This is a genomic window from Paenibacillus sp. FSL H8-0315 (genome assembly GCF_038005365.1).
In the GTDB taxonomy this organism is placed as follows: Bacteria; Bacillota; Bacilli; order Paenibacillales; family Paenibacillaceae; genus Paenibacillus_AQ; species Paenibacillus_AQ odorifer.
Window position 1 is genome coordinate 634,387 of record NZ_JBBOTA010000001.1, and the last position, 230,686, is coordinate 865,072.

A 230,686-nucleotide genomic window follows, 5' to 3' on the forward strand; every position below is an offset into this window, starting at 1 on the left:
ATTCTTCGGCGCAGCAACAATAGTGGATAAATTACTTGCTTCACGGATCTTATTCTCAATAATAAGGGCAATATCCTGATGTTCCTTCAAAAACTGTTTAGCATTCTCACGGCCTTGACCGAGACGCTCGCCTTCGTAGGAATACCATGCACCACTCTTATTCACGATATCCATTTCAGTACCGATATCTACAAGACTTCCCTCTTTGGAAATCCCTTCACCGTACATAATATCAACATCAGCCTGTTTAAAAGGAGGGGCTACTTTATTCTTCACAATCTTGATCTTAGTACGGTTACCAACCACATCGTTCCCCATCTTGATGCTCTCTACGCGACGTACATCTAAACGTACAGAAGAGTAGAATTTCAATGCACGACCACCCGGAGTTGTCTCAGGGTTACCGAACATAACACCGATCTTCTCACGAAGCTGGTTGATAAAGATAGCGATCGTATTGGATTTGCTAATGGCACCAGAAAGCTTACGAAGTGCTTGAGACATCAAGCGAGCCTGCAATCCGACGTGGGAATCACCCATATCGCCTTCAATTTCAGCCTTAGGTACCAAAGCAGCAACGGAGTCAACGACAATAATATCAACGGCTCCACTACGAACGAGTGCTTCGGCGATTTCCAGCGCTTGTTCACCCGTGTCTGGCTGAGAAAGCAGCAACTCATCGATATTTACGCCCAAGTTACGTGCATATTTCGGATCAAGCGCATGCTCGGCATCGATAAATGCAGCTTGTCCGCCTTGTCTTTGCACTTCTGCAATAGCATGAAGAGCAACTGTTGTTTTACCTGAAGATTCCGGTCCATATACTTCAATAATACGTCCCTTTGGAAGTCCGCCTATACCTAACGCAATATCAAGTGCCAAAGATCCGCTAGGTACAACTTCCACTTGCATATGCGTGGATTCTCCCAGTTTCATTACCGAACCTTTACCAAATTGTTTTTCTATTTGACGAAGCGCCATATCAAGCGCTGCACGACGATCTGACAATCAGACCACTTCCTTCACTGTTTATAGTAATATAATAACGTGTTTTTAAGGTCTTGCCAAGCTTTTTTTCGAACATACATTCGTTTTTTTTGTCTTGGGCGTTATTTATCCCTTTTATTGTAAGCCTCCCTCCGGAGATAGAAGTTAATTAAATTCCCCACTTCACCGGACATCAACGACTTATGATCATGAGTAGTCATCGTGATCAAAATCTCTGCAAATATACAAAAAACCGCAGCAAAGAAATCTCAGTGCCACGGTTCTTCCGTATGTGTTTATTATAACTGGGCTAATCTCCCATTACAAGTCTGAACCCTCAAGAGGTGTCTCCACCTTGCGTTCCTCAAGTCTCCGCCACAGACGATACAGCAGAGCCTTTACAGTACGCAACCGGATATTTTCCCGTGTACCTTTAAGATTAAGCTCATAGACCTCTGTCTTACGTCCCCGTTCAGCCAAGCCGATAAATACAAGTCCAACAGGCTTGCGCTCAGAATAACCCGGTCCAGCCACACCCGTAACAGATAAGCCGAAATCGCTGTCAGCAATCATTCTCACTTGGTCAGCCAACACCTCGGCAACTTCTCGACTTACGGCTCCAGGAGCATTGGGTCCCTCCAAATAAGCACTTGGCACATTCAGTAACTTTTTCTTTAAGTCATTCGAATAGCAGACGATTCCGCCGGCAAACATCGAAGCACTGCCTGGAATATTTGTTATGCTCTCCATCAGCAAACCTCCGGTGCAGCTCTCTGCCGCACTTAAGGTCAGGCCGGCATCCGCCATCCAATCCACAATCAATTGCTCCAGCGGCACATCAATGTTCGCATACAAATGTTCCGGCAAAATCTCCTTGATTTGTTGTTCCAGTATCTCCAGCTTTTTTGTAGCTTCATGCTCAGAAGGGGCCTTTGTCGAAATACGAACAGTTACCTCTCCCTCTTTGGCATACGGAGCAATCGTTGGATCAGTCTGACTGCGAATCAGTTCGATGAGCTTGTCCTCCAGCAGTGATTCTCCGATGCCGGCAAATTTGAGCATTTTTGAATAAAGCGGTGTTTCGTTCGTCAAGGCGTGCTGCTGTAGCCACGGTACTGCTTTATCTACGAACATCGGTTTCATCTCACGAGGTGGACCTGGAAGCACAATATAATATTTCTTCTCATGCTCAAAAGCAATCCCAACCGCAAGACCGATTTCATTCGGCAACGGTGTAGTTCCTTCAATTATAAGTGCCTGTTTGCGGTTATTTTCGGTCATAACGATCTTACGATCATCAAAGAAACGTTGTACATGATCCATCGCCAAACGATCAATATGGAGCGTTCTACCTAGCGATGCAGCCAGTGCGTCTTTAGTCAGATCATCCTCAGTGGGGCCAATTCCGCCCGTAAAGATAATAACGTCAGCCCGACTCTGAGCGATCTCGATGGCTTGCTGTAGGCGGCTGCTGTTATCACCGACAACGGTTTGAAAGTATACATCGATCCCGATGGCAGCTAGCTCGATAGACAAAAACTGGGCATTACTATTCACGATTTGACCGAGCAAAAGCTCTGTCCCTACTGCAATAATCTCCGCTTTCATACCTGGCTTTCGCCTCCTCGTTATAATGTAGGTACACTGCTTTTGGATTTCAAAAAAGGTAATAGGTGCTTCACCTATTACCTTTCCTTGTATATCCAGCTTACATGCTTACGCATTATGCAGCTGTAGCAGATCCTTATTCTTCACAAAATAATCAATTCCAGAATAAATAGTGATCAGCGCTGCGGCCCAAATAGCAATATCGTCTACAGGAATACTGACAAATTGAAATGGGAAATTATTCAACAACAGCAGTGAGATCGCAACAATTTGTACAACCGTCTTTATCTTGCCCCATTTGCTGGCGGCAACCACTTTTCCCTCTAGCAATGCAATCTGGCGAAGTCCGGTGACTGCAAACTCACGACTGATGATTACAATAGCAATCCATGAATCGCATCTGCCCAGCTCCACAAGTGAAATCAGAACTGCAGATACCAGCAGTTTGTCCGCAAGTGGATCAAGGAGTTTACCGAGATTGGTGACCATATTATATTTCCTAGCAATGTAGCCGTCTATTCCATCCGTGCTGGCCGCAAGCAAAAAGATTACAGCTGCTACCAAATGATTAACAGATAGCTGAAACGAGCCCCAATGTATCGGTTCTGGATAAAAACTGAAATCCACCAGTAAAAAAAACATCATAATCGGGATCAGGCAAATACGAGCTAGCGTGATGCGGTTGGGCAAATTCACTGAAGTTTTCCTCCCCTAAATCGTTCATACAAATTGCCTAAATCAGGCTAATCCATTTCTACTTAAGCAAGTATATTATAGCAATAAATAGGTGTCAAAAAAACAGAAAGCACCCCGCGTTGTTAGTGCTAATAAGCACTGCGGGGCACAAAATTCTATTTCATGTTCATGAATTGTAGATCCAGCGGCAAATCAGCTTTACGCAAGATCTGAATAATCTGCTGCAAATCGTCGCGGCTCTTACCGGTTACACGAATTTGATCCCCTTGGATTTGGCTCTTCACCTTTAATTTTGAATCACGGATCAGAATATTAATTTTTTTCGCATTCTCCTGATCAATGCCTTGCTTAAGCCCTAAACGTTGACGTACAGATCCCAGGGAAGCCGGTTCTACTTTACCGAAATCCAGATTTTTTAGGGTAATGCCTCTTTTCACCATCTTTGATTGTAAAATATCAATAACAGCGTTGAGCTTATATTCGTCTTCAGAGGCGATTATAAGTGCGTCTTTCTCCAGCTTCAGACTGCTTTTGCTGTTCTTAAAATCAAAGCGGTTGTCGATCTCTTTCTCTGTTTGGTGAATAGCATTCGTTAACTCCTGCATATCCATTTTGGATACAATATCAAATGAACATTCTGAACTCATTAAACTCCACGTCCTTTATACAATTAGTCTGCTACTATTATAAGAGAATGGTACTATTAAGTCTAATTTTGGATAAATCATTATGTAGCTCACCCGACATAGAAAACAGCCCCACTAAGTGGAGCTTTTCCTTCGAGTGAGTTTGGTTCAAAGGGTAGAAACACGTCTCCACCGGAAGTACGCCGTTGGAGACGTTCATTTCTACAGCTTCTATCTGCTTCGGACCGGATTACGAAACATATCCAGAATTCCTAGCACAATATGTGCAATACCGAATCCGAGAATTCCGTATCCCCAAGCACCTGGTGTCAAATAGTATCCGATGAGACTGACAACAACCCCAAGGCCAGCTACAATCCAGCTAACTGTCATAAGATGTACACCTCACTTTGGCTAAAACTGAAAACAGTCTTATGTTCTCCCTAAAGCCAAAGTCTATACATCCTATTTGTTATTCGCCTGTCCCGTCACTTTGGGTACCTTCACTTCCAGAACCGTCGTCAAGATTAAGCAGGAGACGTGAGGACGTCTTCTCATCCGTGATTACTTGACCATTTACGGTAATTTCAGTTGCTGGGGAATACCCAGACTTAATATACATGCCCTCACTACCAAGAACGAAGCTCATAGTTTCTCCTGCTGCAGTATTTCCGAAGGAGAGTTTTTCACCTTTAGAGTTTTCGCCTTTGTAAACTTCAAGCCAGCTTACTCCGGATGCAACAATCTCAACCTTAACTTCGCTTCCGGCAGGAGCTGTAACCTTAAATTTCGTTGTTTTGCCTGACTTCCCATCTGGTGTAACTGTGATCGATTGAGGAGACGGCGTTGGTGTCGGTGTTGGCGTAGGCTCCGTAGTTGGCTCAGTAGTTGCTTCTGCACCTGCCGAGGAAGTAGGCGCTACTACACCGCCTCCTGATGCGGGTGGAGATGTTTGTGCTGTATTAGGATCCTGCACATTATTGGTGATATTTGTTTGATCAACTTGATCAGGGTCTGCTTTGTTTAAACTAGAAGCATAAATGTAAATCACCACAATAATCAATATAGGGAATGTCCACATCAGCACCGTTGGCAGCCATTTTGCATTCCGTTCGGTTTCGGGTCTACGGCTGCGCTTTTGAATCACCGTCTCCATGGTCGTGTCTGCGGGTGGTGCAGGTACGTTCCCATGCTCCTCGAGCAGTTCGTCAGGACTCATGCCTACTGCTTCTGCATACGTTTTGATAAACGCCCTCACATAAAAACTTCCTGGAAGCACCTTGTAGTCTCCAGACTCGATGGCTTCCAAATACTTTTTGCGAATTTTTGTTACTTCCTGGACATCGTCAAGACTCATCCCTTTTTGCAGACGTGCCTCTTTCAATTGCCGGCCCAGTTCCGACATACCATCACCTCCTGTAAGTTCTATGAATGTAAACTTCCTTAACCAGCTTTATAAAAAAACATGCTCGGAAGTGTATTCTTCATCGTTTGTGTTCTATAAATCATCACTGTAGCTCGTCGTAAATGACTCGTACAAGATTTCTTCCGTTGGATTATTCCGCAGCTCAATAATAATATCAAAGTCATCATAACTATACTCAGATTCGCGTACGAAAATATCTGGATGCTCAATAACCTTTGTGCTTGGCATGCTCATAACATTTTGCAATAAATTATAATGTTTCTCATTAGAGCGGATCGTACTAACTATACCATCAATTATAAATACATTATGTGGGTTCATCTCATCTTCAGCCAATTGACTGCGCACCGTCTGCCGCAATAATGTGGAGGAGACAAATGTCCAGCGTTTCATAGCACAGACACTGCCAGCTATAATGGATTCCGTCTTTCCTACACGGGGCATACCACGAAGTCCTATAACCTGATTCCCATCTTTTTTAAACAGCTCACCGAGAAAATCAACCAATAGACCTAGCTCATCGCGGGTGAAACGAAACGTCTTCCGATCATCTGAATCCCGTTCAATATATCGCCCATGGCGCACAGCCAGCTTGTCCACGAGCCTTGGAGACCGCAGAGCTGAAACTGTAATATTATCAACTTTTTTGAGCATTTCGCCCATCAGCATAATTTTCTCATCATCATTGGTCTCCAGCAACATTCCGCGAGTTTTTCCTTCAACTCCATTAATCGTCAGAATGTTAACTTCCAGCATCCCTAACATTGAAGCGATATCACCAAGCAGACCGGGTCTGTTCTTGTGAATCTTGTATTCCATATACCACTGTTTATATTCCACTTGTACACCTCATAGATTCCTTTTCCCTACCCTTTGCCAATACAGCAAAAAAAGCTGCCCCGGCAAAGCGGTCTTTTACACGGGTCATGTTAATGATATATAAAATAAAAATGAAAGGCAAGGTCAGTCCTGTAATAATTGCAGAAAAGCTCCCACAGGGGGAGCTTTTCCGCAAGCTTAGGCGTTGTCTTTCGCCAACTTGACCATGAGTTTAGCAATCGTTTGCTTTTCTTCATCGTTGCCGACATCCCATAGCTCTTTGATCGCACGGTTTTGAGTGTTTGCTGGATCCACTTTTTCATCAAGGAATTCCCCGATTTCAAAAGCCAGCTTTGAGATTGTATCTTGACTCATCCCAAGTTTCTCCGCCTGTACAACCCGTTTACCTAGGAATTTCTTCCAGGTGTCAAAATTTTTGATTACGCTATCGTCTTGTGTCATCTTAAATCCTCCTTCATGTTTACGGTCAAACACCTGCATACAGGCTGTAAGCCGCCTTACGAGAGATTAAAAAACAACACTTATAATATGTCTCAGACGATAGATTCTTATGCTGGAGCTTTTCTCCAAGTTAAGCATTAAGTAATCCAGCCACCGTTAGGGCTAATGATCTGCCCAGTAATATACCCGGATTCAGGCAATGCTAAAAAGTAAATCAGTGAGGAGATCTCGTTCGGTGTAGCCAAACGTCCCGCCGGAATCTCATCCTCCAGCATCCGGACCTCATCCTCCTGTAGGTTAGACAACATATTCGTATTAACCGCTCCTGGAGCTACCGCGTTCACAGTTACGCCAGAAGGTGCTAGTTCCTTGGCTAACGCCTTAGTAAACGCATTTACTCCGCCTTTACTGGCTGAATAAGCGACCTCGCAAGAGGCTCCCGATATTCCCCACACGGAAGAAACGTTGATGATTCGACCATAACGCTGGGATACCATGTACGGCATAAAAATCTGGCTGCACATAAAGGTACCTTTCAAGTTAATGGCCATAATATCGTCCCATTCCTCTTCACTCACATCAGCCAGCATCCCATAATGAGATTTACCGGCATTGTTGACAAGAATATCCGGCTGCATTCCATTACTTTCAAGCTTCTCCGCCATTCGTACAATCTGACTGCGATCCTTCATATCCGCATTTACAGTCATTACCTTTGCTCCAAGTGCCATACAACGCCGAGCGACATCATTAGCAGCTTCATGTGAGTGCTTGTAGTGAATAACAATATTCATGCCTACAGAGGCAAACCGTTCTGCAATGGCGCCACCGATTCCCCCGCTGCCCCCTGTCACCAGAACTGTCATTTCTCCTAATGGTTTGTTGCTCTCTCCCAAAAGCGCCATTTAAGGACTCACCACTAGTGAAACAGCGAGCTGCTCCCAATTTACATGGGCATGTAAACGCTCATTCACTTCAGCTAAAGTAATCGATTCGTAAATAGGCAGAACTTCAAACAGGTCACCACCACGGAATTGGTAACGTGTAAATTCATGTGCGATACTTTCAGGGGAGTTCAGCATGCGCAAATATCCGCCTATTTTCTTTTTCCGTGCCCGCTCGAAGTCCTTCTCAGCAAAGCCAGACTTTAAGATCTGATCCACTTCTTCTTTAATTCGTTTTAGCAGCAAATCCGGGTCCTTGGTATCTCCACCCATAGCTGAAAAAGCATATTGTTCTGAACTATTAAATTCATGGCCAAAGCTGTCTGAGATCAGTTCTTCATCATAGAGTTTTTGGTACAACGCTGTGCTGCTGCCAACCAGCAAATCAAGCATAAGCTTTGTGGCGAGATCACGCTTAAGCGCAGCTTCGCCTGTAAGACCATCAACTTTTTCCTTAAATCCAAACATAATCTTAGGCATCGAAACAGCGAGTTTGCTTTCTAAGCGCTTCGTAGCGACTTGTTCCGGCTCCTCTTCAAAAATACGCTTAATCTCACCTTGTTTACCATAAGATTTCCCCTGCTGATTGCTGCGAATCAAGGAGAATACCTTCTCCGGATCCACACCACCCACTACGAACAACAGCATATTGCTGGGATGATAAAAAGAGTTGTAACAAGTGTACAGTGTTTCTTTCGTAATCGTACTAATCGACTCTATAGTTCCGGCAATATCAATCCGAACCGGATGTTTCGAATACATCGCCTCAATAAGGCCAAAGTACACGCGCCAGTCTGGATTATCTGCATACATATTGATTTCTTGACCAATGATCCCTTTTTCCTTTTCTACATTTTCATCCGTAAAATAAGGTCGTTGTACAAAATCAACGAGTGTACTAAGGTTGGTCTCTATGTTCTCTGTTGCCGAGAAAAGATAAACCGTCTGATCAAAACTTGTAAAGGCGTTAGCTGAAGCTCCATTTGAGGCAAAAGTGGCAAAAATATCGCCTTCTGGCTCTTCAAACATTTTGTGCTCCAAAAAGTGAGCTATACCATCAGGAACAGTGGTCTCTTCTCCACCTGCGACATGAAAATGGTTATCTACAGAACCATATTTAGTTGCAAATGTGGCGTAAGTTTTTTTGAATGTTGGTTTTGGCAATACATAAACCTGAAGCCCATTCTCCATCACCTCATGATAAAGGGTCTCTTGAAGTCTGTCGTATTGAATCTGTTCCATCTCTATTCCTCCTTCCCTGTCAAGAAATAAATCGTATCCAGCTGAAAGGTCTCCGCTGCAGCTTTTACTTCCCCTGCACCGATTTGTTCCACCTCTTCTAGCAGCTGATCCGCTGTCCGTTCTTTTCCTGACAACTGGCGGTTGAAGTCGTAAGAGATCATCTCAAAAGCAGAATCCGGAATCTCGGAAAGCTGATTGCGGATCATGGCTTTGGTCTGGCTTAACTCCAGATCACTGATATTGCCAGCTTTCATCTCTTCCAGTTGTTTCTCTATAATTTCAACAGCTTTGTTGTAATTTTGCGTTTCAATACCTGATTGTATCGTTCCAATCCCCTTGTGACCGTCATAGCGTGAAGAAGCATAGTATGCAAGACTGGCCTTCTCCCGTACATTGACGAAGAGTTTGGAGTGTGGATACCCTCCTAATATTCCGTTGTACATAAGTGCGGACGCATATGTATCGTCCTTATACGTAATCGATGTGCGCAGACCCATGTTCAACTTGCCCTGACTGACATCCAGCTTCTCCTCTACCGTCCGCACCTCGCTGACGGATACTGGGACAAACTTGGAGCTATATAAGCCCACCTCCGACTGAATGCGTCCGAAGTGCTGCTGCACAAGCTTTTCAACTTCCTCAGTAGTCGTATCTCCCACAACATAGAGATCCAAAATAGCTCCATCCAGCCATGAGTTATAAGATTCGTACAAACTTTTTGGGGTAATCCGATCCAAATCTGCTCTTTGACCCAGTGGATGAAGACGATAGGGCTCGTTACGGCACATTTCTTCGATACAGCGTTCCGCAGCATAACGAATCTTATCATTTACGATAGATTCCAGCTTCTTGCGCACTGTTTCACGCTCTGTTGCAACATAGGAAGGACGGAAGCTTCCCTCCTCCACCAACGGACGGGTCAGGACTTCTCCTAGGAAAGCAAAGGATTGTTCAAGTAAGCTCTCCTGACTCTGCACGAAGGAGTCATTAATGGTGTCCATGCGAAACTGAACAATCTGATAATCGCCTCTTTTATAAATATCAAAACCAAATCCAGCGCCATACAGCTCCTCCAAACGCTCACGGAATTGAGTAGTCTCTGGATAAGAAGCGGTACCTCTGCGGAGCACAAATGGAGCAAGTGCTGTAGGGGTGACCGTATCCTCATTAAGTGGGACGCCGGCATAAAGTGAGATGGCGTAGGTCTTGAACGCCTTGGTAGGCATCACGTGAATACGCATACCTGCAACGTTGCCATGCTGAAATACATTATTAGTCAAGTCCAAAACTCCTTTACCGCGTGGATAGTTGCTCATTAACATGTTTATGAATTAATAACCATTCTAAACCATTCCAAAGTAAGGAAGCAACCGGATGCCTCTTCCCGGTTGCTCTCTGGATTTACTTCTTTACTTATCTACATACAGAAAATATGCTGGCCTATAGTCTTGACCTGTGGACGAGTCCAAATCCATTTGGAGGTCGCCGTTTTAGGGTTGAAATAATACAAACATCCACCCGAAGGATCCCAGCCATTCAGCGCTTGCTGCACTGCTTTTCGTGCCTGCTCATTTGGCTCCAAATAAATCTGCCCGTCAGCTACAGCTGTAAAAGCTCCCGGCTGAAAAATAACGCCAGACGGCGTATTTGGAAAGCTCGGAGATTTTACCCGGTTCAAGATTACTGCAGCAACAGCAACTTGTCCTTCGAAAGGTTCACCTCTTGACTCACCATAGACGGCATTAGCCATAATTTTGAGATCATTTTCTGATAATCCCATCGTATTCCCTGAAGACAGAGACGCTGAATCCGAATTATTGGTTGTATTTGTTTTGTTACCGGTGTTGTTGTTTGCTGTATTATTTCCGGTTGCTGAAGCCGACTCTGTTGGCTTCCAGTTCTTAGTTGCGTTATACAATTTCAGCTTAGTCTTAGCGCCTACGATGCCATCAGACTTCATTCCAAACTTCCATTGAAACCACGTTACTGAATTTTTCGTTTTCGGACCAAACTGACTGTCTATTTTCCCTTCATAAAAGCCCAGATGTTTTAAACGTCCTTGCAACTCATAAACATCCTGACCAGAAGAACCGAGTTTAATCGGAGTCGTGCTGAAGGCAGGCAAGGCCTCTTCTTCAGGATGATTTAGTTCATGGACAAATGACGCAGCAGCACTTTGCTTGGTCTGTACTATGCCATTACCCTGGAGCAGCATTCCTGCAAACGGCGCGGCAGCAAGTGCAAGGGTTAAAGAAGCAAAGATCCACAACTTATGTTTCTTCATAGGGGTTCGCTCTACCTTTCTTTTGTGAGTTCTGCATGGATGGCTAAAGTTATTATGACGACTGTCAGGACATCCTATGCATTACTAAAAAAGAAGTAATAGCATTTCATTGTAATTGAGAATAATTATCAACTATAATCGAAATAAGAAAACGTTGGAGTTGATATTAATCATGAATTTAAAGGACCACATTTTATTGTGGAACCACGCATTAATAGAAATTATTGATATACGCCATACTTTTCAACGATCTAGTGATCTGAATTCACATTATCAGCTGCCCTCAAGCGCATTCTTGTTGATCATAAACGGCAAAGCCGAAATACTGATTGACGAGATCCCGCATGAGATCGGCAACTTTCATATCCTTCATGGTGGAAAAGGAATGAACATTCAATTTTTACGCACGGAGGAACTACTGGAGTATTACTTAATTTTATATAAAGCAAACCTTTCACTCGCCTCACGCAACAATCTAAAAGCAATTATGGAACACAATAATCCCTTCAATCTCCAATATGGATTTACGCCTACTAGTCCACTGCCCTTATTTGATAAGATGGAGAACATGTTTACTGATTGGGGCAAAACAGGTCTTTTGGATCGGCTGCATGTTAAAACACTGTTTTATCAATGGATTTATGAGCTGCTTAGGCAGCTGCATACGCTGGAAACACAGTTAATCCAACCTGATCCGCTAAATCAAGCAATTCGCTATATGCAGACTTATTATAAGGAAACCTTCTCTCTTGAAAAATTAGCTAAAGCGGTAAACAGCAGCCCTAGAACATTATCCAGATTATTCAGAACACGGCTGCAGACTAGCCCTGCTCAGTACTTAATCAGCATCCGCATGGAAAAATCGAAAATACTGCTCCTGAACACTGAGGCGAGCTTGCATGACATCGCAATTGCAGTAGGTTATCCTGATGGCTATTATCTAGGAAAAATGTTCAAAAAATATTACGGAACCTCCCCTGTCCGATACAAAAATAAATTGATCACCCAACCCAGTTGGCGTGATATGCCATCCCAAGGTGCGCAAACTGACATTGCCCGAACACAACCTCTCCGTTATATTGATTATGATAATCATTATCATTATAACGGAGAAGGGGAATTACCAATGTTTAGAAATGCCAAACCATCCTTACTGCTCACCCTGTTATTATGCTTTACCATAGTGTTAAGCGCTTGTTCCACGGGAACCACAAATTCAAATGCGTCAAGCAATGGGACACCAACCCCCTCAGCAGAAACAAGTACAGGAGCAAATACAGACAAAGCTGCTGTCGAACAACAAACCCGGATAATTTCCACAGTTAAAGGAGACATTGCCGTTCCCACTAGTCCACAAAGAGTCGTAGTTCTTTATTTACTCGGTGATGTACTGGCTCTAGGCATTAAACCTATAGGTGTATCCGATGTGTCCGAGGGTGCTGCATTTGAAGATGAGCTAAAAGATGTGCAAAAGCTTGGCACCTGGTTTGAGGCTAACCCTGAAGCAATCCTTGCTCTAAATCCTGATCTTATCATCGTGCCGTCAGAGGAAACTTATGAAGCCCTCCACCAAATTGCACCAACAGTGTTAGTTCCGTATGAAAAAATGTCAACAGAAGAACGGGTGTCCTTTATTGGACAAGTCGTAGGCAAAGAAGATCAAGCAAAAGAATTATTTACTGATTTCCATAAAAAAGTTGAAGACAGCAAACAAAAGCTGCAAGAAGCTGGTATTCTGGATCACACAATATCCATCATGGAAGGTGGAAAAGACAACAGTATGGCTGTTGTGGCAAGCAAACAATTCGGACGTGGTTCGCAAATCATTTATGAATATTTAGGCATGAAGGCGCCGGAAATCATTCAACAGAAAATAGATACGGCGACTGGTGCGGATGGCGAATCCGTATCCTTTGAAGTCCTTGGCAAATACAGCGGTGACTATATCTTCCGCTCCTCTTATGATGGTATGGCTGATCTGACCCAAAACCCAATTTGGAACAATATCCCTGCCGTGAAAGAAGGCCGTTTGATGGAAATTGATTTTGGATTAGGTTATTACAGTGATATCTATTCTCTAAATGTGCAACTGGATTATATTGTTGAGGCTTTGCTTGCTGCACCAAGAGTCAAATAAGTACTCAGGATACAAAAAAGAGATGGTCCACTTCATAAAGTGGCCATCTCTTTTACTGTCTATTGAAGGTTTCGACGGGCTTGTCCAGCTTAGGAGCTGATCTTGTTATGCTGATATTGCTCAAGTGACACGAGCACCTCACGCGGCTTGCTGCCCTCGTAAGGACCGATGACTCCACGAGCCTCCATAGAGTCAATCAACCGGGCTGCACGGGTATAACCGACACGCATACGACGCTGTAGCAGCGACACTGAAGCCTGCTTAGCCTCCAGCACAATTTGTACGGCCTGCTCGTATAATTCATCCTGTGGCTCCTGATCCTCTGTGATTGTATCATCCACTTCAGGAACGATGGACTCATCGTATTCGGCTTCACCTTGACTGCTGACATATTGAACAATAGTCTCTACTTCTTGGTCGCTCATAAAAGCTCCCTGTACACGAATAGGTTTAGATGCGCCCATTGGCAAGAACAACATATCACCTCGGCCTAACAGCTTCTCTGCACCGGGCATATCCAAAATGGTACGTGAATCCACATTGGACGATACGCCAAAAGCGATCCGGGATGGAATATTAGCTTTAATTAAACCTGTGATGACATCTACTGAAGGACGTTGTGTAGCGATAATTAAATGAATTCCAGCCGCCCGCGCCATTTGTGCAAGTCGGCAAATTGCATCCTCGACATCATTGGCTGCAACCATCATCAAATCCGCAAGCTCGTCCACAATAACAACGATATACGGGAGAATTGCCGCTGGATTCTCAGCCATTAGCTTATTATAACCTTCCATATTCCGTGTTCCCGATTTGGAGAATAGCTCGTAACGCTTCTCCATTTCCACAACAATCTTCTTCAAAGCAAGACTTGCCCGCTTGGGATCTGTGACAACCGGAGCCAGAAGATGGGGAATTCCGTTATACACATTCAGCTCTACCATCTTAGGATCGACCATGAGGAATTTGACTTCATCAGGTTTAGCTTTGTATAAGATGCTTGTTATAATCCCGTTGATGCAGACAGATTTACCGGAGCCTGTTGCACCGGCCACCAATAAATGGGGCATCTTAGCCAGATTGCCAATAATGGTCTGGCCGGAAATATCACGGCCAAAAGCAATCGATAATCTGGATTCAGCCTCCTGAAAAATCTGTGTTTCCATAACTTCGCGCATGGTAACAATAGACACCTCAGAGTTCGGAACTTCTATCCCAATTGCAGATTTACCCGGAATCGGCGCTTCCATCCGAATATCTTTGGCTGCAAGTGCAAGGGCAATGTCATCCGTCAGATTTACAATACGGCTAACCTTAACCCCAATATCCGGTTGTATCTCATACCTCGTAACCGCTGGGCCTCTTACTACCTCCAGCACCTTAGCCCGTACCCCAAAGCTTTCAAGTGTTGCTTCTAACTTACGGGCTGTCTGCATATAATCATTCTGATCTCCAGCTTTGCCACCATTGTTAGGTTTGGCTAGAAGACGGAACGATGGCAGCTTATATGGCTTCGGTGGAGGTGGTGCTGGAGGAGCAGGAATAATCTCTCCATCTGGAGAAGCACCTAGCAGGCCTTCCAAGTCTATGCTTACATTCTCCTCAGACTCATCCGTAGGCTGCTGCTTAACGGCATTAGGTCCGGCTACAGCAGGTTTAGCTGCTTCACCACGAGCTGCGGGTGAGAATTCACTCCACTCTTCCCGGTCTTCTTCGTTTAACCCTTCTGAACGGATATGTTCAAAGAAGTCACGAATAATAGGCGTCACAGGTTCAATATCCAGATCCGCATCATCAAAATCATGATCGATATCGTCTAATGGAATTACATGACTATCTGGAGTTAATCCCGAAATAATCGGACCGGTTGAAGCACTTGCCACAATTGGACCCTGATCGTCATCCTCAGAATCTGCTTCCACCTGTGAACGCGTGGAGCCTGAGAACCAGCCAGATATTTTTTTCAAAAGGACAGGTTGTTTGCGATTAGGCAAATACCGATCGTCTTCGTCTTCTTCCTCCTCGTCATCATAGACAGGCTGCTTCACCTGCCGAGCCTTAGCTGGAGCAGCGGCTCTAGAAGGTCTGGCCGCTACGGGAACCGCCTTCGGACGGTTTGCAGCATGGAGACGAATCCCCTCCACAAACTTAACCAAGCGCACTCGCAAAAGCGTAAAAATCTCCACATAGGACAAGTTGGTAATTAGCATAAAGCTGATCGCCAGCATGACGATCATAAGCAGCTTAGCGCCCAGACTACCAAAAAGCCATAACAGCGCTGCATACTCCAACCCGCCGATGTACCCTCCGCTTATATCCTTACCCAGCATATAGACATTGCTTTCGTTCGAGCCAGGTGAAAGTGATCCCGAAAGATCATTATGTATTTGTGTCATTACATTGCCAGGATGTAACAAAGACAACGGGCCAAGCTTCTGCTCCATTGCAGATATTGTGCTCATAAGGCACATAGACAATAGAAGCAGAAGCACGCCAGTATGCCTGCTGTTCCACGAGGAAGGCCATCTTCGATGGATCATCACCATAAGTCCATAAAAAATGCCGATAAGCGGCAACACAAAATAAAATCTCCCTAATAAGTAACCCGCCATACTTGAAAGTGAGCGCCCTACGGCTGCTTCACCAGACAGTGCAATGACGGAAATAGTTATTAATAAAATTCCATATATTTCATATTTTAAAACGCTGCCGAGCAGCGCTTTTTTCTTCTTCTTTTTTCGTTTAGCCACGCCAGCCACCCCCGGAACAACATTATACCATATAATGGCGTGGCGTACCTATGTTCTCTTTTGTCAGAAAATGAATCTTTATGTTAATGTAATTATCGAACCTGGAGAGAACGCCGGATCTAGATAACGGTTCAGCGGACAATCCAATAATCTCACAATCCGCCCACGTCCTTCCTCCATCGGTTCAACCTGCATCAGCATGCCCTGCACACTAACTTCTCGGGTTGCGGCATAATTGTTAAATGCCCCCTCCCACACCTGTTCCATTGCAACTACTGTGTACAGTGTCATTGCGTAATCCCTCCTGGAGTCGATGCTGAGAAATCCCCGCCGATCATTCGGTTAAGATGCGCAAGTGCCGCTCCGATCCCGCCGACCTCATCCATCAGACCATATTTAACGGCATCCAAGCCCCCCACAGCCGTCCCGATATCACGATTGAGCTCACCTGTCTTAAACATGAGATCACGGAACTGTTCTTCAGAAATGCGCGAATGGGAAGTCACAAATTTAACGACACGTTCCTGCATTTTCTCCATATACTCGAAAGTTTGCGGCACTCCGATCACTAAACCATTCATTCGGATCGGATGAATCGTCATCGTTGCACTTTCAGCAATAATCGAATAAGTGGAGGAAACTGCAATCGGCACCCCGATGCTGTGCCCGCCTCCAATGACTACGGTTACCGTTGGTTTGGAGAGGGATGCAATCATTTCCGCAATTGCTAATCCCGCTTCTACATCTCCACCTACCGTATTTAAAATGATAAGCAGGCCTTTGATGTTTTTATTCTGCTCAGCTGCCACCAGCTGCGGAATGATATGCTCATACTTTGTTGTTTTGTTCTGTGGAGGCATAACAATATGTCCTTCAATCTGACCAATAATCGTTAAGCAAAAAATATCAGGCTCTCCACTTGGGACTACTGTTTGTCCTAGCTCCTTAATCGCTCCCATTGTAGTGGGCGGCATATTTTCATTAGGATTCGGATTAGTTTCTCCTGGGACAACTTCCTCATTTTTTGCTCCATTTGATCCTTCGATGTAGTTCATCTTCGCAGCTCTCCCTTGTTATATGCAGCTCTAGTCTGCTGTTGCCTTACTAACAATCCTTAGTATGACGTTTCAGGGTGCTGCATTATGCAATTTTCAGCTTATGAACATACAAAAACCCCTTCTCCCGTGGAAACCGTCCAATATTTCCGGGGAAAAGGGGCTCAGCCCTAGCTATATATTCATTGAAGGAGAAACTCTCCTTACACTTCCATGATAATTGGCAAAATCATCGGTCTGCGGCGCGTTTGTTCATATAAGAAACGGCCCAGCGAATCTTTTACGCTTGTTTTAAGGGAAGCCCACTCATTTACTTTTTCACTCATCAGGCGTTGCAATGTACTGGATACAATTCGGTTAGCTTCGTCGAGCAGCCCTTCGGACTCCCGAACATAAACAAAACCACGTGAAATGATGTCAGGTCCAGAAACAATTGCACCATTCTGCTTGCTAAGTGTAACCACGACAACCAAGATACCATCTTGAGACAGCAACTTACGGTCACGCAATACAATGTTACCAACATCGCCTACACCTAGTCCGTCAATCAATACGTTACCAGCTGTTACTTTACCAGCCTTACGAGCGGCACCGCCCTGGATTTCAACAATTTCACCGATTTCAGTGATGAAAATGTTCTGTGGCTCTACGCCAACCGATTCTGCCAGTAAAGCATGTTTGCGCTGCATGCGGTATTCACCGTGGATCGGAATGAAGAATTTCGGTTTCATCAGGTTAAGCATAAGCTTAAGTTCTTCTTGACTACCGTGACCGGATACGTGAACGCCGGAGTTGGAACCGCTGTAAATCACATTAGCACCAAGACGGAACAATTCATCGATAGTACGGCCTACATACTTCTCATTACCTGGCACAGGTGTTGCCGCAATAATAACGGTATCGCCTGGCAGGATATCTACTTTACGATGACTAGAACGTGCCATACGTGTCAATGCAGACATTGGCTCGCCTTGGCTGCCTGTGCAAAGAACAACTACACGATTTGCTGCCATTCTATTCATTTCTTCCGGTTCAATCAGCATTCCGTCAGGTACGTTCAAATATCCAAGCTCTGAAGCGATGGATACAACGTTGACCATACTGCGGCCAATTACTGTAATCTTACGACCCGTAGATTCTGCTGCATTAACCACTTGTTGAATACGGTGCACATTGGAAGCAAAAGTTGCTACAACGACACGTTGCTCAGCCTTGCGGAAAATATCTTCCAGCACAATACCGACATTCTTCTCAGATGGGGTAAAGCCTGGTTTCTCAGCATTCGTACTATCTGACAAAAGAGCAAGTACGCCCTTTTGGCCAATCTCTGCCATCCGATGCAGATTTGCAAATTGACCGTTGACTGGGGTGTGGTCAAATTTGAAATCGCCCGTATGAACAACATTTCCTTCCGGAGTCTCAATGCATACACCCACGGAATCAGGAATACTGTGGTTGGTTCTAAAGAAAGTTACCTTAAGTGAGTTCCCCAATTGAATTTCTGAATCTTCGTTGATCAGAATCCGTTTGGTGTCACCCAGCAGGTTCGCTTCTTTCAATTTGTTCTCTACAAGACCTAAAGTCAATCTTGTTCCATAGACTGGAACATTCAAATTCTTCAGGACATAAGGTAGACCACCGATGTGATCCTCGTGTCCGTGAGTAAGCACAATACCTCTTACCTTGTCACGGTTCTCTGTCAAATACGAGATATCAGGAATTACGATGTCAATACCGAGCATATCCTCTTCCGGAAACTTGAGTCCCGAATCCACGACTACAATGTCAGCTCCGTATTGAATAACATACATGTTTTTCCCGATTTCTCCGACTCCGCCCAATGCGAAAATCGTCAATTTATCGTTGTTGTTTTTTTTGGACAAATGAATCTAACCCTCCTATGATGTTGGACGTCATACTTTTATTGGTAAATATCGAACTTCGATTATTTCAGCGGCGCTGAACACATTTCTTTCAAACAGCCAATAACTTCCAATCGACAAGGAAATTCCTGAAATCTGTAAAATGCGCAATGCGAAAGCTCCCGATTCCGGGCAGTAAAGTTCATATTGAAGCGGACAAACGCCGTCAAAATTCACCGTCGCGCCCCTCGCGCGAAGACATGTCATTTATTTAAACAGACTCATCTTGGGACCTATCCTGTCTCACAATGTATTACATTGACGGAAGATTACCGCATATTTAATTTTAACCGCACCCAGTCACTTAAGATCATTATACATGATTTTTTTGGCAAAAGACAAGTCATCCGCCTCGTATCCAAATTCTTTCCTTAAATTCGCCTCAATATTTCAGAAAAAAAAATATAAATGCAAAAACCGGCTCCCTCAATAGAGTAGCCGGTTTAGAACGTACATCAGCAATGATTAATTCTTAGTGAAAAAGTGCTTCAATAAAAGCCGCTTCCGCTTCCGTTGGCGAAATAAGCGGCAATCTGACTCCGCCCACAGGGATCCCCTTGAGTCCTAAAGCATATTTTACAGCTGAAGGATTGGGCAGCGGTTGTGGGCATTCAAACATTCCTTTAAAAATCGGGAACAGCTGGCGATGAATCTCTCCAGCAAGCTGAACATTGCCGGAGGTATAAGCGTAAATCATTTCTGACATCTGCGCACCAACCACATGGCTAGATACACTTATAATTCCGTATCCACCGACAGCCAGACTGGCAAGACCTGAGGCATCATCACCCGTATATACACGGAAATCATCTGAACAAGCAGAGGCAATAAGTGTTACCTGATCTACAGACGCGCATTCTTTCGTAGCAACGATGTTCGGAATCTCAGCAAGCCGCAGGGTAGTGGCCACGCTCATACTTACACCTGTTCTACCTGGAACATTATATAGAATCACTGGTAATGAAGTCTCTGAAGCAATCGTGGAAAAATGCTGATACAGACCTTCTTGATTCGGTTTATTATAATAAGGAACGACCAAAAGCACTCCATCTACGCCTATTTTCTCCGCTTCCTTCGTCAGCTGAATGGAATGTTTCGTGTTATTGCTGCCAGTTCCAGCAATAACTTTACAACGTCCATTCGCCTTTTCCAGCACAAAAGAAAACAGCTGCAGCTTTTCCTCATCGCTTAACGTAGGCGATTCCCCTGTCGTTCCGCAGACAACCAAAGCCTCTGATTTCTGTACCTCAATTAAATAATCGACAAGCTGTGAAGTTACATCCCAGTTGATTTCTCCATCCCCATCAAAAGGGGTTACCATGGCTGTTATTAATCTTCCGAAATCCACTTTGAATTCCTCCTTGTCAGCGGTGCAATTCAAACATAGCATGCAGCGAACGCAGGGACTGCACCATATCTTCTTTTTTCACAAGCACCCATATCGTTGTATTCGAATCCGCGGATTGTAGAATTTGAATGTTTTGCGAGCTAAGCGCCTCAACAATGCGCGCCATAATACCAGGCACACCATTAATTCCGCCCCCGATAACAGAAACTTTGGCACAACCCGACAAACTCTTAGGTCGCAAACCCAGCTGCTGTAGAGCAGAAATAGCCTTCTCTGATTTGTCATCAAAAACCGTATAAAGAGCTTCCGTAGGTGTTACATTAATAAAATCAACGCTTATCCCGTTATCTGCCATACTCTTAAAGATTTGCAGTTGCACTCCGGTTCCGTTACCGTCCGGGCATTCCACAGAAATCTGTGTAACATTGCTGACATAAGCAATCCCTGTAACGAATCGATCCACAATTCCCCCTGCTTGGATATCGTTAAATCCTTCTGGATTCGTAACCAACGTACCTTCAGCTTCTGAAAAGGTTGAACGAACACGAACTGGGATCTGTGCCTGCATAGCAATCTCAACCGCACGTGGATGAATGACTTTTGCTCCCTGATGAGCCATATTGCAAATTTCAGTATAACTAACGTAAGTTAATGGCTTAGCATCTTCAACGATCCGTGGATCTGCTGTAAGAATCCCGTTAACATCCGTATAAATATCCACCATATCAGCATGAAGAGCAGCACCCAGTGCTGTAGCAGAGGTATCACTGCCGCCACGGCCTAAAGTTGTCAAATCACCCGCTTCAGTCTGGCCCTGGAACCCGGTAACAATAACCACCTTATCCTCACGCAGCTCACGGAGAATGCGTTCCGGACGTACATCCAGAATTCTGGCATTACCGTAGTTGCTGTCTGTCAGAAATCCTGCCTGAGCTCCTGTTAATACTGTAGAAGCGATGCCTTCATTCTCCAGTAGCCCACATAGAGTAGTAGCTGAAATAATTTCACCACAGCACATCAAGAGATCTTTTTCCCGGTCTGGAAGTGCATCTCCGTTCTGCACGGCCCAATCCAGCAAAGTGTCAGTTGCGTAAGGCTCTCCACGACGGCCCATAGCCGATACAACAATTACAAGGCTATAGCCACTAGCCAGCTCCCTTTTGACATTGCGGATTACGTGTTCTCTAGCTTGCGGTGTGGATAGCGATGTTCCTCCGAATTTTTGTACCAGAATACCCATGTATAATTCCCCCATTATTATCAAAGCAAACACACTAATCATTCGTGAAAAGATTACGGTACGTGAGCTTATTCGTTAAGTAAGTTGTTAAATGGCTGTACCGCCCTCGAACCTGAGGACGGTAGCAATACTGCTTATATTTTTTTGATAGCAATGAACTTAGCTGGTTCCACTACGTTATCTTGGCACTTCTCATTGCTCATTTGGTGCATCTCCCCTTTTATTGTCCACAACAAAATCAGCCGAGCTCTGTCAATTTTCTATGCTGAATGAAACCGTTCGATGATCATCGGCTGTAGTTGTTTACCTTGCAAAGCGGCATAGCAAGCTTCCGGGATAAGATCCATGCGTGCCACGAGCGAGTTAGGTTTACCCTCAGGGTTATCTTGACCGAATGGTACAAAATAAATATGTTTAGCCACCAGAAGCTTAGCAATATTTGCGGCATTTAGGCCCAATCCATCATTTGTAGATATCGCTAGAACTAGTGGACGTCCGTTGCGCATCTGTGATTTAGCTGCCATTAGCACGGGACTATCCGTCATGGCATTAGCCAGTTTACTCGTTGTATTTCCTGTGCAAGGTGCTATTGTCAGCACATCCAGCAGCTTGGAAGGACCCAGCGGCTCCGCTTCAACAATTGTAGAAATGATATCATTCCCTGTTATATCTTTCAACTGTTTTAACCAATTTTGCGATGTCCCAAAGCGGGTGTCTGTTCCTAGTACAGAGGCAGAAACTATAGGCACTACGTTTGCTCCCCCGTCTACGAAGCGCTGAATTTGTGGCATTACCTCAGCAAAAGTGCAATGAGATCCAGTGATCGCATACCCTACTGTTTTTCCGTGCCAATCCATTTTATTCGTCCCCCTTGATTAAAGCCTCGTCCGAAATCGACTGTACCAGCGCATTTGCCATAATAATCCCAGCGCTTTTTGGAGCTACAATGCCAGGGAGTCCTGGAGCCAGCATCGCCTTAATCCCACGTTTCTCAGCATAACGAAAGTCACAGCCGCCTGGTGCAGATGCCAGATCAATAATTACGCAATGCGGCGCAAGCCGCGAGAGCACCTGCGCGGTGATGATCATACTTGGTATCGTGTTAAATATAAGATCCACATCTGGTACGTGAAGCAGCAACTCATTGGTCATAAAAGGCTTCCAGCCCATTTCCTCAGCACGTGCATAATGTTCTTGTTTTCTGACACCAACCTTTACACTGGCCCCCAGTCCCTGTAGACTTCGAGCCATTGTAAATCCAGTTCTACCTAAACCCAGCACCATTGACTTCGAGCTGTGAATTGTAAAATCCGTGTTCTGAATGGCCATTACCAGCGCTCCCTCCGCTGTCGGGATAGAGTTGTAAATAGCCACATCATCACGATTAAGCAGTTCGATTAACTTCAGTGAGTGCTTGGTACACATCCCGCGCAAGTAACTTTTAGCCATACCGGTATACACTAAACAATCGGATGGCAGCGCAGTGAAATGCTCCTCCAGAATCGTTAAACGCTCAGAAGAAAATAGAGCACTAATATTTCCTTCATCATCACAGCCTACCGTAGGCAACACTAATACATCTGCATTACTCAGCAGCTCTACCGTCAATTGTTCCAGGCTCACCCCTGGGCTAGGGGTCTCCCACTTATCGAACCCGGCAGCGCTTACCGTCGCATCCAATTCCACACATTTCCGAATCACTTCAAGCTGTCTCGCGTCCCCGCCCAGGAACACGATCCTGACGCCAGTAAGCATAGGGATGACGCTCCTTTCAACATACACTATCGACTATAAAGCATCTTATGCTGGGCATAGTTAATGGGTGAAGAGCGGAAATGAAATCCCCGGCACGCATGGCTGATGATGAACTAATGGGTTACGGGTTACGGGTTACGGGTTACGGGTTACGGGTTACGGGTTACGGGTTACGGGTTACGGGTTACGGGTTACGGGTTACGGGTTACGGGTTACGGGTTACGGGTTACGGGTTACGGGTTACGGGTTACGGGTTACGGGTTACGGGTTACGGGTTACGGGTTACGGGTTACGGGTTACGGGTTACGGGTTACGGGTTACGGGTTACGGGTTACGGGTTACGGACCGAGATGCAACTATTTGTGTATTTTTTGCCTTTTAGGAGGAGTTTCGGACTGGAGAGCTCTTATTCGATGTAAATAGGTTCGTTAACAGGTGTTATTGATCAAATAGTGACACTAGGGTCCGAAAACAGCCGAATTAAGCAGAATTGTTATAAATAAGAGCACTGGGGTCCGATAGGGGCTTCGTCTTTACTTTGACGGTAGGGTTAGAGTAGTGGCAGAGCGCCAATGAAAATGCTGAGTTTATTCGATGGGGGAATCGGAGTTAGTTGCATAACAATCGAAGAAATTAAAGTTTTGGATAATTAACTCTGCATATCAAAAAAAGCTCACGAATCATGCCTTGGGCATGAATTCGTAAGCTTTTTAAATGAATTGTAACAACAATCTTACTTGCCAGTATGGCCAAAGCCTCCGGCTCCGCGTTGTGTTTCGGACAACTCTTCCACTTCCACCAAATTAACCACTGGAACGGCTTGAAATACCATTTGGGCAATCCGCTCATTGCGAGCGATAGCAAAAGGCTCCTGCCCCAGATTGATCAAGAGCACTTTGATCTCTCCGCGGTAATCAGCGTCTATAGTTCCAGGTGTATTCAAGCAGGTAATCCCGTGCTTCAAGGCCAGTCCACTACGCGGACGGATCTGCGCTTCAAGCCCCTCTGGCATAGCCAGTGAAATCCCTGTTGGAATTAATGCCCGCTCTCCTGGTGCAAGTACAATTTCACCCGCAACGGCAGCATAAAGATCATAACCGGAAGCTTGCTCCGACATTTTACAAGGAAGATTTACATCCTCGTTTCCAGCAAGTTTATTGATTTGTACGTAATAAGACAAGATCATCTCTCCTAACATTTGCAATAGCTTTATCTGATGAGCCTACCATCGCTAAAGAAAGCGGCTCCGCGAACATATGGTCCAGCACACTGTTGATATTGTCCATCGTCACTAGCTGAATTTTGGCGATCATATCGTCCAATGTATTATGTCTTCCGAGCATAAGTTCATTTTTTCCGATACGGTTCATTCGGCTGCTAGTGCTTTCGAGACTAAGAATGAGGCTGCCTTTAAGCTGCTCCTTACCTTTTCTCAGCTCATCTTCACTGAGGCCGTTGGTAGCAAGTTCGTACATCATTTCCTTGATTAACTCCATGACATCCTTTGTTTGCTTGGGCGCTGTTCCAGCATAGACCGTAAACAGACCAGAATCTGCCTGGGAGCTGTGATAGGAATACACCGAATAAGCTAATCCGCGCTTTTCACGAATTTCCTGGAACATGCGGGAGCTCATCCCTCCGCCTACGGCATTATTAATCAGCACCATAGCATACTGCAGGGGATCGCCAGAACGGACACCTGGTAAGGAAAGACAGATGTGATTCTGCTCTGTTTTCTTGCGGTGAAATAAGAGCTCTCCATAGTAATCTGGTGGAGTCAGCGGCGCACTTGTACCATGATTATCAAAAGAACCAAAATGCTGTTCCAGCAGTTCAATCAATCCATCACTGATGTTGCCGGCAACGCTTATAACCGTATTCTCAATCGTGTATTGTTCCTTCATATACGCCCGAAGATCATCCGGCTTCATCTCCATTAGCCGTTCCTTCAAGCCAAGGATGGAATACGCAAGCGGATGGTCCTTGTAGGCAGCAGCACACATCAAATCATGCACAAGATCATCCGGCGTGTCCTCGCACATGGAAATTTCCTCAAGGATGACATTCTTTTCTTTCTCCAGCTCTTCAGCATCCATCCGTGAACGGAAGAACATATCCGCTAACACATCTACAGCGATGGGCAGATGCTCATCCAATACTTTAGCATAATAACATGTATATTCTTTTGAGGTAAACGCATTTACATTGCCGCCGATGGCGTCAAACTGCTCAGCAATATCCTTGGCACTGTACCGATCCGTACCTTTAAAAAGCATATGTTCTACAAAATGGGATATCCCGTTGTTTCCAGGATGTTCATTCCGAGAGCCTGTCTTTACCCAGATTCCGAAAGAAACGGACCGGCCGGTCGGGATTTTCTCCATTACCACTCGTAAACCATTGGATAACACTATTTTTTCCACTTCAAGTCCTCCTGGCTAATAGCCATGTTCTATCTAATTTAATTACACGTGCCTATAATCCTACCAGAAATACATCTCTCACTCAACATTAGAGGGGATTAGCCGCTCTGCTGAGAGTGTTTGACTAACTGTGCCTAGCTGTAACCCTTTTGCTTTGATTCCACGTATCATGGCCTTCAGAGCTTTGGAGGATGCGGCTGTGGGATGCATTAGGACTAGAGTGCCCGGTTCCGCTTTGCTTGTGATTTTGGCAACCACAGATTCAGGAGACGGATTACGCCAATCTACGGTATCCACGGTCCAAAGTACGGTTTTGAGCCCTAAACTGCCTGCAATTTCTACGGTCTCCTGATCGAAATCACCAGAAGGGGGAGCGAACCATTTATTAGTGACTCCAAGCGATTCCTTTAACAGCTTTTGTGTCTTCTCAATTTCTACAGTAGCTCGTGCACGACTTAAAGTACTCATATTAGGGTGGGTATAAGCGTGATTCTCCATCTCATGACCGCGTTTTAGCATTTCTTTAGCCAGTTCCGGGTTTTTACTCAGCCAGCTCCCATCCAGAAAAAACGTAACTTTAACGTTCTCTTCATCCAAAACATCCAACATTGGCACAATGTACTCATTTCCCCACGCCACATTAATCATCAGCGATACCATCGGCTTAGCCGGATTCCCACGATATATGGGTTCAGCTCCCAGTTGATTCAGGGATATCTGTGGTTCGATCTGCCGATACACAAATTTTATAGGTTCTTTTGGTGCCAAAAGAGCATTCCGATATGTACTCTCTACATCAATTTCAAGCCCGTTATAACCCGGAATCGCCTTCCATACCCGATCAACCACAGCATTCACTGGAGGGGCATTAAGCTTGGCTGCGGCGGTCTCAATCCGTGCCCGAAGATCATTGTTCTCCGCCTTAGAAATATCCTTCCACACAGCTAGGTCATCCTGCGGCTTCAATTGCGCAAGCATGTCCTTTACCGGTCCCTGAGTGCTGCCAATTCCTATCACGATCGCAATACAAGCAACCACTAAAGCCACTTTTTCCGTCTTCATGACGACTTCCTCCCCGGTAGAAACGACTTGTAGTCCGTTCCACACGAATACAAAGACACTTTGTCCCAATCTATGAGACAAGAGAGGAATTTATGTCATAAGAACAGAGGCCAGAGGCGTGATAGTGATGCACTTTACTTTATTTCATATAAAAAAAGAGCCAGAACGCAATCGCTTCTGTCTCCTTTTATTATGCTATTAGGTACTTTAGAAAAGGTACCTCTACAATCGAAACTTAAGCTTTAGCTCCAGTTTCCGAAGTCAATACCGCTTTACGCGACAGGTTAACCCGGCCTTGTTGGTCGATTTCGGTAACTTTAACGGTAATTGTATCCCCGACAGCTACAACATCTTCAACCTTAGCTACGCGCTCAGTAGACAATTGGGAAATGTGTACCAATCCGTCTTTACCCGGAATTAGTTCAACAAATGCTCCAAATTTCTCAATACGTCTAACTGTACCCACATAGATTTCTCCAACTTGTACTTCACGCACAAGTCCTTCGATAATCGAACGCGCCTTTTGGATCATTTCTTCATCTGAAGAACCGATAAAGACACGGCCATCTTGTTCGATGTCGATTTTTACGCCGGTTTCTTCAATAATTTTATTGATAATCTTACCACCAGCACCGATAACATCACGGATTTTGTCCGGATTGATGTTGATAATAATGATTTTTGGAGCATATTTGGACAGATTAGGTCTTGGCGCAGAGATCGCTTCATTCATTTTGTCCAAGATGAACAGACGGCCTTCTTTAGCCTGCTGAAGTGCATCCTGAAGAATTTTGCGGTCGATACCGGCAATCTTAATGTCCATTTGAATAGCTGTAACACCTTCTGCTGTACCAGCTACCTTGAAGTCCATATCTCCGAGATGATCTTCCATACCTTGAATATCCGTCAGGATGGAGACATGCTCTCCGTCTTTGATCAGACCCATTGCTACTCCGGCTACAGGTGCTTTGATTGGCACACCAGCGTCCATCATAGCCAGAATGCTGGCACAGATACTTGCCTGGGAAGTAGAACCGTTAGATTCAATCGCTTCTGATACTAGACGAATCGTGTACGGGAATTCAGTTTCACTAGGAATAACCTTGGATAATGCACGTTCTCCAAGTGCTCCATGACCGATTTCACGGCGTCCTGGTGCTCTAAGCGGACGAGCTTCCCCTACGCTGAACGGCGGGAAGTTGTAATGGTGCATGAAACGTTTCGTTTCAGTAGGATCGATTCCGTCAAGAATTTGCACATCACCTAGTGCTCCAAGAGTACAAACGCTAAGGATTTGTGTTTGTCCACGTGTAAACAGACCGGAACCGTGTGTACGCGGTAACAGACTTGTATCACATTCAATCGGACGGATTTCATCAAGTTTACGTCCATCTGGACGAACCTTATCATGTGTGATTAGACGTCTTACTTCATCCTTCACGATATCATGTAGGACTTCTTTAACATCTTTCAGAAGCTCCGGTGCTTCTATGTACTTCTCTACGAAATACGCAACCGCTTCATCATTAACGACATCAATCGCTTCCTGACGCGCATGTTTTTCAGCTATTTTAACGGCTTCCACCAGACGAGCCTCAGCAAATGCACGGACCTCAGTATTCACGTCAGCATTCACTGTATGCAGCTTCACAGCCATTTTTTCTTTACCAGCCACTTTAACCAGTTCTTCAATGGTTGCAACGATCTTGCGGATTTCATCATGACCGAACATAATCGCTTCGAGCATCACATCTTCCGTCACTTCGTTCGCTTCTGCTTCAACCATCATGATTGCATCCTTCGTTCCAGCAACCACCACATAAACATCACTGATTGCTTGCTGAGACATATCCGGATTGATCACAAACTCTCCATTAATCCGACCTACAGCAACGCCGCCGATGGGTCCATCAAAAGGCACATCGGAAATACTAAGTGCTGCTGAAGTACCGATCATAGCAGCAATATCTGGTGCGCAGTCCTGATCCACACTCATTACCATGTTCAATACCTGAACATCGTTACGGAAACCTTCAGGGAACAGTGGTCTGATTGGACGGTCAGTCAAACGGCTGGACAGAATCGCTTTCTCACTCGGTCTACCTTCCCGTTTAATAAATCCGCCAGGAATTTTACCTACCGCATATAATCTTTCCTCATAGTTAACTGTAAGCGGGAAAAAATCCAGATCCTTAGGCTCTTTTGAAGCCGTAACGGTACATAATACCGAAGTATCCCCGTAACGCACCATAACGGCTGCGTTTGCTTGTTTAGCCAGGCGGCCCGTTTCCAGCACAAGGCGTCTTCCACCCAGCTGCATTTCTACACGTTTTTCCATAAATACCTCCTTGAATAGTAGTAGACCCGCAGTCTAAAATAGCAGGTTCACATATCGATCTAAATGAATTGGAAAGGCTTGTCCCAAAGGGAGGCTGCCTATTCTGTATGCATATAAGAAGAAACGGCTGGGCCTTACTGAAAAGTAAAGTCGCCGTTTTTGCGAATAATCTCATCGATCCTAATATTAAGTTTTCCCTAAATTTTCAAAAAGCAACCCAGCTGTCCCGCTGTCGCTCCGAGAAGGACATACGGTATACAACCAGGCTGCTTTAAGAGTAATCTTATGGAAAATTAACGACGCAATCCCAGTCTTTCGATCAGGGCGCTGTAACGTCTGATGTCTTTGTTTTTCAAATACGCCAGAAGTTTACGACGTTGTCCAACCATTTTCAACAATCCACGACGGGAGTGATGATCTTTCTTGTGCGTACGCAAGTGGTCAGTCAAATTAACGATGTTCTCCGTTAGGATAGCAACTTGCACCTCAGGGGATCCAGTATCGGATTCGTGAGTTTTGTGCTCGTCGATCAATTGATGTTTACGTTCTTGAGTTAATGCCATCCTGTTCACCTCCTTCAATATAATCGCCACTAGCCTCGTCACCGTCGGTGAGAACGTGCAACCAAGCTAAGGTTATGATGCTGTAAGCCAGCAACGTTACTTAGTATAGCATCTCCATTAACAAAAGTAAACGGCTTGTCCGGGATGACTATAAATTATACTCCAGAATCTTCTTCGCGGTTTCTGCATCCTCGCCAATCTGAGTAATCAATGCTCCAATGGAGTCAAACTTCCGTTCTGGACGAATGTAAGATACCAATTCTACCTTAAGCTCTTGATCATACAGGTCACCCTCGAAGTCAAAAAGATGAACCTCAAAGCTCGGAGTTAACACACCCTCATGAAAGGTTGGTTTAACACCCACATTCATAACCCCGTACAGAACTTTATCCTTATAAAAGACTCGGACCGCATATACACCTTTGGTCGGAATGACAAAATGATCACTGAGCTTCAAATTGGCAGTTGGAAAACCAATTGTGCGGCCTCTCTTCTCACCATGCCCCACTTCACCACGCAGATGATAGCAACGTCCGAACCAGGAGTTTGCCAGCCCCAGATCTCCATTTTGGAGACTTTTACGAATGCCGGAGCTGCTAACCTTTTCACCTTCAAGCAGAAAAGGAGGAGCAACTTCCACATTCATAACACCTTCACCCAGTTTGCGAAGCATCTCAACATCGCCTTCACCTTGGTAGCCAAAGCGAAAGTCAAAGCCAACAACTGCAGTTACAATATGTAGCGGCAAAAGCATAACAGAGACAAAATTCTGTGGACTAACCCGGGAAAGCTGCTCATTAAATTCAACAACATACAGGATATCGACACCCATGCTGGCAAGAATCTCTTGCTTTTCAAAGGGTGGCGTCAAGTACCCTTCATAATCTCCCTTACCCATAACATCTTTGGGATGAGGATGAAATGTAAGGACTGCAGCCGGCACACCTTGTTTACGGGCTAAGGCTACAGCGGATGTAATGACGCTGGCATGTCCACGATGCAGGCCGTCAAACTGCCCTAGAGCAGCCACTTGAGGTTGTGCCCATTCGGCAGCAGTCTCCGGCGACATCGGATAGGTTAACGTTACGGTTCTCACGCTGTTTCTCACCTACAATTCACTTGGTAAAATTGATTTAAGCTTGTGCAAACACCTTTACTGGGGCAATAGCACCTGTCTCTTCCAGCTCATAAATGCCAAGAAACAATCCCTGAAGATCGTATAGCCGAATTTGACCTGTTGTCTTCACTTCTGGAGCAATGAACCGCGAAGACAAACGTTGCCCTTGCAGTGCTGCCTTCTTCTTCTCATCCATAACGGTATGCTTAGGCAAATGCGAAATTGCCTCATCAGCAGCGATTAAATGATCTTCCAATGTTCCGGCTTCCTTGTGCGCGGCAATATCCTCAAGAGATAAGCAATGGCTGGCAGAAATTCCTGCCGACATTGTTCTCTCCAGCTTCACCATTACACCCGGCAGTCCAAGCGCACGACCGATATCTACACAAAGTGTACGAATATACGTGCCTTTGGAGCATAATACCCGGAAAGTGATGTCGGGATGATTACCTTCCCAAGTCATATCCGTCATTTCGATTTCATAAATCTCTACTTCGCGACTTTTCCGTTCAACGGTTTTGCCTTCTCTAGCCAATTCATAAAGACGTTTGCCGTCGACTTTCACCGCAGAGTACATGGGAGGAACCTGAGAAATTACGCCTTTGAAAGAGGCAAGCACTGCAAGAATCTCTTCCTCAGTTACATGAACCTCATCAACAGTTTCCGTAATGGTTCCAGTTAAGTCTTCAGTATCACTGGACATCCCCAGTCTCAGTGTTGCCACATATTCTTTGGGCAGCTCCTGAATATACTCCACAACGCGAGTAGCACGTCCCAGACAAAGCGGCAATACACCAGTCACTTGGGGATCTAGTGTCCCCGTATGACCAATTCGTTTCATGCCGAGAATCCGACGTGCCTTGGCTACAACATCATGTGAAGTGAAGCCTGCCGGTTTATAAACCGCCAGAACACCTTCTAATTCACTCATAAATGACGTCTTACCTCCTCAAGCACCTGAGCTATTGCCTCTTCAAGCGTAGCTTCTATACGCGCACCTGCAGCACGGGTATGACCGCCGCCTCCAAACGTTTGCGCCAATGCAGCCACGTCTACTTTACCGGCAGAACGCAGGCTAACCTTGACCGCATGTTCGTGAATAACTTTAAAAAGAATGCCTACTTCCACGCCCCGAATATTACGAGGGTAGTTTACGATTCCTTCCAAATCTTCATTAGCAGCAGCACATTCGATCATATGCTCGGGTGTAACATATAGCCAGGCAATATCTCCTTCAGGAGATAATTCCAGCGTATTTAAGGCTTTATTTAATATTTTAACCTGTGGCAGCGTCATTTCTTCAAGCAATGTCTCAGCGAGTTCAGGACCGTTAACCCCAAGGGATAATAGCTCAGATACAGCTGCCATTACTTTTGGTGATGTGTTGGTATAACGAAAACCACCGGTATCTGTTAACAGACCCGTATATATAGCTGTGGCGATATCAATATCCCATTCGATCTCGAATGTCTTCAGCAGGTCGAACAAAATTTCCGCTGTCGCAGCTGCATCCGGTTTGATTAAATTAACGAATCCATAACCGTTATTTGTTGGATGGTGATCAATGTTCAGGATAAGAGCCTCATTCGCAAAATAGCGATTTGTCAGCCCTACTCGCTGAAAATCCGCACAATCCACACAGATGACGTTGCTGTATTGACGGGGCGGTTCACTAGAGGCCATATTGATGATTTCATCCGAATGCCATAGGTATTCCATTCGCTTCGGGATTGGTCCTTCATTCAGCATAGTGTATTTTTTGCCCAGACATGAGAGAAGCCAGCCCACCGCAAGGGTGGAGCTGACTGCATCTCCGTCCGGCTGAACATGCGACACTACAAGGTAATCGTCGTGTTCCAGCAGAAACTCACGGGTCTGCTGGAGACTTTGTTCATAGCTCTGCATTCGCCGTCTCCTTTTTAAAGGTTGTTCAAAATAGCATAACGCTATTTTGAACCCCACTTTAATCACTTATTTCTAATCGTTCTTATGAAGCTCTCCAAGAAGCTTCTCAATATGACTGCCATAAGCGACAGATTCGTCGAACTTAAAGATCAGCTCCGGTGTATGCCGAAGGCGAATGGCCTTGCCAAGCTCTGAGCGAAGAAAACCATTGGCTTTCTCAATCGCTTTAAGCGAGTCTGACTTCTGCTCTTCATCCCCGAACACGCTTAGGTATACCTTGGCTTGGGATAGATCGTTAGTCACGTCTACGCCAGTTACAGTTACAAAACCGATTCGAGGGTCTTTCAGACCGCTTTGGATAAGTTGACTAAGCTCTTTCTTGATCTGCTCGCCCACTCGTCCTGCTCTAATTTTAGACATCTATATTCACCTCTTCGCTTAGCGCTCTACAGTTTCCATAAGAAACGCTTCGATAATGTCGCCCTCTTGGACGTCATTATAGCGTTCCAAAGTTATGCCACATTCATAACCTTGCGCCACTTCTTTGGCATCATCTTTGAAACGTTTCAAAGTATCAACCTTACCTGTGAACACTACGATTCCGCTACGGATCAAGCGCATTTCAGCATTACGGGTAATTTTACCGGAAGTAACCATACATCCTGCAATGGTACCCACTTTGCTGATTTTGAACACGCTGCGAACTTCGGCGTGACCGATAACATTCTCTTTATAGATAGGATCGAGCATACCTTTCATGGCACTTTCGATTTCTTCAATTACGTTGTAGATAATGTTGTGCAGACGAACATCTACTTTTTCTTGCTCAGCAGCAGCTTTGGTCTGTGCGTCTGGACGAACATTAAAGCCGATAACGATAGCATTCGATGCTGCTGCAAGCGTAATATCGGATTCAGTAATCGCACCAGCACCGCTGTGAATGATCTTCACGCGTACGCCTTCCACTTCGATCTTAGCCAAGGATCCTTTAAGCGCCTCGACTGAACCTTGTACGTCAGCTTTGATAATCACGTTAAGGTCTTTGATCTCGCCATCTTTAATGTGCTGGAACAGATCATCCAAAGTTACACGGGTGTTCGTATTCAGCTCAGATTGACGTTGGGAAGTAGAACGTCTATCAGCAATCGCACGCGCTTTACGCTCATCTTCGAAAGCCATAAACGGATCGCCAGCTTGTGGCACCTCAGTCAAACCAGTAATTTCTACTGGAGTAGATGGTCCAGCTTCTTTGATCTTACGACCTTTATCATTGACCATCGCACGTACACGTCCGAAGCAGTTACCTGCTACAAAGGCATCGCCGACTTTCAACGTACCGTTCTGAACGAGTATACGAGCAACTGGTCCACGGGATTTATCAAGCTCAGCTTCTATAACAGTACCGCGTGCCCGTTTGTCAGGGTTCGCTTTGTACTCATTAACTTCAGCTACGAGCAGGATCATTTCCAGCAGTTCTTCCAAGTTAATACGTTGTTTCGCAGAGAGGTTAACGAAGATGGTATCTCCGCCCCACTCTTCAGGAACAAGTTCATAACTTGTAAGCTCTTGCTTCACCTTATCAGGATCTGCACCCGGTTTGTCGATTTTATTAACAGCGACAATAATCGGAAGTCCAGCAGCCTTAGCGTGTGCAATAGCTTCAACGGTCTGAGGCATAACACCGTCATCAGCAGCTACTACGATAATTGTCATATCCGTAACCTGTGCACCACGAGCACGCATAGCAGTAAATGCTTCGTGACCAGGTGTATCAAGGAACGTGATTTTCTTTTGGTTGATTTCGACTTGATAAGCACCGATGTGCTGAGTGATTCCGCCGGCTTCGCCTAGCGTCACATTGGTCGAACGAATAGCATCAAGTAGTGTAGTTTTACCATGGTCAACGTGACCCATAATAGTAACTACTGGAGGACGAGTCTGAAGATCCTCTTCATTGTCATTCTCTTCCACTGTTTCGAAGCTGTCCTCGTCAACAGGAATCTTCACTTCTACTTCTACGCCAAATTCAGCAGCGAGCAGCAAAATGGTGTCGATATCAAGTTCTTGGTTGATGGTAGCCATAACACCCATCGAAATCAGCTTTTTGATTACTTCAGAAGCATCCTTGTGAAGCAATTTCGCTGTTTCACCAACGGTCATGCTGCCACGAACGATGATTTTCTTAGGTGTGTTATCGATTTTCTCGCGGTGTACCATTGGCTGGTTCTTGCCACGACCATTCTTACCACCACGACCGCGGTAGTTACCACCTTTACCATCATCGAAACGTCTTTGATTATTATTCGGTCTGCCACCAGTTGTGTTCTTTTTAGGACCTCTGTCATCACCGCGTGTGAAACCTCCGCCTGTGCCAGATTGACCTTGTGGACGGCTGTCAGTGCGTGGTGCACTGCTTTGTCCTTGCGGACGGCTGCCACTTGTATTGCTGCCTTGTGGACGGCTTCCACCAGTGTTGCTGCCTTGTGGGCGGCTACCACCAGTATTGCTACCTTGCGGACGGCTGCCACCGGTATTGCTACCTTGTGGACGGTTGCCGCCAGTATTACTGCTTTGCGGACGGCTGCCACCGGTATTGCTACCTTGTGGGCGATTGCCGCCAGTACTGCTGCTTTGCGGGCGGCTGCTACTAGTACTGCTAGTACTGTTAGTACGTGGAGCACCGCTTTGTTGCGGACGTGCATTCTGCGTTGAACCTGTTTGTGTTCTGCGGGAATCTTGTCCGCTTTGGGGCCTTGGGGACGTCGTCGATTGGTTGTTGTTTTGGTTACTGTTCATACCTACCTGCTTTTCCTGTTGATTTTTGTTGGCATTCTGAGCACTTTGAGGTTCGGCTGTTACCGCACCGGTTGTTACCGGCCGGCTGCTGGTGCCGGTATCCCGCTTGGCTGCAGCATTTGATTTGATATCCTTAAAGAACTGTTCAACTTTGTTCACGGATCCATTCTCCATGACACTCATATGATTATTCACAGGGACATTCAAACGCTTCAGAATAGTAATAATTTCTTTACTGCTCATGTTTAGTGACTTGGCGTATTCGTACACGCGCAATTTATCTTTGTTCTCTTCTTTAGTCAATAAATCCACCTCCGACAGTATCTCCGAGTTGCTTGGAGATCATTTCCGCGAATCCTTTATCCGTAATGGCCAGTACTACGCGCTGGTCTTTACCAATACTTGCACCGAGTTCATCCCGGTGAAATGCGATTACTAGTGGAATATCGTAAGTTCCGCATTTATCACGGAACTTTTTTTGGGTATTATCTGAAGCGTCACCTGCCAGAACGACCAGCTTCGCCTCTGAAGACCGTACAGCTTTGAGTACAGCCTCGTCACCGGTGACTATCTTGCCTGCTCTCATGGCAAGCCCTAAATAAGAAAGCGCCTTACTCATTATCCTCACTATCCTTTGCTGCTAGAAACTGCTCTTCCACGGAAGTAAACTCCCGGGCTAGCTGGGCGTAGATTTCAGGACTCACTTGACATTTCAATGCACGGTCAAGTGCTTTGTTCTTTTGTGCCAGCTGAAAGCATTCAAGCTTGCCGCATATGTAAGCACCACGGCCTGACTTCTTGCCCGTCAGATCAATCAGCACTTCACCTTCAGGCGTTCTTACCACACGAATCAGCTCTTTTTTAGGCATCATCTCTTGGGTAGCAACGCATTTACGCAGCGGCACCTTTTTTTGTTTCATTACAAACGCCTCCCGTCAAGCAGGTTAATTAATCTATGGAGACGGAATCCTGATGCATTTCATCAATAGAAGATTTCGGTCTGCCGTATTCCTGCTCCGCTTGAGTTTCACTCTTGATATCAATCTTCCAGCCGGTAAGTTTAGCGGCAAGACGTGCATTTTGCCCTTTAATACCGATAGCCAGTGACAATTGATAGTCAGGAACGATAACTCTCGCCATCTTCTCCGTTTCAAAGACTTGAACTTCAAGAACCTTTGAAGGGCTAAGTGCATTCGCAACATATTCCTGCACCAGATCAGAATAACGGACGATATCGATCTTCTCACCGCGAAGCTCAGTAACGATGGTCTGAACGCGTGTGCCTCTTGGACCTACGCAAGAACCAACGGGATCTACTTCTGGATTGCGGGAATACACAGCAATCTTCGAGCGGAAGCCAGCTTCACGGGCTACAGAACGAATCTCAACTACACCGTCAAATATTTCAGGAACTTCAAGCTCGAACAGACGCTTCAGTAATCCAGGATGACTGCGGGAGAGCATAATCTGCGGACCTTTTGTTGTATTCTCAACTTTTGTGATATAAGCCTTGATGCGTTCGCTTTGTTTGAACTTTTCACCTGGCATCAATTCGCTAAGCGGAAGAACCGCTTCGATTTTACCAAGATCAATGTAAATGTTCCGCATATCTTGACGTTGAACTAGTCCAGTAACGATATCATCTTCTTTGTCGATAAAAGCATTATAGATAAGTCCACGCTCTGCCTCGCGAATTCGTTGAGTTACAACCTGCTTAGCAGTCTGTGCGGCAATACGTCCAAAATCACGCGGTGTCACTTCAAGCTCAGCGATATCTTCCAGCTGGAAATGCGGGTTAATTTCTCTGGCTGCCGGCAACGAGATTTCAGTCCTTGTATCCAGGACCTCCTCAACAATTAACTTGCGGGCAAACACTTTAATGACACCTGTATTGCGATTCATGTCAACACGCACGTTCTGTGCTGCATTGAAATTACGTTTATAACTAGAGATCAGCGCCGCTTCAATCGCTTCAAACAGCACATCTTTACTGATGCCTCTCTCCCTCTCCAGCTCATTCATTGCTTCAATAAACTCCATACTCATGAATTTCCGGCCCCCCTTTCAAGACGTTAAAAAATAATGGCCAATCTCGCACTTGCGACCTTGGCGTACGGTACTACATGTTCTTTTTTGCCCGCGGAGATGAGCAGTTCCTCGTTCTCGAACGAGAGCAAACGACCTTCAAATTCTTTGAGTCCTTGAATCGGCTCATAAACAGTCACATACACGTCCTTACCTACCGCTTTAGCTACATCCGCAGCTTTTTTGAGAGGACGCTCTGCTCCCGGCGAGGAAACCTCAAGGAAATATGCCTCAGGAATAGGATCATTCTCATCTAACTTCTGACTGAAATATTCGCTAATGATCCCGCAGTCATCAATATCAATGCCGCCTTCTTTATCTACGAATATACGCAGAAACCAATTGGAGCCTTCCTTCACGTATTCAACGTCCACCAGTTCGAAACCATTGTCGTCGAGATAGGGCCCGAGCATCTGCTCTACCGTTTGTTTAATTTTAGATTTGGGTGTGCTCAAAAGAAAATTACCTCCACGAACTTGTCTTTTGCTATATACCAAAGATAAAGAGTGGGTTTCCCCACTCTTTACACAACGGACTTATCTCATTATTACCAAAGAAATTATACCATAGGGAAACTGGACTGACAAGTGCTAGCCCTTGACTCCCCCTTTGGAGCACTCTTTTCTAGCCATGAAATAAGTGTTGTTAAAGCCTTTAAAATAGGGAAAGTTGATTGCTTTCCGGTAAGCCGCGGAAGCAGCCCATGCCGGTCAGCAGCTCAATAACCGTCTTACTTGCCTTTGATTTCTGCTGGAAATCTTCAATAGACAGGAACTCGCCAGCATCTTTCGCAGCAGCTATGTTGATAGCAGCATTCTCACCAATTCCCGCTAAAGCAGAAAACGGAGGGATCAAACTCTTGTCATCAACAATAAACTTATTCGCTTCTGAGCGGTAAAGATCAATGTTTTTGAATGTAAACCCACGTGCCGTCATCTCCAAAGCCATCTCAAGGACAGGCAACATAGCCTTTTCCTTAGGCAAAGCTTGAAATCCTTTTTGCTCAATTTCTACGATCTGACGGCTGATGGCTTCATACCCCTTACAGCACAATTCAATATCAAAATCTGCTGCACGTACAGAGAAATAAGTCGCATAATATTCAATAGGATGATACAGCTTGAAGTAGGCGGTACGCACTGCAGAAATTACGTATGCAGCAGCATGCGCCTTCGGGAACATGTATTGAATCTTTAGACAAGAATCAATATACCATTGTGGGACCTTGCACTTTTTCATTTCCTCGATCCACTCGTCAGACAAACCTTTACCTTTACGAACACTCTCGGTAATTTTAAAGGCCAAGCTCGCATCCATTCCCGCTTTATAAATTAAGAAGAGCATGATGTCATCACGACAACCGATAACGGTCTTAATGTTACAAGTGTTATTCTTTATAAGCTCTTGAGCGTTACCAAGCCAAACTCCAGTACCATGAGACAAACCTGATATTTGCAGTAAGTCAGCAAAGCTGGACGGCTTCGACTCAATAAGCATTTGACGTACGAACTTGGTACCCATTTCGGGCACACCATAGGTCGCAACCGGTGATCTGATTTCGTCAGGTCTTACTCCAAGTGCATCTGTAGAGTTAAACATGCTCATTACTTTCGGATCATTCATCGGGATAGAAGTTGGATCAACACCTGTCAAATCCTGAAGCATCCGCATCATCGTCGGATCATCATGACCCAGAATATCAAGCTTCAGCAAATTCGCGTCAAAAGCGTGATAATCAAAGTGTGTGGTCTTCCATTCAGCATTGACATCATCCGCCGGGAATTGTACTGGCGTAATATCTTCTACCTCCATATAGTCTGGAACAACGACTATACCACCCGGATGCTGTCCCGTACTACGTTTAACGCCTGTACAGCCAGCCGCCAGACGGCCAACTTCAGCTCCACGCCAACGTTTCTGGTGAAGTTCTTCGTATTTTTTTGCAAATCCGAAGGCTGTCTTCTCAGCTACGGTACCAATCGTTCCGGCACGGAATACATTTTTCTCACCAAACATTTCTTTGGTAAAGTTATGTGCATTCGGCTGATATTCCCCTGAGAAGTTCAAGTCGATATCGGGGACTTTATCCCCTTTAAATCCAAGGAAGGTCTCGAACGGAATATCCTGGCCTTCACCTTTGAGCTTCTGACCGCAATCCGGGCAGACTTTATCTGGTAAATCGAATCCGCTCCGCACACTACCGTCCAGGAACCATTCATTATGGCGACACTCGGGGTTTAGGCAAATATAATGCGCAGGCAAAGGATTAACTTCTGAAATTCCTAGAAATGTAGCTACTACAGAAGAACCTACGGAACCCCGCGAGCCTACGAGATACCCATCCTGATTTGACTTTTTAACGAGACGTTCAGAAATCAAATAGTTGGCAGAGAACCCGTATTTAATAATCGGTGCAAGCTCTTTCTCCAAACGGGCAATAACTACCTCAGGCAGCTCTTCACCGTAAATGGATTTGGCAGTATTGTAGCAGGTCTCGCGAATTTCTTCGTCCGCCCCGTCAATAATTGGTGTAAATAGCTTATCTGGAAATAGCTCCAGTTCTTCAAAACGCTCCGCCAGCTCAACTGTATTTGTGACAACGACTTCCATCGCTTTTTCAGCACCAAGAAATTCGAATTCAGACAGCATTTCATCTGTTGTGCGGAAGTGTGCATCCGGTTTGCGTTGGTCTTTAAGCGGACTAAAGCCCGTGATCCCATTAATCGTAATATCACGATACAGCTTGTCCCGGGGTTCAAGATAATGTACATTCCCCGTTGCGATAACAGGTTTATTCAACTGTTCCCCTATTTCGCAAACCTTCCGGACTACATCGCGAAGCTCATCAGGGCCTGCTACAAAGCCCTTGTCCACCAAGTGCATGTACATGGTCAATGGCTGAATCTCCAGCACATCATAAAAATGAGCAACCTCCATGGCTTCCTCAGTCGTTTTGTTGAGTACTGCTTCAAAAAACTCTCCACGTTCACAACCCGAAATCACGAGCAGTCCATCTCTATGCTCTTCCAGCTTGGATTTCGGAATACAAGGTACACGTTTGAAATATTCCGTATGTGACATGGAAATGAGCTTATAGAGATTTTTTTTCCCTATTTGATTTAGTGCATAAATATTACAGTGGAACGGTCGTGTGTTCGAAAGATCATTACCCACATAATCGTTTAGTCGATCAAGGCGGGTCATGCCCTTCATCTTTTCAGCATCTGCGAGCAATCCTGTTAATATACCGCCGAGTGCTATGGTATCATCAATCGCACGGTGATGGCTTTCCAGAAGAACTTTATATTTATCGGCTAATGTGTTCAGCCTGTGATTCTTCATGCTTGGATATAGTAACCGCGCGAGCTCAAGCGTATCAAGAGATGGATTCGGAAGCACAGGTTCACCTATTTTACGTAACGAGGCCTGAATAAAACCCATATCAAATCTGGCGTTATGAGCTACAAGGATACTATCACCCACAAATTCAACAAACTTACGCAGTACTGGCTCAAGATCAGGAGCATCCTTAACCATTTCATCCGTAATATTGGTCAATTGCTGAATATGATAAGGGATTTTCTCATGCGGATTAACAAAAGTAGAATAACGGTCTACTTCTTTGCCTTCGCACATTTTAATGGCCGCCAGCTCCGTAATATTATTGCGGGTAATCGATAAACCCGTGGTTTCTATATCAAACACTACATAGGTAGCTGTCTTCAAGTCCAAAGGCTGAGCGTTCTCGACAATATTCACAGAGTCATTTACAACATTAGCTTCCACGCCATAAATCATTTTTATCTTATGCTTATGAGCTGCATGGTTTGCATCAGGAAAAGCCTGAACGCCGCCATGATCAGAAATCGCAATCGCAGGATGCCCCCACTGGGCAGCTGTTTTGACATAGGTAGTGATCGGAGTGACCGCATCCATCGTACTCATCGTAGTGTGAAGGTGGAATTCCACCCGTTTCTTAGGAGCTGTATCTTTACGCGCAGGCGGTGCCTTAACTTCCGTTAAATCCGAAGGGATCATCACGAGCTCAGGAATCTGCATAAAACGGTCATATTCTACTTTCCCGCGTGCTCTTACCCATTTGCCATTAGCTAGCTGACTCATAACCTTCAGATCATCTTTAGTCTTCGCGAACATCTTCATTTGTAGAGAATCCGTAAAATCGGTCAGACTGAAAGTGAACAAGGTACTGCCATTGCGAAGCTCCTTACGATCCAGACCAAAAATGGTACCCTGAATTGTAATTTTCTTCTCTTCATCTTGAATTTCAAGAATCGGCACGGCCTGTTCCTTAATTTCATACCCCACTTGAAGCTTAATTACTTCATTAGGATCGCTATCATCAGCAGGAGCTTCTGTTTCCACAGCAGTCATCATCTGCTCAACGATCTCGCGTTGTTCTTGCTGAAGCTTTTGCTGAAATTCTTCGAATGCTTCAACATTATTATTTTCGTTCTCCGCCATTAGTAATTTAACCTTTAAGGAGAGACCGAAATACTTATCATAAAATTTAATAATTGCTCCATCGATGCTTTTTTTGCGAGCTAACTCCATCGAAGTGGAATCACTCATCGTTAACATTAAAGTATCCTCTTTAAGCTCCTGTGAGGAGCGGGTCAGCCAGCCGTTTACCGATGGAATCTCCCGATGTACCCACTCCAGAAACAGTCCCCAATATTCCTGGACAAGCTCCGCTCTGCTAACCTTCTCATCATATAGGAACAAAAAGCTTACTTTAGCTATATGCTGTAGCTTCTCACGCATTCTAAGGCAAAATGTCCGATATACCTGTGCTGGAACCAGACTATCTTTCGCTATAACGATTTGCCAGTCCCGGTTGCCACGACTGATCTCAACACGTTCTATATACCCATCCAAAAAGTAGGGGTCCATGATTGCAGGTGGAATTTCACCCTGCTTCATCAAGAGCTCGAACCTTTTTCTTCTCTCCTGGTTTTGTTCCATGCTTTCCTCCCACCTTTAATAACCCAGTTAAAACTATCCATGATATACAGTGAAAGTACAATATGATAAGAAGAAACGATGTAGTCGACTTTTAAAGACGACAACTGTTTCTCGTAAAAATATAAGAATTTATAGTGAAAACCTATAAATTCTTATATTTTAAAAAGCTTCTGGGTTCAAAAAGCATTGGGTTCTTACGGCCCGCCGACTCCTCTCGCCAGAAGCTAAATTAAAATACTACAAGACTGTTGATCGGTGCCTAAAGATTAATATGCCTTTGCAAAAACCACAGTATGCTTGGCTGGTTGGCCACAGCATATGCAGACTTGCTTAGTCTCCGCTGGATCAAAAGGAATATTGCGGCTACCCGCACCTGTCTCTTCCTTAACTTTGGACTCGCATTCTTCGGAACCACACCATCCCGCTAGAGCAAATCCACGTTTTTCGTCCATCGAAGCTTTCATTTCCTCCAAGGAATCTACAGAATAGAAATGGTCCTCACGGAATTTCAGCGCACGTTCGAACATTTCATTGTGAACCTGTTCAAGCATTGTTTGAACCTCTTCTACGAGGTTTTCCTGTTGAATAACCTTCTTCTCACCGGTGACACGTGAGACGAGAACGCAGACGCCATTCTCCATGTCACGTGGTCCAAGCTCCAAACGTACTGGCACTCCACGCATTTCATATTCATTAAACTTCCAGCCTGGGGTAACATCTGAACGATCATCCACACGTACACGAACGCCAGCATTCTTCAATTCCTTGAACAGCTCGTCCGTCCGCCCAATCACAGCTTCGCGGGTCTTAGGAGGTCCGATAGGAATCATAATAACTTGCGTTGGAGCTACCTTAGGCGGCAGAACAAGACCGCGGTCATCTCCATGCACCATAATCAGGGAGCCAATCAAGCGAGTGGTTGAGCCCCATGAAGTAGTGTGTACATACTCCAAATTATTGTCACGGCTTAAATATTGAATCTCAAAAGCTGTGGCAAACTTGGTGCCGAGGTAATGTGAAGTAGCAGCCTGAACAGCGCGTCCATCCTTCATCATCGCTTCAATAGAATACGTATCTACCGCACCGGCAAAACGCTCGGAAGGTGTCTTTTGTCCGGTAATAACCGGAATGGCAAGATAGGTCTCGACAAAATCACGGTAGTTATCCAGCATCCGCATAGTTTCTTCACGAGCTTCCGCTTCATTCTCATGCGCGGTATGCCCTTCTTGCCAAAGAAACTCAGTAGTGCGGATAAATGGCAATGTACGTTTCTCCCAACGAACCACGTTCGCCCATTGATTGATAAGTACAGGAAGGTCACGATAAGATTGAATCCATTTGGAGTACATGTGGCCAAACATGGTCTCTGAAGTAGGACGAACTGCGAGACGTTCCTCAAGTACATCACCACCCGCTTCTGTTACCCATGGCAGCTCTGGATTAAAGCCTTCAATGTGATCCTTTTCCTTCTGAAAGAAACTCTCTGGAATGAACACTGGAAAATAAGCGTTTCGATGCCCAGTTTCCTTGAGGCGACGGTTCATTTCCTCCTGAATATGCTCCCATATTTCATAGCCTTCTGGCTTAAATACAATACAGCCACGAACAGGAGAGTAATCCATCAAGTCTCCTTTTTTAATAACATCAATATACCAGCGTGAGAAATCCTCGCTTTGCGGCGTGATTTCCGTAACGAATTGTTTATCTTTTGCCATGTAATGGAATGCCTCCCGAAGAAAATTAGCCGCTGATCAAACGTAAAATATCATTATACGTAACAGCAATCATTAATAAAAATAGCAGTGCAAAACCTACAAAGTGAACCATGCCTTCATGACCCGGATCCACAGGTTTGCCACGCAGTGCCTCTACACCTAGGAATGCCAGACGGCTTCCATCGAGTGCCGGAATCGGCAAGAGGTTAAATATCCCCAGATATAGACTCAAAATAGCGGCCCAGTATGTAAGATACTGAATACCTTGTTGAGCAATTTGACCGGTTACCTCAAACGTACGAACCGGACCTCCAATATCATCCATATTGAATTTATTGATCAATTGTTTAAAGCCCAAAAAGATAGCTTCTGTCGTATCGACCATAGCTTTTCCTGAACCTGTTATCGTCTCGCCAAAACCAGCTTTACGAGTAGGCAGCTCAGGAGTGATGCCTATTTTACCGCCTTCTTGCCCTTCCATACTACGAGGAACTAGCGTAACGTTAAGGGTTTCCTCTCCCCGCTGCAGCGTCCAGTTCATTTCTTTCCCTTTGGACTCCGAGGTCAAGCTAATCATTTTTTGGTAATCAGCACCGATTTTCTCACCATTGATGGAGACAATGATGTCGCCCTTTTGGAGTCCTGCTTCTTGGGCAGGCATTCCTTCGGAGACGTCGCCAATCTTAACAAAAGTAGGATTTTCAACTTGAATACCGACCATTTGCAAATGGATGGCGAAGAGTACAAAGGCTAACAGAAAGTTCATCACAGGACCCGCAACAATAGCCAACGCACGCTGACCCACGGTCTTGCTGCCGAATTGACGATCTTTAGGTGCAATTTGTGTCTGTTGCGTTCCTTTAATCATCATCGCTTGCGGATGAACATCATAAGTAGTAACTTCTCCGTCCACATCTAAGGTAATCTGCAATTTATCCTCGAGATCGGTATTCAGCGCCTCACCACGGATAACATTTCTACGGGTGTCTAGTGCATCCAGATAAATGTTTTTAACTTTATTGTCTTGTCCGAGCCTTACCGCAATGGTCTGTCCAGAACCAATCTCGACAATCTCAGGATCTTCACCAGCCATACGGGCATAACCGCCAAAAGGCAGTAAGCGAAGAGTGAACTGAGTCTCATTCCGTTTATAAGAAAACAGTTTCGGACCGAAACCGATAGCAAATTCCCTCACGAGAATACCGGCGCGTTTGGCAAAATAATAGTGACCCCATTCGTGTACAGTCACAAGTACAAAAAACATGAGCACCGTTAAAAAAACGACCTGAACCATTTCCAAACGTATCATCCCCCTTTAGGTGTAAGACCGAAGTATGTCCTCTTAATTTATCATTATTCTCCGATCAGGCACAAGAGAATCAACTGTCCCAACCTATTTTTAGGGCAAAGTAAGTATTTCCAGTCCAGCAATAACGCCATCGGTGTCCCTTTAAGGAGACGGTACGCGTTTACGCGAGAAATATAAGGATAATGTATAAAGTGAAACTTATACTTTCTTATATTTCTAAAAGGAGATCTTTCAACGTTCTACAGCGTAGCTGCCAGTTCTCGAACACGTCTATCACAGGATTCAATTTGTTCCAGATTCGGATTATGCTCGTTATTATGACGATCTAGCACTTCTCCGATAATCTCCTCAATACGCAGAAAAGAGATCTCATGACTCAAGAATCGAGCAACAGCTATTTCGTTCGCAGCATTAAAAGCCGTAGTCGCTGTTCCACCAGCTTTTCCACAATCTATCGCTAGCTTCAGTGCAGGGTAACGTTCAAAGTCCATTTCACGGAAGGTCAAACGTCCTATCTCTGCTAACGACAAACGCTGTGCCGGAGATTCCCAACGATCTGGATAAGTAAGTGCATATTGAATCGGGACACGCATATCGGGATTGCCAAGCTGGGCAATAATACTGCTGTCACGGAATTCAACATATGAGTGAATGATGCTCTCCGGGTGCAGCAGCACATTCACTTGTTCATACGGAAGACCGAATAACCAATGTGCTTCAATAACCTCTAGGCCCTTGTTCACCATTGTAGCAGAATCTATCGTTATTTTCGCGCCCATGCTCCAATTCGGATGACGAAGCGCATCTTCTACCGTCACATCCTTAAGCTGATCACGCGTGAAGTCGCGGAATGAGCCGCCGGATGCTGTTAAAGTAATGTAGGCAATATCTGAGATGTTCTCGCCATTGAGACATTGATAAATAGCTGAATGCTCACTATCAATCGGCAACAGCTTAACTCCCTTACGATTAGCGAGATTAGTGACCAAATGTCCGGCCGTTACTAATGTCTCCTTATTGGCGAGTCCAATATGTTTGCCAGCTTCAATTGCCGCTAGTGTTGATTGAAGCCCTACGCTTCCCATAACAGCCGTTACGACCATTTCGGCATCGCCGCCAGCCGCCACTTCAACAAGCCCTTCATTCCCGCTGTAAAGCTCTATACCAGAAGGTAGGCTGGATCTAATCTCATCTGCCAGCTCTTTCGTTGCCACAGAGACTCTACGCGGGTTAAAACGACGAACTTGCTCCAGTAATAATGTTGTATTTGTTCCGGCCGCCAAGCCATCTACTTCAAAAGAGTCTGGGTGCATTGCGATGACATCTAGAGTCTGAGTGCCGATCGAACCCGTCGAACCTAGAACACTTATTTTTTTCATAGTTATACTCTCTCTCCCTTCGTTTAATAGTAAGGCATAAGCATTACAATATGTACGAATGGAAATACGATAATCCAGCTGTCACATCGATCAAGAATACCGCCATGCCCTGGCAAAAGTGTACCTGAGTCTTTAATGCCATACGCACGTTTATAAGCTGACTGCACAAGATCTCCAAGCTGTCCTAATATCGCACAAGAAAGCCCAATAAGCAATGCTCGTCCTATCGTCAAGTATTCAGGAGCAAGCAGCGCAAACACGATAGAAATAAGCATCGAGATCAGTACCCCGCCAACAGCACCTTCCACCGTTTTGTTAGGACTGATGGCCGGCCAGAGCTTGTTCTTGCCAAAGCTTCTGCCTACAAAATATGCCCCCGCATCACTGCCCCAAATGCAGAACAGGAGCAAAAAAGTCCAGAACAAACCATGTCCGTCATCCGATGCACGAGCCACGGCCATATAAGAGAAGCCCATTCCAATGTATACAATACCAGTAAACAGCAAGGCTGTTACTCGAATATCTAATTTATTTTTAGTAAAAACGGTGACCAGAAGGAACAATAACAGCAGAATCCAAATCCCTTGCTCCCAGGACAACGGCTCATTAACACCAAGCAAATCCCATGGGATCATGAAGCTCAGAATAGCTGCGTAACCCAGAACAGTAGTACCGGAAAGCGTAGGAATACCTATCATTTTGACAAATTCATAAAAACCTATAAGAGCCATAGCAATAAGCAGAACCTGATACGGCCAGTTTCCCAGTACACATAACCCTAAAAATAATACTCCGGCAACAATTCCGGTAATCAATCGCTGCTTCAAAGGTTCCATCTCCTAACAAGCTACTTCAGTCCACCATAACGGCGTGTTCGTCGTTGATATTCAGCAACGGCCTGATGCAAATGCTCTTTGTCGAACTCAGGCCAGTACACATCAGTAAACCACAGTTCACTATAGGCAACCTGCCATAACATAAAATTGCTAAGCCGAATTTCTCCGCTTGTACGTATCAGCAAATCAGGATCGGGTAAACCAGCAGTTAATAGTCTGTTGTTAATCAACTCTGATGTAATTTCTTCTGGCGACAATATACCAGCTTGGATATCTTTCCCTAAGCTGCGCATACAGCCTTCTATTTCATTGCGTCCACCATAGTTAAGAGCAAAATTTAAGATCAATCCAGTATTCTCTTTTGTTCGAGCTACCGCCTCTTCCATAGCCTTACGGGTATATGAAGGTAAAGCGTCAGCGTCACCCATCATGCGTACTTGAACATTCTTCTCGATTAGCTCATCAAGCTCAATCGCCAGAAACTCCCCAGGCAAACGCATCAAGTAATCGACTTCTTCTTTCGGGCGTATCCAGTTTTCTGTCGAGAACGCATACATCGTTAAGTATTTAATACCTAATTCGTCTGCAGCGATCGTAGCACGTTTGACAGCCTTCATGCCGTTCTGATGACCCATAACGCGCGGTAAGCCGCGCCGTTTAGCCCAGCGTCCATTACCATCCATTATCACAGCCACATGCCGGGGAATGTTATCCGGTGAAATCTCGACTGACTGTTGCCTGTCTTTACGGCTCAGCCACGCTTGAATCCGTTTGATCATTTCCGTTTCCTCCAAGCTCTTATCAGAAAGAGACAAACCCCACCATTAACGGAGGGGCCTTAAGTCTCTTGAATATCATTAAACTTCCATAATCTCTTTTTCTTTGGAAACAAGCACTTTGTCAACTTCGGCTATGAACTTATCCGTTGTTTTTTGAATGTCTTCCTGATGGCCACGGGACTCATCTTCAGAGATACCGTTTTTCTCCATCTTTTTAATATCATCGTTGGCATCACGGCGAATGTTGCGGATCGCTACTTTCGCTTCTTCACCAAATTTCTTAGTCAGCTTAACCAAGTCCGTCCGACGCTCTTCAGTCAGCGGAGGGATAGAAAGACGAATAATGGTGCCGTCATTGGCAGGTGTCAATCCGATATCGGATTTCATGATCGCCCGTTCAATATCAGACATCGATGTTTTGTCCCACGGCTGAATCAACAGTGTCCGGGAATCCGGAGTACTAATGTTGGCCAGCTGATTAATTGGAGTAGGTGCCCCGTAATATTCAACTTGAATACGATCGAGAAGCGATGTTGTTGCACGTCCTGCACGTAATGTCGCCAAGTCACGTTTCAGCGATGAAATCGCTTTTTCCATACGCTCTTCAGCATTTTTTTTGACCGATTGTGGCATTAATCTACACTCCCTTTAACAATCGTTCCGATCTTCTCACCGAGAACGACACGTTTGATATTGCCTTGTTCTGTAATGGCAAATACAATGAGCGGTATATTGTTATCCATGCATAAAGATGAAGCTGTTGAATCCATAACACCGAGGTTTTTGTTCAGAACATCCATATAAGTAAGCTGTTCGAATTTCTCAGCGGTACTATCTTTGAACGGATCAGCAGAATATACTCCATCAACCTTATTTTTCGCCATCAGAATAACTTCTGCTTCGATCTCTGCCGCTCTAAGTGCTGCAGTAGTATCTGTTGAGAAGAATGGGTTACCTGTGCCTGCTGCAAAAATAACAACACGGCCCTTCTCCAAGTGGCGAATCGCACGACGACGAATGTATGGTTCAGCAATTTGCTGCATCGAGATCGAAGTCTGTACTCTTGTTGGCACATCGATTTGCTCCAATGCATCCTGCAGTGCAAGTGAGTTCATTACTGTTGCCAGCATGCCCATATAATCTGCAGTAGCGCGATCTATGCCGCTTGCGCTGCCCGCGATCCCGCGCCAAATGTTCCCCCCGCCACAAACAATCGCAACCTGAACGCCAAGTTCTACAACTTCCTTGATCTGTTCAGCGATGGAAATAATCATGTCGGCATCAATACCATATCCGTTTTGTCCTGCCAAAGACTCTCCACTTACCTTAAGGACTACTCTCTTAAATACCGGCTGTTCCAAATGTATACCCTCACTTTCTGCAAAAGACGGAACACTACGTGTACGTGTTCCGCTCTTCTGATGCTTGCCTTTATTCAATTCTTCACATTTATGATGAAACTATTATTGATTAACTTGTGCCATAACTTCTTCAACAAAGTTATCCACTTTCTTTTCCAAACCTTCGCCTAGTTCAAAACGAGCAAAACGACGGATCGAGATGTTTTCTCCGATGGTGCTGATTTTTTCATTCAACAATTGGGAGATTGTTTTGTCAGGGTCTTTAACGAAAGTTTGCTCAAGCAAGCAATATTCTTCGTAATATTTACCAATACGTCCTTCAACCATTTTTTCAATGATTTTCTCAGGCTTACCTTCGTTCAAAGCTTGAGCTTTCAGGATTTCTTTTTCTTTTTCAACATCTTCTTGTGGAACTTCTTCACGACGAACATAACGCGGGTTTGCTGCAGCGATTTGCATAGCGATATCGCGAGCAAATTCCTTGAAGGAATCTGTTTTACCAACAAAGTCAGTTTCGCAGTTGATTTCTACAAGTACACCAATACGGCCGCCAGCGTGGATGTAAGATTCTACAACGCCTTCAGTAGCAATACGTCCTGCTTTGTTCGCTGCTGCAGACAGGCCTTTTTCACGAAGCAATTCTGCTGCTTTAGTGATATCGTTATTAGCTTCTTCAAGCGCTTTTTTACAATCAAGCATACCAGCGCCTGTTCTTTCACGAAGTTCTTTTACTGCTTTTGCATCAACTGCCATTGTTTATTCCCTCCAGGTAATTGTCGTTTTCTTACATTATTCAAGGCCTTTATCCTAAAAAAAGGGCAGTGAGAGGTTATCCACCTGCCAACCACCCTTTTCATTTAAGTTCTTGTATGTGTTAGTCGCTACTTAAGCAGTAGTTGTGTCTTCGCCTTGGTGAGCTTCAACAACAGCGTCTGCCATTTTACCAGTCAACAATTTAACAGCGCGGATAGCGTCGTCGTTACCTGGAATTACGTAGTCGATTTCGTCTGGATCACAGTTAGTATCAACGATAGCTACGATTGGAATACCCAATTTGCGAGCTTCTGCAACTGCAATACGCTCTTTACGCGGGTCAATGATGAACAGCGCGCTTGGAAGACCTTTCATGTTCTTGATACCGCCCAAGAATTTTTCAAGACGATCTTTCTCTTTGCGAAGAAGGATAACTTCTTTCTTAGGTAGTACTTCAAAAGTACCGTCTTCTTCCCAAGATTCCAATTTCTTCAAGCGATCAATACGCTTTTGGATAGTTTGGAAGTTGGTAAGAGTTCCGCCCAACCAACGTTGGTTAATGAAGAACATACCGGAACGTTCTGCTTCTTCTTTTACGGAATCTTGAGCTTGTTTCTTTGTTCCTACGAATAGGATTGTGCCGTTGTCACCAGCGACGCTTTTTACAAAGTTGTAAGCTTCCTCTACCTTTTTGACTGTTTTTTGCAAGTCAATAATGTAAATTCCGTTTCTTTCAGTGAAGATATAACGATCCATCTTTGGGTTCCAACGACGAGTCTGGTGACCGAAGTGTACCCCAGCTTCTAGAAGCTGTTTCATGGAGATTACTGCCATCTTCACACACCTCCTAAGTTTGGTTTATTGTGTGTCTCCTCCGCCATGCGTCATCTTTCAGCAAGACTTTCTTCAGAAGAAAGCACCCCTTGTCGAAATCAACCGGCGTGTGTTTTAACACCGTCAATTACTATACCATATTATCTCAGTGTATGCAACGATCACTTTAAAGTTATTAATTTCTCTATTATCGAGTCAATACTTTCTCCCTTATTAAAGCTATAAGAACCGGATTGAATTTTGGTATTAATCTTACGTTTGTTTGCAGCCTCTAGAAAAGTAGACTTATCTTTAATGACGCCAGCCTTCGCTAAAATATCTGTTGTTGCGGTCAATGTGCTGCCAGATGGAATTCGAACAGAAACACTAGCATTTGCTGTGACTTTAGGCGTTACAGGAGCTACAGCGGTTGGAGCGGCACTGGCCTTGGGAGTGACCTTTGGCTGCTCAACCTTGCCGTTAGTAGGCGTAGATGGCTTGTTCGGCGCAATGGCTTTATCAGAGCTCTCAGGCGTTGTAGGTGACACTGCCGGCGTGGGGGAGGCTGCAGCAGCCGGCGCAGAGGAGCTGACGTTCTCCTTGCTTTCTGCTGTCGCCCCCCCGGTCTCTGTGACTTCCTCTTTATTATCATTCTCAGTTTCCCCTGAGGAAGGTACTGCAGCTTCATCGATGACTTTCATATTCAGTTTCTCCGCACCCTGTAGAACTTGTTCTTTGGTAAGTGGAGCCGCTCCACCGGAGATCATTAATTGAAGTAATAAAGCGCCAGTAATTAGTCCTGTGCCTAGCCCGAACAAGAATGAACGGTTCTTAATCATACCGATTCCTCCTGTTTGGCAAGTTGCAGAATCAGTTGCACTTCCCCTCGCTGAAGTCCAGCTGTCTTGGCAATGGAGTCTATCGATTTGCCCTGCTCATGCAGTTCAAACAATCTTGGGTAACGTAATTTTATCGAACTAATAGGTTTCGCTTTCACATCTGGCGACACTGAACTCATCTCTGCTGGGAGAGACGGATCTTCGTTTACACCAACTTTAACCTTCGAACCTTGTTCAACCGACACTGCAAGTTCTTTCAAACTCTTTTCTTCCTCGGCCACTCGTGCTTCTAGCTTTAAAGAGCTGTTCTGCAACTCTACCACTTGACTCTGTAATTCATTAACCTGTCCCTGCAGTACATTATGATTAGTTTGCGATTGTTGTTTAATACTACTAACTAATTGTACCAGTTCCTCATTCTCGCGCTCTATGTCTGCCATATATAGCTCAAGCGCAGCCTCTGTATCTTTGAGGCTTTGCTGATTAGCTTTTCCTTCCTTTACACGTGCGGGAAGTAAAAGGGCATAAAGAATAGCGGCGACACCTACTAGCACAATATAAACCCATGGTTGCAAGTGCCTTATCTCCTTTTACATATCAGATGTAGATTCGTGTAGATTCTTATTAAAGACTTAGATCAATGCGTTGGCCTTTGTAAGGATGCTCAGCATCACGGGTTGCAGGCGGGTTCGAATGTTTATCTGACGAAGAATTGCCACCTGAATGCTGATTGCCTTTTCCACCGCCATCCCGTAAAGCTGATTCAGAAGACTCATCCACTTCAGTGCTCCGCATGGCCAATTCCTGACTTTGTTTTACATTTTGCCCAGCCAATTGATGTTGGTCGATAGCAGGACGTTGCTGAGATTCATTCTGAAGCTTGCCCGCCTCCGTGGTGCGAGGCAAAGCAATTTGCAGTTCCACCGGTTTTAGGCTCATCTTAACCCTTCTCTCACAAGTAATGGCCGGCCGCAAATGCTGCCCGCCCGATTAATTGTACGGCGTTAAAGATATATCCCCATCACTGTAAATAAACACAACCCGCTCCGTAGCATCCTTAACAAATCGGGTATATCTGCCGATCATGATCTTTGAACCGCCATAAATGGTTTTGATAACCTCAACTCTCGCTCTACCTGTATCTTCTAACATTCTTTCTATCTCTAGCACTCGTTCTTTAATTCTTTTTTCTTCACGTTGATGGGATTGTTTAGTAGCATTTAATTTGACGCGAAGCGCCACTTTATCCGCAGGGAGCTGACCGTTAGTAGCCAATTGATTTAATAGATACAAAGCTTTAGAGGTTTTATCCTCGTTCTCCAGCAGCTGCCGCAGCTCTTGACGAAGTTCGTTAATCTCATTTCTAAGCTCTGGAACCACGCCTACCTCAATCACAGTCGCAGTGGACATGGTGTTACCTATAGTTCTTGCTACAACTCTTTCTCCAGACTGAACGATTCCACCCACAATCAAACCTTTAGAGCCGTTACAGATAACATCTCTACCAGCACGTATATTGGAGTGCATAATACTCTGAGAAACAATTACATCTTCCCCAGCGGTTACGTTTCCATCTTGAATGAAAGAAACCTTCACACTTTTTCCAGCGGTAACTTGGCCTTTGTTATATCCGATAATTCCACCAGTAATTTCAATGGAGCCCCCAGAGATTAACTCTGCACCTTCAACGCCGCCTACAACCCGAATATCACCGGCAGACTTTACCGTAAAGCCTGAAAGGACATTCCCACGTATGACGACTGTACCTACAAAATCAATATTTCCAGTGCCGTAATCGACATCACCATTCACTTCATATACAGGAAACACATTGATTTTCCCGTTATCAGTTAACGTGACCAGTCCATCAATCGCTGCGTACATCGAAGTGCCATCGTTATCAATGAGTACATTTTTCCCGATTTTAAAATGAGCTTCCTTTCCAGCCTTGAAAGCAAGCTCATCACCAGTTACAGTCATCCCTAACTTTCCAGGCTGGGCAGGGATAATTTTAGCTATTAACTTTCCTTTAAGCACATTACGAAGCCGGACCAAGTCCTTGTAGTCGACCTTACCATCCGCTTTCTCAAGCGGTTTGCGGTCCTCTTCCAGATCAACTGTAAGCATAACTCGTCCATCCGTGCCATGCACAGCAGGATAACCTGCAGCAATCGGAACTTTACTCCAAAAAAACTCCTCAGGATGACTACTAATACGTTCGACAACATCACTCTTGATACCGTAGCGAATATTGTGACTGTGCAGGAAGGCTTCCAGTTCTGTAGATGAGCAGGAAAAATTCTCATCCTTTTTGGAGAACTGCAAATACGCGATTCCTTTGTCCTCCGAAAAAGTTATACTCAAGTACTGATTCAAAGCATATTGACCGATCAAATTTTGCTCCCCCTTGTCACCGCTAACGGTTAATCGTTCTGCATAAGGAGATCACGGTTCTTCTCGAGCGTTCCCCTCAGCCGCAAAATAGCTTTGGAATGCAACTGCGAAATTCTTGAAGGAGATAACGACATGACCTCAGCAATCTCACTTAAAGATAAATCTTCATAATATAAAAGGGACACAACGGTCCTTTCTTTCACCGTTAATTTCTCAATACCTTTGGTGAGCGCTTCACGCAAGTAGAATTCATTTACCTTGCTATCCGGATTCTTAGCTTTATCGTCCACCAGTATGGACATTCGGGTCTCTGATTCCTCTTCACGAATCGGGTCTTCCAGTGAACAAAGTGACATCACAGCCACATCCTGCAACATATTTTGAAATTCCAGTTCACTAATATTAAGGTATTGGCTCATTTCCTCGTCACTAACTGACCTTAAGTGCTTCTGCTCCAGCTGCTGATAAGCGTCCTCAATTTTTTTAGCTTTTTCCCTAACGGATCTAGGTACCCAATCACTTTGGCGTAATGAATCTAATATCGCACCACGCACACGCCAGGACGCATAGGTCTGAAACTGCAATCCTCGTTTGTAGTCGAATTTCTCAATCGCATCAATTAGTCCCATAACCCCATTACTGGCTAAATCATCTTTGGATACATTTTTGGGTAATCCCACAGCCAAACGACTGGATACATAATCAACAATATGGAGATAACTCTCTATCAGCTTCTTTTTGGCATCAGGGTCTCTGTGTTCTTTCCACTGTTCCCATAGCTCGTCAGTTTCCAATTGAGAAGCTTTACGCTCGTTCAATAGCTTTCACCCTTCCCAAAGTTTAGTCAGCGAGCATTCGCGGCGAAATGTACCTTCCAATAAGATCACCGATTCCGCCTCAGCCCTCACTTATTCTTCTTTCAGGTGACGAACGGCCTTGGCCAATTCTTCAGGATCCTTCATCGAAACTAGCTTAGGAGGTGTAAGAGGCTTAAATCCCTCGCTATTTTCGTTTCCTTGTCCTGGCTTCGGTTTTAGTAGATTGATTAATTCTTCATCCTCATTAGGCGTGCTGATATCCAGCTTCGCCCCAAGTTCTTCACCACCAGTATCCACTTCATCCGGAGGCGATGTTTGAATCATAATAAAACCCAATACCCATCTTACGAGGAAAGCAAGCAGAAACCAGATGATAAATGCAATTAGGCTTCTTAATAAACTAGTACCCAATACATTGTTACTGTAGGTTACAAAAAAGGTAAATATGAAACCTACCAAACCCGACACCAAGTTTATCAAAATGTTTCCAATCATATTCATAATTATAGTTCCTTAGCGCCTTTTTGCACACTGCGAATAAACAATATACCAGTGTTGCAGGCTATTTCTATCGTACGGCCATAATTGCCGCCTGTGTCTTCTGCGATTAACGGAATTTTTAAATTTTCAAGTGCTAGTTTACAAGATTCAACATTACGAGGCCCGATCCTCATGGTGTCGCTCCCCCCGGCAAAGGCAAACATTTGTGAACCTCCGGCCATCTTGGCTACGATCCGGCTCCGAACCGCCCCAAGCTCTAGCAGACGGGATAAGAGCTCCGGCACTGCAGTATCTGCAAACTTAGCGATGTTTAACTGCCCTTCCCTAGCAATCTCAGATGATGGGAGCATTACATGCGCCATCCCTGCAAGCTTTTTTCCAGGGTCAAACAATGTTAATCCCACGCAGGAGCCAAGACCTGTGGTACGAATTAAACTGTCTTGGCTACCCACGTTAAGATCCGCCATCCCTACTTTAATAATGCTTTGTTCTTCAATCATTTTCAAAAGGAACTCCTAGCGATTTGAAGATTTTCGGGAATGATTCCGGATCGGGAATAAGGAAAAATTGCCCTTCAATTTCGTTTTTCCCTTCGAAGAAGGTAGTGTCGATCAACAATGCATCGTCCCCCATCTGCCCGAATTGCAGCAGACCGTAGCTAAGGATAGCGCCAGCCATGTCCATAGCAAGGGCCGGCACCGTTGGATACATAGAAAGTGCGGTGAAATCTGCTAGAGAAGAAAGATACGATCCTGCCAAAATATTGCCAATTTCGCTTAGTGCAGAGAGCTCCATTTCTCCAAGCTCTTCATTACTCGATAGCTCAATGCCCGCAATACGACTAAGCAAGTTCATAGCCGCTTCTGGTGACAGAATGAAAAACAGGTTACCTGGAGCTTCACCCTCCACACGTAGAAACACCGCATATACAAGTTCTTCGGCTCCGCCAACTTTATCTGTTATTTCTTCAAAGTTAAGGAGCTGTACCTTAGGAACAGCCATATCTATCGGCTTATTCAAGAGCTGTGATAATGCGGTGGCTGCATTTCCAGCTCCAATGTTCCCAACTTCCTTAAGCACATCCATTTTGAAATCCTTATAGTGCTTAAATAGTTCCACAGGTTAGCCCTCTAGGCTTTCTAATTGAACGATTTCGCTTTTGTTAAGCACTTCTGACAAGTTAAGCATAATCAGTAAGCGCTCGTCTCCAATCTTGGCCACCCCATCCAAATACTTTGCCTTGATGCCGCCAACAACATCAGGAGGTGTATCAATAGAATCTCTGTTCAGATCTATAACATCATTTGCAGAGTCTACAATGAAGCCTACTTCCATTTCATTAACAGACACGATGATGATTCTTGTCTGATCGGTGTGTTCAGCCTCTTCGATGCCGAAACGGCCCCGTAGATCAATTACAGGAATAACAACCCCACGTAAATTAATTACACCTTTGATAAATGAATAGGTCTTAGGTACACGAGTAATGGGCATCATGCGCTCAATAGTTTGTACCTTTTCAACTTCAATTCCATATTCCTCTACGCCTAATTTAAACACTATCACTTTAATATCTTCAGCCATGGAATGAACCTCCCTGTTCTATCCTAGTTATTTAATAAAAGCGTTCGGATCAATAATAAGTGCTACTTGACCATCACCAAGAATGGTTGCGCCAGATATTCCTTGTACATCAGGCAAATATTTACCCAGATTCTTAATCACAACCTCGTTCTGGCCAATAAAATCCTGTACTGCTAAGGCAACTAATCTTTCTCCCTTGCGCACCACTACGATTTCTGTTTCTTCTTCGGTACTCTCATCATAATCTGGTACTGAAAAGAGACGACTTAGCGAAACCAGAGGAATATGCGAATCACGGAATTCTACCATTTTATTGCCATGGATTGTACGGATCTGAGATTGCTTCACGATTCCGGTTTCCACTATAGAGGTCAGAGGAATGGCATACTTCTCGGAACCTAATCGGATAAGCATTGCAGCAATGATTGATAGAGTTAAAGGCAGCTGCACTGAGAAATTTGTTCCTTTACCTGGAGCAGAATAAATCGTTACATTGCCGCCTAAAGAAGAAATCTTAGATTTCACTACATCCAGCCCTACCCCGCGGCCTGAAACATCAGAAATGACCTCTGCTGTACTGAAGCCTGGGGCAAATAACAACTGAAAAGCTTCATCGTCCGACATACTGGCTGCCTGCTCTTGTGTTATAACACCCTTCTTCACAGCAGATTTCAGAACCTTCTCCGGATAAATCCCTGTTCCATCTTCTTCGATCTCAATGAAGACGTGATTACCACTGTGGAAAGCCCGCAAATAGACCGTTCCGGTCTCAGGCTTACCAGCAGCAACACGATCCGCAATGGATTCGATACCATGGTCAACTGCATTACGCAATAAATGCACCAGCGGATCCCCGATTTCGTCAATGACCGTTCGGTCTAGCTCAGTTTCTGCTCCTGTGATGATAAGATCTACTTTTTTGTCTAGTGACTTGGCTAGATCACGAATCATACGTGGGAATCGGTTAAATACTGTATCTACTGGAACCATCCGCAGCTTCATTACAATATTCTGGAGATCTCCGCTTACCCGGCCCATATGCTCAACCGTTTCTGTAAGATCACCATTTTGAACCTCAGAAGCCAGCTGTTCCAATCGTACACGGTCGATAAGAAGTTCACTGAATAAATTCATCAACACGTCCAAACGTTCAATATCTACACGAATGGTACGTGATGGTGCCCCACCTGTTTTGTGAGCTGCCGGTTTGTTCCCTTCTTCTTTGGTTGGCAGGGGTTTAGCGGCAGAAGCCGCAGGTGTAGCTGCTGGAGCCTCAGTAGTCGTGGCAGCCACTTCAGAGGCTGCTGCTGCTGTTTCTTGACCCAGCTGTTGCAGAGAGTCTTGATCCAATGCTACTGCCGATACCTTATCAATCTCAGACAGATTTAGTATCATAGCCTGAATTTGATCAGCACTTTTTTGAGTTATGTAATAGAGAGAGAAGCTTTGATCAAATTTCTCTTGTTCAATATCCTGAACGGATGGGAAGGATTTAACCACTTCACCTGAACGCTCCAAAAGATCAAACACCATATATGCACGTACTGCCTTAAGCTGACAATCCTTGCGAATGGTTACGTCCACATATAATACTTGATGTCCTTCTTGAATCGACTGTTCTAGAACAGAAAATTGAAACTCATCTAAATGAATCGGGGTTTCAACCGCTTGTGCAGCAGGTCCTGAGACAGAAGCTGCCTCACCACCCGCAACAGGAATCTCTCCCCGGACTATAGCCTGTAAGGAGGAGACGATAGACGAAACATCCGCTTTACCCTCGCCTCCTCCCGTAATATCCTCAACCATAGACTCCAAGGCATCCAAACTTTTGAACAACGTATCAAAAATGAAATCCTGCATGCGCAGTTTGTTGTTGCGTACCAAATCAAGAACATTTTCCATTTGGTGTGTGAGTGAAGCCAAATCTTCAAAGCCCATAGTTGCTGCCATACCTTTTAAGGTATGCGCAGAGCGGAATATTACCTGTACAATACTAATGTCCTCAGGATTCGCTTCCAGCCCCATCATGCTCTCGTTCAATGACTGCAGATGATCGTTCGACTCATCAATAAACATGGATAAATATTGGTTCATGTCCATCAGTGAGCACCTCCCCTTTGAGTTCGCTTTTCTGTTATTTAACAGCTTGCACCAGCCTTGGAGCAATTTCTTGCAAAGGCAGTACGTGCTGGACGCACTGTAATTCCACCGCAGATCGCGGCATTCCATATACGACACAAGTTTCTTCGCTTTCAGCAAAGGTTGAGGTTACCCCAGAGTCGTATAAGGATTTCATCATTCTTGCCCCATCACTACCCATCCCTGTCATTAGTAACAAATGACGTTCTAACGATGTGAGCGGCAGCAATGATTCAAATAAAACATCCACAGAAGGTCGATGGCCATTACGTGCCTCCTCCTTTGTGAGTACAACCGCATATTGCCCTCTAGAGGATGGGACAACTTGTAAATGATAGCCTCCAGGTGCTATATAAGCAGTTCCTTTTTGCAATATCATCCCCTGCTCAGCTTCAATCACTTCTAGCGGGCTGAAGGTATTCAGTCGCTGGGCTAGTGATTTGGTAAAGTTAGGCGGCATATGCTGCACAATAACAATAGGCGCTGGAAAATCCGCAGGAATCTTCTCCAGAAATACCTTTAGAGCACGTGGTCCACCTGTAGAGCACCCCACGGCAACCAACTTTTGCAGATCATTACTCCCATACTTCCGGACCTGAGGATTTGCAGGAGCGTCAGAAGACACTTCCACTTTAGGTTTAGGCAACGGTTTTGGTGGGGTAGCGTTATTCTCTACTCTTGACCTTGCATTACTCTTTTCTGATAAAGGTGGTGGAGTAGAGATTAATGGTTTTGCTGCTCTTTTAGGAACAGTATGATCTAACGGCTGCTTCACCCGCGGTTTTTTGGTCACTTCATTTTTGAGTGAAGCTTTAGGTTCTACCTTGGGTTTGCCGGGCATCACTCTCGGTACAGTTGGCGGTGCGACTTCTACTGGCGGTATGTCTGGCAACTTAAATGCAGAAGCACGTGCTTCGCGCTGCTCCCGGGCCATCATAGCCTCTTTCATTTGTTCCCTTAAGGATTCTCCTACTCCCATGATATCCTGAGAGTTGGTAATCGAAGGTTTACGAATAAAGTCAAAAGCGCCCCATTCCAGTGCAAGAATGGTTTCCTTCATGCCCTCTTCATTGATCCCTGACAGCATAATCACTGGCAGAGGGTCTGAGGCCATTATTATTTTCAGCGCTTCCAGGCCGTTCATTTCTGGCATTTCTACATCCATAGTAACCAGATCTGGACGAAGCTCATTGATTTTTTCGATAGCCTCACGACCGTTTTTTGCTGTTGCCGTCACCTGAAAGTCAGCGTCATTTTCAATTAAATCGGAAATGATCTTGCGCATAAATGCCGAATCATCAACAACCAATACTTTATATGGCTTCATATCATTTCCACCTCTGTCCCAAATTCAGAACAACTATTTACTTCGCTTTAACCATTTATGGATAAAGCCTTTAATCCCTTGGACTTTTGTGGTCTTTTTAGAATCAATGGTCAAATAACTTAGGGCAAGCCGATGTATATCCTTTGCAGCAATACTGTTTGGAAAAGCCAATGTGAAAGGCGTTTGCCTTTTGACAGCCTGCACTACATGGGCATCTGAGCTTATATGACCAAGATAAGAAATATCTAATTGCAAAAAACGACTGGCGGCCATTCGGATCTTGTCGCTTGTCGCTATGGCTTCCCTTTCATCACCTGCCTGGTTCACAATCAATTTAAAGGAAGTCTCAGGATAGGAACGATTCACAACCTTCATTAATGCGTATGCATCTGTGATAGCTGTTGGTTCTGGTGTAGTAACGACTAAGCAATCGTCGGCAGAAGTTATAAACTTCATCGTTTCCTTAGATAATCCAGCACCTGTATCGAATAAAATATAATCCATGCTGTCCGCGATAAGTGCTATCTGATTTGTGAAATAATCAAGATCAGACTCTGAAAGAGTAAATAGCTCATCCATTCCAGAGCCACCAGCTATAAAAGGGAGCGAATTCGGACCGTATTGAATAATCTGCTCGATATCCGCTTCTCTTTTTAACAAATGATAAAGATTATATCTCGCCGATACGCCCATCAACACATCTATATTAGCCATGCCGATATCTGCATCGAACAGCAAAACCCGTTTGCCCATAGCCTTTAAAGTTAGAGCGAAGTTAAGTGTAAAATTCGACTTACCAACGCCCCCTTTACCACTACACACCGTAATGATCCTGGCGGATGATCCCCCTCTTACAGCTACTTTAGAATCCTGACTGGATACAAGCTGTCTTAAGGATTGTGCCTGATCCATCATGTTTCACCTGTTCCAAGAAGCAACTCACTAAGCTGTCCTTTGGTAGCCATAAGCAGATCATCAGGTACATTTTGACCATCAGTCATATAAGACAAGGTAAGTGGGAAGTCATTCAGGACATTAAAGAGCGGGCCGTAACTCCCCGTCTCATCCAGCTTTGTGAAAATAACCTTATCCAGTCTATATCTGCCGAAATGCTCTGCAATAAGTTTCATATCACGGCTTTTGGAGGTCAGGCTAAGCACAAGATAGGTTTCACTTCTCAATTCCTTCGCAAGCAAGCTTTGCAGTTCTGCTACTAGCATATCATTGCGATAATTTCGGCCAGCTGTATCCATTAATACTAGATCACAACTCTCCAAGCGAAAGAGTGCTCTTTGCAAATCTCCTGGCGATTGGACAACCTCCAGTGGAACATTGAGGATAGCAGCATAGGTTCGCAACTGTTCAACAGCTGAGATTCTATACGTATCGGAGGTGATAAAACCTACCTTGCGTCCGTGCTTAAATAGCTGTTCTGCCGCAAGCTTAGCTATGGTTGTGGTCTTTCCAACTCCAGTGGGTCCGGCAATATATACAATTTGAGTATCCCGGGCAATTCCATCAGCAATTCGTCCCGTCAGGAAACCATCAATCTGTTCTTTAAGAGATCCCATAAATTTCTCTGGTCCCCAAGTACGCCCTTCATCTACCCAACGTTCCGAGATGTTACTGATCCATTCCTCAACAAGCACAGCATCCATTTCTTGCTCTAATAAAAGATCCCGTAGCTCCTGCAGACTGTCTGGAAGTTCTCTTCCACCTGAGGATTGTCTGGCAATTCGCTCCATCCAGAGCTTCATATCTCTAATCTCACGAAGAACATCATTTTCGAGAGCAGTGGCAACCTCTGGCGATTGTTCTAATCCTAATGATTCATACAACGCTGATACAGAAGGTGCATCTTCCAGATTTAATTCAGGAAGTTTTTGCTCAGGTACTGGCTCCGGATGCTTGGCTATCGATTCTTGTACATTGATAGCTTCCGATAAGGCTGCGGCAATCTCAGCAAACGTCCGTGACTCTTCTGGCTTTTCTAATGAAACAGAAGGTACGGTAGGTATAGAAGGTGTAGTGGAAGCAGATGACGCTTTTTGATAAGCCTGTGGTACTGCACTCCGTGGAATGTTCATCGCTGGCGCAGCCGGCTTTTTTGGAACATTATTCTTCTCTGCCTTTTCTACTGCTGCTACAACTTCTATTTTTTTCTTCTTAAATAACCCTAAAAATCCGCCGATTTTGATTTCCTTTGTACTTAAAATGACGGCCTCGCTCCCAAGCTCGTTGCGAATGGAAAGCATGGCGTCAGGCATCGAATCGACCACGTAACGCTTCACTCTCATAAATTCACCACTCCGACGCTTTGTATTTCAATGTTAGGCTCTAGCTCGCTATAAGACAGTACAGGAATGTCCTGCATCGTTCGTTCAATCACCTGCCGCAAATACATACGAATGGTTGGTGATGTGAGCACTATTGGCTGTTGCCCTGTCTGCAGCAATCGATTGATCTGTTCACTTAACCGCTGATAGATCGTTTGTGTCGAAGTTGGATCTAGGGCCAAATAACTTCCCTGTTCAGATTGCTGCACACTCTCGGAAATTTTCTTTTCAAGATTAGGTCCAACTGTGATGACTTTCAGTGTCTCTCCTGCTTGTGAGAATTGCTGAGTAATCTGTCTGGACAAGGACTGACGAACATATTCAGTGAGAATATCCGGATCCTTGGTGTATGTCCCATAATCCGCCAATGTTTCAAAAATCGTAACCAAATCTCTGATCGATATCTTTTCACGAAGCAGCTTAGCAAGCACCTTCTGCACATCCCCAATCGCCAATACAGAAGGAATAAGATCGTCGACGAGCACTGGATAATTATCCCTAAGGTTGTCCACCAGCATCTTAGTTTCCTGTCTTCCTATCAGCTCATGTCCATGACGTTTGATTAACTCCGTCAGATGTGTTGCGACAACAGATGGAGGGTCTACTACAGTATAGCCGGACAGTTCAGCCCGCTCTTTAACCGATTCATCAATCCATAATGCTGGAAGCCCAAAGGATGGTTCGATGGTCTCAATACCGTTTATAGATTCATCATCATATCCTGGACTCATTGCAAGGTAATGATTAAGTAATAATTCACCACCGCCGACTGTATTTCCTTTAATTTTTATGACATATTCATTCGGTTTTAGTTGAATATTGTCGCGAATGCGAATAACAGGTACTACAAGACCCATTTCTAGGGCACATTGCCGTCGAATCATGATGATACGATCTAACAGATCGCCTCCCTGACCTGTATCCGCCAAAGGAATAAGACCATAACCAAACTCGAATTCAATGGGATCAACTGACAGCAAATTAATGACACTTTCCGGACTTCGTACCTCTTCAATCTGCTTCTCTTCAACAAGTTGCTCTTCGGCAATCTGTTTCTTATTTAAATTTTGTCCCATACGGTAGGCTGCAAAAGCCAGCAATCCGGCCAATGGGAGCGTTGTAATCATATGTATGGGTGTAAAGAGTCCAAGAAAAGCTACCGTAACTGCGACAATATACAACAATTTCGGATAGGACAATAACTGTCCTGTCAGCTCTTCTGCAAGATTACCTTCCGAAGAAGCTCTAGTAACAATCAAGCCGGCTGCTGTCGAAATCAGCAAAGCTGGAATTTGACTGACGAGACCGTCCCCAATGGTCAATACAGAATAAGTGGATAACGCAGTAGCAAAGTCCATCCCGTGAACCATCATACCGATGATAAATCCACCGATGAGATTGATCAGCAAGATGATAATACTCGCAATCGCGTCTCCTTTAACGAATTTACTCGCACCGTCCATGGCTCCGAAAAAATCCGCTTCGCGTTCTACGTTACGACGACGCTCACGTGCCTGGGTTTCGTTAATCATGCCTGCGTTAAGATCGGCATCAATACTCATTTGCTTACCGGGCATCGCATCCAAGGTAAATCTAGCGCCTACCTCAGCTACGCGCTCTGAACCTTTGGTGATAACAATAAACTGAACTACTACCAGGATCAGAAACACGATAAATCCAACAGCAATTTGTCCGCCAGCGATCCAGCTACCGAAAGTAGATACCACTGAACCGGCATCTCCATAAGTCAGGATCAGTTTTGTAGTCGAGATGTTAAGTGACAGACGAAACAGTGTGGTTACTAGGAGCAATGAAGGGAAAATTGAAAATTCGAGTGCATTTTTCGTATTCATAGCAACCAGAATGATAATTAATGCGATTGAGATGTTAATAACAAGCAAAACGTCCAATAGCCAGGACGGGATAGGCAGAATCATCATAAGCACGATCCCGATGATGCCTAGCAAAACTGTTAAATCTTTAGCTTTCAATGTCCTAACCCCCCCGCCTTATCTCCTCTTACCTTTAAGCTTATATACATATGCCAGCACTTCAGCCACAGCCTGGAACAGATCATTTGGAACGACATCTCCAATCTCTGCCCTTTGGAATAATGCCCGTGCCAGCGGTTTGTTTTCCATAGTCACGACGCCGTGCTCTTTAGCCAGCTCCCGGATGCGAAGTGCTACATAATCCTGCCCTTTTGCTATAATCTGCGGCGCTTCCATCTTGGTACCGTCATATTTAAGCGCAACAGCAAAGTGCGTAGGATTCGTAATGATTACATCCGCATTTGGAACTTCCTGCATCATACGCTGCATGGCCATTCTACGTTGGCGTTCCCTGATCTTACCTTTGATTAGAGGGTCACCCTCCATTTTTTTGTATTCATCCTTGATATCCTGCTTGGACATTTTCAGGCTTTTTTCATGCTCGTACTTCTGATACATGTAGTCCAGAAAAGCCATAGCCAATAGGGCAGCCCCGATTTTCAAGCCAAGACTCATCGTCAGCTTGGCCGCAAATTTAAAAATCCCCTCCGCACTGATATGCGACAGGGATGCAAAGTTCTTCTTTTCTCCCCATAAAGTGCTATATACCAGATAAGCGATAATTAGAAGCTTAAATATGGATTTCAGGAACTCGACAAACGAACGCATGGAGAAAATATTTTTGAACCCTTTTATCGGATTAAGCTTGCTGAATTTAGGGGTGATCCCCTCTCCAGTGGTCATAAAGCCCACCTGCGCCAGATTGCTTACCAGCGCCATAACAAAAACTATTCCAAGTAATGGAGCTAGCAAAATCAGTATTTGTAGTCCATATTGATTAAATAGCAGCGTTATATTCTCAGGAGTTACCTCCAGTGTCATTTGATTCTGAAATACATCCATATATAGCTTCATGAAGCGTTCTTTCATAAAACCACCAAACATCATCAAGCTAACTACTGCGGATAACAATACAACTGCACCGGATAGCTCAGCACTTTTGGCTACTTGACCCTTTTTACGAGCATCTTGCCGTTTCTTCGGGGTTGCTTTTTCCGTCTTTTCACCGGCGAATTGTTGAAGATCCAGTCTATACCGCTTCGTCTTAGGCATAATACGCTCCCCTTACGGTCACCTACGGACTCTTCCCCATGAGATTCAATAAATTCTCCATGGATTCGAACATGATATCGAAGAGATTCTGAAACAGCACAGCCAGACCAGGCATCAGCACTAAAAGCAGTGCAAGACCTATAATGATTTTGAGCGGAACCCCAATAACAAATACATTATATTGCGGAGCCGTTCTCGCCAAGAAAGCAAGGCCAACATCAGTCAGAAACAGCGCAGTTACTAAAGGAGCCGACATTTGAAAAGCGAGTACAAAGGACTGAGCAAATGTTCGAACCAGAAACTCTGACAAACTACCGTCAATCATGCCTAGAAATAAATCATTATTCATAGGAACCCATTTATAACTGTACACAATAGCATCTAGCAGATGGTGATGACCATTCATGCTCAGAAACATTAGCAGGGCTATCATATATTTGAAATTACCAAGAATTGGTGCAGACGTTCCAGTCATAGGATCGATAACATTAGCAATACCGAAGCCCATCTGAATATCAATAAATGAACCTGCTGTCTGAATCGCCATAAACATCAAATATCCAACGAAACCTAGCAATAATCCTATTAATACCTCTCTGGCAATCAGCAAAATATAACTGAAATCCTGCGGGATCGTAAGCCCTGTTCCGTTAGCACTAAAGACAACCAATGCTACAAAAAAAGAAATGCCAATCTTAAAGGTTGTCGGGACCCCTTGTGAAGAAAATACAGGAACGACAACAAAAAAAGCGGTTATTCGACAAAAAATAAGCAAAAAGACGGGTAAACTTTGCAGTATGGTCTCCATGTTCATTGATTAACCAATATACATATAGAGATTACCCAAAATTTGGCTTGTAAAGTCAATCAGCTTCGTGATGATCCACGGACCAAATAGCAATAAAGCCAGTAGCACTGCGACGATTTTGGGAACAAACGCTAGCGTCTGTTCCTGAATCTGTGTCGTAGCCTGAAAAATACTGATTATTAGCCCTACCACCAGACCAAGAATCAGCATGGGTGCGCTGACTTCCAGCACTAAATATACGGCTTGGCTTGCTAGCCCGATTATAAACTCCGTACTCATCCCTCATGCCTCCTCTTTAGGTCAGGTGTTAAAACTAAGAAGTAGTGATTTAATGACTAAGTACCAGCCGTCTACCAGTACAAAGAGCATTATTTTAAAAGGTAATGAAATCATAACCGGGGGAAGCATCATCATCCCCATGGCCATCAGTGTGCTCGCCACAACAATATCAATAATCAGGAATGGTATGAAAATTAAGAAGCCCATTGTAAAAGCCTTTTTCAATTCGCCAATTGCAAAAGCTGGCACCATCACCGTCAGTGGAATATCACTGTATGTAGCCGGTTTAGTAGATCCGGTATAACCGGTGTATTTCATAAATAACAGAAGATCTTTGGTGTTCGTCTGTTTAAACATAAATTCTTTCATCGGATCAGCAGCTTTATCAAAAGCCTCAGTTTGGGTGATTGTCCCCTTCATATACGGCTGCAACGCATTTTCATTCACTGTGGCCAGCGTTGGTGACATAATGAACAGGGTCAAAAACAGAGCAAGTCCTACCAGCACCTGGTTCGGAGGCATTGCCTGAGTACCCAGCGAGGTTCTCACAAAACCTAATACGATTACAATTCTAGTAAAGCTAGTCATAAGAACCAGAAACGCCGGAGCAATACTCAGAACCGTAACAAGAAGAAGAATTGATATGGAACTGGTACCACTGCTTGAACCTTCATTACCGACCTGAATATTAACATTAGGTATAGGATCAGCATGTATCGGCGTCATCATAACCACACTGATAATACCGAACAGCAGAATAGCAAGAATTAGCTTCTTTTTCATATATTCCTCGACTCATCCTTAGTAACATCATCCCGAAGCAGCTCTTCCATTTTCTCTTTACGCTCTGGTGCAGAACGAAGCTTGGATTGCAGAGTCTCGTAAAAAGATGATGTTTCACTAAGTTCAATTTCCTGAGATGGAACCTCCCCACGCAGCTTTACCTTTACCTTGGCAATAAGCGGTGCGAGGAAATTATTCTGGTTAGAGGACTGATCCTCAAATGCCGCAATGATCAATGCTACCTCATCCGGATCGGTGACTTTATCCAAAATGGATATATTCTCACCAATCCCGATTAAGTAAAGACTGCTTCCCAGTTCGATAACCTGCATCGACTTATTAGGTCCAAGCCCTATTGCACCAAGCGTTCTTATGGAACGGTTGCTCATAAAGGTCTGATTACGTCGTCCAAGAAAACGAATTAGTACCACTATAAGTACAATGATTATCGCCAGGACAATAATAACTTTAAACAAATTCAGCAGGGTGTTACTGCTTCCGAGCGTTTCGGAATATAACATGACTTTATCCTACGCGCCCAACGTTTTGTTAATAGCTTCGATAACCCGGTCAGCTTGGAAAGGCTTCACGATAAAGTCTTTAGCTCCTGCTTGGATTGCATCGATAACCATAGCCTGCTGGCCCATGGCTGAACACATAATAACCTTTGCAGCCGGATCTACTTTTTTGATTTCTTTCAGGGCGGCGATTCCGTCCATCTCAGGCATAGTAATATCCATCGTGATGAGGTCCGGACGCAGTTCCTTGAATTTTTCTATCGCTTGAGAACCGTCCTGAGCTTCGCCCACTACTTCAAATCCGTTTTTCGACAAAATGTCACGGATCATCATTCTCATAAATGCTGCATCGTCCACGATTAGAATTCGGTTAGCCATTTTTACAAAATCCTCCCTAAGTATGCTTATTGTAATTTCTGAATTCGGTCCCACTGGCTGACGATATCCGTAACGCGTACGCCAAAGTTTTCGTCGATAACAACGACTTCACCTTTGGCAATAAGCTTGTTGTTAACCAAAATATCTACAGGCTCACCTGCGAGCTTGTCCAGCTCAATAATTGAGCCTTGTGACATTTCTAAAATATCTTTGATCTGCTTCTGGGTCCTTCCTAATTCTACGGTTACTCTAAGCGGTATGTCCATCAATAAATTTAAATTATTTTCATCAATATGACCAAAGGCCCCACCATTCAGATTTGCAAATTGCACAGGCTGTACATTTACATTGCGATTTGCCTCAGAATTAAGCGGTGGTGTCTGTCCATATGGCATCCCTTGCGGTGGCATACCGTATGGTGGCATCCCAGGCATTCCGTATGCTGGCATACCCGCTGGAGGATAATAATACCCGCCTTCTGGCATCCCTGGATACGGTGGCATACCCTGCGGTGGATATGGTGGTTGCGTTCCTCCTGCGGGCTGTGAGGGCGCCTGTTGCACCGGAGGTGCTGGAGGTGGTGTCTCAGCAGAATTAGTCACGGCAGGTGTTTCAGCCATTGTGACCGCTGCCTCCTCCTCTGCAGGACTAACATCACCAAGAAGCATGGATACCATATCTTTTGCGAACTGAACAGGCAAAAGCTGCATAATAGTAGAATCTATCAAATCACCAATTTTAAGCCGGAACGAAATACGAATTAGGGTCTCATCGTCTGGCAGACTGCCTACTCCTTCTCCGCTGGACATATTCAAAATGTCGATACCCGGAGGCGAGATATTAACAAAACGATTAAAAATCGTAGACATCGATGTAGCAGAAGAACCCATCATTTGATTCATAGCTTCTTGCACAGCGCTAATATGAATTTCATTCAACTCTTCATCCTTAGGTTCGCCAGCACCGCCAAGCATCAGATCGGCAATGACCTGCGCATCCCTAATCTTAATAACAAGTGAGTTAATGCCTTGAAACCCATCCACATATTGAACGTGAACAGCTACATGCGGTTTAGGAAAAGCGATTTCAAACTCCCCGCGTGTAATGATCGAAACTTGAGGGGTTGTAATATCTACTTTTTTCCCTAGTAAAGTGGAAAGTGCTGTTGCTGCACTGCCAAACGTTATATTACCAATTTCGCCCAAAGCATCCTGTTCAAACGGTGTTAGATAGTCATCTACCGTTTTCTCCGTAGGAGCTAATGAGCCCTCCGCAGATTGTCTCAGAAGGGCGTCGATTTCTTCTTGGGATAAATAATCTTTACTCGTCAAATTCTTCAACTCCTTCATTGACAATTTCGTCTATTTGCACGGCTACCCGATCTTTAACCATTCCGGGACTTCCGATGAACTTAAGCTTCTCCCCTACCTTAATCGACAGTCCAGAATCTACGTTTCTGTTGAGAGAAATCACGTCACCGACACTAAGCCCTAAGAATTCAGATATGGATAAGCTCGATTCTCCAAGTTCAGCAACAATCGGCAGCTTCGCTTTATGAACTCTAGCTCTAATGGCCAGTAGCTCATCTTCATCCCGCGTCTTCTTCTCTGTCACAAACCATTGGTGAACAGAAAGTCTGGACATGATAGGCTCTAGAACGACATGCGGTATACAAAGATTGATCATGCCTGTTGTGTCTCCAATTTTGGTACTTAGAGAGATTAATGCAATGGTCTCATTGGGCGATACAATCTGCATGAACTGCGGGTTCGTCTCAAGAGCTTCCATCCGCGGATGAATATCCAGCACCGTTTTCCAAGCCTCCTGCAGACTCTCAAAACATCTACTAAAGATACGCTCCATAATCGTTGTTTCGATCTCAGTTAGAGCATTAATCTTAGAAGGTGCAGTTCCAAAGCCTCCAAGCAACCTGTCCAGCATAGCAAAAGCAATGTTAGGATGAACTTCCATTACCATGCGGCCCTCTAAAGGTTCTGCTTCAAAAATGTTCAATATCGTCATTTTCGGTATGGAGCGAATAAATTCATCATAAGGGAGCTGCTCTACTTGAACGACATTAATCTGAACGAAGGTGCGCAATTGGGCTGAAAAATACGTTGTAAGATAACGGGCGAAATTGTCATGTATCCGTGTAAGACTGCGGATATGATCTTTGGAAAAGCGGACAGCCCGTTTAAAGTCATAAGAGCGGATTTTCTTCTGAGTTTCTTCCTTTTTAAGTTCATCGGCGTCCATCTCACCTGAAGAAAGTGCAGCAAGTAGAGCATCAATTTCGTTTTGTGATAGTACATCAACCAATTCAATCACCCCCCCATCAAAGAATTATCAGGAATAAAGCTACACAGAAGCCAAAAGGAATTTGGTGATTTCGATCTGAGTAATTTGGCCCTCAGTCAATGTCTTATTGATCAGATTAATAAGCTTACTGCTAAGCTGATCTTTTCCATTCGCTCCATTAAGGTCCTCAGGTTTGGTATCTGCAAGCGTCTTGATAATTATTGGTTTGATTTTGATCTCTTTTATTTTTTCGAATTCTTCCTTTGATTTCGCAGAACTCAGTTGGAAGGCGAAATCTACTTGAAGGATAAAATCGGGATCAGCAAGATTTGTTTTGATATCAATGATCTCTGCCGTCAATTCGACGATTTCATCTGCAGTTAAATGTTTTGTTTCCACATTTTGAACAGCAGCACTTACCTCGTTCGTATCTTTCGGAAAGATCCTGTCCATTAGTAAAAATGCGGCGACCACGATCAGAGTAATCGCTAGTAATATCGTGATGAGCCACGGCATCATCTTTTTCATGTTAGCTCCTCCATTGACTGGATTTTAATGGTGGCAGCATATGTGCCTATGTCCCTGTTATAATCCCGGATCTTCGTAATAACCTCATCGGCTTTTTCGAGAACGATCAGTCTTTTTCCGGTTACGAGCGTAATATATGTATCCGGGCTTTCTTCTACCATTTCGACCAGTAGGGCATTGATCCACATCGGTGTTCCATTTAATCTTGTTACCGATATCATAACAGGCCTCCTAACAAAATAGGGGGAGGAGTAACTCCCCCACGACTCCGCATGAACCATTTAAGAAAATATAGAATTTATTGATTAAATTAACGCTTCAGGTTTACTACTTCCTGCAGCACTTCATCAGAAGTTGTGATGATACGGGAATTCGCCTGGAATCCACGCTGTGATACGATCATTTCTGTAAATTCATTGGTAAGATCCACATTGGACATTTCCAGCTGTCCAGAGATGATTGCCCCGGTGCCATCTTCTGTATTGTTCGCTGTAGTCGGAACTAGTTCGCCTTCTGCATTCGCATTAAGTGTCATACGATACAGATTGCCTCCGATTTTCTCCAGACCAGATGGGTTAGTAACCTTGGCTACACCAATCTTCACCCCAGCTCCAGTCGTTCCATCTTCCATGGTCTGAACAATTGTTCCATCATTAGAGATAGAAAACGCCGTTACATCGTCACCTAATTGAATGATCCCACCGTCGGAATCTAAAACATGAAGTCCGTCAGCGGTAACCAGATTACGCGCAGCGTCAATGTGGAAATCTCCGGCGCGGGTCAAAAATGCAGTATCTTGATCCTCAGTAAGCTTAACCAGGAAAAAACCATCTCCATCGATACGTAAATCTGTTGGGTTGTTGGTGGTTTGAGCACTACCAGCCAAATGTAGGGTATCTATAGAAGCAATACTAACACCTAGTCCAACTTGTTTCGCATTTACCCCACCTTGACCATCCTCACCCGGTGCAGTAACACCAGAAACGGTTTGGCTCATAATATCCTTGAACATAACACGTCCGGATTTAAACCCGATAGTGTTTACGTTAGCAATATTATTACCGATTACATCAAGCTTAGTTTGAAAGCCTCTCATTCCTGAAACCCCTGAATACATTGATCTTAACATGTTTAATGTCCTCCCAGATTATAGAGTCCTAATAACTTTCCAAGTGAATTGGGACCGCGTCAGTCGGTCAGCGGCCGCCTCGGCTTTCCGTTAGGACCAGCCTATTATGAAATCACTATTGCACTATCGATTTGTGTAAATACATTATCTTTGATCGAGTTACCATCCATAGCAGTAACTACTGTGCGATTAGGAACGCTAACGATAAACGCCAAATCCTTCATTAATATCAAGGATTCTTTACTTCCCTTAGCAGCAGCTTTGTCCACAGCAGATGAAATTTGATCCAACTGACCGCTTCCAAGCTCTATCCCTCTTTGTTCTAGGCGCTTAGCAGCATGATTGCTGAATTTTAATAGTTTCTGTTGCAGTAAACTCTCAAAAGAAGCTTCCCCCGCCACAGACTGCTTAGGCAGCGAAGATCGTTGTAACGTTGTAGAATGCAGGGACGCAGGATACAGTTGGCCTATAGTAAGCCTGTCACTCATATGCTCGCCCCGCTTCCTCCGCTATTCTCCGGAGTATTACTATCTGTACCAGAACCGCTTTCTGGTGTTGCTGCGGCATTCTGAATTTGTGTAATATCGGTTAAAGCAATTCTGTCTTTTCCCACAACCGCATATTGAATACCATTGCTAACAACGATAGATTCAACATTACCTGTCTTAGGCAGCTTTGTGGCGGTGTCTGTCCAAGTAATATCTTTACCAATCAACCCGGATACAGATCCAAGGGACTGATTCATAGCATTAAGCTGAGTAGAGATATTCATCAATTGCTCCACGGATGTAAACTGGGCCATTTGCGCAATAAATTCTTTATCTTCCATCGGTTGCATCGGATCTTGATTTTGCAGCTGAGTAATCAAAATCTTCAAAAACTGATCCTTACCTAAAGTAGAATTACCCGTTGTCCGTGCACTAGAGTCGGGAGTTGTATAATTCCACTGATCTTTAGTAGAGACCGGAACTGTTGTCGCCATAACCACTCACCTCTCTTTCCTTTGTTATTAAAGTTAAGCCTTAGCAGAAAAAGATCCACCTTGGGACTGATCTTCTTGTCCCGCATTTGAAACCCAGTCCTTCCATTCACCATTCAGCTCTGCGGCTAGAACAGCATCACTGGCTTCCTCTCTGCTTTCTTTGGAACGTCTACCCTGCTGTCCACTTCCGGAATTAGGTTGGCGTCCTTCCTGCCCCCATTGCGAATTGAGTGGGGTATTATTTTGCGTAACTTCCAGCTTCTCCACTTGAAGACCTTGAGATTGCAATGCAGCGCGAAGCTGGTTCATTTGTTGTTCCAGCATATCTTTAGCGCCGGTATGTTCAGTCATGAACTGGGCAACTAAATGACCATTTTGCATGGTGATCTTAACATCAACTTGTCCGAGATTTTCTGGAAAAAGGGATATAGTCGCTTCAGCGATCCCACCTTTTTGCACAATCTCTAATTTGCCTGTAATGAAACCTGTCATTTCTTGAGCAAATTGCTGAACCGGTACAGGCGCTGCTGGCACTTCAGCCTTCAGCGGTGCTGTAATTCCTCCGCGCAGAGATAACTGCCCCGCAGTAACAACCTCATGATCCCCTTCGTTAGCTGTAATTCCTAGCGGGGAATCTTGAGCAGATTCTGTTGTCTTCGTTTCCCCGGTTACGCCTGTCTTGATTAACGGTGTGTTCGCAGTCTCTGCTTCAGCTTCTTGCACAGTTCCTGATGTCACAGGCGAGCTTACAACCGTATCATTTTTCACTACAACAGCTTCTCCGGAACGACTGCTCACATTCTGAATTGTTTTATCCGTTTGGTTATTTTTGCTTTCAGTAATAACGGGCTGTTGTAAGGAAGAATCAGAATTAATACTCACATTGCTGGTCTTTCCCTTCCCCTTATTAGTGTTAGAGGAGGACTCTTCTAAAAGCGCTGTGAAATTATTCAATAAACTGATTCCCTTAGTTGCAACTTCCTCATTGCCACTTACTGCAGCTTCTTGAATCATAGAAACTAAACTTTGCAAGTCATCTTGAACTGCAAATCTTAATGTATCAGCATTCTGTGCCAATGGTGACAAGCTTCCAGCCACTTCTGCTTCCGTTGTAGTAGTACCATTCTCTGCAGCATGGCTTCCAGATAGAAGTGCAGATACCTGAAGAATCCAAGCTTGCAAGGCTACCAACAGAGCTGGATCACTACTGATACTTTCATCCAGCTTCTCAACATCAGCAGCAAGTTTTTCAAGGAGTTCACCCTTCTGAGCGTCTTGCCCTGCTTGCTCTTCTCCAGTCGGCTGCACTTCCTTTAACAGGCCTTGCAGCAAAGAAGCTAGATTTCCCAATAGGGGTTCAGCTGGAGTCGACGGGGTGTTGGCATTGCCTCCCATGGTTTGTACCAGGGTTTGAGCAAATGGTGCACTCGTCGTAGTTGTGCCCGTTGTAGTCGATGAACTCCCGTTTACTGCAGTTGCGTTTGCACTCACAAGCGATTGAACGACTAAACTCATTTATTTTTCACCTCCTTTCCCTATCTATTTAGCACCCATCAGACGATTAACAATTTTCGCAGTTTGCGCGCTATCATTTTTAGTCATTTCTCCCAAAATAGATGAACGAACACTATCACTTACGGTATTCATAATCGTCACGACCTTATCAGGGCTAATCTTGTACATTTCTCCTAGTAACGATGCTGCATTAGCAGGAGTCATTGAGCTGAAGGTCTGATTCAACTTTTCCTTATCCAAATTCTTACTGGTTGTTGCTGTTGCTGTTGTGCCGGCATCTTTCTTCAATCTAGATTGAAGGGCTGCGATCGCCATGTCACTCGAAGATGTGGTTTCTTTTAACTTAATCGTTACATCTGCAGCCTTTTGCGGATCCATTTTTTCCAAAATCGCAGTTTTACTCGCTTTATTCATGACACTGAAGATCTGTACCATTTCTTCTGTAGTTAAATTCTCCATGATCGGTGCAGCCTTCGAAGCTTTCATGCCCGCATACAGCTTAGCCAAATCAGAAACCTGTTTCTGATAAGGATCTTCAGTTTCTTCTGTGCTTGCCTCTGCGGTTTCAGCTTCCTTCTTCATACCCTCAATCTGTGACTCTAGCGCCTGAACCTTGGTATCCTGGGCTGTTTTTTCATCTGTAACCTTCTTCAGGTTTTCTTCCTGCTGGGCGAGCTGAGCTTTAAGCTCCTTAATCGTTGTCGCTGAGCTCACTTCCTGCTTTTTGCTTTCTTCCTTCGGTTTAGAAGGATCTGCAGGCGGATCAGGAACCCATTTTTCCAGGATAGGAATTTTATTCGCAACTTCAAGCACATTATTACGAATGTCCATATTAAAAAGCGTCAACAGTACTCCAAGCAGTACTAGCGTGAAGATAATCGGTATCATTAAGAATAAGAACCGCTCAAATTTCCCCGCTGACCCTTCATTTTCAAGTTCCATATCATTATCAATATTAGCCACTAGCGGAAACCTCCCGGGTTAGAGGGATTTCATCGCGAAGCGGACGGTTGCCATCTCATCCAGTTCGTTTTGTTCCCGTAAAATCATACTTTGCTGAAACAGTGTCTCAGCCTTGTCTTTTGCCTTCAACCATACTTTTTCATCTAAAACCTTAGTGCTTAACTGATCTTGTTTCTTCTGGACTTCTTGATGTGCACGGCTAATGTCCGTATGCTTACGGGCAATGCATTTATCCAGATATTCCACATACTCCTGCATTTCACGAATCTTAATCATAGGTGTCTTTTGCTCTGCGGCATTTTGTAAGGATAGCATGATAGCACTCCGCTGAAAGATGAGTTCATCCAGGCTTCTTTCCTGTGCCTGCAATTCTCCAAGCGCGCTTGAGAGCATCCATTCTGCCTGTGTCTTCTCATTGCCCTTCAAGTCAACGACTTTTTGAAAAGTATAATGAAACCTCATAATACCGAATCAACTCCTTGAGAACTGTGAAATTAAAGACTGTTGAACTTCAGCCAGCGTAACTTTTTCATTCACCTTTTGTTTGGTGAAATCCCATATACTGTCGATAAATTCCATCGACTCGTCAATTTGAGCATTAGAGCCTCTTTGATAAGCTCCAATATTAATCAAATCCTCTGAATCCTTATAAACGGCCATAAGGCGTTTCACATTCTCCGCTGCTGCAATCTGTTCTTCTGGAGCAATATCCTTCATTACTCGACTTATGCTGGAAAGAACATCTATTGCTGGAAAATGTCCTTTGTTAGCAATATTTCGATTGAGTACGATATGTCCGTCAAGTATCCCTCGGACTGCATCTGCGATTGGCTCGTTCATGTCATCACCATCAACCAGTACCGTGTAAAAGGCTGTTATAGAGCCTGTAGGACCTGTACCGGCACGTTCCAGCAGTTTGGGTAAGCTGGCAAACACCGAAGGTGTATATCCCCGCATGGCTGGCGGCTCTCCAACTGCAAGTCCAACTTCACGTTGGGCCATGGCATAACGGGTGACCGAATCCATCATCAGCATTACATTAAGGCCACGATCGCGGAAATACTCGGCAATCGTTGTAGCGATAAGCGCACCTTTTATGCGAATCAATGCAGGTTGGTCTGAGGTAGCAACAATTACTACGGATCGCTGCAAGCCCTCTGGTCCCAAATCCCGTTCAATGAAATCCAATACTTCTCTGCCACGCTCACCAATCAAAGCAATAACATTTACGTCAGCCGATGTATTCCGGGCAATCATCCCCATCAAAGTACTCTTGCCGACCCCCGAGCCAGCAAAAATACCGACCCGCTGTCCCTTGCCAATCGTTAGCAAACCGTCAATCGCTCTCACACCAATACTGATGGGTTCCTGCACCCGCGGTCTATTAAGTGGATTGGAAGGAATATTAAAGGTAGAGCTATGTGGCATTCGTGCTGGAATGAGAGAGCCATCAAGCGGCTGCCCCAGACCATCCAGTACTTTTCCTAACAATTCAGAACCTACTTGCACGCTAAGCGGCTTACCAGTGCCCACTACATCACAACCAGGTCCAATCGCCTGCAGTTCACCAAGTGGCATCAATAGTACCTTGTTATCACGGAAACCAACGACCTCAGCTTGCAGCGGTTTGTTTCCTTTAGAAGGGTAGATGTAGCATACATCACCTATACTTGCGTCAGGACCTTCCGATTCAACCATTAGACCGATTACCTGCGTCACTTTCCCATTGATCCTCACCGGATCGAGATTACGAAGTTGCTCCTTATAACGGTTGCTATTAAGCATCGTCTTCCCCATTTCTCTGCTCATCGGTGTCCAGCGCAATTCTTACCAGCTCTTTCTTGATCTCTGCGAGCTGAGTGTCGATTCGAGCATCAATGCTGCCAAAGGAAGAGCGGATAACACATCCTTGGTCTTTTACCGTTGAGTCGGGCAAGATTTGCAGTTCAGCCTGTGAATCAACAGCTAGTGATAATTCTTCCCGAGCAGCATTCACAAAAGCGAACTGCGCTGGGGATACACAAAGTGAGATCAAACCTTGTTCTCGCTTACGAGCCAGATTTTTGCGAATTAAGTCCATTGCGAATTGTGGTTCTACCGTTAACTGCTTGTCCACAATTTTCTCTGCAATATCACAGCTTAACTCTACTAAAAAAGGCTCCGCTTCCTGAATAATCACTTCTCTTGCTTTATACGCCTCAGTCAAAACAGCACGCGCTTCTTCCATCATCTCTGCGATCTTATGCTTCATCTCTTCCTCAGCCTGAGAAACACCTTCCTCATAACCTTGCTGATGAGCTTCAGCTTTGATAGCTTCGATCAGATGTTCATCCTGCTCACGCCGTTGTTTCCACCACTCTTCAGCCTCCGCTTTCGAGGACTCTACAATCTGTTCCGCTTCAAGAGATGCATTCCGAACCTGCTCTTCAGCAAAATCCTGAGCGTCCTTAAGCATTTGCTTACGCGTCTCTTCTGCCTCTTCACGTGCGGGATCATGATAGTCAGTCTCGCTTAAAGTCTCCTCGGGAACGGGCTCCTCAGTTAGGCCCGCATATTGCCGGGCCTGTTCCAGTCTCTTAAAGACATCAACCGGAACATACTGGGAGTGTTTGATCAGCTTAGACAATGATGTCATCTCCTCCGCCACGAGCGATGATAATTTCACCAGACTCTTCGAGTCTGCGGATCGTGCCTACAATACGAGTCTGTGCTTCTTCAACATCACGCAGCCGCACAGGACCCATGTATTCCATTTCTTCTCGGAACGTTTCTGCCATACGCTTGGACATATTTCTGAAAATAACATCCCGTACTTCTTCGCTGGCAACCTTGAGTGCAAGCTGTAAATCCGCATTATCGATATCACGAACAATGCGCTGTATTGAACGATTGTCCACATTAACAATATCTTCGAATACGAACATCCGTTTTTTGATCTCTTCGGCAAGCTCTGGATCTTGAATTTCGAGAGAATCCAGAATCGTACGTTCTGTCCCCCGGTCAACCCCATTCAAGATTTGTACAATTGATTCGATACCACCGGCATTTGTATAATCCTGGGTTACTGTAGCGGAAAGCTTCTGCTCCAGCACACGTTCAATTTGCGTAATTACCTCTGGAGAGGTACTGTCCATCACAGCAATTCTTCTAGCCACCTCTGCCTGCTTCTCTTGAGGAAGCGAGGAAAGGATTGCAGCAGCTTGTTCAAATTGCAGATAAGACAATACAAGTGCAATAGTCTGTACATTTTCATTCTGGATAAAGTTGAGAATCTGATTAGGATCCGCTTTTCGTGCAAAATCGAAAGGTCTTACTTGCAATGTTGCAGTCAGACGATTAATGACCTCCATTGCTTTTGTTGACCCAAGCGCTTTCTCCAGAATTTCTTTAGCGTAGTTAATACCGCCTTGTGATATATATTCCTGGGCGAGGCATATCTGATGGAATTCAGACATGATCGACTCTTTTTCACCGCTGTCCACTTTGCGAACATTAGCAATTTCAAGAGTCAGCTGTTCAATCTCCTCGTCTCTTAAATGTTTGAAAATTTGCGCCGATACCTCGGGCCCTAGTGTGATAAGCAGGATCGCAGCTTTTTGACGGCCACTAAGTCCCTGCTGGCTAGCCTTTGCCATTAGTTCACCTCTGTTCGTCTGCAAGCCATGTACGCAGCAGATTTACGAATTCGTCTGGCTTCTTCTTGGCCAAACTTTCCAATTGCTTACGAACTTGACTTTCATTCGTCACGCTCTCCAAGTTAATAGAAGGAAATTCAGTAGGAACCTGCAATGGAATGTCTTCATCTTCCTCTTCCACAGTCTGTTTACGACTCCGGTAGATTAGATATCCTCCACCTGCTCCAACCAGCAATGCTGCTGCTCCGATAGCCCATATCATCCAAGAAGCGAGACCACCTTTAACGGTGTTGGCATCGGTGCCACCAAATTGTTGCGAGTAGACCGAAACCTTTTTGGTCAAATCAGCGTCTGTATATGTAGTACCTGAATCTGCAAGAGAAGCGCGAACAATATTCACCAAAATATTTTGAATTGCAGCTGATGTTGCATCATCTAAACTTTTTTCTCCTGAAGGTGGTTCAACTGCAACATTTATGGTTAAGTCTTTAACAGTATACGGACTAGCAATAACATCTTTAGTAATTCGGTTAACTTCGAAGTTCCTCGTTTCCGAAGATTCCTCCGAGGTAGAAGTATCCGCACCCGCATTAGAAGGATAGCCCGTAACATCTTGAGAACCAGTGCCAGCCACTCCGCCAGTCGTGTTACCTTGACCCGAATACGAATTACTAATTATTTGTGAACTGATCTCAATCCCCCTCATGTTCTCTGTATCCACAGGGGTAACAAGATCTTCCTTCCGGTTTTCCTTGTCAAAGTTCAACTTTGAGAACACAAGAACATCCACTTTATCAGGACCGGTAAGAGTGCTAAGGAATTGTTTCACATTTTTCTTTACTTCTTCTTCGAATTTCTTCTGAAGAGCGAAGTTTTCTTCAACTTGGTTTGTGACACCAGCCTGTCCACCTTTAGCTGTTGGCATTAATTCAATTTCATTATTTGCAATGGTAATGTTGTCAATTGGTAAATTAGGCACAGCAGTTTTCACAAGATTGAAATACCCGTCAATATTGTCTTGGGTAGGTCTAAATCCTGGATCAAATGAAAGCACAACGGATGCAGATGCCTGCTCCTGATCAGCCTGTGAGGCAAAAACTGTCTCTTTAGGCAAATTAATCAGCACTTTTGCATCTTTAATCCCTTGCATACGTCTCATTAACTGTTCAACTTCACCGTTTAATGCATTATTGTACTTCACGTTAAACTCGCTATCTGTTGTACCTATCATTGACGAATTTTCGTCAAAGACTTTATATCCGATAGAGCCACCTTGAACAATCCCCTGAGAACCGATATCCACCTTGACCCGAGCTGCTTCTGTACTAGGTACAGAAATACTCTTTCCATCTTGACTTAATCGGTATGAAACACCTGCTGAATCTAAGGCCTTCATTACTCCAGCCGAATCCGTACTGTCCAAATCTTGAAATGCTACTTCATATTCTGTTTTTGAAAGCTGCATGGTCATAACTACGATTATTATTAGAATGATAAACAATGTTGAAAAGAATAAAATCTTCTGTTTACCACTAAATCTGTTCCAATACAAGAGAACCTTCTCCCGATATTGGGCAAATCTTTCATTCACAGTGTCACCCCATCCGAAACTAAGCTAGGATTTATTATATTTGAGTTCTCATAATTTCTTGATAGGCTTCAATCACTTTGTTCCGGACTTGTGTAGTCAACTGTAAACTCAGTAGAGCCTGTTGGGAAGAAATCATCACTTCGTCAATGTTCACTTCTCCCAATACAAATTTATTACTCATATCCTTAGCTTGTTGTTCCTGATCAGCCACTTTATTGAGCGCATCCTCAAGATAAGAGCCAAAGCTCTCCATCGAATTAGCAGGAGTGGATGAAACTTCGGAAGATGTCGGTTTCATTGCAAGCTGCTGTACAGCCTGAACCCCATTAGATATATTCTGTATCAACTGTTTCCCCCCCTTAAGTTAATTAACATTCATTTATCTACCAATTTCGAGTGCCTTGCTTACCATAGCTTTGGATGCATTAAGCATCGTAACATTGGCATCATAAGAACGAGATGCAGATAACATATCAACCATTTCTTTGGTAATGTCTACGTTTGGCATATAGACATATCCTTCAGCATCCGCATCGGGATGGCTTGGATTGTACACCGGCTTCAATGGTGAAGAGTCTTCTATGATCGACTGCACCTTAACCCCTTCATTGCTATTATTCATTTTCGAATTTAGTATATTCGAGAATTTATTACTTTCGTTCGTTTCCAAAACAACCAACTTACGTCGGTAAGGAACAGCCTTGCCATCCACCACGGATGCTCTTGTAGTTTCAGCATTGGCTACGTTGGAAGAAATTACATCCATCCGCAACCGTTGAGCCGTTAATGCAGATGCGCTGATCCCAAAACTACTACCAAAGTTCATACTCTCTTATCCTCCTTGAATTACGGCTCGCATCATCGAAATCTGACTGTTAATCTGTTCAACATAAGAACTATACCTAAGCTGGTTCTCTGCGCTTAACGCCATTTCGCGATCTACATCCACATTGTTGTCGTTATTGTTCATAGAGGTAGTTTCATCAGTATTTTCAACAGCAGCGGGAACAATTGTGTTGCTGCCAAATTGATAATGCCGGGTATCCGAAACTTTCGCTCTAAGTGTAGATTGGATTCCACTTTCCTGTTGTTGCAGGATACTTTCGAATGAAACATCAGAACGTTTGAAATTGGGCGTATCTTGATTAGCCACATTATTTGCTAGAGCATTTTGTCGTTTATAGGCAGCATCAATGCCTCCCTGCAATCGTTGAAAACTGACACTATTCAGCAATCCCAAGACAATTCCTCCTTTCAAAGCTATCATAATGAAAAGAATTCCACAACTTCCATCAAAAAACCTGCTTGCTTTCGACAAATAAAGAAAAAAATACTCTAAATTTACGGTATTCCGTCGAACGCTGTCGCAATGAATAACACTTAGCATTTTCACATACATTGATTTTCATTTAATTTGTATATTATTACAATAAGAAATAAGCCCTATCTTTTTAGAAAAGACAGGGCTTTTAGCACTTTATTACTATTTATTTACATTTTCAACTCATTTTTTTCTTTTTAATTGCATGTTTTGACATAATTTTACGTTTTCACGACACCAATTTGTAATTTATCTAATCCGTTATGCCCAAATTCAAAATACATAGATTTTTTGTTTTTTTGTCGCTTTAAAGAATATACTGACTTAAATCACGATCCTGAGCTATACTTGCCAATTTCTCGCGCACATACTCCGGGGTAATAACCATTTTTTCTAAAGTCAGCTCAGGTGCTTCAAAAGAAAGATCCTCTAACAGCTTCTCCAAAATAGTATGAAGACGCCGTGCACCTATATTCTCCATATTTTGATTCACTGAAGCCGCTATTTTGGCGATCTCATGTATAGCATCCTTCTGGAATTCCACTTCTAAATTTTCTGTTTTAAGCAGATTCACATATTGTTTAGTTAAAGCATTCTCTGGTTCCGTCAAAATAGAAACGAAATCCTCTAACGTTAGACTACTCAGCTCTACGCGAATCGGAAAACGACCTTGAAGTTCTGGAATCAAATCTGAAGGCTTAGCAATATGGAAAGCTCCGGCAGCCATAAAGAGTACATAGTCTGTCTTCACAGGACCGTATTTCGTCATAATGGTCGAGCCCTCTACAATCGGCAAAATATCCCGTTGCACGCCTTCACGCGACACATCCGGTCCAGACCCTTTTCCCTGACTTGCTACTTTATCGATTTCATCAATAAAAATAATGCCTGATTGTTCAGCCCGAGTCACGGATTCCTGGATCACATCATCCATATCTATCAGCTTGGCCGCCTCATCCTGAATGAGTACCTTGCGCGCTTCCCGAATAGGAAGCTTACGTTTCTTCGTCCGCTTAGGCAGCAAACTGCCGAACATCTCTTGCATATTCATACCCATCTGGTCATTTCCTTGACCTGCAAACATATCCATCATAGTTGGCGCTGTATCCTCAACATCAATTTCAATGATGTCATCTTCCAGCTGACCAGCTAACAGCTTAAATCTAACCCCACGGCGGCGTTCACTTAGGCTTCCATCCTGCTCAGCGTCTTCTTTAGAGTCCTCTTGGGCAGAATTCCCTCCAAAAATCATCTCGAAAGGATTCTTTTGTGATTTATTTTTGGAAGAGGAAGGGACCAATATAGAAACAATCCGCTCATTAGCCAGTTCTTCCGCACGATCCTTAACCTTCTCCGTACGCTCAAGCTTCACCATACGAATAGAAGTCTCTACCAGATCACGAACCATAGATTCCACATCTCGACCTACATAACCGACTTCAGTAAATTTAGTGGCCTCCACTTTGATGAACGGTGCATTAACAAGCTTTGCTAGACGCCGGGCGATTTCTGTCTTTCCCACACCTGTAGGTCCGATCATCAAGATGTTCTTAGGAACGACTTCATCACGCAGTTCCTCTGCTAGCAGACTGCGCCGATACCGATTACGAAGCGCAACGGCTACCGATTTCTTGGCTTGCTTCTGACCTACGATATATTTATCCAATTCGGCTACAATTTGACGGGGTGTAAGCGATTGATTCACCATCGTGAATTCCTCCTTGTCTCTATGGCACTGAGTCTATAATTGTTCAACAATAATGTTGGAATTAGTGTACACACAAATTTCAGAAGCTACCTGAAGCGATTCTCTAGCAATATCCGCAGCGGAAAGATTGGGTGCATGACGTTTGAGTGCTCGACCTGAAGCCAGCGCAAAATTACCACCGGAACCAATCGCAAGAACGTCATCATCCGGTTCGATAATTTCACCATTTCCGGAGATCAGGAGCATTCCTTCCTTATCCATAACAATCATCAAAGCTTCAAGCTTCCGAAGAATACGATCTTGACGCCAATCCTTCGCTAATTCAACTGCAGCCCGCTGCAGGTTCCCATGATGCTCCTCCAGCTTGCCCTCGAATTTTTCGAATAGGGTAATAGCATCCGCAACGGATCCCGCAAAGCCTGCTATTACTTGTCCTCTGTACAGGCGACGGACTTTTCTGGCCGTCGTCTTCATAATAACACTCTCTCCGAATGTAACCTGTCCATCACCTGCTATAGCTGCCTGTCCGTTATGTCTTACCGCACAAATTGTAGTCGCATGAAAGCTGGGTACCATGATTGTAAGTTACCTCCTTAAGATGGGCTTTGTTCGCTATCGACAACCTCCGGCTCCGAATAAGCGAGTCCTGTACGGTTGGCATACTCGGCAAGACTGTCCAGAGCGCGATGAGCTAACATTTCATTCTTTTCCTTCTTATTGCGGATCTTCTTCTCTACCTTCGGCAACAGACCGAAATTGGCATTCATAGGCTGAAAATGCTCTGGATCGGCAGAAGTAATATAAGCTGGCATGCTGCCTAGAACAGTATCCTGCGGGAAGATCAGTCCTTCCTGACCGAGTGCTGCCCGTGCAGCATTAATACCAGCTATGAGCCCGGAAGCAGCTGATTCAACATAACCTTCTACACCTGTCATCTGTCCAGCAAAAAAGAGTCTTTCCTTGCCTTTCATCTGATAGGTAGGGTGCAGAAGCTTAGGAGAATTAATAAATGTATTTCTGTGCATCACACCATAACGAACATATTCAGCATTCTCAAGACCAGGGATCAGCGAGAATACACGCTTCTGCTCTCCCCATTTCAAATGGGTCTGAAAACCAACAAGATTGTAAAGTGTGCCGGCAGCGTTATCCTGACGGAGTTGCACAACCGCGTAAGGAAGTTTACCTGTATGCGGATTGATAAGTCCTACTGGCTTCATTGGGCCAAATAACGCTGTTTGCTTGCCGCGTTTCATCATGATTTCAATAGGCATACAGCCCTCAAAGTATATCTCTTTCTCAAAATCCTTGAGTGCTGCTGTCTCAGCAGAAATCAACGCATCATAAAACACGTCGAACTCCTCTTCTGTCATCGGACAGTTCAGATAAGCCGCTTCACCTTTATCATAACGGGAAGCCAAATACACCTTGTTCATATCAATGGTGTCTTTCTCAACAATCGGTGCTGCTGCATCATAGAAGTAGAAATACTCTTCACCCAGCAGCCCTTTTATTTCAGCAGATAATGCCGGTGAAGTTAGTGGGCCCGTTGCAATAACAACAATCCCTTCCTCCGGTATATGCGTAAGTTCTTCATTTATGACTTCCACGAGCGGATGATTATGCAAAGTATGGGTGATCTCACCTGAGAATCCGTCCCGATCTACGGCAAGTGCTCCTCCTGCGGGTACCGCGTGTCGGTCAGCAGCACCTAATACAAGAGAGTTCAAACGCCGCATTTCTTCCTTCAATACACCTACAGCATTTCCTAATCCATTCGCACGCAGGGAGTTGCTGCATACCAGTTCAGCAAATTGATTCGTGTGATGGGCTGGCGTCTTTACTACAGGTCTCATCTCATATAATCTTACCGGAACTCCTAGTGATGCTATTTGCCAAGCGGCTTCGCTTCCTGCGAGACCCGCTCCAATTACTGTTACTTTTGCTGTATCTGACACTGTCTTTTTTCCTCCCATAGAGACTATTAATCTGCTAATTCTTCTTCGTTGTCTAGAACCGCCTCTGTATGATCACAAGATGTACATTGTAGCTTGGTTCCTTGCTTATTACGTTTCTCAATCATCCAAGATCCACATGATGGACATGGTTTTATAGAAGGTCTATCCCATGAAACGAAATCACAACCAGGGTACTGATCGCAGCCATAGAAAACACGCCCTTTTTTGCTGCGTCGCTCCACAACCTTACCTTCATGACATTTAGGGCAAGTTACGCCAATATCCTTGATAATCGGTTTCGTGTTTCGGCAATCCGGAAAGCCAGAGCATGCTAGGAATTTCCCAAAGCGACCCAGCTTATACACGAGAGGTTTACCGCATTTCTCACAGATCTCATCAGAGACTTCATCTTCAATCTCAATTTCTTTCATCTCTTCTTCCGCGAATACCAAACGCTTCTCAAACGATTCGTAAAACTCTGCAAGAACCTTTACCCAGTCTTCTGAGCCCTCTTCCACATGGTCAAGATCCCCTTCCATGTTCGCGGTGAATTCAACGTTTAGGATTTCCGGAAAAAATTGCTCCATCTGCTCTATAACAAGCTCGCCAAGTTCGGTTGGCATGAATTTTTTCTCTTCAATAGCCACATAACCACGCTTCTGGATGGTTTCCAGCGTTGGGGCATATGTACTTGGACGGCCTATACCCAGCTCCTCAAGCGTCTTTACAAGTCTTGCTTCCGTATATCGTGGAGGCGGTTGTGTAAAGTGCTGTTTAGGCTCGATCTCCTGCTTATTTAAAGCATCTCCCGCTTGAAGCGGCGGCAAATACTTGTCTTCATCTGTAGTTCCGTCATCGTTGCCTTCTACGTAAACCTTCATGAACCCGGGGAATGAAACCTTCGAACCAACAGCTCTGAATGTAGCAGTACCTGCAGCAATATCGACCGAAAGCGTATCCAGCAGGGCAGAAGACATCTGACTTGATACGAATCGCTCCCACACTAGCTTGTAGAGACGGAATTGATCACGGCTCAAGAACTCTTTGACCATTTCTGGTTCGCGTAATGCCGAGGTAGGACGAATCGCTTCATGCGCTTCCTGTGCTCCAGCTGCCTTTTTAGAATACTGCCGTGGGGATTCTGGCAAGAACTTCTCACCATACTTAGCTGTTATAAGCTCTTTAGCTTCATCCTGAGCGGTGACAGAGAGACGCGTGGAGTCAGTACGCATATAAGTGATCAAACCTACGGTACCTTCTTTACCGAGTTCCACACCTTCGTATAGCTGCTGTGCAACAGACATTGTCTTAGCGGCACGGAATCCAAGCTTACGGGCTGCTTCCTGTTGTAGGGAGCTGGTGGTAAAAGGAGCCGAAGGATGACGTTGTCTTTCCTTCTCCTTCACATCACTCACCTTAAAAGATGCGTTCTTAATGGCTTCAAGAACTTCCTGAACATCACTTTCCTGGTTCAGTTCTTTTTTCACACCATTCAGCTTATGAAACTTAGCTTCAAAGACGGAATCCCGGATTCCAAGCTTCGCTGTTATGCTCCAATATTCGGTGGGTACAAAAGCGGAGATTTCATTCTCACGATCCATAATGATCTTCACGGCAACGGATTGTACACGTCCAGCAGATAAACCTTTTTTGACTTTCTTCCATAATAGAGGGCTAATCTTGTACCCTACCAGTCGATCCAAAATACGTCTAGCCTGCTGTGCATTCACGAGATCCATATTAATCTTACGCGGTGTCTTAAAAGCATCTTTTACCGCTTGTTTGGTGATCTCATTAAAAACAACTCTGCATTCTTGTGTATTATCTAAATCCAGCGCATGCGCCAAATGCCAAGCAATTGCTTCCCCTTCGCGGTCGGGGTCAGCTGCGAGATAAACTTTTTTAACTTTTTTACTAGCGTCTTTCAATTCCTTCAATATAGATCCCTTACCGCGGATAGTAATATATTTGGGACTGAAATCATTCTCCACCTCAACACCAATTTGACTCTTCGGTAGATCTCTAATATGTCCCATTGATGCCTTTACAATATATTTACTACCTAGATATTTGCCAATTGTCTTCGCTTTTGCAGGCGACTCGACAATAACTAATGCATCTGCCATAGACTCTTCCTCCTCGTTAACACTCGCACCTCTATATTAAATTACCTTATAAATAGCTCCTGGTAATTGTGTTACCGCTTTTTTTATGATTAAAGATAACAGAACTGAATGCAAATGTCCAAAATCCCATCCTGTTCTTACAAGCAGATCGTCCAATATAAAAGGGCCTTGATGCAGTATATGGTATAGGTGAGACTCCTCATTTGTCAATTTCTTTTCAATCATAAAGTCGTCTGCTGTCTGTTCGGTAGTGCTATTATTCCCTGTTTTTATTACGTTTGTCGGCAAATAAGAAGTATATTCTTCTATAATATCTAATCCACTGGTTACCAGCTTTGCCCCCTGCTTGATAAGCTCTAACGCCCCTCTGCTCTTAGGTGATGTAATAGGTCCGGGAACTGCGAAGACATCCCTCCCAGCTTCCAAGGCAGCATCGGCTGTAATAAGTGATCCACTGCGACTGTCAGCCTCCACGACCACTGTCCCCCGTGATAAACCTGCTATGATCCGATTACGCTGTGGAAATAATCCAGGATGACTTTTAGTTCCAAGAGGATACTCTGTAATGACAAGCCCTTCCTGAGAAATACGCCGCTCCAGTTCAATATTCTCAGTTGGATAGACTTTGTCCAACCCTGTTGCCACTACCGCTATGGTCCCTCCACCGCTTCTTAGCGCCGCTTCATGACAAATGCTATCGATCCCCCTCGCAAGTCCGCTAACCACCGTTAGACCTGCTGCACTAAGCTCCTCCGCGAGAATCTCCCCTACCTTTCGTCCATATGCTGTTGGCACACGGGTGCCAACCATCGCCACACTAGGAGTTGATAACAGTTCCAAACGACCTCGATAATAAAGGATCCACGGTGGCTGTGCCGTCTCCTTCAACAAAACAGGATAAGCCGCATCAAACACAGTGACCATCTTCACTGCACATTCTTCCATTAATAAGCGCCTTTTGGCGATCCATTCTAATGTATATATGGAAGCAAGATAATTCGACAGCTTTCCGTTCAATCCGATCGTTTCCCAATCTTTTGCACTACAGGAAAATGCTCGTTCTGACATTAAGCCGGCTCTGCGAATCTTGTCGATACTCTTCCAGCCAATCCCCTCCACTTCATTAAAACCAAACAGCAGATCTTTTTCTTCCATATAAGCTTACTCTCCTTTAATGGAAGGGTTAGCCTTCCCTATTTTGTAACATGAATTAGAGGAATGCAATATTTTCTTTTAATTCAATATTTTTCTATGTTAAAAAACAAAAAAGCAACCTTTTATCCCTTGGATAGGAACAAAAGGTTGCTTACCTCTGAAATAATTATACACGAAAGAAGCCCACTCGCGTAGAGTGAATTCCTTCAATTAAATAAAATAATTAATGCGTTGTAAAAGCGCTAAGAATACCGCGTTCTTCGAGCACACTTACTAGCGTTGAGCCCATTTCGGCAGGTGTAGGAGCAACCTTGATTCCGCACGATTCAAGTACGGCAATTTTCTCACTCGCTGTGCCCTTGCCTCCGGAAATAATAGCACCCGCATGCCCCATACGTTTGCCAGGAGGGGCAGTAGCACCGCCAATAAACCCTACAACAGGCTTAGTCATATGCTCACGAATCCACTCTGCTGCTTCTTCCTCTGCGGTTCCGCCAATTTCACCAATCATAATGACTGCCTTTGTACCCGGATCCTCATTAAAAAGCTTCAGAATATCAATAAACTCTGAGCCTTTAACAGGGTCTCCGCCAATACCTACAGCTGAAGATTGCCCGATTCCACGCGTGGTCAGCTGATGAACAGCCTCATAGGTTAGAGTTCCGCTGCGCGAGACAACACCTACATACCCTGGCATATGAATATAACCCGGCATAATTCCTATTTTGCACTCACCAGGAGTGATAACTCCCGGACAGTTGGGTCCGATCAATACAGTAGAGCGCCCCTCCATATAACGGGACACTTTTACCATATCAAGCACTGGAATCCCTTCGGTAATACAAATCACCAGGTCGAGTTCTGCGTCCACGGCTTCCATTATGGAGTCTGCTGCAAATGCTGGCGGTACATAGATTACACTAGCGGTTGCGCCTGTAGCCGCCTTAGCAGCTACAACAGTATCGAATACCGGAAGGCTAACCTCACTGCCATTTTCAAGCGTGATGTTGACAGATGTTCCACCTTTACCCGGTGTTACCCCTCCAACCATCTGTGTTCCATAATCCAGCGCACCTTTAGTATGGAACAAACCCGTTGATCCTGTAATTCCCTGCGTGATAACTTTCGTATTTTTATCTACAAGAATGCTCATGCCTTAAGTCACATCCCTACTTATATTGTCAAATACGATAACTGGCTTCCTAAATCAGGCCATTATTGCACAAGAGACACAATCTTACGGGCACCGTCCGCCATAGAATCAGCAGCAACAATATTAAGTCCCGATCCAGCCAAAATCTGCTTGCCCAATCCAACATTTGTTCCCTCAAGACGCACAACCAGCGGTTTAGTCAAACCCAGTTGACTAGCCGCTTCTACAACACCGTTAGCGATAACATCACAGCGCATAATACCACCGAAAATGTTAACAAAAATTCCGTTCACCTTTTCATCCGATAAAATGATTTTAAAGGCTTCTGTTACTTTCTCGGTCGTTGCACCGCCCCCTACATCCAGGAAGTTGGCGGGTTCGCCTCCATAATACTTAATAATATCCATAGTGGCCATCGCGAGACCTGCGCCGTTTACCATGCACCCAATATTGCCATCAAGTGCAATGTAACTAAGGTCATACTTCGAGGCTTCGATTTCCTTTAAATCCTCTTCATCCAAATCCCGCAGCTCTAGAATATCTTTATGACGGAACAAGGCGTTGGAATCAAAATTCAGTTTGGCATCCAGTGCCATCACATTCCCATCCGCAGTCACTACCAATGGGTTAATTTCGGCAATAGAGCAATCTTTATCCACAAAAGCTAAATATAGCGCTTGCATGAATTTCACAGTTTTGCCTACCAGCTCATTAGGAATAGAGATACTATAAGCCAGCTTACGCGCCTGGAAAGTCTGCAAACCCACTGCCGGATCAATGATCTCTTTAAAAATTTTCTCCGGATGTGTTGCAGCTACTTCTTCAATCTCAGTACCGCCTTCTTCAGAAGCCATCATGACCACTCGGCCAGTACCTCTGTCAACTACGATACCAATGTAATACTCCTTAACAATTTGACAACCCTCTTCAATGAGCAGTCTTTTTACTACCTTACCCTCCGGTCCAGTCTGGTGAGTTACTAGAGTCTTGCCCAGAATCTCAGTTGCGTAACTACGCACCTCATCGATATTCTTAGCAACCTTTACTCCTCCAGCTTTACCGCGTCCACCTGCGTGAATCTGAGCTTTAACTACAACAACTGGTGTGCTCAGTGACTCTGCGGCTTCTACCGCTTCCTCCACTGTATAAGCTACTTTTCCATTCGGTACGGCTACACCGTACTTCTTAAGCACTTCTTTTCCCTGATACTCGTGGATATTCATAGCGGTAGCCTCCTAAAGTAGCGTGGTGACTAAACAGGCAGCCTGTTGTCATCTCGCTTTCCGTTTTGATTGCCGCGGGGTTAGGGATAGGCTGATGTTATACATGCAGCACTATTCCGGAACCAGCAGAAACTGATCTACCACTCGTAAAAAGAATGGCATTATTTCTGCAAGAGACATTGTGTAAATCTATAAGACTAAGCTTATATTTACCTATATGCCATACAAAGGAACCCAGAATAGTGTAACATGTTTTTAAAACGCTTACCTTAAATATATTCATGATTTGTACACATTTTTTCGCTTGATTTCATGCCGGAATGCGAACGATCGCATTGACTCCTTACTACGCTTACTTTTTACTATCTTGGATATTAGCTTCGTGAACACGATTCAGTAAGTCTTTAAACTGATCAAGTAGCTCTATGGATTCATTATTTGTCAGTGTCGTTTCTTCCATCATTTTGCCGGGAATACACACGGCATCACTTTGGAGTGCCCAGCCTTGTTTCGTTAGTGAGATTAATACTTTTCGCTCATCCTGCATCGAGCGTTCACGTATAATTAGGCCTGCAGCTTGCAAGCGTTTCAATAACGGAGTCAGCGTTCCTGAATCCAAAAATAACGCCTCACCAATCTCTTTCACTGTACATTGCTGCCGTTCCCATAACACAAGCATTACTAAGTATTGGGAGTAAGTTAAACCGATCTTATCCAAATACGGTTGGTACAGCTTTGTAATCTCACGCGAGCAAGCATAAATGGTAAAACAGAGCTGATTCTCGATCAGCAGCTCTGGGGTTGTAGTCATTTTCTGCATATCTTCTTCACTCATTTTCATATTTATTCACCCGCCTTATCTCTTTATTTTATCATAATTCCCTCATATATCATAATAATAGCAAAAAATTAATTTGACTTTTATATTAATTGTGATAAATTAGATTGTACACAAACTAATTAGTGAATAGGAGAGATTTATTATGATGACAATTCAACAAAAGATGTATGAAACCACAGTTAAAGCCGTTGGGGGAAGAAACGGTTATATAGAATCAGAAAGCCCTAAACTCAACCTTACGATCAGTACACCACGCGAAATGGGTGGTGCCGGTGGTGAAGGCACTAATCCTGAACAATTATTCGCAGCTGGCTACTCCGCTTGTTTTGACAGTGCTCTGAACATGGTTGCTCGTCTTGGAAAAGTGAAGATTGAAGGCAGTGAAGTTACGGCTACTGTAAGCTTTGGTAAAGTTGAAGATGGCGGATTCGGCATTGCGGTTAAGCTTGACGTGCTGGTTAAAGGCGTTGACAGAGAAACCGCAGCATCTTTGGTAGAAGCTGCCCATGGCGCATGTCCTTACTCCCGTGCCACTCGTGGCAATATCGAAGTAGAACTGAATGTACTGTAAGAAATTATAGAGAAAAATGTATGTGAAATTTGCTAAACGATCTAACCTTCGTTTGAATACGTGGCATTTCACATTCGAAGTCGCTAACGGACACAGTTGATCTTAAACGCAACTTAATCCCATATTTGGGATGCTATCGGACCTCATAGCAGCTATTGGAATGAAAACCACTCAATATAACCTTCTTCCGAAGGAATAGCGTCTCCAGAGTCCGAATCTACGCTCCAAGGGCTAAAAACTTGCAAACAACGTCCTCAAGGTCCGTTCCGTAAGCATCAGAGCATAATAATGGTTCGGCGATGCTCGTCACTACCGGTCCATAGTATAGAGCAGCGATTCTCATTAACGGGAATCGCTGCTCTTTTATCTTTATTCCTCCACTAATACCTGTCGATCCAGATTACGGTATTGCACAGCTTCCGCGAGATGTGCAGAAGAAATATCCTGTGCACCCTCCAGATCAGCTATGGTACGGGATAGCTTAATAATCCGATCATGCGCTCGCATGCTTAGACCTAAATTCTCCAATATGTCATACAGTATTTGAGCACTCTCACGGTTTAGGCTTGCATATTTCCGAAGGGAAGCACCGGAAAGTTCGCTGTTCCATGAAATCGCCAGTCGTTTGTAACGTTTAGCTTGGATGGCCTGAGCAGCCAACACCTCCGCACGCATCTCTGCTGACGATAAAACATGCCCCTGCCGATTCCATTCCTTCGGGCGGGGAACATCAACCTGTAAGTCGATCCGATCCAATAATGGACCGGATATTTTGGCTCGATATTGGGCAATCCTTGATGGACTACAGGTACAATTTTGCTGGGAGATACCGCTTCCAAAAAAGCCGCAGCTGCACGGATTCATCGATGCAGCGAGCATGAATTTGGCAGGAAAAGTAAAGGAAGCCCGGGCACGACTTATAGTAACCACCCCATCTTCGAGGGGCTGTCGCAACACTTCAAGCACATTCCGGGAGAATTCAGGCAATTCATCCAGAAACAGAATACCTCGATGCGCAAGACTTACCTCACCTGGCTTGGGAATACCGCCCCCTCCAATTAATCCGGCAGAAGATATCGTGTGGTGTGGAGAACGAAATGGACGACTTCGCAGCAAACCGTTGTGTGCATCCTTCAAATTTCCAGCCGCACTAAAAATTTTGGTTACCTCAAGTGCCTCACTGTCCGACAATTGCGGAAGGATACTGGGAAGGCGTTTGATCAGCATCGTTTTGCCTGTGCCAGGTGGACCGATGAGCATAATATTATGCATCCCTGCAGCCGCGATAGTTAGTGCTCTTTTCACATGTTGCTGTCCAAGCACATCACTGTAATCATCCATTATTTCATTCGCTTCGGAAGAAGCAGCCTCAGAATCAGAATATTTAGGGTTATATTTGAGATGCTCTACAGAAAGAACAAGCACCGGAGGTTGTTCTTTTGCCCCCATCCCCATACTCACGGATACAGGAAAAGGAAGTAGTGATCCTTCAGATTCTTCTAGAGGAACTAGCTTATCTATAATCGGACCAAAGCTAGCCACAGATTCAGCAGCATTCGCTAACGCTTGCAAATGGTCGATGGTATAAACATTTATGCCACTGATTAAAGCGGCTTCTGCCGCATTGCCTTGCGGGAGCAGAACGGCTTTAAACCCGCTTTTACGCGCTGCTTCAACCATCGGCAACACACCCGAAACCGGACGCAGACTGCCGTCGAGCGCAAGCTCTCCAATCAAAAGCATCTCTTGAGCTGAAGGCATAATCAACTGGCCACTAGTTATCAGTATCCCTAAAGCAATCGCTAGATCAAAAGCGGAACCTTCTTTACGCAGGTCAGCTGGAGCAAGATTGATCGTAATACGCTGCTGTGGATAGCGGTAACCGCAATTTTTAACGGCAGCCCTAACTCGTTCAACAGCCTCGCGAATCGCTGAATCTGGTAAGCCAATGATATTCGTCTGCGGCAGTCCATTTGCAAGATCGATTTCCACACCAATCATTACCCCTTCAATCCCATACAGACACGCGCTAAACATTTTCCCATACATAATAAAAACACCTCATCTCCTGAATTACACCCTAATTTGGGGTGTCATAGCTTCAAGAAAAAAGGTGCTTCCTTATTTTCCAAATATATATTAGCTGTTAAGTACATTATAGAAGTTGTGTCCTAACGCAATCTGTGAGCAATTTATCTTTAGAATAAGAAATTCAAGTTTTACATAAAAGCGAAAGCACATCTCTAAAGACCTACATCAATCTCCTTCTTTAACTACGACCGAGTCCCTAATCTGCTCAAAAGTCAACGGTTTATAGTTCCAATGCTCTACACAAATGTTAAAATGATTTCTTCCCTCATATTTTTGCCCATGAATATGGCCGTGCACATTTACGTAAGGCATATGTTTATTCATGTACATAGGCTCATGTGAGAGGAAAAAGAAATCCTTATAAATCAAAGGATATTCACTAACCTCATCAAAACCTGCATCAAGCCACCAACTTTGGCTGCGGCCGCGATCATGATTGCCAAGAATCAGGATTTTGTATCCATGTAGCCTGGCCACAATCGCACGAGTTGCCTCCTTATTCAGAAAAGAAAAGTCTCCCAAATGAAATACTTTGTCTTCCGGATTCACTACCGAATTCCAACTTTCAATCATAACTTCATTCATTTGCTCTACATCGTTGAAGGGTCTGGATTCAAAATCAATGATCAACTTATGCCCAAAATGATGATCTGATGTGAAAAAAACCTTAGCCATGTGCACCCTCCTTTTGTTCCTATTCTAATGACAGTATGTATGAAAAAAGCTCCGACTACCCATAAACCCTAGGAAATTCGGAGCCCCGAGGACTTTTCCGCCTAATTTCTCACGAAATTATACGTATCATTCTATGTCATGAGGCGATGACGGAATACCTCTTTATTGTTAATGTTACTTTTCCCAGTCGCGCCGCTTACTCGAACGTTTATTAACATCACTCTGAATCAGTTCAGCTAAAGGAGGCGCCTCCTCATTGTCAATGAGCCAGCCACGCATCTCCTTGATCGCTTCCACCTGTCCATTGCCTTTGTCACGCCATGTAAGCAGTTCAATAACTCTAATTACAAGCGCTAAGAGACTGCTATTGCTGTTTTGCGACTTTTCAGCCCGGATTTTTTGAAATAACGCTTCATTTTCCCAATCTATTAATATTTCCTCCGCTATAGTGGGCCGCATTACCGTGAAGGTCTTATTGCAATTATCGCAACAGACGACAGATATTGGCTCTGCTTTAAATTTCACTTCAATCTTCTGCTGGCAATATTGGCATGTAAAACTAACCTGCATTTCAGAAGGTTTATTCTTCACTAGACAGCCCTCCTCATGATGACATTAAAAAGTTACTCCTAATGTTTACCCATTTCTTTTGAGAAATGACCCACAGTGCGGAAGGTATGTAAAGACTTTTTTATCAGAACAGCAGCAAATTCATAAAGAATCGCATGAGAAAATAGAGTTACTCTTAAAACGCCTCGCGAATATGACTAAGTGAAGCTAGGCTAAGATCGTCATTTAACAAGACGCTAATTACATCAAAAGAAACCCGCCGTTCCTCATAACCCTTCATATGCAAATAAACCTGTGTTGTACTCCGAACCTGGTTTATTTTGCGAGCATTCACCGATTCTTCTGGAGTTCCCTGAAGCAGCTCTCCACTGCGGCTACGAACTTCGACAACAACAATACAGTCTTCACGCTCCGCAATGATATCAAGCTCTCCAGTACGACAACGCCAATTCCGTTCCAATATCATATACCCGCTAGAAGATAGGTACTGCACAGCTCCGTTCTCTGCAGCAGTTCCTTTCTCTTTGCGGTTATAGTGCTTTCTTACATAGGGCTCTTTCATTCTTGTCCCCGTTCACCAGCGGAACGATCGCTCTGATACACAAAGCTGAGGATTTCCGCCACCAGCTGATAGAGCTCAGACGGAATCTGTTGGTCCAGATCAAGCTTTGAAAGAACCTCCACGAGGGCTGCATCTTCCTGAACAGCAACCCCGCTCTCCTTAGCCTTTTGCAGAATAAGGTCTGCTATCGCGCCTTGTCCCTTGGCTACTACGACAGGAGCCTCGTTTTGTCCGGGACTATATTTGAGAGCGACCGCTTTTTTGAGCCCTTGTGAAATTGGCTGTACAGGCTCATTCATATACGGTAATCCACTCCTTTGTAAGCCTCAGGAACATAATCAACAAACTTATTAGTATTGGAGCCAGCAAGCTCTTTAGGCAAATTCAATTCTGGCAAGGGTTCGGTTCTTAAACCTGATAATTGATAACCGATGGATTCTACTGCAGTTTTTATTTCTTCACGCCGCGTCTCCAGCAGCTCAAGCACCCACGGATGATCATTATGAAGCTTAAGACTAACGATTCGATCGACAACCTGCACATCTACCAATGTCTGCCCTAGCTGCTTCATGTCCAAATCGAACCATAATCGACAGTTAGCTGCATCCAACTCCCCTTTGCGGCCCCGCCTGGACTGGATATGAACCGATGCAGTTTCCTGCCCATCTGGACCTTGCAGCGGCAAGAACAATGTAACCTGTGCGAAGGGAGCAGTCCGATCTGTATTCAGCAGCAGCTGTTGGCCTGTCAGCTGCTGCACTAGCCCGCTCGCGGCATCTTTTACCGCGGGCGGCACCTCGCTGCTGCTCATAAGCTGCAGCAGCACGCCCTTCAACGTGTCGGCAGCTTGCTCCCCGCCGACACTGCCTAGCGCGGCTGCAGCTGTCCCCGCTGCCGCTCGCGCCGTCTCCGCGGCCGGCAAAGCGCCGCCGCGCACGGCCTGCTGCTCGTGCTCCGCACCGAGCAGCTTCAACACCCGCCCCACCCACGACTCCGCATCCGCGGGTGGGGCGGTGTCTGGCTGCACCGGCGAAGCCGCAGCAGCCGTGGTCTCCCCGCGCGGCGCTGCCGGCGCGGGGGCAGGTTCTTGTCCCGCCGCCTCAGCGGGCGGGACGTTCGCGAGCTGCGGCATGCTGCCGCGCAACTCGGTGAGCACGCCCTGCAGCTTCGCGAGCAGGGCAGCCCCGCTAGGCGCAGCAGCTTGGCTTCCCGCAGCAGCCTGGCTATCTGCACCTGCTGATCCAGTGGCGCTTGTAATCGCGCCACTGACACTACCCTGCGCTCTATCTTTATTTAGACTCATTTCATTGCCATGAGTTTCGCTCTGATTAGAACTATTTTGATTGCTTACAATTCCGTCCCCTTGCGTGTTAGCAGCACTACTCTGAGTTCCTGAAGCAAGCGTAGAAGTTATTTTCCCAGTCAAAGGTTCACCAGTATTTCCACTCTTCGAGAGCTGAACTACCTCACCAGCCTCTTCGGGGACCACTGGCTTGGCAGTTACAATACCGGTTTTATTCTCAGGAGTTTCAGCTGTACTTGCAGCTGCACTTCCTGATATTTCTGATTTCACTGAATTCAAAGGAATTATTGGTTCATCAGAAATAACTCCGGCTCCCGTTGCCCCTCCTGTTGCAGCAGCACTTCCGCTTGTAGTAGTAACACCAGCACTACCTTCAGCAGGTTTACTTACAGGTTGTCCAGTTCCTTTAACCGCCACCTGGTCCATTTCCGCATCAGCATCACCTGCTGATACCACTTCCCCGTTAATCACAGCGCCGGTACCTGTCGTTACAGGAGCATTCAGCTTTCCGGTCGGGGTACCCATTCCAGGTTTAGCTTCGGCTGTTGTTGTTTCTTCACCGGCGACTTGACCTGCCCAAATCGTAATCTGTTCTTCGAGCGCTGACAAAAGCTGATGAAGCTGCGGACCAAAAACCGCCTGCTGCAATCCTTTCACACTTTCAGGGGTAACCGGCAAGCCCCGCTTTACAGAAATGACAGCTGCATCAAGCCATTCTGAGGTCGGCACGCCCGCAGGTTTCGCACTCATTACAGCATCCAGAATCGCCGCTGTCTCTTTGGTAAGCGGAATACCACCCGACTGCATCGCCAACACAATTTCCCGACCCGCTTTGGAGTCAGTAAGCCCAAGCGATTCCAATGCCTCGCCCATGTTTTGCGGGGTGGCTAATACCGTTTCGCCGAGGGAGACCGGCTTCAATACGGGCAATCCGCCTTCTCCGGGTGCTCCAACCTGTAAGTTCAGGGTCTCTCCTGGCAGTAGTGGTGTTTCCAACTCCGCACGAACAGGTGTGCCTTGAATCTGCACAACGGCTTCTTTTCCCGAATCCGATACAGACAATACAACACCACGTACAACCTGCCCTTCCTTCAATTCCAAAGACTTGGCTGCTCCCGGTTTATTATCCCCGAGCAATCCACGGATCAATGTTCCGATATTCATACCGTTTCTCCTCCCTCCATTTACTCTCTTCTTACTATATCGGTATTAATCCGACTTTTTTGAGCGGTGAATTTATCCAAGCTTAAACGCCTTTGGCGTCTTTTATATTCTGATATTTCTAAAAAAGGGTTTGCTGTTCAGCAAGAATCTTCCCAATAAAGCTGCGCCGATGCATAGGTGTCGGACCTAACGCCGTAATTTGTTCCCTGTGAAGCTTGGTCGCATAACCTTTATGTATCGCAATCCCATAATCAGGGTATAATTCCTCCCACACCCCTTCACACAGTCTATCTCTTGTTACTTTAGCTATAATCGAAGCTGCCGCAATGGACTGGCTGTTTGCATCTCCTTTTATGATCGCCTGCTGCGGCAACGGAAGATCAACTTTTTCAGCATCGATTAACATATAGTCCGGGGTATGACTAAGACCTTCTACCGCTTTTTTCATCGCCAGACGAGAAGCCTGTTTAATATTAATTTCATCAATCATGCGGGAATCCACATAACCTACACCAATAGCTATCGCCTGCTCCATAATAATCTCGAATAAGGCATCTCTTTTTTTCGCTGTAAGCTTCTTAGAGTCGTTGACGCCATCAATAATAAGCCCTTCCGGCAAAATCACCGCTGCTGCAACAACATCCCCAAACAAACAACCTCTGCCTACTTCATCTACGCCGGCTATACGGCGATAAGACTGTTCCCAGCCCTCTTTTTCATAACTCAACATATCTATCGTACTCACGATCTGTCACCGCCAATTATAAATTATTCTATAAACTACATAAGTCAGCTTACCATAGTAAAGCTCACATGGTCATGTACAAATAACCACTCCAATTTGATCCAAATCGGCAAAAAAAAGAGCCCCCGAAAATTTCCGGATGGCTCTTCCATACCCATTCATTTAAACGCCTTTAAGGTGTTTCCAGCGTAAAACGACCAAGCTTACCTGCCCGCAGCTCATGCAGCAAAGCACGTGAAGCTTTTTCCAGATCAACACGTCCACCGCTAATTAGACAACCGCGTTTGCGGCCCACGGCTTCCATAACTGCAACGATCTCATCAGGGTTCTCAAGATCCTCAGGAAGCTTCTCAATACCAAAGCGTTCTTGAAATCTGGTACCATAATCCTTGACCAAATACTTCACTGCATAAAAAGCAATGTCCTCAATGTTCAGGATTTCTTCTTTGATCGCACCCGTCACGGCCAAGCGGTAACCCACGTCTTGATCCTCAAACTTCGGCCATAAGATACCAGGAGTATCCAGAAGCTCCAGATTACCTCCTGTTTTAATCCACTGCTGGCCCTTAGTAACCCCCGGGCGATCACCCGTAGCAGCGATACTCTTACCAGCCATTCGATTAATCAGCGTTGATTTACCGACGTTAGGAATACCGACGATCAATGCGCGCATAGCCCGTGGGTTCATTCCCCTTGCGATCTGCCGATCAATTTTTTCCTTCAACAGCAGCTTGACCTGCTCCGGAATCTCCTTAACGCCTGTTCCAGTAGATGCGTCCACAGGATGGGCAACATGCCCTTGTTCCTTAAAGTACGCCAGCCACTTCCGAGTAATTTCCGGATCCGCCAGATCCGCTTTGTTCAAAATAATTAATCTCGGCTTGTCCCGCAAAATATCGTCAATCATCGGATTGCGGCTGGAAAGCGGCAGACGGGAATCGAGCAACTCTATAACAACATCAATCAGCTTCAGCTTATCCTCGATTTGCCGCCTAGCCTTCGTCATATGACCAGGAAACCAATGAATGGCCATTGCCGTCACCTCCTTTGACTTCTGTCAACTTAATGGTTAATCAGTGTAATATCTTTTATCGGCCAGAAGATTAAATCTGCACGACCCACAATATCACCCAGCGGCACATAGCCAATCATCCGGCTGTCTGTACTATCCGAGCGATTATCCCCCATAACGAAAATATGTCCTTCTGGTACAGTACCATCCGTGAATTTTTCATTTGGGAAATCTTTATTATTATACAGAGCCTTGTTACTATGCGCAGTATCAATAGCGCCTTGGATGTAAGTCTCGTTAACAACCTCACCGTTAACTGTAACTACATCTCCTTCTACTTTCACAGTATCTCCAGCCACACCAATTACACGTTTAATAAAATCTCTGCCTTCAGATGGCACGTGGAATACAATAACCTCACCCCGCTGCGGAGATCTTATATCGTATAAAATTTCATTAACGATAACACGTTCTCCCGTATGGAAATTAGGCTGCATGGAAGGTCCATCTACAATAAAAGGCTTGAATAAAAGCCAGCGAATCAGTATAACCAGAACTAAAGCAATCGCAATGGCCTTGACCCATTCCAGCACTTCATTTTTCTGTTTACGTGGGTTCTGCTCGCTTGATTCCAAAGTTTCGCTTTGTTCCTGCTGCATAGTTCACCGTCCTCTCTTAATACTACTCTTACTATACAACACAAAAAAACTCCTGCCAAAAACCCCTCCACAGATACTCCTTCAGGAGGCCTTTTCGGAGAAGCTTATCCCCAAGCGTATATGTCACACGCATTGTATACCAAGCTAAAACGCCCTCAGCGTCCTTTTAAGGACGGTATGCGTTTATGCGAGAAATATAAGAATAATGTATAACGTAAAACTTATGCTTTTCTTATATTTCCAAAAAAAAATAAAGCGAAAGGGGCTTGAACTCAAGCCCCTCTCCTCTGTCACTATTCTAGCGACGAATTTCTTTAATTCTCGCTGCTTTACCACGTAGTTCACGAAGGTAATAAAGCTTAGCACGACGCACTTTACCACGACGAGCCACTTCGATTTTTTCGAGTTTAGGCGAGTTGATTGGGAATGTTCTTTCCACACCAACACCGTAAGAAATTTTACGAACCGTAAAAGTCTCACTGATTCCACCGCCACGACGTTTGATTACAACGCCTTCGAACAACTGGATACGCTCACGAGTTCCCTCGATAACTTTTACATGCACCTTCAAAGTGTCACCCGGACGAAAACTAGGGATATCTTTACGAAGTTGCTCTTGCGTAATAGCTTGTAGGATATTCATTAAGGACTTCCTCCTTCCGTACAGGTGTTCTTGCCTCTTCCGGAGAGATCTGAGCTCTCCCTCATTATCCGCAGCGGACCACCGTATTCCACACAACAGAGTTAATAATATCATAAAGGACGGGCTAATACAACTTATTTTTCTATTTTATAACGGTAACATATCTCTTTTTTTTGCCTTAGACTGGCAGTCTTTACACAAGCCGACCACGGTTCCATTGTCTTGAGCGTAGAAGATCAACTTCCCATTCTTCTTCTTGCAAGAAGAGCAAGGTTGCTCCCCTGGACTCTGTTTGGCTTTGCGATGACTATCCATTGAGATCACATTACTGCTAGTCGTGCGCAAAGGATCGCTTGAGCTACTTGTTTTCTTTTTCTGAACGATATAATACCCAACACCCAGCGCTAGCAAGACAAGCAAAATAACTACATATTTCATCTGGCTCCCTCCGCTCTTCATGATTTACTTGAGGTAAGAAAATAAAAAGACCGCCCTGTGATGCAAGTAAGGCAACGGTCTATATCGTATTCGCAAACTAGCCTTAGCACATCTCACTATAAAAGCGCTTTTCAGTAGCTGCTGAAGATTATATATGAGAGCATCTTCGCTCTTTTTATATGTACCCTTACCCATTTTAATGTGAGCGTAAGATCTATATTTCATTTTAGCACAATTGAAATTTGAAGTGTAGTGAACACTTTTTAAATACCTAGTCTTTGGTCCAGTATATTAACCCGCCTACAGCCGTTTTTACAATAAATCCCCATAGGCTATACTTACAGAAGTACGTACATAACGTAGCGCTTAGGGAAGAACACATATACCCAAAAATAAGGAGGATTTTATTCAATGAAAAAGAGTAATACAACTAGCGTAATGGCAGCTGTAGCCGTCTTGTCCATCGTACTTCTGGCAGGATGCACAGAATTACCGGGTAGGCAATCCGCTAATAATGAATTAGGAAAGAATATTACTGAAGATGTGCAGCAAAATATTGGTGAGGCTGTGAAGCAAGAGCTAGGTAAAGCCGCTGCAAGCGTGGAACAGGCCGTTCAGGATACAGCTACCAAGGTGGTCGACGAAGTTAAAGCAAACAGCATTAGCAAAGAACTATCCTTATCTAAAGAGATCGGCTCTGCTTCAGTGCTTAGCATGAACAATGCAGTGGGAGAAATAGAAGTTACATCAACTACGGGTGATCAAATTAATGTGAGTGCGACAATCTTAGCCCATAACGGCTCCGCTCATAAAGCTGACCGCCAGAAAATCTTGGATGACGCTGAGATTTCAATAGACGTTAGTGGCGATACTCTGAAGGTATCTACAAATTCCAAATCAAATCCGAAGAAGGATTTATGGACTTGGGCTCAAGACAAATACGGTTATTCAGATTTTAGCATTAACTATACCATTGAGATCCCCACCCGTATGGATGAATATCAAATCACCAATAATGTCGGGCAAATTCGTCTCCGCAATCTGGACGGAAATTACCGCGTCGTCAGCAACGTTGGAGCTATTGATATCGAAGGAGCTAACATCACCGGTAAGTCCACTCTAGAGTCTAATACAGGAAGCATACGCATGGATATAGCCGGAATGAAGAGTGATAGCCGTCTTAAAGCGACAACAAATGTAGGTAGCCTCAATGCTGTTCTAGCCGATGGCGTGAAATGTAGCTTGGTGGCTAAAAGTGATCTAGGCCAGATCACCGGGGTTGAGGGTGGCAAACGTGATGTTAACGGAGGAGGTCCTTTGTTGTCCTTAAGCTCTGATATAGGTGCAATTACAGTAGAGTAACCAACCACTAAAAACAGACCGTCCGGATTAGCGGACGGTCTGTTTTTGCATCATCATATCAGATTAATGCAATAGCCAACAGCGTGAACAAGCTGAGAGTTAAAATATTGTCAGCAGCATAAGGGTAACCAAAAAATGCAGAAGTCTGCACAGGTCCATTGGATCCTGTTCTTAAGTAAACATTATATCTGTCCACATCTGTAATCACACCTTCATGCTGTCTGCCATCAGTAGTCAGGATACGTACCCTTCTATTCTTACAACGTAAGCAATTATAATAAGCCTCCACTAGTGTACTCCTCCTCATTCGTAATGATATACTCTATGGTGAGGAGTACAGGTCGGTAACGGCTAAGTTACATAGGTCATTTGTTTGGATCGATATTTACTTTCCGTTCTCTGCATTTTTTGTATTCCCAAAGGTTATATATAAGGAAAGACATATTCTCGGCTTGTTATCCGTACCATCCTATCCATTCAAGGAGGCCAATCGAATGAATGTAGCACGTAAACAGTTTATTAAGGAAGGCGTACTGCGTATTACCATCTTTATTATTTTATCATCGCTTACCTATACCGTTCGCAACTATGCATGGGCAGTTACTGTTCTCGTATGTTTTGCGCTTTACGCTCTACTTACAGGAGTATATCGCCTCTTTCGCAAAGAGTAGAATGCGCCTCCACGAATTTTTATAGTTAACCAAACGCCCCCTTTCCAAAGAGTTTTTAATTCTCCTTGAAGAGGGGGCGTTTACATTCTGACCAGAATCACAGGGTTTGACCTCTTTGTAGAGCACAATAAAACCATTAGATGTAGTGAACTTTCGTTCGCTATACTCTAATGGTTTTATTGGACTTGCTTATTCATACTTAATTATTAATCTTATATGTTCAAGCTTTAAAGGGCGAATGGGAATTACGATTTGCGATTTGTATAATAATCGATAATATCATTCACGGTGCGGAGCGGCTCCGCATCTTTGTGGATCGTGTCCACGCTAGGCTTGAATTCTTCACGCGTCTTCGTAGTCACTTCAGTTCATTCCTTTCAATAGTTAAGCTTGCTGCATCGTAAGCTGCATATAGTATTACGCCACCTCTATCTATTACCCCAAATAGAAGAGTTCAACGCACCTATGCTCATTTGTTTTGGAAATTACGCAAAAAAATACGAGATTATAGCCCTTCTTATACTTAAGTAAACATAACAAAAACGCCTCCTTAACGTAAGATACGTTAAAAAGACGTAAAATATGCCTGTTTTATTAAAATTTTACTCCGGCTTGATTTCATTTTTCAGACGTTCCAGTGTTTTCTTGTCTTTCAATGTTAGTTCTGCACTTTCGAGCAAATCAGGTCTACGTTCAAGTGTACGCTGTAACGCTTGCTCTCTCCGCCATACTTCGATGTTGGCGTGATGGCCACTCAGCAACATATCTGGTACCTTCCAGCCGCGAAATTCAGCGGGTCGAGTGTAGTGAGGATATTCCAACAGCCCTGTACTGAACGAATCCGTGATCGCAGAGGTTTCATTTCCAAGCGCCCCTGGCTGTAGCCGAACTACTGAATCAATAACCGTCAGTGCTGGTAGTTCTCCACCCGTTAGCACATAATCGCCAATCGACAGTTCATCTGTAACCAGATGCTCCCGTATTCGCTCATCGTAGCCCTCATAATGACCACATATAAAGATTAGATGCTGCTCTTGTGCCAGTTCCTCAGCAATCTTCTGATTATAGGTCTTTCCTTGTGGGCACATAAGAATGATGCGCGGCTTCACAGAGGAAGGCGACGGGACTGCAGATTCAGAACCCTTCTCCAAAGGACTAGCCTCGATCCCCAATACATGTTCTACCGCTGCAAAGATCGGGTCAGGCTTTAGTACCATACCCCCGCCCCCGCCATACGGTGTATCATCCACACTGTTGTGCTTATTTCCTGAGAAATCACGAAAGTTCACAGCATTCAAAGATACAATCCCTTTTTCGCGTGCCTTACCAAGAATACTTGTGCTAAATACGCCTTCGCACATCTCCGGAAAGAGCGTTAGCACATCAATTCTGATCATGGCAATAGTCCTTCCATTAAGTGAACCGTAATTCGTTTGGCCTCAATGTCCACGTTCAGCACTACATCGTTAATTACAGGGATAAGGATGTCTTGACCTTTAGCAGGCTTAACAACCCACACGTCATTTGCACCTGGCTGTAAAATTTCCGTAATTGTGCCAAGCGGTTCACTTCCAGCATCATCCGTATAAACTTCACAGCCAACGATTTGGTGGAAGTAATATTCGTTCTCTGGCAGATCAACCAGATCGTTACTTGGCACCTTAAGCAAACTTCCCTTATACTTTTCCACTTCGTTAATATTGGTATATCCCTTAAGCTTAACGATAAACATACCCTTATGCTCTCGAGCGGATTCTACAGTCACTTCGAATTTTGCACTGCCATCCGCAGGAATGACGAACAGCTTCTTGTCTTTAGCGAAACGAACCTCAGGAAAATCGGTATGGGATAATACTTTAATCTCCCCGCGAATTCCATGTGTATTCACAAGCCGGCCTACGGTTAATTCTTCCGTCATATAACCCTCTCCTCTACAAGCTTCATCTATATATTTGAACAAAAAGGAGCCGGGATATACTATCCCTAGCCCCTCATTGTACGCATTATTTAAGATAAAATATCTACAGTTACGCGTTTATCGCTCTTGACTGCTGCAGATGTGACTACTGTACGGAGCGCCTTGGCGATCCTGCCTTGCTTGCCGATGACCTTTCCTACATCATCTGGATGTACGGACAGCTCATAGACAATCAAATGCTCTTTCTCCACAGCCCGTACCGTCACATCTTCTGGATGATCCACTAAAGCCTTAGCAATTACTCCAACTAATTCTTCCATAGAGGACCCTCGCAATCAGTCATTATTTCTGTTGCTTAAGCTCATGAAACTTCTTCATCACGCCTGCTTTGGAAAGCAAGTTGCGGACGGTATCAGATGCTTGCGCACCTGTTTGAAGCCATTTAAGAGCTTTTTCCTCATCGATCTTAACTACTGCCGGTTGTTCAATCGGATTATAATAACCGATTTCCTCGATAAAACGACCGTCACGAGGGGACCGGGAATCGGAAACCACTACACGATAGAAAGGCGCTTTATGCGCTCCCATTCTTTTTAGACGAATACGTACTGCCACGAAAAATCACCTCCTTATAATAGTTTCCAACATTAGTTGGACAGACATTCAAGATCATTTAAAAGGGAATTTCAGCCCTTTTCCACCACCAAGACCTTTAAGCTGCTTCATGGCATTTTTCTTGGAGGCTTTGCCGCCTCCGCCCATCATGCCGGAGAATTGCTTCATCATCTTACGCATCTCATCAAATTGTTTGATGAGGCGGTTGACCTCAGCGACTGAGGTTCCGCTGCCGGTTGCAATACGCTTGCGGCGGTTATGGTTAATGATCTCAGGCTGTTGCTTCTCCGCCTTAGTCATAGAATGAACTATGGCTTCAACGCGTCCCATTTGCTTATCGTCGACCTTTAAATCTTTAATGCCCTTGGCTTTGTTCATACCCGGGAGCATATCAAGAATTTGATCGATAGGGCCTAGCTTCTTCACCTGATCCATTTGCTCAAGGAAATCATCGAACGTAAACTCTGCATTACGCATCTTACGTTCCATTTCTTTAGCCTTGTCAGTATCAATGTTCGCCTGGGCTTTCTCAATCAGCGACAGCATGTCGCCCATACCCAGAATCCGCGAAGCCATACGTTCCGGATGGAACGGCTCCAGCGCGTCGATCTTCTCCCCTAAAGCGGCGAATTTGATCGGGCAACCGGTAACAGCTTTTACTGACAGTGCAGCACCACCACGGCTATCGCCGTCGAGTTTCGTCAATACGACCCCTGTAAGCTCAAGCTGCTTATTAAAGCTCTCGGCTACATTCACGGCGTCTTGACCCGTCATAGCATCTACTACAAGAAGTACTTCATCAGGATTTACAACATTGTGAATCTGCTTGAGTTCTTCCATTAGTTCTTCATCAATATGCAGGCGGCCTGCAGTATCGATAATAACATAATCAAGTCCGTTATCCTTCGCATGTTGTACAGCTTGTCTGGCAATTTCTACCGGACTAGTCTGATCACCAAGTGAGAATACAGGAACCTTAATCTGTTCTCCCAGCACTTGCAGCTGCTTGATAGCAGCAGGCCGGTAAATATCTCCCGCAACCAGGAGCGGACGATGATTGCCCTTCTGTAACAGCTTAGCTAGCTTACCCGAAGTGGTTGTCTTACCAGCCCCTTGTAGACCCGCCATCATAATGACGGTCGGCGGCTTGTTCGACTTGGCCAGCTTCGCTTGGCTTCCGCCCATCAGCTCGGTTAGTTCCTTGTTGACGATGTCGATAATTACCATGCCAGGCGTAAAGCTGTCCATGACTTCCTTGCCGATGGACTTTTCTTTCACCTTAGCCACGAATTCTTTAACTACCTTGAAGTTAACATCGGCTTCCAGAAGGGCTAACCGCACTTCACGCATAGCTTCGTTTACGTCTTCTTCGGATACTTTACCTTTACCGCGTAGCTTGCTGAACACATTCTGCAATCTTCCGGTTAAACCTTCAAACGCCATATGCAGATTTCTCCCTTCATGCTACTCTAACCTCTGCAAGCGATCCACGATCTCCGCGAACCGAAGTTTATATTGCTCAGGCAGCATCCCATTCTCCGGCAGTCTGCGCAGCTCTTCTAAATATTTAGTACGACTCTCATGTTTCACTAATAGTCCAAGTTTTTCTTCATAATTCTCAAGGACTTGCTCAGCCCGCTTAATATGCTCATAAACAGCTTGGCGGCTGATTTCAAATTCAGCGGCAATCTCTCCCAAGGAAAAATCATCGTGAAAATAATATTTAAGAAACGTTTGCTGCTTATCTGTAAGCAGTCGTTCATAGAAGGCAAAAAGCAAATTGATACGATTCGTTTTCTCGAGCCTATTCTCCTGACTCATTAAGGACAACCCCTTCGTCAAGGAAAAACACTTTACACCTTCACAACGTCCCTTATGATACCTAAAAGAAAGAGAGATGTCAAGCACTTTTGCTTGTCATCTCTTTCTTTATTAAAAATCCATATTTTCCGCGATAAATCCGCTTGAAATTATTGGATTGGCAGTACATAAATCAATATGGCGAAGAAATGTGTGACACTGCCTGCAAGAACAAATACATGCCAGATCGCATGATGGAACGGAAACCCTCTCCATACATAAAAAACTGTGCCTAGAGTATAAAGCACTCCGCCAGCCATCAGCAGAATCATACCACCGTCCGCTACCACTGCCGAAAGAGGATTCCAGGCGATAACAATCAGCCAACCCATAGCAATGTAGAATACCGTAGACATGAACAAAAACTTTTTAACAAAAAACGCTTTGAAGAAAACGCCAAATACTGCGATTCCCCATATAACACCAAATAAACTCCAGCCAAGTGTTCCCCGAATAGCTACTAGCAAAAAGGGTGTATACGTGCCTGCGATAAACAGATAAATAGAGGAGTGATCGAAAAATTCGAACAAATCCTTCGCCTTGCCCTCTTTGAGACTATGCACAAGTGTTGAATTGAGATACAGAAGCAGCATTGTCGTTCCATAAATGGAGAAGCTGACTACATGCCATGCCGTTCCTTTCAGACTTGCAAAAACAACAAGCAGGACAAGTGCAGCGACGCTTAATACAGCTCCGATCCCGTGCGTAATCGCATTCGCGACTTCTTCTCTCCGGGTGTAGGTGTGAGTATTTGCCATATCCATATCCTTCCGTCTAAGCTTTCTTTCTATTATACCACGCGGACCTCACTGGATTACAGTTTGTAAATCTCCGTGTATTTCTCCTCCAAATAATCAGCCAGATAATCTGGACTGAGCGGCTCACCTGTTACTTGTTCGATAATTTGCGAAGGGGTCAAGCTTTTTCCGAAACGGTAGATTTTTTCTGTTAACCATTCTTTAATCGGCAAAAGATTTCCCGCAGCAATCCATTCATCGTAGTTCGGCAGCTCCTTGCGGAGTGTATTCAAGATTTGGGCAGCATACATATTTCCCAGAGAGTAGGATGCAAAATATCCGAAGTCTCCACCGGACCAGTGCACGTCCTGCAATACACCAAGCGCATCATTAGGCGGTGTAATACCTAAATATTCTTGATATTTAGCATTCCATACCCGAGGCAGATCTTTGACAGATAGTCCTTCATTAAAAATAAGCTTTTCGATCTCGTAACGCACAATAATGTGCAGATTGTATGTAAGCTCATCTGCTTCAATTCGGATGAATGAATTTTCCACACTGTTAATAGCCCGGTAGAAATCCTCTACATCTACATTAGCAAGTTGCTCTGGGAAATGCTGCTGCAGATCACCGTAATAACGTTGCCAGAACGCACGGCTGCGGCCGATCATATTCTCCCATAGTCTCGACTGAGATTCATGAATCCCCATAGATGCGCCTTGAGCCAGTGGTGTTCCCACTAAATCTTGGCTGATATTTTGTTCGTAAAGCGCATGTCCACCTTCATGCAGTGAGCTGAAGACGGCGCTAGTCACATTATCAAGTAAATAAGCGGTCGTAATACGAACGTCACCTGGATTCAGGCCTGTAGCAAAAGGATGCACACTCTCATCCAAGCGGCCTGCGTCGAAGTCATAGCCCATTTGCTTCAGAATAAAGTTACCAAACTTTTGTTGCTGCTCTTTAGGGAAAATCTGCTGCAAGAAGCTGGTATCTGGTTTATTAGGTGAAGCAGCGATAGCTTCCACTAACGGAACCAAGCGGCTGCGGAGGCGACTGAACACTTCATCTACCTTCTCTACCGTGAGATCAGGCTCATACATATCTAGTAGCGTATCGTAACGTGTGCCATTTACACCCCAATAATCGATGAACTCTTGTTTCAGAGCTACGATTTTACTCAAATAAGGTTCAAATGTAGCAAAGTCATTGTTCTCCTTAGCTTCTTCCCAGATTGTTTGGGAATGAGCAGACAGGACAGCGTACTCTTCAAATCTTTTGGAAGGAATACTCTTACTGCGCTCATACTCTTTGCGGCAATCGTTGACGATCTTTTGTTGATTAGCTGTAAGCTGGCTCAACACTTCTGGACGGCTGAAAAATGCTGTGAAGTCACCCATCTCCTGTGAAATCTCAAGTCTGAACAATTCTCCACTCAGCATCCCAATCGTACCGGAACGAACTTCTACTCCCTTTCGTGGTGCACCTGTGCGCAAATCCCAGTGCATTAATTCTATGGCCTCTGAATATCCACTAATTTTTGCTAATAACTCGCTGAATTGTTCCCATCGTTCCTTTACTTGTTGTTCCATTCTACTCCACCTGCTTTCTCTGTTTTACAGACTCCTCTTGATGATACTTTTTTGAATGAGTATAATCAACTTCAGAGATTACATCTCTAATTTTAAATATTTAATGAGTTACATAAGAAGCAGAGCATGCTTCGAACAAAAATCAAGGAGCGTGAACAGGGCTATGATGATTCAAGTTACACCTCTCGCAGAAAGGAAGTTGAAGGAAAGGCTTGGAGATCAGCCAGGATTTTTCAAGCTCTTTTATGATACGGTAGGCTGCGGGTGTGACGGAATTAATGTGTTACTGATTGTTTCAGAAGTGGAGCAAGGCGATTCTAGGATAGAGACGAATTCTCTTCCCTTTATCGTAAGCCGGCAACAGGAAATCTTTTATGAAGACAAGCTGCGACTCGATGCAGAGGAACGTTTCTCTTCCTATAAGCTGGTCAGTGATTCTCAGATTTATGGCAACAATATCATGGTAAGAGATATGCGCAACGTAAGTACAATTCAAGGAATTTAAGGGAGGAAGCTAATATGAGCCACGTATCAGAAATTATTAACTTTAATAAAAGTTTTGTAGAGAATAAGGACTATGAAGCTTATTTAACCAGTCGTTATCCTGACAAAAAAATGCTGATCATCACCTGTATGGACACTAGACTCGTTGAATTATTGCCGAAAGCCATGAATTTCAAAAATGGTGATGTCAAAATCATCAAAAATGCTGGTGCGGTTATTTCTCAACCTTTTGGTAGTGTTATGCGTAGTGTAATGGTAGCTCTATATGAACTAGATGCTGAAGAAGTAATCGTGGTTGGACACTATGAATGCGGTATGGCCTCCCTCAATGCGGACCATATGATCAATTCCATTAAAGAACGTGGAGTATCTGAAGAAGTGCTGTCTACACTGGAGAATTCCGGAATCAAACTTACAAAATGGCTGCGTGGGTTTGACAATGTCGAAGAAGGGGTAATTCAGACTGTGGACCTGATTAAACGTCATCCACTGCTTCCCCCTAATGTACCTATCCATGGCATGATCATCGATCCGGCAACCGGAGCGCTTGAGCTTGTCGCTGATGGGTATAAGTAATGAATGACGACTCTCTAACTGCTGTTTGCGTGGATCCTGGATCCACGCTTTTTTTGTGTATAAAAGTATAAATTATGATAAATAAAATTGAAACCTTGTGGGGCATGTCTGCGTATTATCGACCATACACAAAAATTCATGCTCACAGGAGGGTTTTCGTACTAAATGAAACCAATGAAACGCGTAATGATGATTCTAATGGCCTTCACTCTGTTTTTTGCAGTGGTTGCTCCAGACTTTGCCGATGCACGTCGAGGTGGCGGCGGATTCAAATCCGGCACTCGCAGCTATTCAACAACCCCAAAAAAATCAACAACAACAAATAACATCAAAAAAAGTGACAGCACTAAAAGCTCCACAGCAGGATCTGCTGCTAATACGAAACGTGGATTCTTCAGCGGCGGCAGCTTAATGAAGGGCATGATGATCGGTGGTTTGGCCGGATTATTATTCGGTGGAATGTTTGGTGGAATGGGAGCTTTTGGTGACTTCCTAGGCTTTGCCGTTAATATGCTAGCTATCTATGTACTGATTATGCTCGTGATGTCCTTCTTCCGTCGTAGAAAAGAACGTCGCCGCTTAGAAGAACAGAATGGTCGTTACTAATGTCTACAATCGTTCTAAGCATGGATGAGATCATCAATGCCCTCTGTCTGCACATGGCGGAACGAAAGGCTGTTCGCCCAGAGGATGTTCAGGTGGAACTGAGCTGGGAAGAAGATACCGGTTACTCTGCAGAGGTTTGGGTACAGGGCCGCAGTCAATTTCTAGTGGAGTCCAATATGATTGAAGCGATCCTGCGTTACATGCTCAGCGAATATGGTGTTCGCGCCTATCGTGAAGATGTAAGACTGGACCTGGATGAGGAAATCACAGCGATTGTAAATACAGGGAACTAATGATAGTAAAAGGGACAACCCAAGGGGTTGTCCTTTTTGATATAACGCTATTCATAGAAATATTGCTTTACCGTCCCTACTCCGTCTGCCACTTCAATTTCTGCATAAGCTCCATTAATAAAAGTAACCTGCGGCGGTACATGACCACAATCGATATCATAAACGATCGGTACCTTAAGCTCTTCAGAAAGTTCAGCATAGATATCCTCGGCAGTATAGTTATCCACAGGCCGATTAGCTGGACTTCTGCCAAACATAATCCCCGAACAATTCTCAAACCACCCTGCCAGCTTCATCTGCACTAAAGATCTGCGTAAATCCGCTGTGTTCAATTCACAATTTTCCAAATACCAAACTATAGGTTCGTCATGAATCATTTCTTGCTGAAAATGCTGGAGCTTTCCATAGGGCGTGCCGATTAAATGCCTAATTACATCTATACAACCACCCAACAGACGTCCTTTCATCGTTACAGCATCTGTAGTTAGAGACTTCCAATAAGTCTCCTCTGTCAAATGAAACACGCATGGCGATGGCACATCATGTTGCCATTCCCGCTGATATTTAAGAGATGAATGCTGGACAATGGACTCACCCACTGGTGTCTCTAGAACCGCCTGCCAGAGGGCTGTAGTATCATCCGAATACTCTCCCCGTAAATCAATGAGATTCGCTCCGTGGGCAGTAGCCAACCCGGTTGTCAGCGTGACCGCAAGCAGCAAGACGCTTATATCTGAATATCCCACGATCCATTTGTCCTGCAAAGCATCAAAATCAATAAATTCCAGAGCTTCAATTAACAATTCCCCGCCCCAAGGCGGAATAAGGATATCAATTCCATCATCTTTGATCATCTCATTAAACTCATGACCTCGAACATTGGCTGGTGCAGATTTAGCCTTATCTTGCTTCCATGCCGTTTCGCCGATAATGACATTAAATCCTTGCGACTTCAACCGGCTGGAGGCCAGTGTAAGAAGTTCTGCATTTTGAATGCCTACTCCAGATGAAGGTGCTGTAACGCCTATCGTCGCATTTTTTTTCAGAAAAGGGTATCTAATCATATGCCACCTCCCAGAGTTTGTACCCATTATATCCCTAAAGTGATAATGAGAACACCTCCTTCTAACACATACTTTACGCCTACAAAAAAAGGACCTGGCGGGATGCGTCAACGTATGACCACAAATCCTGCACATGTCCTTCTTCAATTAAACCCAAGCACTAGATTAAAGAGATAGCAAGCAGTTCAAACAACACAAGCGGTAAAATCACATTATTATTGTATGGGGGACCTGGATAAGGTCCTGGATATGGGCCAGGTCCCGGGCCCGGATGAGGATGATAAGGCTGATGAGGGTTGTAAAACCCGCGGGGCATTTGCCCATTAGCTGCAACGTTCAGATACAAGTGTTTATTATCTACTCCGGCTATAACGCCTTCATGTACAAAGCCATCTATTGTCTGTACGTTCACCTTATGGTTAAGGTATGGCTTGCAAGATTGATGTAGGGAATCACGGACACCGTGCAGGTGCCGGATCACAGCAGGATCGGCCTGATAAATCACATTCTGTTGCTGCCCAGTGTTAAATGTCGACATGGATGTTCTGACCTCCGTAAATGGATTTGCTCCATTCTATGCAGAAGCCTAGATTACGGTGCCTATTAAATGGGCTATTCTTAGAATGGCAGAGCGACCTTCTCAACCTTAACATTTACGGAAACTAGAGACAGTCCCATCATATTCTCAACAGCATTTCTTACATTTTGCTGCAGCATATAGCAGACCTCTTGAATCACACATCCGTAATTAACTATGACCTGAAGATCGATGGCAACATCCACTTCTTTTACTTCAACGGACATTCCTTTTTTTACATTTTTACCGCTTAGACGTTTAGCCCAGTTGTCCGAGATACTGCTTCCTGACATGCCGGCAATACCCGGTGTGTCCAGAACCACTTGCCCGACGATCGAAGTCACCACATCATCTGAAATATGAATTAGTCCTTGCTCCGTTCCTTCATTCATAGAAATCCCTCCATAATGTTTTATTAACTTAAGAGATATCAGGACTCTCCTCTACCTCTATCTCTACCCGGCGTTGCTTGACAAACAAATAATAGGCCTTGGTCAAGACGATTTTAACAATCATATACAGCGGAATAATCAGCAATATCGCAATGATCCCGCCTAAATCACCGCCAACTAATACCAGGATAATCGTTGTCAGTGGATGAATATCGAGCTTTTTCCCAAAGATGTAGGGAGCGATTAAATTATCCTGTATCTGCTGCGCTACCAGAACAATGATGATGGACCAGACGGCTATAGACGGCGATTGAATGAATCCGATGATGAAAATAGGGATACTAGACAGTATCGCACCAATAAAAGGCACGAAGTTCATCACAACTGCGATTACAGTCAACAGCAATGCATATTGCAGGCCGATAATAAGGAAACCAATATACATCAGAACGCCTAAGGCTAAATTAACAAGCACCCGGCCCACGATAAAGCCACTAAGCGCACTGTCGATTTCAGTCATCATTGTAGTTCCTTCTTCACGATACTTCTTTGGAAAGAAACTTACAATCTTACGTCCGAATTTCCCACCTTCCTTAAGCATGTAGAATAACATAATCGGAAAGGTGAATAAAATGATCGCGAAATTCGAAACAAAAGAGAACAATCCTGATACGTAATTCGTTAACAGCGTAAACCCTTTATTCAAATAATCCGTCAATGTGGAGGCTGGATTCGCATCAGCAGGGATCAACGCAGACAGAAATTCATTATCTTCTAGTTTCAATAGCTGTTGATTCAAGGAGGCAATGAGATTCGGCATATTATCGACGAAATTAACTAATTGTGTGCGAAGTGAAGGCCAAACGCCGATAATAAAAGCAAACAGAAGCACTAAAATAACTACATATACGATGATAATCGCCAAAGAACGATTCAGCTTATATTTCTCCAAGGTATCGATCAGTGGCCGCAGCAGGTAATAAAAGAAACCCGCCAGCATTAAAGGCACTATAATGACACTGAACAAAGACAGGATCGGTGTGAATAAAAAATCTACGCGTGAGCCTAAAAATACAATGCCTAACACTAAAAGAATCGCTAGACAAACTCTGATGAAATTGTTCAGTTTAGCCATACTTTCTCTCCCGTCTTCTGATTTGGATGTCTTCCAGCTCGTTATTTCGGAATCCGGATGGTGAATACCGTAGGTTCCTTCTTTCGTCGACTGAGATGAAGCGTCCCCCCCATTTTCTCTGTATTTTTCATAGCTATCGAGAGACCTAGCCCTGTTCCTCCCGAAGCTGTCCGCGCTTTATCTCCCCGAACAAACGGATCAAACATTGTGGACCACAGCTCTTCTGGAATACCCACTCCAGTATCAGCGATTTCAATCGTGACTTCTTTCTCCAAAGGGATCACCTCCACACGCAAATGTGTACCTGGAGGATTATAGATCAGTGCATTGGAGATCAAATTATGAACCACACTCGAGAGCAGCTCCGCATCAAAGTTCAAGAACACATCCTCTTCGGGAACATTTAGATGCAAAACAAAGTTCTTTTGTTCAATCTCTCCGTACGTATCTGCAATGATTTCACGAATAAATTCGCCCAGTTCTTGATGTTCCATTCGTAGCAAGAAATCCGGTGAATCTATTTTTAACAGCTCCAGCATGTTCTGAATCAGCTTAGTAACTTGTGAGGATTTATTATAAATATAGCTTAAATATCTTTTTTGGCGTTCTTCATCCTCGCCTCTACCCTCTACAAGCGCCTGGGCAAAGCCCTGTATACTCGTTATCGGCGTCTTCAGATCGTGGGATAGATCAACCATCATCCGTTTCTTACTTTCCTCTGCCTGGCGTTTTTCTTTGGTCGTCTTTTCAATTACGTCTGCCATATAATTAAAAGTCTCTCCAATTTGCGAAAATTCCTTCTCTGCATATAAAGCGATTCGAGTATCATAATTCCCCTGAATCATCTGCTTCAATCCAAGCGTGATGATACGCAGTGGTTTCCTGATTCGCCGCGCCACCCAATAGCTGTACACGATAATTAGCAAAAGAATCATTCCCACACCCAAAAAGACGTAGTATGAGAGCGAATGATTAAAGTAGGCCACGAAGGGATCACTATTAATGGTGATGGTGATAGCTTCCCGCGGCAGCTTCAAGAGCAGCCACTCCGATTCGCTCTGAGCATTTAGCGTGGTCAACGAATAAAAGTAAGCTTGATCTTCTCCATTTTCCAAACTTTTTAAAAGCTGGTTACTGGTATATTGGGTTACACCGTCTTTTTTTTCTCCAACAACCTTGGTGACCTTCATGTCTTGATCCAAGACCTCGATCCATCCCCCGCTACGCAGAAGACGTTTGGTTTCTATCCCATGCTCCAGATTATCTCGATAAGCACTAGCTTCCACCTTCAAATCAGGATCAGCGATTTTATTTTTTTCAAAAATATGGGTCACATCAAGATTAATAAACAAATAATATACAATCACGAGAAAAAACAAAATACAGATAAACAACAAAAAATCCAGCGTCAGCGATGATTGTAAAGGTCGTTGATCTCTATTGCTCCATAGGCGCTTCAATTTTGTATCCCAGCCCTCTAATAGTCTTTAAATATACTGGCTTTTTGGAATCTTCCTCAATTTTTTCCCGGATATTGCTGATATGTACCATGATACTATTATCTTCGTACACATAGAAATCTTCCCACACGGCCTCATATATTTTTTTGCGTGTAAAGACTCGTCCAGGCTGCTTCATCATTAGTTCCAAAATTTTGTACTCGGTAGAAGTAAGCACCACAGGTTCACCTGAACGATAGAGCAGACACTGGCTTTGATCCAGCATTAATTCACCTAATACAATCTGCTCAGCTTCTTTTTCCTCAACGACTTGCGCATCGAAATGATGTACACGACGCAGCAGTGCTCCAACACGGGCTACTATTTCCAATGGATTAAACGGTTTCGAAATATAATCGTCGGCTCCTAGTTCAAGACCCAGAATCTTGTCATGATGTTCGCTTTTGGCGGATAAAAATAACACTGGAAAATGATGAACCTCGCGGATCTTTTTCAATAATTGCAATCCATCCAGACCCGGCATCATAATATCCAGAATTGCCAAATCAACTTTATGGTTCTGTACCTGCGTTAAGGCTTCAGTACCACTGTTCGCTTCCAAAATGTTGTACTCTTTCTCTAAATATAATCTTAGCAATTCCACAATTTCTGCTTCATCATCAGCGATCAATATTGTATACATGATAATCCCCCCATCTAACTATATTCTGTGATTATTAACAGAGCCTAAACACAATCTAAAGAATAGCTAAATTATCACATAGGAATAAAATAAAAATCGCACACGGGAAACCGTCCCATGTACGATCGTAATTTGTCTGGATTGTGAGGATCACTACTTTAAAAAGCTACGCCAATTCCGCCTTCCCCAGCATAGGTTCCCATCACCGGCCCCATGCTTGAGAGTAAGACTTCTTTGAAGGGATGCTTTAGTAAAATGCGTTCTTTAATCTCGAGTGCCAGCTTCTCACAATTACTGTGTACAATAGCGATAACCGCTTTCTCGTAATCATGCTGCTTCTCATCCAAATGCGCTAGCAGACGATTCAGTGCTTTTGGAAGACCCCGGGTCTTCTCCACTACTTCGACAGTGCCTTCTTCGCTGATTTTGAGCAGCAACTTTATATTGAGTACAGACGCTACGGCTCCCGAGAGCCGACTTAGACGTCCGCCTTTCATTACATTCTCCAGAGTGTCCAGCGTAAAATAAGCGTTAACTTCCTCTATCTGCTGAAGTACCTTTTCCTTGAGCTCTTGCAAGCTTGAACAAGTTAAGGACCACTGCGCCGCCAGGCCGACAATCAATGACAGCCCGCCTGAGAAGTTTTTGGAATCTATAACCTCTATTGCATTGGTATGTCCTTCATCCTTATACATTTCCATAGCAATCATAGCTGTCTGATAAGTGCTACTAATATTAGAGGACATACAAATGACCATAATGTCAGTTCCCTCCTCCACTTGCTTGAACTTCTCAAGGAATTCGTTGGGACTTGGACTAGCTGTGGTAGGCAGCTCCTTGGATTCGCGCATTTGAGCATAAAAGCTTTTCGTGTCCGTATCTGCCGGCATTAACTCATGCCCAAAATGAACCGGTAGGTGGATCACGGAAACATTATACTTCTCCATGTAGTCAAGGGGTAGGTCTGAACCGCTGTCTGTTATGATCTTGATTGCCATAATATAAGTACTCTCCTTTCAATATCAGTACTATTATAGCCACCATAAAATGAAATCTCCAGTAACCTTTATAACTTGAAAAATTCTTCGATCTGTGCTATGTCTTTCTTCCTTAACTTGTCCTTATATGATATGGTTTATGAATAAGCGTATAGAAATGGAGTGTATGTATGAGTAAGGGTAGAGTATGGAACAGAGGCAAACATGATGGTACAGGACTATCGAGGAAAAAAACTGTAGATCAAGAGGGTGCAGATTCTACTGAAACTGAATCTACAGAACCTTCGAATGAACCTTCCAATTCAAGAATTGATACCGTAAAACCGATGAATCGCACGAATTGGGTGACCAGACCCACCCGAGTCAGCAATAAAGATTCGAAAGACAAACGATAATTCATACATTCTAAGATTTGAGGACCCAGATGACGTTATTGGCAAATTTCCAGCCTTTTGAGCAGAGTTTCGGACTCCAGAGCCGTTATTCCGTAGAATGAGGTTCATATATGGTGTTTTTAGTGCCATTAGTGGCTATGCGGTCCGTTAGCATCCCAAATGTGGAGTAAAACTGCGTTTAAGGTCATCTGTGTCCGATAGTTATCTTTGTACATGCAAAAGTAATGAAATCCAGCGAACAACAAAAAGGGTTGTCCCAGTAGCCATTTCATCATTTCATGGCTTATGGAACAACCCTCTTCTATTTTCTACGCCATATATCCTAACTCCGCTTCATCTCTGGAGGGAGCTTCGCCAATTAACTGCTTCAATAGTTTTTTCATCATTACCGAAGCCTTTACTTTGGTATGAAGACACGGAGAAACCTCTATTTCATAGTTCCCTTGTTTGATAGCTTCCTTCAATTCTTCCACAGTTGAGCAGGAGTCTTGCAGTCGATTCACAACACTGCCATATTGCAAACACTGATGACTGTCACTGCCAGCAATTACAGGCACACCCAGCTTCTCTGCAAAGGGCGTGATCAGGTTTTTATAAGTCTCCACCCCCTGCATGTAAATATCCTTAGCGTTGAAATCAAAAGCATCTAATCGCTGAAGCAATGCCGGATCCAGTTGATGTAAAGGCGTAGAAGTTCGGAAGGGGTGGGCTCCGATTTTCCAAAGATTATGTTCATCGGCCATATCAAGCAACTGCTTAAACGGTATGAAATTCCCCTCCTGAGTATGCTCATCTAGTAAAGCGCGGACAGCTAGAACATTCTCCTTCAGTCCGATCAACAGGATATGACCTGTCTCCGCGATATCCACTTCCATGCCTGGAAACAGTTTAAGTCCGTTCACATCGTAATAATGCCCGTTATAGGGATAAGTCTGATCCAGCGCATCATACATCGCAAAGAAATTATAAGTATTAAAATGCTCGGTCAATGCTACAGCCTGTAATCCATTTGCCTTGGCTTCGAACATCATCTCCGCAAAATATTCGGGGGAAAACGTAGATTTTTTAGATAATTTACCATGGGTATGCAGATCAATATTCATCATGTCTAATTCGTCTCCTTTGAGCTTGTAAGTTATGTTAATAAACCAGTTCAGGGTAGAGATAACCAATACAGAATATCAAGATGACATAAGCAGTGGATCCGGATAAAAAGTACCAGTCGGACCGCTTCATTTTCAAATAAGATAACTTGATCTTCTTCACTTTCTTATTATTAAGGCCGTAGCTAAATCCCCGAGTCTCAAGTGCTTCAATCGTTGTTCGAGAACGTTTAGCTGTGTTCAACATGAGCGGGTAAAATGCCAGAATGACGATTCGCAAATAATACGTTATTGTTCGCCAGTAGAAAATTCCATGTTGAAGCGGTCGTTGCCCTCTCAATCTAAAGGAAAGTAGGATCTGATGGAATTCCTCTAGTAAAGTAGGCAAAATACGATAGCCATAAGATAAGCTGAATGCAAAAGTATCAGGGATTCCTAAGGACAGTAAGCCGTCACTAAGTCGTTCCGGATCAAGACTAGAGAAAACCGTAATACTCGCCAGCGAAATCACCGAAAGCTTAAGCGTCAGTGTCAGCATAGGCAGCAAGGATTCAATCCCCCCGCCGAAAAAGAGCGACAATATAAACATCCAGCCAATCTGGCTGATTAAGCCGAGACATAATATAAAAATAATATAGGGGCTGACCCGGGAGAGGACGGTTGTTAAAACCATAAGCGCGAACATCCCTAACAGGATTGTCCGGTTATGTACAAACCAAGGCACGATGGCAAAAAAGAGATACCAGAGCAGCAGGGTTCGCGGGTCCAGCCTGCCCAGAAAAGTGCTGCTGCTGTTATATGCGGTCCCGAGCAACTCCAATTTGATTTGTTCTACAGATATACGGTCAAGTGCCCGTTTAACGGCTTCCATGGATTGCAGCTACCTCCTTCTTTTCCACTAAACTCACAAACTCTTCTAAGCTACTGCAAATTCTAGGGAGACCGAGCATACGACTTAGCTCCATCAATTGGGTCTGAGCCAGACCCGCACGCCGTAAAAGAAGGCCGTCAGCGAAAATTTCATCCTTCGTCCCATCCGCAATTACCCGCCCTTGATGCATTACAATTATTCTGCTGGCCCATTCAGAGACAAGCTGCATATCATGAGTTGCGATGACGACCGTCTTCACATGATTACGAAGCGTCTCCAGCACATGTACCATTTCTTGTTTGGTCGAAATGTCCAGATTAGCTGTCGGTTCATCAAGCAACATGATAGCAGGCCTAACCGCGGCACCAATCGCCAAGGATACCCGGCGCTGCTGCCCTCCACTTAGCAGTCGGGCATCCCGTTCAGCCAGCTCGCTTAAGCGAAATGCCTTTAGCATCTCATCCACTCTTCCATCCGTATCTGGTAGTTTCCGCGCCTTCAGATAATAAGCAATTTCCTTACGCACAGAATCCTCGATAAACATTTCCTCCGGATTCTGGAATACGTAAGCTACCGTACCGGAGAGACGTTCAGGCGGTAGCCCGTTCACCGTCATTTCTTTAACCTTTACGGTTCCAGCTGTAGGTCTGACAATACCAGCAATCAGCTTCATTAATGAAGATTTACCTGCTCCGTTGTTGCCAATAAGAGCAATGGACTCTTCCTGCCCCAGTTCTAGCTGAATTCCATTCAGTACAGGATGCAGCACCTTATGAATCGTACGGTAAGAGAGGTGAACATTCTCCAGCTGAACGATAGAATTTTCTTCTTTTGCAGCTATGGGGAGCTGCTCTTGCATACGTCCGATTGGAAGTGTCTCCTTGGCATCCTGACGAAGCGTCATGCGGGTACTGCCTTCCTCAGCATTTAAGGGAAGCAGCTTTGGCTTCTGATCATCAGGCTGTAGCAGCCAAGCCGCCCGGGTCACATCCGGTGGGTATATGCCCAGCTCTAGCAATTCTTGTACAGATGACAAAGCTTCACGCACAGGCTTCTGCCAGCGCATTTTCCCCTGATCCATCAGGACAACATTTTTGCAATAATCCGCAATAAATTCCGCATGATGCTCAATCACTACAATGGTCTTTCCATGCTCCTCATTCAAACGCTGCAAAATATCATAGATATGACGGGCATGCTGCGGATCCAGCTGGGCTACGGGTTCGTCGATCACCAGAATTTCCGGATCCATAGCTAGGGCTCCAGCTAGAGCGAGCAGATGTTTTTGCCCACCACTTAACTGCCAAATAAATTCATGCCTCAAGTCACTAAGTCCGGTTAGCGCCAGCGCACGCTCTCCCCGTTCCTTGTAATCCGTAAACCCATAATTTAGAGGTGTAAAAGACACATCATCAAGCACTGTCGGTCGTACCAATTGATTCTCGAAATCCTGATAAACATAACCGATACGTTTGGACAGCTCTGCTACACTTTTTCCATCCGCAGATTGGCCGCAAACTGTCACCTCTCCACTGAAATCACCAGTGTAATAATGTGGAATTAAGCCGTTAAAGCATTTGCAGAGAGTAGATTTCCCGGAGCCATTACTGCCGATGATCGCAATAAAATCCCCTTCTCCCAGTCGTAAGTCTACGTCTTGCAATACTGGTTGTTCGGCTCCCGGATACGTAAAGTTAATTTTGTTCAATTCAAGAATTGTATTACGCATCTGCTTGACCCGCTTCCTGTCTTTTTCGTGCCGAACGCCGAAGCAGTGCAATAATCGCCGTTGCCGCTACAACAGCCGCTACCAACATACTGAGCCAAATCAAGGTCTTTTCATTCGATTCCGCGCCTGCAAGCTCAAAATCACCGAAGTTCCAGCCCGATTCCGATAACAATTCCGAACCCACCGCTACCATCACTAGAAAGGTTCCGGCAATGACCAGCTTAGGAGATAGCCATGCTCCTGTTGCATATTTCATATTCCGCTCACGCGGCTTCATGCCGAGCAAAGGTTCAATTTTTCCATATAAACGCGGAACCAGATACATGGTAGGAATCAGCGCGAACAAAATGCCGGAGAAAAGGACATCATTCAGGAACCCTACTCCCTCAATTACAACGATACTTTCTGCCAGTCCTTTAACAGCCTCTAGCTCTTCTACCCCTACCCATACCTTCACAATATCTATAACGGAGCTAAAAAACTGGTGAATCGCCACGCCGGTAATCGCAGCCACTCCAACCTGTCTACGATTCTTCGGATCAGATACCATGCGGCCTGCGGTATACATCGCCAGTGAGAAGGTAATGAATTTCTCCAGCTCCCCTAAACCTCCAAATTGGCCTAACATCAATTCCCCGAAGATTACCTCACCAACAGCTGCTCCGACCGCCGCATATAAGGGGTGAAACAACATACATAATGTCAAAGGAATGAAGGCGAAATATTCAATGGATAATTCAATCGGGCCCAGTTTGATCCCAGGCACTAGCTCGGTAAACATATTGGACAACCCGTAAAGCGACATCGACAGTACAAAAATCATCATTTTTTGTGACTGAGTCAGTGTGAAACGCGTTTTTATCGTGCTCATGAAATATTTGGCCTCCCAATAAGAATTTATCTTCATTATAAGAAGGCCATGTCATCACAGCTTTTTTCATTTGTTAAATGAGAGTAATATTTTTTTCAATATTTTTAACGTTGTAAAAATATTTACAACATATTCACACGTTATATTCTATCTATCGCATCATCATAGGAGGATTGAGAGATTGTATAAAGATTGGAACCATCGCGCTTTTTCGCCTAATCAACGGATAATTGCCGACTTTATTCAAAAAAATGAGCAACGTGTGGTCTATATGACCGAACAAGAAATGGCAGACGAGCTGCATTTGAGCATCGCCTCTGTTTCACGGTTCTGGAAAGCTGCGGGATACAAACATGCCAAAGATTTTAAAAACCGGCTCCGTTTCCGCTTTGAATCCACACCTTCTGTAAAAATGCGTGATGCCATGCAGCGATCAGACGATACCTCACTCCCTCAACTGCTGCTGGACAATTGTTCACATCATTTGCAAGAAACACGCCGCTATTTAAGCGACGATGTACTAAAGCGTGCAGTAGATGCGATATCTACAGCTCGGATTATTTATGTATACAGCCCTGGACCTTGCGCCGGATTAGCAGAGCTAATGATCTATCGAATGGCGCGTTTTGGTCTTCAAATGAAAAAAATGGCCCCCAGCGGCCATGAGCTGCTAGAGACCTTAATGCATGCTGACAAACAAGATGTCTTGCTTGTCTTTGGATTTGTGCAAATACTGCCTGAGATTGAAGTCATACTGAACCATGCACGTGAAGCAAATTACCAGGTCATCCTGATCACAGATAGACTTGTCTACCCGCGATCCCAAGATGCAGATATCGTGCTTTATGCGGGGAGAGGTGAGGTTTGGGAGTTCCATTCCATGGTTGGCCCCACCTATATTATTGAGAATCTGATCCTTGGAGTGGGATTAGCGAATAGGGACAGTAGTCTAAGCAAGCTGGATAAATTGCAGCAATTGCGCGCGCAGTATGGGGGGAAGCTCCCACGGAGTTAGGTTTAGATTTGACTGCAAGGATAAGGGGAATTTAATTCATTCCTAAAGCTTCTTTAATTTGTGGGATAGATAAACCGTTTGCTTTCATTTCTTTGATCCAAAGAATGCGCGCGACGGTTTCTTCTCTTTTATATCTGCGTGTTAAATTCTCCTCTGCCTGTTCAAAGGGCAGCATGCCTTCTTCTGTATAATGTTTGAGTGTACTATAACGAGCATTTGTGATTCTTACTAATTCCCCTATCGATACATATTCTGACGCCATAATATTCTCCATGGATCGTTGTCTAGACATTGATAACCAACTCCTTTACAGCGGGCGCTTCGGAATAAGACGCACACCTTGAATTGGCACTTTCATCATTACAAAATGTGGGATCGCATCGTAGACCAAATTATCAATTTTAAGAGTCGCAATCGATCCTCTCTCCAGCACCTTAACTTCATGTCCATAGGACATTAATCTTGTAATAACTGCGTCTAACCTTTGATTAGAATTATCAAACCAGGACTCTGTTTCTATAAAGACAGCTCGTGATCGCTCTAGGGCAGGGAAGATAAGATTGAGACTGCTGCCGATAAAGGTCTTCGCAAACTTTGTCTTCAATGCTAAAAAACGTTTGATACCTAACTCGACTCCCTGGCGAATTTGTATAGGAAACAGCGCCTTTGCCCATAAGTTACTTTGGTATAGATCATGTAATTTGATATTCACCTCTTCTAATTCGTTCAGCGAGAAGAAATCATGCATACATCCACATTCACGAAGTAGCCATAGCATACAAATGACCTGATCTGTTACTGGGCCCTCTTCCAAAATCTCTGCCCGCATATTCTCTGTAATGCTCGTGTACGCCTCCATATTACTGCGATAGGCTCTAATTTCAACTTCAGCAGAATCAAAATACATGTCGCTCCCTATCAGGCTTGGTATATCTTCAAGCAAATTCATTGCTTGAAGATAATCTGAAATCGCGGTTTCGAACTTTTTTAATTGATGGTTAGACTTCCTCGAAGCCTTCTTTAACCACCAATTTAGGTCACCCGTTACCTCAGCACTATTCTGAAGTAAGGGTTGTACAACAGTTTCTCTATAGAGTGTTGAATGAGATTGATCAAGTGCTTCCTTGTGCAAAGTTAACTTGTTCTCAGATTGTGTAAAACATCCCTCTAAGTAAAGCTCCAATATAACCGCTGCTGCCATGCAGCGCAAAGACACTTTCTTAACAGTAGTCATCTGAAGACTTCTCTGTGCATTAAGCGCGATCAATGAAAAACTTGGTGCTAATTTAAGATCCATCATAACCATCCACCCCTATCCATTAATTCGTATTTACAGGATGATATTTATTCCGTATGGTGAGCGTTTGATTAACTTACTACTTACTACTTACTACTTATCACTTACAATACACCATCTTTACAATAATTGTCAATGGTCTGGAATAACGTAAAGAAGGCCCTGCCCTTAATGGTCAAGCCCCGATTTTACAGGCACCAAAAAAAAAGACCCTAGGCTATAAGCTGCTTCCGGTAATCAACCAGGGTATCTTAGAAATAGGAGGATCAGTTCTAACGGGAATTTATGTAGCCAATGAAGCAATTGGAGCATCCGGCTGGTCACAAAAAAGAAGTCGCCTTGTAAAGCTAAATAAAGAAGGCTGGCCATGTGAGCCTGCCTTCTTTATTCACTCAGATCAATAAGTAATTTGGTTAACTCTAGATTTTCAACCTTGTCTTCTTTGACGACAAAGGCAAGGGAAGGATGATAGAATCCTTCGTCAAGCTTGATAACGTTCACCCAATAGTTAACAACACCATCTACTTTCTTTTCGCTGCGGGATGCCTCAGGGATAGCTGCAATGATATCCTTTTCACTGCTTCTGATACCGATATTTTTATCCGTCCTAAGCGAAGAAAGAGAGTTAATCGGTATATCAACTACGCCTCCGACTGGCTTAGTTTCTCACTACGGTAAAACTGATCGTCAAATTATCTTTTTCATATAACCAGCGCATGTTAAGAGGTTCCCCCACTTCCGTCATCCGTTTCGAATGAATTCCCGCTCCGCTTTTTTCAAATGCTTTAATGAATTTTCGAAAGAATATGGAATCTTAGTCCTAAGTTTAGAGAGTTTTTCAACCTCTCCCATAGCGATAGCTTCCTTAATAGCAGGAACCAACTTCGCTTGAATAATGCCCCAACTTTCTGCCTGAAGAAGTTCGTCTATCAACATATGCGGTTTGGAATATTGTTCAATTTTTGTTCTCCTCTTCTCGATTTCTACCCTCTAATAGCTCTATCTTTATTTTTTCAAGACATAGCTTCTCCCTTAGAGTGTATAAGTTCATCCTTATGTTCTAATACTTCTATTATCATAGCGGCCCCCATTCTGAATCCGAGAGTATAGGCGGAAGCGGATGAGATAGAGTTCTGCATGCCACTCAGATCCAAGGCTTGTTCAATCATAGTAAAGTCTTCTATAGATAACTTTGCTTTTAGGATGTCCATAAACTCTGAGATTAGCTTGGAGTTCTGTATATACTCGGGATCGCGTAAACACAAAAGTTCACTTGGACAGATTTTCCCGTAATATAAATCCTCCAAAAGACTCACCAGTCATCCCTCCCAAATCATCTCTTCAATCATCTTAGCGAATTTATCGCTAAAAATCAATAGCGAATAATTCGCTAAGATATGCTTGCCTTGGAGGTGTTTAGTATGTATCAACGTATCCGAGATTTGCGTGAAGATAAAGATTTAACTCAAACCCAAATGGCAGAGTATTTGCAATGCAGCCAGAGGATTTATAGTAATTATGAACGCGGTGATGTTGATATTCCCACGGCCATTCTGATTAAGCTAGCAGATTATCATAAGACGAGTACTGACTATTTACTAAACAGAACGAACCAAAAAACTCCTTACTCTAAAAGTTAAATTTAAAGAATGAGTAGATATCGCAGTTTTCAAAGGATTTCATTCTTATGCTGATGAGCATTGTACACAGGAATCCGTGATTTACGCGAAGACAAAGATCTGACACAGCAACAAATAGAGGAGCTTTTACATATTACACAAGCCACCTACTCCCGCTATGAAAATGGAAATTTGGATGTTCCGAGCGCCGTTTTAATTACGCTAGCTAATTTCTATAAAGTAAGCATCGACTATATTTTAGGTCAGACAGATAATTCTAAATGCTATCCCAACAAAAAATAATCCGCAGCACAAACAAGCTCCTGTGATAATCACAGGAGCTGTTCACGTTTAGGCTAAAAATAGCCTGAAATTAGGGGATTCTCTTAGATACGCTCAGGCCAGCAAGGTACGGGCTACCTGATCCACAATGTAATTGATACCTGTCGGTCCGTAGCAGCCGATCCATGTAGCGGCATCTACCGGGTATATATACGGCCGCTCATCGGAATCCAACATCCCTCGGACGCTTTGCTCTGTCGCAGATACCCCCTCCTGCATCATCTCGTTACTAAGTAAAAAATAATGGCTGGCATGCACAGCCGGCAGTCTATCAACTGTAATATGATAAGCCGTGTCGGAAGTGTCTGCGACAAATAGAGGAGCAGGCAGACCAAGATCCCGGTACAGCACGGCACCTGTGCGATGGGAGGCAGTATGCACCCGTACCAGCGACTCACGCGGACGGATCAAGGCCACGCTCTGACCCGCCAGCGCCGTTGCAAGCTGCTCAGACAGCAATGCTGTTCGGCGCAGGTAATCCGCAATAATACGCTCCACCTCTGTCCGCTTGTCCGTCAATTCACCGAACAGGCCCAGAATCGTCTGCCAGCTCTCATTCCGTTGAAACATTAGGGTTGGCGCAATCCGGCTTAACCGTTCATAATGCTGAGCATGCACCTCAGTACAGACAATCAAATCCGGCCGCAGCCGTTCAACAGCTTGCAGGTCCGGGTACTCATAAGTTCCGAGCATTTCCGTTGTCTTAAGCCTTTCCCTGATATATTGGGGGAATTTTAACGCTGCACTACCCGTTCCTACACTCCCTGCCGGAGATATCCCAAGCGCAAGCAAATGGTCTGCATATTGAACGTCGAGTACGGCGATACGCCTCGGAGAAGCGGTGACGCAATATTCGCCTCGCATATGACAAATTACCGGGCCTTGCAGCGACTGGTACGATGAGGCCAGGCGATCCGGCAGCCCAGAATATGCTGAGAGAGCACCGATCCCTGAAGCAGCAGTGCGCCTGTAGATCTGCGGGGGAACTCCGTGATATTTCTTAAATGCCCTGCTAAAGTAATACATGTCGCGATAGCCCGTTTTTTCTGCAATTTCTCCGATGGGAGCATCCGTATGACGCAACATCCGCTCGGCACTCTCCATCCGCAGCTGGATTACATATTCCATCGGTCCTAGTAACTTCTCCTGTTTGAATCGCCGCTGTAACTGTCTTGTACTGCATCCGGCAAGCGCTGCCAGCTCCTTAAGCTCCAGCTCCTGACGATAATGCCCCGCTATATAGGCAGCGACAACATCCACCATATCCGCCTCTGTGCCTTTCTGACCACATTCATACTCCATAATAAGCTCGTAAAGCATTCCTTGCAGTAGCGCATTCGCATGGAAACGCTCCAGCCCTTCGCCCCGGCTCCATTTGGCTTCGATTTGTTCCGCAGTCTGATGCAGTTCAGCCAGGAGCACAGGACGGTGAACAAATGAAGTTCGTAATGGGTGATTGCGCTGCGGAAACAGAACATGGGCAGCCCCCAACATTGGAAAAGCCTTGTATATAATAACAGTATAATGAATGGTTTCTGATCCAGCAGTCAAAGTAAATGCTGATCCCTTGACTGCGTGACAAGCGAAATAGGCCTGGATATGGCAAATTTCGCCATTCATCACAAGCCTACCTTCCCCGCCGCCTGCCAGCAGCAACACATTGGCTGTTAATCCGGTTTCGCTCATAACGCCGCCGGGTGGCAAAGTACCGCTACGCACATCAAGCATCTTGATCGTTGTATCACTCCATAAACTTGCCTGTTCTTTCAGCGGCATTTCTCTCATCTCCTGACAATAGCATCCTCTGTTAAACGGGCGCACTCGAATAGGATTACATGCTTTAGTGAAAGCGCGTCCGCAACATAAGTGAGTGCGTTGCTGTTGTCATTTTAATTGAGATTCATTCTCATTGTCAATTTTCGGACATTTTCCGCAATATTCCGCCGACATCCTGTAATAAAAACAGCAGGTGATACGCTTGTTTTTTGCAACCGGAGCCAGGTCATTGTTCTCTGTGAACCGGGTAAACGGATTGCGTCTTGCGCCGAACAATTGTCCGGGAGCTATCCGGGTCAGGAAGGCAAAATCGGCTTGCATTCGTTGCCTCTCTTGCCCAAATTCACCTGTTCCAGGAGAATACAACGGGGCAATGCGTACCATAATATTCTCCCAAAGTACTGCCATGGAGACGGGACCAATTGCAGCAAGCGTGTGCAGCAGCGGCGCAAGACGTACCGCGAAAATTTCCTCTACGATCTCTTCTCGCCACGCTTCCCTGTCTTCCGGTGCCGCCGTCGCTCGAAGCCCGTTCAGCGCAAGGAAAGGAAAACGCGTATCCCCTTTAAAAGCTGAGGAAGCCGGATGATAGAGGAAGCAGTTCTCCAGCGGGATGGAGACTTCCCGGTTATGAAGGGTCATAGCGGTCAGCATCGGCGCGATCCACAGATAACCGATCCGCTTGGCCAGCATGGAAGCGGCAACCTGCATATCAGGCGCACCGATATAACCCTTAAGCCAGCTTACATATTCGCGGCATGCAGCTTCTTCGTGCAACTGGCTAAGGGCAATTGTCCGAACGTTTCCTTCAGGCGGTTCACCTACCCACAGACGGTATTCCTCCGCCATTTGCTTCCAGGTGGCAGACGACAGATAGTTGTCCATTTTAATGCGATCCCAACAGCGCTTCCGCGGTTTGATCTACAATAATATTGAGGGCAATTGGCCCATAATAAGCGATCCATAGCGTTGAATTCACATTGTATACGCGGTTATTTTTAACGGCATCATGAGATTTCCAGACCGGACTGTTCGCCATTGCCTCTGCCTCTTTGGCAAACAATTCATCCGATAACAGGAAATAGTGATCTGCTCCGATATCAGCGATGGTCTCCATCGAAATTTCAACGGAGGTATCATCTTTGATCTCCTGAACGAATGCAGGGATATTCAATCCCAAATCCTCATAAAGAATGCTTCCGGTCCGATGTTCGGGACCGTGTACGCGAATACCTTCCGGTCTTGGGCGAATCAGAGCTACCGTTTCGTCACCCAGCTTCGCCGACAGCTGTTCCCGCAGTCCGACGATTTTGTCCTCGTAGGCTTGACGCACTACCTTCGCCTCCGCCTGCTTGCCCGTTATCATACCGATTGTAGCCGATGTATCCCGCCAATCTTCATAGAAGTCGAGTACTATTGTGGGCGCTATTTTACTAACGCTGTCATACACCTGCTCCTGAAAGTCCGTCATCAATATAAGATCCGGATTCATCGCTACAATAGCTTCAAGATTGGGCTCATCGCGTGTGCCCAGGACCTTCACATCACCCAATTGTTCACTTAAATATTCTGGAAACTTTGCATCTTTCGCTCCAGCCACAACGCTGCCTGCCGGATGCTCGCCTATCGCTAACAATTGATCGACGAATTTCACATCAAGCGCGGCGATGACCTTCGGCTTCTCAGTCAGCGTATATTCGCCCTTCATATGCGAGATGGTAACCGGGAAGGCTGCAGTCTGAGCCTGTGTCTCAGATGTAGGTGACGGCTCGGCTGAAGCAGATGGCAGTGCGGCAGTGCCCGCATTTGCTCCACCTCCAGTACCGCAAGCCGTTAGCACAAGTACCAGCGCCATCATCCATATCATTAATAGTCCTGCTTTTTGGGCAGCTTCTACCTTTCTAACGGTTGCTTGCCTCTTCTTTGTTCTTTTCATGCTGACTCCCCCTTATGTATGATAATGATTTTCATTATCAGATCAATAAAGCGAGTATAATCTATCTTCACACTCTATTTCCATGTACTTTTGCGACATTGCAGCCGGATTAATGCGACATTGCACACCATAGGAACGACTCAGGAGAACCACGGCTGGCTACAAAAATTCCACAGAAGCACCTAAATCCCTAATTTTAACAAAAATTTCTTTGCTCCTGTTCTGAAAATAGCCAACACAGTCGATGGTAATCTCGCTCAATTCAAGCTTTTCCTTCTCCAGAAACTGATCATCGAGCAATCTGGCTACTTCAGAAATGGTTCTTCCATTGCACTCCCTGCTTCTTCCCAAAATGAAAAAAGGTATCTTTGTATTACACAAAGATACCTTTTTTCATTAAAAGCTTACGGCTCAATCCCCCACACAAGCTGACCATTCATATACCCGGTGACCTGTTCATTGTTGATGAACTGACTGCTGGATGCCTTGAACGAATAATCATTAGCCTGGTTGTAATTGGACCAGTCGGTTTTGGAGAAACGGGTTTGAATTTCTGCGCTCTGACCTGGATTAAGTGTTCCAGCCGAACTCGTGAAACCAATTTCCAAAACATAATCGGCACTGGCAACAGGAGTCGCCAGCTTAACGAAATTGCCGGTTACATTCGCATTTCCGATGCTGGCCCAGTCGATCCAGAAACTCTGATCTTTCTCGCTATCAATCGTATAGTAATACCGGACCTTCACATCACTTAGTTGAATCGCTGAATCACCGGTATTGACTACTTTGATTTTGGGTGAAATCCCGTTGGTGGAGGCACTTGTGTTGCCATTAAAAGCTTGGACCGTCAAATCTCCAGTGGGTACTGGAACACTGCTATCCGTTACGTTCACTGTAAGAACAGCATTATTTCCTCCATTAAAATGAAAGGTTAGGGTATTCTGTCCCAGCGGCAGCGTGGAAAGATAGGATTTTTTCAGAACAACAGCAGCGCTTGATGCCGTATAATCCTGACTCGCTAAAAGTGTGGAATTTCCATTTGTGATACTTGCAAGCTGGTGTCCATTTAAGGTAAGGGCTACGGAAATATCCTGGGCTAGATTCGCCGCTTTATCAAATGCCGCGCTCACGGGCGCAATGGATGCGCTTGGCGTGGAATCGACAATTTTCACTTTTAATACGGGATCTTGTCCTTTATTGAAATCAAAGATGATCGAATGCTCGCCAACCGGCAGTGTCGCCAGAAATGCTTTTTTGAGCAGCAGCGTATTTCCACTCAAGGTATAATCCTGAGTCGCTGTCAATGCATTGGCGCCTGTCCGGAGAGCGGTTAACGTATTGCCGTTTGAATTCACGGTGATGGCTTTGTCATTCTGATTGGAGGCATTTTTATCAAATTCGACGTTTGCAGGTGTGATAGACGCACTTGGAATTGGATTGTTAACCTTCAAATCAGGCAGCTCATCGAGCGTGATTACATAATTGCTTTGGTACAGCGTTGTTAAGGTGGCCGGATAATTAAAGGCGGAACTCATGAGATGCTCACCATACCACGGTAAGAAATAGAGCCAGCCCGATTTTTCCTCTGTCAGATTCTGAACGCTTGGAACGGTGTCGTTCTCCGTCATGGCTACCATTTTCGTACCGCCGGTTAAATCAACAAGCTGATAGAAAATCGAGGTAATCGCGTCCTCATTGGGCACACCAGACAAACCGTCATAGCGGTTATAGATCGTGTTGTATTTATCATAGCCTACAATATCCACCTGATCATCGCCGGGATACCATGCGGGAGAAGTGCTGTACACGTAGCTGTTGTAGGTCCAGATCAAATTGTGCAGACCGTACGTTTCTGTAAGTTCAGTATAGAGCAGGTCCCACAACTGCTTGTACACCTCCGAGCCTGCCGAAGCCCACCAGAACCATGCACCTTCTCCATTCAATCCACCGTTGCCCTCCGCCTCATGGAAGGGTCTGAAGATAACCGGCACATTGTTATTTTGCAGAATCTGCAGTTGCTCCGCCAAATCCCCAATGGCCAGTTGTACATATTGGTATTCTTTCGTACCTGGAACTACCGCATTGGCTGTATTAAAATTGGTTTCTGTCGGCTTGTAGGTGGCTTTCTTCCAATCTACAAATTCCCCGAGCTGATAGGCGGTGAAATCTCGGGGTACAGTGATATGCCAGCTGTTTGTCGCGATCCCGCCCCGGTTATTCACCCAATCGATCATCCGGGCGGTCGTACCATCCTCCCAGCCGTAAAGCGGATTGTAATTCATCAGATCAAATCCGCGGATCGCCGGATACTTTCCCGTTAAATTGTGAATCCAATCAAACTCCAGCTCGGAATTGCCGTCATTTCCTCCTCCGTAAATCTCCTGCTGGCCGGAGATCATATGATTGCCGTAAACCTCCGTTAAATAATTCATCAGAAGCTGAGTTTCCGGAGTCGCTTGAGTATCGCTAAGGACAGGTTGCACATCCAGGGGATCAAGATCGGCATAATCCACAGTGAAGGTATCAAAATAAGCGAAACCCCAGCCAGCCTTCAGTTGAATAGTGTTGCTGCCTTGATTCAGCTTGTGATAGCCAAAATCGAAATTCGACCATGTGGTCGTATAGGGCAGCATATACGACCCCTTCGTAACGCCGTTAACGGCTAAAGATTGAAGCCTGCCGTCAGCACTGAGCTCCTGCATATAACGTGTGGAGATCGTATACATGCCAGTTTCCGGAACAGTCACTGTGAAGGAAATTGTACCGGAATTCTGCATCCAGACAAATCCGCTTCCAGAGTATCCGGGTTTGGGCTGTCCGTAAATTTGGGTCGTCACTTGAAGATCGGAGGTGAGCTGAGCGTTTTCGCTTTCAATTGTGAAAAGTGCGTTGTCTGCATGAACGGGCGGCGCTGTCATCAATCCAAGTAGCAGAGTAAATGCCAGCATCATTGTGATTGCCTTCTTGAGCAAATTTTTCATTTCCACCTTTCCTCCCTATGTTAAATATGGTAAATAAAAGTTCAATATACCATCTCTTGGATGCGCTTTCATAGATAAGATAGCATATATTCCATATTTTGTAAATCTATCAAATCGAGAAAATTTCCACATGCAAAAAAACTCCCACCAATATTTATTAGGAGGAGTTAAATAACATTGGCTTCTTACAACTTAAAGTTTCGGAGCGGCTTTCCGTACCGTACCAAAACATGCCATAAGAGTTTTAATTCTTGAAGTACTTCTTTTTCGGTTCCTCGGTCCCGCCATGCTGAAGGATCATGCTTTAAGTGCATAGCAGCAGATCCAATCATGCTCGTATCGATATAACCGTCATGAGCAATACGCTTAGCCAAGGAGGGCATCGTAGGCCCTCTAAAATCTGAAGGCACTTCGTCTACCCACATCGCGAATCCCATGTGCCAATAGAGTTGGATGGCATACTGTAAACATATTTGCTCCAGGACTTGCCCTGTTGGAGTACCCTTGAATGAAGGATCGGCTACTAAGATTTCCACATCTTCCTTTAGACGGATGTTTCCATGAACTTGCGCTTCAATATAGTGGTTAAGATTACGTTTAGCTTCACCCTTTGAAGGGTCTGAAAACGGCATTGTGAGGTTGACCCGAAGATGGTCGACTAATTTTTGTGATTGAAGATCTTTTTCCCCTAGAGCGGAATCTCTTAAGAAAATCTCCTCTAGTAATGCCGCCATCATATCATCAAATTCTGCATATGTCCCTTTCTGTACAGGGTTTTGATGCGAATCCATATAGGTGTATGTACTGCGATAAGAAACCTCAGGGAATAGGAGGAAATAGCAGGAGCCAAAGCGCGGAGCTGGCCCATCCGAATGACGCATCAAATCAAGAGCGCCATATTTAGGGCGTTCGCTATTCGAAGCACCCTCTTGTTGGTATGCTCCTCCAAATAGTCTTTCCTCCCACAAATCACGTGGACCGCCAGAATAGGCTGATACACTACCACTGGATAACAAGGTCTCAAATTGGCTCTTCTACACACCTTGCTCCAATAGCGCCTCTGCAACACTTTTCTTTACCGGATCTAGTCGATCTGGATGGAAATGTAGAGCAATCTTCGCATGTGACTTTATTTTGACCACAGCATCTTCAAACTCTTCCCGATCCACATTAGACATTTGAAGAATTTCATGGATGGTCTGAACTGCTTCACTTTTTCGAGTTCGCGCGTAATTCGTAACATATTCTAAAGCCGATAATTGTGACTCCGATAGTTCCTCAGTGAACTGAGACTCTCTTTTTTTATTGGCATTTGCATCGCCTTTCCACTCCATTGCTTATTCACTCCTTTCTAGACCCAGTACATAAGAAAAGAGACTTGATTTCTCCTCTCAGTGTATCAAACGCTTCTTCACTTAAAACTTCATATCCTTACCATCGCAGATTTCGATAACTTCACATGGATCTCGAATGATATAAATTCAAGATCGAATGTTGCTGGCTTGAACATCGTATGCGCGTTATGCGTAATCTTCCTTTTTCGCAGGAGTAATCAACTCGATTTGCTCGTAAGGTGCTGTCAAATAGGGACTCAAAACAAATACCATTCAGTTAACCGTCAGTGTCACAACCACTCAACCATAATTAGAGCGTCTCAGCCAATTTCTGAATCTTTGAGTGGGAAATTAAATATACATTGCCTATAATGTCGATTTTGTTGCCCTTCACACGTACAGCACCATCTTTGTCTGCCGCCACATAAATATCCATTTTATTTGATAAAGGGAAACGCTCCTCAATCATTGCGGTGTTATCATGATCAAAATGAGCTTCAAAAGAAAAGTGATTAAGAGCCATACCTTCACAAACAGTGCATTCATCCACATATTCATCAGACATGTTCATCCCACCAGCACTTGTTCCCATTACAACAGCATTGCTTTTTTTAATCAAATCCGATAATTCATATTCCGTCAAAAGGTGCTTTTGGTCCCGAGCGGTTCCACCACATAAAAAAACGACAGAGGCGTTTTGAATTAATCGCTGGGCATCTTCCTTCTGCGTGCGGTCATCAATGAAATGATATTCATCAAAATAAATGTTAGCCTGATTAAACCATGTCCTTTCAAAAACACTATCAATATTAACTTGTTCATCACTAAAATCAGACGATTCAGCGCTAATCATAACAAGCGATTTTCTGTCTGTTATATCCTCATGCAACACATTGACTAGCTTCTCAGAAAAGCCCTTATCATAAAACCAATCTAAGTAATAGTGAGTTTTCATCCGTAATTACCTCCATATGTAATATCTAAATTTATCCATTATGTTTATCAAAATTCATAGCGCCAGGCAAGTGAAAAATGTCTATAGTAATATAAATTTAGAGGCATAATCAAAGTTTTTTATCTGCGCTAGATCCACATTAAGCTTATCCGGCGAGGAAATGGGCCACGTATTTTTGTTCTGCACCGATTATCTTCACCTCCTTTTATATCATGGACATCGTACCATATAATGAAATTCAATAAATCTTACAAATTAATTAAAACAAAAAAATCCAAGCATCATTAGTTCCTTCGGTGAACAGCAAAAAGACTTACTCGAGGTATCGATCCCTTCAAGTAAGTCTTTATTTCTAAAATTATAAAGATACTAGTCCCTTAAACGAAAACATACTCCCCATCACCAATCGAAATCTTCTTCCCTTTCAGGTCTAACGAATCCGTTTCAAAAACCACCTGCTTGAATTGGTTCTCGTCTCCTTGCACGAAAGCAAATGATCTATCGCCAATCTTAAGGCTGAAGGTATCATCCTCTGACTTCGTAACTGGCAGTCCGAATATCGTTCCCCAATGGTTGGCTGCAGCTTCAGGATCGGAGACATGGAATACAGCACGCACGATTTCGACTTCTCCCGCAGGATGAGGCTTAATGACTCCAGATGATGTTAATCTTTCCACTCGCTCTGTATCCGTTCCGCTCCATTGAATGATGAACGGATAGACCAGTCCCCCAAAGTCACCATCAATGGTCATCATCCGCCACTCTATTAATCTTCCCTCGTTATCTAGACGCTTACCATCGATAATTGGAGATAATGATAAGCCTGCTGCTTTCAGGGAAGCCGCTACTTCTTCAATATCATCCGTCCGGATGACTACTCTACTTAGAACTTCATGTTCTGGTAGAAGTTTTACTGCATCTTTCACCACTAAATTATGTTCAGTTGCCTTTGCCAGCTCAAGATTCTCAATGCCCAGAAACTCGAGATAGGTTAGCCCAAAGTAACTTAAGGCATTATAGGTTCCCCAATCTTTATGAGAGCCTCCCTTAAAAGCAACCAATCCATGAGCTCCAAAGAGCTCAACCGGTTTGGCCAAATCATTGACATAGTGAACTAAATGATCCCATTTCATCGTTGCCATGCTTACTTCACTCCCAGCTCAGTAGTACGTTTTACGGCTGCCAGAACACTTCTTTGCAGACCCGCTGCGAAATCACTATTGTTTAATTCGTACAAGCCATGCATGCCGACACCGCCAGGTGAATTATTAATATCCAGCAGCTGTCGTGGATGCAGCCCTGTCTGTTGCAGCATTGCTACCGAGCCCATCATATTCTCCAGTGCAACCTTCCAGGCTTGCTCACGCGGCAGTCCGGCAAGTACACCTGCATCCACGAGAGATTCAATGAAATAATAGATATAGTTAGGACCCGCCACACCAAATCCAGTGAAAACATCCATTAACGCCTCATCCAGATATTGTACTTTTCCAAAGCCGAGTAGGAAATGCTCCACTTGATCACGAGTAGCATAAGCATTTAACGCTACACCACTATAGCCATATCCTGTATCAGTCAAAGTATTGGGGATAACCCGGATAATGGGCCGTTCAGCTCCAAAATAACCAGCTAACTGATCATTCGTCACACCCGCCACAATCGATACGATTGCGGCAGAAGCTGTAGCGAATTGTTGTACGTTTTGACCAAGGGTAGTTAAATCATCCTGTGGGCGAACTGCCACTACAATCACATCTGCTGTAGACAGGTTATGCTCTTGCGAACTCTTCGTATCTACACCGTATTTCGTATTTAAAAACTGCAGACGCGCTTCATTAATATCCGATACACTAATTTGATTTACAGACAAGGTGTTATTCGCTATACATGCGCGGATGATCGCTTCCGCCATCTGTCCGCCACCAATAAAATGAATCTTTTCTTTGGTCACTCCGTTCACTTCCTTAATTAATTGTTGTCCCAAGCTTCAGGTAGAATGAAACCATCATATTTTTCTAATCCAAGAATATATTCTTCAAACTCTTTGGATTCATAAGCAGCTTTCAAATCTTTAGCCCACTGAGAATTTTCATCCTTTTTATTAACCGATACGATAATTCTGTGTTCCATAGGTGTGTTTTCTATTTTTAAAGCATCCGTAATCTTTCTGTCCGAATTAGCAATATAATTACCATTTACAACGCCATAATCAACATCTTGAAGGGAGACAAGGATTTGAGCGGGGTCCAATATTTTAATATCAATATTATATTTATCCGGTTCCATACTATTAATATTAAAATCCGCTACGCCTGCCCCTTCTTTAATTTTGACCCAACCCAATTCTTCCAGAATACGCAGTGCACGCTCTTGGTTTACCGGATCGTTCGGAACAGCTACGGTTGTACCGTCTTTAACATCGTCTAGCGTGGTATGATTTACAGAATAAAGGCCTTGTGGAGCACCTGGAACATAAGCAATTCCGACCATATCTGCATTGATTTCTTCGTTAATGGCCTCCATATAAGCTGTACTTTGGAATATGCTTGCGTCAATGGAGCCTTCCTTCATTGCTGGATTGACCTGCATGTTTTGCGAGAAGGTTTTAATGTCAACGGAATACCCTTGTTTCTCTAGAATCGGTAGAATCGATTGGCGGAATTGTTCCTCATAGGTTCCGACACCAAATCCAACGGTAAGCTTTTTCTTATCTCCAGAATCCCCCGCCTCTTTATTGCCACAAGCCGTCAACACTGCAAGAACACCTATCATCATCACTAACATTAACTTTTTCATGCTTACTTCCCCTATTCCAATATAGATTTTTTAAATTGTGCCAACGCCTCATCCGTCACATTGAGTGGGATTGCGCAATTTGGAGATAGAATAAACGGCTGGTCTTTCATTAACTTTAATGCATCTTCAGCTTGCTGCTTGATTTGGGCAATATCGTTTACCGCAAACAACCCATGATCGACTCCACCCACTTTAGTAGCTTTGAGATTTGCCTCTAACCCTGGATTCCCCTCGGCTATCGTATCCCAACTGATCCCGTCAATCCGATAATCGTTAAACTTCTCAGGCTGGGCGTAGGCTCCACAAGTATGAAGAATGTTTTTTCCATAGCTCGCTGCTTCTAAAACAATAGAATCATAAGGTCTGGACAGTTCGTCAAACATAGCTTCATCAAATAATCCTGGGTGAGCTGTGCCCGTCACTGCGTAGAACAAACCGTCAGAACCCGCTTGCTGTAACTCTTGTACATAATCGGCTAAGGTTAAGGAAATCGCATGTAGCGCATGATGTGCTGCCGCTCGATGTTCTTTAAACAAGGATTCCAAAGTTACCGGGTGCTCAATACCAAACACCGTTTTAGTAACGTAAGCAGAACGCCCTACAATAAATAGCAATACTGTTAATGGTGAAAATACAGTTTGGATTAGCGGGGTGTCTGGTAACCCTTGACGAATTTTTCTAACCGCATCTAAATGCTCTGCCAAAGGGGCTGACTGGACTGCCTTTTTGACGTCGATATCCCACAGACTAGCCGCTGTTGGAATAGCCGTCGTTTGCTGTCTCGGAAATACGGTCTGATAATCCGTAAAATCGTATTGATTCCCCCAAGCTTCCGCCAGATAAGTCGCTCTTGGATTAATCTTGACCCAATCCCAATCATATTTTTTCGTAAAAGAAATCGTAGTTTCTGCTAAATCATCTGCAGTTTGTTCTTTGTCGATAAAATGGCGCCAACCACTTCCGATTGGACGATCCGCCCGTTCTCCAGATAATAATGCTTTAAAACGATCTTGCTTACTCCATTCACTCATCTGTCGAGTCCCTCCCAGAATATGTAGTAACTAGTAACGGCGAATTTTTCTTGCTAGCGTGTTGCCTAAAGATTGAATACCTTGCACTAAAATAATCAGGATAATCACGGTGGCTACTACGACAACAGTGTCAAAGCGTTGGTATCCATATACGATCGCCAAGTCTCCCACGCCGCCTCCCCCTACCGTTCCAGCCATTGCAGTTGCACCTATCAAACCAATCGTCGCTGTAGTAAGAGACAGGATTAAGGATCCAACCGCCTCTGGCAATAAAAAGTACCAAATGACTTGAAAAGGAGTGGCTCCCATCGCCTCAGCGGCTTCAAGGATTCCCGGATTCACTTCAAGCAGTGAGTTCTCTACCAACCGTCCTATATAAGGTGCGATATAGATAATCAAGGGTACGATCGCTGCGCTTGTCCCAATTGAAGTATGAACAATCAATCGTGTGAAAGGCACAATCGCAACCAGTAAAATAATAAAAGGCAATGAGCGAATGATGTTGATAATTGGATTTAGTACGGCGTAAAGCGCTTTGTTCTCCAAAACCCCACCCGGACGAGTGATGACAAGCAATATCCCAAATGGGATCCCAATCAGGGAACCAACAAACAAGGAGAACCCTACCATTTGAATTGTTTCTATAATCGCCTGCAGAAATTGATCACCTGTTACTGTGGTCGAAAACATTAGATTCTACCTCCTCTACACCGACTCCATTTCTTGTTAAGAAAGATAATGCATTGTTAATCTCTGCTGCCTCACCATCGAATTGAATGATCACTGTTCCCAGTGTTGTTTCTTGAATCTCCGTCGTATTCGCAAATAAAATATTGACCTTTATATCGCAGGAGCGAATCATTTCAAACAGGATAGGCTCAGAGGCACTTGCTCCCACAAAATTAAGCTTGTACAGCTGACTTCCGGGTTCTGTTTTGATAGATTTCCGCACGCTAGAGGTCATGCTATTTTGAATAACCGTCTTCACGAAATTTTGCGTGGTCAGATGTTTTGGACTTCCGAATACATCTAGAACACTTCCTTGCTCAATAATCCGGCCTTCTTCCATGACCGCTACCTTGTTACAAATTTCTTGAATCACGGACATTTCATGTGTAATGATCATCACGGTAATGTTGTATTCAGCATTGATTTTTTTTAATAGCTGTAAGATAGAATGTGTGGTCTGTGGATCTAAGGCAGAGGTCGCTTCGTCACATAAAAGGATAGACGGATTCGAGGCAAGCGCTCTGGCAATCCCGACACGTTGCTTCTGACCACCTGATAGCTCACTCGGGTAACTCCCCGCTTTGTCACTTAATCCAACAAACTCTAGCAGCTCCATTACCCGCTGGCGGATTTCATTTTTATTCTTTTTTAGGAGAACTAGAGGGATCGCCACATTATCAAATACTTTTTTTGATTCTAATAGATTAAAATGTTGAAAAATCATTCCGATATTTTTCTTAGCGGTACGCAACTCTTTATCGTTGTATGTTCCCAAATCACGTCCAGCGACCATAACTTGTCCTTTGGTGGGTCTTTCCAAATAATTGACTAAACGAATTAATGTACTTTTCCCAGCACCGCTATAGCCGATAACCCCGAATATATCGCCTTTCTCGACCTTTAAATCGATTCCTTTAAGAGCATCAATAGTTGTCCCTTTCCGAGTGAACGATTTGTAAACATTCTTTAATTCAATCATTTCCATTCCCCTCAATCATCTTTAGGATTAAGCTTCCTCTTGCAGCTTCACCAGCGCTTGTTCTGCCAATAAAGCGAAGTACTTAGCAGCTGGCAATATCGCAGCTTCATCAACATCGAAACGAGGGTGATGTAAGGGATAGGCTGGACCCGATCCTATATTCACAAAAGCACCCGGTATCTGTTGTAAATAAAAAGAGAAATCTTCTCCACCCATCTGTGGAGGAATATCATGTACTTCATAGCCGAAATCTGAGGCGATCTCTTTGGTAAAGTCCGCCCATTCCCCATGATTTATCGTTGCGGGTGGACCTGGATACCAGTGTAACTGGGCCTCTGCCCCAGCTCCCGCAGCAATCCCTTCGATAAGACGAGTCATTTGTATTGGAATATTGCGGCGAATCTCTTCATTGTAAGTTCTTACTGTACCTTCTAATTCGACTTTTTCCGGCAATACATTCCATGTGAAGCCTCCATTAATTCGGGTAACACTTAACACTACTGGTTCCGTGGTGCTGTTTTGGCGACTTACGATGGTTTGTAGTGCGGTAATGATCTGAGCCGCAGTTACAATCGTATCCACACCTTTTTCAGGATAAGCAGCATGAGCGCCGACACCTTTTATTGTAATTTCAAACCGGTCAACACCGGCTGTTAAAGCTCCTGTTCTTGTTCCAAAAGCTCCCGTTGGCAAGTCAGGTGAATTATGGAGACCAAATATAGCCGCCACATCCTGGAGTCCTCCCGAGGCTAAGACACTTTCCGCCCCATGCCCTGTTTCTTCCGCGGGTTGAAACAATACTCTAACCTTTCCAGGTAGTTCATTTTCACGAGCCTTTAATAATAATGCAGCACCTAAAATAGTAGCCGTGTGAAAATCGTGACCACAGGCATGCATCTTTCCTGGGATCTCTGAGGCAAAGGACAATTCAGTTTGTTCCTCTATGGGAAGTGCATCAATATCACAACGAATGGCCACTATGGGTCCGTGACCCTGCCCGATCTCTGCGATGAGTCCGGTTTGTAAAGGTAAGTCAAGGATGTGAATATTGGCTTGGGTCAGCCATTCCCGTAATTTTGTTGTGGTTTTAAACTCTTCATACGCTAATTCAGGCTCACGATGCAGGTTTCTGCGAACCTTTATTAATTGATTAGCTAAAGCTTGCTCAACCTCATTTAGTGGTTTCATAGGTGATGTCTCCCCTTTCGTTATGCTTCCAGCTTTTCTTCAATCCCTTTGATGCGATCAAGCGCAGTCGATAGACTGCTTAAAATATGATCTTGCATGGCTTTTTCAGCACCATCTTCATTTTTAGCAGCGATCATTTGTAAAATAAGATCATGTTCTTCATCCGCTTGTGTGTTCCAATCCCCATGCATAGAGACGAATCGACAATAACGAAGCGAATGATCTCTTAATTGATTCAGAACCTTCTCGAAGGTTTTTAGTTCGCTGATTTCTGACAAATAATCATGGAACTCAAATCCATATGTAACAAAATTCTGATTATCACCAAGCTGGAACGAGTGTTTCATTTTTGTAATCATCGTCGTTAAATTCACAATATCTTTCTCTGTGGCATGCTTAGCTGCACTTCTTGCAATATAGCCTTCAAGCATGCTGCGAATAAGAAATATTTCTTCAACCTCTTTAAGGGTTACTGAAGCTACCCGCAGTCTTCCATTTGGCTGTCGAACCAGAAAATCCTCGTTCTCCAGTCTCTGTATCGCCTCTCTTAGAGGTGTGCGGCTGACCCCGAGCAAGGCCGCCAAATTTTCTTCATTTACAGGTTGATTCGGTTCAAACTCGCTATCAATAATTTTTTGTTTTAATTCATAGTAGGTATTATCCTTTGATAACCTTCGTGATCGTATCGCCATTTCTATACTGCTCCTCATCGATAATCTGTGGGGTCCGAATCCCAATAATATATTTGTATAATTGTATACAATTATTAGTTAAGAATGGATTGGTTAGTTACATTCCCTTCCATACCGTTCAAGCTTTTTTATACTATATTCCAATTATTCCACCTAGTCAAGTAGGAATTAAAAATCAATTTAATCCCCTCTTTTCAACACAAAAAAACTCTACAACCCTCAGGGGTTGTAGAGTTTTTTTTGGATAAATAAATTTCAGAATTAGAAGGAAATAATCCCCGAGGTATGGAGTAACACTAGGAACACTAGGATCGGCGCCACATAACGGAGCATAAACAGCCAAACACGGAACCAGCGCGCCTGTAGTCCAGCGGCTTCCGCTGCACCTTTCCAGAAATAACCGGCGAAGATGGTAATCAGCAGACCTCCAAGCGGCAGCATAATGTTAGAGGTGATAAAATCCAGCCCATCAAATAGAGATTTGCCACCAATCGTTAGCTCCGGGAACATCCCTAGTGACATCGCTAAAGGAATACTAAGAAGGAAACAGATCAGCGTCAAAATCCAAACCGAACGTTTCCGGCTCCAATTCCAGCGCTCCATTGTGAAGGATACAGGCACTTCAAGCAGCGATACAGCTGAGGTTAGAGCAGCAATCGCCAGCAAGATAAAGAACAAACCGCCGAAAAGCGCACCAAAAGGCATAGCCGAGAAAGCGGCTGGCAAAGCGATAAAAATCAGCGAAGGCCCCTGATCAGGAGCAATACCAAATGAGAACGTCGTCGGAAAAATAATCAAGCCTGCGATAAAAGCATATAACAAATCTCCTGCACCGATTGCGATTGCAGCGGTACCCAGCGATTGTTTTTTATCAACATAAGATCCGTAAGTCAGGAGAATCCCCATCCCGAGCGATAATGAAAAGAAGGCATGTCCCAATGCAACTAGCGCAGATTCCGCTGTCAACACTGAAAAGTCCGGTTTTAGGAAAAAAGATACCCCTGCGGATGCACCCGGTAAGGTTACTGCGCGAATCATTAACACTACAAGGAGTACGACCATACCAGGAATTAATACTTTGTTAAATTTCTCAATCCCGCCTGATACGCCAAGGATGACTACACCCGCCGTAATCAGAATGGCTATCCCCTGCCAAACGATCGGCATATATCCAGAGACAAACGAATTGAATTCGCCTGCATAATCAGTAGTGCTGAATAGTTGTCCATTAAAAGCAATCATCGAATAGTTCAGCGTCCAGCCAGCAACAATAATATAAAAGGAGAGAATTAGAAACGGCGCAAGTACCTGCAACATTCCAGCTGCAAACCAACTCTTCCCGCCTCCAGCCCGCATAAAAGAGGTCGCCGCGCTACCACGCCCGCTGCGTCCGATAGCCAGTTCTGCCAACAGCACCGGTAACCCTATCAGCACTAAACAGACGATGAAAAGCAGGAAAAAAGCTGCCCCCCCATTTTCTCCTGTAATATAAGGAAACTTCCACATATTCCCTAGCCCAACCGAGCTGCCGATGGCGGCAAAAATAAAGCCCGCGGAAGAGAAGCGTTCCTCCTTCTCCGAGAGAAGATTTTTGTTACCCTTCATTTGATTCATTATAACGCCCCGTTTTCTTTTTTAGACCTCATTATAGCTTAAGTAACAAAGCACGTCATATGGAAATTTTCTGACTATTTTTATAACCACTCGAATTCTCTGTTTGTAAACGCTTATATTATTTATTCAGCTCTTGAATCTCATTATATCCACTAATGTCGTGCCTCATTGCTTCAATGAAACGGATTGTCTAAATCCTGACAATATTTTTAACAAAAAAGGCTCCCACTAAGGGAGCCTTTTCTAAACATTATTTGCGGACAGAGAGAATGAACCTCTCAAGCTTAGCTGTATCGGTTATGCTCCGATTACATTCCTGATTATCCAGACATACGTATTGACCCACAGCAGAAATATTATCCGGCGAAACGTTCACATTCTTGGTCTTAACATAAAAGAATGCAAGCTCTTGATGCCGATTGCAGAACATGCAGTACCCTTTTTTGTGCGTTGGTGTGATTCTACCCTCAATACCAATGAACTGTCCTTCGTACGGATAGATAATGAATAATTTATTACTGGCAATATCTATCCAACTCAAATACGTTATGTTGCGATAGTCGATGAGTTGTAGATCAGGTACTTTCAGTTTCTTATTCTTAGGGAATAGCTTCTGAATCTGCTTCAGCGTAATCGTCGGATATGACTCTAGGTATGGTTCTAATTCACTAAGATATCTCTGGAAATCTTCTGCAGTTTCGAAGGTCGATATTTGTTCCAGCATCTGCTTGTGATTCTCCGTAAGAGAAGGAAATGCCTCAATAATGTTCGTAGCAGCACTATATCTTACAGTCTCCAAGACTCTACGATCCGCAACGGTTCGCAGGGTATGCAGAACAAATTTCGTTTGTTTCTTAATTAAGTTATATTGATGGTTTCTAATAAATGGTGTACACATCGCTTTTCAGCCCCTTATTTATATTAAAAGTTCATAAGGTGCAAAGCCCATTTATAGAAACGATAAAATTAAGTTGGGCGATATATCCATCCATCGCACCTCACGCAAAGTATCGCCCTATATTAGGCTTTGCGTGAGGAACTTCTAGCTAATGGGCATTTCAACATTAGCACTGTACCACCTCCGAGCATATTTCATGCCAAAAGTATAGCACCGTATTTTAGAAGGCGCAATTCATCTGGGAATGCTTATTTGCATGCCATACCTACAAAAAAAGGGAGCTACATGGACTAGTCCAGTAACTCCCTCTTTTTTGACTATTCTTTTACTGCTCCGACTACAATCCCTGTCACAAAATAACGTTGCAGGAATGGATAAACCAACAATATTGGTAGCGCACTTATGAAAATCTGTGAAGCCCGTATGGTTCGTTGAGACAAGTTAGCTACAGCTGACGGATCAAGCTTGGACATATCTGCCTGAACGATAATGGTCTGCATAAACGTCGCCAGTGGCAGCTTATCCGAATCTCTGATATAGATTATACCGTCAAAGTAAGAGTTCCAATGGCCCACCATCATGAATAGGGAAACTGTTGCAATGACTGGTAAGGAGACTGGTAAATATATTTTCAAAAAGGTCTTAAAATGTCCTGCTCCATCAATAAAGGCTGCTTCCTCAAGGTCCTTAGGTACACCACGGAAGAAGTTCAGCAGCAAAATGATGTTAAATACGGCTACCAATCCAGGTAGGATAAGTGCCATCAAAGAATTCATCAGCCCGAGCTTTAGAATCAGGATATATCCCGGAATCAGACCCCCACTGAACAGCATGGTTACGACAAAATACCAAAGATAGATATTACGCGCCCGGAAAACTCTAGTTTCCTTAGAAAGAGCATAGGCTGCAACCGTATTTACTACCAGTGCAAGTGCTGTTCCTAGTATTGTCCGCTCTACCGACACCCACAGGGATGTAAGAAAATTAGTGTTGTTAAAAGTTTTTGCATAGGCCTCCAAAGTGAAGCCAATTGGCCAAAAGGTGACCAACCCAGCATTGGCTGGGGCGGACGCACTAAGAGATACCATGAGTAAGTGATACAATGGCAGCAAGCAGAGCACCGAAAGGATAGTTAGGAGCACATTATTGAATATGCTAAATATTCGATATGGAAGGGTTTTATGGTACATTTGTTGTCATCCTTTCTAGAAAATTCTGTACCCTGCAAATCTATAGGCAAGTCGGTATGAAATAACGATTAGAATTAAACTAATTGCTGATTTAAAAAGATTAACTGCGGTCGCAAAGCTGAATTGTCCGCTGAGAAGACCTTCTCTATATACAAAGGTATCAATGATATCCCCTTGTTGATAGATCAAAGGACTATATAGGTTAAATACCTGGTCAAAGTTGGCGTTCAATACATTGCCCAGTGCCAAGGTCGCAATTACAATAGCAATTGGAATAAGTGCTGGTATGGTAATATACATCGTTTGCTTCCAGCGACCTGCCCCATCCACTTCAGCAGCTTCATAAAGTGATGGATTAATGCCGGATAGCGCAGCTAGGAAAATGATCGTGTTGAAACCAAATTCTTTCCAAACATCACTGGCTATGATGGTAAATCGGAACCAGTTGCCGTCCCCTAGAAAAAAGATCGGTTTTATGCCGAAAACGGACGAAATAAACTGATTCACGATCCCTGTTTGTGCTAGGATATCGATCAGAATTCCTGAAAGGGTAACCCATGACAAGAAATGCGGTAGATAGACGAGTGTTTGAATAGATCTTTTAAGGCCCATATTCCTTACCTCATTAAGCAACAAGGCGAATATAAAAGGAATAATCAGGTTCAAAACAATTTTGGAGCAAGCAAAAAACAGTGTGTTCCAGGTAATTTGCAGGAAGTAATCGTTCTCCCACATGTACCTAAAATGCTTAAGTCCGACCCATTCGGAATCAAAAAATCCTAATGCAGGCTTATAATCCTGAAATGCCATGAGTATTCCTGACATGGGGATATAAGAAAAAATAAAAACCATAATTGCCGCCGGTAATACCATGAAGTGGAGCACCCATGGTTGTTTATAGCCTTTTTTTCTTTTTCTTTTTATACTTGGTTTATTTTCCAGGCCTACCTGCTGTATTGAATTAGCCTCCATAGCTCTCTCCTGTTCCCAAAAAAAATATTTTGTGTGTGATGGGGATCTCTGCTATAAATAGTATCAGGCGTTTCTCAGGTTTGACTATATAACATTGTTAGGCTTGATATGGTTTTATTAGGACATCATCTGGAGGGTACATTTATGAATATTTGGAAGCGCTTTACATCCCTGAGAGAATTAACACAATCCCGGTTTAGTTTGTTTGCCAAAATAAACTGCCTGATCATACTCTTGTTCATCCCCATTATTATCATGTATACCTTTTCAAATAACGTCACATACGATGTTGTAAGCAAAGAGCTGCAGGTGTCCAATACGAAGCAGCTCACTTTTCTGTCCAGTCAAATTGATTCGCGTATTAATCAGATGATGGACTTCACCCTTATCCTTTCTAGAGATCCCAATGTCAGAGCCTTCAACGGATTAAACATTTGGGCGGATCGATATGATCAGATGCAGACCCGGTATGTCATTCAGGAAAAGATGGTGCTTCAATCCGGGGTTGCAGATATTTGGCCTGCCAGATATGCCGTACATTCACAGCAAAATAAAGATGTCATCTCCAACTACAATCGAGCATTTGGGTATGATGAGGATTACTTAAAAAGAAATATGAGTGGAAAATGGACGTATGGCGATCACAGCTTGGAATCTAAAGACGAGTTAAAATCCTTCTACTGGTTCTATACAGATTCCTTAGCTCAGCCGGGGATGTTGACGGGAAGCAACTTGGTGATTGAGGCCAGCTTCAGTTATGAGAATATTCAGAACATGCTGGATACGTACAAGGAAGGTGGACAAGGTGATCCTTTTCTCTATCATAAAGGGAACTCGCCAATTCTGAATCGCAGTGCGGACAAGCAGCTATCTGAAGAACTCATTCGTTACCTGGATAAACACTCACCTGAGAATACTACCCAGGATGTAGTCAAACTCAATGGCAAGAACTACTTGGTCAGCTCTGTGAAGTCCTCCTATTTGGATTGGAATTTAATAGATGTTGTCCCTCTATATCAAATCCTAAAACCCATTTCGCTCAGTCAGGATTTGTTCTATATCTCGATGATTTTGCTGTTTGTTATGGGAATTTCCGCTTCCATATTACTATACAGAAATGTTCAATATCCTATCAAAAAGCTAATTAAAGGCTTACGGCGCGTGCAGCGTGGAGATTATTCTGTACGTCTTCATAACGAGGGCCGGAACGAGTTTTCGTTTCTATTCCATCGCTTTAATGATATGTCCCATCAAATTCAAGACCTGATAGAGAATGTGTTCAATGAGAAAATCCGTGCCCGCGAAGCTACACTTAAGCAACTGCAGGCGCAAATCAATCCGCATTTTCTCTATAACTGCCTTGGTTATATTATCAATATGGCCCAAATGAAGGATGAGGACGCTGTCGTCTCCATGGCTTATAATTTAAGTGCTTACTACCGTTATACTACCCGAATGGAACGGGAAACCGCGTCACTGGATGAAGAAATCAAGCTGCTCGTCAACTATTTGGATATTCAAAAGCTGCGCAATGCCAGAATTGATTATCATATCGAAATCCCTGAGAACATGTTAAGCCAGTCTGTGCCACGTCTAATGCTACAACCTATTGTGGAGAATTCAGTCATTCACGGAGTGGCCAAATCGTATTCATCGGGTGAGATCAGCATTAGTGGTGAGATTTCGAACGGCTTCTGCAAGATCTACATTGATGACGACGGACCTGGCTTGAATCCGGAGCAGCTGGAAGCTTTGAATCGTAAAATGCAGGAGCCATTGCAGGAAGAAATGGGCTGCGGGCTCTGGAATACGAATCAGCGGATCATGCACCTGTTCGGCAATCAATCCTGTCTAACCTTTAAACCATCCCCTCTTGGAGGTTTCCGAACAGAGATTATCTGGGAAATCCCTACGGAGGATGAATATTCTAAATTTAAGAATCATCAAGGAGAATAACAACATGCAAATGATTATAGTAGACGATGAAGCACACTGGGTAGATAATCTTGCCATGACTAAACCCTGGCATACGCTAGGCATTGAACAGGTGCATAAAGCGTATTCGGCACGTGAAGCACTACAAATTATCGATACCAACCCTATTGATATTGTGATCTCGGATATCCAAATGCCCGAAATGACGGGAATTGAATTAATAGAGCGGATAAGAAAACGTGATAAAAAGATTAAATGTATTATTTTATCAGGCCATTCGGAGTTCGATTACGCCAAAAAAGCACTTCAGCATAATGCCGTCGATTACTTGCTTAAGCCACCTACCGATGATGAAATTATCGGTGCAGTCAAAACTGCCATCGAGCAATTGAACACAGAATGGGAACTTATCAGTTCGCTTAAAAGAACCCAGTTTACCCTTCGTGAGAATCTGCCGCTTTTACGTGGTCAACTGCTGCTTGATGCCTTGCAAGGTCATCAATTTCAAGCTGGCGAATGGGAACGGAAGCTCGTAACTTATGATTTGCCCTTCCATTCTGGCGATTGCGCTTTGATGCTTGTACGCATGGAAGAAGAATTTAGCCATTATAACAATAATGATCAAACCTTAATTGAATATGCCATCATCAATATGGCTGAAGAGATTATGGGTGAGTTTATGCAGGTCTGGGGCGTTAAAGAGGAACATGGATATCTTGTGTTTCTGCTTCAGCTTAAAGAGAAAGGATCCGACATCGGCAAAGAAACCATCCTAGAAAAGCTTTCTTTACAGCTTCAGTATAAGGTTAAGCAATTTCTGAAAGGTTCCCTGTCCATAGTAATCACCGAGTGGTTCCAGTTTCCCGAGAAGGTGTCGAGCCGTTTCCGTCAGGCTACAGCTTATTTCCGGCAGATCGTGGGAGACGAGCGCGAATTCGTAATGCGGGTCAGCGAATTTGAACCTTCCACTACCCAAGGACCTTTGGATGCCCTTTACACCCCGCCGACACTAATACACCTGCTTGAAAGTGGGCATTGGGATGCTGCGCAAGAGAAACTACTCGCTGTCTGCGCGGAGCTGGATGAGAAATGGTCTGAATCGTGGGAGCATTGCATGGAGGCCGGTTTTTTAATCACTGCATCCTTCACGAATCTCGCACACCGAAATGGGCATACTCTAGCTAACTTAGCGGGAGACGATCTCGGTTGGTTGCAAAGCGGTGAAGCGTTCTCGACCATCGGTAAACTTAGAAAATGGTCCCTGAGCATTCTGAGCAAATTGAAAGAGGGAACGTCTAACGAAATTAAAGACATCAGGTCTGAATATGTGAAAAAGATTCAAGATTTCACAGACAAAAACCTGCATTTAGATGTTTCATTACGGGTTCTGGCTGACCATGTAAACCTCCATCCGACTCATTTATCAAAAATTTATAAGATTGAAACGGGTGAAGGAATAAGCGATTATATCTCGCGCCTGCGCATGGATCGCGCCTGCCATAAGCTGAAGACTACCTCTAAAAAAGTCTATGAAATCAGCATGGAGATTGGCTATATGGACCCTGCTTATTTTATAAAAGTGTTCAAACGACAGTTCGGAGTAACGCCGCAGGAATATCGAGACAATAATAAATAGCATGATAGAGTCCTATCGAAACTAAAAATCTCATATAGATGCCATCCCCGACTAGTTGTTAAAGTTACACTTGTAAAGATCATACACAGTAGGGGGAATTAAAGAATGATCAAGTTCAAAAAAATGTGGTCGTTGTTAACGGTCACAGCACTTATCACACTCACAGCCTGTGGCAGTGGCGGCGGAAATAATGAAAACGCCAAACAAAACAATACCACATCGTCTGAGACTAGTTTATCTGAAGCAGATGCTGCTTTTGAAAAAGGTAAATACGATCCACCCATCGAGTTCAGTTCGGTATTGATGCCGAAGAAATATGTTCAAGGTGATACCAAAGAAAACAATGTTCACGATCGCTGGATGCTGGAAACACTGGGCATGAAGCATAAAGATACTTGGTATCCTGCCAATGACGATCAATACAGACAAAAGCTTCAGCTTGCCATTGCTTCTGGCGAAAAGCTGCCTGACTTCGTTTCTGTACCAACCAATGCAGTATTGACCAATCAACTGATTGATTCCGGTCAGTTCATTGCTATCGATGAGTTGTTCGACAAATATGCTAATAAAATTCTAAAAGATCATGCTGCAGCACACCCAGAACTTTGGTATCCATTCACAAAAGACGGTAAGAAATACAATATGCCGATCCTTGAATATACTGATAATGACGATACTCTTCTCTGGTTACGTGAAGATTGGATGGAAAAGCTGAACCTTCAGGCTCCAAAAACAATCGCCGATCTTGAGAATATCATGGACAAATTTAAGAACGAAAACCCTGACGGTCTAGCACCTAAAGATGTTTTCCCACTTGCGATTTCTTTGAAAAATAATACAAACACCTGGATGGGCCAACTCGACTGGTTATTCGGTGCTTACGGTACGATTGAGGAACAATGGAATAAAGATGCCGACGGCAATCTAGAATACGGTTCCATTAACCCTGGTGCTAAACAAGCCCTTGCTAAGCTTAGTGAGTGGATGGACAAAGGTTATATTCACACAGACTCTGCACTTTGGGATGAAGGTAAATCTGCTGAAAGCTGGACAAAAGGCGCCGCAGGTATTCTACCAGGGGCAAACTGGGTTCCAGACTGGCCGGCTCCCGATCTTATGAAAAATGTACCTGGAGCGAAGATCAAAGCTTATCCGGTTCCAGCAGGTCCAGACGGACTCATCGGTACCAAATGGCAGAACTCTGGGGTAAACGCTAGTATCATGATTAACAAAGATGCTAAGCACCCTGAAGCAATTTTCTTATACTACAACTACTTGCTTGATAACCTAGCTAATCCAGCAGCTGGTAGTGAATTTGAATACGGCTTTGCTAAAGGCTACGATTGGGACATGATTGATGGAAAGCCTACTAGTGATAAAGAGAAGATTAAAGACTTCTCCAATGAGTTTCCTTTCTTAACTGGACCGGCTCGTATTCCTGATCTGTTCATGAAGACATTGGTTAAACTTGCTGATGGTGAAACCCCTGTAACTCCTTATGAAAAACAAATGGCTGAGTTCCGTAAACCGGAAAACTGGGCCGCTGCAAAAGTTGTTATGTCACAAATAGACATTCGTAGACAGAACTATTTCACTGGCGCTGCGACACCAACGATGGTATCCAAATGGAATCTGCTTCGTCAATCCGAAATGGAAACCTTCAACAAAATCATTTACGGTAAGCTACCTGTAGATGCCTTTGACTCCTTTGTTTCCAACTGGAAAGCAAATGGTGGTGATCAAATCACCAAAGAAGTTAACGAATGGTTCAAGTCTGTATCTACCAAATAGACTAAAGTAAATAAAAACAAGCCAGAGCGTGATCCTTTCGCTCAGGCTTGTTTTTTTATGAATTCCTCATTAACTTTCGCTCGCTAGAATCCCTTTCAAATACCCCGTCAACTCTTTTGCCGCTTGTTCATGAGCTAATGCTCCCGGATGACTTCTTGCCCCTATGGTCTCATCCGTCATATTTGGAAGCTGCAATACAGAAACCTGCTTGTCCCCTGTTTTCTTGCTATAAACATCGACCGCCCGGTAGATCGCTGGCATCATCGGGATACCAAGCATCCCATATGCCCATACGAGATGTGCATGTTGATTATTTTTTCTAAGCTTCATCAGAAATTTCTCAGCGGCATCGACAAAAGCTTGTATATCATCCTCATGATAGGTCCCGTCTTCATTTAAGCGTTGTTTATGGCTCTCCCCTGTTACCTCATCTTTCCATTCTGGCGATTGAAAGGCGCCCCCATCATTTGTTCCTAGATTAACTACCACAACATCTGGCTGCCAGGTTTCAAAAGAATGTTCTTGAAAAGCTCCTAAAGCTTCGTTTTTTGCTCCAGTTAGAAGACCACAAACCTGCTCATAACAATCAGGGATATTACCGTGCGGATTATTATCCCAGCTAGTAAGGACTCCCCAGCCACTTTGAGAAATAACTCTATATTCTGCATTTAAAGCATCTGCTGTCATTCTGGTATAGTTGTTGATGGCGCTAAACCACATTGGAATCCAATCTTCTTCAGCCTTGGCACCTATACTTCCTTCTCCGGATGTGATGCTGTCACCTATGAACTCTATCTTGTGGGGTTTGTCCGCAACCGGCAGGAATTTTCCATCCATCTTCACCGCATGTATCTGCAAAGAGCAGCCAGGATCTCCACTCATTGCCTGCACATCTTTTACAATACGAATATTGTTGACAACACGATCATTCATGCCTCTAAATACACAAATCCAATACCTGCCTGCTACTAACATTTGTCTGCTAACAGGAACGGAATTGATCAGGATGCTAATCCAGGGTTCATAAACATCATAATCTGCTTCTACTTCAAGCCATAGCTCAGAGCTTTTAACATTTAATTCGACCGCACTGCCTGTCCAAAATAACGTTAGTGGAGAAAGTGACCCTGTTGTTCTGCCGTGAATTTTCAGATGTTCGATATCAGCTAATGTATGTACCTTTAAGTTTGTATTCTGCTTCATAAAATCCCTCCTAATTTACCGCTAGAATCCTAATCTATACTTCTACTTCACTACTTCTTCAATACTATCTTATAATCCTTTTCCAAATAGCATATACTCTTCCTCTGGTACAATAGAATTAAATGAGGTCATGAACAAAGGTGGGATTGAAGTTGAAAGTTATACCTAACTGTATTACACTTGGCAGAATTATTTTGGCAATAATGCTGTTATTCTTCGAGCCGCTAAGTTCGGCCTTTCTTGCAATTTATATCCTTTGCGGAGTCACCGATCTGATAGATGGTCCAATTGCCCGAAAATCAGGCACAACAAGTAATCTCGGAGCAAAGCTGGATTCTGCTGCCGACACGATACTAATCGGGATCTGCTTATTTACTTTGTATCCGTATCTGGGTCTTACCCTCGAATTCATCCTATGGATCTTCTTGATCGCGGCCATCCGCATAACATCGACAGGGATTGCCCTCCGCAGATTCAAAACTTACGCAAGTATCCATACCTACGGCAATAAACTCACCGGGCTTCTCTTATTTGTAACTCCTATATGGCTTTCCCATAGTAACCACACCATTTGGACAACCATTGTCTGTATAGTTGCAACCTTATCCGCTGTGGAAGAATTGATCATCCAAATCACATCCACTCAATTACAGCTGGACAGAAAAGGATGGTTTTATAACCCTCCTAATCAGGAATAATGAAAGATACCGTAGTTCCCACCCCAGAAATACTTTGAATCTTCAAGCCTTGTCCATATAATTGTGTTAATCTCCGATCTGTATTAAGGAGCCCAATTCCTTGATCCTTAAGACTTTTTGGTTGCAATAACTTACTGACTTGAGCTTCATCCATTCCAATCCCCGTATCAGCAATGATAAAATGAACAGCCTCCGCATGTGTCTCGATGTGAATACGCAAGGTTCCACCTTTTGCCCGACTTAAGATCCCATGCCGGACGGCGTTCTCGACCAGTGGCTGAATGGTCAGCGGAGGAATTAGAAGCTGTAGATTCGCGTCTACCTCCCATTCAACCTGCAGCCTCTCCTCAAAACGCTGCTGCTGGATATATACATAATTCTCGACCAGCTCCAGCTCTTGCGACAGCGAAACAAGTTTGCCTGCATTTAAGAAGTCAAAGCTGATCCGCAGATAAGTAGTGAATGCATCTGAAAGATCTTTCATTTTGACAGTGTCAAAATCACTCAAGGACATAATCGAATTTAATGTATTAAAGAGAAAATGTGGATGGATCTGCGCTTGTAAATAAGCAGCCTCCATTCTCAAACGATCATTGACTGCTTGCTTCATAGAAGTGAGCGACGAAGCACGATACTTCAATTCCATGGCATCTACTGGCTTGGTTACATAGTCATTAGCGCCAGCCAAGAAACCTGCATAGACATCCTCCTGCTCACTGCGAGCGGTCAATAGAATAATAGGAAGTTCATACATCGTGAACCGCTCGCGTATCAATCTTGTCAATTCATATCCAGACATGCCCGGCATCATCACATCAGCGATAACCAAATCGAACTGCTCATGATGCAACATATCCAGCGCCTCACGGGCTGAAGTCGTTGTATCAATCCGATAGGCTCCATCTGATAAAATATTTTGCAGAACTTTTAAATTGACCGAATCATCATCAACCGCTAGCACATGTATGATGTCAGCGTCTGTATCGAGCTTCGAGAGTGCCTCTACTTCCTTTGTGTTATAGGTGGCAGCCACCATAGCTGATTTCTCCGCAGTTATCCACGTACTGAATGGTGACAATGGATCCGAATCTTTTTCTGTATGAACATCTGGAATAGATGACTTCAGGCTCCCTTTAGCTACAGGTAATTTGAAGCTGAACTTACTTCCCTGACCCGGCTGCGATTGCAGCAATAATTCACTGCCATGCAGTTCGACCAGCTCCTTACAGATACTAAGCCCCAACCCAATGCCGCCTTGACCGTAAGCCCCTTGTTCATAGCGCATAAAAACACGCTTTTTCAAAGCTTCATCCATACCTACTCCTGTATCCGTAACATGTATCCATACATCCCCACCCACTTGTTCTGCGGCCAGTTCAACACTTCCCTGTTCGGTGTACTTTAGTGCGTTATGAACCAAATTAATCAGAATCTGCACCAATCGCTCCTCATCAGCATAAACACGCGGCAGATTCTCATCTATAGACATTCGAAGCTCCACCTTCGTCCCACCGGTTAAGAAACGTAACATATCCAGTACACCTTCAGCCAATGACCTCACTTGCAGCGCCTTTATTTTCATCACAATCCGCTTATCCTGCAATCGCACAACATCAAGCAAGTCATTCAGCATAAGCGACATCCGGCGACTGACCATAATTAGCAATTCCATGTCACGCTGGCTCTCTTCATCCAGCACATGTTTTTTTCTTGTTAACACACTTTGGGCAATATTCATAATCCCATGCAGTGGAGTGCGCAGCTCATGTGACGTATTGGCTAGAAAACGGTCCTTTAATTTATTGGATTCCGCCAATTGAGCGTTCAGTAACACATTTTGATGGGATTGATGAAAATATCTCCTAAACCAATAGGCGGAAAATGCGGCAAGGGCAGCAATTAAATCTACGGGATAAAACATAAATTGTGAGCTACCGGCATAGTAGACAGCCCCCCACAACATATTATTTAGTACTGCTAACACTGAAAACAATAAAAATAGAGCACCTTCAGCTCGTAAGGCTACCATCTTCCAAAAATAATATACCGTCCAACACACTGGAACGTAATACAGGATCATGTAATACCCTTTTCCGATGATATATAACACTGCCTCTTCAGGACCTACAATAATAAATAAAGTAAAAATGAGAACTGACAGGATGTAACTATAAAACGCCTTGCCTTTCCGTCGATTCCCCAATAGTTCTCTTCCCATCAATAAAAGGAATAAACAAAACCCTATATACGAAAGAACCTTTAACCTCAGCATCCAGGCAAAATCAACATGAAGAAACCTGAACAACAGTCCATTATGTTCAACCCCAATGGATACAGCCGCAGCGACCATCATTAGGAAAAAAATAATCAGCTCTGTTTTTCGTACATCCATCAGATAGATAATCAATAAATACAACCCATGTAGAAGAAGCATGACCCCTACGACTAGCTGCAAGCCAATGGAATTCCAGTATATAGTGTCTACCCCATGTTGAATGCCAAACTCCACGGACCGAATTATGCCCCCTTTTAGTGGAGACTCATAGTTTGACGTCCGAACAAACAGATCCAGATGCTTCTGATCTGTAGGTGTATAACTGATTAAGAATGCTTTCGTCACATAAACATGCTCTTCCTTCTCGTCAGATAACACTCCAAACCGTGAGAGAATTGTTCCATTAATCTCCACTTCAGAAGAAGTATAGATGGATTGGAACCAAAAGCTAAGTGGCTCAGACAAGGGACGATCTAGCAGAATCCGCAAATGATAAGTTCCGTATCCATACGCCTTCTTTTGCTCAGCAGAATTGAATACAGAATTCCAGTTACCCGGCACCTGAAGCATCTGGCCTTTTAAAACACCATCCACATTGGCGGCATTCACCCATTGTTCAGGATAAAACTCCCATTCTCCATCCAATGGAAAGGAGCTTAGTGATTCAAGGTCTACTCCCCGCAAATCGAGCACACCTTGCTCCACTACAGGAGGATTGGACAGAGTAAAATGATTGTACCAGCTCCAGCGTATTGCAATCAGCAGGCAGATGAATACTACTATGTACAACATATGACTTAACTTAATTTTATTCTCCGAAGTTCTCATAGACTCCTCATTCGTCAATAGTATTTAATAGTGCTATATCCCTATCTCCAACTTTGAGCAATACAGTATGATTATACTATATTAAGAGGCCTATAGACGTATGTAATCCTATGTTCAGAGGAAAAAAACCAACCATCCCAAAGAGCAGATGGTCGATTCCTTTATTGTGATTTATTGATTAAAGCAGATCGCATCGCCGCGAACTTACTAGGCATTACTCCCACATTTGTTTTGAACGTCCGACTGAACAGATGAATACTAGAAAACCCCACATCTTCGGCAATCTCCGTTAGATTTTGCTTTCCCTGAATGATTCTCAATTTAGCCTGCTCGATACGAACATGCTTCAAATAATTATGAATGGTCACCCCAAGCTGAGTCTTGAACACATACGACAAATGATTGGCAGTCACCCCAACATGCCTACTGATAGATTCATTACTTAACTGCGGATCTTGATAACACTGGTGCATGTGATGAATGGCGCCTTCAATTAAAGGCCATCCTTTGGTTCTCTTCCCTTCCGTTCCTTTGGACAGGTTCTGATTTCTAAAGAACAGAAACAACAATTCCAAACAGATAGACTTGTTGATTAATACCCCGCCGTACGTTGGATCTAGCAGCTCTTTTTGCAGTTGCATGAATCTTCTCTTCAATTCGATTCGATCTGGGAGCTGCAGATGAGATAGCGGATAAATATCAGCAAGCTGCATTTCACTTGGCATGATATCCTGGATCCCGGGCCTAAGTCCATCCGCTTGATCCGATGAGCTTTTATCCTCGTTATCGTACAAATCAAAATGAAAGATATACTGCACTAAGGGTAAAGCCGAGGTGGACCTAATTATATGGGGCAAGCATGGATGCATGAGCAGCACATCCCCTTCTCGAACCAGGAACTTCACCCCATTCAAGAAAAACTCCGCCTCTCCCTGATCTATATAGGTATACACGTGATCTTGATCCAACCATTCACCTGCTAGTAAGGAGGATTCCATGACTTTGGCTACTCGAACATAAGGGGAAATGCTGTTCATCCACGACTCATTCACCTCGAATCTTCTCCTTCTTCTGACATTTTATTGATCTTATTTTATATCCTAACCGGAATCTTTAAGTGATCTTCTACATAATCTCGGCAGATTTCCATGGTATTGTACGGGCTATTTAGCGATTCGTCCACTTCGAGTGTCATCCAACCGGAATAATCAATTTCATTCAGCGCTTCAATAGTTGCGTGTAGATCAACAGATCCTTTGCCTAACTCACAAAAATGAGGAAGCTGTGTATCAAGTGTAGCGGCAGACCTGTCTGTCAGGTCCTTCAAATGAACATAAGCTACCCTGTCCTGATACGTTCGGATGATAGATGCCGGGTCCATCCCCGCTCCGAGCAGATGTGCTGAATCCGGGGCAAGATATACCACCCGCGGATCTGTCAGGCTCATCACAATCACAATTTCTTTCTCGTCTTGCAATTCCGTCCACAAATGCGGATGAACACATGTCTTTACCCCTAAGGCATAGGTTCTTTTCGCCACTTCGTTCATCGTGGCTGCGGCAACCTTCAATTCTTCCAGCGATGAGGGTTGATCCCGAGTGCCACCTGGCCCTAGGACAAGGATGTCTGCTCCACACTTCGCTATGATTTTAGCAAGTCGCACATTGTAGTCAATGATACTCGAAGTGTTCGCGGCATTGCCGAATTTTTGCTGCTGTCCCCCAGCCGTACCTCCATACAACGCAGTCATCTCCAGCCCGTACCCAGCCATGAGCTCTTGTAATTGTTCTGGACTTTCTTCATATTGAAGTGCAAAAGACGCCCACGGCTCAATCCCCGTGAAACCCAGTCTGGAGACTTCCTCCAACGCTTTGAAATGCGCTTGCCCCCAAGTGATGGTGTGTGCAGCGATTCTACCCTTGAACAGACTCATCCTTAACGCTCCTTCCAATGTTGGATTCGATGGGGTTAGATTTCCAGTGATGAGAATACTTTATCGAAGCCTGTTTTGGAACGAGAAAATAGTTCAGATGAACTTTGTGATGAAGCTGGCGCTAGCACTTCTTGAGCGATAACGCCCTTGTATCCGATCTTTTTCAAGCTTCCCAAGAATCCGGTAAGATCAATGGATCCTTCCCCTGGATACAATCGATCGGAATCTAGCAATTCCTCTATCGGCAGAGGTTTAGCATCATTAATATGGACATACGCAATTTGATGCGGTTGTAATTTCAGCAGGTCCTCACTCGTTAATCCATTCGTATGCCAATGATAGGAATCCAGTAATAAACCGATATTTCTCACTTGAATTGTATCCATCCAGTCCAACGTATCTTGCATCGTCCAGATTAGCGGATTTGCCCATTGTGTACGTAAGTGATGAGGACCAACGAACTCTAAGGCTAACGAAATACCATAGGCGCCTAATATTTCTGCACATAGTCTTAAACGTCTAGTGGCTGCAATCATGAACGATGCGACCGGAAGATCTGTCGAAGGCAAAATATAGGTACAGCATGTGGTGCAATTTAATGCAGCAGCGGCCTCAGCCATCAGCGTAAGCGATTTCAGACTTTCCCTAAAGCTTTCCTCTGTCGTGCGCCAATCTACCTCTAAACCAAATGATCCTAGCATGATGCCATGACTTTCCAGTAATTGGATGGCCCCATCCTTGCCATACTGCTGTACCAACTCTAATGGATTGACGTCTATGGCCTGAAACCCGAATTGGCTCGCAAGTCTGATATATTCTTCATTAGAAGCAATTTCTCCCAAACCCGCTGTTGTTAATCCTCTTATCATCGTCGTTCTCCCCCTTTATGACCAATCAAACAGTACGCCATTATACTGATCTTTGTTGGTTCTTAATCCCTCATAGGCTTCGCTAGCTTGCTCCGGCTTGATGACATGGCTAATCAAAGGTTCGATGTGCAGCTTCTGTTGTTGCATAAGCTCGAAGACAATGCCAGAATTACGCACCAAGGAATGTTTCACAAACGAATTAGGCTCTGTTGGATAACGCCATTCGTGAGCACCTTTAAATGTAATGCATCCCCGGTTATACAGATGACAGTAATTAAGCACATCCGTAATATCTGTATTGTATTCTCCACGCGGGCTACCCAAAAAGATGATTTCTCCCTGTGAGCCGATGTATTGAAGACTATCAACCCCAACTTTGGAAACACCGGTTGCCTCAATATGACTGGAAACACCCTTGCCCTTAGTTAACGTCATAATCTGCTCTTTTACCAATCCTTCGCCACTGTCCAGTGTGTAATCCACACCGCATTGACGCGCGGTCCGCAGCCGTTCTTTGGACAAATCCATACCAATTACCGTAGCCCCCTGCAAACGCGCCAATTGAGCTGCAAGATTGCCTACCAATCCAAGACCTGTCACACTCACTTTGTCTCCAAGTTCGATATCCGACACACGTATCGATGTAAAAGCTACCGTAGCCATCCGGGTAAACGGTACCCATTTCAAGTCTAGCGCATCCGGCACTCGAATGAAAACATCCCTAGCTTCAACCACTTGATATTCGCAATGAGTTCCGTAATGAAAAACCACATCGCCCGCTTGAAATTCCTGAACACCTTTACCACATTCTACGATACGACTGACGCTTGCATAACCTGGACACAGCGGGAGTTTTGCCCAATCCTCTTTGCCAGATAACATTGCCATCTCCGTTCCCGGACTAATCAGCGAATAAATCAATTTTACGAGTACCTCATGGTCACCTAAAGCCTTAAGTACAAGCTCCTCTTCAACCGTTTCCACATGGTGTGGGCTCATAAACATTATCTTTCTATTTTTCATCCTCATTACCTCCCATGATCCTCAAACTTTCTATTTAAATGTATGCGTTTTTAGACATCATGTCTTTGACTGCAAAAATGTTTTTTTGTCTAAAAGTAAGATGGGAGGTAGAGTTTAAGTGAGGAGACGACATGTCATTCCTTTCATTTTCGTTCAAAGATCCTTATACTTGCTTGGAGAAGCATTTCAAGGGAGAATGAAAAATATGGACATAAAAAAATTACAATACTTTATCGCAGTAGCAGAGGAACTGCATTTTAACCGTGCAGCTGAGAAGCTAAATATGACGCAGCCTCCCTTAAGCCAGCAAATTCAAGCTCTGGAGAATGAGATTGGTGTGAAACTATTAGAACGGAATAAAAGACAAGTTCGTCTCACGTCAGCGGGGGCGGTATTTCTAGAAGAGGCTAAATCCATTTTATCTCAACTGGAACGCTCTATTAAAACAACACAATTAGTCGATCAAGGAATTATCGGACATTTGAACATTGGATTTATAGATTCTGCAGCTGGTGGAGTATTGGTTGATATGTTAAAAATGTTTCGGGAACGTTATCCACAAGTACAACTCACATTACATGAGATGACGTCTGCTCAGCAGTGGCAGGCTTTACATGAAGGAACGATTCACATTGGATTTGTACGTTATACAGAGTCGGGCAAACATATCGAGCATCGTCCCTTAGTCAATGAATCGCTTATTGCCGTTTTGCCAGAGCAGCATCACCTAGCTCATTTACCGGTGTTATCCATTCGCTCTTTAGCTTTAGAGCCATTTATATCGTTCCCACGTCATTTAGGAGCTCCTTTTCATGACCTCATTATGAGCTTCTGCGCCCAACACGACATGTATCCGAATGTTGTACAGGAAGCCATTCAGATGTACACCATTGTAAACTTGGTAGCTGCTAATCTTGGAGTTTCCATTGTGCCCTCATCAGTTGCTATTTTTCAGCGTGAAGGTGTCGCATTTCGTCCCTTTGAAGAAAGCACACCATCGATTCCCCTTTATGCCGCTTGGAGAACCGATTGCGATCGTGCCTCCTTATCCGCGTTACTAGAGATCATAGGACAAATGAGTTCAGAAGTTATTAATGGTGAATGATATAATATTCAGCCCGTTTTTCTAGGATCACGTTCAACGAGTCCTTCTAGCACCCTATCGATTTCCAACATCACTTCCCTATCCAGACGAACTCCCGCAGCTTTGGCATTTTCTATAACCTGCTCAGGTTTGGATGCCCCAATAATTGCAGATGAGACTTGTGGATTTTGCAACACCCATGCTATAGCCAACTGCGGAAGCGTCAACCCAACTTCACTGGCGATGGAAGAGAGATTCGAGACCGCCTCAAGCACCTCAGTCCGAAGCCACTGCCCCGCCAATTTATTCATAAATGGTGAGCCCGCAGCTGTTGAAGCACGAGAACCCTCTGGCAATGGTTGACCTGGCATATATTTGCCTGAAAGAATCCCTTGAGCAAGCGGTGACCAGACCACCTGTCCAATCCCTTCCCGCTCACAAGCTTGAACTACCTCCGTCTCCATCACACGCCATAACATCGAATATTGAGGTTGACTAGCCACCAATGGCACCTTCAATTCCCTCGCCAAAATAGCACCTTCTGCTATCTGATCCGCCGTCCACTCACTTATCCCGACATAGAGAACCTTACCTTGACGCACCAGATCCGAAAAAGCCAAAAAGGTCTCTTCAAGGGATACTGATGCGTCAAAGCGATGCGCATAATAGATATCAATATAATCGGTCTGTAATCTGTTCAGTGAAGCATGGCACGCCTCCATAATATGCTTGCGAGACAGACCTCTTGCGTTACGTCCCGTCCCTGTGGGATGGCACACCTTGGTACACAATTCGATATCAGCTCTGTGCACTCCTTTTAATGCTTGGCCCAGCACCATCTCAGCTTTCGTATCGGAATATACATCTGCAGTATCAAATGTTGTGATCCCTACATCCAATGCAGCGCGAACACAAGCATGGGCAGTATCATTGTCCACTTGAGCACCATGTGTAATCCAATTACCATAAGCAATCTCACTTAGATGTAAGCCACTCGTTCCTAATTTACGATAGTTCATTTTATACCCTCCTTTAGATAACAATCTGATTGTAACAAAGAGATATTAATACGAGAAATACTCTTTAAGATGCGATTTAATTCAAAAAAGATATTACTGAGATCCTTAAAGATAATAAAAAACGCCCTTTAGGCGTTTTTTTCGGTACATATTCTGTTTCGAAACTCTAACTTCGCCTATACTCCGGTGAGTATTAACCTCCAAGCCTTGTTACCGCACCACAACTAACAGTACAATAATTCCGAGCCAAAACAGCCAGCTTACTGGGTGACCGAAATTTAATCCCCAGCCGACTCCGAGCCTTTTCTTGACGATTAGGTTTGGATCTTTGCGATTGAAATAAATCATACCTAATCGCCATTTATCATCGTCATGGACAGGTCTGACATTGGAGCTATCGGCAGATCGCTCCAAGCGGCTTTCGCCCTGACCAGCCCAGAACGTTAAGGCCAAGGCGTATAGGATGACAAGGGCTATTATGATTAGGATAATAGGGATAGCGAAACTCATGTTAAGCAGAGATATCATGTTTAGTTGCACGACGGAAAACAGGATAACTATTAAGAAGCTTGCTGTAAGCATAAAATATGACCAAGTACGGCGGTAAGCTGCGTCTTGTCTGATCGAACGGTTAGGATCATTGGGTTGAACCTGCTGCTTTACTCTGCGAATACTCCAATTCTCAAATATGAACAAAAGTGTTATGAACACTTGCATGATCGTAGGCATAAACACAGAACTAAAAGATTTAGCTGCATAGCGGTCTACGTTCCAACTGCTGTTGTAATGGATCGGAATCTGATCAGGAATCAGATCGTAGTTGCGCAGCACAGTTACAATACTAACAACAGTAATTAAAACATGAATGAGGAACCAATTATTAGACAAGCCAATGTTTCTTTTCCGAAATCCAGTGTCCACTGCCATGATCGATGGTTCCAGAGCAATAGGCAGCATAGGTAGTAAACTTTTCATTTTGAAATGATAGCTAATGTTTATGACTAGGGAGATTCCGACCATGGCGAGTGAATAAGTGACAATGATCCAACTTTGTTGCTTGGAATGTTCATCACCGTATATTAGACAGAGGATACAAACCATGAATAGGATGGTATGCACGGTAGCACTAATCCTAGCATATGACTTCCGCATCTGGCGCAGAGGCTCACTATGGAATTGTACAGGGCTGACGGTGACCCCAAAACTAATCGTCTCTTTTGTTAAATAAGGCATGCATACCATGAGTACAATGGCAGGTACAAATACAAAGATCATTACTATAACAGGCATTATCGTCATATCATTCGCCTCCTCTTATACATAAGTGTGTATTTGAAAACTCTATAACCCTTATAGCATAGGCAATTGAGCACTATGCCTTTTTGCGTATGATGATCCTATTAACTTAGGATAGGTGATCGACTTGAACATAAATTTTATTATAATCGATTTTAGTGACTATAGGGGTGAAATTAACAATTTATCCAGTTTTTTTGCTGCGCAAAGCTACTCATCTGACAACTCAATTATGGCAATTACATCTGTTTGAAATTCTGTGTTGGTAAAGGACTCGCCTCTTATCTGCAATGGTGCGGATTACTGCGTCAGAGTATAAATAAGTCCGTCCATGCTTAATATAGTACTTGCTCAGGTTTGTTCCATTAACTCATGCATGGTCATATGCAGCACTTCTTTAGCATTTGCAAGAATGTACTCCGCTACTTTTTTCTCTGATTCTGGCAATTCATTTAAGTCTAGCTCAATTTGCGAAATCATACTTCCCCGCAATTATACCCGCTCCAACAAATGCAGGAATCATTAGTATGAAAATATTTCCGATTTTTCGCAAAAAGTTCTTGAACGGTTTATCATTCTTCTTTTTAAGCTGCGCCTTCATTTGTGCGCTTTGTGCTTGTAATTGCTCAGCCCAAGTCGCTATTTTCCTAATACTCATTTGACTATATTGAGCAATCTAAATTTTGTATCACTTCTATGATTCTACACGTTCCTTTTATTGACGAATTTTTCTTTCAATATTAAACTATAAATAAGAAATTAAATTCCAAAAAATCGTTTTTTTCATTCATTAAATTTATCCCAACATTACGGCGCAGGAGGAAATGAAGATGACGACGACACCAAACATCATCGTAATGAACCATCCAACTAGAGAGCAGCTTGAAAATATTTACGATATTTTAGATGAATGCTTTTCCGTAGGCCGAGCCTTTTTCCAAGAAAGATTAGACCTAGACACCACATATGATCCAGATACAACATGGTTTGCGATGGTTGACGATAAGATTGCATCTAATGTACAAATTTTTCCGTTTCATATTAGAGTCGGTCAAGCGATCTTGAAAACGGGTGCAATGGGGAGTGTCGGTACAGATCTAAATTACCGCGGGCTGGGGCTTGCACACAAAATTCTTCATGCGCAGACCAACTATATGAAAGAAACCGATTATGATATAAGCTTGCTTTTGGCTAGTAAGCATGCGTTTTATGAAAAAGCTGGCTGGAGACTTATTCCCGAGACTGCTTTCGCAATTGAAAAACCAGCAAGTTTGGAGCAGCAGCAAAGCAGTGATGAAATCATTCCTTTTGAAGCCTGTTATCTCGATGATATCCGTTTCATCTATGAACAATTTAATAAGAATCGTACCTACACCGTGATCCGAAGTAAAACGTATTGGAATGATTTATTGACCTGGCCGGAATGGAAGAAAGTTGACTGCTTGCTCCTTCGCAGAAATGGGAAAATCGTCGCTTATGGCATCATTGAAAAGAAAGATACTGAACAAGTATTCATTAATGAATTATTGTATTTGAACGAAGCCGAAAACGGCGTTGAAGCTTTGTTTCATGCCTTATGTCAGCTGCGCCAAAATGCAAAGCAAATATTAGCGATGCTCCCAGAGGACCATAAGCTATATTCCTATTACCAACAGCATCAAGCAAATTCAATTCAAATCAATATGGCGATGTGGAAAATGATCAATCTCAGTTCAACTTTCCATAAGCTTCAGCCTGAATTAGAAGATCGCCTAAACCGTAGCAACATAATTGCAGGCCAGGAGCTGCATATTGCACTTCGCAGCAATGAGGACTGTATCTACTTGGATTATAAGCAAAAGCAGCTTTCTGTTTCGGATGCTAGTAATCATACCAATCCCTATACTTCAATAGAAGTAGATGAACGCGAGCTAATGACTTATATCATGTTCGGCTATAATGAAGCAGGCGCAGCAAAGGACAGTACTGAGGACGCTAACATCCTTCAAGCTCTATTTCCGAAACAACTAGCCGTGTTTTATTTGACCGATAAATTTTAAGCCATTTTTGATTCCTACCATTTTAAAATAAGGGTGTGTCGCAAGTCCAACTGCTCGGACTTATGACACACCCTTATTTTTCCATAGCGACAAAAACTAGTCGTTGTTCATTTTTGATCTTCCTAACAGGACAGCACCGTAGGCTGCATCCTTAATCGGCAAAATCAGCTTTGTTTGCGGGTAGCTCTGTGCGAGCTTTCGCTCCAAGGCTTCTTTCACAAAGCGAGACTTTTGCAGCACACTTCCTGCAATCGCAATCGGACTTTCATATAGCTTAAGCCGTTCAATAACAGGCACAACAAGTTCATATAGATTGGCTGCACATTTCTCCGCTAACGCTATTGCATGTGCATCGCCCTTCTCGCATGCGGTCGTCATAATCGGTGCGAGCTGCGCAATATCTTTTTTCGTAGTATTTTTATCATAAACAAAGCCAATAATCTCTTTCACAGTGCTTAATCCAAGCTGCTCATATACCATCGCTGGGATGACCGTATCGGTTATTCTTCCGTCCTCCACTTGAACTAATCCGGATAATAGATCCCGCCCAATGCTATAACCGCTTCCCTCGTCATCAATCAGATGACCAAAGCCTCCTGTGCGATGCTGCTCTCCTTTTTCATTGACCCCGAAGCAAATCGATCCTGTACCGGCAATGAGAATGATGCCTTGCATCGCATTTTGTGCCCCGTATAATGCAGTTTCTTGATCGCCTGTAATCGTTAATGGCCCGATATAACCGTTATTTCTCACATGCTGCTCCAAAAAATTGATGACCAGCGGATTACTTATTCCTGCCGCACCTATACATATATGAGCAACTTCTTGTAAATTACCGCAGTAGAGCTTCGTTTGACTAAAAATTTCCTCAAAGGAGGCGGCAATAGCATCAGCATCACCACCGTTATAATTAATAGGCCCTACAGTAAAGGTGAATAAAGAGTCTTCCTGGTCATGCGTAATGGTGACAGCTGTTTTCGTGCCACCCCCATCAATTCCAACGATAAATGCCATACCTATGTCCCCTTGTTGTACTTTTTATCTACATCTGAATCGTAATCTTGGCGGTGGGTACAACCTCACCATTTAGGATTGGAAGGAGTGATTTGAATGCATCAAGTGTATACTCAAATGCCGCAATTCCGCAGAACTCGCCTTCGATTAACGGTAAGTCATACGGGCGACCTAATGTAATGGCCGTTACTTTGCAGCCTGCTGCCAGCAGCTTCTGAACAAGCGCAAGCTGACCTTTGTTTTCACGCGCATTGAACAAGCCGATAACAATATGCTTGTAGCCTTGTACCTTTGGCAGCGCAGCGTTGATTTGCTCCTCGCTCGGGTCAATGTCGATAATCTCATAAGCTGTATTGAAATGCTCCCCCATATATTGCGGAAAGCTAAGAGCTTGATTCAAGCTGCTGGACGCAAGATCGGTGCGGTATGAATAGGAACCCATAAATAACACTTGCTCGTCACCGGTATGAATGGGCTGGAGCTCACCTTTCATGAGGCAGATCGTTTCCGTACGCATTAGCTCATTTGCTCGGCGATGTACATCGCAGCCAACTAGTTCATAATCTAGCTCCTCAATCGTCGCATATTGTGCTTTATAAGCTAAAATTTTTGTAACAGCTGCATCAATCAGCGCTTCATCCAAATCACCGGTGGCTACAGCTTCTTCGATCAAATGAATCGCTTCCTTCACTGTCTCAGGAGTATGACTAATGAATACCAAATCAATACCTGCTTTAACAGCTCCTAACGCTCCTTTTGCCGTACCATAGTATCGTTTGATCGCGTCCATTTCTAAACAATCTGATACAACTAACCCTTTATATCCTAATTTTCCTTTTAATATCTCTGTAATAATGGTATGAGACATAGTTCCGGGCACACCGGATTTTTCAATTTTCGGAAATAAAATATGTGCACTCATAATCGCTTTAGCGCCTTGCTCAATTGCGGCCTTAAACGGCAGCAGCTCAAGCTGCTCTAATTCCTCAAGTGTTTTTTCAATGGTAGGCAAGCCAATATGTGAATCGACATTTGTATCACCATGACCTGGAAAATGCTTAAGTGAGGACATGACGCCTCCATCGAGCAATCCCTTCATCATTTGAATTCCATACTGGGATACTGTTGCAACAGAATCACCATAGGAACGAACATTTATGACTGGATTCAATGCATTATTGTTAACGTCCATAACTGGAGCTAGATTAAAATTAATACCTAATGCTTTCAATTCTCTGGCAGTCATTCTGCCTGCTGCATACGCATTTTCAGGTCGTCCTGAAGAAGCAATTGCCATGGCTCCAGCAACATTGGTCGCGTCTTTAGGCATACGAGTGACTCGACCGCCTTCTTGGTCGATCGTAATAAAGCCCGGGATACCAGTATGTGTCGTGTACCATTGCTGCAGCTCAGTAACAAGCTCGCCTAATTGATATTTATTGTCGATATTATGTGAGAATAAAATAATATTGCCGACTTTATAATGCTCAATAACTTCCTTCAGCTCAGGAGTGATCTCGGTTGAAGGGAAGCCTGTTACGAACATTTGTCCAATCTTTTCGCGCAAGCTCATATGTTCTATTGTTCTCATCAATTATTCACCTTCCTCTAGCGATATAAATGATACTGCTGTGTTATTTCTGCAAATTGCTTGCTTTCCGCTGCAAACTGTTCAAGCAGCTGCTTGGCTTGAATATTGTCCGTACGATACATGTTGTCTCCCCCCAGCAAATCGATAAATGGACGAGAGCCCTCCTTCACAGGAGGCAGGAATGAAAATTGCTCGTACAAATCTCTTATCGTAAATAATAAGGTTACCCCAACTTCTAAAGGCCTCAGCACTTGGAGATCTGTAATGTAAATTTGTACCCCGCCGCATAGCTCGCCACAATGTTTAGATGACGTTGGCTTGAAATGAACTGGACGAAAAAGCACACCCGGGATACCTTTTGCATTCATCTCATCTGCCAATTGCTGCGCTTGAATGAACGGAGCACCAATCATTTCAAAAGGGAACGTTGTTCCACGTCCTTCGGAGCAGTTTGTGCCTTCAAATAAACATGTTCCTGTATATAATAACGCCGTTTCATATCGTGGTATTCCAAGTGAAGGATGAACCCAAGTTAATCCTGTATCCGGGAAGGACATGCTCCGTTCCCAGCCTTCCAAACGAACGACATGCAGCGATGCATTCCAATTCATTTGATCATTTGCCATCGTTGCTACCTCACCTGCTGTTAAGCCGTATCGCACGGCTAGCTCGTAATTTCCAACAAATGATTTGAAGCCAGGCTTCAAGACATTTCCTTCTACCGTTACCCCGTTAAGCGGATTAACACGATCAAGAACAACAAATTCTACACCTGCATTTGCACAATCTTCAAGTGCATACAGCATCGTATAAATAAATGTGTAATAGCGTACACCAACATCTTGAATATCGTATACAATGATGTCTACTTCATTCAGCATTTCTTTTGTTAAACGCTTGGAGTCTTTACGGTACAAGCTATAGACTGGAACATTCGTAAAAGGATCCATGTAAGTGTCTACTACTGCCCCTGCATCCAAATCTCCGCGAACGCCATGCTCAGGTGAAAACATCGCAGCAAGATTAAAATTTTCATGTAAAATAGTAATCGTTGATGCAAAATCCTTCGTAAGACCTGTCGGCGCTGTAATCAATCCTACGCGCTTACCTTCGAACAAATAACGATAATTCGTTATAGAATCAATCCCATTTAACACCATATGAAGCTGCCTCCTAGCTGCTTTTTCGCATAAATGGATAGAACAAGGGAATGTTTCCTGCAATACATAGAAACACTCCCTCTTAGCTAGTTGAATAGTTACCAAAGACTAGACTGCCTAACCTTCACCGTTTCAGCTGGCACCATAAATGCTTCTGCATATGTCTTTCTTGCTTCACAGCCGCGAACAACTGCTAGTGCTTTATAGTAATCCATGTATTTGAAAGATTTGCTATTCGTCACAAACCAATGCTTGCTTAAAGCATCTATCCATAGATCAAATGCCGCTTGATCGAAATCCACATATACGTAAGGGACATAATCAACCGCATCCTCCCAGTTTTCGGAGTAATATAATCTTGCTGCAAAGTGCGCGGGGAGTGCTCGTTCAAAGGATGATAGACTTGCGAAGAAACGGGCATCATTTACGATATGATGCGTTAGCGCATGGTCCTTATGCATACTGTTTTTCCAGTGTGTAATAATAATGTTAGGCTTCACGCGACGAATTACATCACAAACCTCCATACGAATTTCTTGATTGTCAGGCAACTCTCCGTCACAATAATCATCGAATACAATGGCTTCACCACCTAGCATATCCGCAAAAACCTGTGCCTCTTTCACTTTTTGCTGACGATATTCCTTCATATCCTGTCCTGCCGGGACCCCTCGTTCACCCGCAGTTAACGCTAACGTCACAATGCGATCTCCCTTTAAACAATGACTAGCGAGTACACCACCAGAAGCTAGCTCCACATCACCAACATGCGCTCCAATTGCTAATACTGTGAATTTTTCGCTCATCTTTAAAGTTCCCTCCGCAATATAGAAAATTGTTTTTCAATAGTAAAGCCCGCTTTTTGATAGATTCGAAGAGCCGGATTATTATTTCCAGTGAATAGAGAGATATATTGACAGCCCACATTTTGAAAAGCTTCAACCATTCGGAAAAATAATACACTGCCAAGACCATGACCCTCATGCTCTGGGTGCACTCCGATACCGCAAAAAAATGCTCTTCCATCAGGCTGCGAAATAATTGGACCTGCAAAGCCCACAACCTCGTTGCCGTACACAGCTACTACAAGTGGTGCGCCAACCTTCACGTAAGTAACAATATCCTTCTTCCACTGCGGATTTTGCAGGGCAGCAAGCGTTGCTTCAAGCCCTGTATGTAAATCAGGGACATAGGACGTAATGTAATAGTCCTTGCTATTTGCATTGGTTTCCTTATCTAAAATATCTTCGGGAACTATAAAGCTTCCGAGTTTTAAATACATGCCGCATTGCGTCGCTCGATCTTCGTAGCCTCTAGCCATTAAAGCTTCATATAATGGCAGGTCCTTACTGATGCCCGGGGCATTATTATGCTCATGCTGAGGTGCACTTGGTATACTCCACTTCAGCTTAACAGGGTTGAAAAACAATACATCCGCTTGTCTTTTCCCAAGTTCTTGGAATCTTTTTTCTAAACGCAATAGAAAAGCATCGTAAAGCTCCAGAGAAGCCACATGGGTATCTATAATAACACTCGTAATATAACCCGCCACATCTCCAAGAGGGAGATCGTCACCGCAGCAGCCAGCTGCAAAACCAACAATCCCTTTTTCGTCACAGCCTACCCATATACAGTCAGCGTCAAAATAAGGATGGTCGATGAATGTATCTTGAAACTCTCGCTCTGTAAATGGCTTATAATCATATTTTGTAGCCTCACGATTCCAAAGCTCTACAACTGCAGAGTGATCTTCAATTGAAAAGGGTCTGATTTGCAACATTTAAGCCTCCTGTGAACGTCCAATATAGGGCCAGGAAATTTTGCCCATTACTACTGGCTGTGAAGCTCCAGTTACTAGCGGGATATTGTTGGGTAAGCGCTCCATCGTGTAATACGCTAGCAGAGCAAAAGCAATCGCTTCCTTAGCATCACTATTACCACCGATATCCTCCTGCGTCAGCACCTGCACGTTATGCGGTACAAATAAGTGCTGTAAATCACGCAAAAGCGTCTTGTTATAGCTTCCACCGCCGCCAATTAGCAATTGCTCAGCCTGATGCTGCGGTGCAATATACCGTTCATAGCTATCGACGATGCTCCAGGCAGTTAAAAACGTAGCTGTTGCAACAACATCTTCTGCTTTCCAGTGATTAACCTTCATCATTTCAATAATTTGTGCCACGTATTGTTGGCCAAACCGTTCTCTGCCCGTCGATTTTGGTAACGGCATCGTATAATATTTATCCTGCTGCATCCATTTCAATAGCTCATCAATCACTTGACCGCCCGCACCAATTTCGCCATTAACATCCATTGTCATTGGTATAAATAATTGCGATACAAGGCCATCGATAATCATATTTCCAGGACCCGTATCAAAAGCAAATACCTCATCCGGTGAGGCATTTACAGGCAAAACAGTCACATTGCCTATTCCGCCAATATTTTGCATCAGAAGTGTTTTCTCTGGATTGTTAAACAATAAGTATTCGGTAAATGGTACTAACGGAGCTCCTTGTCCACCCATTGCCATGTCAGCAACTCGAAAGTCTGATACGCAAGGAATCCCTGTGCGATTGGCGATAACTGCACCATCCCCAATCTGAACGGTACAATGCAGATTATAGCCGCCCATAACATTCTCTTCCGGAGCATGATAGATTGTTTGACCATGCGATCCTACTGCGAATATTTGCGAAGGCGAAAGGCCGCATTTCCCTATAACGGATAATGTGGCTTGGGCGTATAATTCGCCAAGCCACATATTCATTGCACCAACCTTATCAATCGTAGCGCTAGCGGGATCAAAAAGCTCAAATATGGAGTTTCTAACTTGCACCTCAAAAGGTGTGTTTTCAAAAGACAGTAATTCAATCTCTACTCCATGCTCTTTTTCGGCTGAAGGGAAAAGCTTAACTACTGCTGCATCAATACCATCTACTGATGTACCTGACATCAAGCCAACTAAGTATGTTGCATCCACTTTTGATTGTTTGTCCATTAACCTTTCACCGCTCCAACTGTTACCCCTTCAAGGAAGTATTTTTGTAAACTGAAGAATAAAATAAACATTGGAACTGCTGAAATGGTTGCCCCCGCCATCATCGGTGCAAAGTAAGTTGTATTCGCAAAGCGAAAGTTTTTCAAGCCGACCTGAATGGTTTGCATATCCATCGTATTCGTTACTAGGAACGGCCAGAAAAAGTCATTCCATGCCGCCATGAACGTTAGGATTGCTAGTACTGCCATAATTGTTTTAGATAGAGGCATAATGATATACCAGAAGATTTTAGGCTGGGAACAACCTTCGATTTTAGCAGATTCAATAATTTCACCTGGAATGGAGGACATGAACTGCTTAACCAAGAAGATATTGTATACCGTTACTATGCTCGGCATAATCAACGCAGTGTACGTATTTTGTAATTCAAAAATATTTACGATCAAAATATATAGTGGAACCTGAGTAACTTGAACAGGAATCATCATAGATCCCAGCAAAATAGCGAACAAAATGTTTTTCCCTTTAAATTTCATTTTTGCAAAAGCATATCCAGCAAGAGTAGCAAAAAATACGTTAGATACCGTGATACACGCTGCCACTATAAAAGAGTTCAATAACCAGTCCCATGTATGTGGGCTAAAGTTAAAAAAGAATTTATAAGATTCAAATGAAATCTTCTTTGGTAGGATAGAATAGCTCATTGCACCAGCTTCTACCGGATCACCGAACGAGGAAATGACCATAAAGTATATCGGGAATATGGTAGCTGCGGCGAATAGGATAAGGAACGTAATGTTTGCACCATTACGTATAAACAGATACCCTTTGCTTCTTAAGCTATTGTTGTACAAACCCATAGTATTCTGCTCCTTTTCCTAGTATTCTACATCTTTACCTATAAACTTGAATTGAAGGAATGAGATAAATCCGATAATCGCTGCTAGAACTAATGATTGTGCCGCTGCCTCACCAAACTCAAAATATGTGAACGCATTGTTAAAGATTAACAAACCTACCATTGTTGTTGCATGGTCTGGTCCACCGCCTGTCATAAGATAAGCGTTTTGGAATACTTGGAAGGAACCGATAACACCCGTAACAAGTAGGAATAGCGTTGTTGGCTTAAGGAAAGGGACAACGATAAACCAAAGCTTTTGCAGGAAAGACGCGCCATCAATTTCAGCTGCTTCATAATAGCTGTTATCAATAGCGAGTAATGCGGCTATATAAATAATAATTGCTGTACCATGACTTGATAACCATGACATTAACACAAGTGAGAACATTGCAGTTGCACTGGAACCAAGCCAGTTTTGATTTTCAATACCTAAAAAACTCACGAGCTTATTGGCAATACCTGATTTTAAAGGATCGAAGATCCACAGCCACACAACAGAAAGCGCTACACCAGATGCTACGGCTGGCAAGTAATATAGTGCTTTAAAGATCGTTTGTGTTTTTTTCTTGAAAGGAATAATCAAAATTGAAATTAAAAATGACAGAAGAATATTAAACGGAACAGTTAATAGCGTATATACTAACGTGTTTTTCAGCGCTTTCCAGAAAAGTTCATCTGAAAACGAGTTAACGAAGTTATCCATGCCGACAAAAGTGGATCCTAATGGACCATATTTTTGTAAGCTGATAATAAAAGCATTGATGACTGGATATGCGGTAAATAAAGAAAACGCAATAAGTGCTACTGCGATAAACGCGTATCCCCAACCTGAGTCACTTTCGAGCTTCAATTTTTTTCTTTTAGTCAACGTTTGATTCATTGGGTCGCACCTCTCTTCTAAAAACAGTACAAGCTCTAGCTAATTTAGAAGGAAAGCTGTACGTTCTAGCTACGCACAGCTTTCACATGTCAGCCTACGACAGACTAGTCAACTACAATACCATCTTTACCGAAAGATTTAATTGCAGCCGCTTTAACTGCATCATACATTTCTTGTGGAGCAATCTCATTTGCAAGTAAGGCTTGTAGTTTAGGAATAATAACTTCTGTTTCAATTTTTAATGCTTCAGCAGCCAGATCAGTAGGAATATCTGTACGAGCCGGAAGCGCTTTTGCCATCATAGCTTTACCTGCAGCAACGTTATCTTCGTTACGAGGGAATTTTTCAAGTACTTCTGCATTACGTGCAGATTCAGTAATTGGTGATAAGAACAGCTCATTACTGTAGTTAGCAGCAATTGAACCAGAAGACAAGAAATTCGTTGCTAGGGCAATATTTTTGATGTGCTCTTCAGATGGAGCTTTTTTACCACGAAGTGCGATATAACCATCAACGATTGAAGTAGGGACATAATCGGCACCGTTGAATGTTGGGACTGGAAGTGAAATATAATCAACTTCAATAGAATCTGCAACAGCTGAACCATCGTTCGCTTTAATCTTCTCATTGTTTAGACGAGCAGAGTTTTCAAATGCAGATAAACCTTTACCTGTGATCATCGTTTGGCCCGTTAGGAACATGTTCCACCGTTTGCCAGCATCGATAGAGCTTAGCTCTTTAGGCATAGAACCATCGTTGATCATTTCGCGAATAGATGTAAGTAGCCCCAAGAAGTTTTTGCTTGTATACGTATATTTAAGATCTTTATCGAAGTAATCTGGTAAACCTGCAGTTTTAGCAAGAATAGCTAGATAGTCTTTAGATGCTACACCAGATGTTGCAAACACGAAACCATAACGAGTAGTTTCACCTTTATCATTTTTCACTACGCCTTTAGAAATTGCATTACGGAACTCTTCATAAGTCCAACCGTTTTGTTGAATGCTTTTCCAATCAATTCCGGCTTCTTCAAGGAATTGTTTGTTACCACCGATAGTGTGGATTTCCATATATGCTGGTAGGCCGTATTGAGCGTCACCTAGTTGGAAATATTTCAATGGAACTTCGTCATAATCGGCCTTGGCTTCATCAGAAAGGGCACCGTTAAGGTCGATTAGTACATTAAGTGCTGCATATTTCGAAATTCCTGAAGCACCGATAAAAGCAATATCTGGAGGAGAACCTGCATTTACTTGAGTATCAAGTTTTTGCGTCATATCTTCCCAGCTCGCTGGTTCGATTTTCAAAGTCAAGTTAGGATGTAGTGTATTAAATTCTTTTTCCATATCAGCAAAACGTGTTTGATAGTTCGCTGATATCGGAGGTAAAAGTGCTGTAATCGTATCCTTTTTAGGCTCAGAACCACCGTTACTAGTTCCTGTATTACCGGAATCTGTAGAAGTTGTAGCGTTATTTCCGTTTCCACCGCAAGCCGATAAGAGTGATACCATCATGATTCCTGACAAAAACAGAGTTAATCCACGTGATCTTTTTTTCATCGAAAACAGCCCCCTCAATTATTAATAGCATCCATCCTGTTATTCCACTTTTCACACCTAAACCAATGATGCGATTGCCTGTTTCAAGCGTCCTCCGTTTGCGTTAAGTACTTGTTCTGCTTCTTTTGCATCTAACCCCGATTTAATCATCATAATTGCCAGCTTACAGTTCATAGATGCTTTTTCAAGTGTTTCTGCGGCGGTTGATGTATCTACACCAGTCGTGTTCATGATGATACGAATCGAGCGATCTACGAGCTTAAAATTACTAGCCTTCAGATCAACCATCAAGTTGTTGTACGTTTTTCCTAACTTGACCATTGTGCATGTTGTCAGCATATTAAGCACCAACTTCTGAGCAGTTCCTGCCTTTAATCGAGTCGAACCGCTAATGACCTCAGGTCCTACAACAGGTGTTATACAAACATCTACAATGGGTTCGAACTTTGAGCCTCTGTTGTTACAAACACCGATAGTAGCTGCTCCAAGTTCCTTTGCTTTCGCTAAAGCTGCAATAACGTAGTTTGCACTACCGCTTGCCGAAATCCCAATTAGTACATCTTTGTTTGTTACACCAATGCTTTCGATTAATGCGATCCCTTCATCCATATCGTCTTCACAGCCTTCAACCGCAGTACGCAAAGCAATATCACCACCAGCGATATAGCCCTGCACCAAGGAAGGATCTGTACCAAAGGTAGGAGGACATTCGGAAGCATCCAGAACACCTAATCTTCCTGATGAGCCAGCTCCTATGTAAAACATTCTTCCACCATTAGACAACCTATGATGTAGAATATCTACCGCCTTTGCAATCTGCGGAATCTCCTCAGTTATAGCTCTGGGGACCAGTGCATCTTGTTGATTCATTAACTGGATCATTTCTTCCGTAGTACATTCATCAATCATTAATGTGTCTGGATTCACAGCCTCTGTTGTCAATCCCGCAAGGTAGTCATTCATAGCCATCCTCCTTCTTCCCAGTCTCAATCTGTCACCTAGTTAACAAAACGTGTTATATTAACTTACAATTATTATGCTCTTATACTAATACAACACCATCGCTTCGTCAATAGATTTTGAAATATAATTTCATAAAGAAATTAAATTCTGATGTTTTATTTCATTTCTTACATACTATGTTATACCACATTTATAAAGCGCTTACAAGATACAATTTAAATTTTTACCAATTGCTTTGATCGCTATGGCTCTAAGGTTAAAGCGATTTAAAAAAATGTATTATTTGCTGATTATCGCTCTAAACGAAACATAAAGTTACATCATCCGCGTTCAACCGGATGATGTTTCGTCTTCGATTCCATTCATTTTCTTCCTCATTATTGTGTGCCAAGCTATTAATTATTGAATTAAACTACTTATTATATTCATTAGATCGACGTATTCATCATGTAGATAATCTAACATGGATTGATATGTAGTACATTTTAGTACACGAATAAGCGAATGGAATACAAAAAAAGGAAAGCATTGATCCATGATCAATGCTTTCCTTCACATTCATTCTATCAGAACCTAATTTCTAAGTTTTTTCTTTAATATATTATGCGTTTTTGTTAAGTAGGTTTTTACTTCTTCATATTCTGCACTTGCGACACCAGCAAATAATATGTCGATGATCGTAAGCATCGCAATACGCGAGCCCATAGCCCCACTGCGGATTGTTATTTCAGGTGTGGATATGCTCAGTACAATATCCGCCCGCTCCGCAAGCTCACTTTTATTGTACTTCGTAATCGCAATACATTTCGCTCTATTCTTTTGGGCAATTTCCAGTGCATCAATAATATCACTAGTTGCTCCAGAGTTAGAAATGAAAATGGCAACATCATCTTTCTCAAGTAAAGTTGCTGCCGTGAGCTGACTATGACCATCTGTATAGGCATGACACATCTTATTAATTCGCGAGAACTTCTGTTCCCCGTCCATACAAACGAGTCCCGAAGCACCTATTCCAAAGAAAACAATTCGCTTACTATGACATAGTAATTCTACAGCTCTTGTAATTTCTTTTCGATCAATAACACTAAGCGTATCCTCAATGGACTTGCAATTATTCAATGAAATATTTGATATAATTGTCGAGAGATCATCACCTGGCTGAATATCTGTATATTGAGCCTTTGAATCCTCATCACGAGAACCCAAAGATGCCGATATACTCACAATAAAATTGCGGTATCCGCTGTAACCCATCGTCTTACAGAAACGAAGGACAGATGCATCGCTTGTCTTACTCGATTGAGCCAATTCCTTAATCGACAAATGAGGGATCTCTTCCGTATTTTCTAAAATGTAATCTCCGACCAATCGTTCAACTGGTGTAAAACTCTCTCGCATATCACGAATTTTAATTAATACGTTGTCATTTAGACTCATAATCTACCTACTCTAGATTTAATTAACACCTTTATTAATATCATAAACAATATAAACAACCTATTTCAATAACAAAATACGTTTCGGCATATCAAAGCTAATATTAATTAATCTATTAAAATCATCCTACTCTTAGGACATCTGGTGACTTTACGTTGATTATAGCGTAATAAAGTTGTAAGGTATAGTCGATAATTATATACTTTCTGATATGGTGAAACAAGGGACCACAAAGGTCCCCGAAGATTCTTTCTATTGTTCTCAGCATACGTAATACGCATGTATTTTTAAATTTCACTGCCGTCTAAATATGACTCAATTTGTCAACTACATCCTGTGATGTAGCACCGTACTTGAACCATTTAATTTGCTAGCAAGCTGCTTTAATGTAGTCAAGAACACCGGCATGGCCGCTACACTTAGTAATAATAGTGCAATGATTAATACGAATGCTACCTGTATAAGTGTCGTTACCCGAAGGAATCAACGCGGCGCAGGTGATCCAACATCCCCTTCAAGCTCGTTATACCGCATCATCAGGAATATGCTGTAATCAACGCCCAGGGCTGCAATCAAGCCATCTAATGGCATTCCAAAAGCTGTCTGCAAGTTCTTCTTCGAGCTCAAGCGAATACAGTAACTCACCTTCTTCCATCATTTTAGCGAACATCTTCAAAGGGCCATATACAGTGCAGATCAATGCCATGGAAGGCAGGGGGCGTAACAATTTCTCCTCCTTACCTGATTTGACTATATCTAGAATGAATTTTAATAAATGACCGAATATTGCTTTGCTATGTTCGTCTAAGTAATATCCATCTTCATGCAAGCCTTTCTTTTGCGATTTTTTTGCGCAAGAAATAAAGAGTTCTTTATAATGTAATAATGTACATAAAGACGGATTTGGAGGGAAATAAATGGCAAGTCGTAAATGGGTATTAATCATAGACGATGAAGATGATTTAGCGCGTCTGATGAAGGCTGTTTTACATAAAGAAGGTGTTCCAGACGTTGTAACTGCCGGGACCGTTGCAGAGGGTTGGGACAAGTTTCAGGAGTATAATCCTGAGCTTATATTGCTAGATATTATGCTCCCAGATGGAGAAGGATATGACTTATGCAGAAAAATTCGGGAAACATCAAATGCACCCATCTTATTTATGTCTGCAAAAGACGAGGAAATTAATAAGCTGTTAGGACTGGCGATAGGTGGCGATGATTATATTACTAAACCGTTCAGTCCGAAAGAAGTCGCTTATCGGGTAAAGGCACAACTGAGAAGAGCTGGCTTTACAGAAGAAAAAAAAGCTCCGAAAAGCTTACAAGCTGGCCCCTTTGAGCTTAGTGCCAATGAGACAGAATTAAAAAAGAATGGCGAGGTCCTCGTGCTAACCGCCAAAGAAGTCGGTTTAATGAGCTGTTTTATGCATCATCCCAATCAGATTCTAAGCAAAGAAACCTTGTTTGGACAGGCGTGGGGTGAGGACTTTTTTGGTTCCGATAATACAGTGATGGTACATATTCGGCGCTTACGCGAAAAAATTGAGGCCGACCCTTCAAATCCTTCCTTTATTTTGACGGTTAAAGGGTTAGGTTATAAATTAAATACCAAGGAGTGAGACTAGTTGAAATGGAAATTGACACTCCGCTTTTTAAGATCGGTTATGACTATTGTTGTGATCGTTGGTATTGTAAACGCGATTTTGTTCCTTTCCTTATTCGTTATAAAGGTAAATAATAATAACTTTGGCACTGAAGAAGCATCTGCAGAAACCTTTAGCCGGACCTTTTCACAATACGTAGAATTACAGGCCGGCAAACCTGTTGTGAATGAAGAAGGTCTCAAAAAACTACAAGAAATGAGCGCCTGGGTACAATTCTTGAATGACCAAGGGGAGCAAGCAGCTGCCTTTTATACCCCTGAAGAATTGAAAACAGAGTATTCTCCTATTGAAATTGTACAAATGTATAAATATAAAGAATTAGATGCACGCACGACGGTTTTTGTCAGCGAAGCCCAACATTTCAGTTACTTTTTAGGGATTAATAATCCTAAAATAGGCCGCTACGTAATGACCTATGACTACGCTAAAATTTTCAAAGATGTTAATGTTTTTCTTTTCATTTTTTTAATCGTTGATGTGCTTATTGTAATCCTCATTGGATTTCTATTTGGGAAAAAGTTAACTGCACCCCTTCATACATTAATAGAGGGTATTCAACAGCTCAGGGAACGACGTTTTAAGAAAATGCCTACTCCCAAAGGTGTTTATGAAGATGTTTTTCGTAATATGAATGAACTATCTGAAAAGCTCGATCGACATGAAGAGGAACGTAAACGTCTCGATCAAATGCGTGAGGAATGGATTAGCAATGTTTCACATGACATGAAGACACCACTTGCTTCTATTCAAGGTTATGCAGAATTTATTAACGACAGTGCCACAGATCTAACAGCCCAAGAATTACAGGAATACACATCAATTATCAAGAGTAAATCGATGTATATGAAAGATCTGTTAGATGACCTCAATTTAACGACACGTTTGCGTAATCACCAGCTATCCCTGCAATTTGAAGAGGTGAATCTCGTTCAGTTTCTACGAGAAATGACGATTGAACTTTTAAATGACCCGACCTTTGGTGAACGGCAGATAGAGTTTGAGGCGAATGTGGCTAAAGCAATGCATAAAGTAGATAAGAAGTTACTAAAACGAGCGATCCTTAACTTGATCTACAACGCGCTGGTGCATAACGATGAAAATGTCGTGGTGAAGATTCGAGTGGATACAGGTCCAGAATCTCATACCCGAATTTCGATTTCTGATAATGGTCATGGAATTCCAGCTAAAGATCTGGAACAGATTTTCGAACGCTACTATCGGGGTACAAACACAACGAGTAAGCATGGTACTGGTTTAGGAATGGCCATCGCAAGAGACATTATTTGGGCTCATGAGGGGAAACTCGATATGACGAGCATTGAGAATACCGGAACAACCATTACTATACTTTTATAATACAAATGCCTTACTTACTCATTAGGCAGAGAAAAGGGCTGTGCTCCATTACCTTTATTGGAGACAGCCCTTCTTCAATTTATTAGTTTTTTATTGCTTTTAGCGGAATATCCTCTACCTTCACTTCATCATATGAGGAGACTTGATCACCTTTTTTTACATACATTTTTAAGTAGGCGCCTTTACGAAGATTTTTTTGTGCATTAAATTCCAGTGGAATTGTATTCCCTTTAGCATTTGTAGCTTCTAGTGTATAGGAATAGGAAGTCATCACTGTACCATCACTCAGTTTATATTCATGGGGTTCCCCATCCTCTGTAATTTGTAAATAGTACTTTTCGGCATTCATGCGATTGAAATCAATCTTTGCTAGAGCAAAGACACCTACAACCCCAATAACAAACAAAATACCCATAGTAATTAGAAATTTTTTCATCTCAATCATCCTTCTGTTCTATTATTTAGTGTGATAATACGATTGTATGAAGCTACGGTTAAGAAATAATACAACCCATAAATTATGGTATAAGCAATCATCCAGAGCAACACTGGCTTTGCTAAATCTATCATCAGTAGACTAGAGAATGCTTTTAAAGCCACTACACTATGCAATAACCCTACTATAAGCGGTACAACAAAGATAACGAATACCTGTGACGCAATGGATTTCCGCATTTCTTTTGCACTGACACCCATTTTATGCAGCATATTGTACTGTGCTTTATCTTCTTCTGCCTCAGTTAAAACTTTAAAGTAAATGATACTGCCTGTTGCAGCCAGAAATACGAGTCCAAGGAAACTTCCTATAAAAAGTAGAGAACCCACACTTTCCAAGCTTGTTTGGTAATCTTGAGGCCTGCTTGAAAATAGCGCTTCTTCAGGTAATTGGTTTGCAATTTTTGCAGATAAATCCACAGAGGCATCCTCTACCCCAAGAACACGATAGCGTAGCACTTCTCCATCATTCCGTAATACTTTATACTGTTCATCCGAGACTACAACTGTTATACCTGCTGTACCTGCATTTAATACGGTTTGTGTTTTAAAGCTTTGGAATGTGAGTGGATGGCCGTTGCCTGTTGTTATAGTTTTTCCTGTATACATAGGTGAGAACCTTTTGTTATATCCGATATCTAAAATAACCGCGTAGCCATCCTTTACATTTAATTTTTCTTTATGCTGTACATTTGCTAAGTTGTTGTATGTTTTTTCATTGATAACTGTATACCCTCTTTTATCAGAGCTATCGAACGAGGATGGCGAGTTTAATTCTTTCGTATGAAACGTAATGGATAGCGTTTCGATATTTTCATCGTATTTTGTAGCTGGCAGTACAGCACTTACTTGTTTATCCATTTCTGCATCTGTTAATTGATACATAAAGGTATTCGGATTAATCGTTTTTGCCGAGTCGTTCGTATTGTAATACAGGCTATAGACCGCTCCACCGGCAGTTACTGTTGTAGCACTCAACACAGCAATCACAGTTAATGTACGTGCATTCCCACGGATACGATAGAGCAGCTGCGAAATGGTTATTACATGAAGGCCCTTCCACAGCCACTTTTCATTTTTCTTAATCATTGCTAACAGAAAGCCAGTCACACTGTGGAACAATAAAAATGTACCCACAATTACCGTTGTTAAAATAATTAATACGGTCATGAGAAATCCGATTTTTGCCCATACCTTAGAAGTGAAAAGGTCCTGCATTGCAAGCCAATAGCCCAAGACAATAAGTAACACTCCAAGAACAGCTACTATCATAGATGGTTTAGGCGCCACTTCTCCCTTTTTGGAAGCATGAAATAAATCAATCAGCTTAAATTGATAGATCAAACGGTAGCCTTGAAACGATGTCACTAAGAAAATAACAAGAAATACGATAGCCGTGTTCATCGCTGCCGCCATTGAAAAAGTAAAGGGTGCTACAACGTCATAACCCATTAAATGAATCAAAATCGTCATAAATCCTTTTGAACAAAGGAAGCCAAATACAATCCCTACTATTAAAGAGAATAATCCTAATAATAAATTTTCAAAAAAGAGCATAAAACCGATTTGACGATTACGTACCCCCAGCAACGCATACAGTGCGACTTCTTTTTTACGTCTTTTCATAAAAAATGAATTGGAATAAGCTATAAATATGAACACGAAAAAGATAAGAATGACTGCCGCTCCACTCATTAGGGAACCCAGTTTTTGGGATGAGGCCGTCTGTTCTGCTATCGTATCACTATATTTTAAGGTCACAAATGTAAAGTAAATGACGATACTAAACACCATCGATGCGATGTATAAAAAATATTGCGAGAAGTTTCTGGCTATATTTTTTCTTGCTAGACTAAATAACGTCATCTACCTCACCCCCAATGGCCGCATGAACATCTAAGATCTCTTGGAAGAAGGCTTTGCGTGTCTGATCACGACGATAGATTTCTGTTGAAAATGAACCATCCTTGATGAAAATGATCCGGCGGCAGAAGCTTGCGGCAAAGGCATCATGGGTCACCATCATAATGGTCGAATTGTTATTTTCATTTAAAGTACTTAAGCTTTCCAATAAATCTGTTGCTGATTTAGAGTCAAGTGCACCTGTTGGTTCATCAGCCAAAATCAGTGCTGGCTCTGTCACGAGCGCTCTAGCCGCAGCGGTTCTTTGCTTTTGACCCCCAGAGATTTGGTAAGGATATTTCCCCAGTAAATCTTCAATCCCAAATACTTTAGAGATCTGAGTCACAAGGTGATTAATTTTCTTCGCTGGAATTTTAGCAATCGCCAGGGGAAGCAATATGTTCTCCTTTACCGTCAAGGAATCGAGTAAATTGTAATCTTGAAAGATGAACCCGAGATGTTCACGCCGGAAGTCTGACAAAGCTGCTTCCTTCAGATCATGAATACTCTTGTTCTTCATATATATCTTTCCTTCTGTTGGAGAATCTATGGTTGCTAACAAATTTAGCAAGGTTGATTTTCCCGCTCCGGAAGGTCCCATAATCCCTACAAACTCACCTTCATGAATGTCAAAAGACACGTTTTCCAACGCTGTGTAAGCAGCACTTAACTTCCCGTACACTTTTTTTACGTTTTCTACTTTTAATAATGGTTCCATTCATTTCACCTCATAATTTGCTGATACTTATACTATAGGCACCGAACCTTACAGCAAATTCATGCCAACCTTACAACAAGCTTAAATCTACAAAAAAAAGATACCCTGTAGCCATTTAAGACTACGGAGTATCCCTTTGCTATTGAATAGCATTCATTTTTTTCTGGTTGTATATAAATCAGAAGCTTCATCAAAGTAAAAGTGGCGTTTTTGTTTGCCAAACACGACTAATATAACATGAACGAACAATACGATCGTTAAAATGAGAGAGGTCAATCCAGCACCTAGGGTTAAGAATATAGATGCCTTATAAAATGGAGAATCCATTGATATTTCCACATTATTCAACGTTTTCGCAATGACTGTTATGAAGTACATCGCGTAAAGGGCACCAAAGCGTTTAAATAATCGCTTGTTAGTTTCCACTCGACTTATTTTACTGTCATAGCGATAACGCATTATTTTCGTACCGATTGTCGATCCATTCCAAATAATCGGAATAATAAAAAAGGTTACAGAAAGTGTAATGGTGCTCGCAATAAATTCACTAACGATATTAACGTTGGTCATACTCAACACAACTTTAACTACTAGGTTGCTGATAAATAGATCAATAATAACAGCCAGTAACACAGACATCCCTCTTACTTCATCAAGCGCTAATAATCTTTCCGCTTTCTCCTTAATTTTCTTTTTTGACGGGAATAACGCCAACACAGCTGGAGCAATAAAGAACCCCAGTACACCGCCAGTAGTATTTAACAATAAATCATCCACATCAAAAATACGATAAGGGCAATTATAAATCCCGTAAATGCCGGTTACCTGTGTTATCTCATAAAATAAAGTTAATAAGAACGTGAAGCCTAGAGCTTTCTTCCAATATTTCTTATCTTGAAAAAAGTATCGCAGATAAACACCAAAAGGTAATAATAGCAAGAAATTAAAAAACGCTTGATAGAATGAGGGTTGGCTAAATAATAGCCTATAAGTTGCAGGCTGTGATAACACGATGCCACTATTCCCAAAGGTGCCCACTATAAATTGAAATGGCATAAGTGAATAATGTTGTGTGTCCGGTTTTTGTAGCGAACAAGTGTTACGTATTTCCGGCAACGGCAACAATACTAAAAATAACGCTGCTAGAAAGTAAAAGATAAATGAAAACGAAATTAACGTGGTAGAAAAGGGAAGGTAATTATATTTTCTATAGGTATAAATGAGCCATGGGATAAAAAAGGCAAATGCTAAAACCACAAAAAAGATCGCTGCCACAAAGATCGGTTGAGTATATGCTGACATTTCTAGTTCACACCCCAAAATGATTTAGTATTCATATTAACCATAAAACTGATTCTAATTCAACTGGAGTTGGAACATTTTATCAAATTTAAGGATCCTGTAATGTTGACATCAATTTAATGTAAGGTTCGCAACTTATACTGACTCCTAGGCAAATAAAAATATTTTCAAAGGAGCACTATTAATGAATCCCTCCATCTCGCAAAAAGAAAGAATCATTTCACTCGACATCATTCGCGGACTTGCTCTTTTTGGCATTCTGCTTATAAATGTTGGAGCCTTTAAAGTTATTATGGAAGGAGATCCCTTACCAGACTATAGTGGCATTAATGGAATCATCCATAGCTTGATAATCATCTTCGTACAAAAAAAGTTCTTTTCTATTTTTTCATTCCTATTTGGTGTAGGTCTATACATTTTCGCCTCAAGAGCCGAAAGCCGGGGAGATAAACCCAGATGGCGTATGGCTAGACGTTTACTAATCCTTTTGCTGCTGGGAATCATTCATGTATTTATCTTTTGGGGAACCATTCTGCCCGCATATGCCATTATCGGATTGTTTCTGATCCCTTTTTATCACACAACGGTTTCTACACTTAAAAAGTGGCTTATGGGTATGACATCCATTTACATCATTTCCTTAGTGGTAAAAATATTCCTGCCTTCTCAAGGGGCAATCTCATCTATTCTTGATATTTTTTCTAATGACGCTATACAAATCTTTATTATGTTTTTAGCTGGTTTTTTAACCGCAAAGTCAGGTTGGCTGACACACATACAAGAATTAACAAGACCCATTAGATGGATTCAAATGGTATCATTTCTGTTGTTCATTGGTTTTTCACTATGGATTTGGAACGCTTCTCAAAATGGGAACAGCAATGTAGATTCAGTTACGGGCTTAGGATCTCTCCCAACCACTTTGTTCTACTTAACAACATTATTTCTACTATTAGAAAATAAACAAATGGTGAAATTCCTGAAACCCATATCACGGGTGGGTCAAATGGCGTTTACAAATTATGTAGCACAAAGCATTATAGGGACGGCAATCATTTCAATGATAGGTCTCGAAGTCGTTTCACCAAAAGATATTCTCTACATCGCAGTTCTGATTTATATGATTCAAATCATTTTTAGCACCATTTGGTTCAAGTTTTTTTCCATGGGCCCTTTAGAAAAGGTTTGGCGCTTGATGACCTATGGAACAAAGCCTGCAATCAAACGATAAAAGCTTCGCTTTCCTCGCCTCAATTCAAGTCGGAATTTCTTATCTAAACCCAAAAACCCCTTTTAAAAAGGGGTTCTCAAGTTTAAGCGCTTTAACTGTTAGGCGACAGATCACAACATGAACTTTAAGAATTAGAGAATTAAGTCCAAAGCATCCTGCGAAATCCACACTTTATCTTTAATCATTACTGTCAGCACATTTAGTTTCGTTGTTTTGCCATCCTGAATGGCGATATTTTTATCTATAGGCAGCTTGAGAACTTGGCCTGCTTTTTTCACTACAACCACCGGATTAGTCTTATCGGTCTTATCTAGGGTAATCGTAGCTCCTTTGGCCTTGAATTTATCACTGGATACGTACAGTGTATCCTGAAGCTGCGCCAGATTGAGTCCGGTCACTTCTTGAATATACATATTCACATCCGTATTCTGGATTACACCGCTGTTCATGAAATCGGTCGGTTTAAAATTAGCCGGATGGTAGGCGAACAATCCAACTTCTTCCGATGTGTGATCATCCGTAGAGAAGGTTACACCTATTTTATCCCCCAAAATTTTACCGATGACTGGCGAAAGGTTATCCTGCATTCCCAATCTGACTTGATCCGCTTCTTCTTTGGTTAGATCACTAAGTCCATAATTATCCGCAAGGACCTTTTTGAAATTGCTCTCATTAATACTGCCTTCAATGTAATAACTGGTGTGCTTCGCTTTCTTCAGCACGGAGATTAGATCTTTGGTAGAATCATAGTTCGTCATATTGAGCCCGCCGGTAGCATGATCCGAAACCGATAAGACTGCTGTATTCCCGTCCTTTTCTGCAAAATCAACAGCGGCTTTGAAGGCTTTATCAAACGCTAAGGTCTCACTCATAATCCCCACTGGATCGTTATCATGACCATACCAGTCAATCTGGCTTGCTTCGACCATCAGAATAAAACCATTCTCGTTCTGTGACAACTTCTCTATCGCTACATTGGTCATTTCGGCAAGGCTCGGTTGCTTTTGCGGGTTCAGGTCAAAATCAGCATCCAGTGCTTCGGGGTTGAATAGTCCCCAGATTTTATTCGTTTTAGAATTCATTAAACCTGCTTTATCCGTTACGTATTCATACCCATTTGATTTCAGGATTTTGGTTAAATCTTCTCCGTCCTTGCGGTTAATGTCTTCTTTGCCGGGTACCAAATACCCGGAACCGCCCCCAAGTAGAACATCTACACCACTATAGACCATCTGTTCTGCAATAGACTGCGCATTGTCACGCGTGTATGCATGACTTAAAAATGTAGCCGGTGTCGCATCCGTTAATTCACAAGTGAATACCGTTCCTGTACTTTTCCCTGCCATTCTCGCTGCATCCATAAGGGTAGGCAGAGGTTTGTTCATGTCCTCTGGTTTAACTGCGCTTACGAAAGGCATCGTTATTCGGTCTGGAAGTATGGATACCGTCTCACTCTTAACCTTATGGCCTGTGGCATAAGCCGTAGCTCCCGCAGCGGAATCTGTGGTCAGTGAATCCGTAGAATAGGTTCTCACCAGCCCGCTGAAATACTTATCCATCGCAAGCGCCTGACCTCCCTGATACCATCTGGCCAAGTTCACATCGGATAAGCTCATCCCATCCGTAATAAACAGGATTACGTTTTTGACAGATTTGTTGGTAGGAGCATCAGAGTTATTGGCGCCATCGGCGTAGGATGTTCCGTTGCCTGCTGCAAGCAGACTGCAAACCATAACTGTACTGCAAATTCTCCCGATAACCTTTTTGCGCATTTGAATCCTCCTCTAGCAGATTTTGTTAAGTACGTTACTAGTTTAAAGGAGGATTGTTTGCGGGAGCAGCACCTATTCTCTTATTTTATATTAAATTCTATGCATATTTTGTCTTGACCTGTGCTAATGATATTTGTAAAAAAGGGGCGCCCTAGGGGCACCCTTTGCATTATTATTGTCTTATTACGAGGACATCTCGAGGCGCTCTACCCGTGCTTTGAATTTGGGAAATTTCGGAGCTTGTAAGGATACGGTCTACCAATATCAACGAAGATGTGACATTGTTAAAGTTAAAATTATTCAAGTTCGCTACGTTTTGGCTGCCACGGAATACACGGAACGATCCCTGAAAGTTAATTCGCGAAAATAGTACAAGCGTTACTTGAGAGCTCTGCACAACATTTCTGAGACGGAAACTCGAGAGAACGTTGTTAAACCGAAACGCTCCAAGATCACGAACCGCAACTCCTCCACGTCTGAATCGAATCCGGCGATTGGTAAAATTAGTACCCGACCAAAGAGTAAGACGTATATCACTGTTAGCCAACTAAATCAACTCCTTCTCTGAGATTGATATAGTCTATTACTAACTTCAAAGAACGGTACAAGACAAATACAGTTGTACAAATGATTGTTTTTCAGATTTCCCTACGGTGGTATTATCCAAATCACCGGGTCGAGCCTCGGATAGGTTAGCAGTCGAAGTGATTTTCCAGTTATATTCATCTAACTATTAGACACTTTCTTATACGTTAGGAGCGAATATGAAAAGAATAACTCAAACATTCGGGTATTTAGGTAGTACAATGTTGGCTGCAGCTTTACTGTCATGGATCTGCGTATTTTTGATTCACGGCTTACCTGGTGTCTATGTATGGATGGCACTTAAATTTATCATCCCAATTCTAGGTTTCGTAGGACCCACCCCAAACCCTCTTGCCGATTCTGCTCATGATCTGGTAAAAAGTGAAGCTATCTTTTGGAGGAGTTACCCTAGGAGGAATGGACAGCTTCAACAACTATGAAAAAAAGGCGTTAACGGATGCCTAAGCCCCGTCAACGCCTCCTCTATCCATTCATTGCATTCCTGCCTCTGCTGGAAGCGAATTATTTCTTGTCCCCACTGCTTTAATCACGAAATTGTAGGCTTTAGCAGAATCTATGCCGTTTAATGTATAACTGTAACTCGTCTGACCGCTTACCGTCGGCACATACACGCTCCAATTTGTGCTGACTTTATCATTTTTCTCGTAAATCCGGTAACCTCGCACAGGCTCAGAGCTATTTGCTGGCGCTTTCCACGAAAGAACTGCACGGTTCCCTGACTGTCTTACTGCACTTGGATTTTCTACAATGCCGGGTTTGACGTCAGTCCGTTTAATACTGTAAGCATCATAGACGGCAAGAGGTTTATCTTTAACAGCTGTGTAGGATGTGAATTTCAGCACGTCGCTTGTAATGGAAACATCCACGAACATTTTCTTATTGGGCTGGTCGTTTTTTGCTGCAAAAAAAGTGTCTGCATCTGGATTAATGGCATAAAATTTCGAAGCGGCCGAGTTGCCCATCAGATACACGGTCCCTTTGGGATTCAGCACATTTCCTTGCTCATCGGTAATAACATTCTTAATCGGAACGTTGTTCAGCATTTGAAAAGACCTCATATACATATGGTCATGTCCCTCAAACACCATATCCACACCCAGCTCATCAAATACAGGAATTAGATATTTCCGGTAAAATTCTACCCGGTCGCTTTCTGCCGAAGCATTATCCCCTGAAGAATACGCTCCCTTATGCATCGAGACGAATTTCCACTTCTTGTCGGTCTTTGCCACTTGATTCCGCATCCATTCCAATTGCTTCGTGAACTGAATATCCGCTTTATACGGCTTAACCTCCCCTTCATACTGGGAATTGATCTGCATAAACAGGGCATCGCCGTATTCGAAAGCATATACCGACCCGTCATGAGCGCCCGTCCCGACATCTTTTGGAAGATTAAAATGGTTATAGAAGTTGTTATTCGGATAATCCTCTATCTCATGGTTGCCGATAATCGGTGCAAATGGCACATTGGCAAATTCTTTTTTCGGCACACCTAAGAACCACTGCCACAGCTGCTCCAGATCACCGTCATCCGTTAGATCCCCTGTAAGAAGAACAAACTTGGGATCTACCGTTTTCTCAATAGCTTTCTTAAAAGTATCCTGCCACAGATCGAAATTCGATTTACTTGAGCCTTGGGTGTCGGTTACATAGAGGAAATGGAAATCCTGATTATCCGCCTTGTCCGTGGTAAAAGAACCCGCCTCGCTCCAGCCGTCCGCATCACCGTTACCGGCCCGGTAGATATACTTAGTTCCAGGCTTAAGACCGCTTGCAATAACCTTGTGGCTGGCGAACTTTTTATACTTTTTGGAGCTTCTGTCTCCTGATGTCATTAAGGTTTCAATAACTGTTGCGCTGCCCTCATAAGAAGCTGCCAGTTGTTCCGGGAACTCGCTTCCTCCCGCATTGGAGGCCTCCACTACTTGCACTACTGTATCTCTGACGGTTTCGGCTGTATACCAGTCAAAGGCAATACTTGTCTTTGGGTCTCCATTAAAAGTCATGTTCAGCAGCGTTGGAGTTTTGATGCCGGTATCCGGAGACTTCGTCTTAAAGCTCCAGGTAATATCGTTCTCAGGTGTCCGGCCATCCGTAGTCCCCTTAACAAGCTCTTTAGGGACGGTCACGTTGTAAGTTTTGCCGGCAGTGAAAGTAGGGTGGCTGACTTTGACTGTGTCTTGACCGAGGAGTGAAGCAGAAATGTTGGTAAGAGGAAGATTGTTTTCTGTGATTACAACTTGATAACTACTGTCGAGACTGATGGCTTTGTTAAACTTCACTGTGATCTCTGCGTTAAGGGGAACATCTGCAGCCCCTGAAGCGGGAGTTTTGCTTACCTCAAGTGTGGGAGTGTCCCCAGGTTCGCCGCTGCTGCGTGTTCCTTTAATTATCACATCTTTGATTCTGCTTGAGCCTGAGCTGGACACCGTTCCCCCGCTTACGCTTTTCGCAGAGTTTACCACCCAGCGGATATAGAGTACATCTTGATTGTTTGTTCCGGCAGGCAAAGCGAGGTTAGTTAATTTGCAGGAATTATTGGAACAATTAAAATTGTTCTGGGCTAGAACAAGGTTGCCGCCCGTAACATCTATCCATTCCTGTTGATCTATACTGTATTGCACCTTAAAATCCCTGGGTCCTGTACTTGAAGAGGTTTGCTGGGAAGAGAGGAAGATCCCTTCGAAGCCTTGGGTAGAAAGCGTGGCAAGCCAGTATTTTAGGCCCGTTCCTTCATGCCAGCCCTGGTTGCGTACGCTGTTCTCACTTGACTCATAGGTGTACGCATCCGTATTAGTTCCTACATCACGAATGGATGAAGACGTCTGATATACCCCGCCTGTAGCCGGAAATACACCGTTTTCGCCTTTGTCTTTAAAAATCCACTGGGCAATCGTTTCCTGAACTGCAGTTGCTTCATTTACAAGGTCTTCCTCAATTTCTTCCCTTCCTGCTGAGACAAAACCAGTCAACTCCATGGCAAGCAGCAAACCTATAACCATTAGACTGATTACCTTGTAAAATCTATTTTTGAGATAAGATTGGTTGTTATCCATTCAGCCCATCTCCCTCTTCCTTAATCTCACTTATCATCGAACCGCCGTCTCCGAGAAGAACGGCGGTTCTGCTACCCTTACCTTCCTGTTATTGGAGTTCCCAGTCGGTGACTTGAAGGATTGCTGAATCTGCACCCTTCAGGTCTGTCTCTCCCATGTTCAGCAAATTGCTCCACTGCTTCACACGGTTCTTGCCGTTAGGCGGAGAGTTGTACTCATTAGTATCCACAATCTTGGTCCGTTCTTTATAAAATTTGGTCATAAAAGTCTTCTCATCCGTGCTGCTTCCGGATTTACCCAAAAGCCCTTGAAGGGTCTCGGAGCCGCCGGTAGCTCCATGGTTCAGCGCTGCATCCACGAAGGAACCAATAGTTAATGCCGAGTTAAAGCCGCGTTTGCGGGCCTGCTCCACACTGTATTTAATATAGATATTGTAGAACGTTTTCCACATAGCCTCTCTCCACTCGGGATCATTTTGCAAATTGCCGATTTTTCTGCAGAAGCTCTCTTCGCTTTCATTGATCTCGAGGATCTTCCCTTTCATCGAACCCTTAACACCGATCCGGGCCAATGCGCCTTTAACCGAAGGATTACTCGCGCCTTTGGCAGCGTCATATGCCTTGAACAGATCCGGACCGTCGGGACCGGTATCATTTGAGCCGCCTGTAGTCGCACCGAATATTCCAATCGTATACCCGCGGTCATCATCAATATCTTCACAATATCCGTAAAAATTGATCCAGTTCAGATCGTCCTGCTCCGGTTTGTTGACAAGCATCATAATATTGTTCCACTGCTCACCATCCAGACCTGTGTTGTCACGCAAGAATTGAAGTGTTGCCGGTGAGAAATTAGAATCAGGGTTCCCTGCCGCATAACTTTTCTGTTGAGATGTTTTGGACAGACAGCCATAAGAAAAAATCATTGAAAAACTGAGCAGAATCATCAATGAAAATTTCATCTTCTTGGAAACCTTACTCTTCGTTGAATTTAGCACCGCAATCTCTCCTTTAATTGAATAGTTTAAGCGCTTTAACTTTTAGTGGCAGTGAACCTTATCCCTAACCTATCTGAGCATGACAGCCCTCCTTTTTCCAACACTTGGTAATTCAATTTAAGCTTATCTCAAAAACTTTGTCCAAACAGCACGTATTTTCTTGTAAATATTAATTTTTATACATATGTTGCTACAAACCATAGATTAAGTCTACAATCCTCTTAGGAGGTGCTGAATGAAACCGGTATTTTATGAGTCTACTCTTTTTGACATCAGCCGCAAGAAACAGGTATACACCAGCATGCCTTCAAGACACTATCATGATGCATATGAGATTCTGTATTTAATATCCGGGGATTTTTATTATTTTATAGGGGACAGAACTTACCAGGTTGCGGGCGGAACACTGCTATTTATGGATATTCACGAAATGCACAAACTGGTCAATTCCGGCTGCAATATGTATGAACGGGTTACACTCCTGTTTAAAAAAGAATTCCTGCAGCATTTCTGCACCGGCAGTCAATGTGAGGAACTGCTCGAATTGTTCAAAAGTGATTACCGTGCTTTGAAGATGACCGGGATGGATCAATATTTCATCGAACAGCTTTTTCAGAAAATGATCCAGGAGGGGAAGAAGCAAGCCCGCGGATATGAACAGTACCAACAAATATTATTGGTGGAGCTGCTCCTCTATCTTAATCGTAAACTATTTGACAGCCGCGTAGCTTCATTTGTAGAATCCAATCGTACACATAAAAAAGTCCTGGACATCGTTAATTATGTAAATCAACATTATATGGAACCGCTCAAGCTCTGTGAGATTTCACGGCAATTCGACATAAGCTCTTCCTACCTTTGCCGCACTTTTAAAGAATCCACCGGGTTCAGCTTCATTGAATATATCAATAACATCCGCATTAAAAAAGCGCGTGATTTGCTGGTTGGCTCTTCTTTTAATGTTACTGAAATTGCGGGAATGGTTGGGTTCGATAACACCTCCCACTTTGGACGAACCTTCAAATTAATAATGGGCATCTCGCCGCTCTGCTTCCGCAAACAATTTAAGTCTTAATAACAAATCACTGGAATACGTCAAGACATTTCATCAAGCCTAACAAATTGCAAGTTTCTTGCCTGTAGTTGGTTTAGCACTTCTTCTAAAGCTTGCAGCATAAAATAAGGAGCATGCCGGTCCGCGCCCGCAGTCTCTCCGCTGTCGTGAAGTAAAACAACGGAGCCATCGGTGATTCCACCTAATAAAATGGCCTGCATCCGGGTTTGACAGGCCCGGATGTTCCAGTCACTCGCCTTCAGCGACCATAGAACAATTCGATACTGCTTGTGCCGAAAGAAATCAAATAGATTGATTAATCCCCAGGGTGGACGGTAATGATTGGGTCTGATTCCGACAATAGACTCTATAATATCAGCGGAGCGTTCCAGATGTTCTCGCCTAATTGTACTGGGCAGCATCAGCCAATTAGAGGTATGGCAGTAATTATGGATGCCAATCTGATGGCCTTCCCGATCCATCCTTCTGATCAGATCTGGATACTGCTCCGCTCGCGATCCAAGCACGAAAAAAGTAGCCTTCACTTGATGTAACTTCAATAAATCCAGCAATTCCGGCGTATATTTCGGATGTGGCCCATCATCAAAAGTGAATGCCACCTGTTTTTCTACCGTTCCTTTGCGAAAAACACCAAAGCCGCTCACTCGCGTAATCAAACTTGGAATAAACATGTAAAGAGTAGCGGCACATAGTATTCCTCCTATCAGATATGTAAGTATGATTACACCTCCTTATAACAAGCATAAGACCTATCCAGAGTAGTTCTGTCCGGGTGAAAATCGATTTTTCAGTGAGGCGCGTGAATGGATCAGTAACATCGGGACCAGTTGCTCTGTTCGCCGATTGATTCTTTGTCTCCCTTCAGGATGCATGGCAGACAGCAGCAATCGAAGATAGATGGTGGTGATGCGTTCGAAAACGCCGGACTTTATATTTTGTTGTTCAAAGCCAAGACCGTGCGTTAATCCCCGATGGAGCAGTGTAATCCCCAATAAAGCCTTGACCTGCCTGAACTCGGACTGCGATTCGAAGGCTTCGTTGATTTGCTGCATTGATTTGCGCAGCATGCGAGCCGTTTGCAGTGCGGCACGATCCGATCCTTCGGACCGGATCAACTTCAAGATTCTTTCATTGTCGAGGTGGAGTTCTCCCACCCACTCTCCCTGATTGATGACCGTGGCGTCTTGGCATACAATAGGCTGTCCCCGGTGCTTTTTTAGCATCACGGTACATATACCAAAGCGTGACTTATGCGATCCTCGAAAATGTGAAAGCAACGCAAAAGCTTTTTCCCACATCATCCAGACAGACTGCACCGTGTTTTTACGTATTTTGAAACCCAACTTTTTCACCATCCTTAAAACGGTTATTGTCTCTCATTTCATCCATTGTACCTAACGAAACTTTCTTTTTTTCCTAACGTCTACTTCTATTTGACGCTATACACCGGAATTTCTCTGCGTGTAAATCTAAATTTTTGGCATCTAGTTAAAAAGCTTTCTGACCTAAAAAAAGGACAAAATTTAGTAAGTCTTAAATTAGTCACCTTCTGCAAGAAAATTCAACTATATAAAGAAAAACCCATGTCTCTTGGACATGAGTTTCGGATGTTATCTTTTGACTAAATCAATCTGGTTTCACTATCATTCCAAACTACCCAACTCTACCACATCTCCGCTGGTGGCCTTCACGGCATAATCGCAATCCAGCTTTCCGCACAGCACATACTTCTTCTGCCCAGGATCATATACATAGACGGGTGTTAATTCGAACCATCCCTTGAGCTTATCATAAGCTTCGTCATGGCTCACAGCAATTTTCCCTTCACTCTTGAATTCATCAAACGTATCGAGCATTAACTTGTTATCCATATAATTTATAACTTTATAATTGTTCGTATCGATGAACAGAAGGAGCTTACGCTGAAACATACGATTACTTGACACATTCTTCCTCAATGTCGCTTGAATATATCCTCTTTCCCGATGTAAAGTCTTCAATATCCATTGTCCGGATTCTTCCGGATAGAGCTGGCTTAAACCAATTTCGACTGCGGTTATACATTGGGCTTGTTCTATGTCTGTGATTGAAAATGAATCTGGATGCGGCTCACGTGCTATTGCCTGTTCGATTGTAACCACTTCTTGCAGACGGATCTCCATCCTTGCGAACTGTTTCGTGTCCGCTTGCTCCCACTGCATTACTTGATCAATATTCATTCGTGCTCTCGTTCCTGATATCATCTCAAATAGAATTGTGGTTGTTCCATCATTTGTAATGTAGATTTCTTCTATCCCATAGATCGGCAGGAGATGTTTCATCTCGTACACTGGATATTCTATAAGCTGTAGTTGGTTTTTAGCCAGTGACTCTACCGCTTGAAGCGTGAGAAAATAATCCTCTTTTTGCACAAGGGAGCTGGAAGGAAACTGGCCATAGACACTATAAAAAATAATTCTACCTTCCGCATCGAAGCGTAACTCCATTCGCCCGCCGGGAGAGATGGGTATACCGTCTATACATTCAGCAAAATGATATTCTCCTCTTTCTTCCTTCACTAAGTAGAATTGTTTACCATATTCAAGCCCTACTTCAGCTTCCATCCACTGAATAACGCCGTTTAATTCAATGTTTTGGAACGGTGTTCGATTTGCATAAGATTTCCCTCCAACAAAAATAACACTTTTATAGTTATTGGATAGCAAGTCAAGCGTAATGACTGCAGTTCCTTCCGGATTATAATCTTCCTTCCATTCCTTAATGTGAGAAGGAAACCATTCCATACTAAGCAAATAGCCGGTTTCTCCCAGCATCGTAACTTCGCGATAAATTTCATTTGTATGTAAATAGTAGTTGTCCAGTCCATAGGTTTGCTGTGTAGCATTAACTAGTTCTTTGATTCGGAAATCCATATCAGTGCACCCCACAAAATTGATACCTATATCATATCATTACTTAGCAATGATTATGAAGCAAAGCGAATCATATCTGCTACATATTCTACGATCTTATGTAACGGGTTTTGCTGGTGTTCAGAAAATGATCAGTAGCTTGGGGTTTAATAATGCAGAGTGTATCAATCGATTGGACAAGTCAGGAAAATTCACCCTGCTGACTCAGACCTTGCCAGAATACTAAACGTGTATAGTGAACACATATTTTAATGGAGGTATATCATCATGATTGACATCATCGACGGAAATGCGGCATTAATACATTTTTTTCCACTTCCGGCGCATCTTTATTCTAAGAATATTGCTTGTATTGTTGCTGTGGCGCATGCAGAAGAACGGGGTCCAAATTTAACAGGCCTCATAAATGCTCTATACTCGAAGGGATATACAGATCTTGAACATCTATTCAATTCCACATGGAAAAAACTATACCAAGTTCCGAGGTTGGGCCAGCAAAGACTGGTGCTTCTACTTAGTTTACTAGAACGAATTTCTGCAGATCCCAAGACCATAGAAAACTATACAGCTGTCCCTCATGTTACCATCCACAGTAAAAAGGAAATGAAAGAATTAACTTTAAAGAGGATCATTAAGAAGTATAACGAAACATCTATAGAGGTATTAACTGAAGATACCGAAAAAGAAGCTCGTTTAAAGAAAATTAAAGATAGACTCCGAGAAATGGGGATGATCGTATAACAAAACCCCGCCAGTATAGTGAAGTGCACCCCTTAGAATAGACATTGGACAAACCTCTGGGTCATTCCGATTTCTATTCTAGGGGTGTGACTTTCAATTCATTTAGTAATCGCGTGCTGCATCGAACCAGCGTTGAGCCATCTCCTCTGTGATAGGCTGGCCAATCAGGTGGTCAGACTGGCTAAGTTGCCATACTGCTTCACCAAGGTCTTCTCGTTCGGTGGTTTCGATGCCCTTAAGATTGTTGAAGCATACGGTGAAAGCGGTAATGGCGGCCTCGGCTTCAGCAAAGCTACGGGCTTCGGACAAGGTTACCTGTGCAACGTTGTAAGCTTCATTAGCCAGCTTGGCTAGACGTTTAGCCCAGGAGGAGAATGGGCGGCCAAACTCGGTCGTCCACCACTCTGGCTTTCGTAATTGGCTCACTGAAGCATGGTCGGTCCAAGGACGGGTTTCAGCGCGAGTTTTCATTTGCTTTTTTAGACGCTTGCCAGCGCTTTCTTCGACATTGTAGGCGATGAATCTGTCAAGCAACGGCCACGCGTTCAAGGTCGGCAAGTCCCCCAGATCAGGCATGAAGCGCAGCTCCAGATTCGTTAACTGGGTATGATGAGCTAATAAATTCAGGTGGCAGAAGTTTCCCCACAAACTCAGTGATTTAAGGTTTGGGTACCGGTTTAGACACTCTAGCGAGATGGGCTGTCCCAGCGGTGCGTTATGTAGCGTCAAGCTCGTTACCTGGTGCAGCTCCCCCATATCGGGCAGCAAAAAAGGGGGATCATTCTTACGTCGGCCGGTGCGCGGTGCTAGTGTAAGAGAAGATGGCATATCACCTGTGGCCGAGAAGCGTGATAGATCGCCGGACACACTCAGGCGGAAAGGCTGCTTCGGAAGTATTAGGCTAAGGGACCTCCCGGATGCTTCCAACTCGACATGCAAGCCATGCAAATTGGACTGACTGGCGTCCGCCACCGTGTCTGCAGACAGGATCGGAGTCCATGTCATCTCTTCAATGGGACGTTTCTGTGCCCAGTCAAAGAAGCTTGAATCACTGCCTGTATAATGCAGAAATCGCGGCCAGGGAGAGCCAGCCGGTGTGGCAAAGACATCGAATACGGTCCAATCGATAGGCGCATCAGACGCGACATGAAGGTCAACCTTTTTCCCCAATTGCGACGGACCCATGGATAGACTGCCCACACCGGGCTTAAGGACAAGAGTATGACTACGTGGACCTGTCAGGTTGATAGGATAACTACCAACTTCTCTAACAGAACCAGCTGAAGGACCAGCTTGGCTATCATTTGGCATTTCTATCATCCTTTCCTCTAATGCATATCAAGATCTAACTATTCACACCTGACTCTATCTTCTCTGTAATAAATTGTTTGAATCTTGTAAAATACCGCTCTGATGCTTCCCAGCGCCTAAGATCCAAATAGGACATGTCCTGCTTGCCATATTGATCGGGCGGCTGATAATGCCGGGAAACATAAGTTCCATTGTCCACTGTATAAAAATAATACGCTTCATCTGGAGTCCTGATTTCAATCCGACCATGTAGAAGGTCTCCGTCCTCGTCTGTATGCGTTTGACGGAAGCTGTAACATTTAGAGCCGTCCCAGAACCCGCCATTCTCCTCCACTTCCGAATATAATTCCTGAATTACAGTGTGTTGCAAAATGTCTTGCACATACTGTACCTCAATGTTTCGTAAATAAAGCTCAGCCATATTAACGCAGGTCAGCAACATCGTCCAGCAATCGCTAATCTCTGCTAGTTGTTCCTGAGACTCTTCTGTAATGTCCTCCCACTCAGACCCTTCTTCTATGGTTCTCTTCAACAAACCGACAGAATGATCTTGCTCCAGCCAAATATAATAGTGATGCCGGTTATCATTCATATAAACGCTAAGATCCCGCTCATCCCCGTCAGCATCAATATGCTCCAGTTGAACTTTGAAAAAAACGTCTTGCTCCCGAAAATTAAAAGAAGGCTTGTCACTTGGCATTAAAATACACTGCGTCAACTTCAATATATTTTCTTCATTGATTGTGTTATGGGTGAAATATAAATGAACAGCTTTCTTGCTAGCGGGGGATTCCTTTATTTTTTTTAGAGCAGAACGGCCTTCTTTAATTACGTTCACCAGTGTGCCAAAGGAAAAGTCCTCCTCATCCTCTTCCATATCCAAAAAAACTTCATCAATCAACACTTCATGAATGTCTACCGGAAGCTCCTGAAATACGCCGTCCCCCTCCCACACATTTACTAAGCAGGCGATCGATTTATGTCCGTCCACTTTGAAACTGTACTCGTCATCCTGAACCAAAACCGCAGCGCTGAGATCACCTTTAACAATCGTTTCCCCATGATTGTAGGAGCCGCATAATATTTCCTCAATCATCAGGTTGCCCGAAACATAAATTTCCTGACCGCCTACAGCTATATTTTTCGCACTCATATTACCGGTCACCAAAAGCCCTATGGCACCATCCGTTTCTTTATTATAAAGATTGTCTACAGTAAAATTTCCTTCTATAAAAATGATGATTACCTCTTTTTGTTGCGGGAAAGGTTGCTCCCAATCTAGATTAAGAGAAGGCAGCGTCAAATCCCCTTCATAGTAAGCGGCAAGTTGCTCGTCACTAAAATCTTGGTAAAACTTCGCCCACCAAGATCCTTCGGGAAATTTATCTGCTAGTTGGCTAATAGGAATGAATCTGAAAAGATTGCTCATAAATTATTTTCCTCTCATTTTAAATCCGAATATAGTAGACGATTTCCGAAAGCGGAGGCTTCTACTCCGCCGCTTCCGCCAACCATACTTGCATAGCTGGAGATTCTGCCCGATTCAAACGGAGGGCGATTTCAGTATTGATCTCATCCGGAGGCATGACTTCGACAAGGACGCATACTGACTCTCGCAGTTGATTCAAGGCAAACACACCTTCATCATCGAGTATTTTCATCGCCAGCTCCATGGCCTTCAGCCTCAAATCAAACTCGCGATTCCCTTCGTCATTCTCAAGATCAGCAATGAAAGAACGCTCGGTAAATCGTTGTTTAACATTATCAAAGTTCTCATCGCCGAAACAACAATAGGGCGAATCCGCATAAGACCATTTGATAAGTTCCGCAATCGTCGATGCCGGTGTGTCACTTTCGACGCCTTGCCTGGCTGCTTCTACCTCCAAAGCTTCCCACGACCAGGCGGAGATACTTGGCGCATGTCCCTCACCAGTAGTGTAAAGGGTACAGTAATAGTAACGTTCGCCATTTTCAAAAAGAGCGCGAAAAGACGTTCTAGCAGCATCGGCGATCTCTATCGCCAGCCTCTCTATTTCTTGCATCGGCTTCCTCCTTTCCGTTAGTGGATCCGTTCAGGCAGGATGTCTTCTATTTGCTCCAGCCTTCTAGAAATGATATGGCGGTGCTTTTTCTACTACAAGGTTATCAGGATGAACATCAGTTGGCTCATAGTCATTCATACGGAGAAGGATATACTCAATCTCTTCTAATGGCATCTGCAATTTCTGGCTGACTTCATAAAGATCCATGTCTTGCGAAAGTAGGTCCCGTGCTTGATTTAACTTTCCATTTAGCCAATTGTTTTCGAGCATCCATTTTTTCACTAGGTCCAGTAGTTGATTTTGGTTTTCCTTAACTGCATGCTTATTATATTTAGCAACTGACTCTGACAAATAGTTAAAAAGGTGAATACCTAATCCCTCACGTTGCTCATGCTTGGACATCCGTTGGTACTGTTCATAACTTATGCTGATATCTAATTCGAGGGTATGATCCCTGCTATCAAACCGTCTGGATGTTTTTCGACCATAACCTTCAGGTAAAACACGCAACACAAAAAAGATATCATAGGGAAACTCCCATGTATTTGCTAATTCCTCTAAGGGCAGCAGTTCATCTCTCAATTGACCCACACACGTTCCATGTGTATCCAAAGTAAAAACTAGTTTCATGCATACCTCCCTCTCCCAGACTTACGGAGCACCCAGATCAGCTGTTATTTTCTGAAATCGCTTCGCAGCCTTTCGACAAGAGCCACTGCTCCATTACGGCAAACGCCTGCCCCATATCCTGTTCATAGAAGATGACCACCTCTTGCTGGTAGGCATAATTCAACCGTACATAGCCTCCCAGCTGCCGGTAGAACAGGAAACAAACATAGGCATTCTCAATAAACAAATCCGGCGGAAATTCATGTTGGCACAATCCAGCCAGTTCGGGTAGCGTAAGCTGGTCCTGCCCTTGTGGCAAACGCAAAAAGCGATGGCTGCGAGTGCCCGTCCACGGTTCATAATAGACGCTCTCCCCTTGACTGATTCCATACACCTGACGATAAATTTCGTCCAGCACCAAGGCGTACAACCCTTCGTCTTCCTGCTCCCCTGCCTGCAGGGAAATCGCCTTTACGTGCTCCGCATGCCGAGGTAGCCAAAGCAGCCCAGCTGTCTGGGGATGTATTGCCAGAAAATCACCGTCCACCGTTGTACCTATAACGATACACTCACCGATCTGTTGTTCAGTAATGGGGCTATACTCGTCATGCTCCCATAATCCGTATTCTGCAAAAGGTTTGAGCACCTCCGCATCCGGAAACTGAACATTCAACCACCCTCTGTAAGTCCCTTCGCCGAATCGCCGCAAAAACCGGAGGTAGCCCGGTGGATAAACAGTGGCATCTTCCTTTGCAAGTGCTTGGTTTTGACCATCAGACAGCGGTTTTGACTGAGATACGATGTACATAAATACTCCTCCTGCTGCCCCAACATGCAACTCTTCCAGATAAGAGAATTCTATAAAATATTGCAGGTTGAGCAGCTTTTTTATCCAAGATAATACTGAAATTTTAGAGAGTGCAACATATCAATCCCCAATTTTTGAATTCTCCAGCTTAGCCAGTGCCTCGGTGTAATTTGCCCTGAACTATTTGCCACCCGTCACAAGCCCATATTTATTGAAAATCCACGATTTGCTCAAATCTTGAATCGCACCATGGCTTATACGCACAGAAGGCTTTTGCTCCTTCATAGCATCTGCATCATGCGCCGAGAAGCGAAGCGGCTTTGTCATTTTTTTAATAGCACCCGTTATTTCATCGAAAAACGTATATGTTAACGGCTTATGGTCCCGAATATCCTCATAGATATAATACTTCCCTTTTTCATCTTCCAAATCTATTTGAAAGCCTTTAGGAAATGATAGCAAGATACACGGCAGTTCATCCTCTGCCCATTGTCCGTAATATGGAAAATAGACACCTTCATTTCTCGCGAAAAATCCAGAGCTTTCATTATCAGACGCAACAGAAATAGAATAAACAAAGAAAGGGAGACCCTCATTCCTTTTTTCTTCTGTCGTAAAATAATAATAAAAGGTCTGATACGCCTCATACACCTGTTTCAGATCATGCTCTGTCTGGGCATAATTGGTTAGATGAAATTGCGCTTGCTTATGTTCAAAATGCTTCAAAACGCTTTCAAACTCTTCCGGCCTGATGAAGAATCTAAGTTTATAAAATCCGCTGTTCTTTAATTTATCCATTTCTTTTCGCTCACCGCCATGTATTAAAATGTCATCTCAGAGGTCCTTAGCCATTTACTCGTGTATTTTCAAAATTCATATTTCACAAATCGATTTTTGAGAGCTTCTTCGTACGGGATCCACTCCCAGTCACTCCATAAAGACATGCTTACGATTTCTGACAGCTTATCTACGGCTAGTCCCGGACTCGTAATGCCAATGAAGCCGTCAAAATCCTCATTACGGATATCCAACGCTTTTCGCAGGTAATCATCATTGAGACGCTCTTCCCGGAGTTGTTCATATTCATCCCTCGTCCACTGCTCACAAAAGATCTTTTCGGCTTGAATGTCTCCATTCTCGAACAACGACAACTCGAATATCTCCTCATTCATATATCCGGCGGTCATCACTGGCTCCCCGGTAAGCTGGGACAACGTTTTACCGGCCTTCTTCACCGTACCCCATACAAAATAATCGTGGAGCACGCTGATCCAGTTTTCGTTGCTTTTGCTTACATACATGACAACTTTGCTCTCTGGAGCTTCATGATTTTTCTTGCCTAATACTTTGGCATGCGCTTCGCTTAGCTCTCTTAATGCTTCGACAGTCTTCTCAAGGTTATTCGACTTGATATGCAAATTTGCAAATGATCTTCCCACGAAATGGCCTCCTCTAATCGCTTTTTTAATCAGCCGGATTCTTATTTATATCCTATTGATCGGTTCTATGAATGTCTCATATTTCCATTATAGTGATCGCTTGTCCTGAGTCTACCTACTTTTCACCTGGATTTTAGAAATAACCTTTGCACAGAAAGAGTTATAACCTTGACCGTTCAGCACAATCTCTAGTCCCTTCCCCACTCCGCTCTTAAAAAAAGGAGGGTATCCCTCCGCCATTTTATGACGTTTGGGACACCCTCTGTCGAGCTATTTCACATCCTTACAACACTCTCCAACTTACCGCTCAAAAATTCCCTGTCGTCACTTATGGTACGGTTCAGCGCGCTGGCTGTTACGGCAAGTTCTGATTTTATATTACCGTTGTTCGATCAATCCGTACTCTAGGCAGTTACCGACTCGCTGCCTCGATGATCCAGTCGGTCAAATCGTTGATTTGTCTTTTCACGGCGATTGGGTCGCGGTACCAGGATTGGTTCTCCGTCCATAAAAATACCCGATTGTTGCGAATCGGCTCTAGCGCCCCCCAGATTGGATCAGCCTGCAGCGATTCCAAGCTGGCTTCCGTCGTCAGAATCAAATAATCACCCATGTACTCCGAAAGTTTCTCCAGCGAAAATTCATAGTAGGATTCCTTCAGCATAAATTCTGGAACCGTCGTCGGCGGCTTCAGCCCCATTATTTCATACATCAGCCGGCCGCCTCGTCCCGATTTCGGACCAAAAAGGCTCACGTTTCCATCGTACTCTTGCATAATCGAAAGCGTCTCTCCTTCGGGAACGGCTTGTTGGACTTTCTCCCGAATGTCTGCAATTTCCTTCTCGAATTGTTCGTTCCATTTCTCCGCTTCCTCACGTCTATCCAGCAACTCGCCAAAATACAGCATTTCTTCCTGAATGGATACAAACTGATTGTAAGGAACCGATACCGTAGGTGCGATCATCTGATATTTCTCGACTACCTCAGGCTGTGGATTATGCGTTATGATTAAATCCGGATTGAGTTCCAGCAGCTTCTCTAACGAGTCGCCTACATCCGTCACGACGTCCAGCATTCCCTCGAGATAAGGACTCGACATCAAGAACGATTCGGCTGCGATCGGCTGGACTTCCAGAGCAAGTACGGTGCCGAGATAAGAAATTGCCGCTACGCGCTGAGGGTGTGCAGGAACTTCGACATCGCCGAAAGCGGTCTTGACTACCTTGATCTCAGAAGATGCCAAAACCTCTGACTCTTGAGTAATCATGGTTGGAGAAGCGCTGACGGCAACCTGGCTGTTCGTTGCACCTCCGTTGTTCACCGACCCACCACAAGCTGTTAACATCACGGTCAAACATAACAGCATCACTGCATAAAAACTTCGGGTTGCTCTAGTCATTTTATTCGCCCCATCCTGTTGAAATTGATAATCAATATCACTCACATAAAAAGGATAGCTTAATGACCGGCTTAGAACAACGGACGATTGTGACCTATTCCTTGCATAATCTGAAACGAACTGGCCGTATCGTTTACGATATTGACCTGGCGTCATGCCGGCATGCTTTTTGAACATGCGGCTGAAATAAATGAGGTCCGGATAACCGACATGTGATGCTATTTCCTGTTGTGTTGCTATCGTACCGGCCAGCAGAGCCTTCGCATCTTCCATTCGGAAACGAATGACGTAGTCCAGCGGACTGAGCCCTGTCTGTTCTTTAAATTTTCGCGATATATATTGTTGGCTGTAATTCAATTGCCGAGCAAGCTCCTCAAACGAGATCGGCTGGCGATAATTCCTGGACAAATGTCGAATAACTTGCTCCGATAAAGATGGCTCGCCGGCTCCGAACAGACGCTCCCTCAGGACAGCGTGAACGAAGCGGATAAAGTCTCCCTTGGCCGACAGCCTGGTTAATCCGTCGTCAGATTTAAGCCAACCGTCGCGTATCGTTTGAAGTAGCTCAAGCATGGCCAGCGGTTCGCCAGGCGGGAACCCCCAGCTTTCCAGAAACGGGTCGGATTCCTCCATCATCATATGAAATTCGCGCGAGGCCGAAGCGGGGAGAAACGCTTTGTAGAGTACGATATATACATTCAGCGCTTCTCGGCTCCGAACCGTCACCAGAGAGCCTTTGCCGGCGTGCAGTACATGGAAACGATCGCACAGCCATACCTCATTGTCAACCCACAACTCGCCTTGTCCTTGAAAAGCGAATAAAAATGCGCTTGCCGGCAAACGGTATTGATTCAAATCGTTGTCGATTCCGGCCTGCTTTAGCCGTACGTCCAGCACACTCATAATCACCTGGTTCCATATTTGTATAAGTTTCAGAACATCCATAACTGATTCGCAAACTCCCTTTAAATTCTCAAGAGATAATCATTCTCAATTGAATCATGTTTCTAAACACAATAACGAATACGTCTAGCGCTGTCAATAAGGTGTTGCCGAATGAGACGAGGATGCGAATAGCGAGGCATACGGCTATTTTGCCGGAGTCTAGCCCAAAAGCAAAAGACGCTGATCCGCAAACATACGTGCGGAACTAGCGTCTATCAATGAATCGTGAGGGCCCTTTTTTTGATCTCACAATTATCTTAATCATTGGAATACTTTTATGTCGCCTGCTTAGTAAATGCCTGTCTCTTTCGCAAGGGAATTTTTGTAGGCTGCAATTTTGTCTTTCAACATCTTCTCTGTGGCTGTTAAGTTTCTGATTTGGCTCTGTATAGAGTTACTATGATTCTCAAGAAGATTCAAGCGGGCTTGGGCCGTATGCTCTCCTTCTAAATATAACTGCGCATATTCTCTAATTTGTGAGATCGGCATTTGGGTTTGTTTCAACCTCATCACAAATCGCAGCCAAGCAAGATTGGAGTCATCATATATTCTTTCTCCATTCGCATTCCGTATCGGAGCAATAATCTTTTCCTTTTCATAATATCTCAGTGTATATGCGGTAATCCCTAGTAATTTGGCTACATCGCTGATCGTATACATACAAGCCCCCGAATCTATGTTGATTTTAAGAGTCCCCATAATTATAAAAAATATTTGACTTAGAGTAAACTCTAAGCTTTATGATTACATCGTTGTTGAAACACTAAATATTCTTGTAAAAACGGAGGAATTCACATGAAATATACTGTAATTACAGGCGCCAGTTCAGGTATAGGTTATGAAACCGCTCTAGCCTTTGCGGCTCGCGGTAAAAACTTAATTGTTACAGCCCGCAGAAGGGAGCAACTGGAGGAGCTAAAATCTGAAATCAATCATAACTACCCCGATGTAGATGTCGTTATTCGAGTAACTGACTTATCCGTTTCTAGTAATGCTTATAAGCTTTATGAGGATCTACAAGGGTTCGAAATCGAAACTTGGATCAACAATGCGGGGTTTGGAAATTTCGCTTCAGTGGCCAAGCAAGATTTAGATAAAATTTCTGCAATGCTGCATCTGAACATTGAATCGTTGACGATCCTTTCCTCTCTATTCGTTCGTGATTATTCCAATGTTGAAGGAACACAATTAATCAACGTTTCATCCGGTGGCGGCTATACGATTGTGGGAAATGCCATTACGTACTGTGCGACTAAGTTCTATGTGAGTGCCTTTACTGAAGGACTCTCTCATGAGTTGAAGAGTCAAGGTGCACTTATGCAGGCTAAAGTGCTAGCACCTGCCGCAACAGAAACAGAATTCGCGAAGCTTTCTTTCGATATCCCCGAATTCGAATATCATGGGACTGTGCCGAAATATCATACCGCGAAGGAAATGGCTGGATTCATGCTTGACCTGTATGATAACGATCATGTTGTGGGGATTGTTAATGGTTTGACGTACGAGTTCGAGTTGAGAGATACCCTCTATAATTATGTGGCGAGCACGCGATAAGCTCATCTTGTAATGGCAAGTTAAGAAGCATTACCATCCATTACGGATCGCTATGCTTCGACAATGATGTATCACCTAAATCCCCTATCAAAAAAAGGCTGCCAATCCCTTATGGGCGGCAACCTTTGATTTTTACTCTACGACAACGCCAACATCGCGTTCATATCTTCTTCAGCAGTAGTAATTAGCTTCAATCCAAAAAGCTCTACCAGAACATCCAGTACACCTGGTGAAATGAACTCGGGTGGCTTTGGTCCGATGCGAATGTCCTGAATGCCGAGACTGAACAAGCCTAGCAGAATGGCTACTGCTTTTTGCTCAAACCAAGACAGCACGATGCTGACAGGCAGCTCGTTCACCGTACACTCAAATGCCTCAGCCAGAGCCATAGCAATCTTCACTGTAGAACCGGAATTATTACATTGCCCAAGGTCAATGTAACGTGGAATACCGGTGTCTCCAACGGTGCCATAATCTACGTCATTAAAGCGGAACTTTCCGCAAGAAGTCGTTAAAATGACAGTATCGTTCGGTAAGGAAGTCGCCAACTCACGGTAGTAATTCCCGCCAGTACCTGGCGCATCACAGCCAGCAATGACGAAAAACCGGCGGATATGCCCGTCTTTGACAGCTTGAATGATCTCTGGTGCTAACCCGATAACAGTTTCATGATGATATCCGGTAGTAAGTACCAGATCTGACTCTACATCAGCCGCAGGTAGGGACAACGCACGATTAATTAATGGGGAGAAATCGTCGCCCGTTATTTTCTCTACACCTTCCAGCCCCGCTACTTCATATGAGAAAAAGCGGTCTGCATACGTGCCTTTAATCGGCATTACACAGTTTGTGGTAGCAAGAATTGCACCGGGAAACTGCTCGAACAATCTACGCTGATCATACCATGCTTTGCCGATGTTGCCTTTCAGATGTTTATACTTTTTGAGTGCAGGATATCCATGCGCAGGCAGCATTTCTGAGTGGGTATAAATGTTGATGCCTTTCCCCTCTGTCTGCCGCAGTAATTCCTCCAGCGCATATAAATTATGCCCTGTTACAACAATACATTGACCTTCAATTTTGTTCTGACTGACTGTGATCGGTTGCGGAATGCCAAAGCGGTCCGTATGCGCACGATCCAGTACATCCATGATGCGAACCGCCGCATCCCCGACCTTCATCGCCATCTCCAAATGTTCCTGTGTATTAAAGTTGGAATTGGTCAACGTCATATACAAAGCTTCGTGGGTGATACGATCCACCTCGGGATCGCTATATCCTAGCTGCCGGGCATGTGTCGCATACGCTGCAATTCCTTTTAATGCAAAAATCATCGTATCCTGCAAACTCGCAATGGTTTCATTTTTGCCACATACCCCTACAACGGTGCATCCGCCATTCGGTGTCTGTTCACATTGGTAACAAAACATATCGTTATCCTCCATATCTAGATAATCATTCGTTACTTCCAACGTAACAGAACACCAAAGCTTGAGTTGTGATTACATACACATTTTTTTAGATCAAGCAGATTTAAATGTCCTTCTATTTATAACAACCATTAATACAATAACGCTTAAACAAATGAAAATATTAATCTCAAAAACCAATTTGAACGCCTGCAACTGACTCCCTTGTCCTGTCTCTCCACTCATCACACCAAGTCCAAGTGCTGAGCCAAAGACCATACCCGCATTTCTTGTTAAAGCAATTAATCCGCCAATCGAACCCACGTGTTCCCGAGGTGTCTGCTGCATAATGAAGCTATTATTAGGAGAGGCAATGAGCCCCATACCAAGGCCAATAAGAGATAGAATCGCCGCGATTCCATAAATCGGTATATGATCTAAATACACCAGTAACAAGATAAACCCGCTTCCCATGCAGCTCAGTCCCATAAGCATCAGACGATGAGAGCCATAACGGTCGGAGCAGTAGCCTGCAAGAGGGCCTGCAAACGCCAAGGCAATGGGATAAGCCGCCATAATATATCCTGTCGTAGATGACGAGAACGGAGCCGACACCCCCATCAAATAAAATGGAATGAGGACAAGCAATGTGTTAGATAAAATAAAAGAGGCACAGCTAACGATCAAGCCTCCCGCTACAGTTGGAATTTTCAATGCTTGTAAGGGTAGAAAAGGAGTCTTTTGCTTCCGCTCCCAGAATAGAAAAGTAATCAACAACAAGGAAACCCCCACCAAACTTGTCATTGTCCACACGGACACCCAGCCCCATTTGCTCCCATTTGTTATTACGAGAAGGACCAAGGTGATGAATGCCATAAACAAGCTGGCCCCCACGAAGCTGATAGCACCCGGCTTGCGCTCTTGCACACGGTTCGGGATGTACCGATATGCCATAATTGTAGCCACAATCGCCACAGGAACATGGATTAAAAATAACCATTTCCAGCTCAGCCACTCTGCAATCAAACCTCCCGCTATAGGTCCCGTCATCCCGCCCAGCGCGACAGCTGTACTTAAAATTCCGAGAGCACGACCTCTTTGCTCTTTCGGTATATGAATGGTAATGAGTGCAATATTAGTTGCTTGAAACATTGCAGCTCCTACTCCTTGTACAACTCTGAGCGTTAGCAATATTGGCAGATTAGGTGAAAAAGCGACTAGGACAGAACCAACAGTAAAAATAATAAATCCAAGATTGTGAATCCGGCGAAAACCATAACGGTCGCCTAGTTTCCCCATAACAGGAAGAAGAGCCGTAATCACTAGCAGATAACCTGTTGTGATCCATAATCCCTTCCCAAGCTCTGTCTGAAAATAATTCACAATAAAAGGAAGCGACACATTCACAATTCCAGCTGTAAAATGGGAAATAAACGCCCCCATACAAATAGCCGCCATCATTCCCAGCCGCTGCCCTTGTGTGCTTTTAAACTCTATATCTTTTGCTGCCATCATGTTGATCCCGTCCCTACTCATATTGTTTAAGAATTACTAACAATTATAAGTAGATCCCTTGCAAGAACAATCCCATAAAGATGGGATGGAAATGGTTTAGGCGAATATGTCTATCAGTATAGGTGAGGAAAATCAGAGGTCCTGCGAAACAGCAAAAAGCGGCACATTTAAGTGCCGCCACTGAATTATTATCTATAAGAGTCATGCGTTGGGCGAAACAAATCTTCTTCGGAACTTCTGACCATAGAAAAATGTTCGACATTGTAGTGCCCATGTAATGTTTTATTGTGATGCTTGATGATTTGTTCTGCACTTAAAACATCATTGTCCGTTGTAGAATGACCATCTCCGACCAATGTAACATCCATGCCGCTAACCGTAGCCGTCCGAACAGCAGTATCGATGCAGTGTTGAGTTTTACATCCCATAATCACCACATGCTCAATCTGCTGATCTTTCAGATATTGTAGCAGCTCAGTTCCGTGAAAAGAATTCGTTGCCAGCTTATCAAAGATTTTGGCATTTGCAGACCTGTTGATTTCATTGTGAACTTGAAAGCCTGTACCTGTTCCTTCAGCGACATCTAGATCCCTAACGAACACAACTTCGACATCGGCTTCTTTTGCTTGTTCAATCACTTTATTAATATTCCGGATAAGCTGCTCTTTATTGAATACTGCACTTTCCTTTTCGTTTCCATCCATTAATTCTTGTTGTGCATCGATGATTAATAATACCTGATTCAAATGATTTTCCCCTTTCGAATGGTGGGGAAACGTCAACACGCTTGATCAGTTAAACGTTATCCCCATATCATTTTGCAAGCTGACATTGTTTTTCATAATATCTACCTCCCAATAAAAATGGTATATAAACTTTAATCTTATAATTTAAGACTTTTTTAGTTTACCATATTTTTAAAATGTACTCTCTAAAAACTTTGATTGCTACATCCATTGATACATCATAAAAATGGTGGAAATCAGATTAGTCAGCCCGTGCAGAACCCAACCTGGAATGATCGAACCGCCGGATAATTTCTCATCCAACATTCCGATGCTCCAACCCACAAAACCTGTAAGAATCATTACAACAGCAGAATTCAATAATCCGGAACTGCTGTATAACAGTACAGCATGTACGACACCAAATAATAAAGCTTGAGCACAGTTTCCAATTCCGAATCCGAATTTCGAACTTAACCGTTTACCAATGAAGCCGCGGAACAGAATCTCTTCGGACAAGCTAGTCTGCAACCAAGAATAAATCAATGCCGGAATCAAACCTTTAAGACCTGTACCATAAAACTGTGAGCTGGCCAAAGTATTCTTATCCAGCATATAGATTGCTGTAAGCATTCCCAGGCTGGTGAATATAGTCATGGTAAGTATAAACCATAGTATGAACTGCTTCCTAGAAAGCAATTGGGGTTTCTTCCAGCCAATCCACATGGCAAAGGATGAAGTTGTTCTGCTTGTAAAAAACCAGTATGTATAGGGAATGATGCTGAATAAGATGAGCTGAAGGACTGCACTGATGAGCAATGACAATGTCAACGGAATACCCTCCCTTTAATAAGAACAGCCTCAATATATCATGGACCGCTGCTTACCAGCGGGAAGAGACCGTAACTTGCAGGTTAGGTGGAGTAGTTGGTTGCGGATTGCTACTCAGGCAGTGGTAATACCGCCAACATCATGAACTGCCCATTCTCATATCTGAAACTGACGCTTCCTTGAAGCTGTTGAACCGCATACTCAATGCTTTCGATTCCGAACCCTCTACGCCCAAAGTTCCGCTTGCTGGACAAAAAAGAGCCCTGCCCGTCCTCTGTAAGCAGAGATGCAGGATTCTTTAAAGAAATCACCAATAACCCGTCGCAATAAATCACTTCCAGCCCAATAACATTCTGCTCTGACTCTGGTAATCTCTGAACCCCTTCGATTGCATTATCTAATGCATTGCCTAAAATAATTGCAATTTCAACCTCTTTGCCTGCAAGTAACAGGTCTTGCGGGATGCAAAAATGAGATTGCATTGTAACTTGATGTAGCTCGGCTTTGGCGAACTTCTCATTATAGATGGCATCAATAGCTATATTTCCAGAAGAAATATACTTTTCTCCTGCCTCCTGTGTCGAAGCAAGCTCCGCAATATATCGCTTGGCTTCTTGTACAGCTCCTTCATCCAGCAGAGAATGAATAAGGATCAACACATGGTTCAGATCATGCCGCAAACGCTGTGCTTCCTGATTATCTTTCAGTTTACTCGTGTAATCCTTCACTTGCTGCTGAAGCACATGATTATGCAATTCTATTTGCATCCGTTTCATTAACTTTTGATATATAAACATTACAGCTACATTAATTACAAGAATCCCAAGCAGGATGAATACAAAATCAAACGGAATATCAAAAGGTTTATCACTGGAATGTCTCAGATTCACAATAATAATAAGCAAAGAACCCGCCGAAACAAGATTCAGCACAGCCCAATCCTGATTCGACAGTAACGTTGTGGTATCCACTTTGAACAACCGCAGCAATAGCAGACATAACATGATGCTTAGCAAAACAACAAATAGGAAAGCAAAAGATAACCACCAGAAATTAACTGTATCTATTCCCTCGGCATTGAGTGGGATATGCTGAATCCCAGACCATACCAGCATCTCAATAACCACCGTAAACACTGTATAGAAACTGCTAAAGAACAGCTTTTGTAGCACACTGCCGCGGAAATAAAAAATAGTAATCAGACTATACACAAGTAGGTGAAGGATGACCGAATCTACTAGAGGTAAGCTAGCAGCGGTAAGCGATTTAATTATATAAAAGATAATAAGACAGCCTATAAATGAATTTTTGCTCCTGCTCAGGATCAGGAATTTTTTGAGAAAAATATAAAATGTAACCCCTTGCGGGACATATATAAGGACGAGCATAAATACACCAAAAAAGTAAGGACTAATCTCCCGGATGAAAGACATTTATCTTAAGATCCTCTTTTCTATAAAGGCATGGTAGGACCGTAAAGAATCAGAGCTTCTACTGCGGCTGACGGGAAGCTCCACCCCGTTCTTCAGCTGAATAAGTTCTTTGCTTAAAGAACGAACATACAGCCAATTTACTAGGAATCCCGTATGTACGCGACAAAAATCGTGTGATTCCAGCTGTCCTTCCAACTCTCTCAGTTTGCCATAATACGAGTAAGTCCCTTGTTCAGTACAAAGGACCAATTTTTTACCTCGTTCTACCGTGATATACATAATATCATCTACCCTTAAATTATAGCTCATATGATGGATTGAGAATGACAGCACGTTGTTTCTTTGCATGCATTGCTGAATGGCTTTGACTGTGGCGGTCTGCAGTTCATGTTCATCAATGGGTTTCAGTAAATAGCGAAAGGGATGAACCGCAAAGCTTCTTCTCATATAACTTGTATGGCTGGTGACATAGATAATTAATACCCTGGCATCTTTGAGCCGGATCTTCTCTGCGACTTCTATACCGTTATACTCGGGCATCTCCATATCCAGATAAACTATATCGTATGCGGTAGTCGTCATTGCCTGAAGCAGGGTTTGGCCTGATTCAAAAATCTCAATAGAGGCAGTCATCCCTTGCAGGCTAGTTATCTGCTTCATGAGTAATTCTTCCAACCGCGAGGCATCTTGCCTCTGATCGTCACAGATTGCAATGTGAAGATTCATATTATGTATCCCTCCAAGTGAACGTAATTCTATCATATTATAATTTGAAAAAATATGAAGAACCGCCAAAAAGCCGATCCTCTCGGACCGGCCTATAAACTCTTTTTTACAGGGAAGTTTCTACCCTAGTCAATTCATCGGAAGAGCGGACGCCAGCCGCCGAAACTGGATGAAAATAAACAGAGCGGTCAGCATCACCACAATTCCTGAACCGAGGAACCATAGCTGCACACCGTATCGATCCACCACAGGTCCTGCCAACAGCAGCCCAATTGGCGAAGACAACATCATAATGCTGGTCACGAGTGAAATGACACGCCCAAGCATCTCGGGTTCAAAAGAACGTTGGATCATCGCCATGAAGGGACCGTTGAAGAAGGGTGCCGCACTGCCCATCAAGAACGAGAGAATGGCAAAGATCACAAATGCATTCGGACCAATCAAACCACTGATCACACAGGTAAGACCGATGACTAGCAGACCTACGCTCATATAGCTAATGTCGCTCCATTTAGATGAGAACATCGACAATAGCAGACCACCTAAAATCATCCCGATGCTGAACACCGCTTCCACCAGGCTGGCACTGTATCCTCCACGGCCAAAATGAGACAATGTCATATAAGGAAACAGTGTCGCTAACGGCATAAATGCGATACTAAACACCGCAGTAGCCCCCGTAATCAACACAATGGGTTTCGCTTGAATGAGTGCGTTCCAACCCAAACGGAATTCTTGAACGAAAGACGGCGCAGCTGAAGACTGCACTTTAGGCTGATGGATCTTCACCATGAACAGCATCAGATTCGCAATCAAAGCCCCGGCCACATCGAGTAGTAATACTGCCCCGAGCGAAGTTGCCGAGTAAACCGCTATCCCAAGTGCAGGACCCATTACATTCGAGAAAGAGAACACCATCTGCTGCCAGCCCGCGACTCTTGTCAATTCTTCTTCAGGCGCAATCAACGGAACAGCCGCCTGAAAAGCCGGAGCATGAAAGGCTGATGCCGCCGAACGCAGGCTCAGAATGACATACACAAAGCCAAGTCCCGGTTCCCCCCACATGAAATAAATACCTAATATCAGACTGAAGAGCGCAATTGCGCTATCAGCAATAATCATCGTTATTTTACGATTCCAACGGTCCAGCCAGACCCCTACAAAAGGACCCAAGACCGCTTGCGGCAAAAACGCTGCCAACCCAGCAATCATCAAAACTGCCGCTGACCCTGTCGATTCCGTTAAGTGCCAGATCACCGCGAATTGAACCATCGAACTCGTAAGAATCGAGAAAATCTGTCCGCTAAAAATAAGGGCGAAGGCTTTTTTCCATTGTATTTGCATAAGGTCATCTCCTTTGATTAAAAACTTAAATAAACTCATTCCATGAGCATAGGCACACTGAAACAGGCACATCACAAATAAACTCATTTCCTTATCTCAAAGAAAGAATGAGTCCACTTGTCTTGCACCACTGATTACCATAAACGAATGGAATGAGTCACAAGGAGCACCTCCTGAAAAAAATTATGTTCATTATAACATCGCATCTCTTCCCTGAGCCAGTTCCAATTGTTCTTTTTGCGAAAAATTTGATCTATCCCCACCTTCCGAATAAATTCCTAAATAAGGGAGAAGATAAAAATCACTTAACATCTCATTTATTTAAGGAGAATTGCATGCGGAAATTTTTTAACGCCAAGACACCTCCGTCTAATCCTAAGGTGCACCCTCAATTCGAAGCCGAAAATGAGCTTTCAATGAAGGATCTTTTTTCCCATTCTATCTCTGCGTCTCTCGAAGACAACTTACAGATTATTAATAAATGTTTTGCCAATTGTTCGGACCTAAAGGTAATTCCATGGCATTATGGCCCGGATCTTAAGTATGAAGCCTCATCCGTCTATTTCAATACACTTACTAAGTCTGACCCTACAAATTATTTTAAAGATGTCTTGCAGAATTTAGTTCCGCATGAGCTGGGTCCCACCTTGGACGTGACCGTTGAAGATGTCATCTCCTATTTTGAAAAAAATGGTGTTTCATCACCGCTGCTTGAATTAATGGACAATATCGGTCAAGCCATTAAGGGGATTCTTGATGGGAAAGTTGTCCTTTTCTTTACAGGTTGGCAAAAAGCCGTTGCCTATTATGCCTTCGATGTAGAACAGCGCCAAACCTCTGAGCCCATTTCAGAGCCTACTGTTCAAGGTCCCCACGTCAGCTTTATAGAAAGCTTGGAGCGTAATGTAGGTGTTATTCGTAGTTTGCTGAAATCTACTAATCTTAAGTTCGAGTTCTTTACCTCTGGTAAGCAGGTTCAAAGAACGTTGTCCTATGGTTATCTGGATGGAGTAGTCAAACCAGAAACATTAAATCAATTCAAACAACGGATAGCAAGTATTGATCAGGAAGAAATTCTTGACGTTTCCTATCTCGAAGAGTGGATCGGTGATTCGCTCTACTCACCATTTCCACAAGTCCGCTATACAGAACGACCGGATACAGCTATAACAGCTCTGCTAGACGGAAAGATTATTGCTATGGTTAACGGAAGTCCTTCCATTCTGATCTGTCCCGGGAATTTCATGGAGTTTTTTACGAATAGCGAAGATTATTACTACCGGACCATTTTTTCATCATTGATAAGAATGATTAGGGTCGCTGCCTTCATCATCGCCCTGCTGTTACCCAGTACCTATATTGCCTTATCCAACTTCCATTCCGAACTAATTCCCACAGTTCTGCTGCTTGCCATTCTAAACACACGCGAAGGAATCCCCTTTCCGGCTATGGTTGAAGCTTTGATCATGGAGTTTTTCTTTGAGCTATTGAGAGAGGCGGGCATACGCTTACCCAGACCGATTGGATCGGCCGTCAGTATCGTTGGGGCTTTGGTCATTGGACAAGCTGCTATTCAATCGCAGATTGCCTCTCCGGTCATGGTCATTGTCGTCGCTTTGACGGGCATTGCCTCATTTGCGCTACCACAATACAATATGGCAATTGCGCTGCGGATTTTACGGTTTCCCTTAATGATTCTCGCGGCAACATTCGGAGGACTTGGCATCATGGTCGGTTTTATTCTAATTTATCTCCATCTGGCTACCTTGCGCTCTTTAGGAGAACCGTATTTAGACTCGTTAGCTCCGTTAGATCTTAAAAGAGTACGTGATTCTATTTTTCTACTTCCGAGAAGACTGCTGCTTCATTCACCACGGAATCGACACCTATATAAAAAGACTTCGGGAAGGAAGTAGATATAGTGAAGCGGCTTACTACCATACTAATTTCCCTTCTTGTACTCACTCTAACTAGCGGATGCTGGGATAATAAAGAATTGGACGAGTATGGGTATGTGCAGGCGGTCGCCATTGACCAAAGCGAAGACAATCGGATTGTAATCACGACACATTTCTATAATCCTTCCACCAAAATAGAAATGGGACAAGCAGGGGATCCAGCGTCCAAGGGAATTAATATCGTTACGAGTGGAGAAACCTTTTTTGAAGCAATAAGGGAGATCCCGGCAAAATTTGGTCGAAAAGCCAAATGGGATCATATGCGTGTCATATTAATCGGGGAGCAACTAGCCAGAACCACGAACATCCGGGAGGTACTTGATTTTTTCTCCAGGGATCAAGAACCGCGTGGTACCGTTCTTCCTCTCATCGCTGAGCAATCTGCGGCACCATTTTTAGATATCAACCCGTTTATCGAGCAGACCATTGGTCAACAGTATAAGAGAATGGAGACGAGCGGTGCTCTATATGCCGCAAAAACTTCCAAGATTCCTCTCTATGAGCTGGCTATACAAATGTGTAGCCCCTCCAATACTTCCATCATCCCTTACCTGCATAAGACCAGTTTGGATCATAAACCATTGATATCTGGGCTGGCTGTAATTCATAACGGTAAAATGATTGACATTCTAAAGGAGAAGGATACAGAAGCATTCATGATGCTGACGGATAGATATATCTATGGAGTACTAGAATTTCCTTGCCCGGATGAGACCGAAGTACCGCTGCGGAAAAAAGAAACGCTTGAAGTGCTTACCTTCAACAGTACGCTTACTCCAATCGTAAAAAATGGTTCTGTGTCCGTCGGTGTAAAAATTGCTATTGAAGGAATGATCGGAGAATTACGTTGCTCACATTTAAAAAACAATAAGGACATGAAGCTTTTTGAGCAGCGTATCATAACTCAGGTTGAACAACAGGTTGAGCACGCAACCAAGTTTTTGAAAACAAAAAAGATCGACGCACTCGGAATTGGCAATCAGATTTACCGGAAAAATCCGCAGCTGTGGAAACAACTAGAGCCTCAATGGAAGGATACATTCGCCCAGACTCAGTTCGATATCAACGTTGATGTCAAAGTGCTAAGCACTGGAATGAACTCAGGCACAATATTTGGAACAAAGGAGAAGTAGCTATGGTGGGAAAAATAATCTGCGTTCTCTTATTAGCTTCCGCTATGCTAGCCCATGACATCCCAAGGTTTAAGCAAGCCTCCATCCGCGATCGAGTAGTTTATGGAGTATTATTACTACCCGTACTTTATCTCGGATTTATCTTTATTGCAGCTAAGCCATGGCCCAATATAGATTCCATCTTCAATTTATTCACGGCTCCAGCTGAGCACATCGTCCATTGGATCAACCCTGCCATTTCATAAGCTTAAAGAATGAGGAGGAACGTATGAATAAGCAAGAACGTGTTAGTTCGATCCAAATGTCCATGCTGTTTCTCTTCTTTATGACCGGTTCCTCAATCGTTATCGTCCCTGCGTCACTAACTAACTTTGCCGGCAACGGAGCCTGGATATCCCTCTTAATCGCCTCGGCCATAGGAATGGCTCTGCTTTCCGGTATTCTATATTTGAACCGACGAGCGCCAGATCTTTCGCTTGTGGAACAAAGCCGCTCCGTACTTGGAAACGGACTGACCCTCGTCCTCCTGATTCCTTTCACTTGTGTACTGTTTTGGAATGTCGCTGGAATTGTAATTGAGATCGGAACCTTTTTCAAAAGCACGATGTTAAAAGAAACGCCCACTTACGCAGTAAACACCATGTTTTTTATAACGATTGCGATGACAGCTCTAGCTGGAATTGAAGTGATTGCCCGCATGGCAGCCGTCCTAATGTCACTAATGTTCGGATTTATCATCTTAGTCTGGATACTCGTAGCAGGGTTGTATCATCCCGAGTACCTACTGCCCATCATGCCTGATGGATTTAGGCCTATCCTAAGTGCTACATATGTAGTCTATGGCTTTCCCTATTCCGAGCTTATCGTTTTTTCGATGATTTTACCGTTCGTGCGTAAAGAAGACAATTCTAAACTGGGAAAACAGATGTATCTTGCACTCATCATCAATGCCCTGACGTTAATTGCTTCTGTCATTAGCAGTATTATGGTATTGGGACCACTGTCCGGCAGCTTGAAATATTCATTATATCAGTTGGCGAGACTCATTTATTTTCAGGAAACCATTGAAAGAATCGAATCCGTGATTGGTTTTTCACTCATTATCGGCTTCTATTTCAAGGCTTCTATCCTGCTGCTTATTCTTATTAAAGTACTAAAGGAGCTTCTGAGATTGAATGATGAACGTTTAATTGTTTTCCCACTTGCTTTTGTCTGCCTGCTGTTATCTGTAACGACTTACACACAGGAGTCTGAGCTTGAGAAAATCGTGAATACTACATGGCCCTTGCTCACTAATCTAGCTTACATCCTGCCGTTTCTTCTGATTCTATTGGTCACTTTTATTCGTTATCATATAAATCAACACAAAAAATAACCCGTTCTAAACGGATTCAATATCCCCTATCTCATTTCGCAGACTTCAGCTTCTTCTTTTCTTGAATCCAGCCCGCCAGCAAAAGTATTGCTCTACATAATTGCTTGCCATCGCGATTGAAGATTCTGAGATTTCCGGACCCAGAGGACGTTATTCCCAATTTTTTGGCCTTTGGAGCAGAGTTTCGGACTCCACTGACGCTATCTCATATAAAAAGACTCATATTGAGTGTTTTTTTATGGGAATAGCTGCTATACAGTCCGCTAGGATGCAAAATATAGACCCATGACACGTTTAAGGTCAGCTGTGTCCGATGGGCTTGGTCTGTGCAAGTGTTATTGGATCAAACGAAGCAAAGTAGGGATGCCCAACAGCCACTTTTAGCTTATTAGGACACCCCTGTTAAGTTTATTACGTTACTCGCTCTAACCAATAAATTCTTGAACCCACTCGCTGTTATAGTAACCTATTCCAATTTCTGTAAAGCTACTATTCAGGATATTGGCACGATGACCAGGACTGTTCATCCATTGGTTCATTACTTCTTCTGCGCTCGACTGACCTTTGGCGATATTTTCCCCCGCTGAATTGTATGAGATCCCGAATGCTTTCATCATATCAAACGGAGATCCATACGTAGGAGACTGATGGTCAAAATAGTTATTGTCATACATATCCTGCGCTTTAGCCAAAGCCATTTTCGAAAGTTCGCTATTTAAGCTAAGAGGCTTCAAGCCTGCATTCGTTCTTTCTTTATTCACCAGATCCAATACTTGCTGTACCGATTGGGATGTATTGGTGGATGGTTGTGGATTTGCAGACTTCTGTGGGACAGCAGAATGTTGCGGATTTGCAGAATATTGTGGTTTCGCCGACTGCTGCGGATACGTTGTTTGATCTGTTGTGCTTCCTGTAGGTGGATTGGTACGGATGAACCCATCCAGCCATTTCGTTACATCGCCAGGAACTTGTTTAGTCTTAATTGTTGTATTCCCTGCATTCTCCGTGGAAATGGAAGATGCTTGCGTTAAAGTTGAACTTGAGGTAGTTTTACGAGCATGATTGTCAACCTTCGTTTGTTGAGTTGTCATTTGGTTGTTGGCCGAGTTATTACCCGAACAAGCAGTAACGAGTAATAGCGCTACTATTACGATAAATGGTTTAATAAGAACCCCTCCTGATTTGGCAAAGTAGTGACTTAATCGAATAAAGTTTTTGTAAAGTACCCCTGATTTATTCATCCCTAATTCAAAAATATAAAAAGCAAAAAAGTCCACTCGCAACATGGTTGCTGTGGACTTAATCTTAGTGGATATTTTAGATGCGTCGATATAGTTACATTTATAGTAAATTATAGAATTTTTTACTAATTAATGTTATGCTTTATTAAGATCATAAAGTATAACATCAAATAAGATTTGGACAAACAAGCTTATAGAAATGAGCAGGTGTTGTTAGGTAATTAGATACTTTTAGATTACTTAATGTAATGTGATTGCAAAATTATTACAAGGAGTGATCATGCTATGTTAGAAGGTATCTCGATAAAACAAGTCTCCATTTATTGTCCTGAAAGAGTGATTAACAACCAATATTTTATTGACCATTTTCAAAAGCAAGGTATAGATATTAAGCGGATTCTTAAAAAGACAGGCAGAAAAAACCGCCATGTTATTGAAGGAACGAAGGAGAACTCGTTGACGATGGCGATTAATGCCGCTCAACAGGCAATTGATGCTGCATCATTGAATTCTGCAGATATAGACCTGATTCTTTTTTCCAGCTCAACTCCGGAATATTTATCACCTACGAATTCATTGCTTATTCACAAAGCTATCAAAGGTAAAGATGATACGCTTTGCTATGACTTAAATGGTAATTGTATAGGAATGTTTATTGCGGTTGAACAGGCTGCTCGTACTTTATACGATGATCCTGATAGAGATAGAGCGTTGGTTATCGGTTCGGATTTTTTAAATTTATGGGCTGATCCTTCACATCCAATAACATATTCAATTTTTGGCGATGCCGCCGTAGCCCTCATTTTAGAAAAAGATCATTCAGAGAGTGGATTAATTGACGTAAGGTATCTTTCGGACAGCCGTTTTACAGAAGAAATTGTGTACCCCGCTCAAGGATTGGCTAAGTCTTTGCGTGATGGGGCTGAACACCGCTACTTACACTGGGGGAGATTCAGCGGAATAGACAGTGTACGATTTGCGGAAGCATCTATTGTTGAATTATTAAACAAACATCACCTAACATTCGAGGATATACAAGTTTTTTGTTTTTCACAATTTACATTGGCTAATATTAAATTACTTCAAGCTAAGCTGAACCTGGATCAACATAAAATTATTTATGTAGCCGACGAATATGGCTATACAGGCACAAGCAGTCCCTTTCTGGCCTTATATTGTGCTATTGAACATGGTTTGATCAAACGTGGCGACAACTTATTATTTTGGACATTGGGGTCAGGTTATCAAGCCGGTTCAATGTTATGGCGTTATTGACATGGGGCTCCATTCATTCATTCATCCTATCACTATCGAAACTCCACAATACACTAACAACAATCCCATCAGTATATTAAATTGACTTCTATATTTAGATATCATTTTTTTGAAAAGAGAACCACATAAACACCAACTAAAAGTGCCCATAAAACCGATGAATGCTAAGACTATAGAGTAACTCAATAAGCTAAAATAGGAAGAATGAGAGGTAAGAATAAATGTAGATGTAACTGTGATTCCATATAATATCCCTTTAGGATTAATAAATTGTAAAAGCATACCCGCAATAAAACTGTTATGTTTATCGCCACTTCCATCACTTTCTTGATGTTTACTTGTAATAATTTTAAATGCTAAATAAAACATGTAGACTCCGCCTATCACAGCCATAATAGATTCAATCTTAGGGATAAAATTGATCAGAAGTATATTAAAATAGCAACATAACAATATAATCACGAAAAAACCTGTGCCCACTCCTAAACAAAATCTCAATGTTTTTCGTAAACCAAACTGGTTTGCAAAAGTCATTGCCATAATGTTATTAGGTCCCGGAGTAAAGCTAGCAACAAATGCATATAAAAACAAAGAAACAATCACTGAATTACACCTCGTTGTATGTTATAATGTATTTATCAGACGCTATAACGTCCTTATGTGCGTTTTATTGCATATCCTGGTCGTTATAAAGTAAATAGGGATAGGAGAATTACCGTGGAAGAGATAAATCAAATCATTGCGGAGAATATAAAAAAGATTAGAAGAAGTAAAGATTTAAGCCTGGAAAAGGTGGCTGAATTAACAGGAGTAAGCAAAACAATGATTGGTCAAATCGAAAGAGGCGAATCGGCACCTACCATTACAACCATTTGGAAGATCGCCAATGGATTAAAAACTTCATTTTCTGCGCTGATAGATTACCCAAAGCCTGACACAAGAGTCGTATTAAGAAATGAAATTCAACCACTGCTTGAAGACAACGGAAAATATCGGGTGTACCCATCTTTCCCATTTGATGAAAGCAAACGATTTGAGGGTTATACAGTTGAGATAGACAAAGGTGGATACCTTGATGCCAATCCACATATGGAAGGAACTGAAGAATTAATCACTGTATTTGATGGTGAATTGTCTTTGCGTGTCGATGAAAATGAATATCTATTAAAATCTGGTGATTCTATCACGTTTAACGCAGACAAACCCCATGTATATTATAATCCAGGACAATTATTGACCCGTTTAAGCATGATCTTATATTATTCTAGTTAGCAAAAAAACCAAGGTTCTTAAACCTTGGGATCAAATCTTACTATGATAACCTGCGGAGATAACGCTCAGCCTCCCCATTATGAACCGTCCAGCATTAACTTATAAACCTTACCGTCTTTTACATATTCATTATTAAAAAGCAGGGCATCCCCTTCTCTTTTCAGGAATTTCAGATTGTCTCCAAAAAAAGGAAGGTCGTTTGTTTCGGCATATTTTTGCTGCTCTACGTCAAGAAGTGCCTTGTACAACAATGTTTTGGCACCTGTTTTACGATCTATCATCATGAGGAAACCTTGCTGATTGGACCGAATCAGCAGAAAATCCTCGTCCATTCCCTCCACTAAATAATTATCCGAATTACCACCTAGGGTGTTCAGATTAATCGTCTCCGTTACGTTCCCTGTTCCATCTTCAATTAATCGTAATATTTTCCCATCGGTAAGCAGGAGCTGATTGCCAGCTATTTTCACATTGTCACCATAACGAAGATAGTATCCTACACTTGCGTGGCGAATGACCATTCCATCCTTAATAATCATCGTATACCATTTATTATTGATATGTGGTTCTCCGTAAACATCTGTTACGGTTAGATAGATTAGACCTTTCGGCGTCTTCTGAAAATCGAATTGAACAGCATCGAATAACTGCGAACCAAGGTTCGTTAGCAAGCGAGTTTGTCCTGCGGAATCTGTTAGATATAAACCCCCTGTTTTTTTATCCACTGTATAAGTAGATCCAGCAAATTGTGCGCTGGCACTAGCATAGTTCAATAGCCCAGTTGCTGTATATATCCTCTTCGTCGCATCCCAGCTGACCGTTGTTCCTCCTAATGAATTTACAAGAAAACGGGCAGGTACATAGAGTTGACCATTAATTTCAAAAGGAACACCTTCTACACTTACCAATTTACCATCAAGGACCCCCTGTTTACTTCCAATACGAACGGCTATCTTTTTTCCCCATCCAGTAAACTCCGCTCTTTGATGCGATTTATCCCATACAACCTTAAGTCCTGCCGCTTCCCAGTGACTGGCTGAAACATAAGTAATCCCATCCTTTACTAGTGCAGCGCTCGTACCTTCCCCGCCTCCATCCATAATGAAAGTGAAGTAAGCGGGCAATGCCGCATTC

The 230,686-nt window shown here is 43.5% G+C and carries 221 protein-coding genes and 2 pseudogenes (2 of these 223 running past the window's edge); 31 read left to right on the forward strand and 192 right to left on the reverse strand.

Going from position 1 to position 230,686, the window contains the following annotated elements; translation table 11 throughout:
- The 12 genes from recA to sleB form a co-directional block, all read right to left on the reverse strand.
- Window positions 1-1,008, reverse strand: the 5' portion of a protein-coding gene (gene recA, locus MHB56_RS02580; protein ID WP_076127879.1) for a recombinase RecA. The gene continues 57 nt to the left of window position 1, outside the view; the window shows 1,008 of its 1,065 coding nt (coding positions 1-1,008); it begins with the start codon at window positions 1,006-1,008; the stop codon falls past the left edge of the window.
- 300 nt (window positions 1,009-1,308) lie between these two features.
- Window positions 1,309-2,595, reverse strand: a complete 1,287-nt coding sequence (locus MHB56_RS02585; RefSeq protein ID WP_036688393.1) for a competence/damage-inducible protein A — start codon at window positions 2,593-2,595, stop codon at window positions 1,309-1,311.
- A gap of 108 nt (window positions 2,596-2,703) precedes the next feature.
- Window positions 2,704-3,291 carry a CDP-diacylglycerol--glycerol-3-phosphate 3-phosphatidyltransferase gene (gene pgsA / locus MHB56_RS02590; protein WP_036688397.1) on the reverse strand — a complete coding sequence of 196 codons (588 nt, stop codon included), beginning with the start codon at window positions 3,289-3,291 and terminating at the stop codon, window positions 2,704-2,706.
- A 155-nt stretch (window positions 3,292-3,446) separates the two neighbouring features.
- On the reverse strand, window positions 3,447-3,938 hold the full coding sequence (locus MHB56_RS02595) for a YajQ family cyclic di-GMP-binding protein (protein WP_076127877.1): 492 nt from the start codon (window positions 3,936-3,938) through the stop codon (window positions 3,447-3,449).
- 210 nt (window positions 3,939-4,148) lie between these two features.
- Entirely contained in the window at window positions 4,149-4,310 is a 162-nt protein-coding gene (locus MHB56_RS02600) for a hypothetical protein (RefSeq protein ID WP_169744781.1), read from the reverse strand.
- A gap of 79 nt (window positions 4,311-4,389) precedes the next feature.
- Window positions 4,390-5,322, reverse strand: a complete 933-nt coding sequence (locus MHB56_RS02605) for a helix-turn-helix domain-containing protein (protein WP_076179903.1) — start codon at window positions 5,320-5,322, stop codon at window positions 4,390-4,392.
- A 93-nt stretch (window positions 5,323-5,415) separates the two neighbouring features.
- Entirely contained in the window at window positions 5,416-6,183 is a 768-nt protein-coding gene (locus tag MHB56_RS02610; protein WP_036688406.1) for a DUF3388 domain-containing protein, read from the reverse strand.
- Between the two features lie 177 nt (window positions 6,184-6,360).
- Entirely contained in the window at window positions 6,361-6,624 is a 264-nt protein-coding gene (locus MHB56_RS02615; RefSeq protein WP_036688409.1) for a DUF3243 domain-containing protein, read from the reverse strand.
- 137 nt (window positions 6,625-6,761) lie between these two features.
- Window positions 6,762-7,529 carry an elongation factor P 5-aminopentanone reductase gene (gene ymfI, locus MHB56_RS02620; protein ID WP_036688412.1) on the reverse strand — a complete coding sequence of 256 codons (768 nt, stop codon included), beginning with the start codon at window positions 7,527-7,529 and terminating at the stop codon, window positions 6,762-6,764.
- Window positions 7,530-8,810, reverse strand: a complete 1,281-nt coding sequence (gene yfmH / locus MHB56_RS02625) for an EF-P 5-aminopentanol modification-associated protein YfmH (protein WP_076179904.1) — start codon at window positions 8,808-8,810, stop codon at window positions 7,530-7,532.
- 2 nt (window positions 8,811-8,812) lie between these two features.
- Window positions 8,813-10,051: an EF-P 5-aminopentanol modification-associated protein YfmF gene (yfmF, locus tag MHB56_RS02630; RefSeq protein WP_256720979.1), complete on the reverse strand. Its 1,239-nt coding sequence runs from the start codon at window positions 10,049-10,051 to the stop codon at window positions 8,813-8,815.
- 176 nt (window positions 10,052-10,227) lie between these two features.
- Window positions 10,228-11,094, reverse strand: coding sequence for a spore cortex-lytic enzyme (gene sleB, locus MHB56_RS02635; RefSeq protein ID WP_036688421.1), 867 nt, complete (start codon window positions 11,092-11,094; stop codon window positions 10,228-10,230).
- 172 nt (window positions 11,095-11,266) lie between these two features.
- Between sleB and MHB56_RS02640 the strand changes: the two genes are divergently transcribed.
- Window positions 11,267-13,231 (forward strand): AraC family transcriptional regulator, encoded by a 1,965-nt coding sequence (locus tag MHB56_RS02640; protein WP_340393941.1) that lies wholly within the window; start codon window positions 11,267-11,269, stop codon window positions 13,229-13,231.
- A gap of 89 nt (window positions 13,232-13,320) precedes the next feature.
- Here MHB56_RS02640 and MHB56_RS02645 read toward each other — a convergent pair whose 3' ends face one another.
- From MHB56_RS02645 to dpsA, 8 genes are all read right to left on the reverse strand, one after another.
- The gene (locus MHB56_RS02645; RefSeq protein WP_076179908.1) at window positions 13,321-15,981 is read right to left on the reverse strand and encodes an FtsK/SpoIIIE family DNA translocase; all 2,661 of its coding nucleotides are present in this window, start codon (window positions 15,979-15,981) and stop codon (window positions 13,321-13,323) included.
- Between the two features lie 78 nt (window positions 15,982-16,059).
- Entirely contained in the window at window positions 16,060-16,272 is a 213-nt protein-coding gene (locus tag MHB56_RS02650) for a YlzJ-like family protein (protein ID WP_341143233.1), read from the reverse strand.
- The gene (locus MHB56_RS02655) at window positions 16,269-17,036 is read right to left on the reverse strand and encodes a ClpP family protease (protein WP_076136428.1); all 768 of its coding nucleotides are present in this window, start codon (window positions 17,034-17,036) and stop codon (window positions 16,269-16,271) included. The genes MHB56_RS02650 and MHB56_RS02655 overlap by 4 nt, the downstream gene beginning before the upstream one ends.
- A 203-nt stretch (window positions 17,037-17,239) precedes the next feature.
- The gene (locus tag MHB56_RS02660; protein ID WP_076127859.1) at window positions 17,240-18,919 is read right to left on the reverse strand and encodes a ribonuclease J; all 1,680 of its coding nucleotides are present in this window, start codon (window positions 18,917-18,919) and stop codon (window positions 17,240-17,242) included.
- 511 nt (window positions 18,920-19,430) lie between these two features.
- A complete protein-coding gene (gene dapA / locus MHB56_RS02665) occupies window positions 19,431-20,306 on the reverse strand; it encodes a 4-hydroxy-tetrahydrodipicolinate synthase (protein WP_076127857.1) in 876 nt (291 codons plus the stop codon).
- Between the two features lie 16 nt (window positions 20,307-20,322).
- Window positions 20,323-21,546, reverse strand: coding sequence for an aspartate kinase (dapG, locus tag MHB56_RS02670; RefSeq protein WP_036688442.1), 1,224 nt, complete (start codon window positions 21,544-21,546; stop codon window positions 20,323-20,325).
- Between the two features lie 260 nt (window positions 21,547-21,806).
- A complete protein-coding gene (locus MHB56_RS02675; protein WP_036688443.1) occupies window positions 21,807-22,403 on the reverse strand; it encodes a dipicolinate synthase subunit B in 597 nt (198 codons plus the stop codon).
- Between the two features lies 1 nt (window position 22,404).
- Entirely contained in the window at window positions 22,405-23,301 is an 897-nt protein-coding gene (gene dpsA / locus MHB56_RS02680) for a dipicolinate synthase subunit DpsA (protein WP_076127855.1), read from the reverse strand.
- 80 nt (window positions 23,302-23,381) lie between these two features.
- Between dpsA and MHB56_RS02685 the strand changes: the two genes are divergently transcribed.
- Window positions 23,382-23,720 (forward strand): hypothetical protein, encoded by a 339-nt coding sequence (locus MHB56_RS02685; protein ID WP_341143234.1) that lies wholly within the window; start codon window positions 23,382-23,384, stop codon window positions 23,718-23,720.
- Between the two features lie 314 nt (window positions 23,721-24,034).
- Here the strand turns inward: MHB56_RS02685 and dut are convergent, their stop codons facing one another.
- From dut to MHB56_RS03030, 69 genes are all read right to left on the reverse strand, one after another.
- Window positions 24,035-24,481, reverse strand: coding sequence for a dUTP diphosphatase (dut, locus tag MHB56_RS02690; RefSeq protein WP_172628834.1), 447 nt, complete (start codon window positions 24,479-24,481; stop codon window positions 24,035-24,037).
- The gene (locus tag MHB56_RS02695) at window positions 24,456-25,724 is read right to left on the reverse strand and encodes a M16 family metallopeptidase (RefSeq protein WP_036688449.1); all 1,269 of its coding nucleotides are present in this window, start codon (window positions 25,722-25,724) and stop codon (window positions 24,456-24,458) included. Before MHB56_RS02695 ends, dut begins: the two co-directional genes overlap by 26 nt.
- A 78-nt stretch (window positions 25,725-25,802) precedes the next feature.
- The gene (locus tag MHB56_RS02700) at window positions 25,803-26,786 is read right to left on the reverse strand and encodes a polysaccharide deacetylase family protein (RefSeq protein WP_076182607.1); all 984 of its coding nucleotides are present in this window, start codon (window positions 26,784-26,786) and stop codon (window positions 25,803-25,805) included.
- 235 nt (window positions 26,787-27,021) lie between these two features.
- Window positions 27,022-29,124 carry a polyribonucleotide nucleotidyltransferase gene (gene pnp / locus MHB56_RS02705; RefSeq protein WP_076127850.1) on the reverse strand — a complete coding sequence of 701 codons (2,103 nt, stop codon included), beginning with the start codon at window positions 29,122-29,124 and terminating at the stop codon, window positions 27,022-27,024.
- Window positions 29,125-29,417: 293 nt separating this feature from the next.
- Window positions 29,418-29,687 (reverse strand): 30S ribosomal protein S15, encoded by a 270-nt coding sequence (gene rpsO, locus MHB56_RS02710; protein ID WP_036656390.1) that lies wholly within the window; start codon window positions 29,685-29,687, stop codon window positions 29,418-29,420.
- 148 nt (window positions 29,688-29,835) lie between these two features.
- Window positions 29,836-30,783 carry a bifunctional riboflavin kinase/FAD synthetase gene (locus tag MHB56_RS02715; protein ID WP_076182610.1) on the reverse strand — a complete coding sequence of 316 codons (948 nt, stop codon included), beginning with the start codon at window positions 30,781-30,783 and terminating at the stop codon, window positions 29,836-29,838.
- A 37-nt stretch (window positions 30,784-30,820) separates the two neighbouring features.
- Window positions 30,821-31,735, reverse strand: a complete 915-nt coding sequence (gene truB / locus MHB56_RS02720) for a tRNA pseudouridine(55) synthase TruB (RefSeq protein WP_076127847.1) — start codon at window positions 31,733-31,735, stop codon at window positions 30,821-30,823.
- Window positions 31,732-32,709 carry a DHH family phosphoesterase gene (locus tag MHB56_RS02725; protein ID WP_076106341.1) on the reverse strand — a complete coding sequence of 326 codons (978 nt, stop codon included), beginning with the start codon at window positions 32,707-32,709 and terminating at the stop codon, window positions 31,732-31,734. Before MHB56_RS02725 ends, truB begins: the two co-directional genes overlap by 4 nt.
- Before the next feature lie 72 nt (window positions 32,710-32,781).
- The gene (gene rbfA / locus MHB56_RS02730; RefSeq protein ID WP_076127845.1) at window positions 32,782-33,129 is read right to left on the reverse strand and encodes a 30S ribosome-binding factor RbfA; all 348 of its coding nucleotides are present in this window, start codon (window positions 33,127-33,129) and stop codon (window positions 32,782-32,784) included.
- A gap of 18 nt (window positions 33,130-33,147) precedes the next feature.
- Entirely contained in the window at window positions 33,148-35,808 is a 2,661-nt protein-coding gene (infB, locus tag MHB56_RS02735) for a translation initiation factor IF-2 (protein ID WP_341143235.1), read from the reverse strand.
- Window positions 35,801-36,124: a YlxQ family RNA-binding protein gene (locus MHB56_RS02740; RefSeq protein WP_036688466.1), complete on the reverse strand. Its 324-nt coding sequence runs from the start codon at window positions 36,122-36,124 to the stop codon at window positions 35,801-35,803. The genes infB and MHB56_RS02740 overlap by 8 nt, the downstream gene beginning before the upstream one ends.
- On the reverse strand, window positions 36,117-36,425 hold the full coding sequence (rnpM, locus tag MHB56_RS02745; RefSeq protein ID WP_036688467.1) for an RNase P modulator RnpM: 309 nt from the start codon (window positions 36,423-36,425) through the stop codon (window positions 36,117-36,119). Before rnpM ends, MHB56_RS02740 begins: the two co-directional genes overlap by 8 nt.
- A gap of 28 nt (window positions 36,426-36,453) precedes the next feature.
- Window positions 36,454-37,551, reverse strand: coding sequence for a transcription termination factor NusA (nusA, locus tag MHB56_RS02750; RefSeq protein ID WP_076182615.1), 1,098 nt, complete (start codon window positions 37,549-37,551; stop codon window positions 36,454-36,456).
- Window positions 37,552-37,577: 26 nt separating this feature from the next.
- On the reverse strand, window positions 37,578-38,045 hold the full coding sequence (gene rimP, locus MHB56_RS02755) for a ribosome maturation factor RimP (protein WP_076127842.1): 468 nt from the start codon (window positions 38,043-38,045) through the stop codon (window positions 37,578-37,580).
- Window positions 38,046-38,244: 199 nt separating this feature from the next.
- Complete coding sequence (locus tag MHB56_RS02760) at window positions 38,245-42,573, reverse strand: PolC-type DNA polymerase III (RefSeq protein ID WP_076127841.1); 4,329 nt, start codon at window positions 42,571-42,573, stop codon at window positions 38,245-38,247.
- 266 nt (window positions 42,574-42,839) lie between these two features.
- Window positions 42,840-44,288: a proline--tRNA ligase gene (gene proS / locus MHB56_RS02765; RefSeq protein WP_036688477.1), complete on the reverse strand. Its 1,449-nt coding sequence runs from the start codon at window positions 44,286-44,288 to the stop codon at window positions 42,840-42,842.
- 25 nt (window positions 44,289-44,313) lie between these two features.
- Window positions 44,314-45,588 carry an RIP metalloprotease RseP gene (gene rseP / locus MHB56_RS02770; protein WP_076127839.1) on the reverse strand — a complete coding sequence of 425 codons (1,275 nt, stop codon included), beginning with the start codon at window positions 45,586-45,588 and terminating at the stop codon, window positions 44,314-44,316.
- A 248-nt stretch (window positions 45,589-45,836) separates the two neighbouring features.
- Window positions 45,837-46,976 carry a 1-deoxy-D-xylulose-5-phosphate reductoisomerase gene (locus MHB56_RS02775; RefSeq protein ID WP_341143236.1) on the reverse strand — a complete coding sequence of 380 codons (1,140 nt, stop codon included), beginning with the start codon at window positions 46,974-46,976 and terminating at the stop codon, window positions 45,837-45,839.
- A gap of 23 nt (window positions 46,977-46,999) precedes the next feature.
- Window positions 47,000-47,803 (reverse strand): phosphatidate cytidylyltransferase, encoded by an 804-nt coding sequence (locus tag MHB56_RS02780; RefSeq protein WP_341143237.1) that lies wholly within the window; start codon window positions 47,801-47,803, stop codon window positions 47,000-47,002.
- A gap of 20 nt (window positions 47,804-47,823) precedes the next feature.
- On the reverse strand, window positions 47,824-48,591 hold the full coding sequence (locus MHB56_RS02785; RefSeq protein WP_076127834.1) for an isoprenyl transferase: 768 nt from the start codon (window positions 48,589-48,591) through the stop codon (window positions 47,824-47,826).
- Window positions 48,592-48,669: 78 nt separating this feature from the next.
- A complete protein-coding gene (gene frr / locus MHB56_RS02790; protein ID WP_076127832.1) occupies window positions 48,670-49,224 on the reverse strand; it encodes a ribosome recycling factor in 555 nt (184 codons plus the stop codon).
- Window positions 49,224-49,952, reverse strand: a complete 729-nt coding sequence (gene pyrH, locus MHB56_RS02795; RefSeq protein WP_036688491.1) for a UMP kinase — start codon at window positions 49,950-49,952, stop codon at window positions 49,224-49,226. Before pyrH ends, frr begins: the two co-directional genes overlap by 1 nt.
- A gap of 102 nt (window positions 49,953-50,054) precedes the next feature.
- On the reverse strand, window positions 50,055-50,705 hold the full coding sequence (gene tsf, locus MHB56_RS02800) for a translation elongation factor Ts (protein WP_036688492.1): 651 nt from the start codon (window positions 50,703-50,705) through the stop codon (window positions 50,055-50,057).
- Between the two features lie 132 nt (window positions 50,706-50,837).
- A complete protein-coding gene (gene rpsB, locus MHB56_RS02805) occupies window positions 50,838-51,539 on the reverse strand; it encodes a 30S ribosomal protein S2 (RefSeq protein ID WP_036688493.1) in 702 nt (233 codons plus the stop codon).
- A gap of 161 nt (window positions 51,540-51,700) precedes the next feature.
- Window positions 51,701-52,357, reverse strand: coding sequence for an endolytic transglycosylase MltG (locus MHB56_RS02810; protein ID WP_341143238.1), 657 nt, complete (start codon window positions 52,355-52,357; stop codon window positions 51,701-51,703).
- Entirely contained in the window at window positions 52,354-52,932 is a 579-nt protein-coding gene (locus MHB56_RS02815; protein WP_076127828.1) for a hypothetical protein, read from the reverse strand. The genes MHB56_RS02810 and MHB56_RS02815 overlap by 4 nt, the downstream gene beginning before the upstream one ends.
- Before the next feature lie 49 nt (window positions 52,933-52,981).
- Entirely contained in the window at window positions 52,982-53,296 is a 315-nt protein-coding gene (locus MHB56_RS02820) for a hypothetical protein (protein ID WP_076127826.1), read from the reverse strand.
- A 51-nt stretch (window positions 53,297-53,347) separates the two neighbouring features.
- Complete coding sequence (locus MHB56_RS02825; RefSeq protein ID WP_036688497.1) at window positions 53,348-54,751, reverse strand: DUF342 domain-containing protein; 1,404 nt, start codon at window positions 54,749-54,751, stop codon at window positions 53,348-53,350.
- A 29-nt stretch (window positions 54,752-54,780) separates the two neighbouring features.
- Window positions 54,781-55,569, reverse strand: a complete 789-nt coding sequence (locus MHB56_RS02830; RefSeq protein ID WP_076127824.1) for a FliA/WhiG family RNA polymerase sigma factor — start codon at window positions 55,567-55,569, stop codon at window positions 54,781-54,783.
- A 90-nt stretch (window positions 55,570-55,659) separates the two neighbouring features.
- Window positions 55,660-56,070, reverse strand: a complete 411-nt coding sequence (locus tag MHB56_RS02835) for a hypothetical protein (protein WP_370510671.1) — start codon at window positions 56,068-56,070, stop codon at window positions 55,660-55,662.
- A gap of 2 nt (window positions 56,071-56,072) precedes the next feature.
- Window positions 56,073-56,570 (reverse strand): chemotaxis protein CheD, encoded by a 498-nt coding sequence (locus MHB56_RS02840; protein WP_036688499.1) that lies wholly within the window; start codon window positions 56,568-56,570, stop codon window positions 56,073-56,075.
- Complete coding sequence (locus MHB56_RS02845) at window positions 56,563-57,156, reverse strand: chemotaxis protein CheC (protein WP_282579874.1); 594 nt, start codon at window positions 57,154-57,156, stop codon at window positions 56,563-56,565. Before MHB56_RS02845 ends, MHB56_RS02840 begins: the two co-directional genes overlap by 8 nt.
- 36 nt (window positions 57,157-57,192) lie before the next feature.
- Window positions 57,193-57,654 carry a chemotaxis protein CheW gene (locus MHB56_RS02850; RefSeq protein WP_036688501.1) on the reverse strand — a complete coding sequence of 154 codons (462 nt, stop codon included), beginning with the start codon at window positions 57,652-57,654 and terminating at the stop codon, window positions 57,193-57,195.
- 27 nt (window positions 57,655-57,681) lie between these two features.
- The gene (locus MHB56_RS02855; protein WP_076182652.1) at window positions 57,682-59,754 is read right to left on the reverse strand and encodes a chemotaxis protein CheA; all 2,073 of its coding nucleotides are present in this window, start codon (window positions 59,752-59,754) and stop codon (window positions 57,682-57,684) included.
- 34 nt (window positions 59,755-59,788) lie between these two features.
- Complete coding sequence (locus MHB56_RS02860) at window positions 59,789-61,120, reverse strand: protein-glutamate methylesterase/protein-glutamine glutaminase (RefSeq protein WP_076127819.1); 1,332 nt, start codon at window positions 61,118-61,120, stop codon at window positions 59,789-59,791.
- A gap of 33 nt (window positions 61,121-61,153) precedes the next feature.
- Entirely contained in the window at window positions 61,154-62,035 is an 882-nt protein-coding gene (locus MHB56_RS02865) for a MinD/ParA family protein (RefSeq protein WP_076276206.1), read from the reverse strand.
- The gene (gene flhF, locus MHB56_RS02870) at window positions 62,032-63,417 is read right to left on the reverse strand and encodes a flagellar biosynthesis protein FlhF (RefSeq protein WP_341143239.1); all 1,386 of its coding nucleotides are present in this window, start codon (window positions 63,415-63,417) and stop codon (window positions 62,032-62,034) included. Before flhF ends, MHB56_RS02865 begins: the two co-directional genes overlap by 4 nt.
- Window positions 63,414-65,447, reverse strand: coding sequence for a flagellar biosynthesis protein FlhA (gene flhA, locus MHB56_RS02875; protein WP_076182665.1), 2,034 nt, complete (start codon window positions 65,445-65,447; stop codon window positions 63,414-63,416). The genes flhF and flhA overlap by 4 nt, the downstream gene beginning before the upstream one ends.
- Window positions 65,448-65,465: 18 nt before the next feature.
- A complete protein-coding gene (gene flhB / locus MHB56_RS02880) occupies window positions 65,466-66,560 on the reverse strand; it encodes a flagellar biosynthesis protein FlhB (protein ID WP_036688512.1) in 1,095 nt (364 codons plus the stop codon).
- A gap of 22 nt (window positions 66,561-66,582) precedes the next feature.
- On the reverse strand, window positions 66,583-67,368 hold the full coding sequence (gene fliR / locus MHB56_RS02885) for a flagellar biosynthetic protein FliR (RefSeq protein ID WP_341143240.1): 786 nt from the start codon (window positions 67,366-67,368) through the stop codon (window positions 66,583-66,585).
- 9 nt (window positions 67,369-67,377) lie between these two features.
- The gene (fliQ, locus tag MHB56_RS02890; protein ID WP_036688516.1) at window positions 67,378-67,647 is read right to left on the reverse strand and encodes a flagellar biosynthesis protein FliQ; all 270 of its coding nucleotides are present in this window, start codon (window positions 67,645-67,647) and stop codon (window positions 67,378-67,380) included.
- 21 nt (window positions 67,648-67,668) lie between these two features.
- The gene (gene fliP, locus MHB56_RS02895) at window positions 67,669-68,430 is read right to left on the reverse strand and encodes a flagellar type III secretion system pore protein FliP (protein WP_036688518.1); all 762 of its coding nucleotides are present in this window, start codon (window positions 68,428-68,430) and stop codon (window positions 67,669-67,671) included.
- Window positions 68,427-68,951, reverse strand: a complete 525-nt coding sequence (locus MHB56_RS02900) for a flagellar biosynthetic protein FliO (protein ID WP_036688521.1) — start codon at window positions 68,949-68,951, stop codon at window positions 68,427-68,429. Before MHB56_RS02900 ends, fliP begins: the two co-directional genes overlap by 4 nt.
- A 9-nt stretch (window positions 68,952-68,960) precedes the next feature.
- Window positions 68,961-69,326 (reverse strand): response regulator, encoded by a 366-nt coding sequence (locus MHB56_RS02905; RefSeq protein ID WP_076127811.1) that lies wholly within the window; start codon window positions 69,324-69,326, stop codon window positions 68,961-68,963.
- Window positions 69,327-69,352: 26 nt separating this feature from the next.
- On the reverse strand, window positions 69,353-70,657 hold the full coding sequence (gene fliY / locus MHB56_RS02910) for a flagellar motor switch phosphatase FliY (RefSeq protein ID WP_076182668.1): 1,305 nt from the start codon (window positions 70,655-70,657) through the stop codon (window positions 69,353-69,355).
- Window positions 70,647-71,645 (reverse strand): flagellar motor switch protein FliM, encoded by a 999-nt coding sequence (gene fliM / locus MHB56_RS02915; RefSeq protein WP_036688529.1) that lies wholly within the window; start codon window positions 71,643-71,645, stop codon window positions 70,647-70,649. The genes fliY and fliM overlap by 11 nt, the downstream gene beginning before the upstream one ends.
- A 39-nt stretch (window positions 71,646-71,684) precedes the next feature.
- The gene (locus MHB56_RS02920; RefSeq protein WP_076100380.1) at window positions 71,685-72,152 is read right to left on the reverse strand and encodes a flagellar basal body-associated FliL family protein; all 468 of its coding nucleotides are present in this window, start codon (window positions 72,150-72,152) and stop codon (window positions 71,685-71,687) included.
- On the reverse strand, window positions 72,149-72,373 hold the full coding sequence (locus MHB56_RS02925) for a flagellar FlbD family protein (RefSeq protein ID WP_036688535.1): 225 nt from the start codon (window positions 72,371-72,373) through the stop codon (window positions 72,149-72,151). The genes MHB56_RS02920 and MHB56_RS02925 overlap by 4 nt, the downstream gene beginning before the upstream one ends.
- A gap of 89 nt (window positions 72,374-72,462) precedes the next feature.
- Entirely contained in the window at window positions 72,463-73,281 is an 819-nt protein-coding gene (flgG, locus tag MHB56_RS02930) for a flagellar basal body rod protein FlgG (RefSeq protein WP_036688538.1), read from the reverse strand.
- Window positions 73,282-73,385: 104 nt separating this feature from the next.
- Complete coding sequence (locus MHB56_RS02935; RefSeq protein ID WP_036688541.1) at window positions 73,386-73,769, reverse strand: TIGR02530 family flagellar biosynthesis protein; 384 nt, start codon at window positions 73,767-73,769, stop codon at window positions 73,386-73,388.
- Complete coding sequence (locus tag MHB56_RS02940; protein WP_036688543.1) at window positions 73,766-74,263, reverse strand: flagellar hook capping FlgD N-terminal domain-containing protein; 498 nt, start codon at window positions 74,261-74,263, stop codon at window positions 73,766-73,768. The genes MHB56_RS02935 and MHB56_RS02940 overlap by 4 nt, the downstream gene beginning before the upstream one ends.
- A gap of 33 nt (window positions 74,264-74,296) precedes the next feature.
- The gene (locus MHB56_RS02945) at window positions 74,297-75,778 is read right to left on the reverse strand and encodes a flagellar hook-length control protein FliK (RefSeq protein ID WP_341143241.1); all 1,482 of its coding nucleotides are present in this window, start codon (window positions 75,776-75,778) and stop codon (window positions 74,297-74,299) included.
- A 24-nt stretch (window positions 75,779-75,802) separates the two neighbouring features.
- On the reverse strand, window positions 75,803-76,720 hold the full coding sequence (locus MHB56_RS02950) for a MotE family protein (RefSeq protein ID WP_076127908.1): 918 nt from the start codon (window positions 76,718-76,720) through the stop codon (window positions 75,803-75,805).
- A gap of 39 nt (window positions 76,721-76,759) precedes the next feature.
- Window positions 76,760-77,203 carry a flagellar export protein FliJ gene (fliJ, locus tag MHB56_RS02955; RefSeq protein ID WP_036688544.1) on the reverse strand — a complete coding sequence of 148 codons (444 nt, stop codon included), beginning with the start codon at window positions 77,201-77,203 and terminating at the stop codon, window positions 76,760-76,762.
- A 9-nt stretch (window positions 77,204-77,212) separates the two neighbouring features.
- Window positions 77,213-78,526, reverse strand: a complete 1,314-nt coding sequence (gene fliI, locus MHB56_RS02960) for a flagellar protein export ATPase FliI (RefSeq protein WP_036688546.1) — start codon at window positions 78,524-78,526, stop codon at window positions 77,213-77,215.
- Window positions 78,519-79,367 (reverse strand): FliH/SctL family protein, encoded by an 849-nt coding sequence (locus MHB56_RS02965; protein ID WP_036688548.1) that lies wholly within the window; start codon window positions 79,365-79,367, stop codon window positions 78,519-78,521. Before MHB56_RS02965 ends, fliI begins: the two co-directional genes overlap by 8 nt.
- Complete coding sequence (gene fliG / locus MHB56_RS02970) at window positions 79,360-80,376, reverse strand: flagellar motor switch protein FliG (protein ID WP_036688550.1); 1,017 nt, start codon at window positions 80,374-80,376, stop codon at window positions 79,360-79,362. Before fliG ends, MHB56_RS02965 begins: the two co-directional genes overlap by 8 nt.
- Window positions 80,377-80,380: 4 nt before the next feature.
- Window positions 80,381-81,967 (reverse strand): flagellar basal-body MS-ring/collar protein FliF, encoded by a 1,587-nt coding sequence (gene fliF, locus MHB56_RS02975; protein ID WP_076182681.1) that lies wholly within the window; start codon window positions 81,965-81,967, stop codon window positions 80,381-80,383.
- Between the two features lie 34 nt (window positions 81,968-82,001).
- Entirely contained in the window at window positions 82,002-82,313 is a 312-nt protein-coding gene (gene fliE, locus MHB56_RS02980; protein ID WP_036688553.1) for a flagellar hook-basal body complex protein FliE, read from the reverse strand.
- Window positions 82,314-82,346: 33 nt separating this feature from the next.
- Complete coding sequence (gene flgC, locus MHB56_RS02985) at window positions 82,347-82,793, reverse strand: flagellar basal body rod protein FlgC (protein WP_076127801.1); 447 nt, start codon at window positions 82,791-82,793, stop codon at window positions 82,347-82,349.
- Window positions 82,794-82,799: 6 nt separating this feature from the next.
- Window positions 82,800-83,207, reverse strand: a complete 408-nt coding sequence (gene flgB, locus MHB56_RS02990) for a flagellar basal body rod protein FlgB (RefSeq protein ID WP_036688558.1) — start codon at window positions 83,205-83,207, stop codon at window positions 82,800-82,802.
- 388 nt (window positions 83,208-83,595) lie between these two features.
- Entirely contained in the window at window positions 83,596-84,996 is a 1,401-nt protein-coding gene (hslU, locus tag MHB56_RS02995) for an ATP-dependent protease ATPase subunit HslU (protein ID WP_036688559.1), read from the reverse strand.
- Between the two features lie 33 nt (window positions 84,997-85,029).
- A complete protein-coding gene (gene hslV / locus MHB56_RS03000; protein ID WP_036688562.1) occupies window positions 85,030-85,572 on the reverse strand; it encodes an ATP-dependent protease subunit HslV in 543 nt (180 codons plus the stop codon).
- Window positions 85,573-85,589: 17 nt separating this feature from the next.
- The gene (gene trmFO / locus MHB56_RS03005; protein WP_076100371.1) at window positions 85,590-86,972 is read right to left on the reverse strand and encodes an FADH(2)-oxidizing methylenetetrahydrofolate--tRNA-(uracil(54)-C(5))-methyltransferase TrmFO; all 1,383 of its coding nucleotides are present in this window, start codon (window positions 86,970-86,972) and stop codon (window positions 85,590-85,592) included.
- Between the two features lie 8 nt (window positions 86,973-86,980).
- Window positions 86,981-89,080 carry a type I DNA topoisomerase gene (topA, locus tag MHB56_RS03010; protein WP_036688567.1) on the reverse strand — a complete coding sequence of 700 codons (2,100 nt, stop codon included), beginning with the start codon at window positions 89,078-89,080 and terminating at the stop codon, window positions 86,981-86,983.
- 36 nt (window positions 89,081-89,116) lie between these two features.
- Entirely contained in the window at window positions 89,117-90,235 is a 1,119-nt protein-coding gene (dprA, locus tag MHB56_RS03015; protein WP_076127799.1) for a DNA-processing protein DprA, read from the reverse strand.
- Between the two features lie 223 nt (window positions 90,236-90,458).
- Entirely contained in the window at window positions 90,459-91,388 is a 930-nt protein-coding gene (sucD, locus tag MHB56_RS03020) for a succinate--CoA ligase subunit alpha (protein ID WP_036688571.1), read from the reverse strand.
- 62 nt (window positions 91,389-91,450) lie between these two features.
- Window positions 91,451-92,611 carry an ADP-forming succinate--CoA ligase subunit beta gene (gene sucC, locus MHB56_RS03025; RefSeq protein WP_038571984.1) on the reverse strand — a complete coding sequence of 387 codons (1,161 nt, stop codon included), beginning with the start codon at window positions 92,609-92,611 and terminating at the stop codon, window positions 91,451-91,453.
- Window positions 92,612-92,963: 352 nt separating this feature from the next.
- A complete protein-coding gene (locus MHB56_RS03030; RefSeq protein WP_235219564.1) occupies window positions 92,964-93,452 on the reverse strand; it encodes a MarR family winged helix-turn-helix transcriptional regulator in 489 nt (162 codons plus the stop codon).
- Between the two features lie 142 nt (window positions 93,453-93,594).
- On the opposite strand from MHB56_RS03030, the gene MHB56_RS03035 reads away from it, so the two are divergent.
- Complete coding sequence (locus MHB56_RS03035; protein WP_036688575.1) at window positions 93,595-94,023, forward strand: organic hydroperoxide resistance protein; 429 nt, start codon at window positions 93,595-93,597, stop codon at window positions 94,021-94,023.
- A gap of 369 nt (window positions 94,024-94,392) precedes the next feature.
- On the opposite strand, the gene MHB56_RS03040 is transcribed toward MHB56_RS03035, so the two are convergent.
- The 11 genes from MHB56_RS03040 to MHB56_RS03090 all read right to left on the reverse strand — a co-directional run bounded on the left by MHB56_RS03040 (window position 94,393) and on the right by MHB56_RS03090 (window position 103,885).
- The gene (locus MHB56_RS03040; RefSeq protein ID WP_248548844.1) at window positions 94,393-96,072 is read right to left on the reverse strand and encodes a YifB family Mg chelatase-like AAA ATPase; all 1,680 of its coding nucleotides are present in this window, start codon (window positions 96,070-96,072) and stop codon (window positions 94,393-94,395) included.
- Between the two features lie 207 nt (window positions 96,073-96,279).
- Window positions 96,280-96,789 (reverse strand): phosphoesterase, encoded by a 510-nt coding sequence (locus MHB56_RS03045; protein WP_341143242.1) that lies wholly within the window; start codon window positions 96,787-96,789, stop codon window positions 96,280-96,282.
- Between the two features lie 174 nt (window positions 96,790-96,963).
- On the reverse strand, window positions 96,964-97,380 hold the full coding sequence (locus tag MHB56_RS03050; protein WP_051491578.1) for a hypothetical protein: 417 nt from the start codon (window positions 97,378-97,380) through the stop codon (window positions 96,964-96,966).
- Between the two features lie 154 nt (window positions 97,381-97,534).
- Window positions 97,535-97,921, reverse strand: a complete 387-nt coding sequence (locus MHB56_RS03055; protein WP_076127091.1) for a YraN family protein — start codon at window positions 97,919-97,921, stop codon at window positions 97,535-97,537.
- Window positions 97,918-98,220: an EscU/YscU/HrcU family type III secretion system export apparatus switch protein gene (locus MHB56_RS03060; protein WP_038571992.1), complete on the reverse strand. Its 303-nt coding sequence runs from the start codon at window positions 98,218-98,220 to the stop codon at window positions 97,918-97,920. Before MHB56_RS03060 ends, MHB56_RS03055 begins: the two co-directional genes overlap by 4 nt.
- On the reverse strand, window positions 98,217-100,388 hold the full coding sequence (locus tag MHB56_RS03065) for a DNA ligase (protein ID WP_341143243.1): 2,172 nt from the start codon (window positions 100,386-100,388) through the stop codon (window positions 98,217-98,219). The genes MHB56_RS03060 and MHB56_RS03065 overlap by 4 nt, the downstream gene beginning before the upstream one ends.
- Before the next feature lie 118 nt (window positions 100,389-100,506).
- Window positions 100,507-101,118 (reverse strand): ribonuclease HII, encoded by a 612-nt coding sequence (locus tag MHB56_RS03070; RefSeq protein ID WP_076100429.1) that lies wholly within the window; start codon window positions 101,116-101,118, stop codon window positions 100,507-100,509.
- Window positions 101,119-101,305: 187 nt separating this feature from the next.
- Window positions 101,306-102,166: a ribosome biogenesis GTPase YlqF gene (gene ylqF / locus MHB56_RS03075; RefSeq protein WP_341143244.1), complete on the reverse strand. Its 861-nt coding sequence runs from the start codon at window positions 102,164-102,166 to the stop codon at window positions 101,306-101,308.
- A 29-nt stretch (window positions 102,167-102,195) separates the two neighbouring features.
- On the reverse strand, window positions 102,196-102,804 hold the full coding sequence (gene lepB, locus MHB56_RS03080) for a signal peptidase I (RefSeq protein ID WP_341143245.1): 609 nt from the start codon (window positions 102,802-102,804) through the stop codon (window positions 102,196-102,198).
- 298 nt (window positions 102,805-103,102) lie between these two features.
- Complete coding sequence (gene rplS, locus MHB56_RS03085; RefSeq protein WP_036688590.1) at window positions 103,103-103,447, reverse strand: 50S ribosomal protein L19; 345 nt, start codon at window positions 103,445-103,447, stop codon at window positions 103,103-103,105.
- A gap of 147 nt (window positions 103,448-103,594) precedes the next feature.
- Window positions 103,595-103,885 (reverse strand): hypothetical protein, encoded by a 291-nt coding sequence (locus MHB56_RS03090; protein ID WP_051491579.1) that lies wholly within the window; start codon window positions 103,883-103,885, stop codon window positions 103,595-103,597.
- Window positions 103,886-104,296: 411 nt separating this feature from the next.
- Between MHB56_RS03090 and MHB56_RS03095 the strand changes: the two genes are divergently transcribed.
- Window positions 104,297-105,247, forward strand: a complete 951-nt coding sequence (locus tag MHB56_RS03095; RefSeq protein ID WP_340392215.1) for a hypothetical protein — start codon at window positions 104,297-104,299, stop codon at window positions 105,245-105,247.
- Window positions 105,248-105,305: 58 nt separating this feature from the next.
- On the opposite strand, the gene MHB56_RS03100 is transcribed toward MHB56_RS03095, so the two are convergent.
- Complete coding sequence (locus MHB56_RS03100; RefSeq protein ID WP_036688596.1) at window positions 105,306-105,536, reverse strand: hypothetical protein; 231 nt, start codon at window positions 105,534-105,536, stop codon at window positions 105,306-105,308.
- A 205-nt stretch (window positions 105,537-105,741) separates the two neighbouring features.
- Between MHB56_RS03100 and MHB56_RS03105 the strand changes: the two genes are divergently transcribed.
- Complete coding sequence (locus MHB56_RS03105; RefSeq protein WP_155288145.1) at window positions 105,742-105,918, forward strand: hypothetical protein; 177 nt, start codon at window positions 105,742-105,744, stop codon at window positions 105,916-105,918.
- Window positions 105,919-106,520: 602 nt separating this feature from the next.
- On the opposite strand, the gene trmD is transcribed toward MHB56_RS03105, so the two are convergent.
- From trmD to MHB56_RS03145, 8 genes are all read right to left on the reverse strand, one after another.
- Window positions 106,521-107,312 (reverse strand): tRNA (guanosine(37)-N1)-methyltransferase TrmD, encoded by a 792-nt coding sequence (gene trmD, locus MHB56_RS03110; RefSeq protein WP_076307759.1) that lies wholly within the window; start codon window positions 107,310-107,312, stop codon window positions 106,521-106,523.
- Entirely contained in the window at window positions 107,312-107,836 is a 525-nt protein-coding gene (gene rimM, locus MHB56_RS03115) for a ribosome maturation factor RimM (protein ID WP_036688599.1), read from the reverse strand. The genes trmD and rimM overlap by 1 nt, the downstream gene beginning before the upstream one ends.
- 89 nt (window positions 107,837-107,925) lie before the next feature.
- Complete coding sequence (locus MHB56_RS03120; protein WP_036688600.1) at window positions 107,926-108,156, reverse strand: KH domain-containing protein; 231 nt, start codon at window positions 108,154-108,156, stop codon at window positions 107,926-107,928.
- A gap of 22 nt (window positions 108,157-108,178) precedes the next feature.
- Complete coding sequence (gene rpsP / locus MHB56_RS03125; protein ID WP_036688604.1) at window positions 108,179-108,451, reverse strand: 30S ribosomal protein S16; 273 nt, start codon at window positions 108,449-108,451, stop codon at window positions 108,179-108,181.
- A gap of 54 nt (window positions 108,452-108,505) precedes the next feature.
- Window positions 108,506-109,894 carry a signal recognition particle protein gene (gene ffh / locus MHB56_RS03130; RefSeq protein WP_036688607.1) on the reverse strand — a complete coding sequence of 463 codons (1,389 nt, stop codon included), beginning with the start codon at window positions 109,892-109,894 and terminating at the stop codon, window positions 108,506-108,508.
- A gap of 21 nt (window positions 109,895-109,915) precedes the next feature.
- Window positions 109,916-110,272, reverse strand: a complete 357-nt coding sequence (gene ylxM, locus MHB56_RS03135; RefSeq protein ID WP_036688609.1) for a YlxM family DNA-binding protein — start codon at window positions 110,270-110,272, stop codon at window positions 109,916-109,918.
- A gap of 149 nt (window positions 110,273-110,421) precedes the next feature.
- The gene (gene trhA / locus MHB56_RS03140; protein ID WP_036688612.1) at window positions 110,422-111,069 is read right to left on the reverse strand and encodes a PAQR family membrane homeostasis protein TrhA; all 648 of its coding nucleotides are present in this window, start codon (window positions 111,067-111,069) and stop codon (window positions 110,422-110,424) included.
- A 56-nt stretch (window positions 111,070-111,125) separates the two neighbouring features.
- Window positions 111,126-112,643, reverse strand: a complete 1,518-nt coding sequence (locus MHB56_RS03145) for a carboxypeptidase M32 (protein WP_341086985.1) — start codon at window positions 112,641-112,643, stop codon at window positions 111,126-111,128.
- A gap of 163 nt (window positions 112,644-112,806) precedes the next feature.
- On the opposite strand from MHB56_RS03145, the gene MHB56_RS03150 reads away from it, so the two are divergent.
- The 4 genes from MHB56_RS03150 to MHB56_RS03165 all read left to right on the forward strand — a co-directional run bounded on the left by MHB56_RS03150 (window position 112,807) and on the right by MHB56_RS03165 (window position 114,622).
- A complete protein-coding gene (locus MHB56_RS03150; protein ID WP_341143246.1) occupies window positions 112,807-113,148 on the forward strand; it encodes an iron-sulfur cluster biosynthesis family protein in 342 nt (113 codons plus the stop codon).
- A gap of 14 nt (window positions 113,149-113,162) precedes the next feature.
- A complete protein-coding gene (locus MHB56_RS03155; protein ID WP_036688619.1) occupies window positions 113,163-113,723 on the forward strand; it encodes a beta-class carbonic anhydrase in 561 nt (186 codons plus the stop codon).
- Window positions 113,724-113,897: 174 nt separating this feature from the next.
- Complete coding sequence (locus MHB56_RS03160; RefSeq protein WP_445667756.1) at window positions 113,898-114,329, forward strand: hypothetical protein; 432 nt, start codon at window positions 113,898-113,900, stop codon at window positions 114,327-114,329.
- Between the two features lie 8 nt (window positions 114,330-114,337).
- Entirely contained in the window at window positions 114,338-114,622 is a 285-nt protein-coding gene (locus MHB56_RS03165; RefSeq protein WP_036689115.1) for a YxcD family protein, read from the forward strand.
- Window positions 114,623-114,669: 47 nt separating this feature from the next.
- On the opposite strand, the gene MHB56_RS03170 is transcribed toward MHB56_RS03165, so the two are convergent.
- The 7 genes from MHB56_RS03170 to MHB56_RS03200 form a co-directional block, all read right to left on the reverse strand.
- Window positions 114,670-115,686, reverse strand: coding sequence for a S66 family peptidase (locus tag MHB56_RS03170; protein WP_341143248.1), 1,017 nt, complete (start codon window positions 115,684-115,686; stop codon window positions 114,670-114,672).
- A 160-nt stretch (window positions 115,687-115,846) separates the two neighbouring features.
- Complete coding sequence (locus MHB56_RS03175) at window positions 115,847-116,224, reverse strand: hypothetical protein (RefSeq protein WP_036688624.1); 378 nt, start codon at window positions 116,222-116,224, stop codon at window positions 115,847-115,849.
- An 80-nt stretch (window positions 116,225-116,304) separates the two neighbouring features.
- A complete protein-coding gene (locus tag MHB56_RS03180) occupies window positions 116,305-116,655 on the reverse strand; it encodes an Asp23/Gls24 family envelope stress response protein (protein ID WP_036688625.1) in 351 nt (116 codons plus the stop codon).
- 28 nt (window positions 116,656-116,683) lie between these two features.
- The gene (locus MHB56_RS03185) at window positions 116,684-117,790 is read right to left on the reverse strand and encodes an AI-2E family transporter (protein ID WP_036688627.1); all 1,107 of its coding nucleotides are present in this window, start codon (window positions 117,788-117,790) and stop codon (window positions 116,684-116,686) included.
- Between the two features lie 41 nt (window positions 117,791-117,831).
- Window positions 117,832-119,250 (reverse strand): sensor histidine kinase, encoded by a 1,419-nt coding sequence (locus MHB56_RS03190; protein ID WP_076182735.1) that lies wholly within the window; start codon window positions 119,248-119,250, stop codon window positions 117,832-117,834.
- On the reverse strand, window positions 119,228-119,935 hold the full coding sequence (locus tag MHB56_RS03195; RefSeq protein WP_170914177.1) for a response regulator transcription factor: 708 nt from the start codon (window positions 119,933-119,935) through the stop codon (window positions 119,228-119,230). Before MHB56_RS03195 ends, MHB56_RS03190 begins: the two co-directional genes overlap by 23 nt.
- A 155-nt stretch (window positions 119,936-120,090) precedes the next feature.
- Window positions 120,091-120,930: a DegV family protein gene (locus MHB56_RS03200; protein WP_036688632.1), complete on the reverse strand. Its 840-nt coding sequence runs from the start codon at window positions 120,928-120,930 to the stop codon at window positions 120,091-120,093.
- A 170-nt stretch (window positions 120,931-121,100) separates the two neighbouring features.
- Here MHB56_RS03200 and MHB56_RS03205 point away from each other — a divergent pair, with 170 nt between their 5' ends.
- Window positions 121,101-121,325: a hypothetical protein gene (locus MHB56_RS03205; protein WP_340010538.1), complete on the forward strand. Its 225-nt coding sequence runs from the start codon at window positions 121,101-121,103 to the stop codon at window positions 121,323-121,325.
- A 308-nt stretch (window positions 121,326-121,633) separates the two neighbouring features.
- Here the strand turns inward: MHB56_RS03205 and MHB56_RS03210 are convergent, their stop codons facing one another.
- The 4 genes from MHB56_RS03210 to MHB56_RS03225 are packed head-to-tail and all read right to left on the reverse strand — an operon-like array spanning window position 121,634 to window position 125,899.
- Window positions 121,634-122,431, reverse strand: coding sequence for a PHP domain-containing protein (locus MHB56_RS03210; protein ID WP_341143249.1), 798 nt, complete (start codon window positions 122,429-122,431; stop codon window positions 121,634-121,636).
- 34 nt (window positions 122,432-122,465) lie between these two features.
- Window positions 122,466-123,299, reverse strand: coding sequence for an energy-coupling factor transporter transmembrane component T family protein (locus MHB56_RS03215; RefSeq protein ID WP_341086988.1), 834 nt, complete (start codon window positions 123,297-123,299; stop codon window positions 122,466-122,468).
- Window positions 123,286-125,028, reverse strand: coding sequence for an ABC transporter ATP-binding protein (locus MHB56_RS03220; protein ID WP_341143250.1), 1,743 nt, complete (start codon window positions 125,026-125,028; stop codon window positions 123,286-123,288). Before MHB56_RS03220 ends, MHB56_RS03215 begins: the two co-directional genes overlap by 14 nt.
- Window positions 125,021-125,899, reverse strand: a complete 879-nt coding sequence (locus tag MHB56_RS03225) for a cell division protein FtsQ (protein WP_341143251.1) — start codon at window positions 125,897-125,899, stop codon at window positions 125,021-125,023. Before MHB56_RS03225 ends, MHB56_RS03220 begins: the two co-directional genes overlap by 8 nt.
- 181 nt (window positions 125,900-126,080) lie before the next feature.
- Here MHB56_RS03225 and MHB56_RS03230 point away from each other — a divergent pair, with 181 nt between their 5' ends.
- Window positions 126,081-126,914 (forward strand): MurR/RpiR family transcriptional regulator, encoded by an 834-nt coding sequence (locus tag MHB56_RS03230; protein WP_076127116.1) that lies wholly within the window; start codon window positions 126,081-126,083, stop codon window positions 126,912-126,914.
- Between the two features lie 31 nt (window positions 126,915-126,945).
- On the opposite strand, the gene MHB56_RS03235 is transcribed toward MHB56_RS03230, so the two are convergent.
- The 3 genes from MHB56_RS03235 to MHB56_RS03245 all read right to left on the reverse strand — a co-directional run bounded on the left by MHB56_RS03235 (window position 126,946) and on the right by MHB56_RS03245 (window position 129,527).
- Window positions 126,946-127,206 carry a helix-turn-helix domain-containing protein gene (locus MHB56_RS03235; RefSeq protein ID WP_036688642.1) on the reverse strand — a complete coding sequence of 87 codons (261 nt, stop codon included), beginning with the start codon at window positions 127,204-127,206 and terminating at the stop codon, window positions 126,946-126,948.
- A gap of 15 nt (window positions 127,207-127,221) precedes the next feature.
- Entirely contained in the window at window positions 127,222-128,214 is a 993-nt protein-coding gene (locus MHB56_RS03240; RefSeq protein ID WP_341143252.1) for a hypothetical protein, read from the reverse strand.
- 1,010 nt (window positions 128,215-129,224) lie between these two features.
- Window positions 129,225-129,527, reverse strand: coding sequence for a DUF6809 family protein (locus MHB56_RS03245; protein WP_076127124.1), 303 nt, complete (start codon window positions 129,525-129,527; stop codon window positions 129,225-129,227).
- Between the two features lie 105 nt (window positions 129,528-129,632).
- Between MHB56_RS03245 and MHB56_RS03250 the strand changes: the two genes are divergently transcribed.
- Together MHB56_RS03250 and MHB56_RS03255 are read left to right on the forward strand one after the other, a co-directional pair.
- A complete protein-coding gene (locus MHB56_RS03250) occupies window positions 129,633-129,851 on the forward strand; it encodes a helix-turn-helix domain-containing protein (RefSeq protein WP_076100339.1) in 219 nt (72 codons plus the stop codon).
- 60 nt (window positions 129,852-129,911) lie between these two features.
- Window positions 129,912-130,133: a helix-turn-helix domain-containing protein gene (locus MHB56_RS03255; RefSeq protein WP_076127127.1), complete on the forward strand. Its 222-nt coding sequence runs from the start codon at window positions 129,912-129,914 to the stop codon at window positions 130,131-130,133.
- A 93-nt stretch (window positions 130,134-130,226) separates the two neighbouring features.
- Here the strand turns inward: MHB56_RS03255 and MHB56_RS03260 are convergent, their stop codons facing one another.
- From MHB56_RS03260 to MHB56_RS03345, 18 genes and pseudogenes are all read right to left on the reverse strand, one after another.
- Window positions 130,227-131,948 carry a helix-turn-helix domain-containing protein gene (locus tag MHB56_RS03260; protein WP_341143253.1) on the reverse strand — a complete coding sequence of 574 codons (1,722 nt, stop codon included), beginning with the start codon at window positions 131,946-131,948 and terminating at the stop codon, window positions 130,227-130,229.
- A 108-nt stretch (window positions 131,949-132,056) separates the two neighbouring features.
- Window positions 132,057-132,833: an IucA/IucC family C-terminal-domain containing protein gene (locus tag MHB56_RS03265; protein WP_341143254.1), complete on the reverse strand. Its 777-nt coding sequence runs from the start codon at window positions 132,831-132,833 to the stop codon at window positions 132,057-132,059.
- 1 nt (window position 132,834) lies between these two features.
- Window positions 132,835-133,884: an ABC transporter substrate-binding protein gene (locus MHB56_RS03270; RefSeq protein WP_076275214.1), complete on the reverse strand. Its 1,050-nt coding sequence runs from the start codon at window positions 133,882-133,884 to the stop codon at window positions 132,835-132,837.
- 404 nt (window positions 133,885-134,288) lie between these two features.
- Window positions 134,289-136,865 (reverse strand): glycosyl hydrolase, encoded by a 2,577-nt coding sequence (locus MHB56_RS03275; protein WP_341143255.1) that lies wholly within the window; start codon window positions 136,863-136,865, stop codon window positions 134,289-134,291.
- A 185-nt stretch (window positions 136,866-137,050) separates the two neighbouring features.
- A pseudogene (locus MHB56_RS03280) lies at window positions 137,051-138,199 on the reverse strand (DUF3626 domain-containing protein).
- Between the two features lie 310 nt (window positions 138,200-138,509).
- Complete coding sequence (locus tag MHB56_RS03285) at window positions 138,510-139,154, reverse strand: Type 1 glutamine amidotransferase-like domain-containing protein (RefSeq protein WP_076182759.1); 645 nt, start codon at window positions 139,152-139,154, stop codon at window positions 138,510-138,512.
- A gap of 377 nt (window positions 139,155-139,531) precedes the next feature.
- Complete coding sequence (locus tag MHB56_RS03290) at window positions 139,532-140,296, reverse strand: VOC family protein (RefSeq protein ID WP_340010557.1); 765 nt, start codon at window positions 140,294-140,296, stop codon at window positions 139,532-139,534.
- Between the two features lie 2 nt (window positions 140,297-140,298).
- Complete coding sequence (gene proC / locus MHB56_RS03295; RefSeq protein ID WP_340010558.1) at window positions 140,299-141,105, reverse strand: pyrroline-5-carboxylate reductase; 807 nt, start codon at window positions 141,103-141,105, stop codon at window positions 140,299-140,301.
- A gap of 17 nt (window positions 141,106-141,122) precedes the next feature.
- Window positions 141,123-141,950: a MetQ/NlpA family ABC transporter substrate-binding protein gene (locus MHB56_RS03300; protein WP_076141012.1), complete on the reverse strand. Its 828-nt coding sequence runs from the start codon at window positions 141,948-141,950 to the stop codon at window positions 141,123-141,125.
- Between the two features lie 11 nt (window positions 141,951-141,961).
- On the reverse strand, window positions 141,962-142,981 hold the full coding sequence (locus MHB56_RS03305) for a uroporphyrinogen decarboxylase family protein (protein ID WP_076127146.1): 1,020 nt from the start codon (window positions 142,979-142,981) through the stop codon (window positions 141,962-141,964).
- A 30-nt stretch (window positions 142,982-143,011) separates the two neighbouring features.
- Window positions 143,012-143,671 (reverse strand): methionine ABC transporter permease, encoded by a 660-nt coding sequence (locus MHB56_RS03310; RefSeq protein WP_036688669.1) that lies wholly within the window; start codon window positions 143,669-143,671, stop codon window positions 143,012-143,014.
- Window positions 143,646-144,689: a methionine ABC transporter ATP-binding protein gene (locus MHB56_RS03315; protein WP_036688670.1), complete on the reverse strand. Its 1,044-nt coding sequence runs from the start codon at window positions 144,687-144,689 to the stop codon at window positions 143,646-143,648. Before MHB56_RS03315 ends, MHB56_RS03310 begins: the two co-directional genes overlap by 26 nt.
- Before the next feature lie 27 nt (window positions 144,690-144,716).
- Entirely contained in the window at window positions 144,717-145,877 is a 1,161-nt protein-coding gene (locus MHB56_RS03320; protein WP_341143256.1) for an amidohydrolase, read from the reverse strand.
- A 20-nt stretch (window positions 145,878-145,897) separates the two neighbouring features.
- Window positions 145,898-146,569 carry a GntR family transcriptional regulator gene (locus MHB56_RS03325; protein WP_052097124.1) on the reverse strand — a complete coding sequence of 224 codons (672 nt, stop codon included), beginning with the start codon at window positions 146,567-146,569 and terminating at the stop codon, window positions 145,898-145,900.
- Between the two features lie 261 nt (window positions 146,570-146,830).
- On the reverse strand, window positions 146,831-148,183 hold the full coding sequence (locus MHB56_RS03330; RefSeq protein WP_076127152.1) for a sodium-dependent transporter: 1,353 nt from the start codon (window positions 148,181-148,183) through the stop codon (window positions 146,831-146,833).
- A 250-nt stretch (window positions 148,184-148,433) separates the two neighbouring features.
- Window positions 148,434-149,081 carry a FusB/FusC family EF-G-binding protein gene (locus MHB56_RS03335; RefSeq protein ID WP_036688678.1) on the reverse strand — a complete coding sequence of 216 codons (648 nt, stop codon included), beginning with the start codon at window positions 149,079-149,081 and terminating at the stop codon, window positions 148,434-148,436.
- 317 nt (window positions 149,082-149,398) lie between these two features.
- Complete coding sequence (locus MHB56_RS03340) at window positions 149,399-150,271, reverse strand: carbohydrate ABC transporter permease (RefSeq protein WP_036688680.1); 873 nt, start codon at window positions 150,269-150,271, stop codon at window positions 149,399-149,401.
- 15 nt (window positions 150,272-150,286) lie between these two features.
- Window positions 150,287-151,243, reverse strand: a complete 957-nt coding sequence (locus MHB56_RS03345) for an ABC transporter permease (protein WP_036688682.1) — start codon at window positions 151,241-151,243, stop codon at window positions 150,287-150,289.
- Between the two features lie 144 nt (window positions 151,244-151,387).
- Between MHB56_RS03345 and MHB56_RS03350 the strand changes: the two genes are divergently transcribed.
- The 3 genes from MHB56_RS03350 to MHB56_RS03360 all read left to right on the forward strand — a co-directional run bounded on the left by MHB56_RS03350 (window position 151,388) and on the right by MHB56_RS03360 (window position 156,605).
- Complete coding sequence (locus tag MHB56_RS03350; RefSeq protein ID WP_036688684.1) at window positions 151,388-153,199, forward strand: sensor histidine kinase; 1,812 nt, start codon at window positions 151,388-151,390, stop codon at window positions 153,197-153,199.
- A 4-nt stretch (window positions 153,200-153,203) separates the two neighbouring features.
- Window positions 153,204-154,814, forward strand: coding sequence for a response regulator transcription factor (locus MHB56_RS03355; protein ID WP_076182774.1), 1,611 nt, complete (start codon window positions 153,204-153,206; stop codon window positions 154,812-154,814).
- 105 nt (window positions 154,815-154,919) lie between these two features.
- Window positions 154,920-156,605 (forward strand): ABC transporter substrate-binding protein, encoded by a 1,686-nt coding sequence (locus MHB56_RS03360; RefSeq protein ID WP_076127158.1) that lies wholly within the window; start codon window positions 154,920-154,922, stop codon window positions 156,603-156,605.
- 69 nt (window positions 156,606-156,674) lie between these two features.
- Here MHB56_RS03360 and MHB56_RS03365 read toward each other — a convergent pair whose 3' ends face one another.
- A complete protein-coding gene (locus MHB56_RS03365) occupies window positions 156,675-157,808 on the reverse strand; it encodes an SGNH/GDSL hydrolase family protein (RefSeq protein ID WP_076182776.1) in 1,134 nt (377 codons plus the stop codon).
- 152 nt (window positions 157,809-157,960) lie between these two features.
- On the opposite strand from MHB56_RS03365, the gene MHB56_RS03370 reads away from it, so the two are divergent.
- Window positions 157,961-158,506 carry a CDP-alcohol phosphatidyltransferase family protein gene (locus tag MHB56_RS03370; protein WP_076304574.1) on the forward strand — a complete coding sequence of 182 codons (546 nt, stop codon included), beginning with the start codon at window positions 157,961-157,963 and terminating at the stop codon, window positions 158,504-158,506.
- On the opposite strand, the gene MHB56_RS03375 is transcribed toward MHB56_RS03370, so the two are convergent.
- The 5 genes from MHB56_RS03375 to MHB56_RS03395 form a co-directional block, all read right to left on the reverse strand.
- On the reverse strand, window positions 158,493-161,609 hold the full coding sequence (locus MHB56_RS03375; protein ID WP_341143257.1) for an ATP-binding response regulator: 3,117 nt from the start codon (window positions 161,607-161,609) through the stop codon (window positions 158,493-158,495). The genes MHB56_RS03370 and MHB56_RS03375 overlap by 14 nt on opposite strands.
- Before the next feature lie 161 nt (window positions 161,610-161,770).
- Window positions 161,771-162,661 (reverse strand): AraC family transcriptional regulator, encoded by an 891-nt coding sequence (locus tag MHB56_RS03380; RefSeq protein WP_248548601.1) that lies wholly within the window; start codon window positions 162,659-162,661, stop codon window positions 161,771-161,773.
- Window positions 162,662-162,702: 41 nt separating this feature from the next.
- On the reverse strand, window positions 162,703-163,542 hold the full coding sequence (locus tag MHB56_RS03385) for a sugar phosphate isomerase/epimerase family protein (RefSeq protein ID WP_341143258.1): 840 nt from the start codon (window positions 163,540-163,542) through the stop codon (window positions 162,703-162,705).
- Between the two features lie 35 nt (window positions 163,543-163,577).
- Complete coding sequence (locus MHB56_RS03390; RefSeq protein WP_076301669.1) at window positions 163,578-164,411, reverse strand: sugar phosphate isomerase/epimerase family protein; 834 nt, start codon at window positions 164,409-164,411, stop codon at window positions 163,578-163,580.
- 15 nt (window positions 164,412-164,426) lie between these two features.
- Window positions 164,427-165,434, reverse strand: a complete 1,008-nt coding sequence (locus MHB56_RS03395; protein WP_076127168.1) for a zinc-dependent alcohol dehydrogenase — start codon at window positions 165,432-165,434, stop codon at window positions 164,427-164,429.
- 205 nt (window positions 165,435-165,639) lie between these two features.
- Between MHB56_RS03395 and MHB56_RS03400 the strand changes: the two genes are divergently transcribed.
- Window positions 165,640-166,539: a LysR family transcriptional regulator gene (locus MHB56_RS03400; RefSeq protein ID WP_248548599.1), complete on the forward strand. Its 900-nt coding sequence runs from the start codon at window positions 165,640-165,642 to the stop codon at window positions 166,537-166,539.
- 8 nt (window positions 166,540-166,547) lie between these two features.
- On the opposite strand, the gene MHB56_RS03405 is transcribed toward MHB56_RS03400, so the two are convergent.
- The 3 genes from MHB56_RS03405 to MHB56_RS03415 all read right to left on the reverse strand — a co-directional run bounded on the left by MHB56_RS03405 (window position 166,548) and on the right by MHB56_RS03415 (window position 169,313).
- Window positions 166,548-167,537, reverse strand: a complete 990-nt coding sequence (locus MHB56_RS03405; protein WP_076127171.1) for an aldo/keto reductase family protein — start codon at window positions 167,535-167,537, stop codon at window positions 166,548-166,550.
- A 210-nt stretch (window positions 167,538-167,747) separates the two neighbouring features.
- Window positions 167,748-168,836, reverse strand: a complete 1,089-nt coding sequence (locus MHB56_RS03410; protein WP_248548598.1) for a DUF1648 domain-containing protein — start codon at window positions 168,834-168,836, stop codon at window positions 167,748-167,750.
- A 348-nt stretch (window positions 168,837-169,184) separates the two neighbouring features.
- On the reverse strand, window positions 169,185-169,313 hold the full coding sequence (locus tag MHB56_RS03415; RefSeq protein WP_081383209.1) for a hypothetical protein: 129 nt from the start codon (window positions 169,311-169,313) through the stop codon (window positions 169,185-169,187).
- 350 nt (window positions 169,314-169,663) lie between these two features.
- Between MHB56_RS03415 and MHB56_RS03425 the strand changes: the two genes are divergently transcribed.
- Window positions 169,664-170,872: a GNAT family N-acetyltransferase gene (locus MHB56_RS03425; RefSeq protein WP_248548597.1), complete on the forward strand. Its 1,209-nt coding sequence runs from the start codon at window positions 169,664-169,666 to the stop codon at window positions 170,870-170,872.
- Between the two features lie 96 nt (window positions 170,873-170,968).
- Here the strand turns inward: MHB56_RS03425 and MHB56_RS03430 are convergent, their stop codons facing one another.
- From MHB56_RS03430 to MHB56_RS03490, 13 genes and pseudogenes are all read right to left on the reverse strand, one after another.
- Window positions 170,969-171,886, reverse strand: a complete 918-nt coding sequence (locus tag MHB56_RS03430) for an N-acetylglucosamine kinase (protein WP_248548596.1) — start codon at window positions 171,884-171,886, stop codon at window positions 170,969-170,971.
- Window positions 171,887-171,914: 28 nt separating this feature from the next.
- Window positions 171,915-173,477, reverse strand: coding sequence for a glycoside hydrolase family 3 protein (locus MHB56_RS03435; protein WP_341143259.1), 1,563 nt, complete (start codon window positions 173,475-173,477; stop codon window positions 171,915-171,917).
- Between the two features lie 17 nt (window positions 173,478-173,494).
- Window positions 173,495-174,637 (reverse strand): exo-beta-N-acetylmuramidase NamZ family protein, encoded by a 1,143-nt coding sequence (locus tag MHB56_RS03440; RefSeq protein ID WP_036688711.1) that lies wholly within the window; start codon window positions 174,635-174,637, stop codon window positions 173,495-173,497.
- Between the two features lie 98 nt (window positions 174,638-174,735).
- Entirely contained in the window at window positions 174,736-175,443 is a 708-nt protein-coding gene (locus MHB56_RS03445; protein WP_248548595.1) for a PIG-L deacetylase family protein, read from the reverse strand.
- A 2-nt stretch (window positions 175,444-175,445) separates the two neighbouring features.
- A complete protein-coding gene (locus MHB56_RS03450) occupies window positions 175,446-176,417 on the reverse strand; it encodes a GNAT family N-acetyltransferase (RefSeq protein WP_076276165.1) in 972 nt (323 codons plus the stop codon).
- Window positions 176,418-177,638: an anhydro-N-acetylmuramic acid kinase gene (locus MHB56_RS03455; protein WP_341143260.1), complete on the reverse strand. Its 1,221-nt coding sequence runs from the start codon at window positions 177,636-177,638 to the stop codon at window positions 176,418-176,420.
- Window positions 177,638-178,498 carry a carbohydrate ABC transporter permease gene (locus tag MHB56_RS03460; protein WP_076127188.1) on the reverse strand — a complete coding sequence of 287 codons (861 nt, stop codon included), beginning with the start codon at window positions 178,496-178,498 and terminating at the stop codon, window positions 177,638-177,640. Before MHB56_RS03460 ends, MHB56_RS03455 begins: the two co-directional genes overlap by 1 nt.
- 18 nt (window positions 178,499-178,516) lie before the next feature.
- Window positions 178,517-179,419 carry a carbohydrate ABC transporter permease gene (locus MHB56_RS03465; protein ID WP_060622964.1) on the reverse strand — a complete coding sequence of 301 codons (903 nt, stop codon included), beginning with the start codon at window positions 179,417-179,419 and terminating at the stop codon, window positions 178,517-178,519.
- A gap of 104 nt (window positions 179,420-179,523) precedes the next feature.
- Window positions 179,524-180,978 carry an ABC transporter substrate-binding protein gene (locus tag MHB56_RS03470; protein WP_076190768.1) on the reverse strand — a complete coding sequence of 485 codons (1,455 nt, stop codon included), beginning with the start codon at window positions 180,976-180,978 and terminating at the stop codon, window positions 179,524-179,526.
- A 57-nt stretch (window positions 180,979-181,035) separates the two neighbouring features.
- The gene (murQ, locus tag MHB56_RS03475) at window positions 181,036-181,941 is read right to left on the reverse strand and encodes an N-acetylmuramic acid 6-phosphate etherase (RefSeq protein WP_076182833.1); all 906 of its coding nucleotides are present in this window, start codon (window positions 181,939-181,941) and stop codon (window positions 181,036-181,038) included.
- Between the two features lie 573 nt (window positions 181,942-182,514).
- Window positions 182,515-183,378: a MurR/RpiR family transcriptional regulator gene (locus MHB56_RS03480; RefSeq protein WP_042129113.1), complete on the reverse strand. Its 864-nt coding sequence runs from the start codon at window positions 183,376-183,378 to the stop codon at window positions 182,515-182,517.
- A gap of 327 nt (window positions 183,379-183,705) precedes the next feature.
- Window positions 183,706-183,954, reverse strand: a pseudogene (locus MHB56_RS03485) (hypothetical protein); the annotation flags it as partial.
- On the reverse strand, window positions 183,932-184,324 hold the full coding sequence (locus MHB56_RS03490; protein WP_312148221.1) for a hypothetical protein: 393 nt from the start codon (window positions 184,322-184,324) through the stop codon (window positions 183,932-183,934). The gene MHB56_RS03490 and the pseudogene MHB56_RS03485, both read right to left, overlap by 23 nt.
- Here MHB56_RS03490 and MHB56_RS03495 point away from each other — a divergent pair.
- A complete protein-coding gene (locus MHB56_RS03495; protein ID WP_076127196.1) occupies window positions 184,296-184,997 on the forward strand; it encodes a response regulator transcription factor in 702 nt (233 codons plus the stop codon). The genes MHB56_RS03490 and MHB56_RS03495 overlap by 29 nt on opposite strands.
- A 6-nt stretch (window positions 184,998-185,003) precedes the next feature.
- On the forward strand, window positions 185,004-186,398 hold the full coding sequence (locus MHB56_RS03500; RefSeq protein WP_076307687.1) for a sensor histidine kinase: 1,395 nt from the start codon (window positions 185,004-185,006) through the stop codon (window positions 186,396-186,398).
- 82 nt (window positions 186,399-186,480) lie between these two features.
- Here MHB56_RS03500 and MHB56_RS03505 read toward each other — a convergent pair whose 3' ends face one another.
- From MHB56_RS03505 to MHB56_RS03520, 4 genes are all read right to left on the reverse strand, one after another.
- The gene (locus MHB56_RS03505; protein ID WP_076182842.1) at window positions 186,481-186,834 is read right to left on the reverse strand and encodes a YxeA family protein; all 354 of its coding nucleotides are present in this window, start codon (window positions 186,832-186,834) and stop codon (window positions 186,481-186,483) included.
- 5 nt (window positions 186,835-186,839) lie between these two features.
- On the reverse strand, window positions 186,840-188,759 hold the full coding sequence (locus MHB56_RS03510; RefSeq protein WP_076182849.1) for an ABC transporter permease: 1,920 nt from the start codon (window positions 188,757-188,759) through the stop codon (window positions 186,840-186,842).
- Window positions 188,746-189,513: an ABC transporter ATP-binding protein gene (locus MHB56_RS03515; RefSeq protein WP_038572078.1), complete on the reverse strand. Its 768-nt coding sequence runs from the start codon at window positions 189,511-189,513 to the stop codon at window positions 188,746-188,748. Before MHB56_RS03515 ends, MHB56_RS03510 begins: the two co-directional genes overlap by 14 nt.
- 153 nt (window positions 189,514-189,666) lie before the next feature.
- A complete protein-coding gene (locus tag MHB56_RS03520; protein WP_341143261.1) occupies window positions 189,667-190,815 on the reverse strand; it encodes a VanZ family protein in 1,149 nt (382 codons plus the stop codon).
- Window positions 190,816-190,999: 184 nt separating this feature from the next.
- Between MHB56_RS03520 and MHB56_RS03525 the strand changes: the two genes are divergently transcribed.
- Window positions 191,000-192,046, forward strand: a complete 1,047-nt coding sequence (locus MHB56_RS03525; protein ID WP_076182853.1) for a DUF418 domain-containing protein — start codon at window positions 191,000-191,002, stop codon at window positions 192,044-192,046.
- A 131-nt stretch (window positions 192,047-192,177) separates the two neighbouring features.
- Here the strand turns inward: MHB56_RS03525 and MHB56_RS03530 are convergent, their stop codons facing one another.
- From MHB56_RS03530 to MHB56_RS03540, 3 genes are all read right to left on the reverse strand, one after another.
- A complete protein-coding gene (locus tag MHB56_RS03530; protein WP_076281566.1) occupies window positions 192,178-193,818 on the reverse strand; it encodes an alkaline phosphatase in 1,641 nt (546 codons plus the stop codon).
- 1,076 nt (window positions 193,819-194,894) lie between these two features.
- Entirely contained in the window at window positions 194,895-197,483 is a 2,589-nt protein-coding gene (locus MHB56_RS03535) for a metallophosphoesterase (RefSeq protein WP_076182870.1), read from the reverse strand.
- Between the two features lie 88 nt (window positions 197,484-197,571).
- On the reverse strand, window positions 197,572-198,444 hold the full coding sequence (locus tag MHB56_RS03540; protein WP_076127377.1) for a chitosanase: 873 nt from the start codon (window positions 198,442-198,444) through the stop codon (window positions 197,572-197,574).
- A gap of 271 nt (window positions 198,445-198,715) precedes the next feature.
- Between MHB56_RS03540 and MHB56_RS03545 the strand changes: the two genes are divergently transcribed.
- Window positions 198,716-199,555: an AraC family transcriptional regulator gene (locus tag MHB56_RS03545; RefSeq protein ID WP_076217885.1), complete on the forward strand. Its 840-nt coding sequence runs from the start codon at window positions 198,716-198,718 to the stop codon at window positions 199,553-199,555.
- Between the two features lie 20 nt (window positions 199,556-199,575).
- On the opposite strand, the gene MHB56_RS03550 is transcribed toward MHB56_RS03545, so the two are convergent.
- From MHB56_RS03550 to MHB56_RS03560, 3 genes are all read right to left on the reverse strand, one after another.
- Window positions 199,576-200,226, reverse strand: coding sequence for a polysaccharide deacetylase family protein (locus MHB56_RS03550; protein ID WP_175618995.1), 651 nt, complete (start codon window positions 200,224-200,226; stop codon window positions 199,576-199,578).
- Window positions 200,227-200,304: 78 nt separating this feature from the next.
- Window positions 200,305-200,910, reverse strand: a complete 606-nt coding sequence (locus tag MHB56_RS03555) for a YkoP family protein (protein ID WP_339281159.1) — start codon at window positions 200,908-200,910, stop codon at window positions 200,305-200,307.
- 288 nt (window positions 200,911-201,198) lie between these two features.
- Window positions 201,199-202,467: a hypothetical protein gene (locus MHB56_RS03560; protein WP_341143262.1), complete on the reverse strand. Its 1,269-nt coding sequence runs from the start codon at window positions 202,465-202,467 to the stop codon at window positions 201,199-201,201.
- 267 nt (window positions 202,468-202,734) lie between these two features.
- On the opposite strand from MHB56_RS03560, the gene MHB56_RS03565 reads away from it, so the two are divergent.
- Window positions 202,735-203,208, forward strand: coding sequence for a hypothetical protein (locus MHB56_RS03565; RefSeq protein WP_341143263.1), 474 nt, complete (start codon window positions 202,735-202,737; stop codon window positions 203,206-203,208).
- A 102-nt stretch (window positions 203,209-203,310) separates the two neighbouring features.
- Here the strand turns inward: MHB56_RS03565 and MHB56_RS03570 are convergent, their stop codons facing one another.
- From MHB56_RS03570 to MHB56_RS03610, 9 genes are all read right to left on the reverse strand, one after another.
- Window positions 203,311-204,519 (reverse strand): hypothetical protein, encoded by a 1,209-nt coding sequence (locus tag MHB56_RS03570; RefSeq protein ID WP_341144355.1) that lies wholly within the window; start codon window positions 204,517-204,519, stop codon window positions 203,311-203,313.
- A 34-nt stretch (window positions 204,520-204,553) separates the two neighbouring features.
- On the reverse strand, window positions 204,554-205,948 hold the full coding sequence (locus MHB56_RS03575) for a hypothetical protein (RefSeq protein ID WP_076190738.1): 1,395 nt from the start codon (window positions 205,946-205,948) through the stop codon (window positions 204,554-204,556).
- A gap of 61 nt (window positions 205,949-206,009) precedes the next feature.
- Complete coding sequence (locus MHB56_RS03580) at window positions 206,010-206,561, reverse strand: DUF4303 domain-containing protein (RefSeq protein ID WP_341143264.1); 552 nt, start codon at window positions 206,559-206,561, stop codon at window positions 206,010-206,012.
- A gap of 63 nt (window positions 206,562-206,624) precedes the next feature.
- Entirely contained in the window at window positions 206,625-207,191 is a 567-nt protein-coding gene (locus MHB56_RS03585) for a hypothetical protein (RefSeq protein ID WP_076127226.1), read from the reverse strand.
- Window positions 207,192-207,228: 37 nt separating this feature from the next.
- Window positions 207,229-207,978 (reverse strand): hypothetical protein, encoded by a 750-nt coding sequence (locus tag MHB56_RS03590; protein ID WP_341143265.1) that lies wholly within the window; start codon window positions 207,976-207,978, stop codon window positions 207,229-207,231.
- Between the two features lie 180 nt (window positions 207,979-208,158).
- A complete protein-coding gene (locus tag MHB56_RS03595) occupies window positions 208,159-208,776 on the reverse strand; it encodes a hypothetical protein (protein WP_341143266.1) in 618 nt (205 codons plus the stop codon).
- 68 nt (window positions 208,777-208,844) lie between these two features.
- Window positions 208,845-209,417, reverse strand: coding sequence for a hypothetical protein (locus MHB56_RS03600; RefSeq protein WP_340976425.1), 573 nt, complete (start codon window positions 209,415-209,417; stop codon window positions 208,845-208,847).
- A gap of 412 nt (window positions 209,418-209,829) precedes the next feature.
- Complete coding sequence (locus MHB56_RS03605) at window positions 209,830-211,761, reverse strand: AraC family transcriptional regulator (RefSeq protein WP_341143267.1); 1,932 nt, start codon at window positions 211,759-211,761, stop codon at window positions 209,830-209,832.
- A gap of 288 nt (window positions 211,762-212,049) precedes the next feature.
- Window positions 212,050-212,421, reverse strand: coding sequence for a MerR family transcriptional regulator (locus tag MHB56_RS03610; protein WP_076127234.1), 372 nt, complete (start codon window positions 212,419-212,421; stop codon window positions 212,050-212,052).
- A 135-nt stretch (window positions 212,422-212,556) separates the two neighbouring features.
- On the opposite strand from MHB56_RS03610, the gene MHB56_RS03615 reads away from it, so the two are divergent.
- Window positions 212,557-213,315 (forward strand): SDR family NAD(P)-dependent oxidoreductase, encoded by a 759-nt coding sequence (locus MHB56_RS03615; protein WP_248548580.1) that lies wholly within the window; start codon window positions 212,557-212,559, stop codon window positions 213,313-213,315.
- A 137-nt stretch (window positions 213,316-213,452) separates the two neighbouring features.
- Here MHB56_RS03615 and hcp read toward each other — a convergent pair whose 3' ends face one another.
- The 7 genes from hcp to MHB56_RS03650 all read right to left on the reverse strand — a co-directional run bounded on the left by hcp (window position 213,453) and on the right by MHB56_RS03650 (window position 221,298).
- Window positions 213,453-214,745: a hydroxylamine reductase gene (gene hcp, locus MHB56_RS03620; protein ID WP_036688774.1), complete on the reverse strand. Its 1,293-nt coding sequence runs from the start codon at window positions 214,743-214,745 to the stop codon at window positions 213,453-213,455.
- A 93-nt stretch (window positions 214,746-214,838) separates the two neighbouring features.
- Window positions 214,839-216,239, reverse strand: coding sequence for an MFS transporter (locus MHB56_RS03625; RefSeq protein WP_341143268.1), 1,401 nt, complete (start codon window positions 216,237-216,239; stop codon window positions 214,839-214,841).
- A 188-nt stretch (window positions 216,240-216,427) separates the two neighbouring features.
- Window positions 216,428-216,985, reverse strand: a complete 558-nt coding sequence (locus tag MHB56_RS03630; protein ID WP_076127240.1) for a cysteine hydrolase family protein — start codon at window positions 216,983-216,985, stop codon at window positions 216,428-216,430.
- A 201-nt stretch (window positions 216,986-217,186) separates the two neighbouring features.
- Window positions 217,187-217,795: a CPBP family intramembrane glutamic endopeptidase gene (locus MHB56_RS03635; protein ID WP_076190720.1), complete on the reverse strand. Its 609-nt coding sequence runs from the start codon at window positions 217,793-217,795 to the stop codon at window positions 217,187-217,189.
- Between the two features lie 110 nt (window positions 217,796-217,905).
- Window positions 217,906-219,228 (reverse strand): GHKL domain-containing protein, encoded by a 1,323-nt coding sequence (locus MHB56_RS03640; RefSeq protein WP_341143269.1) that lies wholly within the window; start codon window positions 219,226-219,228, stop codon window positions 217,906-217,908.
- Entirely contained in the window at window positions 219,229-219,954 is a 726-nt protein-coding gene (locus MHB56_RS03645; protein ID WP_076182909.1) for a LytR/AlgR family response regulator transcription factor, read from the reverse strand.
- Between the two features lie 129 nt (window positions 219,955-220,083).
- Window positions 220,084-221,298: an MFS transporter gene (locus MHB56_RS03650; RefSeq protein WP_248548577.1), complete on the reverse strand. Its 1,215-nt coding sequence runs from the start codon at window positions 221,296-221,298 to the stop codon at window positions 220,084-220,086.
- Between the two features lie 335 nt (window positions 221,299-221,633).
- Here MHB56_RS03650 and MHB56_RS03655 point away from each other — a divergent pair, with 335 nt between their 5' ends.
- The 4 genes from MHB56_RS03655 to MHB56_RS03670 are packed head-to-tail and all read left to right on the forward strand — an operon-like array spanning window position 221,634 to window position 225,764.
- Window positions 221,634-223,214 (forward strand): spore germination protein, encoded by a 1,581-nt coding sequence (locus tag MHB56_RS03655; RefSeq protein WP_341143270.1) that lies wholly within the window; start codon window positions 221,634-221,636, stop codon window positions 223,212-223,214.
- A gap of 5 nt (window positions 223,215-223,219) precedes the next feature.
- Window positions 223,220-224,389 carry a Ger(x)C family spore germination protein gene (locus MHB56_RS03660; protein WP_175617281.1) on the forward strand — a complete coding sequence of 390 codons (1,170 nt, stop codon included), beginning with the start codon at window positions 223,220-223,222 and terminating at the stop codon, window positions 224,387-224,389.
- A 2-nt stretch (window positions 224,390-224,391) separates the two neighbouring features.
- On the forward strand, window positions 224,392-224,634 hold the full coding sequence (locus MHB56_RS03665; protein ID WP_340392275.1) for a hypothetical protein: 243 nt from the start codon (window positions 224,392-224,394) through the stop codon (window positions 224,632-224,634).
- A gap of 23 nt (window positions 224,635-224,657) precedes the next feature.
- Window positions 224,658-225,764: a GerAB/ArcD/ProY family transporter gene (locus tag MHB56_RS03670; protein ID WP_340392277.1), complete on the forward strand. Its 1,107-nt coding sequence runs from the start codon at window positions 224,658-224,660 to the stop codon at window positions 225,762-225,764.
- 425 nt (window positions 225,765-226,189) lie between these two features.
- Here the strand turns inward: MHB56_RS03670 and MHB56_RS03675 are convergent, their stop codons facing one another.
- Complete coding sequence (locus MHB56_RS03675) at window positions 226,190-226,855, reverse strand: CAP domain-containing protein (RefSeq protein ID WP_081391877.1); 666 nt, start codon at window positions 226,853-226,855, stop codon at window positions 226,190-226,192.
- A gap of 435 nt (window positions 226,856-227,290) precedes the next feature.
- Between MHB56_RS03675 and MHB56_RS03680 the strand changes: the two genes are divergently transcribed.
- Complete coding sequence (locus MHB56_RS03680) at window positions 227,291-228,280, forward strand: ketoacyl-ACP synthase III (RefSeq protein ID WP_076217871.1); 990 nt, start codon at window positions 227,291-227,293, stop codon at window positions 228,278-228,280.
- A gap of 21 nt (window positions 228,281-228,301) precedes the next feature.
- Here the strand turns inward: MHB56_RS03680 and MHB56_RS03685 are convergent, their stop codons facing one another.
- Window positions 228,302-228,883, reverse strand: coding sequence for a LysE family transporter (locus tag MHB56_RS03685; RefSeq protein ID WP_341143271.1), 582 nt, complete (start codon window positions 228,881-228,883; stop codon window positions 228,302-228,304).
- Window positions 228,884-228,997: 114 nt separating this feature from the next.
- On the opposite strand from MHB56_RS03685, the gene MHB56_RS03690 reads away from it, so the two are divergent.
- Window positions 228,998-229,552, forward strand: a complete 555-nt coding sequence (locus MHB56_RS03690) for a helix-turn-helix domain-containing protein (RefSeq protein WP_339281175.1) — start codon at window positions 228,998-229,000, stop codon at window positions 229,550-229,552.
- Window positions 229,553-229,629: 77 nt separating this feature from the next.
- On the opposite strand, the gene MHB56_RS03695 is transcribed toward MHB56_RS03690, so the two are convergent.
- Window positions 229,630-230,686 carry the 3' portion of a copper amine oxidase N-terminal domain-containing protein gene (locus MHB56_RS03695; protein WP_341143272.1) on the reverse strand. Its footprint extends 62 nt past the window's final position, so 1,057 of the gene's 1,119 nt are visible here — the last part of the coding sequence; the start codon falls outside the window, past its right edge; the stop codon is at window positions 229,630-229,632.

What these genes read in the sequence shown, in the direction of transcription:
- MHB56_RS02585 (WP_036688393.1), bottom strand. Translation starts at nt 2,595, where the DNA reads ATGAAAGCGGAGATTATTGCAGTAGGGACAGAGCTTTTGCTCGGTCAA.
- MHB56_RS02595 (WP_076127877.1), bottom strand. Translation starts at nt 3,938, where the DNA reads ATGAGTTCAGAATGTTCATTTGATATTGTATCCAAAATGGATATGCAG.
- MHB56_RS02600 (WP_169744781.1), bottom strand. Translation starts at nt 4,310, where the DNA reads ATGACAGTTAGCTGGATTGTAGCTGGCCTTGGGGTTGTTGTCAGTCTC.
- MHB56_RS02605 (WP_076179903.1), bottom strand. Translation starts at nt 5,322, where the DNA reads ATGTCGGAACTGGGCCGGCAATTGAAAGAGGCACGTCTGCAAAAAGGG.
- MHB56_RS02615 (WP_036688409.1), bottom strand. Translation starts at nt 6,624, where the DNA reads ATGACACAAGACGATAGCGTAATCAAAAATTTTGACACCTGGAAGAAA.
- ymfI (WP_036688412.1), bottom strand. Translation starts at nt 7,529, where the DNA reads ATGGCGCTTTTGGGAGAGAGCAACAAACCATTAGGAGAAATGACAGTT.
- yfmH (WP_076179904.1), bottom strand. Translation starts at nt 8,810, where the DNA reads ATGGAACAGATTCAATACGACAGACTTCAAGAGACCCTTTATCATGAG.
- yfmF (WP_256720979.1), bottom strand. Translation starts at nt 10,051, where the DNA reads ATGCGTATTCACGTGATGCCTACCAAGGCGTTCAAGACCTACGCCATC.
- sleB (WP_036688421.1), bottom strand. Translation starts at nt 11,094, where the DNA reads ATGAAGAAACATAAGTTGTGGATCTTTGCTTCTTTAACCCTTGCACTT.
- MHB56_RS02640 (WP_340393941.1), top strand. Translation starts at nt 11,267, where the DNA reads ATGAATTTAAAGGACCACATTTTATTGTGGAACCACGCATTAATAGAA.
- MHB56_RS02650 (WP_341143233.1), bottom strand. Translation starts at nt 16,272, where the DNA reads ATGACACTGTACACAGTAGTTGCAATGGAACAGGTGTGGGAGGGGGCA.
- MHB56_RS02655 (WP_076136428.1), bottom strand. Translation starts at nt 17,036, where the DNA reads ATGAACTACATCGAAGGATCAAATGGAGCAAAAAATGAGGAAGTTGTC.
- dapG (WP_036688442.1), bottom strand. Translation starts at nt 21,546, where the DNA reads ATGGGTATTCTGGTACAAAAATTCGGAGGAACATCGCTATCCACACCG.
- MHB56_RS02675 (WP_036688443.1), bottom strand. Translation starts at nt 22,403, where the DNA reads ATGGATTGGCACGGAAAAACAGTAGGGTATGCGATCACTGGATCTCAT.
- dpsA (WP_076127855.1), bottom strand. Translation starts at nt 23,301, where the DNA reads ATGCTTACTGGCGTCAGGATCGTGTTCCTGGGCGGGGACGCGAGACAG.
- MHB56_RS02685 (WP_341143234.1), top strand. Translation starts at nt 23,382, where the DNA reads ATGAAATCCCCGGCACGCATGGCTGATGATGAACTAATGGGTTACGGG.
- MHB56_RS02700 (WP_076182607.1), bottom strand. Translation starts at nt 26,786, where the DNA reads ATGAAGACGGAAAAAGTGGCTTTAGTGGTTGCTTGTATTGCGATCGTG.
- pnp (WP_076127850.1), bottom strand. Translation starts at nt 29,124, where the DNA reads ATGGAAAAACGTGTAGAAATGCAGCTGGGTGGAAGACGCCTTGTGCTG.
- rpsO (WP_036656390.1), bottom strand. Translation starts at nt 29,687, where the DNA reads ATGGCATTAACTCAAGAACGTAAACATCAATTGATCGACGAGCACAAA.
- truB (WP_076127847.1), bottom strand. Translation starts at nt 31,735, where the DNA reads ATGAGTGAATTAGAAGGTGTTCTGGCGGTTTATAAACCGGCAGGCTTC.
- MHB56_RS02725 (WP_076106341.1), bottom strand. Translation starts at nt 32,709, where the DNA reads ATGCAGAGCTATGAACAAAGTCTCCAGCAGACCCGTGAGTTTCTGCTG.
- rbfA (WP_076127845.1), bottom strand. Translation starts at nt 33,129, where the DNA reads ATGTCTAAAATTAGAGCAGGACGAGTGGGCGAGCAGATCAAGAAAGAG.
- MHB56_RS02740 (WP_036688466.1), bottom strand. Translation starts at nt 36,124, where the DNA reads ATGAGTAAGGCGCTTTCTTATTTAGGGCTTGCCATGAGAGCAGGCAAG.
- rnpM (WP_036688467.1), bottom strand. Translation starts at nt 36,425, where the DNA reads ATGAAACAAAAAAAGGTGCCGCTGCGTAAATGCGTTGCTACCCAAGAG.
- nusA (WP_076182615.1), bottom strand. Translation starts at nt 37,551, where the DNA reads ATGAGTATGGAGTTTATTGAAGCAATGAATGAGCTGGAGAGGGAGAGA.
- MHB56_RS02760 (WP_076127841.1), bottom strand. Translation starts at nt 42,573, where the DNA reads ATGGAACAAAACCAGGAGAGAAGAAAAAGGTTCGAGCTCTTGATGAAG.
- proS (WP_036688477.1), bottom strand. Translation starts at nt 44,288, where the DNA reads ATGGCAAAAGATAAACAATTCGTTACGGAAATCACGCCGCAAAGCGAG.
- MHB56_RS02775 (WP_341143236.1), bottom strand. Translation starts at nt 46,976, where the DNA reads ATGAAAAAAATAAGTGTTCTAGGTTCGACGGGTTCGATCGGCACTCAG.
- MHB56_RS02785 (WP_076127834.1), bottom strand. Translation starts at nt 48,591, where the DNA reads ATGATCAAACGGATTCAAGCGTGGCTGAGCCGTAAAGACAGGCAACAG.
- frr (WP_076127832.1), bottom strand. Translation starts at nt 49,224, where the DNA reads ATGCCACAATCGGTCAAAAAAAATGCTGAAGAGCGTATGGAAAAAGCG.
- tsf (WP_036688492.1), bottom strand. Translation starts at nt 50,705, where the DNA reads ATGGCAGTTGATGCAAAAGCAGTAAAAGAACTTCGTGAAAGAACAGGC.
- rpsB (WP_036688493.1), bottom strand. Translation starts at nt 51,539, where the DNA reads ATGGCAGTAATCTCCATGAAACAGCTTCTAGAAGCTGGGGTACACTTC.
- MHB56_RS02810 (WP_341143238.1), bottom strand. Translation starts at nt 52,357, where the DNA reads ATGATTAAGAACCGTTCATTCTTGTTCGGGCTAGGCACAGGACTAATT.
- MHB56_RS02820 (WP_076127826.1), bottom strand. Translation starts at nt 53,296, where the DNA reads ATGAGCCTAAAACCGGTGGAACTGCAAATTGCTTTGCCTCGCACCACG.
- MHB56_RS02835 (WP_370510671.1), bottom strand. Translation starts at nt 56,070, where the DNA reads ATGAATATGATTGGAAACATTTTGATAAACTTGGTGTCGGGTTTGGTA.
- MHB56_RS02840 (WP_036688499.1), bottom strand. Translation starts at nt 56,570, where the DNA reads ATGATTGAAGAACAAAGCATTATTAAAGTAGGGATGGCGGATCTTAAC.
- MHB56_RS02845 (WP_282579874.1), bottom strand. Translation starts at nt 57,156, where the DNA reads ATGGATGTGCTTAAGGAAGTTGGGAACATTGGAGCTGGAAATGCAGCC.
- MHB56_RS02850 (WP_036688501.1), bottom strand. Translation starts at nt 57,654, where the DNA reads ATGGCTGAAGATATTAAAGTGATAGTGTTTAAATTAGGCGTAGAGGAA.
- MHB56_RS02855 (WP_076182652.1), bottom strand. Translation starts at nt 59,754, where the DNA reads ATGGACATGAACCAATATTTATCCATGTTTATTGATGAGTCGAACGAT.
- MHB56_RS02860 (WP_076127819.1), bottom strand. Translation starts at nt 61,120, where the DNA reads ATGAAGCCATATAAAGTATTGGTTGTTGATGATTCGGCATTTATGCGC.
- MHB56_RS02865 (WP_076276206.1), bottom strand. Translation starts at nt 62,035, where the DNA reads ATGATGGATCAGGCACAATCCTTAAGACAGCTTGTATCCAGTCAGGAT.
- flhF (WP_341143239.1), bottom strand. Translation starts at nt 63,417, where the DNA reads ATGAGAGTGAAGCGTTACGTGGTCGATTCGATGCCTGACGCCATGCTT.
- flhB (WP_036688512.1), bottom strand. Translation starts at nt 66,560, where the DNA reads ATGCCTAAGACGAAGCGGTATAGACTGGATCTTCAACAATTCGCCGGT.
- fliR (WP_341143240.1), bottom strand. Translation starts at nt 67,368, where the DNA reads ATGGAGACCATACTGCAAAGTTTACCCGTCTTTTTGCTTATTTTTTGT.
- fliQ (WP_036688516.1), bottom strand. Translation starts at nt 67,647, where the DNA reads ATGAGTACGGAGTTTATAATCGGGCTAGCAAGCCAAGCCGTATATTTA.
- fliP (WP_036688518.1), bottom strand. Translation starts at nt 68,430, where the DNA reads ATGAAAAAGAAGCTAATTCTTGCTATTCTGCTGTTCGGTATTATCAGT.
- MHB56_RS02900 (WP_036688521.1), bottom strand. Translation starts at nt 68,951, where the DNA reads ATGTTATATTCCGAAACGCTCGGAAGCAGTAACACCCTGCTGAATTTG.
- MHB56_RS02905 (WP_076127811.1), bottom strand. Translation starts at nt 69,326, where the DNA reads ATGGCTAACCGAATTCTAATCGTGGACGATGCAGCATTTATGAGAATG.
- MHB56_RS02920 (WP_076100380.1), bottom strand. Translation starts at nt 72,152, where the DNA reads ATGAAAAAGATGATGCCGTGGCTCATCACGATATTACTAGCGATTACT.
- MHB56_RS02925 (WP_036688535.1), bottom strand. Translation starts at nt 72,373, where the DNA reads ATGATATCGGTAACAAGATTAAATGGAACACCGATGTGGATCAATGCC.
- flgG (WP_036688538.1), bottom strand. Translation starts at nt 73,281, where the DNA reads ATGTTAAGATCAATGTATTCAGGGGTTTCAGGAATGAGAGGCTTTCAA.
- MHB56_RS02935 (WP_036688541.1), bottom strand. Translation starts at nt 73,769, where the DNA reads ATGAGTGACAGGCTTACTATAGGCCAACTGTATCCTGCGTCCCTGCAT.
- MHB56_RS02940 (WP_036688543.1), bottom strand. Translation starts at nt 74,263, where the DNA reads ATGGCGACAACAGTTCCGGTCTCTACTAAAGATCAGTGGAATTATACA.
- MHB56_RS02945 (WP_341143241.1), bottom strand. Translation starts at nt 75,778, where the DNA reads ATGAGTTTAGTCGTTCAATCGCTTGTGAGTGCAAACGCAACTGCAGTA.
- MHB56_RS02950 (WP_076127908.1), bottom strand. Translation starts at nt 76,720, where the DNA reads ATGGAACTTGAAAATGAAGGGTCAGCGGGGAAATTTGAGCGGTTCTTA.
- fliJ (WP_036688544.1), bottom strand. Translation starts at nt 77,203, where the DNA reads ATGAGGTTTCATTATACTTTTCAAAAAGTCGTTGACTTGAAGGGCAAT.
- fliI (WP_036688546.1), bottom strand. Translation starts at nt 78,526, where the DNA reads ATGCTTAATAGCAACCGTTATAAGGAGCAACTTCGTAATCTCGATCCG.
- fliG (WP_036688550.1), bottom strand. Translation starts at nt 80,376, where the DNA reads ATGGCAAAGGCTAGCCAGCAGGGACTTAGTGGCCGTCAAAAAGCTGCG.
- flgC (WP_076127801.1), bottom strand. Translation starts at nt 82,793, where the DNA reads ATGAACTTTGGTAGTAGTTTTGGGATCAGCGCATCTGCATTAACGGCT.
- hslU (WP_036688559.1), bottom strand. Translation starts at nt 84,996, where the DNA reads ATGGTGAATCAATCGCTTACACCCCGTCAAATTGTAGCCGAATTGGAT.
- hslV (WP_036688562.1), bottom strand. Translation starts at nt 85,572, where the DNA reads ATGGTACCCAGCTTTCATGCGACTACAATTTGTGCGGTAAGACATAAC.
- trmFO (WP_076100371.1), bottom strand. Translation starts at nt 86,972, where the DNA reads ATGGGAGGAAAAAAGACAGTGTCAGATACAGCAAAAGTAACAGTAATT.
- topA (WP_036688567.1), bottom strand. Translation starts at nt 89,080, where the DNA reads ATGGCAGATGCATTAGTTATTGTCGAGTCGCCTGCAAAAGCGAAGACA.
- dprA (WP_076127799.1), bottom strand. Translation starts at nt 90,235, where the DNA reads ATGGAAGAAAAAGATCTGCTGTTTGGTTTTAATGAAGTGGAGGGGATT.
- sucD (WP_036688571.1), bottom strand. Translation starts at nt 91,388, where the DNA reads ATGAGCATTCTTGTAGATAAAAATACGAAAGTTATCACGCAGGGAATT.
- sucC (WP_038571984.1), bottom strand. Translation starts at nt 92,611, where the DNA reads ATGAATATCCACGAGTATCAGGGAAAAGAAGTGCTTAAGAAGTACGGT.
- MHB56_RS03030 (WP_235219564.1), bottom strand. Translation starts at nt 93,452, where the DNA reads ATGAAAATGAGTGAAGAAGATATGCAGAAAATGACTACAACCCCAGAG.
- MHB56_RS03035 (WP_036688575.1), top strand. Translation starts at nt 93,595, where the DNA reads ATGATGACAATTCAACAAAAGATGTATGAAACCACAGTTAAAGCCGTT.
- MHB56_RS03040 (WP_248548844.1), bottom strand. Translation starts at nt 96,072, where the DNA reads ATGTATGGGAAAATGTTTAGCGCGTGTCTGTATGGGATTGAAGGGGTA.
- MHB56_RS03045 (WP_341143242.1), bottom strand. Translation starts at nt 96,789, where the DNA reads ATGGCTAAGGTTTTTTTCACATCAGATCATCATTTTGGGCATAAGTTG.
- MHB56_RS03055 (WP_076127091.1), bottom strand. Translation starts at nt 97,921, where the DNA reads ATGAAAGAGCCCTATGTAAGAAAGCACTATAACCGCAAAGAGAAAGGA.
- MHB56_RS03060 (WP_038571992.1), bottom strand. Translation starts at nt 98,220, where the DNA reads ATGAATGAGCCTGTACAGCCAATTTCACAAGGGCTCAAAAAAGCGGTC.
- MHB56_RS03065 (WP_341143243.1), bottom strand. Translation starts at nt 100,388, where the DNA reads ATGAATATCGGAACATTGATCCGTGGATTGCTCGGGGATAATAAACCG.
- MHB56_RS03070 (WP_076100429.1), bottom strand. Translation starts at nt 101,118, where the DNA reads ATGTTGAGTTATGAAAAAGAGGGCTGGGAACAGTCTTATCGCCGTATA.
- ylqF (WP_341143244.1), bottom strand. Translation starts at nt 102,166, where the DNA reads ATGGCCATTCATTGGTTTCCTGGTCATATGACGAAGGCTAGGCGGCAA.
- lepB (WP_341143245.1), bottom strand. Translation starts at nt 102,804, where the DNA reads ATGCAGCAGGAACAAAGCGAAACTTTGGAATCAAGCGAGCAGAACCCA.
- rplS (WP_036688590.1), bottom strand. Translation starts at nt 103,447, where the DNA reads ATGAATATCCTACAAGCTATTACGCAAGAGCAACTTCGTAAAGATATC.
- MHB56_RS03090 (WP_051491579.1), bottom strand. Translation starts at nt 103,885, where the DNA reads ATGAAATATGTAGTTATTTTGCTTGTCTTGCTAGCGCTGGGTGTTGGG.
- MHB56_RS03095 (WP_340392215.1), top strand. Translation starts at nt 104,297, where the DNA reads ATGAAAAAGAGTAATACAACTAGCGTAATGGCAGCTGTAGCCGTCTTG.
- MHB56_RS03105 (WP_155288145.1), top strand. Translation starts at nt 105,742, where the DNA reads ATGAATGTAGCACGTAAACAGTTTATTAAGGAAGGCGTACTGCGTATT.
- rimM (WP_036688599.1), bottom strand. Translation starts at nt 107,836, where the DNA reads ATGACGGAAGAATTAACCGTAGGCCGGCTTGTGAATACACATGGAATT.
- MHB56_RS03120 (WP_036688600.1), bottom strand. Translation starts at nt 108,156, where the DNA reads ATGGAAGAATTAGTTGGAGTAATTGCTAAGGCTTTAGTGGATCATCCA.
- ffh (WP_036688607.1), bottom strand. Translation starts at nt 109,894, where the DNA reads ATGGCGTTTGAAGGTTTAACCGGAAGATTGCAGAATGTGTTCAGCAAG.
- ylxM (WP_036688609.1), bottom strand. Translation starts at nt 110,272, where the DNA reads ATGAGTCAGGAGAATAGGCTCGAGAAAACGAATCGTATCAATTTGCTT.
- trhA (WP_036688612.1), bottom strand. Translation starts at nt 111,069, where the DNA reads ATGGCAAATACTCACACCTACACCCGGAGAGAAGAAGTCGCGAATGCG.
- MHB56_RS03145 (WP_341086985.1), bottom strand. Translation starts at nt 112,643, where the DNA reads ATGGAACAACAAGTAAAGGAACGATGGGAACAATTCAGCGAGTTATTA.
- MHB56_RS03150 (WP_341143246.1), top strand. Translation starts at nt 112,807, where the DNA reads ATGATGATTCAAGTTACACCTCTCGCAGAAAGGAAGTTGAAGGAAAGG.
- MHB56_RS03155 (WP_036688619.1), top strand. Translation starts at nt 113,163, where the DNA reads ATGAGCCACGTATCAGAAATTATTAACTTTAATAAAAGTTTTGTAGAG.
- MHB56_RS03160 (WP_445667756.1), top strand. Translation starts at nt 113,898, where the DNA reads ATGAAACGCGTAATGATGATTCTAATGGCCTTCACTCTGTTTTTTGCA.
- MHB56_RS03170 (WP_341143248.1), bottom strand. Translation starts at nt 115,686, where the DNA reads ATGATTAGATACCCTTTTCTGAAAAAAAATGCGACGATAGGCGTTACA.
- MHB56_RS03175 (WP_036688624.1), bottom strand. Translation starts at nt 116,224, where the DNA reads ATGTCGACATTTAACACTGGGCAGCAACAGAATGTGATTTATCAGGCC.
- MHB56_RS03180 (WP_036688625.1), bottom strand. Translation starts at nt 116,655, where the DNA reads ATGAATGAAGGAACGGAGCAAGGACTAATTCATATTTCAGATGATGTG.
- MHB56_RS03185 (WP_036688627.1), bottom strand. Translation starts at nt 117,790, where the DNA reads ATGGCTAAACTGAACAATTTCATCAGAGTTTGTCTAGCGATTCTTTTA.
- MHB56_RS03200 (WP_036688632.1), bottom strand. Translation starts at nt 120,930, where the DNA reads ATGGCAATCAAGATCATAACAGACAGCGGTTCAGACCTACCCCTTGAC.
- MHB56_RS03205 (WP_340010538.1), top strand. Translation starts at nt 121,101, where the DNA reads ATGAGTAAGGGTAGAGTATGGAACAGAGGCAAACATGATGGTACAGGA.
- MHB56_RS03210 (WP_341143249.1), bottom strand. Translation starts at nt 122,431, where the DNA reads ATGATGAATATTGATCTGCATACCCATGGTAAATTATCTAAAAAATCT.
- MHB56_RS03215 (WP_341086988.1), bottom strand. Translation starts at nt 123,299, where the DNA reads ATGGAAGCCGTTAAACGGGCACTTGACCGTATATCTGTAGAACAAATC.
- MHB56_RS03220 (WP_341143250.1), bottom strand. Translation starts at nt 125,028, where the DNA reads ATGCGTAATACAATTCTTGAATTGAACAAAATTAACTTTACGTATCCG.
- MHB56_RS03225 (WP_341143251.1), bottom strand. Translation starts at nt 125,899, where the DNA reads ATGAGCACGATAAAAACGCGTTTCACACTGACTCAGTCACAAAAAATG.
- MHB56_RS03235 (WP_036688642.1), bottom strand. Translation starts at nt 127,206, where the DNA reads ATGTCTAGACAACGATCCATGGAGAATATTATGGCGTCAGAATATGTA.
- MHB56_RS03240 (WP_341143252.1), bottom strand. Translation starts at nt 128,214, where the DNA reads ATGATGGATCTTAAATTAGCACCAAGTTTTTCATTGATCGCGCTTAAT.
- MHB56_RS03250 (WP_076100339.1), top strand. Translation starts at nt 129,633, where the DNA reads ATGTATCAACGTATCCGAGATTTGCGTGAAGATAAAGATTTAACTCAA.
- MHB56_RS03260 (WP_341143253.1), bottom strand. Translation starts at nt 131,948, where the DNA reads ATGCCGCTGAAAGAACAGGCAAGTTTATGGAGTGATACAACGATCAAG.
- MHB56_RS03265 (WP_341143254.1), bottom strand. Translation starts at nt 132,833, where the DNA reads ATGGACAACTATCTGTCGTCTGCCACCTGGAAGCAAATGGCGGAGGAA.
- MHB56_RS03270 (WP_076275214.1), bottom strand. Translation starts at nt 133,884, where the DNA reads ATGAAAAGAACAAAGAAGAGGCAAGCAACCGTTAGAAAGGTAGAAGCT.
- MHB56_RS03275 (WP_341143255.1), bottom strand. Translation starts at nt 136,865, where the DNA reads ATGAAAAATTTGCTCAAGAAGGCAATCACAATGATGCTGGCATTTACT.
- MHB56_RS03285 (WP_076182759.1), bottom strand. Translation starts at nt 139,154, where the DNA reads ATGAAAACTCACTATTACTTAGATTGGTTTTATGATAAGGGCTTTTCT.
- MHB56_RS03290 (WP_340010557.1), bottom strand. Translation starts at nt 140,296, where the DNA reads ATGGCAACGATGAAATGGGATCATTTAGTTCACTATGTCAATGATTTG.
- MHB56_RS03300 (WP_076141012.1), bottom strand. Translation starts at nt 141,950, where the DNA reads ATGAAAAAGTTAATGTTAGTGATGATGATAGGTGTTCTTGCAGTGTTG.
- MHB56_RS03305 (WP_076127146.1), bottom strand. Translation starts at nt 142,981, where the DNA reads ATGAGTGAATGGAGTAAGCAAGATCGTTTTAAAGCATTATTATCTGGA.
- MHB56_RS03310 (WP_036688669.1), bottom strand. Translation starts at nt 143,671, where the DNA reads ATGTTTTCGACCACAGTAACAGGTGATCAATTTCTGCAGGCGATTATA.
- MHB56_RS03315 (WP_036688670.1), bottom strand. Translation starts at nt 144,689, where the DNA reads ATGATTGAATTAAAGAATGTTTACAAATCGTTCACTCGGAAAGGGACA.
- MHB56_RS03320 (WP_341143256.1), bottom strand. Translation starts at nt 145,877, where the DNA reads ATGAAACCACTAAATGAGGTTGAGCAAGCTTTAGCTAATCAATTAATA.
- MHB56_RS03325 (WP_052097124.1), bottom strand. Translation starts at nt 146,569, where the DNA reads ATGGCGATACGATCACGAAGGTTATCAAAGGATAATACCTACTATGAA.
- MHB56_RS03330 (WP_076127152.1), bottom strand. Translation starts at nt 148,183, where the DNA reads ATGAATCAAATGAAGGGTAACAAAAATCTTCTCTCGGAGAAGGAGGAA.
- MHB56_RS03335 (WP_036688678.1), bottom strand. Translation starts at nt 149,081, where the DNA reads ATGTGTACACCATTTATTAGAAACCATCAATATAACTTAATTAAGAAA.
- MHB56_RS03340 (WP_036688680.1), bottom strand. Translation starts at nt 150,271, where the DNA reads ATGTACCATAAAACCCTTCCATATCGAATATTTAGCATATTCAATAAT.
- MHB56_RS03345 (WP_036688682.1), bottom strand. Translation starts at nt 151,243, where the DNA reads ATGGAGGCTAATTCAATACAGCAGGTAGGCCTGGAAAATAAACCAAGT.
- MHB56_RS03350 (WP_036688684.1), top strand. Translation starts at nt 151,388, where the DNA reads ATGAATATTTGGAAGCGCTTTACATCCCTGAGAGAATTAACACAATCC.
- MHB56_RS03355 (WP_076182774.1), top strand. Translation starts at nt 153,204, where the DNA reads ATGCAAATGATTATAGTAGACGATGAAGCACACTGGGTAGATAATCTT.
- MHB56_RS03360 (WP_076127158.1), top strand. Translation starts at nt 154,920, where the DNA reads ATGATCAAGTTCAAAAAAATGTGGTCGTTGTTAACGGTCACAGCACTT.
- MHB56_RS03365 (WP_076182776.1), bottom strand. Translation starts at nt 157,808, where the DNA reads ATGAAGCAGAATACAAACTTAAAGGTACATACATTAGCTGATATCGAA.
- MHB56_RS03375 (WP_341143257.1), bottom strand. Translation starts at nt 161,609, where the DNA reads ATGAGAACTTCGGAGAATAAAATTAAGTTAAGTCATATGTTGTACATA.
- MHB56_RS03385 (WP_341143258.1), bottom strand. Translation starts at nt 163,542, where the DNA reads ATGAGTCTGTTCAAGGGTAGAATCGCTGCACACACCATCACTTGGGGG.
- MHB56_RS03390 (WP_076301669.1), bottom strand. Translation starts at nt 164,411, where the DNA reads ATGATAAGAGGATTAACAACAGCGGGTTTGGGAGAAATTGCTTCTAAT.
- MHB56_RS03395 (WP_076127168.1), bottom strand. Translation starts at nt 165,434, where the DNA reads ATGAAAAATAGAAAGATAATGTTTATGAGCCCACACCATGTGGAAACG.
- MHB56_RS03400 (WP_248548599.1), top strand. Translation starts at nt 165,640, where the DNA reads ATGGACATAAAAAAATTACAATACTTTATCGCAGTAGCAGAGGAACTG.
- MHB56_RS03405 (WP_076127171.1), bottom strand. Translation starts at nt 167,537, where the DNA reads ATGAACTATCGTAAATTAGGAACGAGTGGCTTACATCTAAGTGAGATT.
- MHB56_RS03410 (WP_248548598.1), bottom strand. Translation starts at nt 168,836, where the DNA reads ATGACGATAATGCCTGTTATAGTAATGATCTTTGTATTTGTACCTGCC.
- MHB56_RS03415 (WP_081383209.1), bottom strand. Translation starts at nt 169,313, where the DNA reads ATGATTTCGCAAATTGAGCTAGACTTAAATGAATTGCCAGAATCAGAG.
- MHB56_RS03425 (WP_248548597.1), top strand. Translation starts at nt 169,664, where the DNA reads ATGACGACGACACCAAACATCATCGTAATGAACCATCCAACTAGAGAG.
- MHB56_RS03430 (WP_248548596.1), bottom strand. Translation starts at nt 171,886, where the DNA reads ATGGCATTTATCGTTGGAATTGATGGGGGTGGCACGAAAACAGCTGTC.
- MHB56_RS03435 (WP_341143259.1), bottom strand. Translation starts at nt 173,477, where the DNA reads ATGAGAACAATAGAACATATGAGCTTGCGCGAAAAGATTGGACAAATG.
- MHB56_RS03440 (WP_036688711.1), bottom strand. Translation starts at nt 174,637, where the DNA reads ATGGTGTTAAATGGGATTGATTCTATAACGAATTATCGTTATTTGTTC.
- MHB56_RS03445 (WP_248548595.1), bottom strand. Translation starts at nt 175,443, where the DNA reads ATGAGCGAAAAATTCACAGTATTAGCAATTGGAGCGCATGTTGGTGAT.
- MHB56_RS03450 (WP_076276165.1), bottom strand. Translation starts at nt 176,417, where the DNA reads ATGTTGCAAATCAGACCCTTTTCAATTGAAGATCACTCTGCAGTTGTA.
- MHB56_RS03455 (WP_341143260.1), bottom strand. Translation starts at nt 177,638, where the DNA reads ATGGACAAACAATCAAAAGTGGATGCAACATACTTAGTTGGCTTGATG.
- MHB56_RS03460 (WP_076127188.1), bottom strand. Translation starts at nt 178,498, where the DNA reads ATGGGTTTGTACAACAATAGCTTAAGAAGCAAAGGGTATCTGTTTATA.
- MHB56_RS03465 (WP_060622964.1), bottom strand. Translation starts at nt 179,419, where the DNA reads ATGAATCAAACGTTGACTAAAAGAAAAAAATTGAAGCTCGAAAGTGAC.
- MHB56_RS03470 (WP_076190768.1), bottom strand. Translation starts at nt 180,978, where the DNA reads ATGAAAAAAAGATCACGTGGATTAACTCTGTTTTTGTCAGGAATCATG.
- murQ (WP_076182833.1), bottom strand. Translation starts at nt 181,941, where the DNA reads ATGAATGACTACCTTGCGGGATTGACAACAGAGGCTGTGAATCCAGAC.
- MHB56_RS03480 (WP_042129113.1), bottom strand. Translation starts at nt 183,378, where the DNA reads ATGAGTCTAAATGACAACGTATTAATTAAAATTCGTGATATGCGAGAG.
- MHB56_RS03495 (WP_076127196.1), top strand. Translation starts at nt 184,296, where the DNA reads ATGGCAAGTCGTAAATGGGTATTAATCATAGACGATGAAGATGATTTA.
- MHB56_RS03490 (WP_312148221.1), bottom strand. Translation starts at nt 184,324, where the DNA reads ATGATTAATACCCATTTACGACTTGCCATTTATTTCCCTCCAAATCCG.
- MHB56_RS03505 (WP_076182842.1), bottom strand. Translation starts at nt 186,834, where the DNA reads ATGAAAAAATTTCTAATTACTATGGGTATTTTGTTTGTTATTGGGGTT.
- MHB56_RS03510 (WP_076182849.1), bottom strand. Translation starts at nt 188,759, where the DNA reads ATGACGTTATTTAGTCTAGCAAGAAAAAATATAGCCAGAAACTTCTCG.
- MHB56_RS03515 (WP_038572078.1), bottom strand. Translation starts at nt 189,513, where the DNA reads ATGGAACCATTATTAAAAGTAGAAAACGTAAAAAAAGTGTACGGGAAG.
- MHB56_RS03520 (WP_341143261.1), bottom strand. Translation starts at nt 190,815, where the DNA reads ATGTCAGCATATACTCAACCGATCTTTGTGGCAGCGATCTTTTTTGTG.
- MHB56_RS03525 (WP_076182853.1), top strand. Translation starts at nt 191,000, where the DNA reads ATGAATCCCTCCATCTCGCAAAAAGAAAGAATCATTTCACTCGACATC.
- MHB56_RS03530 (WP_076281566.1), bottom strand. Translation starts at nt 193,818, where the DNA reads ATGCGCAAAAAGGTTATCGGGAGAATTTGCAGTACAGTTATGGTTTGC.
- MHB56_RS03535 (WP_076182870.1), bottom strand. Translation starts at nt 197,483, where the DNA reads ATGGATAACAACCAATCTTATCTCAAAAATAGATTTTACAAGGTAATC.
- MHB56_RS03540 (WP_076127377.1), bottom strand. Translation starts at nt 198,444, where the DNA reads ATGAAATTTTCATTGATGATTCTGCTCAGTTTTTCAATGATTTTTTCT.
- MHB56_RS03545 (WP_076217885.1), top strand. Translation starts at nt 198,716, where the DNA reads ATGAAACCGGTATTTTATGAGTCTACTCTTTTTGACATCAGCCGCAAG.
- MHB56_RS03550 (WP_175618995.1), bottom strand. Translation starts at nt 200,226, where the DNA reads ATGTTTATTCCAAGTTTGATTACGCGAGTGAGCGGCTTTGGTGTTTTT.
- MHB56_RS03555 (WP_339281159.1), bottom strand. Translation starts at nt 200,910, where the DNA reads ATGGTGAAAAAGTTGGGTTTCAAAATACGTAAAAACACGGTGCAGTCT.
- MHB56_RS03560 (WP_341143262.1), bottom strand. Translation starts at nt 202,467, where the DNA reads ATGGATTTCCGAATCAAAGAACTAGTTAATGCTACACAGCAAACCTAT.
- MHB56_RS03565 (WP_341143263.1), top strand. Translation starts at nt 202,735, where the DNA reads ATGATTGACATCATCGACGGAAATGCGGCATTAATACATTTTTTTCCA.
- MHB56_RS03570 (WP_341144355.1), bottom strand. Translation starts at nt 204,519, where the DNA reads ATGCCAAATGATAGCCAAGCTGGTCCTTCAGCTGGTTCTGTTAGAGAA.
- MHB56_RS03575 (WP_076190738.1), bottom strand. Translation starts at nt 205,948, where the DNA reads ATGAGCAATCTTTTCAGATTCATTCCTATTAGCCAACTAGCAGATAAA.
- MHB56_RS03580 (WP_341143264.1), bottom strand. Translation starts at nt 206,561, where the DNA reads ATGCAAGAAATAGAGAGGCTGGCGATAGAGATCGCCGATGCTGCTAGA.
- MHB56_RS03585 (WP_076127226.1), bottom strand. Translation starts at nt 207,191, where the DNA reads ATGAAACTAGTTTTTACTTTGGATACACATGGAACGTGTGTGGGTCAA.
- MHB56_RS03590 (WP_341143265.1), bottom strand. Translation starts at nt 207,978, where the DNA reads ATGTACATCGTATCTCAGTCAAAACCGCTGTCTGATGGTCAAAACCAA.
- MHB56_RS03595 (WP_341143266.1), bottom strand. Translation starts at nt 208,776, where the DNA reads ATGGATAAATTAAAGAACAGCGGATTTTATAAACTTAGATTCTTCATC.
- MHB56_RS03605 (WP_341143267.1), bottom strand. Translation starts at nt 211,761, where the DNA reads ATGGATGTTCTGAAACTTATACAAATATGGAACCAGGTGATTATGAGT.
- MHB56_RS03610 (WP_076127234.1), bottom strand. Translation starts at nt 212,421, where the DNA reads ATGTATACGATCAGCGATGTAGCCAAATTACTAGGGATTACCGCATAT.
- MHB56_RS03615 (WP_248548580.1), top strand. Translation starts at nt 212,557, where the DNA reads ATGAAATATACTGTAATTACAGGCGCCAGTTCAGGTATAGGTTATGAA.
- hcp (WP_036688774.1), bottom strand. Translation starts at nt 214,745, where the DNA reads ATGTTTTGTTACCAATGTGAACAGACACCGAATGGCGGATGCACCGTT.
- MHB56_RS03625 (WP_341143268.1), bottom strand. Translation starts at nt 216,239, where the DNA reads ATGATGGCAGCAAAAGATATAGAGTTTAAAAGCACACAAGGGCAGCGG.
- MHB56_RS03640 (WP_341143269.1), bottom strand. Translation starts at nt 219,228, where the DNA reads ATGTCTTTCATCCGGGAGATTAGTCCTTACTTTTTTGGTGTATTTATG.
- MHB56_RS03645 (WP_076182909.1), bottom strand. Translation starts at nt 219,954, where the DNA reads ATGAATCTTCACATTGCAATCTGTGACGATCAGAGGCAAGATGCCTCG.
- MHB56_RS03650 (WP_248548577.1), bottom strand. Translation starts at nt 221,298, where the DNA reads ATGCAAATACAATGGAAAAAAGCCTTCGCCCTTATTTTTAGCGGACAG.
- MHB56_RS03655 (WP_341143270.1), top strand. Translation starts at nt 221,634, where the DNA reads ATGCGGAAATTTTTTAACGCCAAGACACCTCCGTCTAATCCTAAGGTG.
- MHB56_RS03665 (WP_340392275.1), top strand. Translation starts at nt 224,392, where the DNA reads ATGGTGGGAAAAATAATCTGCGTTCTCTTATTAGCTTCCGCTATGCTA.
- MHB56_RS03670 (WP_340392277.1), top strand. Translation starts at nt 224,658, where the DNA reads ATGAATAAGCAAGAACGTGTTAGTTCGATCCAAATGTCCATGCTGTTT.
- MHB56_RS03675 (WP_081391877.1), bottom strand. Translation starts at nt 226,855, where the DNA reads ATGACAACTCAACAAACGAAGGTTGACAATCATGCTCGTAAAACTACC.
- MHB56_RS03680 (WP_076217871.1), top strand. Translation starts at nt 227,291, where the DNA reads ATGTTAGAAGGTATCTCGATAAAACAAGTCTCCATTTATTGTCCTGAA.